197 protein-coding genes, 5 tRNA genes, 1 pseudogene and 3 riboswitches (2 of these 206 only partly in view) are annotated in these 230,686 nt (G+C 54.6%); of the genes and pseudogenes, 58 read left to right on the top strand and 145 right to left on the bottom strand.

Annotation, left to right across the window (positions count from 1 at the left end):
* The 13 genes from NSQ80_RS05875 to NSQ80_RS05815 all read right to left on the bottom strand — a co-directional run.
* Positions 1–312 carry the 5' end (the start) of an iron ABC transporter permease gene (locus NSQ80_RS05875; RefSeq protein WP_028538549.1) on the bottom strand. 738 nt of this gene lie to the left of the window's left edge, so the window shows 312 of its 1,050 coding nt (coding positions 1–312); it begins with the start codon at positions 310–312; its stop codon lies beyond the left edge, outside the window.
* Entirely contained in the window at positions 309–1,319 is a 1,011-nt protein-coding gene (locus tag NSQ80_RS05870; protein ID WP_028538550.1) for an ABC transporter substrate-binding protein, read from the bottom strand. Before NSQ80_RS05870 ends, NSQ80_RS05875 begins: the two co-directional genes overlap by 4 nt.
* A 245-nt stretch (positions 1,320–1,564) precedes the next feature.
* Positions 1,565–1,775: riboswitch (cobalamin riboswitch) on the bottom strand.
* A gap of 81 nt (positions 1,776–1,856) precedes the next feature.
* Positions 1,857–3,437 carry a methyl-accepting chemotaxis protein gene (locus NSQ80_RS05865; protein WP_127576432.1) on the bottom strand — a complete coding sequence of 527 codons (1,581 nt, stop codon included), beginning with the start codon at positions 3,435–3,437 and terminating at the stop codon, positions 1,857–1,859.
* Between the two features lie 258 nt (positions 3,438–3,695).
* Positions 3,696–4,907: a response regulator gene (locus tag NSQ80_RS05860; RefSeq protein WP_339301756.1), complete on the bottom strand. Its 1,212-nt coding sequence runs from the start codon at positions 4,905–4,907 to the stop codon at positions 3,696–3,698.
* On the bottom strand, positions 4,904–6,676 hold the full coding sequence (locus tag NSQ80_RS05855; protein WP_009226053.1) for a sensor histidine kinase: 1,773 nt from the start codon (positions 6,674–6,676) through the stop codon (positions 4,904–4,906). The genes NSQ80_RS05860 and NSQ80_RS05855 overlap by 4 nt, the downstream gene beginning before the upstream one ends.
* A gap of 77 nt (positions 6,677–6,753) precedes the next feature.
* On the bottom strand, positions 6,754–7,578 hold the full coding sequence (locus NSQ80_RS05850; RefSeq protein WP_009226052.1) for a carbohydrate ABC transporter permease: 825 nt from the start codon (positions 7,576–7,578) through the stop codon (positions 6,754–6,756).
* A gap of 17 nt (positions 7,579–7,595) precedes the next feature.
* Complete coding sequence (locus NSQ80_RS05845; protein ID WP_016313056.1) at positions 7,596–8,486, bottom strand: sugar ABC transporter permease; 891 nt, start codon at positions 8,484–8,486, stop codon at positions 7,596–7,598.
* A gap of 127 nt (positions 8,487–8,613) precedes the next feature.
* The gene (locus NSQ80_RS05840; protein ID WP_260069843.1) at positions 8,614–9,966 is read right to left on the bottom strand and encodes an extracellular solute-binding protein; all 1,353 of its coding nucleotides are present in this window, start codon (positions 9,964–9,966) and stop codon (positions 8,614–8,616) included.
* Between the two features lie 230 nt (positions 9,967–10,196).
* Positions 10,197–11,102, bottom strand: coding sequence for an MsnO8 family LLM class oxidoreductase (locus NSQ80_RS05835; protein WP_157273485.1), 906 nt, complete (start codon positions 11,100–11,102; stop codon positions 10,197–10,199).
* Positions 11,099–11,785, bottom strand: coding sequence for a histidine phosphatase family protein (locus NSQ80_RS05830; protein WP_009226048.1), 687 nt, complete (start codon positions 11,783–11,785; stop codon positions 11,099–11,101). The genes NSQ80_RS05835 and NSQ80_RS05830 overlap by 4 nt, the downstream gene beginning before the upstream one ends.
* Before the next feature lie 36 nt (positions 11,786–11,821).
* A complete protein-coding gene (gene cbiB / locus NSQ80_RS05825) occupies positions 11,822–12,790 on the bottom strand; it encodes an adenosylcobinamide-phosphate synthase CbiB (RefSeq protein ID WP_323079038.1) in 969 nt (322 codons plus the stop codon).
* Positions 12,790–13,533 (bottom strand): adenosylcobinamide amidohydrolase, encoded by a 744-nt coding sequence (locus tag NSQ80_RS05820; RefSeq protein WP_339301750.1) that lies wholly within the window; start codon positions 13,531–13,533, stop codon positions 12,790–12,792. Before NSQ80_RS05820 ends, cbiB begins: the two co-directional genes overlap by 1 nt.
* A gap of 90 nt (positions 13,534–13,623) precedes the next feature.
* A complete protein-coding gene (locus NSQ80_RS05815) occupies positions 13,624–14,712 on the bottom strand; it encodes a threonine-phosphate decarboxylase (RefSeq protein WP_009226045.1) in 1,089 nt (362 codons plus the stop codon).
* A gap of 225 nt (positions 14,713–14,937) precedes the next feature.
* Here NSQ80_RS05815 and NSQ80_RS05810 point away from each other — a divergent pair, with 225 nt between their 5' ends.
* From NSQ80_RS05810 to NSQ80_RS05800, 3 genes are read left to right on the top strand one after another with little or no spacing between them, the layout of a single operon-like run.
* Entirely contained in the window at positions 14,938–15,942 is a 1,005-nt protein-coding gene (locus NSQ80_RS05810; protein WP_009226044.1) for a lipoate--protein ligase, read from the top strand.
* The gene (locus tag NSQ80_RS05805; RefSeq protein ID WP_323076037.1) at positions 15,932–16,903 is read left to right on the top strand and encodes a DMT family transporter; all 972 of its coding nucleotides are present in this window, start codon (positions 15,932–15,934) and stop codon (positions 16,901–16,903) included. The genes NSQ80_RS05810 and NSQ80_RS05805 overlap by 11 nt, the downstream gene beginning before the upstream one ends.
* A gap of 27 nt (positions 16,904–16,930) precedes the next feature.
* Positions 16,931–17,734, top strand: coding sequence for a Cof-type HAD-IIB family hydrolase (locus tag NSQ80_RS05800; RefSeq protein ID WP_009226042.1), 804 nt, complete (start codon positions 16,931–16,933; stop codon positions 17,732–17,734).
* A 459-nt stretch (positions 17,735–18,193) separates the two neighbouring features.
* Here the strand turns inward: NSQ80_RS05800 and NSQ80_RS05795 are convergent, their stop codons facing one another.
* The 3 genes from NSQ80_RS05795 to NSQ80_RS05785 all read right to left on the bottom strand — a co-directional run bounded on the left by NSQ80_RS05795 (position 18,194) and on the right by NSQ80_RS05785 (position 20,643).
* The gene (locus tag NSQ80_RS05795; protein WP_339301746.1) at positions 18,194–18,931 is read right to left on the bottom strand and encodes an MBL fold metallo-hydrolase; all 738 of its coding nucleotides are present in this window, start codon (positions 18,929–18,931) and stop codon (positions 18,194–18,196) included.
* 130 nt (positions 18,932–19,061) lie between these two features.
* A complete protein-coding gene (locus NSQ80_RS05790; RefSeq protein ID WP_339301744.1) occupies positions 19,062–20,057 on the bottom strand; it encodes an anti-sigma factor in 996 nt (331 codons plus the stop codon).
* Positions 20,035–20,643, bottom strand: a complete 609-nt coding sequence (locus tag NSQ80_RS05785; protein WP_339301742.1) for a sigma-70 family RNA polymerase sigma factor — start codon at positions 20,641–20,643, stop codon at positions 20,035–20,037. The genes NSQ80_RS05790 and NSQ80_RS05785 overlap by 23 nt, the downstream gene beginning before the upstream one ends.
* A 162-nt stretch (positions 20,644–20,805) precedes the next feature.
* On the opposite strand from NSQ80_RS05785, the gene NSQ80_RS05780 reads away from it, so the two are divergent.
* The 3 genes from NSQ80_RS05780 to NSQ80_RS05770 are packed head-to-tail and all read left to right on the top strand — an operon-like array spanning position 20,806 to position 24,074.
* Complete coding sequence (locus tag NSQ80_RS05780; protein ID WP_009226038.1) at positions 20,806–21,963, top strand: NEW3 domain-containing protein; 1,158 nt, start codon at positions 20,806–20,808, stop codon at positions 21,961–21,963.
* Positions 21,964–21,966: 3 nt separating this feature from the next.
* Positions 21,967–22,980, top strand: coding sequence for an ABC transporter ATP-binding protein (locus tag NSQ80_RS05775; RefSeq protein ID WP_009226037.1), 1,014 nt, complete (start codon positions 21,967–21,969; stop codon positions 22,978–22,980).
* Positions 22,977–24,074 carry an ABC transporter permease gene (locus NSQ80_RS05770; protein WP_009226036.1) on the top strand — a complete coding sequence of 366 codons (1,098 nt, stop codon included), beginning with the start codon at positions 22,977–22,979 and terminating at the stop codon, positions 24,072–24,074. Before NSQ80_RS05775 ends, NSQ80_RS05770 begins: the two co-directional genes overlap by 4 nt.
* Positions 24,075–24,351: 277 nt before the next feature.
* Here the strand turns inward: NSQ80_RS05770 and NSQ80_RS05765 are convergent, their stop codons facing one another.
* From NSQ80_RS05765 to bglX, 3 genes are all read right to left on the bottom strand, one after another.
* Positions 24,352–25,317, bottom strand: a complete 966-nt coding sequence (locus NSQ80_RS05765; protein WP_009226035.1) for a LacI family DNA-binding transcriptional regulator — start codon at positions 25,315–25,317, stop codon at positions 24,352–24,354.
* 317 nt (positions 25,318–25,634) lie between these two features.
* A complete protein-coding gene (locus NSQ80_RS05760) occupies positions 25,635–28,988 on the bottom strand; it encodes a cellobiose phosphorylase (protein ID WP_339301740.1) in 3,354 nt (1,117 codons plus the stop codon).
* 29 nt (positions 28,989–29,017) lie between these two features.
* Positions 29,018–31,183: a beta-glucosidase BglX gene (gene bglX / locus NSQ80_RS05755; protein WP_339301738.1), complete on the bottom strand. Its 2,166-nt coding sequence runs from the start codon at positions 31,181–31,183 to the stop codon at positions 29,018–29,020.
* Between the two features lie 474 nt (positions 31,184–31,657).
* On the opposite strand from bglX, the gene NSQ80_RS05750 reads away from it, so the two are divergent.
* The 3 genes from NSQ80_RS05750 to NSQ80_RS05740 all read left to right on the top strand — a co-directional run bounded on the left by NSQ80_RS05750 (position 31,658) and on the right by NSQ80_RS05740 (position 34,785).
* Entirely contained in the window at positions 31,658–32,935 is a 1,278-nt protein-coding gene (locus tag NSQ80_RS05750) for a sugar ABC transporter substrate-binding protein (protein WP_028539735.1), read from the top strand.
* Positions 32,936–33,042: 107 nt separating this feature from the next.
* A complete protein-coding gene (locus NSQ80_RS05745; RefSeq protein WP_260069852.1) occupies positions 33,043–33,930 on the top strand; it encodes a sugar ABC transporter permease in 888 nt (295 codons plus the stop codon).
* 24 nt (positions 33,931–33,954) lie between these two features.
* On the top strand, positions 33,955–34,785 hold the full coding sequence (locus NSQ80_RS05740) for a carbohydrate ABC transporter permease (protein WP_009226030.1): 831 nt from the start codon (positions 33,955–33,957) through the stop codon (positions 34,783–34,785).
* Positions 34,786–34,845: 60 nt separating this feature from the next.
* Here NSQ80_RS05740 and cysA read toward each other — a convergent pair whose 3' ends face one another.
* The 4 genes from cysA to NSQ80_RS05720 form a co-directional block, all read right to left on the bottom strand.
* On the bottom strand, positions 34,846–35,910 hold the full coding sequence (gene cysA, locus NSQ80_RS05735) for a sulfate ABC transporter ATP-binding protein (RefSeq protein WP_009226029.1): 1,065 nt from the start codon (positions 35,908–35,910) through the stop codon (positions 34,846–34,848).
* 335 nt (positions 35,911–36,245) lie between these two features.
* On the bottom strand, positions 36,246–36,842 hold the full coding sequence (locus NSQ80_RS05730; protein WP_009226028.1) for a TetR/AcrR family transcriptional regulator: 597 nt from the start codon (positions 36,840–36,842) through the stop codon (positions 36,246–36,248).
* 5 nt (positions 36,843–36,847) lie between these two features.
* A complete protein-coding gene (locus NSQ80_RS05725) occupies positions 36,848–37,480 on the bottom strand; it encodes a YigZ family protein (protein WP_009226027.1) in 633 nt (210 codons plus the stop codon).
* Positions 37,481–37,579: 99 nt separating this feature from the next.
* On the bottom strand, positions 37,580–38,935 hold the full coding sequence (locus NSQ80_RS05720; protein ID WP_339301735.1) for a glucose-6-phosphate isomerase: 1,356 nt from the start codon (positions 38,933–38,935) through the stop codon (positions 37,580–37,582).
* Between the two features lie 336 nt (positions 38,936–39,271).
* Here NSQ80_RS05720 and NSQ80_RS05715 point away from each other — a divergent pair, with 336 nt between their 5' ends.
* Positions 39,272–40,159, top strand: coding sequence for an NAD(P)-dependent oxidoreductase (locus NSQ80_RS05715; RefSeq protein ID WP_260069854.1), 888 nt, complete (start codon positions 39,272–39,274; stop codon positions 40,157–40,159).
* A 99-nt stretch (positions 40,160–40,258) separates the two neighbouring features.
* Here NSQ80_RS05715 and NSQ80_RS05710 read toward each other — a convergent pair whose 3' ends face one another.
* From NSQ80_RS05710 to NSQ80_RS05695, 4 genes are all read right to left on the bottom strand, one after another.
* On the bottom strand, positions 40,259–40,588 hold the full coding sequence (locus tag NSQ80_RS05710) for a pyrimidine/purine nucleoside phosphorylase (RefSeq protein ID WP_009226024.1): 330 nt from the start codon (positions 40,586–40,588) through the stop codon (positions 40,259–40,261).
* Between the two features lie 81 nt (positions 40,589–40,669).
* Positions 40,670–42,694, bottom strand: coding sequence for a transketolase (gene tkt, locus NSQ80_RS05705; protein WP_009226023.1), 2,025 nt, complete (start codon positions 42,692–42,694; stop codon positions 40,670–40,672).
* Positions 42,695–43,006: 312 nt separating this feature from the next.
* Positions 43,007–43,906, bottom strand: a complete 900-nt coding sequence (gene purU, locus NSQ80_RS05700) for a formyltetrahydrofolate deformylase (RefSeq protein ID WP_009226022.1) — start codon at positions 43,904–43,906, stop codon at positions 43,007–43,009.
* Positions 43,907–43,945: 39 nt separating this feature from the next.
* The gene (locus tag NSQ80_RS05695) at positions 43,946–45,058 is read right to left on the bottom strand and encodes a deoxyribonuclease IV (protein ID WP_009226021.1); all 1,113 of its coding nucleotides are present in this window, start codon (positions 45,056–45,058) and stop codon (positions 43,946–43,948) included.
* Positions 45,059–45,294: 236 nt separating this feature from the next.
* Between NSQ80_RS05695 and NSQ80_RS05690 the strand changes: the two genes are divergently transcribed.
* The gene (locus NSQ80_RS05690) at positions 45,295–45,708 is read left to right on the top strand and encodes a DUF2621 domain-containing protein (protein ID WP_232282334.1); all 414 of its coding nucleotides are present in this window, start codon (positions 45,295–45,297) and stop codon (positions 45,706–45,708) included.
* An 83-nt stretch (positions 45,709–45,791) separates the two neighbouring features.
* Positions 45,792–46,715 carry a TIGR01777 family oxidoreductase gene (locus NSQ80_RS05685; protein WP_339301733.1) on the top strand — a complete coding sequence of 308 codons (924 nt, stop codon included), beginning with the start codon at positions 45,792–45,794 and terminating at the stop codon, positions 46,713–46,715.
* 75 nt (positions 46,716–46,790) lie between these two features.
* On the opposite strand, the gene NSQ80_RS05680 is transcribed toward NSQ80_RS05685, so the two are convergent.
* From NSQ80_RS05680 to NSQ80_RS05605, 16 genes are all read right to left on the bottom strand, one after another.
* Positions 46,791–47,825: an iron ABC transporter permease gene (locus NSQ80_RS05680; protein ID WP_323076019.1), complete on the bottom strand. Its 1,035-nt coding sequence runs from the start codon at positions 47,823–47,825 to the stop codon at positions 46,791–46,793.
* Positions 47,822–48,859 (bottom strand): iron ABC transporter permease, encoded by a 1,038-nt coding sequence (locus NSQ80_RS05675; protein WP_260069857.1) that lies wholly within the window; start codon positions 48,857–48,859, stop codon positions 47,822–47,824. Before NSQ80_RS05675 ends, NSQ80_RS05680 begins: the two co-directional genes overlap by 4 nt.
* A 122-nt stretch (positions 48,860–48,981) precedes the next feature.
* Positions 48,982–50,628, bottom strand: coding sequence for a DUF6382 domain-containing protein (locus NSQ80_RS05670; RefSeq protein WP_339301731.1), 1,647 nt, complete (start codon positions 50,626–50,628; stop codon positions 48,982–48,984).
* A 20-nt stretch (positions 50,629–50,648) separates the two neighbouring features.
* A complete protein-coding gene (locus NSQ80_RS05665) occupies positions 50,649–51,152 on the bottom strand; it encodes an A24 family peptidase (protein WP_009226015.1) in 504 nt (167 codons plus the stop codon).
* 19 nt (positions 51,153–51,171) lie between these two features.
* Entirely contained in the window at positions 51,172–52,248 is a 1,077-nt protein-coding gene (locus NSQ80_RS05660) for a pilus assembly protein (protein WP_339301730.1), read from the bottom strand.
* Positions 52,217–54,430, bottom strand: a complete 2,214-nt coding sequence (locus tag NSQ80_RS05655; protein WP_339301729.1) for a hypothetical protein — start codon at positions 54,428–54,430, stop codon at positions 52,217–52,219. Before NSQ80_RS05655 ends, NSQ80_RS05660 begins: the two co-directional genes overlap by 32 nt.
* A gap of 22 nt (positions 54,431–54,452) precedes the next feature.
* The gene (locus NSQ80_RS05650) at positions 54,453–55,115 is read right to left on the bottom strand and encodes a hypothetical protein (protein ID WP_009226012.1); all 663 of its coding nucleotides are present in this window, start codon (positions 55,113–55,115) and stop codon (positions 54,453–54,455) included.
* A 2-nt stretch (positions 55,116–55,117) separates the two neighbouring features.
* On the bottom strand, positions 55,118–55,312 hold the full coding sequence (locus NSQ80_RS05645) for a Flp1 family type IVb pilin (protein WP_009226011.1): 195 nt from the start codon (positions 55,310–55,312) through the stop codon (positions 55,118–55,120).
* A gap of 22 nt (positions 55,313–55,334) precedes the next feature.
* On the bottom strand, positions 55,335–56,201 hold the full coding sequence (locus tag NSQ80_RS05640) for a type II secretion system F family protein (RefSeq protein ID WP_232282322.1): 867 nt from the start codon (positions 56,199–56,201) through the stop codon (positions 55,335–55,337).
* Between the two features lie 24 nt (positions 56,202–56,225).
* A complete protein-coding gene (locus NSQ80_RS05635) occupies positions 56,226–57,014 on the bottom strand; it encodes a type II secretion system F family protein (protein ID WP_198136219.1) in 789 nt (262 codons plus the stop codon).
* Positions 57,015–57,062: 48 nt separating this feature from the next.
* The gene (locus tag NSQ80_RS05630; protein WP_323079037.1) at positions 57,063–58,283 is read right to left on the bottom strand and encodes a CpaF family protein; all 1,221 of its coding nucleotides are present in this window, start codon (positions 58,281–58,283) and stop codon (positions 57,063–57,065) included.
* On the bottom strand, positions 58,252–59,469 hold the full coding sequence (locus tag NSQ80_RS05625) for a hypothetical protein (protein ID WP_339301726.1): 1,218 nt from the start codon (positions 59,467–59,469) through the stop codon (positions 58,252–58,254). Before NSQ80_RS05625 ends, NSQ80_RS05630 begins: the two co-directional genes overlap by 32 nt.
* 133 nt (positions 59,470–59,602) lie before the next feature.
* Positions 59,603–60,028 carry a thiol-disulfide oxidoreductase DCC family protein gene (locus NSQ80_RS05620; RefSeq protein ID WP_009226483.1) on the bottom strand — a complete coding sequence of 142 codons (426 nt, stop codon included), beginning with the start codon at positions 60,026–60,028 and terminating at the stop codon, positions 59,603–59,605.
* 114 nt (positions 60,029–60,142) lie between these two features.
* Positions 60,143–60,418, bottom strand: a complete 276-nt coding sequence (locus NSQ80_RS05615) for a hypothetical protein (RefSeq protein WP_009226482.1) — start codon at positions 60,416–60,418, stop codon at positions 60,143–60,145.
* Between the two features lie 242 nt (positions 60,419–60,660).
* Positions 60,661–60,743 (bottom strand) — tRNA-Leu (locus tag NSQ80_RS05610).
* A gap of 68 nt (positions 60,744–60,811) precedes the next feature.
* Positions 60,812–61,174, bottom strand: coding sequence for a helix-turn-helix domain-containing protein (locus NSQ80_RS05605; protein ID WP_009226481.1), 363 nt, complete (start codon positions 61,172–61,174; stop codon positions 60,812–60,814).
* A gap of 56 nt (positions 61,175–61,230) precedes the next feature.
* Between NSQ80_RS05605 and NSQ80_RS05600 the strand changes: the two genes are divergently transcribed.
* Positions 61,231–61,992 carry a PAS domain-containing protein gene (locus NSQ80_RS05600; RefSeq protein ID WP_232282357.1) on the top strand — a complete coding sequence of 254 codons (762 nt, stop codon included), beginning with the start codon at positions 61,231–61,233 and terminating at the stop codon, positions 61,990–61,992.
* A 19-nt stretch (positions 61,993–62,011) separates the two neighbouring features.
* Here NSQ80_RS05600 and NSQ80_RS05595 read toward each other — a convergent pair whose 3' ends face one another.
* Positions 62,012–62,752, bottom strand: a complete 741-nt coding sequence (locus tag NSQ80_RS05595) for an AzlC family ABC transporter permease (RefSeq protein ID WP_009226479.1) — start codon at positions 62,750–62,752, stop codon at positions 62,012–62,014.
* Positions 62,753–62,790: 38 nt separating this feature from the next.
* Positions 62,791–63,111 carry an AzlD domain-containing protein gene (locus NSQ80_RS05590; RefSeq protein WP_036646274.1) on the bottom strand — a complete coding sequence of 107 codons (321 nt, stop codon included), beginning with the start codon at positions 63,109–63,111 and terminating at the stop codon, positions 62,791–62,793.
* A gap of 98 nt (positions 63,112–63,209) precedes the next feature.
* Between NSQ80_RS05590 and NSQ80_RS05585 the strand changes: the two genes are divergently transcribed.
* Entirely contained in the window at positions 63,210–64,061 is an 852-nt protein-coding gene (locus tag NSQ80_RS05585; protein WP_260069865.1) for a Cof-type HAD-IIB family hydrolase, read from the top strand.
* A 70-nt stretch (positions 64,062–64,131) separates the two neighbouring features.
* Here NSQ80_RS05585 and NSQ80_RS05580 read toward each other — a convergent pair.
* From NSQ80_RS05580 to NSQ80_RS05565, 4 genes are all read right to left on the bottom strand, one after another.
* Positions 64,132–64,214: transfer RNA gene (locus NSQ80_RS05580), tRNA-Leu, on the bottom strand.
* Positions 64,215–64,244: 30 nt separating this feature from the next.
* Positions 64,245–64,319 (bottom strand) — tRNA-Glu (locus NSQ80_RS05575).
* Between the two features lie 234 nt (positions 64,320–64,553).
* A tRNA-Ser gene (locus NSQ80_RS05570) sits at positions 64,554–64,642 on the bottom strand.
* 7 nt (positions 64,643–64,649) lie between these two features.
* A tRNA-Asn gene (locus tag NSQ80_RS05565) sits at positions 64,650–64,725 on the bottom strand.
* A gap of 255 nt (positions 64,726–64,980) precedes the next feature.
* Here NSQ80_RS05565 and NSQ80_RS05560 point away from each other — a divergent pair.
* Both NSQ80_RS05560 and NSQ80_RS05555 read left to right on the top strand, forming a co-directional pair.
* Positions 64,981–66,264, top strand: coding sequence for an MFS transporter (locus NSQ80_RS05560; protein WP_009226476.1), 1,284 nt, complete (start codon positions 64,981–64,983; stop codon positions 66,262–66,264).
* A 90-nt stretch (positions 66,265–66,354) separates the two neighbouring features.
* Entirely contained in the window at positions 66,355–66,912 is a 558-nt protein-coding gene (locus tag NSQ80_RS05555) for a helix-turn-helix domain-containing protein (RefSeq protein ID WP_036646271.1), read from the top strand.
* On the opposite strand, the gene NSQ80_RS05550 is transcribed toward NSQ80_RS05555, so the two are convergent.
* Positions 66,824–67,105, bottom strand: coding sequence for a hypothetical protein (locus tag NSQ80_RS05550; protein WP_260069866.1), 282 nt, complete (start codon positions 67,103–67,105; stop codon positions 66,824–66,826). The genes NSQ80_RS05555 and NSQ80_RS05550 overlap by 89 nt on opposite strands.
* A gap of 43 nt (positions 67,106–67,148) precedes the next feature.
* Positions 67,149–67,619, bottom strand: a complete 471-nt coding sequence (locus tag NSQ80_RS05545) for a SprT family protein (protein WP_260069867.1) — start codon at positions 67,617–67,619, stop codon at positions 67,149–67,151.
* Positions 67,620–67,740: 121 nt separating this feature from the next.
* Here NSQ80_RS05545 and NSQ80_RS05540 point away from each other — a divergent pair, with 121 nt between their 5' ends.
* Both NSQ80_RS05540 and cmpA read left to right on the top strand, forming a co-directional pair.
* Complete coding sequence (locus tag NSQ80_RS05540) at positions 67,741–68,091, top strand: hypothetical protein (RefSeq protein ID WP_009226473.1); 351 nt, start codon at positions 67,741–67,743, stop codon at positions 68,089–68,091.
* Positions 68,092–68,673: 582 nt separating this feature from the next.
* Positions 68,674–68,814, top strand: a complete 141-nt coding sequence (gene cmpA, locus NSQ80_RS05535; protein ID WP_260069868.1) for a cortex morphogenetic protein CmpA — start codon at positions 68,674–68,676, stop codon at positions 68,812–68,814.
* Between the two features lie 120 nt (positions 68,815–68,934).
* Here the strand turns inward: cmpA and NSQ80_RS05530 are convergent, their stop codons facing one another.
* Together NSQ80_RS05530 and NSQ80_RS05525 are read right to left on the bottom strand one after the other, a co-directional pair.
* Positions 68,935–71,169, bottom strand: a complete 2,235-nt coding sequence (locus tag NSQ80_RS05530) for a Tex family protein (protein ID WP_339301722.1) — start codon at positions 71,167–71,169, stop codon at positions 68,935–68,937.
* Positions 71,170–71,318: 149 nt separating this feature from the next.
* Entirely contained in the window at positions 71,319–71,672 is a 354-nt protein-coding gene (locus tag NSQ80_RS05525) for a DUF4190 domain-containing protein (RefSeq protein ID WP_036646263.1), read from the bottom strand.
* A gap of 229 nt (positions 71,673–71,901) precedes the next feature.
* Here NSQ80_RS05525 and NSQ80_RS05520 point away from each other — a divergent pair, with 229 nt between their 5' ends.
* From NSQ80_RS05520 to NSQ80_RS05510, 3 genes are read left to right on the top strand one after another with little or no spacing between them, the layout of a single operon-like run.
* Positions 71,902–73,326, top strand: a complete 1,425-nt coding sequence (locus NSQ80_RS05520; protein ID WP_339301719.1) for an efflux RND transporter periplasmic adaptor subunit — start codon at positions 71,902–71,904, stop codon at positions 73,324–73,326.
* Positions 73,326–74,027 (top strand): ABC transporter ATP-binding protein, encoded by a 702-nt coding sequence (locus NSQ80_RS05515; RefSeq protein WP_009226464.1) that lies wholly within the window; start codon positions 73,326–73,328, stop codon positions 74,025–74,027. Before NSQ80_RS05520 ends, NSQ80_RS05515 begins: the two co-directional genes overlap by 1 nt.
* Positions 74,024–75,196, top strand: a complete 1,173-nt coding sequence (locus NSQ80_RS05510) for an ABC transporter permease (protein ID WP_028539680.1) — start codon at positions 74,024–74,026, stop codon at positions 75,194–75,196. The genes NSQ80_RS05515 and NSQ80_RS05510 overlap by 4 nt, the downstream gene beginning before the upstream one ends.
* A gap of 313 nt (positions 75,197–75,509) precedes the next feature.
* Here NSQ80_RS05510 and NSQ80_RS05505 read toward each other — a convergent pair whose 3' ends face one another.
* The 6 genes from NSQ80_RS05505 to NSQ80_RS05480 form a co-directional block, all read right to left on the bottom strand.
* Complete coding sequence (locus tag NSQ80_RS05505; protein WP_009226462.1) at positions 75,510–75,797, bottom strand: hypothetical protein; 288 nt, start codon at positions 75,795–75,797, stop codon at positions 75,510–75,512.
* 172 nt (positions 75,798–75,969) lie between these two features.
* Positions 75,970–76,320, bottom strand: a complete 351-nt coding sequence (locus tag NSQ80_RS05500) for a type II toxin-antitoxin system PemK/MazF family toxin (protein ID WP_009226461.1) — start codon at positions 76,318–76,320, stop codon at positions 75,970–75,972.
* Between the two features lie 3 nt (positions 76,321–76,323).
* On the bottom strand, positions 76,324–76,605 hold the full coding sequence (locus NSQ80_RS05495) for a ribbon-helix-helix protein, CopG family (protein ID WP_016313120.1): 282 nt from the start codon (positions 76,603–76,605) through the stop codon (positions 76,324–76,326).
* A 247-nt stretch (positions 76,606–76,852) separates the two neighbouring features.
* Entirely contained in the window at positions 76,853–78,034 is a 1,182-nt protein-coding gene (gene alr, locus NSQ80_RS05490; protein ID WP_323075988.1) for an alanine racemase, read from the bottom strand.
* Positions 78,035–78,243: 209 nt separating this feature from the next.
* Positions 78,244–79,365, bottom strand: a complete 1,122-nt coding sequence (locus NSQ80_RS05485; RefSeq protein WP_339301710.1) for an outer membrane lipoprotein carrier protein LolA — start codon at positions 79,363–79,365, stop codon at positions 78,244–78,246.
* 153 nt (positions 79,366–79,518) lie between these two features.
* Positions 79,519–80,118, bottom strand: a complete 600-nt coding sequence (locus NSQ80_RS05480; protein WP_009226457.1) for a TetR/AcrR family transcriptional regulator — start codon at positions 80,116–80,118, stop codon at positions 79,519–79,521.
* A 121-nt stretch (positions 80,119–80,239) separates the two neighbouring features.
* Here NSQ80_RS05480 and NSQ80_RS05475 point away from each other — a divergent pair, with 121 nt between their 5' ends.
* On the top strand, positions 80,240–80,797 hold the full coding sequence (locus NSQ80_RS05475) for a hypothetical protein (protein WP_009226456.1): 558 nt from the start codon (positions 80,240–80,242) through the stop codon (positions 80,795–80,797).
* Between the two features lie 309 nt (positions 80,798–81,106).
* On the opposite strand, the gene NSQ80_RS05470 is transcribed toward NSQ80_RS05475, so the two are convergent.
* From NSQ80_RS05470 to NSQ80_RS05445, 6 genes are all read right to left on the bottom strand, one after another.
* Positions 81,107–82,357 (bottom strand): MFS transporter, encoded by a 1,251-nt coding sequence (locus NSQ80_RS05470; protein ID WP_323075983.1) that lies wholly within the window; start codon positions 82,355–82,357, stop codon positions 81,107–81,109.
* Positions 82,358–82,428: 71 nt separating this feature from the next.
* Positions 82,429–84,243: a sensor histidine kinase gene (locus tag NSQ80_RS05465; RefSeq protein WP_323075982.1), complete on the bottom strand. Its 1,815-nt coding sequence runs from the start codon at positions 84,241–84,243 to the stop codon at positions 82,429–82,431.
* A 10-nt stretch (positions 84,244–84,253) separates the two neighbouring features.
* A complete protein-coding gene (locus NSQ80_RS05460) occupies positions 84,254–85,084 on the bottom strand; it encodes a response regulator (RefSeq protein WP_009226453.1) in 831 nt (276 codons plus the stop codon).
* A 181-nt stretch (positions 85,085–85,265) separates the two neighbouring features.
* On the bottom strand, positions 85,266–86,957 hold the full coding sequence (locus NSQ80_RS05455; RefSeq protein ID WP_009226452.1) for an extracellular solute-binding protein: 1,692 nt from the start codon (positions 86,955–86,957) through the stop codon (positions 85,266–85,268).
* 82 nt (positions 86,958–87,039) lie between these two features.
* A complete protein-coding gene (locus NSQ80_RS05450; protein WP_009226451.1) occupies positions 87,040–87,933 on the bottom strand; it encodes a carbohydrate ABC transporter permease in 894 nt (297 codons plus the stop codon).
* Between the two features lie 19 nt (positions 87,934–87,952).
* On the bottom strand, positions 87,953–88,906 hold the full coding sequence (locus NSQ80_RS05445; protein WP_260069911.1) for an ABC transporter permease subunit: 954 nt from the start codon (positions 88,904–88,906) through the stop codon (positions 87,953–87,955).
* 238 nt (positions 88,907–89,144) lie between these two features.
* Between NSQ80_RS05445 and NSQ80_RS05440 the strand changes: the two genes are divergently transcribed.
* Positions 89,145–90,497 (top strand): amino acid permease, encoded by a 1,353-nt coding sequence (locus tag NSQ80_RS05440; RefSeq protein ID WP_339301707.1) that lies wholly within the window; start codon positions 89,145–89,147, stop codon positions 90,495–90,497.
* A 187-nt stretch (positions 90,498–90,684) separates the two neighbouring features.
* Positions 90,685–93,171 (top strand): alpha/beta hydrolase, encoded by a 2,487-nt coding sequence (locus tag NSQ80_RS05435; RefSeq protein ID WP_339301705.1) that lies wholly within the window; start codon positions 90,685–90,687, stop codon positions 93,169–93,171.
* 84 nt (positions 93,172–93,255) lie between these two features.
* On the opposite strand, the gene NSQ80_RS05430 is transcribed toward NSQ80_RS05435, so the two are convergent.
* The gene (locus tag NSQ80_RS05430; RefSeq protein WP_009226447.1) at positions 93,256–93,813 is read right to left on the bottom strand and encodes a transcriptional regulator; all 558 of its coding nucleotides are present in this window, start codon (positions 93,811–93,813) and stop codon (positions 93,256–93,258) included.
* A 346-nt stretch (positions 93,814–94,159) separates the two neighbouring features.
* On the opposite strand from NSQ80_RS05430, the gene NSQ80_RS05425 reads away from it, so the two are divergent.
* Genes NSQ80_RS05425 through NSQ80_RS05415 form a run of 3 tightly spaced genes read left to right on the top strand, consistent with a single transcriptional unit; the run spans position 94,160 to position 97,158 of the window.
* Entirely contained in the window at positions 94,160–95,407 is a 1,248-nt protein-coding gene (locus NSQ80_RS05425; RefSeq protein ID WP_339301703.1) for a glycine betaine/L-proline ABC transporter ATP-binding protein, read from the top strand.
* Entirely contained in the window at positions 95,367–96,212 is an 846-nt protein-coding gene (locus tag NSQ80_RS05420) for a proline/glycine betaine ABC transporter permease (protein WP_339301701.1), read from the top strand. Before NSQ80_RS05425 ends, NSQ80_RS05420 begins: the two co-directional genes overlap by 41 nt.
* Before the next feature lies 1 nt (position 96,213).
* Complete coding sequence (locus NSQ80_RS05415; RefSeq protein ID WP_323075974.1) at positions 96,214–97,158, top strand: glycine betaine ABC transporter substrate-binding protein; 945 nt, start codon at positions 96,214–96,216, stop codon at positions 97,156–97,158.
* A gap of 492 nt (positions 97,159–97,650) precedes the next feature.
* Here the strand turns inward: NSQ80_RS05415 and NSQ80_RS05410 are convergent, their stop codons facing one another.
* The gene (locus tag NSQ80_RS05410; RefSeq protein ID WP_009226443.1) at positions 97,651–98,448 is read right to left on the bottom strand and encodes a patatin-like phospholipase family protein; all 798 of its coding nucleotides are present in this window, start codon (positions 98,446–98,448) and stop codon (positions 97,651–97,653) included.
* Positions 98,449–98,663: 215 nt separating this feature from the next.
* Between NSQ80_RS05410 and NSQ80_RS05405 the strand changes: the two genes are divergently transcribed.
* On the top strand, positions 98,664–99,335 hold the full coding sequence (locus NSQ80_RS05405; protein ID WP_009226442.1) for an SOS response-associated peptidase: 672 nt from the start codon (positions 98,664–98,666) through the stop codon (positions 99,333–99,335).
* Positions 99,336–99,445: 110 nt separating this feature from the next.
* Here the strand turns inward: NSQ80_RS05405 and NSQ80_RS05400 are convergent, their stop codons facing one another.
* Both NSQ80_RS05400 and NSQ80_RS05395 read right to left on the bottom strand, forming a co-directional pair.
* Positions 99,446–99,718 (bottom strand): DUF6171 family protein, encoded by a 273-nt coding sequence (locus NSQ80_RS05400; RefSeq protein ID WP_260069883.1) that lies wholly within the window; start codon positions 99,716–99,718, stop codon positions 99,446–99,448.
* Positions 99,719–99,724: 6 nt separating this feature from the next.
* Positions 99,725–101,221 carry an alpha-N-arabinofuranosidase gene (locus NSQ80_RS05395; RefSeq protein WP_323075971.1) on the bottom strand — a complete coding sequence of 499 codons (1,497 nt, stop codon included), beginning with the start codon at positions 101,219–101,221 and terminating at the stop codon, positions 99,725–99,727.
* Positions 101,222–101,408: 187 nt separating this feature from the next.
* Between NSQ80_RS05395 and NSQ80_RS05390 the strand changes: the two genes are divergently transcribed.
* Complete coding sequence (locus NSQ80_RS05390; RefSeq protein WP_323075970.1) at positions 101,409–102,317, top strand: ArsR family transcriptional regulator; 909 nt, start codon at positions 101,409–101,411, stop codon at positions 102,315–102,317.
* Positions 102,318–102,399: 82 nt separating this feature from the next.
* Here the strand turns inward: NSQ80_RS05390 and NSQ80_RS05385 are convergent, their stop codons facing one another.
* The 6 genes from NSQ80_RS05385 to NSQ80_RS05360 all read right to left on the bottom strand — a co-directional run bounded on the left by NSQ80_RS05385 (position 102,400) and on the right by NSQ80_RS05360 (position 110,582).
* Complete coding sequence (locus NSQ80_RS05385; protein ID WP_339301698.1) at positions 102,400–103,536, bottom strand: glycoside hydrolase family 88 protein; 1,137 nt, start codon at positions 103,534–103,536, stop codon at positions 102,400–102,402.
* Positions 103,537–103,565: 29 nt separating this feature from the next.
* Positions 103,566–105,386 (bottom strand): heparinase II/III family protein, encoded by a 1,821-nt coding sequence (locus NSQ80_RS05380; protein WP_339301696.1) that lies wholly within the window; start codon positions 105,384–105,386, stop codon positions 103,566–103,568.
* Between the two features lie 42 nt (positions 105,387–105,428).
* Positions 105,429–107,312 carry a DUF2264 domain-containing protein gene (locus NSQ80_RS05375; protein ID WP_339301694.1) on the bottom strand — a complete coding sequence of 628 codons (1,884 nt, stop codon included), beginning with the start codon at positions 107,310–107,312 and terminating at the stop codon, positions 105,429–105,431.
* A gap of 35 nt (positions 107,313–107,347) precedes the next feature.
* Positions 107,348–108,187, bottom strand: a complete 840-nt coding sequence (locus NSQ80_RS05370) for a carbohydrate ABC transporter permease (protein ID WP_009226435.1) — start codon at positions 108,185–108,187, stop codon at positions 107,348–107,350.
* Positions 108,188–108,199: 12 nt separating this feature from the next.
* Entirely contained in the window at positions 108,200–109,138 is a 939-nt protein-coding gene (locus tag NSQ80_RS05365; protein WP_339301691.1) for a sugar ABC transporter permease, read from the bottom strand.
* Positions 109,139–109,238: 100 nt separating this feature from the next.
* Positions 109,239–110,582 carry a sugar ABC transporter substrate-binding protein gene (locus NSQ80_RS05360; protein WP_260069912.1) on the bottom strand — a complete coding sequence of 448 codons (1,344 nt, stop codon included), beginning with the start codon at positions 110,580–110,582 and terminating at the stop codon, positions 109,239–109,241.
* 325 nt (positions 110,583–110,907) lie between these two features.
* Between NSQ80_RS05360 and NSQ80_RS05355 the strand changes: the two genes are divergently transcribed.
* The gene (locus tag NSQ80_RS05355; RefSeq protein WP_260069890.1) at positions 110,908–112,629 is read left to right on the top strand and encodes a sensor histidine kinase; all 1,722 of its coding nucleotides are present in this window, start codon (positions 110,908–110,910) and stop codon (positions 112,627–112,629) included.
* 53 nt (positions 112,630–112,682) lie between these two features.
* The gene (locus tag NSQ80_RS05350; RefSeq protein WP_339301689.1) at positions 112,683–114,305 is read left to right on the top strand and encodes a response regulator; all 1,623 of its coding nucleotides are present in this window, start codon (positions 112,683–112,685) and stop codon (positions 114,303–114,305) included.
* Here the strand turns inward: NSQ80_RS05350 and NSQ80_RS05345 are convergent, their stop codons facing one another.
* The 11 genes from NSQ80_RS05345 to NSQ80_RS05295 form a co-directional block, all read right to left on the bottom strand.
* Complete coding sequence (locus NSQ80_RS05345; RefSeq protein ID WP_339301687.1) at positions 114,306–115,277, bottom strand: ABC transporter permease; 972 nt, start codon at positions 115,275–115,277, stop codon at positions 114,306–114,308.
* Between the two features lie 295 nt (positions 115,278–115,572).
* Complete coding sequence (locus tag NSQ80_RS05340; RefSeq protein ID WP_009226295.1) at positions 115,573–116,661, bottom strand: Gfo/Idh/MocA family oxidoreductase; 1,089 nt, start codon at positions 116,659–116,661, stop codon at positions 115,573–115,575.
* A complete protein-coding gene (locus NSQ80_RS05335) occupies positions 116,658–117,692 on the bottom strand; it encodes a helix-turn-helix domain-containing protein (RefSeq protein WP_339301685.1) in 1,035 nt (344 codons plus the stop codon). The genes NSQ80_RS05340 and NSQ80_RS05335 overlap by 4 nt, the downstream gene beginning before the upstream one ends.
* 38 nt (positions 117,693–117,730) lie before the next feature.
* The gene (locus NSQ80_RS05330) at positions 117,731–118,720 is read right to left on the bottom strand and encodes a Gfo/Idh/MocA family oxidoreductase (protein WP_339301683.1); all 990 of its coding nucleotides are present in this window, start codon (positions 118,718–118,720) and stop codon (positions 117,731–117,733) included.
* A 242-nt stretch (positions 118,721–118,962) separates the two neighbouring features.
* Positions 118,963–120,582, bottom strand: a complete 1,620-nt coding sequence (groL, locus tag NSQ80_RS05325) for a chaperonin GroEL (RefSeq protein WP_009226292.1) — start codon at positions 120,580–120,582, stop codon at positions 118,963–118,965.
* A 57-nt stretch (positions 120,583–120,639) separates the two neighbouring features.
* Entirely contained in the window at positions 120,640–120,921 is a 282-nt protein-coding gene (gene groES / locus NSQ80_RS05320; RefSeq protein WP_016313170.1) for a co-chaperone GroES, read from the bottom strand.
* A gap of 1,293 nt (positions 120,922–122,214) precedes the next feature.
* Positions 122,215–122,973 (bottom strand): twin-arginine translocase subunit TatC, encoded by a 759-nt coding sequence (gene tatC / locus NSQ80_RS05315; RefSeq protein ID WP_260069899.1) that lies wholly within the window; start codon positions 122,971–122,973, stop codon positions 122,215–122,217.
* A 107-nt stretch (positions 122,974–123,080) separates the two neighbouring features.
* Entirely contained in the window at positions 123,081–123,302 is a 222-nt protein-coding gene (locus NSQ80_RS05310) for a twin-arginine translocase TatA/TatE family subunit (protein WP_339301678.1), read from the bottom strand.
* Positions 123,303–123,466: 164 nt separating this feature from the next.
* A complete protein-coding gene (locus NSQ80_RS05305) occupies positions 123,467–123,952 on the bottom strand; it encodes a MogA/MoaB family molybdenum cofactor biosynthesis protein (protein ID WP_009226288.1) in 486 nt (161 codons plus the stop codon).
* Positions 123,953–124,086: 134 nt separating this feature from the next.
* Positions 124,087–124,551, bottom strand: a complete 465-nt coding sequence (gene moaC / locus NSQ80_RS05300) for a cyclic pyranopterin monophosphate synthase MoaC (RefSeq protein WP_260069900.1) — start codon at positions 124,549–124,551, stop codon at positions 124,087–124,089.
* Positions 124,538–125,215, bottom strand: coding sequence for a 5-formyltetrahydrofolate cyclo-ligase (locus tag NSQ80_RS05295; RefSeq protein ID WP_339301674.1), 678 nt, complete (start codon positions 125,213–125,215; stop codon positions 124,538–124,540). Before NSQ80_RS05295 ends, moaC begins: the two co-directional genes overlap by 14 nt.
* A gap of 264 nt (positions 125,216–125,479) precedes the next feature.
* Between NSQ80_RS05295 and NSQ80_RS05290 the strand changes: the two genes are divergently transcribed.
* The 4 genes from NSQ80_RS05290 to NSQ80_RS05275 all read left to right on the top strand — a co-directional run bounded on the left by NSQ80_RS05290 (position 125,480) and on the right by NSQ80_RS05275 (position 130,387).
* Positions 125,480–127,447, top strand: a complete 1,968-nt coding sequence (locus tag NSQ80_RS05290; protein WP_009226285.1) for an ABC-F family ATP-binding cassette domain-containing protein — start codon at positions 125,480–125,482, stop codon at positions 127,445–127,447.
* Positions 127,448–127,995: 548 nt separating this feature from the next.
* A complete protein-coding gene (locus NSQ80_RS05285; RefSeq protein ID WP_339301671.1) occupies positions 127,996–128,877 on the top strand; it encodes a hypothetical protein in 882 nt (293 codons plus the stop codon).
* A gap of 164 nt (positions 128,878–129,041) precedes the next feature.
* Positions 129,042–129,986: a cysteine synthase A gene (gene cysK, locus NSQ80_RS05280; protein WP_009226283.1), complete on the top strand. Its 945-nt coding sequence runs from the start codon at positions 129,042–129,044 to the stop codon at positions 129,984–129,986.
* A gap of 50 nt (positions 129,987–130,036) precedes the next feature.
* On the top strand, positions 130,037–130,387 hold the full coding sequence (locus tag NSQ80_RS05275) for a rhodanese-like domain-containing protein (RefSeq protein ID WP_036646112.1): 351 nt from the start codon (positions 130,037–130,039) through the stop codon (positions 130,385–130,387).
* Positions 130,388–130,586: 199 nt separating this feature from the next.
* Here the strand turns inward: NSQ80_RS05275 and NSQ80_RS05270 are convergent.
* The 4 genes and pseudogenes from NSQ80_RS05270 to NSQ80_RS05255 all read right to left on the bottom strand — a co-directional run.
* Positions 130,587–130,673 (bottom strand): annotated as a pseudogene (locus NSQ80_RS05270) (NAD(P)H-dependent oxidoreductase); the annotation flags it as partial.
* Between the two features lie 5 nt (positions 130,674–130,678).
* On the bottom strand, positions 130,679–131,485 hold the full coding sequence (locus tag NSQ80_RS05265; RefSeq protein ID WP_036646140.1) for an AAC(3) family N-acetyltransferase: 807 nt from the start codon (positions 131,483–131,485) through the stop codon (positions 130,679–130,681).
* Between the two features lie 29 nt (positions 131,486–131,514).
* Complete coding sequence (locus NSQ80_RS05260) at positions 131,515–131,718, bottom strand: hypothetical protein (protein ID WP_323075941.1); 204 nt, start codon at positions 131,716–131,718, stop codon at positions 131,515–131,517.
* Positions 131,719–132,053: 335 nt separating this feature from the next.
* Positions 132,054–133,148, bottom strand: a complete 1,095-nt coding sequence (locus tag NSQ80_RS05255) for a ParM/StbA family protein (protein WP_157273502.1) — start codon at positions 133,146–133,148, stop codon at positions 132,054–132,056.
* 220 nt (positions 133,149–133,368) lie between these two features.
* Here NSQ80_RS05255 and NSQ80_RS05250 point away from each other — a divergent pair, with 220 nt between their 5' ends.
* Complete coding sequence (locus tag NSQ80_RS05250) at positions 133,369–134,388, top strand: M23 family metallopeptidase (protein WP_339301667.1); 1,020 nt, start codon at positions 133,369–133,371, stop codon at positions 134,386–134,388.
* Between the two features lie 3 nt (positions 134,389–134,391).
* Entirely contained in the window at positions 134,392–134,871 is a 480-nt protein-coding gene (locus NSQ80_RS05245; RefSeq protein WP_339301665.1) for a polymer-forming cytoskeletal protein, read from the top strand.
* Positions 134,872–134,965: 94 nt separating this feature from the next.
* On the opposite strand, the gene ltrA is transcribed toward NSQ80_RS05245, so the two are convergent.
* From ltrA to tsaE, 5 genes are all read right to left on the bottom strand, one after another.
* Entirely contained in the window at positions 134,966–136,384 is a 1,419-nt protein-coding gene (ltrA, locus tag NSQ80_RS05240; protein ID WP_339301504.1) for a group II intron reverse transcriptase/maturase, read from the bottom strand.
* A gap of 466 nt (positions 136,385–136,850) precedes the next feature.
* The gene (gene tsaD, locus NSQ80_RS05235; RefSeq protein ID WP_009226276.1) at positions 136,851–137,891 is read right to left on the bottom strand and encodes a tRNA (adenosine(37)-N6)-threonylcarbamoyltransferase complex transferase subunit TsaD; all 1,041 of its coding nucleotides are present in this window, start codon (positions 137,889–137,891) and stop codon (positions 136,851–136,853) included.
* Positions 137,885–138,379 carry a ribosomal protein S18-alanine N-acetyltransferase gene (gene rimI, locus NSQ80_RS05230; protein ID WP_323079036.1) on the bottom strand — a complete coding sequence of 165 codons (495 nt, stop codon included), beginning with the start codon at positions 138,377–138,379 and terminating at the stop codon, positions 137,885–137,887. The genes tsaD and rimI overlap by 7 nt, the downstream gene beginning before the upstream one ends.
* Positions 138,380–138,397: 18 nt before the next feature.
* Positions 138,398–139,282: a tRNA (adenosine(37)-N6)-threonylcarbamoyltransferase complex dimerization subunit type 1 TsaB gene (gene tsaB / locus NSQ80_RS05225; RefSeq protein WP_339301663.1), complete on the bottom strand. Its 885-nt coding sequence runs from the start codon at positions 139,280–139,282 to the stop codon at positions 138,398–138,400.
* Positions 139,279–139,779 carry a tRNA (adenosine(37)-N6)-threonylcarbamoyltransferase complex ATPase subunit type 1 TsaE gene (tsaE, locus tag NSQ80_RS05220; protein WP_009226272.1) on the bottom strand — a complete coding sequence of 167 codons (501 nt, stop codon included), beginning with the start codon at positions 139,777–139,779 and terminating at the stop codon, positions 139,279–139,281. Before tsaE ends, tsaB begins: the two co-directional genes overlap by 4 nt.
* A 488-nt stretch (positions 139,780–140,267) precedes the next feature.
* Here tsaE and NSQ80_RS05215 point away from each other — a divergent pair, with 488 nt between their 5' ends.
* Positions 140,268–141,242: a Ku protein gene (locus NSQ80_RS05215; protein WP_009226271.1), complete on the top strand. Its 975-nt coding sequence runs from the start codon at positions 140,268–140,270 to the stop codon at positions 141,240–141,242.
* Positions 141,243–141,288: 46 nt separating this feature from the next.
* Here the strand turns inward: NSQ80_RS05215 and NSQ80_RS05210 are convergent, their stop codons facing one another.
* The gene (locus NSQ80_RS05210; protein WP_339301661.1) at positions 141,289–142,236 is read right to left on the bottom strand and encodes a DNA ligase; all 948 of its coding nucleotides are present in this window, start codon (positions 142,234–142,236) and stop codon (positions 141,289–141,291) included.
* 228 nt (positions 142,237–142,464) lie between these two features.
* Here NSQ80_RS05210 and ligD point away from each other — a divergent pair, with 228 nt between their 5' ends.
* Positions 142,465–143,364, top strand: coding sequence for a non-homologous end-joining DNA ligase (gene ligD, locus NSQ80_RS05205; protein ID WP_339301659.1), 900 nt, complete (start codon positions 142,465–142,467; stop codon positions 143,362–143,364).
* A 46-nt stretch (positions 143,365–143,410) separates the two neighbouring features.
* On the opposite strand, the gene cls is transcribed toward ligD, so the two are convergent.
* Positions 143,411–144,841, bottom strand: a complete 1,431-nt coding sequence (cls, locus tag NSQ80_RS05200; protein WP_260071587.1) for a cardiolipin synthase — start codon at positions 144,839–144,841, stop codon at positions 143,411–143,413.
* 180 nt (positions 144,842–145,021) lie between these two features.
* Between cls and NSQ80_RS05195 the strand changes: the two genes are divergently transcribed.
* Both NSQ80_RS05195 and NSQ80_RS05190 read left to right on the top strand, forming a co-directional pair.
* Positions 145,022–146,020: a M23 family metallopeptidase gene (locus NSQ80_RS05195; RefSeq protein ID WP_009226267.1), complete on the top strand. Its 999-nt coding sequence runs from the start codon at positions 145,022–145,024 to the stop codon at positions 146,018–146,020.
* Positions 146,021–146,052: 32 nt separating this feature from the next.
* Positions 146,053–146,469: a polymer-forming cytoskeletal protein gene (locus tag NSQ80_RS05190; protein WP_009226266.1), complete on the top strand. Its 417-nt coding sequence runs from the start codon at positions 146,053–146,055 to the stop codon at positions 146,467–146,469.
* A gap of 75 nt (positions 146,470–146,544) precedes the next feature.
* Here NSQ80_RS05190 and NSQ80_RS05185 read toward each other — a convergent pair whose 3' ends face one another.
* From NSQ80_RS05185 to NSQ80_RS05155, 7 genes are all read right to left on the bottom strand, one after another.
* Entirely contained in the window at positions 146,545–147,315 is a 771-nt protein-coding gene (locus tag NSQ80_RS05185) for a DUF2705 family protein (RefSeq protein ID WP_009226265.1), read from the bottom strand.
* Positions 147,308–148,216, bottom strand: coding sequence for an ABC transporter ATP-binding protein (locus NSQ80_RS05180; RefSeq protein ID WP_157273505.1), 909 nt, complete (start codon positions 148,214–148,216; stop codon positions 147,308–147,310). The genes NSQ80_RS05185 and NSQ80_RS05180 overlap by 8 nt, the downstream gene beginning before the upstream one ends.
* 263 nt (positions 148,217–148,479) lie before the next feature.
* Positions 148,480–150,351 (bottom strand): ABC transporter ATP-binding protein, encoded by a 1,872-nt coding sequence (locus NSQ80_RS05175; protein WP_339301655.1) that lies wholly within the window; start codon positions 150,349–150,351, stop codon positions 148,480–148,482.
* Positions 150,348–152,066, bottom strand: a complete 1,719-nt coding sequence (locus NSQ80_RS05170) for an ABC transporter ATP-binding protein (protein WP_157273504.1) — start codon at positions 152,064–152,066, stop codon at positions 150,348–150,350. Before NSQ80_RS05170 ends, NSQ80_RS05175 begins: the two co-directional genes overlap by 4 nt.
* Positions 152,067–152,299: 233 nt before the next feature.
* Complete coding sequence (gltB, locus tag NSQ80_RS05165) at positions 152,300–156,898, bottom strand: glutamate synthase large subunit (protein ID WP_260071597.1); 4,599 nt, start codon at positions 156,896–156,898, stop codon at positions 152,300–152,302.
* A gap of 506 nt (positions 156,899–157,404) precedes the next feature.
* Positions 157,405–159,594: a YhgE/Pip domain-containing protein gene (locus NSQ80_RS05160; RefSeq protein WP_323075931.1), complete on the bottom strand. Its 2,190-nt coding sequence runs from the start codon at positions 159,592–159,594 to the stop codon at positions 157,405–157,407.
* 56 nt (positions 159,595–159,650) lie between these two features.
* Positions 159,651–160,238: a TetR/AcrR family transcriptional regulator gene (locus NSQ80_RS05155; protein ID WP_009226259.1), complete on the bottom strand. Its 588-nt coding sequence runs from the start codon at positions 160,236–160,238 to the stop codon at positions 159,651–159,653.
* Between the two features lie 310 nt (positions 160,239–160,548).
* Between NSQ80_RS05155 and NSQ80_RS05150 the strand changes: the two genes are divergently transcribed.
* On the top strand, positions 160,549–161,730 hold the full coding sequence (locus NSQ80_RS05150; RefSeq protein ID WP_339301652.1) for a glycosyltransferase: 1,182 nt from the start codon (positions 160,549–160,551) through the stop codon (positions 161,728–161,730).
* Here NSQ80_RS05150 and thpR read toward each other — a convergent pair.
* Positions 161,727–162,293 carry an RNA 2',3'-cyclic phosphodiesterase gene (thpR, locus tag NSQ80_RS05145; protein ID WP_009226257.1) on the bottom strand — a complete coding sequence of 189 codons (567 nt, stop codon included), beginning with the start codon at positions 162,291–162,293 and terminating at the stop codon, positions 161,727–161,729. The genes NSQ80_RS05150 and thpR overlap by 4 nt on opposite strands.
* Before the next feature lie 157 nt (positions 162,294–162,450).
* On the opposite strand from thpR, the gene NSQ80_RS05140 reads away from it, so the two are divergent.
* Positions 162,451–164,148 (top strand): methyl-accepting chemotaxis protein, encoded by a 1,698-nt coding sequence (locus tag NSQ80_RS05140; protein WP_323075928.1) that lies wholly within the window; start codon positions 162,451–162,453, stop codon positions 164,146–164,148.
* 68 nt (positions 164,149–164,216) lie between these two features.
* On the opposite strand, the gene NSQ80_RS05135 is transcribed toward NSQ80_RS05140, so the two are convergent.
* The gene (locus NSQ80_RS05135; protein WP_009226255.1) at positions 164,217–164,681 is read right to left on the bottom strand and encodes a DNA starvation/stationary phase protection protein; all 465 of its coding nucleotides are present in this window, start codon (positions 164,679–164,681) and stop codon (positions 164,217–164,219) included.
* 255 nt (positions 164,682–164,936) lie between these two features.
* Complete coding sequence (locus tag NSQ80_RS05130; RefSeq protein ID WP_009226254.1) at positions 164,937–165,317, bottom strand: DivIVA domain-containing protein; 381 nt, start codon at positions 165,315–165,317, stop codon at positions 164,937–164,939.
* A gap of 201 nt (positions 165,318–165,518) precedes the next feature.
* On the opposite strand from NSQ80_RS05130, the gene NSQ80_RS05125 reads away from it, so the two are divergent.
* On the top strand, positions 165,519–166,478 hold the full coding sequence (locus NSQ80_RS05125; protein WP_036646094.1) for an MraY family glycosyltransferase: 960 nt from the start codon (positions 165,519–165,521) through the stop codon (positions 166,476–166,478).
* A gap of 135 nt (positions 166,479–166,613) precedes the next feature.
* Here the strand turns inward: NSQ80_RS05125 and NSQ80_RS05120 are convergent, their stop codons facing one another.
* Positions 166,614–166,841 (bottom strand): twin-arginine translocase TatA/TatE family subunit, encoded by a 228-nt coding sequence (locus tag NSQ80_RS05120; RefSeq protein ID WP_260071592.1) that lies wholly within the window; start codon positions 166,839–166,841, stop codon positions 166,614–166,616.
* 160 nt (positions 166,842–167,001) lie between these two features.
* Between NSQ80_RS05120 and ytaF the strand changes: the two genes are divergently transcribed.
* The 3 genes from ytaF to NSQ80_RS05105 all read left to right on the top strand — a co-directional run bounded on the left by ytaF (position 167,002) and on the right by NSQ80_RS05105 (position 169,009).
* Positions 167,002–167,619 carry a sporulation membrane protein YtaF gene (gene ytaF, locus NSQ80_RS05115; RefSeq protein WP_260071593.1) on the top strand — a complete coding sequence of 206 codons (618 nt, stop codon included), beginning with the start codon at positions 167,002–167,004 and terminating at the stop codon, positions 167,617–167,619.
* Between the two features lie 127 nt (positions 167,620–167,746).
* A complete protein-coding gene (locus NSQ80_RS05110) occupies positions 167,747–168,694 on the top strand; it encodes a hypothetical protein (RefSeq protein WP_260071594.1) in 948 nt (315 codons plus the stop codon).
* Positions 168,695–168,763: 69 nt separating this feature from the next.
* Positions 168,764–169,009 (top strand): NHLP leader peptide family RiPP precursor, encoded by a 246-nt coding sequence (locus tag NSQ80_RS05105; RefSeq protein WP_009226249.1) that lies wholly within the window; start codon positions 168,764–168,766, stop codon positions 169,007–169,009.
* A 44-nt stretch (positions 169,010–169,053) separates the two neighbouring features.
* Here the strand turns inward: NSQ80_RS05105 and NSQ80_RS05100 are convergent, their stop codons facing one another.
* The 4 genes from NSQ80_RS05100 to NSQ80_RS05085 form a co-directional block, all read right to left on the bottom strand.
* Positions 169,054–170,973, bottom strand: a complete 1,920-nt coding sequence (locus tag NSQ80_RS05100; protein WP_339301646.1) for an ATP-binding protein — start codon at positions 170,971–170,973, stop codon at positions 169,054–169,056.
* Positions 170,974–171,266: 293 nt separating this feature from the next.
* Entirely contained in the window at positions 171,267–174,500 is a 3,234-nt protein-coding gene (locus NSQ80_RS05095; protein ID WP_339301644.1) for a cellobiose phosphorylase, read from the bottom strand.
* 34 nt (positions 174,501–174,534) lie between these two features.
* A complete protein-coding gene (locus NSQ80_RS05090; RefSeq protein WP_323075922.1) occupies positions 174,535–175,878 on the bottom strand; it encodes a glycoside hydrolase family 30 protein in 1,344 nt (447 codons plus the stop codon).
* Between the two features lie 161 nt (positions 175,879–176,039).
* Positions 176,040–177,044, bottom strand: coding sequence for a LacI family DNA-binding transcriptional regulator (locus NSQ80_RS05085; protein ID WP_036646091.1), 1,005 nt, complete (start codon positions 177,042–177,044; stop codon positions 176,040–176,042).
* A gap of 390 nt (positions 177,045–177,434) precedes the next feature.
* Here NSQ80_RS05085 and NSQ80_RS05080 point away from each other — a divergent pair, with 390 nt between their 5' ends.
* A complete protein-coding gene (locus NSQ80_RS05080) occupies positions 177,435–177,713 on the top strand; it encodes a hypothetical protein (RefSeq protein ID WP_339301642.1) in 279 nt (92 codons plus the stop codon).
* A 68-nt stretch (positions 177,714–177,781) separates the two neighbouring features.
* Here NSQ80_RS05080 and NSQ80_RS05075 read toward each other — a convergent pair whose 3' ends face one another.
* Positions 177,782–178,846, bottom strand: a complete 1,065-nt coding sequence (locus NSQ80_RS05075) for a diguanylate cyclase (protein WP_339301640.1) — start codon at positions 178,844–178,846, stop codon at positions 177,782–177,784.
* Between the two features lie 190 nt (positions 178,847–179,036).
* On the opposite strand from NSQ80_RS05075, the gene NSQ80_RS05070 reads away from it, so the two are divergent.
* On the top strand, positions 179,037–179,795 hold the full coding sequence (locus NSQ80_RS05070; protein ID WP_323075919.1) for a threonine/serine exporter family protein: 759 nt from the start codon (positions 179,037–179,039) through the stop codon (positions 179,793–179,795).
* 28 nt (positions 179,796–179,823) lie between these two features.
* Entirely contained in the window at positions 179,824–180,282 is a 459-nt protein-coding gene (locus NSQ80_RS05065) for a threonine/serine exporter family protein (protein ID WP_009226241.1), read from the top strand.
* Between the two features lie 15 nt (positions 180,283–180,297).
* Here the strand turns inward: NSQ80_RS05065 and NSQ80_RS05060 are convergent, their stop codons facing one another.
* Positions 180,298–180,774 (bottom strand): GNAT family N-acetyltransferase, encoded by a 477-nt coding sequence (locus NSQ80_RS05060; protein ID WP_009226240.1) that lies wholly within the window; start codon positions 180,772–180,774, stop codon positions 180,298–180,300.
* Between the two features lie 174 nt (positions 180,775–180,948).
* Between NSQ80_RS05060 and NSQ80_RS05055 the strand changes: the two genes are divergently transcribed.
* A complete protein-coding gene (locus tag NSQ80_RS05055) occupies positions 180,949–181,872 on the top strand; it encodes an AEC family transporter (protein ID WP_009226239.1) in 924 nt (307 codons plus the stop codon).
* 63 nt (positions 181,873–181,935) lie between these two features.
* On the opposite strand, the gene NSQ80_RS05050 is transcribed toward NSQ80_RS05055, so the two are convergent.
* The 3 genes from NSQ80_RS05050 to NSQ80_RS05040 form a co-directional block, all read right to left on the bottom strand.
* A complete protein-coding gene (locus NSQ80_RS05050; RefSeq protein WP_339301635.1) occupies positions 181,936–183,267 on the bottom strand; it encodes an extracellular solute-binding protein in 1,332 nt (443 codons plus the stop codon).
* Positions 183,268–183,404: 137 nt separating this feature from the next.
* On the bottom strand, positions 183,405–184,202 hold the full coding sequence (locus NSQ80_RS05045) for a response regulator (protein ID WP_009226237.1): 798 nt from the start codon (positions 184,200–184,202) through the stop codon (positions 183,405–183,407).
* Entirely contained in the window at positions 184,199–185,959 is a 1,761-nt protein-coding gene (locus NSQ80_RS05040; RefSeq protein WP_009226236.1) for a sensor histidine kinase, read from the bottom strand. The genes NSQ80_RS05045 and NSQ80_RS05040 overlap by 4 nt, the downstream gene beginning before the upstream one ends.
* Before the next feature lie 201 nt (positions 185,960–186,160).
* Between NSQ80_RS05040 and NSQ80_RS05035 the strand changes: the two genes are divergently transcribed.
* Both NSQ80_RS05035 and NSQ80_RS05030 read left to right on the top strand, forming a co-directional pair.
* Entirely contained in the window at positions 186,161–186,892 is a 732-nt protein-coding gene (locus NSQ80_RS05035) for an HAD family hydrolase (protein WP_339301633.1), read from the top strand.
* 58 nt (positions 186,893–186,950) lie between these two features.
* Entirely contained in the window at positions 186,951–187,148 is a 198-nt protein-coding gene (locus NSQ80_RS05030; protein WP_323075914.1) for a spore germination protein, read from the top strand.
* Here the strand turns inward: NSQ80_RS05030 and NSQ80_RS05025 are convergent.
* The 4 genes from NSQ80_RS05025 to NSQ80_RS05010 all read right to left on the bottom strand — a co-directional run bounded on the left by NSQ80_RS05025 (position 187,096) and on the right by NSQ80_RS05010 (position 190,139).
* The gene (locus NSQ80_RS05025) at positions 187,096–187,383 is read right to left on the bottom strand and encodes a hypothetical protein (protein ID WP_009226234.1); all 288 of its coding nucleotides are present in this window, start codon (positions 187,381–187,383) and stop codon (positions 187,096–187,098) included. The genes NSQ80_RS05030 and NSQ80_RS05025 overlap by 53 nt on opposite strands.
* A 461-nt stretch (positions 187,384–187,844) precedes the next feature.
* The gene (locus tag NSQ80_RS05020) at positions 187,845–188,594 is read right to left on the bottom strand and encodes an amino acid ABC transporter ATP-binding protein (RefSeq protein ID WP_311202306.1); all 750 of its coding nucleotides are present in this window, start codon (positions 188,592–188,594) and stop codon (positions 187,845–187,847) included.
* Between the two features lie 12 nt (positions 188,595–188,606).
* Positions 188,607–189,266 (bottom strand): amino acid ABC transporter permease, encoded by a 660-nt coding sequence (locus NSQ80_RS05015; protein WP_009226232.1) that lies wholly within the window; start codon positions 189,264–189,266, stop codon positions 188,607–188,609.
* An 87-nt stretch (positions 189,267–189,353) separates the two neighbouring features.
* On the bottom strand, positions 189,354–190,139 hold the full coding sequence (locus tag NSQ80_RS05010; RefSeq protein WP_339301630.1) for an amino acid ABC transporter substrate-binding protein: 786 nt from the start codon (positions 190,137–190,139) through the stop codon (positions 189,354–189,356).
* 561 nt (positions 190,140–190,700) lie between these two features.
* Here NSQ80_RS05010 and NSQ80_RS05005 point away from each other — a divergent pair.
* Positions 190,701–191,606: an IS1595 family transposase gene (locus tag NSQ80_RS05005; RefSeq protein WP_339301628.1), complete on the top strand. Its 906-nt coding sequence runs from the start codon at positions 190,701–190,703 to the stop codon at positions 191,604–191,606.
* A 524-nt stretch (positions 191,607–192,130) separates the two neighbouring features.
* Here NSQ80_RS05005 and NSQ80_RS05000 read toward each other — a convergent pair.
* Genes NSQ80_RS05000 through NSQ80_RS04990 form a run of 3 tightly spaced genes read right to left on the bottom strand, consistent with a single transcriptional unit; the run spans position 192,131 to position 193,839 of the window.
* The gene (locus NSQ80_RS05000) at positions 192,131–192,517 is read right to left on the bottom strand and encodes a hypothetical protein (RefSeq protein ID WP_009226229.1); all 387 of its coding nucleotides are present in this window, start codon (positions 192,515–192,517) and stop codon (positions 192,131–192,133) included.
* Positions 192,518–192,530: 13 nt separating this feature from the next.
* On the bottom strand, positions 192,531–192,770 hold the full coding sequence (locus tag NSQ80_RS04995) for a hypothetical protein (protein ID WP_323075909.1): 240 nt from the start codon (positions 192,768–192,770) through the stop codon (positions 192,531–192,533).
* Between the two features lie 43 nt (positions 192,771–192,813).
* The gene (locus NSQ80_RS04990; protein ID WP_260069800.1) at positions 192,814–193,839 is read right to left on the bottom strand and encodes an AraC family transcriptional regulator; all 1,026 of its coding nucleotides are present in this window, start codon (positions 193,837–193,839) and stop codon (positions 192,814–192,816) included.
* A gap of 158 nt (positions 193,840–193,997) precedes the next feature.
* On the opposite strand from NSQ80_RS04990, the gene NSQ80_RS04985 reads away from it, so the two are divergent.
* Positions 193,998–196,133 (top strand): glycoside hydrolase family 52 protein, encoded by a 2,136-nt coding sequence (locus NSQ80_RS04985; protein ID WP_339301625.1) that lies wholly within the window; start codon positions 193,998–194,000, stop codon positions 196,131–196,133.
* 273 nt (positions 196,134–196,406) lie between these two features.
* On the opposite strand, the gene NSQ80_RS04980 is transcribed toward NSQ80_RS04985, so the two are convergent.
* From NSQ80_RS04980 to NSQ80_RS04945, 8 genes are all read right to left on the bottom strand, one after another.
* Entirely contained in the window at positions 196,407–196,670 is a 264-nt protein-coding gene (locus NSQ80_RS04980) for a diguanylate cyclase (RefSeq protein ID WP_339301623.1), read from the bottom strand.
* Positions 196,671–196,799: 129 nt separating this feature from the next.
* Positions 196,800–197,816 (bottom strand): DMT family transporter, encoded by a 1,017-nt coding sequence (locus tag NSQ80_RS04975; RefSeq protein ID WP_323075903.1) that lies wholly within the window; start codon positions 197,814–197,816, stop codon positions 196,800–196,802.
* A gap of 134 nt (positions 197,817–197,950) precedes the next feature.
* Positions 197,951–198,107: riboswitch (FMN riboswitch) on the bottom strand.
* Between the two features lie 106 nt (positions 198,108–198,213).
* Positions 198,214–199,500: a glycoside hydrolase family 18 protein gene (locus tag NSQ80_RS04970; protein ID WP_009226223.1), complete on the bottom strand. Its 1,287-nt coding sequence runs from the start codon at positions 199,498–199,500 to the stop codon at positions 198,214–198,216.
* A 112-nt stretch (positions 199,501–199,612) separates the two neighbouring features.
* Positions 199,613–200,482, bottom strand: a complete 870-nt coding sequence (locus tag NSQ80_RS04965) for a MetQ/NlpA family ABC transporter substrate-binding protein (protein ID WP_036646083.1) — start codon at positions 200,480–200,482, stop codon at positions 199,613–199,615.
* Between the two features lie 17 nt (positions 200,483–200,499).
* The gene (locus NSQ80_RS04960; protein WP_036646124.1) at positions 200,500–201,168 is read right to left on the bottom strand and encodes a methionine ABC transporter permease; all 669 of its coding nucleotides are present in this window, start codon (positions 201,166–201,168) and stop codon (positions 200,500–200,502) included.
* Between the two features lie 17 nt (positions 201,169–201,185).
* Positions 201,186–201,950, bottom strand: coding sequence for a methionine ABC transporter ATP-binding protein (locus tag NSQ80_RS04955; protein ID WP_260069808.1), 765 nt, complete (start codon positions 201,948–201,950; stop codon positions 201,186–201,188).
* A gap of 562 nt (positions 201,951–202,512) precedes the next feature.
* The gene (locus NSQ80_RS04950) at positions 202,513–203,274 is read right to left on the bottom strand and encodes an SDR family oxidoreductase (RefSeq protein WP_316010094.1); all 762 of its coding nucleotides are present in this window, start codon (positions 203,272–203,274) and stop codon (positions 202,513–202,515) included.
* Between the two features lie 89 nt (positions 203,275–203,363).
* A complete protein-coding gene (locus tag NSQ80_RS04945; protein WP_339301620.1) occupies positions 203,364–203,702 on the bottom strand; it encodes an ArsR family transcriptional regulator in 339 nt (112 codons plus the stop codon).
* A 405-nt stretch (positions 203,703–204,107) separates the two neighbouring features.
* Here NSQ80_RS04945 and NSQ80_RS04940 point away from each other — a divergent pair, with 405 nt between their 5' ends.
* Both NSQ80_RS04940 and NSQ80_RS04935 read left to right on the top strand, forming a co-directional pair.
* Positions 204,108–205,352 (top strand): IS110 family transposase, encoded by a 1,245-nt coding sequence (locus NSQ80_RS04940; protein WP_016310842.1) that lies wholly within the window; start codon positions 204,108–204,110, stop codon positions 205,350–205,352.
* Between the two features lie 288 nt (positions 205,353–205,640).
* Complete coding sequence (locus NSQ80_RS04935; protein ID WP_323075897.1) at positions 205,641–205,838, top strand: MFS transporter; 198 nt, start codon at positions 205,641–205,643, stop codon at positions 205,836–205,838.
* 155 nt (positions 205,839–205,993) lie between these two features.
* Here NSQ80_RS04935 and sdaAA read toward each other — a convergent pair whose 3' ends face one another.
* Both sdaAA and sdaAB read right to left on the bottom strand, forming a co-directional pair.
* Positions 205,994–206,875 carry an L-serine ammonia-lyase, iron-sulfur-dependent, subunit alpha gene (gene sdaAA, locus NSQ80_RS04930; protein WP_009226215.1) on the bottom strand — a complete coding sequence of 294 codons (882 nt, stop codon included), beginning with the start codon at positions 206,873–206,875 and terminating at the stop codon, positions 205,994–205,996.
* Positions 206,876–206,892: 17 nt separating this feature from the next.
* Positions 206,893–207,564, bottom strand: a complete 672-nt coding sequence (gene sdaAB, locus NSQ80_RS04925) for an L-serine ammonia-lyase, iron-sulfur-dependent subunit beta (protein WP_009226214.1) — start codon at positions 207,562–207,564, stop codon at positions 206,893–206,895.
* 163 nt (positions 207,565–207,727) lie between these two features.
* Positions 207,728–207,854: riboswitch (glycine riboswitch) on the bottom strand.
* A gap of 490 nt (positions 207,855–208,344) precedes the next feature.
* Here sdaAB and NSQ80_RS04920 point away from each other — a divergent pair.
* Positions 208,345–213,777: a S8 family serine peptidase gene (locus NSQ80_RS04920; RefSeq protein ID WP_260069794.1), complete on the top strand. Its 5,433-nt coding sequence runs from the start codon at positions 208,345–208,347 to the stop codon at positions 213,775–213,777.
* A 136-nt stretch (positions 213,778–213,913) separates the two neighbouring features.
* On the opposite strand, the gene NSQ80_RS04915 is transcribed toward NSQ80_RS04920, so the two are convergent.
* The 11 genes from NSQ80_RS04915 to NSQ80_RS04865 all read right to left on the bottom strand — a co-directional run.
* A complete protein-coding gene (locus tag NSQ80_RS04915; protein WP_157273497.1) occupies positions 213,914–214,123 on the bottom strand; it encodes a hypothetical protein in 210 nt (69 codons plus the stop codon).
* Positions 214,124–214,542: 419 nt separating this feature from the next.
* Entirely contained in the window at positions 214,543–216,651 is a 2,109-nt protein-coding gene (locus NSQ80_RS04910; protein WP_339301615.1) for an alpha-galactosidase, read from the bottom strand.
* 7 nt (positions 216,652–216,658) lie between these two features.
* Complete coding sequence (locus tag NSQ80_RS04905; protein ID WP_339301613.1) at positions 216,659–218,737, bottom strand: alpha-galactosidase; 2,079 nt, start codon at positions 218,735–218,737, stop codon at positions 216,659–216,661.
* Between the two features lie 104 nt (positions 218,738–218,841).
* Positions 218,842–220,434 (bottom strand): response regulator, encoded by a 1,593-nt coding sequence (locus NSQ80_RS04900; RefSeq protein WP_339301611.1) that lies wholly within the window; start codon positions 220,432–220,434, stop codon positions 218,842–218,844.
* On the bottom strand, positions 220,403–222,268 hold the full coding sequence (locus tag NSQ80_RS04895; protein WP_339301609.1) for a histidine kinase: 1,866 nt from the start codon (positions 222,266–222,268) through the stop codon (positions 220,403–220,405). The genes NSQ80_RS04900 and NSQ80_RS04895 overlap by 32 nt, the downstream gene beginning before the upstream one ends.
* Before the next feature lie 142 nt (positions 222,269–222,410).
* On the bottom strand, positions 222,411–224,099 hold the full coding sequence (locus tag NSQ80_RS04890; RefSeq protein WP_339301607.1) for a hypothetical protein: 1,689 nt from the start codon (positions 224,097–224,099) through the stop codon (positions 222,411–222,413).
* A gap of 67 nt (positions 224,100–224,166) precedes the next feature.
* Positions 224,167–225,063 (bottom strand): carbohydrate ABC transporter permease, encoded by an 897-nt coding sequence (locus NSQ80_RS04885; RefSeq protein WP_260069788.1) that lies wholly within the window; start codon positions 225,061–225,063, stop codon positions 224,167–224,169.
* A gap of 3 nt (positions 225,064–225,066) precedes the next feature.
* Positions 225,067–225,960: an ABC transporter permease subunit gene (locus NSQ80_RS04880; protein WP_323075885.1), complete on the bottom strand. Its 894-nt coding sequence runs from the start codon at positions 225,958–225,960 to the stop codon at positions 225,067–225,069.
* A gap of 170 nt (positions 225,961–226,130) precedes the next feature.
* Complete coding sequence (locus tag NSQ80_RS04875) at positions 226,131–227,735, bottom strand: ABC transporter substrate-binding protein (RefSeq protein ID WP_339302161.1); 1,605 nt, start codon at positions 227,733–227,735, stop codon at positions 226,131–226,133.
* Between the two features lie 192 nt (positions 227,736–227,927).
* Positions 227,928–229,754, bottom strand: coding sequence for a sensor histidine kinase (locus tag NSQ80_RS04870; RefSeq protein ID WP_009224681.1), 1,827 nt, complete (start codon positions 229,752–229,754; stop codon positions 227,928–227,930).
* Positions 229,732–230,686, bottom strand: the 3' portion of a protein-coding gene (locus NSQ80_RS04865) for a response regulator (RefSeq protein WP_339301605.1). Its footprint extends 647 nt past the window's final position; only the last 955 of its 1,602 coding nucleotides appear in the window; its start codon lies off the right edge, out of view; it ends in the stop codon at positions 229,732–229,734. The genes NSQ80_RS04870 and NSQ80_RS04865 overlap by 23 nt, the downstream gene beginning before the upstream one ends.

The raw sequence follows: 230,686 nt of genomic DNA, 5'->3' as shown, positions 1-230,686 counted from the left end.
GCCCAGTGTAAACGGATCCGCCAGCGGGTTGCGCAGCACCCCTTGGAAGCCGGCGCCCGCTACGGCGAGCGAAGCGCCGACCAGCATCCCGAGCAGCACGCGAGGCAACCGGACCTGGACGACGATTTGCTCGGCTGCCGTCGTCCAATCCGGCGTGATCAGGCGGTCTAACCCCGGGAGCCTGTGCAGCAAGATCGCCGCGATTTCTCCAGCAGGCACATAAACGGAGCCGATGCCGATGCAGAGCAGCAGCGTCACAACCAGGAGCAAGAGCCCGATGACTCCGTATCCGGCGAATTTGCCGCGCTTCATGGCTGGATCAAATCCGGGTGAACCGCCTTGGCCACTTCAATCAGCCCTTGCGTGACGCGAGGGCCCGTACGGCTCAGCAGGTTATCGTCCAGAGCGATAATGCGGTTCTCCTTCACGGCCGTAATTTGGTCCCAGCCTGAACGGCCTTTGATGATGTCCGCTAACGTCTTGTTATTTTCGTCAACAACGCTTTTCGCGTATAAAATGACGTCCGGGTTCGCTTGGATAATTTGTTCCTCATTGATCTCGGACCATCCCTTGACATCGGAAGCAACGTTGATGCCGCCAGCTAACGTGATCATCTCATCCATGAATTCGCCTTTGCCAACCGTCCATCCCGGAGAAAACTCGATGTAGACCTTCTTCTTCTGGTCTTCACTTAGCGAAGCTACCGCATCAGTTACCGTTTGGACCTCTTCCTTCATCTTGCCGACCACTTCAGCAGCTTCAGCCTGATGGTTGGTAATTTCGCCGATCGTCCGAATATGCTCCATTACTTCGTTGATCGTCTTCGGATTGGACTGGAACACTTTATATCCCATATCCGTCAAGTTTTTGACCGTTGCTTCATCGATCAGGCTCGCCGCAAGAATTAGGTCCGGCTGCGCCGCCACGATTGCCTCGACATTCACCTGGAACCCGCCCATCCGCGGTTTGTCCTTCACCGCTTCAGGATAATCATCCAGGTCGGATACGCCAGCGACCTGCTCGTCCAGTCCCAGTGCAAACAGCGTTTCCGTCTCCGAAGGCGCCAGCGAGACGATACGTTCCGGCGCGGCTTCAAACGTAAACTCTTTACCGGTAGAATCAGTGACGGTATAAGGGTAAGTCGTCTCTTGTGCCGCCGAATTGTCCGCCGCCGCGTTCGTTCCAGCGTTTTGCGTCGGTTGTGCAGCGTCCGCTGTGTTCCCTGTCCCCGGGGTGACGGCGTTATTGTTACCGCAGGCCGCAAGCACCAGCAGCAACGCCAGCAGCCACAGGCTTCCTAGTCTTCTCCAGTTTTTCATCTCCAGATCTCCCCTTGCTTTATTTTTCAGTAAATAAAGAAACGCCTTGTGTTCCAGCGGTACGTTGTGCAGCCGGCGGCGAAGAAGTCCGGCTAACCCTCTACCGGCACAAAGAAAAAACCCCAATCCTAGCGGATGGGGTTACGTCTACAAAGTCATGCTGTGCGCGCGCAAAGCGGAGAGACTCCACGATGGCAGCGCCAAGCCATGATGCTCTTGGCAGAACGTTATCCTTTCCTCGAAGGACCGTCTTGAATTCCCGTGGCAGGTCTCCTGACTTCCAGGTCTCGACGAAAACTCGCCTTCCCATCTCCCTTCGCGGGCGACAGTGGCATCATGAGCTCGTCCCTGTTTACAGTGGCGGGACCGTGCCGGATTTGCACCGGCTTCCCTTTTAACCCGAAGCGGTACGGTATGCTTCACCGTTGCTCCAGGACCTACGGGCACAAATTGTACGCTTGTCTTAAGGCTTTCTTCTCTATTGGATTATAGGGGAAAAGCGGAGGACTGACAATAACTAATCCGTTATTCCTTTGATTAGCCCCGTTCTAAAGACAAATCGGCTCCCAGGACACCAATGACTTCACCTTCCCGGACAATCGGCACGGCCAGCGTCATGCAACGCCGCTTGGTGATCGCGGAGATATACACTTCGGAGACGACCGTCTCTCCGGCAATCGCCTGGCGGAACCAGTCCCGTCCTTTGGCGTTAAGCAAGCCGGCTTCCGGAATGGATACGATAAAAGAGCCGTCCTTGCGGTTCGACCAGGCCGCTTCTAGACCAGGCTCTGCGGCTAACAGCTGCTCCAGTGCAGCCCGGTGACTAGCCGGCTCCAGCATGCGGAAACCTGGCTGTTCGGCTGCCTCCAGCAGCTTCCGGGCATAGGCTTGACCAAGGGCCACCGCGTCTTCGCCACCGGCAGCCGGATCCGCCCCGGAATGGACGGAGTTCAATGATACCATCAGTTCGCCCTGGGCCCGATCCAAGCCCACGACCACCGTCTGCAGCTTGGAAATATGCTCTCGCTCCGATTCCATCCGAGCCAGCGCTCCCTCCACATGGGTGATGCTCCGATTGAGAGCCTCATGCACCTCGCTTAGCATCGCCTCCATATTCCGCGTCAGCTCGGCTTGTTCCCGGCTTCGCTGTCCCGCCTCGGCAACCAGCCCGTTCACCTCTGCCACTTCATCCGCAATGAACCGGATGTCCTCCCCCATTCGCTTCATCAGCGAAATTCCTTCCAGGGCCGAGTCACGTCCCTCTATCAGCGTGGACTTCACACGCTCGACATCCGCCGAGATTTGCTGGAACAACGGGGCGGAGGAGTTGATCGCCCTGGTGCTTTGATCCGCCAACTGGCGCATGCGCACGGCGACGACATCGAAACCTTTCCCCTGCTCGCCCAAACGAGCCGCCTCGATCGACGCATTCAGCGCAAGCAACGCGACCTCTGCCGCGATCTCCTCCAAGCTCCGATACAATGCGCCCAGCTTCCGGGTGTTCCCCTCCAGATCCTCCATCGGCCCCACGATCGACTCTTGGGATTGCGCCAAAGAACGAATGGTGCCGTCTACGGTTTCGAGCGCTCCCGCCATACGCATGGCCTCGGCTCGAGTGTTTTCGCTGCGGGTAAGCAAATGCCCCGCTGCGTCATGGATTTGGGAGGCCGAGGCCGCCACCTCTTCCATTGCCGCCAGGCTCTCCTGCACCTGTTCCAGCGAACGTTCGCTGCTTTGCTTGAGCTTCAGATCCTCGGCCGCTGCAGTATCGGCTAATCGTTGCAGCTGCTCGAGGCTCTCGCTCACTTCGCCAACCGCCGCCTGCAGTCGATCCGCCGCCACTAGCGACTCATTGAATACTGCCGTCCAATCGGTTTCCTCCCGCTGGGATTCACCTGTCCCCGAAGGAGAACGCTTGCCCGCCAGCGCCCCGCCTCCCAGTGCTGCCCGCAGGCCGGTTCCAAAGAACAACGAAGACCCCAAGCTGAGCAAAGTAAATAGCACAAGGCAGGGGATATACCATGGCGTCTTTGCCCATAACGCACAAACAGCCAGGACCGCCGTGAAGCCGACACTAAGCCAAGCAGCGATTCTTCCCAACCTTTCGTTCCGATTCATACTCCCACCCCTGATATGTAAATTTTGCTAACATTATAGAATAGGACTAAAGGTATAGAAAGGAAAAATTTAGGCATTCCGAAGTTGGGTGCAAATAATCGACGGAATTTTGTAAATAAAAAAGAGGAATGTAACACAACACGTCACATTCCTCTTTGAACAATCCATACCATCCTATATCTTGGGTGCAATCTTGCGGCATCCTCTCTCGTCTATTCGTTCATTCTCCCATTGTACACCAGAACAGAACGCTCTTCCCTACTTACTCCGCTTGCCGCTGCTGGCCAGCAAGATGTTAATATTCTGCTGCTGCCGGTATTCATTCGGCGTGACTTGATACTTCTTGCGGAACATCTGCGCGAAATGGCGGATGTCCTGATACCCGAGGTATTCCGCAATCTCCGCGATCTTCAGCTTCGGGTTCAGCAGCAGCTGCTTCGCTTGCTCCAGACGGAGCGAGGTTACGTATTCCTTGTAGCCGAGTCCCACCTTCTGCTTAAACAGCTGGCTGAAATACGCCGGGTTCAGGAAGACGACGGAAGCGACCTTTTCCAAAGAAAGCTCCTCATTGTAGTGCTCCTTGATATATTGGAGGGCAACTTCGATCGCTTTCTCCCCGCTGCCCTTCGGCGGATCCAGCAAGGCAACCGGCGAATCGGAAGCCTGTTTCATGCGCATGACCACCTGCGGCACCGACTTGAAATCGTTGTTTAAGCCTGAATGCACGATTTGAAAAGGCACCTTCAAATAGTGCTTCAAATGCGCCTTCACTTCCTCCTGAAACCGTTCGATTCGCTCCGGCTCCCGCGGCGTGATCAGTCCCAGCAGGCTTTGGCGGTCATAGCTGACAACAAACCCCCGGCCATGGCACTCGATCAGCTCGGACAACACGTTTTCAACGATAAAATGCTCCAGCCTTACGTTTTTGTCCCCGGCATCCATCTGAACCATCATCAAATAAAAGCTTTGATAGTCCTCCATAAACGGCGTCAAATCCAAGTTCCCGATATCCAGACCCGAGGCTAATCGCTGAAATACGCCCTCGCGCAAATATTTCAGATTGGCTTTTAAGAGCTCCTCTTCCTTCGTCAGCTCGCTTTCCTCGCGGACCTCCGTGGCCAGGGTACTGATAATTTCCTGCAGGCGCGTCTTCCCGATCGGCTTCAGCAGATAATCGCGAGCTCCCAGCCGCACCGCCTCCTGGGCGTAGGCGAATTCGCTGTGCGCGGAGATGACCACCCACTTCACCCGGGGAAATCTGCGTTTGAAAATACGCATGAATTCCAGGCCGTTCATTCCCGGCATCAAAATATCGGTCAGCACGATGTCGAATCGCTTCTCACCCATCAGCTTCGCCGCTTCCTCAGCCCCTTCGGCCAGTTCCACCCCGTACTCCGGATAAATCCGCTTAATCGTTCGCTTAATGCCCTCGCGAATCGCCCGTTCGTCATCGGCAATCAAAATATTCATGTGGCAACCTCCCCCTCCATCGGAAGCGGCAGCACGACGGCCACCTTGGTTCCTTGATCAGGAATGCTTTCGATCTCCAGACCATAACGTTCGCCGAACATATGTTGAAGGCGGCGGTGCAGATTTTGCAGCCCAATGCCGCTGCTGCCCGTGCCGGATACCTTCGGGATCGGGCAGTTGATCGACTGCTTCAACCAAGCTAGCCGCTCGGCCGTCATCCCGTTGCCGTTATCCTCCACCACGATTTTCAGCACATCTCCAACCTCTTGGGTATATAACTTAAGCACACCTTGGCGTTTGAGCGATTCCAGCCCGTATTTCACCGCGTTTTCGATAATCGGCTGAACGGTCATTTTCGGCAGACGAATGTCCAGCCACCGTTCATCGATCGATTTCTCCACCCGAAGCCGGCCCTCCAGCCGAATCAAGATAATCGTCAAATAATGGTTGATCTGCTCCAGCTCTTCGCGCAGCGTAACCTTCGCTCCGTCCTTCCACTCGCTGCTGTAGCGGAACATCGATGACAGCGATAAGACGAGCTCGCCTAACCGGTCGTTCTCCTTCTCATCCAGCATCCAATAAATCATATCCAGCGTGTTATACAAAAAATGCGGATTCACCTGCGACTGCAGCGCATGCAGCTCGGCGTTCTTCTCACTGACCGAGGAGATCTTCACCCGCTCAATCAGCTCCTCGATCCGGCTGACCATCCGGTTAAACGAGGCGACCAGAATATTAATCTCCTGGTAGGAGGAGACGTTCACCATCCCGCGGAAGTTCCCTATTTCCACCTGTCGCATCTCGCGGATCAGCTTCTTCAGCGGATTGGCAATTGTCCGCGACACAATGCTGGCGACGACGGCGGAGACGATGATCAGGATCGAAATGACGATCAGCAAATACCGCTTCGTTTCCAATAACTCTACATTCAAATCCTGCCGGGGAGTCACGCTGACCACCGACCAGTCGGAAAAAGGCAGGCGGGACGCCACCGTGATCCCCGAACCCTCCTGCTCTACAACCAAGTTGCGGGCTGCATCCAGCTTCGGGAGGTCGTCCAGCATCGGTGCCGGTTCGGTCAACGAGGAGACAACTTGGCCTTGCTGATTGACGAGATAGACCTCGCTATGCTCGCCCAGCTTGAGATTATCCAAAGCATCCAGCACCGGCCCCGGGTTCACCTCGTAAAGCACGACGCCAATCGGTTTGTGCTCGTTCAAATCAAAAATTTGCCGGCCAAAGGCAAACACCGGGCTGTCCTCGGCTAAATCGATCAGCGAGTGGGAATAGACGCCTAACCATACCAATTTCCCGGACGAATCGCGGAGCTGGCGGTACCAGTCTTCCTGGGGATAGGACGGATCCAGCACATTCATCGAGTTGCCGTAATTGTAGATCTTCCCCCGGTTGGTGATAACGTGAATGCCCACCAAATCATCACGCGAGTAAAAGATCGCCCCGATAATGTTCGTAATCGATTGTTCGTTAATATAGGCAACCGCCGGCTCGTCGGTTTTTTCGTTCAGCAGGCGGATCATTTCAAAATTGTTGGTGATCGACTTCGACAAGCTGTCGTACCCTTCATAAAGCAGGCTAAACAGCCCGACGGTTTGAGCTACGTTTTTCTGCGATAGGTCACTAATTTTCTCGTGATATTGCTCAGTCGTCCGGCTGTAGTAGAGCACGCTGACGATCAGCAAAATGCCCGACATACAAAAAAGAAACAGCAAAAACAACCGATGGTTTATGGAATGAAAGCTGTTTCGCAACTGTTTTCTCCCTCCCAACCCCGTGTCCTGCTGCTCCTTCATTATAAGATGGCGTCCTTATTTTGCAAGCGCAATCTTTACCCTTTTACTGCTCCGGCTACCATTCCTTTCGTAATTTGGTTCGACAGGAAGAAATAGATCAAAATGACCGGTAGCGCCCCCATCACAAGGAAAGCGCCGATGGCTCCGTAGTTTACAGAATATTGGCTGACGAATGTATATACCCCAAACGGCAGCGTCTTCAGTCTCTCCGACGAAATGAACGTGGCGGCCAAGATGTATTCGTTCCAAATCGTGATAAAGGTTAAAATACAAACCGTCATCATTGGCGGGACGGACACCGGCAAAATAATGCTGCGGAAAATCCGATAAATGCTCGCTCCGTCGATAAACGCCGATTCCTCGATTTCCGCCGGGATGCTCTTCATAAACCCGCTGAGGATAAAGACGGAGATCGGGGTGGAAAAAGCGATATACGGCAAAATCAGCGACAGATGCGTATTTAGAATATCGACATTTTTAAAAATCACCATCAACGGCAGCAGCGTAGCCTGCATCGGAATCATCATCCCCATCAAAAAGATGGTCATGACCATGTTCCCATACCGCCAGCGGAACCGCGAAATGGCATACGCCACCATCGAGCTGAGCAGGATGACGCAGATCATCGTGATGCCGGTAACGATCACGCTGTTCGATAAATATTTCAAATAGCTCCCGGACTCGTAAGCGTCTTTGTAGTTGTGCCACTGCAGTTCTTTCGGCAAGGCGAAGAAGCTTCCGCCCATGATCTCCTCATTCGTCTTCAAAGAATACAGCAGCAGCCACAACAGCGGGTACAGCTGGGTAACCACCGGAATCGCAAACAGCAGGTATACGATTCCTTTTTTGATTTTTCGCATGAACCTCGCCTCCTTTGCTAGCTGTATTTGCGCTCAAGCTTGTTGAAGATGGAGTTGATGATCGCCGTGCATGTGAGGCACAACAGAACCAGGAACGTGGCAATCGCGCTGCCGTACCCGTATTTCAAGGACAGGAACGAGCTGTTGTACATATGCGTGGAGATGACGTCGGTGGCATGCGCCGGTCCGCCTGCGGTCATCACCATGACGAGGTCGAACGCTTGCAACGAGCCGATAAACGCCAGGACGATCGATATTTTAAAGATCGGGACGATCAGCGGCATTGTGATGTAGCGGTCTGCTTTGAACCCTTCTGCCCCGTCGATTTTTGCAGCTTCATAAATCTCGTCCGGAATGTTCTGCACCCCGGTATATTGAATCAACAAATGATAGCCGAAATACTGCCACAGCGACACGAAATACAGACTGTACATCGCGATTTTCGGCTCGGTCAGCCAGTTATGCGTCCAGCTGTCCAGACCCAGGGCGATAAGCACGCCGTTCAGCATGCCGCCCATCGAGGTCGGGTTATAGATCGTTTTCCAGAGTTGTCCGATGATCACAACCGATAAAATGACCGGCGTAAAATAGATCGACGCCAGCGTGTTCCCCTTTTTCAAATAACGGCTAAGCAAAATCGCAAAAAACAAGCAAAGCGGAATCTCCAGCATGGAGGCTACCGCATAAAGCAGCGTTCTCCGGACCGACGGCCAGAAGACCGGATCGTTCCAGAACATATCTCGGAAATTGGACAGTCCCGTGAACTTCGGGGTGGTGATCCCGTCCCAGTTGAGCAGGCTGGTCCCAAACGATACGAGTATCGGAACAAACACCAAGCACACATACAACAACAGACAAGGCAATACGAAGACGGCTATTGTGCGTGCGGGCACCTTCAGTACTTTCATCTCTCCGCCCCCCAATAGAAATGCGATGCGAAGAAGCGCTCTAGCACGAATGCTTACAAGGGCTACTTCGCATCGATGGAAAGGTAACTTTTTTTAGAAGATCAGGTATGGTTATTGGCTAATGGAATTACTGCTTGTTGGCTTCATAGGCGGTTTGATGCTCTTTGGCCACTTGAGCGGAATCCACTTTCTGCACGAACAGGTTCTGGATGCTGCTGAGGTGGACTTGCGCCGTTGCCGGGTTCATCGTATTGTCGAACGCCAGGTCGCCGCCCTTCACCTTGTTGAACAATTCGGCGACTTCGATGGCCAAGTCGGAGTAACCGGCCGCTTTCAGGTCGCCGTCAACTTTTTGGCCAAGGCCGACAGCGTTTTTGTTCTCAAATTGCTTCTTCGGGAAGTTCAGCGTAAAGAAGTTCAGGAAGTCCTTCGTTTCTTGCAAGTGCTCGCTATTCGCCGATACCGCAAACGCGCTGCCCGGCGCCAGCATGAACTCGTTGGGATCCCCTTTGCCGCCCACCGTCGGGAACGGGAACGCACCAACTTTGCCTGCAACGGACGAAGCGTCGATGGCCCCGGTTTCCCAGGAACCGATCACCCACATGGCGGCTTGGCCGGATTTGAAGATGTTGCCGCCTGCCGTAGCGTCAATGGAGGTTGCGCCGTCCGGGAATGCACCGGCTTGCACCAGCTCTTGGAACTTGTCAACGGCTTCGATGAAGGCCGGATCTTCGAACGTTTTCTTGCCGTCCATGACGTCTTGCAGGAAGCCTGGGCCGCCGTTGGTGCGAAGCAGGATGTTCATGAACAGGAACGAACCGGTCCAAGAATCTTTCTCCCCGATCGCCAGCGGCGTGATGCCTTTTTCTTTGAAAATTTTCACGTCAGCCAGGAATTCGTCGAACGTTTCCGGTACTTTCGTGATGCCGGCTTGCTCGAACAGTTCCTTGTTATAGTAAACGACCTCGATGTTGTTCCCGTCTGGCAGCGCATAAACGTTGCCGTCGAAGCTGTAATAATCAAGCAGACCCTCTTGGTACGTGTCTTTCAGCCCGTTTTGGTCCAGCATGTCGTTCAGCGGTGCCAGCAGGCCGGCGTCCACGAACGGTTTCATTTGCGCGGCCGGGTTCACGATCGTGATGTCCGGAACCTCTTTGGATGCCGCTTGCGTTTTGAGCTTGATTTTTTGCTGGTCGGTATTCAGCGTGTCGAGCTCGATGTGGATATTGGGATGTGCTGCTTCATACTCTTCCACCAGTGCATGGATCGTTTTATAGGACGGAGTAGCCGGGTCTGGATAGATGTTCTGGAACGTGATGGTGATCTTCTCTCCGCTCCCGCTCTTCCCCCCGTTTCCGGCAGGCTCATTCGCCGCCGCATTATTCTTCGCACCACCGCCTCCACATGCCGACAGGCTCAGCGCCAATACGGCGGTTAAAGCGATTGCGGAAGTTCTCTTCCATAGCTTCTGATTGACCATTGGATCATACCCCCTGTATTTAGGATAAACCCATTATTATGCCTTTAAGCGCTTTCAACAAGGCGTGGACTTTGGATATCCGGTAGGTTTTTTTTAGGTGTGTAGATGTTCCCCTGTTTCCTTCCCCAGGAAAAGAAAAGCCCCCTAGCCTATATCTTGGTTGCCAAGGGGAACTTGTATATCGTTATGTTGGATCGGCTTGGAGTGGGTTGGGCGACCGCTTCTCGGGATTATATACCTAACTCAGCCAGTAGCCGATAGGAATGAAGCCGCTCCTCGTAATCGGGGATGGGGGATACGATCAGGAACTCGTCGTTCCTGCACTGGTTTTGCAGGTCCTGCAAATACTCGCGGGCTTGCAAGGCTGTCCCGGCAAACCATTGAAAAGGCGCCCCGCCGCGATCGCGGAACCCTTCCGTCGTCTTCGCCGCCAGTGTCTTTGCATGCGCTTCGGTCTCCGCGCAGATGAGACCCACCGCCAGGATCGTCGACGGCTTGGCCAGGTGAACGGAGGGGCGGAAGGCTTCACGGTACGACCGCAGGATCTCTGCTCCGTTACTGTCGCTCATAAACTGGCCAAAAACGTACCCCGTTCCGAGCTCGGCTGCGTACCCTGCGCTCTTGACATTGGTGCCCAGCATCCACAACTCCAGCGGAAGCCGCGGAATCGGCCGGGCGATCACCGGATGATCGTCGTAGCGGTAATTATCCGCTAGCAAGTCAGCCAGATCCTTGGCCAGCTGCGGATAGCGGCCGACCCGTTCCAGAAAATTGCCGCTTAAAGCCATCGTCACGTGCGCCTCACCGCCGGGAGCTCTCCCGATGCCGAGGTCGACACGCCCCGGATACAGGGCCGACAGCAGCCGGAAGCTTTCCGCAACCTTCAGCGGACTGTAATGCGGTAGCAATACAGCGCCAGACCCAAGACGAATCCGGCGGGTCGCCGCTCCAATGGCGGACAGCAGTACCTCAGGGGCCGCGCTGGCCAGTCCTTCCATCCCGTGATGCTCCGACGTCCAGTAGCGGTGATAGCCCAGCGCTTCCGCCTCCCGGGCCAAACGGATCGCCTGTTCGAGCGCCTCCTCCGCCGAATAGCCCGGAAGCCTTGGAACGAAATCCAGCAGACTTAGCTTCAACTTCCTTTCCCCCCTTCTGATTCTTCTTGCCCTTGAAAATACAAACGTTGAATCCCGCCCGGCCCAACATGGGTATCCCAAAACCCCAGGCCGGGCTGCAGCAGCGAACAAAGCAACGACATAACGCCGCCGTGGGTGACGATCAGCAGGCGCAAAGGTTCTTGCGCTGATGCTGAGGGTTGCGGCGCCAGCCCTAGCGAAAGAGGCTCCGCGGGTTGGTCGCTGGCCCGGCTTAGGGGGCCCGAGACCGTCCCCTTCACAGCTCCAGAACGCTCCAGCAGATCCCGGCATACCTCCGATACGCGCGATTGAAAAGCCTGCCACGATTCGCCGCCGGGCGGCGTTATCGCCTGCGGGTCATCGATCCAGGCTCGGTACCTCTCGTCATCCTTGAGCATCTCATAGGTTTGGCCTTCCCACTGGCCAAAGTTCATTTCCCGCAGCCGGGGGTCGATGTGCACCTTGTCCAGTAGATCGGGACGGGCCCAAGCCAACGTTTCCAAACAGCGCCGCAAATCGCTGGCATACACCGCTGCAAAGTTTACCCCTTCCAGTTCCCGGCGCAGTTCGGTTAAACCCGACGCTTCTCCCGGCAGCAACGGGGGATCGCTGTGGCCTTGATATCGGCGTTCCGTGTTCCATGCTGTAAGGCCGTGGCGAACCAGCCACCATTCCACATTCATCCTCTTTCCACCTCCCCTGCGTGCCAACGATTCCGACTATATCCAACCCCAATTCCCGGTGACCGCAATCCAGATCCCCGTTCCCAGGATCACCGTGGCATTGGCGGCCCAGAACATCAAGCGGGCCGTGCTGGCTACGTCCTCGGGCACCAGCTCGCGGGTTTTCTCCCCCATATAAGCGCGGAACGATACGACGCCGTGGTAGGAATTTTCTCCGCCGAGCCGCACGCCCAGCGCCCCGGCCACCGCGGCCTCCGGGTAGCCGCTGTTCGGGCTCGGATGCTTGGGGGCATCGCGGCGTACCGCTCGCCGCGCGCCGCGGGCATCCAGCCGCAAAGCCCAGGCCGCGGCGAACAGCAATAGCGCCGTCAGCCGGGCGGGGATGAAATTGGCGATGTCGTCCAGCCGGGCGGAGGCCCAGCCGAGATCGATGTATTTGTCGTTCTTGTAGCCGACCATCGAATCGAGGGTGTTGACCGCCCGGTACGCCATCGCCAGCGGGGCACCGCCCAGCAGCGCAAAAACGAGCGGCGACACCACCGCGTCGACGATGTTCTCGGCGACGGTCTCGACGGCGCCGCGCGTGATCTCCGGCGCATCCAGGTGCGCCGTGTCGCGTCCGACGATCATGCCAAGCGCACGGCGGGCGGCGGGCAGGTCACCGCGCAGCAGGTGGCCGGCCACGTCCATGCCCGCTTCCCGCAAGCCTTTGGCGGCGATCGTCGTCCAGATGAGGGCGGCCTCCACCGCGGCCGCCAGCCATGGGCTGACCTGGGCGAGCAGGCGCAGCAGCGCCCAGGTCAGGGCAAAGCTGCCGCCGGCTACGACCAGCGGCAGCAGCACCCCCGCCGCGCGGTAGCGGCGGGGCGGGACGAGGCGGCGGATGGCCGCCTCAAGCGCGGCGATCGCCTTGCCCATCCCCACCACCGGGTGGGGGAGCCAGCGCGGATCGCCGAGCAGCCGGTCGAGCGCATACGCGACCGGCACCACCCACCACGCCGCCATCATCGGCGCGCCCCCGCGCCTGCGGCCGCAGCGCGCAGCGACTCGCCTACGGCGGCGTACACCAGGCGGCCCACCGTGCCGCCCAGGTCCGTCGCGGTGCCCGCGTAAGCGTGCAGCAGCGGCCAGTCGGCCCGCTGACTCACGCCAAGCGCGACCGCGTCGGTCGTGGTGCCGGTGGCCGCAAGCCCGTTCTCGGCGTCTTGCACGCCGAGATCGCCCAGCGCGGCCGTCTTGGCCTCCGTCGCCGTCATTACGGCGTTGACCATCGCCGCCGGCGTCAGCCGCCCATCCACGGCCAGCAGCACATTAATCGTTCCCGGCGTCCATGAGGCCGGGAACGTCGTCCGCCGAACGCCCGCCCGCGCGGCGTTCGACGCCCCCGCCGTCGCGCAGCAGAAGACGGCGAAATCCTCGCCGCGTTCCTCTGCCACCGCGGCGTAGCGCATCGGGACCGCCGTCAGCAGCCCCGCTGTCCCCTCGGCCGGGTATCCCCATTGCTCCAGCAACTCCGCAATGTCCCGCGCCGGATCGTCGCAGCGGTATTGGCGGTCTACGTAGATGTTGACCATCCGGCGCAGCCGGCCAGATCCACCGCCATAGACTGCGCTGCTCAGTCCGTCCATCTCCTCCGGCGCCTCCAGCAGCAAATGCCGCTCCCCATATTCCAGCTTTAAGCCGGGCCATACCTTGGATTCATACACTTCGCCCGGACGGGCCGCCATAAAAGGCATTCCCATCGTCATCCTTCCCTTCCTCCCAACATGAAAGTCCACCAACAACAACTTTTAATACACCTAAGTTCAATAGCACAACATCGAACGCTTACCCGTCCTTTAGCCGCGCATGATTGCTTCCAGCTCCCGCAGCAGCTTGCTGCAGGCCGGCTCATCCTTCACCGCCAGCCGGATATCCCGCTCCGTCAGCCCCGGATACATCGCGCAGCTGCGCACCAGCACCCCGCGCCGCCCAAGCGCCGTTTGCATCGTTTCGGCCGTCCACGGCTCCGGCAGCCGTACGAGCAGGAAGTTCGCTTCGCCCGGCCAGGTTTGACACCCGAGACGCGTCAGCTCACCCATCAGAAGGTCACGCTGTCGCTTCACCAACTCGATTGTCGCCTGCTCATACGAAGCATCCGCCCTCAAGCAATACTCCCCCGCCAGCAGTGCCAACGAGTTGACGCTCCAGGTCACCTGCTTGTCCCGCATGCGCTGGGCCGTCTCCGGATGCGTGATCGCGTAACCGAGCCTGAGGCCCGGAATCGCATAAAACTTCGTCATCGACCGGATCAAGATGAGATGCGGATAATCCCGAAGCTCCGGCAGCAACGTGCGGCGTTTCGGTTCCGGAATAAAGTCGATAAACGCTTCGTCGACAACCACATACGTGCCGTACCGCTCTCCGGCCGCCGCAAACCGCCGCAGTTCGTCCAAGCTGTATTGCACTCCATTGGGATTGTTGGGCTGACCGATAAACGCCAAATCCGTCTCTCGAATCAGGCCCTCCACCTCCTCCGGCGCGGCCTTAAACGCCCGCGCTTCCGTTCCAAATACCAACTGCACCTGGGCACCAAACTGCTCCGAAAGCGTACGGTATTCGGAAAAGCAAGGCTCCACCACCCCAACCTTCTCCGGAGTAAGTCCCAGCAGCGCCAGTGCCATATTTTCCGCCGCCCCGTTGCCAATGACCAGCATTTCCTCCTCGACTTGAAGGTGCTCAGCCAACTGCTTGACCAGCCCGCGGTGCCCGGGATCCGGATACCGCACGATGCCGGGCAACGCCTCGCGCAGCGCATCCAGCAGTCCAGGAGGTGGCCCCAGCGGATTGATGTTCGCGCTAAAATCCGTCCATTCCCCTGCCGCCACGCCGTACCGGGCCGAAGCCGTCACCAGATCGCCGCCGTGGCCAAAAATCTCTAACTCCATCGAGCGATTCCTCTTTTCTTTCCAAAAAGTTCAGGTGTCCCCATTATCGGTGTCCCGTCTTTTTCCGTCAACAAGGAAGAACTTTGCGTTCTTTTCCGGCAAAAAACGCTGCTCCCCCTTTGGTTTCGACACCAATTGGTTTACAATAAAATCGTATGCGTGTATGACTACATCCCGGGGCCTGAGAATCAGGCGGCCGGCCGCAAAATAGGAGGATGGAGAACCATGCTGTTTATCGATAACGAAGGCATTACCGATGCGTCCGTCAATTTGGCCATCGAAGAATATGCCTTAAGACATTTGCCGCTGGAGGACGACAGCTATTTGCTGTTTTATATCAACGCACCTTCCATCATTATCGGCAAGCATCAGAACACCATCGAGGAGATCAATCAGGAATACGTTAAGGAGAACGGCGTGCAAGTCGTCCGTCGGCTTTCCGGCGGCGGTGCGGTGTACCACGACCTGGGGAACCTGAACTTCAGCTTCATCACCAAGGATGACGGCGAGTCGTTCCATAACTTCCGCAAGTTTACCGAGCCGGTGGTCGCTGCGCTCAAATCCCTTGGCGTGAATGCGGAGATGACCGGACGCAACGATCTTCAGGTTGGGGAGAAGAAGATTTCGGGCAACGCCCAATTTGCTACGCGGGGCCGCATGTTTAGCCACGGTACGCTGATGTTTAATCTGAACCTCGACAACGTACAGGCCGCGCTGAACGCCAATCCGGAAAAATTCAAATCGAAGAGCACCAAATCCGTGCGCAGCCGGGTGGCCAACATCATCGACTTCCTGGATCGCAAAATGACGATCGAGGAGTTCCGCGCTGAGCTGCTGCGGCATATTTTTGGCATGGAACCGCACGAAGTACCTCAATATAAGCTGACGGAAGCGGATTGGGCAAAAATCCATGAAATTTCCGAGCAACGCTACAAGAACTGGGATTGGAACTATGGTTTGTCGCCGGAGAGCAATGTGAAGCACGCGAAAAAATTCCCCGTCGGCATTATCGATCTGCGCATGAACATCAAGGACGGACATATTCAGAACATTAAGATTTACGGCGATTTCTTTGGTGTCGGCGACGTAGCCGATATCGAGGACAAGCTGAGAGGCGTAAAATATGAGGATTCGGCTGTACGGGATGCGCTCGCCGGCGTTGACGTGAAGCACTATTTCGGCAACATTGAGCTGGACGAATTCATCGGGCTGATTTTCCTTGAAGATTGACGAGCATCCGGCTTCTACTTTTATGAATAAGCCTGCCGCGAACCGCACGCGCCTGGCGGATTTGGCGCTGTTGTTCGTGGCGTTCATGTGGGGCTGCACCTTTCTGATCGTTCAGCATGCGGTCCGGGTGCTCCCGCCCCTGGCTTTTAACGGCATCCGTTTTATCGGGGCAGCGCTGCTGCTCGCTTTGATCATTAGCGTGTTCTACCGGCAAGAATGGAAGCAATTGTCCTGGCGCATGATGGGGCATGCTGCGCTGCTAGGGTTATTCCTGTTTTTAGGCTATACGTTTCAAACGGTTGGCTTGCTGTATACCTCAACCTCAAACGCCGGTTTTATTACCGGATTGTCTGTTGTTATCGTGCCTTTTTTGTCCTTTTGGCTGTTAAAACATCAAATTTCGCGTTTCACCTGGATTAGCGCAATTCTGGCTGCCGCCGGGCTTTACCTGCTGGCGTTCGCCGGCAGTTCCGGCCTCGTCTTGAACCTGGGGGATGCGCTCGTGTTTTTGTGCGCGGTTGGTTTCGGTCTGCACGTCGCCTATACCGGCGTATTTGCCCCCCGTTATCCGGCCTTGCCCTTAGCTTCGCTGCAGATGGCGGTCGTGGGCGTCCTCAGTGCGGCGGGTTCGCTGCTGTTCGAGCGCACCGCTTCCTGGAGCGAAACAGCCGGTCAACTGATGCAGCCGGAAGTATGGCTTGCGCTGCTCGTTTCCATCGGGCCCACCAGTGCATTTGCGTTTTGGATCCAGACAGTATGCCAGAAATTCACCAGTCCTTCCCGGGTCGCGGTCATCTTCGCCATGGAACCGGTTTTTGCTGCAGCGACCGGCGTGCTTTTTGGCGGCGAGCAATTAGGCTGGGCCACTGGGCTTGGCTGTCTATGTATTCTGGGAGGCATGCTGCTCGCGGAATTAAAATCGGGTGGAGTTGAATCTGAATCCCCCGAATCGGTTGGATAGAGAGATCTTCCTTAAAGGAGAGAAACCATGTATAAACTGATTGCCATCGATATTGATGATACTTTAATTAATGATGACAAAGAGGTCACCCCTGCAACACAGCAGGCGTTGGAGCAAGCGGTGGCCAAGGGCGTCGTCGTCACGCTGGCTACCGGCCGCGCTTACGCATCTGCTCAAGCGATCGCCCGTCAAACGGGACTTAACGTACCGATTATTACGTACCAAGGCGCACTGGTCAAAAACCTGATGGACGAAAAGGTGCTCTACGAGCGTTACGTCCCCATGGAAGCAGCGCGCAAGCTGTTCGAATACTGCATCGAGCGCAACCTGCACCTGCAAACGTACATTGACGATAAGCTGTACGCCCGCGAGGAGAACCAGAAGCTGATCGACTACACCAAGCTGAACCGGACGCAATATTATGTGGAGCCGGATTTTGCCAAGCTGGTCGCCCAGCCAACGCCAAAAATGCTGATCATCGACGAACCCGATTACCTGGACCAAATCGCGCCGGAGCTGCGCGAGCTGCTCGGGGACGGCGTTCATATCACCAAGTCGAAGCCGAACTTCCTGGAAATCATGCATGAGGAAGGCACCAAGGGCCATGCTCTGCGCTTCCTGGCCGCCCATTTTGGTTGCGACTTATCAGAAACGATCGCTATCGGCGACTCCTGGAACGACCATGAGATGCTCGAAGCCGCCGGCCTAGGTGTGGCGATGGGTAATGCCATCCCAGCGCTGAAGGAAATCGCCGACTATGTCACGTTAAGCAACAATGAAGACGGCGTGAAGCATGTCATCGAGAAGTTTGTGCTGAATGCAAAAAACTAACTGGATCCTTCCAGTTAGTTTTTTTTTAAAATATAGCTGAAATTTCGAATATAATTTGCTGTTAAACGCCCAAAACTCGAAATCTATTCGGTTTTTCATATAGATTCAGGGCATTTGCGTCAAAATGGGGTGATTAAGCATGAAATTTCATATACATTTGGTCAAAATGACCCCACGTGGGTGAAATGTATTCGAATTTTCGCATACATTATCATGCCCGCTGGAAACGGAGCTCAGACATCTGCTTGGACAACGGTTGGCAACGAAGTTCAGACATCCGCTAGGACATTCGCTGGGAAACGAAGCCGTACATCCGCCGGTGCATCCGTTGGAACACAGCTGTACATCTGCTCGTAAATCCCTCGGACATCTCCTTGAAAATCCTTTGGAAATCCCCTCGGAGCCCCTTAGCCTTTACTTCCCCTTCTGCAGCGACATTTGCATTCCCGTCACTGCAAACTACACTCCCTCTGGCAGTCCATAATCGCGTCGCAGATCGATGTCATGCGACAGATGCGTGAATACCGTCCGCGTCGGCCGAATCTCGTTCAACAACTCCAGTGCCTCCTTCACGTCATACACCGACCGGGTCGTAAATTCGGCGGTTTCGTGATAAAAGCTTGTGCCTAGCACCAGCAGATCAAGGCCAAACAACGGCTGCTTTTGATCCTCTGGCAAGGCGATGGAATCCGAGCAGTAAGCCCAGGTGAAGCCATCTTTCTCTAATCGATAGGCGTACGAAAAGCCGTTTTTGCCGTGGAAGACCTTCCACGCGGAAATCTGCCACCGGGCTAGGCGAGTGCCCTCCGCGCCAACGGCATGCAGATCTAAATGGCTGCCCAGCCAAGGGAACTGGCGAAGGATCGTGTCCAACACCTCCTGCGGCGCATACAATTGTCCCCGTCTACCCAGCCAGCGGCAGGCATCGGCCCATTCGGGCAGTCCGCCAATATGGTCGAAATGGGCGTGCGTGATCAGAATTTGCTCCGCAAAACGCTGCCCTCGCCGCTCCATCCCGGACCGCCAATCCGGTCCGCAATCGATTAGGAAGCCGCCCTCTTCACCTTCCACCGCCACCAGAGCGCGATACCTCCGGTTCACACCGGAGCTGCGCGCTTCCCCGCACACCTCGCAATCACAATACACTCTAGGAACGCCCATCGCATCCCCGGTGCCGATAAACTCAAGCCGATCCATATCGAAATGTCTCCCTCCTGCCGAGCCGCTCGCCTTAGTTTTACGAGTCGTGCCCCGCTCGCCATATCCTGCAACTCTCGCGTAAAAAAGCGAGATTTAGGAAACCTCCCAAATCTCGCTTTGCTTGGCACTACCGCCCCAACAAATCCAACGAGATCGAATTAGAAAACCCGTTCATCTCCGGCGCGCCATAAGCGGGTTCAATCGTCAGCTCTAGGCTGTCTCCATAACTCAGCGTCTTGTCCTTGACGTAGAGATGCGCCCGGTTGTTGTGGTATTGCAGCAACCCTAAGCTGTCGCGCGCCCCTTCCTTCACGATCCATACGCGGACCATCTGCCCTTTATCCGGAACGAGCCCGCCGACCAGCATCAGCACCTCTCGGGTACCTGCATTGTACCACACCATGCCGTTCTCCGGCTCCATGCGGCCCATGGCGATTGGATAAGAGATCGTGTCCGGCTTCGACAGGACCGGCAGCGCTTCAGGCTCGTAGGTTTGCACATAGCGGTCCCAGCTGGCTTCGGGCTGGTTCAGGTGATCGATGACAACCCCCATGCCGACCAGTACGATCAGCGCGGCCGCCAGCGACACCGTCCACTTCCAACGAACGGTGAACAGCCGTAACGCTCGGCGTCGCCAGCTGATCCATCTTACCCGACTCCGCAGGCTGCGCCGTATCCGCTCGGAAGGGGTAGCGCCCGCCCACGGGTCCAAGCGCTGCGCGGAAGGAGAAACGGCCTGCTGATGCAGTTGAGGCTGCGACGGTCCTGGGGCAGCCGCCAGGTTTGGAGTAAGCTCCCGGTTGCCAACAGCCGGTCTCCCCGGCAGTTCCGGCAGCTCCATTTGCTCTGGCTGCACCTTCGTCCCCGGTTGCTCCGTTTTCTTCAGCTGCCCCGGCAATGAACCGTCCTCGCCGTCGATCCCCAGGACGCTCTCCCAATACGTTTTCTGCTCCAGGCAGACCGTGCAGCTATCCAGGTGCAACGCCATTTCAGAGTGCCGCGGTTCCTCCAGCGTTCCCAGCAACCAATCAATCCACTCCTGCTCAGTGTACATCCGAATGCAGACGTTCTCGTTGCCCGGCCCGCCGATGTTGCGAACCTTATCGCTGTCTTGCCCGTTCATGCTCGTTCCCTCCTTCCAGCGGTTCTCCCCAACCTTGCTTCTCCAGTTGCTTGCGCAAATTGTTCAGCCCGTAACGTACCCAAGACTTTACGGTGCCAATCGGAACGCTCCAAGCTTCCGCCATTTCGCGTTGGGTTTGCAAGGCGAAATAAGAGCCCATAATCGCCTTCTTCTGCGTCTCCGGCAGCGCGTAGATCGCTGTGCGGAGCGCTTCCCGTTCCAACCGGGACAAGACTTGATTCTCGCCGGAGCTGTCTTCGTCCACCGCATCCCGGCGCAGCGCCTCATCGCCCGGATACTTCAGCCGCGCTTTGCGCCGCAATCGGTCCAGACTGCGGCTGCGGGTCATCACCGCCAGCCAGGCTTTGATTGACCCGCGCGACGGGTCATAATCTTGCCCCCGCCGCAGCACCTCCAAAAACACCTCATGGCAAATATCCTCGGCCTCCATCCGCTCCCCAACCAGACGGCCGGCCACCTGCATGACAAAAGGAGAATAACAGGCATAAAACGTATCAAATGCGCGGACGGAACCGTTGCACATCTCACGCAGCTGCCTGGTCATCTCTTCATTTTGCAGGTCCATACTTGTCCCTCCCGCAAAATTTCTCCTCTTCTTACCTCCCGTTTTATCAAAAATGAATTCGCTTGAAAACCCCAAAAAAATTTCTAGAATCGAATAAATCCAAAGCGTCGTTTCGTGCGTACCTTTGATGAACATCATTATTTTTCTTAGGGGGTACAAGAGATGCTTCAAACCTATCGAAAAGCGGCGTTCTTGCTGCTCATTCTGGTCACGACCCTAAGCGTTGCCTTATCCGGGGTCGGCAAAGCCTCGGCGGCGGGCTCGTTGGAGCTCTTCACGCCATATTTGGAATGGTCCGCTGCACCGGGCGAATCTGTGTCTTATTCGATCGATCTTGTCAACCATGGCAGCAGTACGGCTTCGGCCAATCTCTCGCTGGAGACGCAAAGCAAGGATTGGAAATACGAACTCACCGCAGGCGGGCGCGAAATTTCGCGGCTGGCGGTAAAGGCCGGTGAAACGCAATCCTTCACCCTCGATCTTGAGGTCCCGCTGCAAATTAACAAAGGCCGGTACGTGTTCAATCTTAAAGCGGATGATGCAACGCTGCCGCTGGTCGTTAACGTCTCCGAGCAAGGGACCTTCAAAACCGAGCTGACCTTGGATCAAGCCAACATGGAAGGCCATTCGGACTCCACGTTTACGTATAGCGCGGTGCTGCGTAACCGAACGACGCAAAAGCAGACCTACGCCTTCAACGCACAAGCCGAGCAAGGCTGGGACGTTCGTTTCAAAGCTGACGGCAACAGCGTCACTTCGGTTGAAGTGGAACCCAACACCGAGAAGTCGATTACGATTGAAGTGAAGCCGCCGGAGCAAATCAAAGCCGGCACCTATGAAATCCCGATTTCGGCAACGAGCGGCGATACCACAGCCAACGCCAAAATCGAAGCGGTCGTAACGGGAACGTACGACATGAAGTTTTCCACGGTGGATGACCGGCTGAGCACAGACGTGGGCGCAGGTTCCGAACGCAAACTGACCTTCGTGGTCCAAAATACCGGCTCCGCTGAGCTGCAAGATCTCTCCTTCTCCTCGGCCGCTCCGACGGATTGGGAGGTGTCCTTCGAGCCTTCCTCGATCACATCGATCGCGCCGGGTGAAAGCAAGCAGGTTCAAGCCACCATTAAATCCAGCAAAAAATCGCTCCCAGGGGACTACATCGTCAGTCTGACTGCCTCCTCCGCGAACAAAAGCGCGAACGCTGATCTGCGGGTTACCGTAAAATCGTCCGTATTATGGGGATGGGTGGGGGTTCTCATCATACTGGCCGTTTGCGGAGGCATCTATTACCTGTTCCGGAAATATGGGAGAAGATAATCCATGGTTACGGAAACCGGCAAGACACCTACCCCATCGGCTACTGGCGAACGTCCGGTCATTGAACTCGTGCAGCTGACGAAGAAATACGGAGAAGCCACCGCCGTTGATCATCTGAACTTAAGCATCGCCCGCGGGGAAATCTTTGGTTTGCTTGGCCCCAACGGTGCAGGGAAAACCACAACGATCCTGATGATGCTCGGGTTGGCCGAGCCAACCTCGGGACAGGCGCGGATTTGCGGCTTTGACCCGACGCGCGAGGCGCTGAAGGTGAAGCGGAAGGTGGGTTATCTGCCCGATGATGTCGGGTTCTATGAGGATCGGACGGCGCTGGATAATCTTGTGTATACAGCAAGACTGAACGGCGTATCGGAGCAAGAAGCTTTGCAACGCGCCAAAGCCCTGCTGGAGAAAACCGGACTTGCGGACAACGCCGGCAAGAAGGTCGGAGCGTTCTCCCGCGGGATGCGGCAGCGGTTAGGTCTGGCGGACGTGCTCATCAAAAATCCGGAGGTCATTATCCTCGACGAGCCAACGCTGGGGATCGACCCCGAAGGGGTGCGCGAGCTGCTTGCCCTCATCTCTTCGCTCAGCCGCGACGAGAAGCTGACGGTGCTGCTGTCCTCGCACCATCTGCATCAAGTGCAGCAAATATGCGACCGGGTTGGTCTATTCGTCCAAGGCCGGTTGATTGCCTGCGGCGACATCCGCACCCTGTCCAAACAGCTGGATGCGGACGGCAACGTCTATGTAGAGGTTGGCGCCAAAGGCTGGACGGAGGAGCTAGCCCGTAACATTTCCAGCATCCAGGGCGTCCGTGACATCCGTTACCCGCAGCAAGGGGACGACGAGATCGAGCGGGGCGTTACCGCAACGGTGGTTTGTGAACGGGACCTTACCGCACAAATCGCCGAAGCCGTGATTCAGAAGGATGCGGAGCTTGTGTACATCCGCCGCAAGGAATACGGACTTGACGATATCTACCATCGCTATTTTGAAAAAAGGGGTGAGTCATGATGCAGCCAAACAAAACCGTGGGCAGCCGTTCTTTCAAAGAGCAGCTGCGCCTGGATGAGTGGCGGGAACGGGCACGCAAGCTATGGGCAGAGCTCCGTCCCGGCGGAGAAGCGAATCCGCCGCGGGAGCGCTCGTCTTCCTCTTTTTGGGTGATGGTCCAGAAGGAGATTGGTGACCACTTGAGCAGCTGGCGCTTTGGGATCCTAATGGGCATCATCGTACTGGCCTGCATCGGCTCGATCTATTCCGCTGTCTCGGCGATTCGTTCGGGCAGCAGTTCAGCTAGCGGCGGGGCGGGCGATACGTTCCTGTTCCTGAAAATGTATACCTTAACCAGTTCTGCACTGGCGGTTCCCTCTTTTTCTACCTTCCTCTCCTGGTTAGGACCGCTGATTGGAATCACGTTAGGGTTCGACGCCGTCAATTCCGAACGGAATAAAGGAACGTTGGGCCGCCTGCTGTCGCAACCGATCTACCGCGATGACTTCATCAAGGCTAAATTCGTTTCTGCTTTGGTGATCATTGCGGTCGTGGTCTTTTCGCTGGGGCTGCTGGTGATGGGGCTGGGGTTGTTTACCATCGGATATCCGCCAACTCCAGAGGAGTTCGCCCGCATCCTCATCTTCCTGCTGATCGCGGTGGTCTACATCGGCTTCTGGCTCTGCTTGTCGATTCTGTTCTCCATCCGCTTCCGGCAGGCAGCAACGTCGGCACTGTCGTCCATCGCCATCTGGCTGTTCTTTACGATCTTCTATGGCATGATCATCAACATGATCGACAGCGCGACGGCCGTCTCGCAAATGGCGGCGCCGGAGGCGCAGCTGCGGCAGATGAACCTCGTGCTGACGCTGAACCGCCTGTCCCCGACAGAGCTGTTCTCGGAGACGATCTCGACGATGCTCTCCCCCGGCGTCCGCGCCTTGGGACCGCTAACGATGGACCAGCTCGTCGGGGCGATCGCAAGCCCATTGTCACTGGGCCAAAGCCTATTGCTCATCTGGCCGCAATTGACCGGTTTGCTGGCCGCCACCATGATCTGCTTTGGCCTGTCCTACGTCCTGTTCATGCGTCAGGAAGTACGGTCAAGAGCATAAAATATGAAGAAGCCGCTGATTGGTTGGATCAGCGGCTTCTTTGTGTTTTTGTCGCGCCAAAATAGCGGTAATTTTTGGCCTTATTTCAGCCTTAACCCCTTATTTCTGGAAAATAAGGCCATTTTAGGGTCTTATTTTCGCCAAATGGTGCTCAGAAGGGGGATTTCAAGCTCGTTTTCGCAGAATAAGGCCATTTTTTACCGTTATTCGTCCCGGTTATTCGCTCAACGTGAAAATAAGGGTAATTTGTACCCTTATTCTTCTCTTTTTGTCCGAATTAAACTTGGCCCACGGAATTGCCCTTCACCAGCGTCACGTACACCCGCTCATGCTCGACCGGTTCCCCGGCCAGGATCTTCAGCAGCTGCTCGGATGCCAGCGCTCCCCACTTCCGCTTAGAATAGTCGATCGTCGCCAGACGCGGCACCGTATATTCGGCTAACTCGATGTTATCGAAACCGATAATATGGATGTCTTTGCCGATCACATAATCGGTCCGTTTCACCGCATTGTAGAGGCCAATCGCCATCTCGTCGTTCAGGCAGAATACGCCCACCGGTGTGGTCACGTCCCGAAGGATCTGCTCAGCCGCCCGTTCTCCGGCATCCTTATTGAAGTTTCCTTCGATTTCGGTCAGCTCCACTCCATCGAAACGGGCGACCGTCTGCTTCACCGCTTTCAGCCGCTGCTTCGAGTCATAGGAGCCCTTGGGCCCCGTGACGACATAAAGCTTGCGGTGCCCCTGCTCGATCAAGTGCTCGACCGCCAAGGTCGCTCCCGCCTTGTTGTCCAACAGAACCTGATTGATGTTCGGGTGGTTGAGCTCGCGGTCGAGCACCACGATTTTATGCCCAATGTCGGCGTACTTGAGCAGCTCCTGACTAGAGAACGTAGCGTCCAAAATAATCGCCCCGTCTACCATCCGCTCAGGCAGCAGTCGATGGGACTGCTTGCCGCTGCATACGACCATGTCGTACCCCTTCTGGTTCAGCACTTCTTTTACGCCCTGCAACAGGTCGCCGTAGAAAGCGCCGCTGAAGTCGGTCAAATACACGCCGATGATCTTCGACTCACGGGTTTTTAAGGAACGTGCGGCAGCATTGGGCACATAATTCAGTTGTTCCGCGATCGCCAAAATTCTTGCACTCGTCTCGTCGGTAATTTTCGGACTTCCATTCAGTGCGTAGGATACCGTGGAGATGGAGACTCCGGCTTTTTTGGCAATGTCCTTAATGCTTACCACAACATTACTCCCCTTATCGGTAGTTCAAAAAGTAGTCTTCCCATCACGATGAGTTTCTTAGATGCAGGTTCGACGTCGAATCTTGGACTCAGCCGGGAAAGCGTATGCTTCCGATGCATGTTTCCTTCGGAAACATTTCAGTTGCTCACGTAGGTTTTGCCTACGCTCCGCTACTCAGTCCCTAAGCTTCATCCAACCTTCTCGGTGCTGGAAACCCCACTTTTTGAACCTCTATCTTATTCGGTAGTTCAAAAAATGGTCTTCCGATCACGAGGTGTTCCCCAGATGCAATTTCGACGTCGAATCTTGAATTCAACTTACATCCAGATTTCAACGACGTTATGATCATTCGACCCGAACGCCGCAAAATCCTGCCGGCTGATCCGAACGCCGCCGCTACGGTAAAATCCCGGATTCTCCCCAATCGGAATCTCTTGGCCGTTGATCCGCACTGCGCGGCCTTGGCCGTTCATGTGGTAGATGAACGTGGTCGGGAGGCCCATCCACGCAAAATCAAACCGCAGCCCATCCAAATGCGGCGGCAACACAGGGTCAATGATCAGGTCCTCCCCTCGCACTCGGATGCCTAGGCAGTTGGAGATCAGCTGGTTCATATAGATTCCAGGGCCGCTGGAATAAATACGCCAGCCGCCTTTCACCGGCACGTTCCCGCTCCGCAACTCATCAAACCGTTCCTCCGCATCGTAACGGGTGGCGAACTTGCCGTCCGAGCTGCTGAAGTAGACGTTGCTTTGCCGCAGCTCCGCATTCGGCACAACGTCCCTAAGCCCTACCGGGTTAATCTTGTGCAGCCCGCTCCAAGCTTCCTCGGCTTTGCCGAGCTTGGCCATCGCTTCGATGAAGCGGATATGGGCATGAACGTACTGCAGCCCGATCTCACGCCCGAAGTTGGACGCCTGCTCCGCCCGCTTGAAGTGTGTGCTAACGCCGCCCCGGTATTTGGCCGGCCGATCCATCAAGCGCACGCCATCCGGATGGTATAGCTTCTCTTTAATGACGCCGTAATGCGCTTCCGCCTGCTCAGCGGTGAGTAGCTCGGCGATCATGCTGCGTGTCATCGGCAGCAGCCGGTAATGGATCCCCGTTTTTGTATCCGTCGGATGCAGCATCAATTCGGCTTGCCCCGGTTGTTCCATATAGACGAAACCGGGGATAACTTCCGTGCCCAGCATATACTTGTTAAAATCACGCTTGATGCCCTCGGCCAGCTCCGCAAGTTCATTTGCCCAATGCTGCTCCTCTTCCGGCAACGCCTCCGCCAGCTGACGGAACGTCTGATACGTTAACGCCACCGTCCAGCTGCTGCTCATAAAGTGCTTGAGTTGGGCATTCGCCGGTTGCAGCGTATCGTCCCAATCCCCGTCGCCGTAGGAAGACAAATAAGTATCATGCAAGAAATGGCTGCGGATATAGCCGATTTCCTTCTTCGCATGCTCGCGGATCGTCGCCGGCGTGGCAGACAGTTCAAAGCTTCCTTTGACCGTATACGGAACCTCTTCATCCAGCAGCCCATAGTCCCCGGTCGCCGTCAAGTAATCACTTAGCACCTTCAGCGGCCAGACGATGATGTCGCCATGGCTCTCCTCCTGCTGAATCCGGAAGTAACGATCAAACATAAACCATTGCGGCCAGTTTCCGTCGTCCTCATATTGGTGAGCATACACCGTCTTCAGGATGTCTTTGACCACCCCGTATTTTTGCGTCGCCAAAAAATATTCCGCCGGTCCCTGGCAAACATCGCGGGTGCCCCAAGCGGCCCCGCCATATTGCTCCAGCCCGTGGGGCACCGAGAAATGGACAAGCATATTGTGTGTATACCACCAAGCCAGCGTATTGAGCTTTTGCAGTTCCTGAGCTGCAGGCGCTGACGCTTCCTCCAGCGATAACCGGAAGCCGTTCATCACCCGGCCCAAAAACTCACGGTACCGAACGGCTTCTTCCTGTACTTCCCGAATCGCAGGCTTCGATTCCCCGCCATGCAGCAAACCTTGCACCGTGAGTGTCCAATTGCTGCAAGGCTCCGTTTCCAGCACCACCAGCGACGAGCTGCCCGGCGCTGCACCCGGAGCCAGCCGGCGTTCATCATATACGTTAAAGCCTGTTCCCGACACGTGCATCCGGTAAGCTAGGTCCGGATATACGGAAGCAGACAGCGCTTCGCGGTCGGCCCGGAACGTCAGCACCGATTCTTTTTGCTCCATGAGAAAAGAACGTTGGAACTCCAAATCATTCATAACGATTTGATTTGTCACCAAATAGCGGTACGCTCTGCCGTTCGCAGATACGATGTTCAACGCAAGTTCCGGGGAATCCGTTGCGGTATAGTTGGTGACAACGATCGTATCGTCCGCCATTTTATAGGTCCAGCGGGCGTAGTTAAAGCCCATCTCAAACATCGACGGCATCGTCAACAGCCGGTACACCCCGTCCAATTCCACGTAGATCCGTTGTCCGGACGCTTTGGAGACGTTCAGCGCATTGCGTACGTTGGAAACCCACTTGTGGAATGAGGTGTTGCCCACGACCACCTGGGAATTAAATACGCCGTACATGTACGAAGTAGTCGTAAGCACTTCGCTGCCTACCCGGTCGTTCCCGCCGGACATCAGGATGATGCCGTGCGGCCGCTCGACCTGAAGCTCTTTTTCCTTCAAAACGACATGCTCGTGCGTATCCGTGAAGAAAGATAGCAGCTGCCCGCCATCCCGCTCCTCATGCTGACGATGCGGGAATAGCGCCTCGATTTCGGCGTCGTCCATCGGTAAACCCGACAGCGGCTCGCCCAATTCCGTCGCTAAGGTTACTGGAGCTGCAGCCTCAACCGCATTTACAGGGGCGGCCTCCCATTTACGCCACGCGTCTTCAATCAACTCCTCGAATTCCAGCGTCTCGATCGCCTCCGGATAATCCTCCCGTACCAGTCCGTAGAAGACAAACCGCGCTTGCCCATTCAGCAGTTGACTGCCCGTTTGAAGCGCCGCGTAAGCAAACTCGTATTGATAAATTTCATTTGCCAGCTCCTTGCGCGCCAACGCTTCGGGGCGATCCGTTTCTTTGTAGGACAACCCAAAAAACTGAAAGCCATCGGTCGAATATCCCGCAGCTCCGGTGAGCGCCCCTTGCTGCATATAAGGGAATTTTCCGCGCTGCGGCTGGTTTTGCCGCGAGCAAATGACCGTGCCCCGCCGCTCATGCCGGAATACGGTATGGTCGATGTATTGAGACATATACGCTTCATTGCTGCGTACCGCTCCCGGTTCGGCAAGCCCGATATCCTGACCATAGACAACGTCGACCTCAACCGAGGTTTGTCCCTCCAGCCGAACGTCCCAGAACCAAATGCCCCGGGAATCCAGTCTCAACACGACCTCGTACTGAATCCCTTCGGCTTCCCCCTTCCAAACCGCAGTATCCGCCCCGAAGCTCAGCCGGCTGTTCGAGCGAATGCCAAGCAAGGGAATGGCCCGAATCCCCTCGGGGAAGTGCAGACGTAAATACAGATTGTTCAGCGAACCCTCCACCGGGCCGGATAACAGCTGATTCATCAGGATGTCCCGGTATTTCATTTCGTACAGATCGCCGCTGTTCCATAACGTAAAGGTCAAGTCCCCCGCATGAAGAACTTTCCACGCCTCCGTTGCTGTCGTCATCCTTTCCACTCCTTTGATCCTTATGATTTCTATTTTTGCAAAATAAATCGCACGCCCGCGGCATCCCGGCTGTTGGGACCCACAAAGGCCACAAACTCGCCCGCATCGCTGCTGTATGTCAAATCGCTATGGTGATATCGCAGCTGCGCCTCGGTAATTTCAAAAGTGACTTCCTGAGCTTCCCCCGGCTGCAACAGGATTTTGCGGAATCCCTTCAGCTCCTTGACCGGCCGAACCACGTCCCCCGCGATATCGCGGATATAGAGCTGCACGGTCTCCTCAGCGGCTGCCGATCCGGTATTCGTCACGTTCACCTTGATTGTCAGCGGCTGTTCTGGTGTCATAACCGTTGCCGACAGTTCCGGTTCGCTATACATAAACGTGGTGTAGCTGAGCCCGAACCCAAACGGGAAAAGCGGCTCGTTTGGCATGTCCAGATATTGCGAAACGTATCTAATCTGAGCGTCCGGCGCTCCCTTCGGGCGCCCGGTGTTGAAGTGGTTGTAGTACACCGGAATCTGCCCTGCTGCATATGGAAAAGACATCGACAGCCGTCCCGACGGCTGTACGTCCCCATACAACAGGTCGGCGATCGCATGGCCGCCTTCGCTGCCTGGGAACCAGGCTTCAAGCACGGCACCAACACGATCTGCTACGCCGTGCAGGTCCAGCGGCCGGCCGTTAAACAACACGGCCGCCATCGGCTTGCCGAGCTCAGCGAGACGTTCGATCAACGCCAGCTGCGCCCGCGGCAGCCGGATATCTCCCCGGCTGCCCGCCTCACCGCTCATTTCCGAGCTTTCGCCTAACGCCAGCACGATCACGTCGGCGCCAGCCGCTGCGGCCACAGCTTCCTGAAGCCGGCGGTCATCGGCTTCCTCGATGCCGCAGCCCTCCGCAACAACGATCCGGCTCGCGCCTGCCTTTGCGACTAGGCCGTCATAAAGCCGAACCGCCGCTTTCGTCGACCCCTGCCATGACCACGGGCCAAGAATGTCACCGCTTTGCGCAAACGGGCCAATCAACGCGATCGATTGATCCCGCCGCAGCGGCAGTACGCCTTCGTTTTTGAGCAGAACGCAGGATTTAGTTGCCAGCTCGCGGGAGGCGGCCCGGTGTTCCTCGCAGAAGACGATCTCCGCTTCCCGCTCTGGATCTGCGCCGCGATAAGGATTGTCAAAGAGTCCGAGCTTCTCTTTGAGTTGCAGGATCCGCAGCACCGCTTCGTCAATCCGTTTTTCCTCGACCACCCCGGTCTTCACCAGCTCCGCCAAATGCTTCATATAGCAGGTAGTCATCATCTCGATGTCGATGCCCGCTTCGATCGAGCGGCGGGCCGCTTCCTTCTCGTCGGCCGCAGCTCCGTGCGGAATCAGTTCCTTCACTGCGCCCCAATCTGAGATGATCACGCCGTTAAAGCCCCATTCTTCGCGAAGCAGCTGACGTAATAATCGCCGATTGCCGGTTGCCGGAATGCCATCCACCGTGTTAAACGAGGCCATAACCATTTCGCAGCCTTCTTCCAACGCGGCTTTGTAAGCCGGCAAATAGGTTTCACGCAACCGCCATTCCGACATGTCGACGGTGTTATAATCCCGTCCGCCCTCGGCAGCGCCATAAGCGGCGAAATGCTTTACACAGGCAGCCACCCGGCTTGTATCGTTCCGCAAATCGCGGCCCTGGAAGCCGCGGACAAACGCCCGAGCGAATTCGCTGTTCAGATATGGATCTTCGCCGGTCGACTCCATCACCCGCCCCCACCGGGGATCACGCACCAGATCGACCATCGGGGCAAACGTGACATGAACCCCTGACACTGCGGCTTCTCTGGCAGCAATTTCTGCGCTTCGCTCAGCCAGAGACAAATCCCAAGAGCAGCCGATGGCCAGCGGTACGGGGAAGATCGTTTTAAAGCCGTGAATGATATCGGCCATCATCAACAGCGGAATGCCTAAGCGGTTCTTCTTTAAATGAGCCTGCTGCACGTTGATCGCTTCCTGCGCTCCGGATAATCCGAGAACCGAACCTGTGTTACGCACTGTTTCCTCAGATACGCCCAGCTCCTGCATCGGACCAGTGATTTCTCCCTCGGTCCGGGCTCCTTCAAAGAACGGGACGGCGAGCTGCAGCAACTGGTCGATTTTTTCCTCCAGGGTCATCTGCTTCAGATAATTCTCTATGGGTTGTTGTGTCATGGGTTCCCCACCTTTTTCGATGTAAGATTATTGTTATAGCATGATGGTGAAACGTTTCGATTATTTGAATAGTTGGATTATATATCGAATCAAAAAATCCGTCAATTTTCATGGAATGCGATTTCAAAATTTGTAGAAACGTTTCAATAAAGTCGCTTTAACAAAATTAGCTCCGGGTTATGATCCGAAAAAAAGATATTGAATACGATTACAATCTGTTTTATAATGAATCGAAACGTTTCACTTGGTTCTGATTTTCCGGGAACTAGGTTCATATTTTTCTTAATCGAAACGTTTCACCTGTCTATTGTCGCTGTTCTGCGGCATCATCTTTGGTACAAACAAGGGGACCCATTTCTATGCTTGAGAAGGAGGTGTTGCCTGTCCTCAAGGCCGGCTCATCTGTTTTGCATAAAATCGCTAAATAATGTCTCATATTACTTACAGCTATTATTTTCAGAAAGGACGATCCTTATGTGGAAAAAAACAGCAACTACCCTGATTGCCAGCTCACTGGTGCTCGCTAGCCTTCTTGCTGGCTGCGGTTCGAAAGATAACGCGGCGGATGGCGGCAGCGGGAATGGGGCCGCAAACGGCGGCGACAAACAAGTGCAAATCAGCGTATGGGCGATGGGCGATGAAGCCAAATCGCTACCGCAAATCGCCGACGACTTCATGAAGGAGAACCCAAACATCAAGGTGGATGTCCAAGCCCTGCCTTGGTCCAATGCACATGACAAGCTGCTGACCGCAGTCGCTTCGAAGAAAGGTCCGGACGTCATCCAAATGGGGACAACCTGGATTCCGGAGTTTGCGAATGCCGGCGCGCTGATGGATCTGACTTCGGTGGTGGACAAGTATCCGGAGTTTAAAGAGGATCAATTTTATTCGGGCGCCGTAAACACGACCAAATATGACGGTAAAATCGTGGGGATTCCGTGGTATACCGAAACCCGCGTCCTCTTCTACCGGACTGACCTGTTGAAGGAAGTGGGCTATGACCAACCGCCAAAAACATGGGATGAACTTCGCGATGCAGCGAAGAAGCTGGCTGACCGCGGCAAAGGGAAATACGGGATCAGCATCGATATGAACGAGCAATCGCTGGCGTTTATGTTCGCCCGCCAGAACGGCTCCAAGCTGCTCGACGAACAGAACAAGCCGCTGTTTAACCAGCCGGAGTTCGTTGAAGCTGTGGAATATCTGAACGGATTCTTTAAGGACGGATCCGCGCCGATTGACCTCGGATTGGACCCGGTACAAGGGCTTAGCGGCGAGGGCGTTGTTCCGATGTTCATCAGCGGCCCTTGGATGATTAACTCCATCAAGACGCAAGCACCGGATTTGGAAGGCAAATGGGCGGTGGCTCCGCTGCCGGCGAAGAAGAACAATATTTCCGCGCTGGGCGGCTCCGATCTGTCGGTATTCCAATATACGAAACATCAGGACGAAGCTTTGAAGTTCATTCAATACATGAGCAAGCCGGAAACGCAAATCAAGTGGATGCAGCTGACCAAATCGCTGCCGACCAACTTGAAAGCTTGGGAAGATCCGTCCCTCAAAGACGATCCGAACTATCAGGCGCTGCAAGAGCAGCTGGAGCATTCCGAACCGATGCCGCTGCTCACCACTTGGGAGCAAATTGCTCAAACCTACTTGAAGAGCTTTGAACGTATCGTTCGCGGCGGCGCGGATGTCCAAAAAGAAATGGACGCCTTCAACGCCGAAGCTGAGAAAATCCTCAGTAAGTAAGCGAAAGCTTTACCATACCGCCTCCAGCCCGCCGGCAGCTCCGGCTCCCCGGCGGGCAGAGGTGGTGACGTTAGCTTAGACGCGCTGAATAAAGGAAGTGATCCGAGATGAAAGGCTTATCGCAAAAAAATGCACCCTACCTGTTCATTGCGCCGACCTTGATTTTGCTGGCGCTCTTTTCGCTGCTTCCGATCGCCATTGCCCTGGTGATCAGCTTCACCGACATGGATTTAGCCGGGTTGGCCGACCTCTCCAACATCAGCTTTGTAGGTTTCGATAACTATAAGGAAGTGCTGTTGGACCCATCGTTTCAAAAATCCATTTTTAACACGTTATTTTACGTTATTATCGGCGTACCGCTCGTTATCATCATTTCCCTGTTGATCGCCTTGCTGATCAACTTCGGTAAAGCCCGTATTTTCAAAGCATTTCGGGTCATTTTCTATATGCCGTCGGTTACCAACGTCGTGGCGGTAGCCGTCGTATGGAGCTACCTGTACAACCCGTCGCTGGGACTGCTCAACTATATTTTGAACTCGCTGGGGTTCGGGTCTGTCCCTTGGCTGCAAGATCCGGTCATGGCGAAAATCTCGCTGATTATCCTGGCCGTATGGCGGGCGATTGGCTTAAACATGATTATTTTCATCGCTGCGATCAAAGGCATCTCGAAAACGTATTATGAAGCGGCGCAAATCGACGGAGCCAGCAACTGGCGGCAAACCTGGTCGATTACGATTCCGCTGCTGCGCTTCGCCATCTTCTTTGTCTCCATCACCACGATGATCGGCTGGCTGCAGTTCTTCGAGGAACCTTTTGTCATGACCAAAGGCGGTCCGCTGGATGGCACGATCTCCGTAGCTTTGTTTATTTATAACAACGGCTTTCAATTCAGCAAATTCGGATATGCTGCGGCAGGCTCCTTTATTCTGTTCTTCGCCATTATCCTGATCACGTTGATCCAATTCAGATTTCAAAACAAGGAAGCGGATGTCTGATGTCATCCCGGGAGGTGTACACACATGCAAACCAGAACCTCGGGCGATAAAGCGCTGCAATGGCTGGTCGGAATTCTGCTCGGCGTGATGGGCCTGCTGATGCTGCTGCCATTCGTCTGGATGATCCTGTCGTCGTTTAAACCGGAAAGCGAAGTGGCGCAGATCCCGCCGACCCTGTGGCCCCACCAGTTCACCCTGGAGAACTTCCAAGAACTGTTTGAGAATATGCGGTTTGGCGTTTATTTGCGAAATACGTTGATCATCGTTGTCTTTTCCTTCCTGGGTCTGTTCCTGAACGCCCTGGCCGGCTTTGCTTTCGCGAAGTACAAGTTTAAGGGACGGGATGGTCTGTTCTATCTCGTTTTGGCCACCATGATGATTCCCGGGCAGGTCACGATGATTCCGGTCTATCTGATCCTGAACATGATGGGCCTAACCAACACGATGATTGGGATTGTACTTCCAGGCTTAGTAGGGGCCTTCGGCATTTTCTTGTTCCGCCAATTCATGTCGACGATTCCCGACGAGTTGTTGGAAGCCACCCGTCTGGACGGGGCCGGCGAATTCCGTATCTTCGTACAGATCGCCTTGCCGATCTCCAAGTCGATCCTCGCGGTACAAGGCATCCTGACCTTTATCGCGGGCTGGAACAGCTTCCTGTGGCCGCTGATCATTGCAAACGACGAGAGTCTATATACCCTGTCGGTTGGCCTGCAGCTGCTTAAAGGCCAGTACGGCGGAGACTACGCCTTGCAGATGGCAGGCTCGGCATTTATGGTTGTTCCGATCATCATCATCTTCATCATCTTCCAAAAACATATTATCGAAAACTATTCGATTTCCGGTATGAAATAACAACTAAAGGGCTGTATCGTGGAAAGCCGTTTACGCTTTCCTTGATACAGCCCTTTAGATTTAAATGATCACGCTGAGCGGTTCACGCTTCAGCGGATTCTCAAGAATCCAGCTTCGTTCGTCGTCAAAGAGATAAGCGCGGTGCACCAGCACGCGCACTTCCTGTCCTGCCTTCAACGTTTCCTTCTCCAGGGAGCGGAAGGTCGTCAGCGTATGTCCGCCGACCTCGACCTCCACCAGCCATTCGCTGCCGCGGAAGTGGAGATGCTTCACCACACCTGGAGCGGTTGCGGATAACAGCGTAAACTCGTGCTCAGTGCCCACTTCAATATACTCCGGACGGATCAAGGCTTTCGTCGCCAGCCCTCCGCATTCTTCCTCGAAGCCCTTCAGATCGGCGGCGCGCTCCACCAGCGTCGATTGGCCGATAAACGAGGCGACAAACGGGGTCTGCGGCTCCTTATAAATATCCCATGGCGTCCCTTTCTGCTCCAGCCGGCCTTGATTAATGATCATAATCTCATCGGCAACTTCAATTGCTTCATCCTGGTCATGGGTGACGAAGATGGAGGTGATGCCCACCTGCTCGATCAACTCGCGCAGCCACGACCGCAGCTCCTGGCGGATCTTTGCGTCGATCGCCGCAAACGGCTCATCCAGCAGCAAGAGCTGCGGCTGCGGAGCCAAGGCCCGGGCAAAAGCGACCCGCTGTCGCTGCCCGCCGGACAGCTGATGCGGGTAGCGGTGCTCGAATCCGCTCAGCCCGGTCAGCTCAACCAGCTCCATCACCCGCTTCCGTATTTCTGCCTTCGGTACTTTCTTCACTTGCAACCCAAAAGCAATATTATCGAATACGGTCATATGCTTGAAGAGGGCATAACTCTGGAATACGAAGCCGATTCCGCGATCCTGCGGCTTTAATTCATTGACCCGCTGTCCATGGAACAGAATCTCCCCTTCATCCGGCTGCTCCAAACCTGCGAGCATACGAAGAATCGACGTTTTACCGCCGCCGCTCGGCCCCAGCAAGCCGATTAATTGCCCCTTTTCGATGCCAAAACTAACATCTCGAACGGCATGGAAGCTGCCAAAATGCTTATTTAAGTTCCGCACTTCTACATGCATGCCAAACCCCACATCCTTTCCAGTTTCGAAAGCCCAAGTCAAGTTGCTGCCGTTCCTCTCAATGCTGCCCGAATCCGTTCAATCATTCGTTGAATTCTGATAAATTTACTTGGATTAATGTTAAGAATAGATTACCAAACCCTAGGCATTCCGTCAATCTGAAAAAAAGTAGTAACCAAGCGGGAGTACGGCTTTTTTTCGCCAAAACCCAAACGAAAACCGGCACTTCCCGATGAACTTCAGCTCGGAATGGCCGGTTTTGTCAATTAGTGTTATAAAGTATTGATGCTATACTGGTGTAATTGGATAAAGTGCGAAGTGAAAACAAAAACGCCTTATGACGTTATACGGTAAACGCTGTGGCTTAACAACTTTACGTGGGCGACAGCAGCCGGCTTAATCTCTTCAAAGGTCAGCCGATCTTGGATGTAGTAAGAGATAAATCCATGCATACCCAAAAACATACTGAGCGGAAGAGACGGATGCTTCTCCAGCGGATGCTTCTCTTCCTGCAGAAAACTGCGAATGAGCGACTCGAACATATTAAAACATTTAGCTTGTTCGTTGCGACAGTATGCTAGGATCTCCTCATCCCTGAGCATAAACATGATTTCGTATTGGTGCGGATGCTCCAAGCCGAATTTGATAAACTCCAGCATCAGCTGTTCCGCTTTGGTGAGGCCGTCGGCTGGCGGTCGTTTTGTCACTTGCTCGCACAGGTGGGTAAGCGACTCGAAATCTTTTACCACGATGGCGTAAAACAATTCGGCCTTTTCCTTGAAGTGATAATATAGCGAGCCGTGGCTGTATCCCAAATGCTGACCGATGCTCCTCATGGATATTCCGCGGTACCCTTTGGTAATGAACAAATGACGGGCCGCTTCCATAATTCTTTCTCTCGACAACTCCTGATCAACTGCTCTTCTTGCCATAGGCCTTATTCCCCTTCAATAAAATAAACCTTGTCACCTTCCGTCATCACGGCCTGACCCCCTGTCAAATCGGTCATCCAATCCATGAAGGCGCTTGCCTCCGGATGAAGCGGCAGACAGCATAATGTCACCTTATCCGCAAACACCGTCTCTCCCTTACGGATGCCACGGTTCCGCAGTTCATTTTCCACTTTGCCCAGCCAGGTGTAATCCAGTTCAACAAACACTTCTTGATGCAATACGCGGGTGATCACTTCTCCTGCTTCGAGCGCTGCGACAGCTCCGTCAGTGTACGCACGGATGAGGCCGCCCGCCCCCAGCATAATCCCGCCAAAATACCGGGTTACGACGATTGCCACGTTCTTGAGGCCCTGATTTTTGATCACCTCCAAAATCGGCTTCCCGGCCGTACCGCTTGGCTCTCCGTCGTCTGATTGCTTCTGGATTTCGTCCCGTTCCCCGATCATATAAGCGGAACAGTTGTGCGTAGCGTTCCAATGCTTCTTCTTGATTTCCTCGATAAACTGGAGCGCCTCAGCTTCGGTTTCCACCGGCTTCACGTGCCCGATAAACCTTGATTTCTTGATGACGATTTCCTTTTCTCCGGATTGCCTGACCGTCTTGTACTTTTCTAGCATATGAGACCATCCTTATGAATGTGCCAAGAAGCAGCTCCTCCGGAACTTGCCGGTGAACTGCTTCTGGCGCTGATAAACATTTAATAGAAATTACCTATATTACTTGGAAAGACGCGCTTCGAGTTCGGCCTTTTCCTTCTCGTACCCCGGTTTGCCAAGGAGCGCAAACATGTTCTTCTTGTACCCTTCTACACCCGGTTGGTCGAACGGATTTACGCCCAGCAGATATCCGCTGATACCGCAGGCTTTTTCAAAGAAATACACCAGGTAACCAAAGGAGTACGGTGTCAAATCCGGCACATTGACAACCAAGTTAGGTACTTGACCATCCGTATGCGCCAACAGCGTACCTTGGAACGCCTTCTTGTTCACGAAGTCCAGCGTTTTGCCGGCCAGGAAGTTCAAGCCGTCCAAGTCCGCCGGATCGGATTCGATCGTGATGTGGCTAGGCACCTCTGTTACTTGAATGACTGTTTCAAAGATGTTCCGGTTGCCCTCTTGGATAAATTGGCCCATGGAGTGCAAATCGGTGGAGAAATCAACCGATGCCGGATAGATACCTTTGTAATCCTTACCTTCACTTTCACCGTACAGCTGCTTCCACCATTCCGATACGTAGTGGAGGGAAGGCTCGTAGTTCACGAGAATTTCCGTGACTTTCCCTTTCCGGTACAAAGCGTTCCGGACAGCCGCATATTGGTAGCTTGCGTTCTCAGCCAGGTTCGGGTTGCTGAATTCCTTCTGTGCGTCGGCAGCACCTTGCATCATTTCTTCAATATTAATACCTGCAGTCGCAATCGGCAACAGGCCAACCGCAGTTAATACGGAATAACGTCCACCAACGTCGTCCGGAATCACAAATGTTTCGTAGCCTTCTTCGGTAGCCAGCTTCTTCAAGGCACCTCTCGCTTTGTCGGTCGTCGCGTAAATGCGTTTGCGCGCTTCTTCCTTGCCGTACTTCTTCTCTAATGCCGCACGGAAAATACGGAAAGCGATCGCCGGCTCCGTGGTCGTCCCCGATTTGGAGATGACGTTCACGGAGAAGTCTTTGCCTTCGATCAGTTCAAGCAAGTGATTCACGTAAGTGGAGCTGATGTTGTTCCCGGCAAAATAAATTTCCGGCGTCTTACGCTTGTCCTTCGGCAAGAGGTTATAGAACGAATGGGACAGCGATTCGATTGCGGCGCGCGCACCCAGGTAGGAGCCGCCGATCCCGATGACGATCAGGACATCGGAATCGCTTTGGATTTTGGCCGCAGCCTTCTTAATGCGGGTGAACTCTTCTTTATCATAATCGGTCGGCAGGTTGATCCAACCCAGGAAGTCGGAACCTGCCCCGGTGCCATTATGTAATTGCTCATGAGCAACGCGAACAGGCTCGGCAAAATAATCGATTTCATGTTGTCCAACGAATTGCAGGGCGTTACTGTAGTCAAAAGTCACTTTTTTGGACATAGCTGATACTCTCCTCCGTCTAATATTTATCTTAACTGGCCCTATCCAAGAGGAAACGTTCAATACTGTCTGGTAAGAAAAACGTCTATCGACGTACATTCAAAGTAGACAGACCGCGTTTAGCGGAAGTTTTTCTTGCGATATCAGGATGCCAATGCCCCGAAGTTTATACTTTCTGATATCTTAAAAAAACCCGGGCTGAACGCCGCCTCAAATAACTTAAACCTAGGATACTGTAATTTCCCAGCGATGACAAGGGCACAATATACAGGTTTCCACAACCCGTGCTAAAATAATTAAATGATGTTCAATTCTTATGGGAAGTTGGTGACGAACTTGAAAACAATCGGATTTATCGGCCTCGGGACGATGGGTGCACCGATGGCTTCGAACCTGCTTCGCGCAGGTTATCCTGTAACAGTATTTAACCGGACCGCCTCTAAAGCAGCGCCGTTAGCCGAATTGGGTGCCGCCGTAGCCCCTTCACCAAAGGAAGCCGCCGCCGGAGCGGACGTTGTCATCACCATGGTCAGCAACGATGATTCCATCGCTGAAGTATACGAAGGGGAAAACGGCGTCTTAGCCGGAATCCGGCCCGGAACGACCGTCATCGACTGCTCCACCATCTCACCGGCGCTCGTGCAACGTCTGGCTAAACAGGTAGCCGCACTTGGCGGCGCGTTCCTTGACGCCCCGGTCACCGGGAGCTCGCCGGCAGCGATCGACGGCACGCTCGTCTTTATGGTCGGCGGCTCGGCGGAGACGCTGGCGCAAGTAACGGATCTGTTTGACACGATGGGCAAAAAAGTGCTGCACATGGGTGACAACGGCAGCGGCGCCGTCGCCAAGCTGGCCCACAACACCATCGTTGGCATCAACAACCTGGCGCTGGCCGAAGGCTTTGCGATCGCCGCCAAGTCGGGTCTGCCGGCCGACCGCTTCCTGGAGCTCGTGCAGCTGGGCTCCGCCGGCAGTAAAGCCGCAGAGCTCAAAGGCCGCAAAATCATAGAGCATGATTTTACGAATCAATTCTCGCTGGCGTTGATGCTCAAAGACTTGAAGCTCGCGTCTGCGCTAACCGACGGCTCCGGCATCCCGGCCCCGATGCTGAACCTGGCCAAGAGCCTGTTCCAAGCGGGGCAAACCCAAGGCTTCGGCGATGAGGACCTCTCCTCCATCGTCAAAGTGTATGAAGCCTGGATTGGCAAGCAAATCGGCGAATAATCAGAAAGCCGCTCCAACAGGAGAGGAACATAAAGGCAGGTTCAGCGTTGTCGTTCATTCGCTGATACCTGCCTTTTTGGTTATCCCGCCAGGAGGCTGCTACGCCTCGGCTCCTGCCCCGTAGGAGCAGCAGTAATCGGTGACGCTGCGCACCTCCAGCTTGAAGGAAGACTTGGCGGGAACGGTGAACGTTCCACGCCCGCTAATTTCGCGCCACAGCGTTTCGCCCGGAAGCAGCACCTTCAGGTCCCCGGACAAGATGTCCATCACTTCCAGCGAATCCGTGCCGAATTCGTACTCCCCGGGGAGCATGATCCCCAGCGTCAGTTTGCTTCCGTCTGGAAGCCATACGGTCCGGCTCGTGACTTTGCCGTCGAAATAGATGTTGGCTTGCTTATCTACAGTCACATTTTGCAGTTGCTGGGTCACGTTCCCCTCTCCCTTCCATCCCCTAACAAGAGGTTGTTCAACAAGTCGGCCTTGACCCGACTTGTTGAACTTACACTAAAATTATTTCAATTGAGCTTTCACGTGGCTAACGACGTTCTCAACCGTAAAGCCGTACTCTTCGATCACTCTGTCGCCAGGCGCGGATGCCCCGAACTTGTCGATGCCGATGACCGAGCCTTTCTCGCCGACAAAACGTTCCCAACCAAATGGATGCGCCATTTCCACGGCTACGCGGGCTTTGACATCCGGCAGGATGACGGAGTCCTTGTAAGCTTGATCTTGCTTGTCAAACAGATCCCAGCTTGGCAAGCTGATGACGCGTACATGGATGCCCTCTTCAGCCAATGCGGCTTGGGCTTTGATCGCCAGCTGAACTTCAGAGCCTGTAGCAATGATCTGAGCCACCGGCTTGCCGTCCTTCGCATCGGATACAACGTAACCGCCGCGCTTCACGCCTTCGCGTGCTTTTTCAGCCGTGTTTTCCAGGATCGGCAGGTTTTGACGCGTCAGCACCAGGGCCACCGGATTCGCTTTATTTTCTACTGCATAAGCCCATGCTGCGGATGTTTCGTTGGCGTCTGCCGGACGGATTACCGTCAAGCCTGGGATGATGCGCAGGGAAGCTAGTTGTTCAACCGGTTCATGCGTTGGGCCGTCTTCGCCAACCGCGATACTGTCATGTGTCAGCACGTAAGTCACCGGCAGCTTCATCAGAGCGGACAAGCGTACAGCTGGACGCAGGTAGTCGGTGAACACGAAGAACGTACCGCCGAATACTTTCAAGCCGCCGTGCAGCATGATGCCGTTCATCGCCGCAGCCATGCCGAACTCGCGCACGCCGAAGTACAGGTTGCGGCCATCGCGGGTTTCCGGCGTATACATGGCCAGGTCGTTCAGATGCGTCATCGTCGAGCTTTCCAGGTCAGCGGAGCCGCCCAGCAGCTGAGGCACGTTCGGAGCCAGTCCGTTCAGCGCGTTACCAGAAGCGACGCGAGTCGAAACGGCTTTGTCCGAAGGGCTGTATTTCGGAAGCTTCGCATCCCAACCGGAAGGCAGGTCACCAGCGATCGCACGCTCGAATTGAGCAGCCAGCTCCGGATATTGTGCTTTATATTGCTTGAACGTTTCTTGCCAAGCTTGATATGCCGCAATACCGCGTTCTTTGACTTTGGCAAAATGCTCGCGCACTTCTTGGGGAACATAGAAATCTTCTTCGTAAACCCATTTATAGTTCTCTTTCGTCAGCTTCGCTTCTTCAGGTCCCAGCGGGGAGCCGTGCGTACCGCCGTGCCCGCCTTTCCCTTGCTTGTTCGGGCTGCCGTAGCCGATAATCGTCTTCACTTCGATCAGCGTTGGGCGTTCGGTGTCGCGTTTCGCTTCTTCGATCGCCGCTTCGATCGCAGCCAGATCGTTGCCGTCTTCGACGCGCAGCGTTTGCCAGCCGTAAGCTTCGAAGCGTTGACGCACGTTTTCCGAGAAGCTAAGGTTCAGCTTACCGTCCAGCGAGATGTCGTTGGAGTCATACAGGAAGATCAATTTGCCCAGCTTCAGGTGGCCGGCAAGCGATGCGGCTTCGCTGGCTACGCCTTCCATCAGGTCGCCGTCGCCGCAGATGCCGTACGTATAGTGGTCGATCACTTTCAAATCGCCTTTATTGTAGGTCGCAGCCAGTTGCGTTTCGGCAAGCGCCATCCCAACGGCCATGGCCAAGCCTTGGCCCAGCGGACCGGTTGTTGCATCAACGCCTGCAGTGTGACCATACTCTGGATGGCCTGGCGTTTTACTGCCCCATTGACGGAATTGCTTGATTTCTTCCATTGGAAGGTCATAACCGCACAGGTGCAGCAAGCTGTACAGCAGCATGGAACCGTGGCCGGCGGACAAAACAAAACGGTCGCGGTTGATCCAGGTTGGTTCGTCTGGATTGTGGACCATCGTTTTGGCGAACAATTGATAACCCATCGGAGCAGAGCCCATCGGCATGCCCGGATGACCGGATTTCGCTTTTTCGATCGCGTCGATCGCCAGCGTACGAATTGTGGTGATCGAGAGGTTGTCGATCGAATTGTTGTCTGTAAGTGGCATTCGTATTTCCTCCTTAATGATGAAAAAATCTTGAAACTCATGAAACCTTAACGCTGCGGTTACAAAACAATCATTTTGAATAAATCATTTTGACTTTATCTATTGTAGCACTTCCTTCTCCCCTTTTCCATACCATTATTCCCAAACCTTCTCTCGCGAATGAAATATTTTGAGTTGATTTAGTTACTCATCCGCCGTTTATGCCGGTGACTATGTATTACGGGGAGCGTAATCATAGCAAAAAACCGGCACCCATGACAAGCCGTCTGGGATGCCGGTTTTTCTTTGCTCGAATGGAAACTGCACGGCCGGTTAGTTAAACACAACCGTCTTGTTTTGATGCACCAAAATCCGATCTTCGATATGCCATTTCACTGCCCGGGCTAACACGACCCGTTCGATGGTGCGGCCGATGCGCTTCAGCTCGCTCACATCGTCACGGTGGCTGACACGCTGCACGTCTTGCTCAATGATTGGGCCGCCATCCAGCTCCTCCGTCACGTAATGCGCGGTGGCACCGATGATCTTTACCCCGCGGTTATACGCTTGGGCGTACGGTTTTCCCCCGACAAAAGCAGGCAGGAACGAATGGTGGATGTTGATCAAACGATTGCGGTACGGCTCGATCAAGGCCGGAGAGAGAATTTGCATGTATCTCGCCAGCACGATCAGGTCAACCTTGCCGCTAACGATCTCGAGTTGCTTTTGCTCCGCTTCGTGTTTGGTCTCCGGCGTCACAGGGATATGGTAATACGGAATCCCAAACGACTCGACGTACTCCTTCATATCCGGATGGTTGCTCACCACCATAGAGATTTCAGCGTCCAGGTCGCCGGCCTGCCACTGCCAGAGCAGCTCGACGAGGCAATGATCCTCCTTCGACACGAAGATGGCCAGCTTCTTTTTGCGGCTGAGCTGATAGATGTTCCACTGCATCCGGAACTGCGAAGCAATCGCTTCGAAATCGCTTTTGAGCGCGTCGATCCGCCCGTCCAATCCGTCCAAATCAAATTCGATCCGCATAAAAAACATCCCGCCCTCGGGGTCCATCGTATATTGGTCCGATTGCACGATATTCGCTCCATGCTCATACAGGAAGCGGGATACGGCCGCAACGATCCCCGGTCCGTCCGGACAGGAAATCAGCATGCGCGCACGATTGCTTTCATAAGGCTTTACGGGTTGTCCGCCCGTTTTGACATGTGTATCCATTGTTCTTCCGATCCCCTTGCTTCTTGTGTTATCTATATCTTATTTACCGCTGGCGAACCAGGCCACCAGGCGATGGTTGATCTGCTCTTCCGTCAGATCCGGGAATAAGCTTGCTTCCACGGTAAGGTCGTATAAGCGTTCCATCGGTTCACGCGGGTCCGCTTTTTTCGCTTTGGCGTCGTTTTTGAGCAGATTCCACGTGTCTAACACAAAGGAACGCGAATGGATGTCCTGCTTGGCGAAAAAGTCAGCCAAACGCTCCACATCGCTCAGGAAGGCATCGCCAAACCGTTCGGCAACGTTCCCCCGCAGCAGCGCGATTTCCACTTCGTACATCGGACGTTGCGTCTTCGCATCCTTCCCGACCCAAGGCGTCTCCAGAATGAACGGCCGGCCTTGCAGCGCATCGTGGTGCACAACGCGATTGATCGCTTCGAATCCGATCCAGCCGGAGCCAATCGGTGCATGGCGGTCTTTGGCCGCGCCTACCGGATTTTTGCTGTCATTGATATGAACGACTTCAATCCGCTTTAATCCGATCGTGTCATCGAACTTCTTCAGTACCCCGTCCAAATCGTTGACAATATCGTACCCCGCATCATGGATATGGCAGGTATCGAGGCAGATCGTTAACCGCTCGTTGTGTTGGACTTTGTCGATAATCTGCGCGATCTCCTCGAAGCTCCGCCCTACCTCTGTGCCTTTGCCGGCCATCGTTTCCAGGGCGATGCACACATCCGTTTCGTTGGTTCCGTTCAGGACTTCGTTTAGTCCCTCTGCAATGCGGTTCACCCCATATTCGGCATCCTTGTCCGTAAAAGCGCCGGGATGAAGCACGATGTTACGTACACCAAGCGCATGCGTGCGGCGGATTTCCTCCTGCAGGAAGTCAACTGCGAGCTGATAGGTGTTGGATTTATAAGAACCCAAATTGATAATATAAGGCGCATGGACCACGATTTCGCCGATCCCGGCTTGCTCCATCGCCGCTTTGCCTTCTTCAATATTCATCGATTCAATCGGTTTACGCCGCGTGTTTTGCGGTGCCCCGGTGTATATCATGAACGAGCTGGAGCCGTAGCTCACCGCCTCGGCCGTAGCGCTGGGCAGGCCCTTGTCCGAGAACGAAACATGGGAACCAATTTTCAGCAAAGTGTTTTCCCCCTTTTGGACATTAAATCGCTAAACAAACCTATTTTAGCTTGAATGCTGAAATAAATAAAGAAATAAGGTATAATTTTAGCTGATTATCTCTGATTTGAAAGATTTAATTTCTACTATTCATAATAGCTGAATTTTTCGCGAAAAGCGAAATCCGTTCCGAGGTGATGAATGTGCTGCAAACGACCGTTTACATATTGACCGCCCAAGGCCCAAACCGCTGGTTTATGAACAGTATTGCGTTTTGGGGCTTCGTGCTGCTAGGCATGATGGCGATCGGCGGTTACTTTATGTTCCGCAAATTCCTGAAAGTGCTCCCGAAGGCGGACGGCATGTCGAAGCTGGATTGGCAGAACTATTGGGTTGAGAAGAGCCGCCATCTCTGGACTGACGAGACCAAGGCATTCCTCGACCGGTTGGTTGAGCCGGTTCCGGGGCCGTTCCGGGATATCGCCAAGCATTCGATTGCCGCCGAGATCGGCAAAATCGCGGTGCAGGAGAACGCCTCCGAGGTTACGCAGGAGCACTGCATCCGAGGCTATATCATAGCCACGCCGAAACGCGACAACAAGTTCCTCGTCAAGTTTTTGGAGAAAAATCAGATCGATTATCGCCCTTACCAACATCTAATGAACAAATAAACATCTACCCGCGCAAAATCACATCCGGCACCTTGTTTTGCACTAGGTTGCTGGATGTTTTTGCATGAAGGAGGTTTTGCCGCATGAAAGCGGTCATTTTTGGGGGATCGGGGTTTATCGGCCGGGCTTTAGCCGAGTATTGGCTGGACCTTGGACATGAGGTTATGGTCGTCACGCGGAGGACGGCCAAGGGAAATCGCTGGCTGCGTGAGGCGACCTATAGGAATGAGAGGCTTACCTCGGTGACATGGGCGGAGGTTGAGCAGACCCCCTCGTTGCTGGATGGCGCCTCAATGATCGTCAACCTGGCCGGAGCTACGCTGAACCAGCGGTGGTCACAGCAGGCGAAACGGCGGATATTGGAATCCCGCCTGGAGTCCACCCGGGCGGCAGCACGCGCCGTGGAGCGAATGAAGCGAAAGCCCGAGGTTGTCGTGCAAGGCTCCGCTGTGGGGATCTACGGCCCCTCGTTCACCGAAGCGTTTGACGAGAGCACCGCGATCCCATCGCCGCCTCCCGATTTTCTCGCCGAGGTGACTGCGGCCTGGGAAGAGACGGCGGACCGGGAGTTCCGTGGAGTCCGCCTTGTTAAGCTGCGCACCGGAGTCGTGCTGGGGCGGGATGGCGGCGCTTACCCCTTGATGCGTCTGCCCTATTTGCTGGGCTTTGGAGGTAGCCTCGGCAGCGGCAAGCAATGGGTCCCATGGATTCACCTGCGGGACATGGTAAGGCTGATGGATTATTGTACAACGCATCCGTCCATTCACGGGCCGGTGAACGCGGTAAGTCCACAGCCGGTGACGAACCGGGAATTCGGACGCACGGTCTGCCGCGTGCATCACCGTCCCTTCTGGCTGCCGCTCCCGGCACCAGTGCTCCGAACGGGTTTAGGCGAGATGTCCTTGCTGCTGCTCGAGGGGCAGAAGGTCATCCCCCAAGCTATGCTGGACGCAGGATTCACCTTCGCTTTCCCCGATCTGGAATCCGCCGTCGCCGATCTGAAGTAATCCAAATGAAAAAAAACGGCCCGGAGGACTGGAACATCCAGTTCTCCGGGCCTTTATCTTGCTTCTCTCTATCTATCACACTCGAGACTTCGTTAACAAGTACAAGAAATACGGTGCACCGATGATCGCCACCACAATCCCCGTCGGGATCTCGGCCGGCTGCAGGACCCATCGGCCCAGCGTGTCGCCCAGGATCACTAGCAAGCCGCCGGCCAGCGCGGAGGCCGGGAGCAAATACTCATGCTTGGGCCCGACCAATCGGCGGGCCAAGTGCGGCGCAATCAGCCCAACGAAGGAGATACCGCCGCCCACCGCAACGCAGGAGCCGGTCAAGCCAACTGCAGCCGCCAGGAGGCCCAAACGGGAGCGTTCCAGCGAAGTGCCGAGGCCTGTTGCAGTTTGATCCCCCAGGTTAAGCACATTCAGCGCGCGGGACTTCAAGAACACGTAGGGCAGCAACACGATCAGCCAAGGCAGCAGCGCCAGCACGTACTTCCAAGACGTCCCCCAGATGCTGCCAACCAACCAGATCTGCAGCATCTGGAAGTTCTCGGGACGCAGCCGCAGCTGCAGCACGATCATCGCCGCGTTGATGCCAGCGGCTACCGCGATCCCGACCAGCACCATCCGAATCGGGAGCAACCCGTAATTTTTTTTGAAAGAGAGCACGTAAATTAATGTGGCTGCCCCGGCCGATCCGAGGAAAGCCAAGACCGGCATCAAATAGACGGGCGCACTGGCCGTCGTCGGATAAAAAGAAATAAACAGCGTTACCGCCAGGCCGGCTCCGGCATTAATCCCCAGCACGCCGGGATCGGCCAGCGGGTTCCGGGAAATCCCTTGGAAGATACAGCCCGCAACCGCCATGCCCATCCCGATGAGCACGGAAATGACGATCCGCGGCAACCGGAATTCGTAGAGAATCAGCTCTTGTTTGTCCGTCCCCATTCCAAACAAAGTCTTAAATACATCCATTGGCGACAGCCGGATATACCCGGTGTTCATGCTAAAAATGAACACCGCAATGATCAGCATCGCAAATACGGTCATTACGATATAAGCTTTGCGGGCTTTTTGCCGCAAATGCAAAGGAGCTTCGATCCGGTTCATTCCAATCCCCCCTTCTGCTTCATCGCAAGGTAGAGGAAGAACGGTACCCCAATGACAGCGATGAGCGCGCCAATCGGCGTTTCATGCGGCGGATGAACCAGTCGTGCCAAAATATCCGCAAACACCATCAGCAAGCTGCCAAGCAGCGCTGAGGAAGGGATAACCCAGCGGTAATCCACGCCAACGAGAAAACGGGCGACGTGCGGAACCATCAGGCCCACAAAGCCGATCGCGCCAACGATTGAAACTGCGCTGCCGGCAAGGATCAAGACGATGATCATGCCAAGCACCTTGATTAAGCCGGTTCTTTGACCCAAACCGGTTGCCACCTCTTCGCCAAGGCTCAGCAGGGTAATGGATCTTGACAGCAGCAAGGCGCAAAGCAAACCTGCGAATACCCAGGGCGAAACCATCTTGATTTGCAACCAGTTGGCACCAGCAATCGCACCGGCGTACCAGAAGGCAAGATCCTGTCCAATCTTAAAATAGATGGCGATGCCTTCGCTGATCGCGGTCAGCAGCATGCTGACAGCCGCGCCTGCCAAGGTCAGCCGGACCGGGGACAGGCCTCCTTTGGTCAAAGAGCCGATGCCAAATACGAGCCCAGCGCCCAGACCAGCCCCGATAAACGAGTACAGCATGGTCAGCAGGAACGGGGTTCCCGGCATCAATGCGAAGCAAATAGCCAGCGCCAGGCCGGCCCCGGAGTTAAGCCCCAGCAAGCCCGAATCGGCCATCGGGTTGCGGGTCATCCCCTGCATAATCGCACCGGCTACCGCAAGCGCCGCACCGATCAAAGCAGCGGCTAAGGCGCGCGGGAGACGCAGCTCCATAATAATTTGATGCTGGGTTTGTTCCGCTTGAAAGTGGAACAACGCATCCCAGACGGTCGCGAGTTTAATATCCGCCGCCCCGACGGAAATCGAGAGGCTGATCGCAAATAGCAGCAACGCCGCGCCGCCGATCAGAATCAACGTTGCCGCCAAGGGACGGGAGCGCAAGCGAGGCTTAGAAGATTGGGTTAATGCAGACATGTCGAGAACCATCCTTTAATCAATTTTCCAGTAAACCGTGTATGTAAGTTGTAATTGAGAATAATTCTCGTTCATTATACCTGCTTTTCCGGTGAGAATCTACGGTCATTTCAAATTTGAGTTCAGGCCGCTTCCACTCCAAACTTAAACCTCGTTTCCGCCAACACGAACACGTCATCAGCTTGCAAAGGATATTCTTTATAGGGTGCCACATTTTCCCCGTTGAGGTAGGTTCCATTGGTTGAACCGAGATCCTTTAAGGTACAGCCGTGCGAAGTCACCAAGATCTCCACATGGGCACGGGAGACACCAGAAGTATTCTCTACGTATTGCGCAATGTCTTCGGAGCGGCCAATCACAAAGCTGCCCGGCGTCAGTGGAATTCGCTCCGCCGCACCGCCGAAAGACTCGTACCGCTCCAAGTAATAGCGCGGAACGCGTTCACGGGCCGGGCTGTCCTGTCCTGCCAGGCCGGTCCGGCTCAGCAGAACCGTAGGCGGCGATAACCTCGCTTCGGATTCCGGCTCAGGCATGGCGGAACCGGAGGGCTCCATCATCATGTCCGGAAGGCCTAGCCGGGGCACAAACGACTCCATCGAGGCCTCCGCCGCAGAACCCGAACGTTCCGACATTGCGGCATTTCTGCCGAAGAATGATGAGCCAAAATGCCGTTCGTCCGTGAAGTCCAACGAATGCGAAGTTCCGAGCGGCCCGGAGGCCACCTCGTGATCAACTTCCGCCTCTTCTTCCTCCAAGCTGGCGGAACTGCTGCAAAATTTACGCCATAACACTACCCCCGCCGCCCCTAACAATACAGTAAGCATAGCGCCAAGCGCTAACCCCAATGTTCCGGGACGATCGAGATAGAGAAACTTCCAACCTAAAGCATCGACCAGAATGAGACCTAGTACAAGGTAGGTTGGTTTAATTCGCGTCTCTCCCGTTGCCTCCGCGTCATCGAGACCTGGCCAAGCTCCCCTTATTGAACTTACATCAGTTGCATCATGGGCATTCGATGCAGCGGCCCCGGCCCATTTTCCCGATTCGGCCTGATCCCCAATAGGAACATATTCCTTAACGACGGCAGAACGGGGGGACGAAAGTGGTGATGACGTTGCCAATCTTGGAGACGGATCGTTGAGAATAGATTTCCTCTCCCCAACCCGCTCACCGCCCATGGACTTGGCGTCCGGCTCCTCCGACAATAAATTGAGCAGCATTTTTTTTAGTTCTCCCAATGAAAAAAGCTCATCTCCGCATAATCGGACCAACTGCGGGATTCCATCCCCCTCGACCCGGGAGACACAGGTCAGCATCCGGGTTATCAGCGATAGCAGCGACTGAGACAGCGGGGGTTCGGGCGGCGCTTCCTTCCAAGGGATATATGTAAAATACATGGCCCCGCTGGACAACGGCTCCTCCACAAAAATATACGTCTCATCCAATAAAAAACCGGATGGAGACAGCATATACCTCTTGCTGTCCTCCAGTACAGCAACCACCTGGAGCAGTAAACCGTAAAACTCCGGCATACTGATCTTGTCGCTGCGAAGGCACTGGGAGAGCATTCTTTTTCCGGTGATATCATAATGCAGGCTGATTTGATAATCGATTTCACGGATATCAAGCCGCAGCAGATTTGGTACGGTTACCGCGGCCAGCATGGAGCGTTGAACGCGGTTCAAATCTTCCGGCCTCAGCCCCTCCTGCGTCTGCAGGATCATGTAGGTACCGCCGTCCCGGACAAAATCAGTAATCAGCTCCGGCATGTTCCATCCCTCCCCATACGTTACATATAGTAAATCGCCAGTAGTGCTCCCGGCACCACAGCCAGCATAAACGGAAACTGAAGTTGGTGTTTGGCGACTGCCTGGATGGGGGCCGGGCTGCGCAGCATCGCCGCTCCAAGGAGGCTGCCGGCAATCCGGCGCAGACGATGCCCGGTTTCCCGGCGCCAAATCAAGAGGATCAGACCGATGCACCCGGCGGCCAATATCGAATACATCATCGTCGATAAAGTTAAAGCGATGCCCGTCCAGGCCCCAATTCCTGCAAACAGCTTGACATCGCCGCCTCCGACCGCACGAAGCAAATACAGCGCAAACATCAGCCCAAACCCGGTGGCCGCCCCGGCCGCTGAAAACCAGGCGCCTTTCCACCCGTCCGTTAACAGGTGATAAGACAGTCCGGTGAAAATGCCCGTAACCGTAATCACGTTAGGAATTTTCATCGTTCTTAAATCCGTTACGAAGGCTGCAAGCAACATCAGCAAACAACCCCAAATCTCAATCATCCGTTCCTCACTCCTTTTCCTATTGCGAACGCGGGCTTACCACCTCGAACGTGGCCGTCGTACGTATGCCTTCCTCCGTTTCAATCACGAAACTCCACGTCCCCGGCGTGGTGTTTCCTCCGACCAGCCAAGTCCAGCTGATTTGGCCTTGGTCATCCGCCGTCGCCTCACCCAAATATTTCGCTTGGCTGACCCCGCTTTTGTAATACACGGTCAGCTTGGCGGTTGACCCCGGAGCAACCTGAGCCAGAACCGTCGCTCGGTGTCCGGCGTACGCCGGGTCGGGCTTAGCGATCACGACCGCCGCTTGACCCGTTTGATCTTCACCGCTTCCAGCTCCGGGATCCAGCTCCCCGGTGTCGCCGATCCACAACCGCTCCTCCGCCCTTGTCTGCAGCACCAGTTGCCGGCCGATAAGCGGTACCTTTAAAGGCAGCTCATAGCTTAACTCGAGGCCAAAGTAAGGTTGCTTCCCCGTCTTCAAATCCGGAACCGTAACGCGGGTGACATGCAGACGTTCTTCTTCCAGCAGGGTGCCGCGAAGAAAAGGGCGCAGCATCGGCTTGACCAACGGGTCCAATACGGCCTCGGACACTTTCGTTTTAAGCTCCTGCAGCGGTTCGTCACCTTTAAGTGCAGCATCCATTACCCATGTCGACAGCGGCTCCGGCAAGTTGGACGCATATTGCTTCGCCCATTCCTCCAGGGACAGGGACGGGATCTTCCAGGAAAACGGACCGCTTTCCGTTGTACTCTCTGGGACATCGGATCCCCCAGCCGAAGAAACTCCTGAGTTCTCATCACCCGGCTTTGCGGCTGGAGCTTGCACCTCTTGTCCCTCACTATGCTGAGCCTGGACTGCGAGCGCTACCGGATAAATATGAGCAGAGATCTGTTTCACAGCATTTGCTGCGGTCAGATGCAGTTGTCCGTAAAGCAGCGTCATATGGACGAGAAAAACAAACCAGAATACAACCAGCACAAACACCGGAGCGACTAGGGCGGCTTCCAGAGTGATGCTTCCTTCCGAAAATCTCTTCCGGAAGCGGCGCGACATCGTTCCCTTAATATGAAAAATCCGCTTGCTTGGCCACATAATACTGGCTTCCTTCCACATGACCTTTCAATATGCCGACTTTCCCCAGCGCTTTGCTTACTCCCGGCAAAAACCATAACGGCATCGCCACGGTTACCTTCCCTTGGACATATGTGGACCGTTCCGCCGGATCCACCCCGGTATTAAGCGCGATCACGGCCAGCATCCGCGACAATCGTTGTTCGCTCCGGCCATGGAGCAGCAGAAATAATCTGAGATAATCCCGGTAGGTCAGATCGACCTTCAGATAGTCGCTTAATTGAATCTTTCCGTCCCGGGTTAAAGAAATCATGTCCTGCAGCGCATGTTGCGCTCCGTACAGCAAGGCCGCAGCAAAAACCAGCAACGGATTGCCTTTTGCCGCATTTTTCACTAAGCCCTCCATCGTCCGAATGGCCAGCCGCATGGCAAAAATCTCCCCGAACGCAGCCGCGATATTCCCCGCCGGATTATGCACGCCGTACAGAATATACTCGACCTCTTGACTTTCCGGTGCCAGCTGTCTGCGGATCACTTCCAGCGGGTCCGTTTGGCCTTTGCCCTCAAACAGACCGTTTAAGACACTGACATCGAGGAAGTGAAAATAACTCGCAACGTATTCCATTTGATAAACGGAATCCGACATGCCGCCCATCAGGCCCGCCAGCCCGCCATAAATGTTGTCCATAACCCCCATAGAGGCGCGCCCTGCCTCGCTTGGATCATCGTTTACGCTCGTAGACCCAGCCTCCTCGCCAGCCACGGAACGGTTCAACGAACGGTTCGCTTCCATCTTCGCCTTCAGCTGATCGAATTTCGCTTGATGTTCACTTAATCCGTTTTTGAGCTGTTCGATCTTGCGGATCCAACTGGCTGCATCCTTCAGTGTTGCACTTGCCGCCTGCTCTGTGGCCTTCCGCTCCTTGTCAGAGGACCGATGGGCATCCAATCTCCATGCACTCGCTTCTAAAACATTGCTTGAGCCGGAAGTAACGAATTGACGCAGATAGGCATCACTTACTCTGACAGCACTATTCACGCTCGAAGAGAAAGAGCTGGGCGGAGTTGTGGCGGATAATACGGAGCCGCTTTGCGCCAGCAGCGCGCTTCCCACGCTCCGGAGTTCAGCGAATGCCGCGGTCTGCCGATCCATATCTGAGGCTAGGCCGGCGAATAACTCATCGGACAGCAGCAACGAATCGGCTTGAGCCCGGATCTCGGTGATTGCCGCTCCCTCGCCAACCGGATCCGAGCTGCCGCTGCGGGTGCTCGTTCCGACGGATACTTCGTTATAGGCCGCTTGTTCCGGGCGATTTTCCGCCTCCGCGATCGTTTGCCGCATCTGCTCATTGATCCGCCGCGCTTCATCGAGCAGCGACTTCGCCTGCGGCAGGTACGATGCATGCCTCTGCTCTGCAGTACGCAAAGCGCGATCCAATGCAGCAAACAACCCGCTGGTTGCAGAACGGTAGCGGCTGATTTCCGCTGTATACATCCGATCCTCCGGCTCCAGGCCCTCATCCGCCTCAACTTGGCTCACAAATTCAGGATATTCGGCTGTGGCATCGGCCAACGTGGAGAGACTGCCGCTCCCGCCGCCTCCCGACAGCACCTTCGCATAAGACTCCACCGTCTTGGCGGCTTGGCGCTGCAGCTCCAAGAGCTCATCAAGCTTGGCCTCCCGCTGGTCGTAAAGCTTCTGCAACTTCCCCAGCAAATCTACCGTATTAGAGGCTTCCTTCATCACTCCGGCCATCGGTTTAAAGCGATTAAGCAGCTCGATGGTAACGTCGATGGGCGCCCGATACTTCATTTGCTCGCGAATTTGCTGCTCGAACACCGGGTAAGTCCCGATTGGATGCATGAAGCTGGCGGTGGAGGAATCCAGCCTTGCGTTTAGCAAAGGGAACCCGTCCTTTTGCCGGACCAGCTCAAATTGGTCTTGAAGCACCTTCGACATGATGTAATTCCCGTCCGTTTGCCCGTATGCAAATATGCCGTACCGTTCAGCCAACTCGCGATCATATGCGGACAGGACGGATCTCGAAGCCGCATGCGCCAAGGTCTCCACCTGTGCTTGCAAAGCGAACATGCGGGCGAAATCGATAAACAGGGCGACAAACGCAAACACCGCGGCAAAAATTACGATAAAAAATACCGTAACCGCCCCTTGCTCCGAGCGATTCCGTGAAAACACCGACATCTCCGCCTCCTTCTCCTTCCGGTTATTTTCCAAACCGTATCAACGCTTCCTGCGCTTCCTGCTTGTCCATTCCTTCTTCACCTTTGCCGCTTCGGAACTTCTCGCCATAATATCGCGCAAGCTCAACGGTCCGAATCCATTCCGTCGGCTCGACCACATAAGACTCCGCGCGGCTGCGCTGATGGATATCGTCAATCCAAGCCTCCAACGGAGCCAGCGGGACGAACCGATCCAGCGCAACACTTACCTTGCGCAGCAGCAGCCGGTTGTCATAGCGCATCTCCCCGTCGATGCCTTCAGGCAGCCTGGCCCCTGTCCGATTCAGCTTCTTCAGCGGAAGCGACTGAGCCTCTCCATCACCTGCATCCGCAGGCAATGCCAGCTTCACTGCCCTGTCGCCGCCGTCCCCGCCAAAAATCGCCTGCAGCAACCCGTCATCCCCCAGGCGCCAGTAGAGGGAGTCGTACTTCCCATCGGCATAGGCTCCGGTTAAGCCGTCCCGGTAGCTGTTATCCCAGGTATAAGCGGTTCGCTCCGCCGCAACGATGGCAGCCTGTCCCAACAACGCCTGTTGGTAAAGGTAAAGACAGAAGAACAGAAGGATCAGCACCGTGTAAAAAATCAACGGAAGCACCAAAGAAGCTTCAACCGTAAAGACCCCGCGTTGATCCTGCCACAGCTTCATTCTTAAGTCTCGTCCATGAAGTTTTCCGTTTTCGTCTTGGCTTTATCGAGCAAGCTCTCAATAATCGCCTTCAACTGTTTGCGGAAGATCGCAGCGATAATAACGATCACCGCGATAATCAAGATCATTTCCAGCATTCCAAGCCCCTCTTCATTACGCCAAAAACTTCTCATCTCTTTGCGAATTGCCGTTAACATGTTTTCTCCTCCTCTGTGTGCATTACAAATTCATAATCATAAAGGCCGGTGCCCCAACCAAAATCAGTACTGCCATAAACAGCAGCACCATCGGAAACACCAGCTTGGACGAGGCTTGCTCGCCCAGCGTTCTGCCGACGGCTTTGCGTTTCTCCCACAATGAATGGGACAAGTCTCGCAGGGCCAGGGCAAAATCCTCCCCGCCGCGGCGGTAATTTAACAGAACTGCCGTCGTAAAAGCCGACACCTCCTGAATGCCGCAGCGTTTGCTGAATCCTTCCATCGCCTGCTGAAATGAATCCCCCCCTTCCCATTCCTTCTGCATCTGCAGCAGCTCCCGGTATAAGGGATGTCCGATTTGCTCCCGCTTGCGCTCAAGGCATAACTTCATCGCCTGCTGGACGGTTGACCCAGCACCTACCAGCAGCACGATTTTGTTCAGCAGCTCCGGCAGCTCCAGCAGGACAGCCTGTTCCCGCCGCTGAACCTTGCGATGAAGGTCATTGAGCAGCGCCATCGGCACCAACACAGCGAACAGGACGCCGATCCCTAAGCCGGCAGGGCCGTCGCTCAGCAACGTCATCAGACACCCGAACAGGAGACAAATGTAACTGTACGTGAGCGCCTCCGATAGCCAGAGCAGCGTCATTTCGCGGCTGCGCCGGCTGCCGCCGATTTTCTGCACGGCACGCTGAACTTTAAAGAAGAAGCCGGGAAATCGCTGAGATACCTTGATCCGCTCCAAAAGCAGCAACATTGGCGGCGAGAGGCGAACAAGCTTTAATCCTTCCAGATGCAAATCCAGATCTCCCCGGTAGAGGAAGCGAGATTTCTGGTAAGCATATAGCCAGCCTCCGCTTAATACGAACAGCAGCAATCCCGAAACCACAAGGTACAATCAGCCAACGCCCCTTTATACTCGAATATCGATGATCTTTAACATCAGCCAGGCGCAGATTGCATATAACAGCAACGCCACACCTGAGATCAGCAACCCAGCGCCATGATGCAGCGGACGCATATAATCCGGGGAAGTGAATTGCATAAAGAGTAAGAACAAGACCGGTGCCGCCAGCATCGCTTTCGCTTCAAAACGTTTCTGGGCGATCATTACGCTGATTTCCTGTGTGATCTCCAGCTTCTCACCGATCAAGTTCGATGTCCGCCGGATCACTTCCACCAGATCTCCACCGGAACGCTTGCAGGTCGTAAACACATCGGCAAAGTTGTCGATATCCTCCATTGCCGCACGTCGGCTGAAATCCAGCAGCGCCTCCTCGATCGGCTGACCGTAATCCATCCGGGCGCAAATGATCGCAAGCTCTCGCATGACATCATTATCCCCGTCTGGATACAGCAGCCTTAGATCGTCGATCGCCTCGCGAAAACCGTTCTCCACCGAGCGGCCAGCGGCCAATGAGGAGGACAGCGAATACAACGCTTGCTTAAAATGCAGGCTCAGGTTCTCCCTTCTCCGGCGCAGCAGGTAACCGCTCCAATACTTCGGCGTGTATAAGCCGCCTAACGAAAGCAGCAATGCCAACGGGAGAGCATGGAAGAAAATATAGCCTAATGCAACGAAAGCTGCTCCTCCAACCAGCGTGCAGATGACCTTCTGTCGCGGAGACAAAGGATACACCCGATAGTCCGCAAGACTTGCTGGGTCTGCCGTCGGTTTCAGCCCGGACTTCCGACGCTGCAAACCGGATCCTGCTTTCAGCAACAAACCGCATCCTCTCCTTCCTGTGCATTAATCAACTGGTAATCCCGACATACGCAGCTTGTCCGTATGGATTAACTTTGCGCCGCTGCTTTGCAAGTGACCCACGATTCGGCCGTTCTGCTCCCCTTCTTCCTGGAACGTAAACAGCGGCTGAAGCACCACCTCCCCGTCCCTCAGACCAACAACCTCGGAGATTTCCGTCACTCGGCGTGAACGGTCGCGCAACCGCGACAAATGAACAAAAACATCGATCGACGAAGCGATCTGTTGACGAACAACCGGAAGCGGCAATTCGGCTCCGCTCAGCACCATCGTCTCCAGCCTGCTGATCATATCCGCTGTGCTGTTGGCATGCCCAGTCGAAAGAGAGCCATCATGGCCGGTATTCATCGCCTGCAGCATATCCAGCGCCTCCGCCCCGCGCACCTCCCCAACGATAATCCGGTTGGGCCGCATACGCAGCGAGGATCGGATCAGCTCGCGCACGGTAATTTCGCCTTTCCCTTCCGTATTCGCATTTCGGGTTTCGAGCGAGACGAGATTAGGGACCGTAACGATTTGCAGCTCGGCGGAATCCTCGATCGTAATCACCCGCTCATCGGATGGGATGAACTGGGACAGGGCGTTTAAAAACGTCGTTTTCCCCGAGCCTGTTCCGCCGCTGATAAAGATGTTGTATTTGCTTCGCACGAGCCGTTGCAGCAGCTCCGCCGCTTCCTCACTCAGGGAGCCAATCGCAACCAACTGCTCCATGGTTAACGGCCGTTCCGGGAATTTGCGAATCGTCATCGTTGGGCCCTTTAAAGCGATGGGTGGCAGCACGATATTTACCCGCGACCCGTCCCGCAGGCGTGCATCAACGATGGGCGACGATTCGTTCACTACCCGGTTAACGCCGGATACAATCATCTGGATAATGTCCTCCAAGCGCTCCCGAGACTCGAAGCGGACGGGAATCCGCTGGACCTGCCCCTCCCGTTCAACGAAGATTTCCTCATGGCTGTTGATCATTATTTCTGTGACGCTGCGATCCTCAACCAGGGGTTGAAGGACATCCAGCCCGCGAAACGAATCGTACAGTCTGCGCACCCATTTGCGCTTCTCAGCCGCCGTCGCCCCGCTTAATCTCCGCTCCTCCAACACGCGCCGCTCAATATAATCCATCAGCTGGTCATCGTTCAGAACGGAGGTGACATCCAGCCCCTGGCGAATTTCATTACGCAGGGCCGTGAAGTCCGCTTCCTCCATCATGGATCCCTCCCGCACCAGCGAATGACGGTTCCTCGCCCTGGAGCTCGCGGCAAAGCCGAATCATATCGCGTTGATACAGCGGCGAATGCAGCAATTCCCCTTGACGGCTGCCCTGACTCCAGGCCGGAATGTACGATAACGTGGCCTTTAATTTCATCTCCGGCCGCGGCAAATCAGTCAACTGCTTGCCTGTATGCCGATTCAGCGTAAAGCGAGTTTTCTTCAGAAGCGACCGGTAAAAATCCGGCCGAGTTCGTTCCAGATGGGTCAGCCATCCCCCGGTTTTACGCATCACTCCCCAGTCATCCGTAACGATCCAAACGACGCGGTCCGCCCGCTCCAGCACCGCGTCCGTACGGCCATCCGGAAAGGAGTCCATATCCACGATCACCGAATCGTACAAGCCGCTGCCGGCGATGTACTCGATTAACTCCATCGTATCTTTGCGCTCCATTTCCAGCAGCTCATTCAGATTATCCGGCGGAGCCAGCGTATCCCCTTGCAGTACGGGATGCCTGTAGGCATACGCGGAGATCGGATAACGGGGCGGTTCCCGCCGATCCTCCGCGGCCTTCAAGTCGTACAGCAGCCGGGCTAAGCCAGGCTTCCCCTCCTTTGAGCTCTGCCCGGCAAACGGCGGTTCGCTGCCAATCGTCTCCAGGTTCAGGTAAAACACCTTTCCCCCTTCAGTCGCCAGCTGTCGGGCTAAATGCAGGGCCACCGTTGTCTTGCCGCAGCCTCCTACGGTCGAATAAACCCCAATGACCAAAGGCTTCCCGCCGATGCGCACCTCCTTGCCCGAGCCTCCCTGAACGAGCTCGATCACCGCAGAAAGCAGCTGATGCAACGATTGATACTTGTCGACGCGTAAGCTACCGGAATGCTGTGATCCGCCGCCTTCACCCAGTTCAATGAAGTAAAGCCCGGGGCGCTTCATGGCTTCCGCCGCCTCAAGGAATGCCGGGTCACCCAACACCGCATCGATCTCTCCGCCGGATTCCAGCATATATTGGGCAAACGCCTCCTTCCGGCTAAACGCGATCACCACCAAACGCCGATCGAACTCGCTCGCATGTACATACTGTAAAAATGGTTCGATATACTCCTCCTCTTGCACGGCCAGCACCAATTTGATTGGAATCTTAATCCCCTCCTTCAAGGAAAACGAGAACAAAAAAAGCACCGCCCAATAACCCGATTCAACAATCGAGTAATGGACGGTGCTACCGTTCCGTTTCTATATTCCTAAATTTTACAGTAAGAATATCACAATTATGGATGATAGACAAGAGCTTTTTCATAGTTTCCGTTTAACCCTACCCATCCTCCAAAAACCGCTCCTTCAGCTCCCGGGTCGGCACGAGGCAGGTTTCGTCCTTCCCAAACCAACGGTAACGATGTTTGGCGATGAATTGATAGACTGCATCCCGAAGCCCCTTCGGGACGACGATCAGCGCGTACAGCAGGGGCCAGGGGTACCGTAAGCCTCTAGCAATGCGCAGAGCCGCATCTGAGCGGATATAATAGGTTCCGCGTTCGATCAACACGACGCTGTCCAATGATTCCTCATGCGCTCCTGCAGCTTGCAGCAGCCGGCTCCCGGCCTGTGACTGCAAAGAGGCAAAGCGGAACCGCCCAGCCGGGTCACGCTTAATGATAAACTTGACCGCTCCTTGGCATAAATGGCAGACGCCGTCAAATAAGATCACATGCTCATTCCGTTCATCCGGTTGACCTGACATGCTCTTGGCCCCCTCTCCTGTTTGCGGGTAACGCAAATCTCATCTATAGAAGATATGAAAAAAGCACGGGACATTTCCCGTGCTTGCTGTCGCCAGCTGGCCATAGCGTTCTTACTAGGACGTAAGCTTGTCGAGCCACTGTCCCTCTACCATCTGACGGTTGATTTCATCCGTAAACTTCTCCATACATCCGCAAATGAAGTCTTTACGGCAGACCGGGCAAGGTGTCTTTTGCAGCCTGCTGACGTTGGTTAACCGCCATTCGGGATTACGGTGGTAAAACACGCGGCACGCCGTACCATCGGCCAGATTCACGATAAACTCGTACAATCCGTCATTTTCGTTGCTGCCGGCCTTGGTTACATTTACAACATTCGGTCTGTAAGCCATGTTATCACCCGTATTATCAAATTTCGTTCCAGAGCGCAGCTCTTTTAGTACTTAGACATATTAATGAATTTTTATCGGCGTGTCAACTTGAAAACCTGCCCAAACGGCCTGATTTGACGCACTTTGCGCAAGATTTTATTAGAATGTGCAAAAAATCACCATCCCATACGCCGCACGCCCACCCCAATCGATGAGAAGCAAAAAAAGAACTTCCCGGATCCCTCCGAGAAGTTCTTCTGTAATGCGGTAGAGAGGACTCGAACCTCCACGGGCGTACGCCCACTACCCCCTCAAGATAGCGTGTCTGCCATTCCACCACTACCGCGCATGTTAAGTCTAGGTTCAGACGAACATGGTTATTATAGCTTCGCAGTATTCAAAAGTAAAGTGGAATTATTTGTCCATCCGGCCGGACTTTCGCCTCCGGTAACGAACAAACTCGATATATTCCCGAACGAAAGCTCGCTCGGCTTCGGTTAACGTGCCGATGAACGAAATCCAGTCTTTATCGGTGGAGATATATTCCGTTCTTTGGTCCTGCACGTATTCCGCCTGTTTCTCTTTTCCAGTCATGAGCCAGTCCAGGCTGACATCGAAGAAAGCAGCGATCTCAATCAATTTATTTGTACTTGGCGTGGACTTTCCCCGCTTCCAATCCCCGAAGTTCCCGGTACTGATCCCCAATTCGAGGCAAAACGCCTTTTTCGTCATTCCGGCGTTTTTGATCAGCAGTTCAATACGTTCGTAGATTGACAACTTCTCTCCAACCCTCCTCAACAGCTTTGATGACGTTTTTAAGTAATTTAAAAGTTGTGAAACGACTTAAATACGTTTATAATAAAGTGAAATGCTGGAACTATGTCTATATCTTAACACAGCGCCGGCAAGTACTTAATAGGTCGGAAGACTGCCCTCAGTTTCATGACAGGAGCGTACCCGCCATGAATGACAATCCCCAATGGAAGGCACCCTATCATTCTTTGAATCAGAGCGTTGCAATCATAGAACCAAATGGAACGATCATCTCTGTCAACCGAACTTGGGCCAACCGAGCCGCCTTTTTGGGCGTTGCTCCGGGCTGGGCACGGCCCGGATTAAATGTTTTTCAGTTTTTTCAGCATGGGCCGCATGATCATACTTATTTTAACCCCCATCTGCTGTTGGAGCAATTTTCGAAAATCTTAAGCGGGGAAACCGAGAGATTTGAATTTGAATTCAAGGCCCCTACCAAAGATGCTGAGTTATGGTTTCTTGCCGAATTAACCCCATATGCGGAAGAAAACCCCTTTTCGCCTCAAGGCATCGTGATCACCTGTACCAACATCACCCGGCTGAAGCGTCTGCAACTTCAAATCCAGCATGAACTCGCACATATCCGCACGCTCCGGGGACTGCTTCCCATTTGTGCCGTATGTAAGAAGATCAAGGATGAAGACAACATGTGGTGCACCACCGAAGCTTACTTGATCAAGCATACGCACGCGGAATTTACGCACGACATTTGTCCTGATTGCATCCGGGCATTATATCCCAAATATTCCTCAAATCTGGACTTGCCGCCCAAGCAAGAATAATTACACAAAACGCTTAGCATTAGCGAATCGCACGTTCAGCTTTGTCCCGGGCGGCCTTCGAACGCCGTGATAGGATTCGGCTGAGCTGCTGCCCAAGTGTAGCGCCGGCCAAACCTCCGGCGATCAGGCCGATCCCCCCAAGCTGAAGCATCCCTGCCAAAGTGGCGAGCACTGCCCCGCAGCCGGCTGCGGCCAGGAATGGCAAAGTACGCTCGCCCCCGGCAAGCAAGGCGATGAAGAGCGCCGGCAGCGCAAAAGTTAAGACTTCAGCCAGCTCTGCGGTGACGAAACTCCCCAATCCGGTGCCTGCCGCTGTACCGGCAATCCACGATCCATAAATCGCCAGCGCAAAAGTTATATAATAAGAAGGCGAAATGGGCTCCCCTTGGGCTGCCCGGCTGGAAGTGACCGCGAACCCTTCGTCGGTTAGGCCGATCGCTGCCAGCCATTTCGGGGACTCCCGCCATGTCGCCAGGTAAGGCCCCATCGTTGCCCCATAAAGGACATGACGCATGTTTAACAGCAGCAGTGTCGTTACGATCGTCACGGGAGCCGCAGCGGATGCTAACATGCCTAGCAGCATAAACTGGGCCCCTCCCGAGAAGATCCATACCGAACTGAATACGGCCATTCCCCCGGGCAATCCTCCCGCCGCAGCAAGCACACCATAAGTCATGGACAATGGAAAATAAGCCAGCATAATCGGAAACGCATCCCGCAGCGCCTTTTGAATCTCTTCACTTCGTTTCGACCGGTTCATGACTGCTTCCTCTCCCTCTATCTATCTTTCTATCCTGTTTAGCCAATCCAAGCGTGAAAACCAGCATAAAACAGCACGCCGGCGGTTACTGTTAACAGAAGACGGCGTGACCACCAGGCGATGATCATCGTAGGAATAGCGGCAAACAGCATCAGGTTATCCGAGAGCGGAATCCACTTTCCATCTTCGAGCAGCAGCAGCGGCCCGATCAGCGCGCCAAGCACGGCAGGCGACACGTACGCCAGCCATTCCTTCGTAGAATCGGACCATCGGATCCGGCTGCCTAATACCAAGGAACCTGCCCGTAATAAATAGGTTCCTGCTCCAATCAGAACAATTATCCAAAGCTGAGTTGCCACGTTTTGATCTCTCCTTGACCTGAAATGCATTTCATAATTTATACTCATAACCAAAAGATAACCCTCACCAATGATGGAAGGATAGGAGGAAACAAACAATGAAACTGATCGCTGTAGATCTGGACGGAACGCTGCTTACCTCGAACAGCCGCCCGAGCTCCCAAGGCTTGGACGCCATTTCACATGCCGTGGACCAGGGGCATACCGTAACGCTTTGTACCGGTAGAGCAAGCTTTGACGCCAGACATTTAACCGGGGAGCTGTCCATCCCCATTATCGCATCCAATGGCGCGGAGGTTTTCGACCGGGAAGGAAAGCTGCTGCGGGAAACGCCAATTCACCCGGACGCTGCCGCGGAAGCCGTTCGTTATTTGCTGAAACAGGACGTCTATTTCGAAATCTTTTGTCCGGAAGCCATCTATTCCCCTTCAAACGGCGAGCAAAAGCTGCTGGCTGAAATGGATATGCTGGTCAGCGCAAATCCAGAGGTCGATCGGGACCGGTTGTGGGAGAGCGCCAAAATCCAATTCGTTCAATTTGGTTTCAAGGGAATCGACCATCCGCTGCAGCTAATAGAGCAAGAGCGGCCTGTGTATAAGCTTTTGGTGTTTACCTATAACGAAGACAAACTCGACGAAATCACGCAGCATTTTAACGGCCAGCCGCAGGTGCAAACGACCTCCTCTGCCAAGCATATCGTAGAGGTCATCGCGAAGGAAACCGACAAAGGTAACGCTTTGCAATTTCTCGCCGGTCATTTGGGAGTGGATTTGACCAATACCGTCGTGATTGGCGACAGCTACAATGATATATCCATGTTTCAAGTCGCAGGAACCAAAATTGCCATGGGAAATGCCGTAGATGAAATCAAGCGCCTGGCCACATCGGTCACCCGAACCAATGACGAACATGGAGTGGCTTATGCGATTCGTACCTTACTCGAAATCTAGCCCTTGCCTATGCCTTCGGGCATATGAAGAAAGAACCTTGCTAAACGCAAGGTTCTTCACTTTCTTAGGATGCGGTAGAGAGGACTCGAACCTCCACGGGCGTACGCCCACTACCCCCTCAAGATAGCGTGTCTGCCATTCCACCACTACCGCATATGAAATTGATGAATCAAAGAAATAGGATGGTGACCCGTAGGGGATTCGAACCCCTGTTACCTCCGTGAAAGGGAGGTGTCTTAACCCCTTGACCAACGGGCCACAGCTTAATCACCACTAGAAGCGGCGACAAAATTGAGTATAGCAAAAAGATTTTCGGCTTGCAAGCCCTAATTTTACAAAATTTTTGTTTTCCTGCGATTCACCCGCGAAACACGAAAAAGCCCTCCGGAATCTGGACGGCTTTCGACGCCCCCTCCATCCGAGAGTTCTCATCCTTCTTACAACAAAGAGCCTCCGGATCGCCGGAGGCTCTTATCATGATGTATCTCAAAACGGAGAGAGAGGGATTCGAACCCTCGCACCGCTTACGCAGTCTAACCCCTTAGCAGAGGGTCCCCTTATAGCCACTTGGGTATCTCTCCATATAAATGGCTCCCCGAACAGGACTCGAACCTGTGACAACTCGATTAACAGTCGAGTGCTCTACCGACTGAGCTATCGGGGAACGAAATTAGTGAGAACACCATTTAATTTATCACAGTTACGCAGCAAAGTCAAGAATCAAAGCACTTTGTAAGCCCTTCCTTCTTTCTCCTGCCTGGTTTCGCACCGGAACAACGGGTAGAGGAATTTGCCGCCGCTTCCCGTCGGACAAGCCCGCCAAAAAAAGATTTGCATTCCATCAAAAAAACGATAAAATAAACTTGACGTAAAAATATTTTTAACGTATTAACATTTTTATTGTGTAGGAGGAGTGTTCATGTCTCAAGAAGTGCGCGTCAAAAGCCAGCCGTTGATCCGGTTCGGTGAGCTGGCAGCTTATAAACCGTTTATGTACCTTTTGCTCGCTCGTGTAATTTCCCGTTTTGGCGATTCCATTGACTCGATTGCTTATAGCTGGATGGTATACAGACTGACCGGCTCCACACTGATGATGGGCACCTTGTTTGCCCTCAATTTCATCCCTAACATCGCCTTCAGCTTTTTCGCGGGAACACTGGTGGATCGCTGGTCCAAGAAAAAGGTCGCGGCGTTCACCTATCTGGGACGCGGCCTCATCGTCTGCTTCACGGCCTTCCTCTATTGGCAAGGCTGGCTCGCCCCCTGGCATCTCTATATGCTGACCTTTCTGACCTCCACGCTGGAATGCTTTGCCTCTCCTGCCGAACTGGCTTTGGTTCCCCAACTGCTGCCCAAGGAAAAGCTGCTCAGCGGCAATTCCTTCAGCACCTCCGCTTCGCGGGCGGCTGAATTAGCGGGCATGGCCACCGTCGGCGGCATTATTGCAACTTTGGGCATCTCCGCTGCAATTTTGATTGACGGAATTACGTTCACCCTTGCGGCCGGCTTCATCCTGCTGATCCGTAACACCAGCCCAAACGCCAACCCAACTTCGCCTGCACCTCACCTCAAAGCTGCACAACCAGATAACTCCTTTGTTCAAGAACTTAAAGCAGGGTTAAAATATCTCGTATCCAATAAGCTACTGATAACCATCGTGATGGCTGCGGCATTCGTGAACTTCTGCTTATCCCCGTTTAACGTCCTAAACGCCGTCTATGTTGATGAAATTTTAGGTTCAGGTCCTGCCGGCCTAAGCTTGATGGGGTTTAGCTTAATCTGCGGGACTATTGTCAGCGGATTATGGATTGGCAAGAAAGGCTCCGCCTACAAAAAAAGCCGGCTCATCCTCACCGGTTACCTGCTGCTTGGAGCCAACTATGCGCTGATGTACCTGCCTGCAGTCATTCCGGTTCAACCGCTTGTTTTGGCTGCGTTATTTTCCTTTGGCATGGGACTTTCCGTCTCATTGTGCAACACCCCATCCACGACCTACTTTATGGAAAGTGTCCCCAAGGAACTGCTTGGCCGCGTCGGAGCGTTATACTCGATGGTCTGCACCTGCGCGATCCCTGCGGGCAGTGCGCTGGCCGGGGTGATAGGGGAATGGATGCCCGTCCATCTCTTGTATGTGAGCTTTGGGTGCCTCCTGCTCATCCCGATACTGCTCTTGTTGAAGCAGCGAAGCTTTATGGAAATTTGACGCCTTCCTCTGCTTTGCGCATTTGATAGACCCAGGCTATACTAAAAACAATGACGACAACCGTTTAAGGTTCGGGTGGGGGGCTTACTGGTGGACAATGTGAAGGAATTAAAAACCCTGGAGGACATTCGGATCTATTCTGACCCGTATCGCCTTCAAATCCTGGATACATTTAAGCAATTAAATCGTCCGGCAACGATGAAGGAAGTGGCAGATAAGATGGGGGAAGTTCCAGCCAAGGTCTATTATCACGCCAAAAAACTGGAGAGCATCGGTCTGCTGCAGCTCGTGGACACGAAGATCATCAACGGCATTACGGCGAAGTACTATGAGCCCTATGAGGGGGCTATTCAGATTAAGAAGAGTTATTTTGATGATTCCATGAGGCAGGTTGCTTTGACAGAAACCGAGAAGCTGCTAAGCAATTTATATGATGAAAGCAAAAAGCGGTTTTTGAAAGCATCCCGCTCGCAAACGTCTTCCGGGCAATTGACCACCGATCACGTGTATCTGACCCCGCAGGAGGCGAAGGAATTTCAGGACTGGGTCACGGCGTTTCTCAAGCAGCACCAGACCAAAACGTCGGAGGAAAGTACGATGTACGAGATCTTTTTAACCGTATCGAAAAGCATAGATTCCGAGGATTAAAATAATAAGAACCATCGTCTCCATACATGGAAGCGTGGTTCTTATATTTTTGCCGATGAAGTTGTTCCTGCTTTGTTTTCGTCTTGCGGGTTCGCAGATCTTGGAACGCAAATGGACTGCGGCTGAGCTCTGGGCTACGTTTGCCTTCTCGGATGAGCTTTTGCCGATGCTTCTTGGCTTGAGATTGGGCCATCTGACATCACTCCTTAGGTTGTTTGATTTAAGTATAGCACACCTTAACCGCCGGATAATGCATAGAGCCGCAGCTTCCCCGCACATCGGCCGCAGCGGTAGCGGCTTGGGTCTACTCGACGTTTACGCAGATACGTCATCCCGCAATCGGCGCATACCAGCTTATAGCGTTGCGGCAAGGTTTTGCGCTGTTTTGCCCCGGGCAAGGCGTTGCAATAGCGGCTGCCGCCAACTTTTTGGAGCAGGGCCTTAAAGTCCGCGTCGCGATGCCGGTATCCTCGTCCCGCCAGATGAAGATGATAGTGACACAATTCATGTTTGATGATACGCTCGACTTCCTCTTCCCCATAGGCGGCCAGTTGGGCGGGATTGATCTCGATATGATGGGTTTTCATAAAATAACGCCCTCCGGTTGTTCTTAACCTGCTGTTAAAACGGGCCCTATGCCGGAAAGGCACGCCGAAGGAACGCAGCGAGATTTGCTCGATCCAGGCTTGCAGCTGCTCATCCGTCATCGTCTCTCCCCTTCCTGTTCGTAGAAGCGCATGAAAATCTGCTAGATTCGTTACTTGAATTTTAACTTCTCCTTACGCTACACTGTCAAGTAGGATGGATAGAAAAGGAGAATCGTTAAGCATGTCCCTAATGAGATACGTCATTTTACAGCAGGACCAGGATCTGATCTTCGTTGAAATGCCCCGTGACTACGCCTACCAGCTTAGCGCTTTGAATTTGCGGCTGAACAAGGAAATCGATAAACTGACGGCTGCCGAGGTTCCGACCTTGCCGCGTGCGATTGCCGAATGCGACCAGCTCGAGCTCTTGCAGGAATCGCTGCAGATCACGAGCGGGCTGGATTATATTAACGGACTGGAGTCCGCTTTCTCCGCGATCCGTGAGGAAAATTATCCCCTGATTTCACTGCTCACCGAAATCCGTGCCCTCCAGGCTCAGCTGGAGCAATGGTACGAAGAAGAAGGCGCGTAACTCTAAGGCTGCTGCCAAGGAAGCAATGAAGCCGGCCAGGATTATCCCTTTCCGTAAGGTAGAGGGAATTGGTCGGCTTTTTCACTTTGGTCGGAGGAGCCTAGTACACCCCGCAGCGGCGCTCTTCCGGGTATAGCTCGTCGTCACACCCCCGCCGTGCTGCTCTAACGGAACGTAGAGACCTTATTTGCCTATTTCCCGGCTATTTCCCGCTGTAACGGAACTGAAAGACCTTATTGCACGGTTTTTGCGGCCATTTCGCTGTCCACGCTCCAAATAAGGTCTCCTGGTTCCGTTAGAAACGGATCATGCCCGTTTTCGAGCAAATAACGTCTCTGAGTTCCGTTAGAATAGACCCAACAGCGCAGAGGCAGCACCAACCTTTTCTGACTTCCATTGGAGTGGCGTCAGCCCCGGCAGACCCCCCCCGGTCAGTTAAGGCCAAACCGCACCCCTGCCTCTCCATTCCCCCACCGTGTTCAAAATCCAGAATTTACCGGCGATTTGCAGGGGACTTGCACGGATTGGGGGAATTCCCCATACCTTAACCATACCAATGGGTTTCCGGAGGAGGGGATACGCTTGCCAAACTGGCTTAGCAATCAGATCATGCATGCCTTTAACAAGAGAGATCGCCGTCAAATTCGGCTGTTAAACGATTGTTGGTTTTTTTATTATAGTCGTCAAAAAAAACAGACCGAAACCACCAACCACATGCAATAGCACTTGATCAAAAAAAGGGGCCGGCTCCACAGCAGCAAATCTGCTTGGAGAACGGCCCTCGCTCTCGTAAAAAAGAGCCGGGTTACACGGCCCACCCGTATCACCGGCTCTCTATGAGTTTTACTGTGCCTTTACCTCAGAAGGCCCCCGCATCGTCAAACCAACCCGGCCTTTCTTCACGTCCACGTTCAGCACCCAGACGGTGACATTGTCGCCGACCGAGACGACGTCCATCGGATGCTTGACGTACCCGTTGCTCAGTTGGGAGATGTGTACGAGCCCGTCGTTTTTGATGCCAATATCAACAAAAGCCCCAAAATCGATGACGTTGCGCACCGTCCCCTGCAGTTCCATGCCGGGCACCAAGTCCTCGATCTTCAGTACATCGGTGCGGAAGATTGGCGGCGGCAGCTCCTCGCGAGGGTCACGCCCCGGGCGCTGCAGACTTTCGAGAATGTCGCGCAGCGTTGGAACGCCCACCTCGAGGCGAGGCGCCAGTTCGTCCGGATTCAACGCAGCCAGCTTCTCATTCAGCTCTTTGGAGCCCAGCTGATCCATCGATACCCCCAGCTCGGCAAACAATCGGTGCACCACGTCATAAGATTCCGGGTGGATCGGCGTCTTGTCCAGCGGATTCTCGCCGCCGTCGATCCGCAGGAAGCCTACGCACTGCTCGAAAGTTTTGGCGCCAAGTCGCGGTACTTTTTGCAGCTGCTTGCGGCTCTTGAAGCGTCCGTTCTCCTCGCGGAACTTAACGATATTCTTCGCAATCGTCGCATTAACCCCAGATACGTAGGACAAGAGCGCCGGCGAAGCGGTATTGACCTCCACACCAACATGGTTTACCGCCGACTCTACCACGTTCTTTAAACTTTCGTCGAGATGCTTCTGCGACACGTCGTGCTGGTATTGACCAACGCCAATCGCCTTCGGCTCGATTTTAACCAGCTCCGCCAACGGGTCCTGCACCCGCCGTGCAATGGATACGGCGCTTCGCTCCGCCACGTCCAAATCCGGAAATTCCTCCTGCGCCAGCTTGGAGGCCGAATACACGCTGGCGCCCGCCTCGTTGACGATCAGATACGCCAGCTCGCGGTCCTTGCCCTTGCGCTCGGCGATAACCTCGGCGACAAATTGCTCCGTCTCCCGCGAGGCCGTACCGTTGCCGATCACGATCAGCTCGATCCCGTATTTGTCGATCAGCTCGTGGAACTTGATTGCCGCTTCCTTTTTCTTGTTGTTTGGCGGCGTCGGGTAGGTGACCGCCACCTCCAGCAGCTTGCCGGTGTCGTCAACAACGGCGAGCTTGCAGCCGGTGCGGTAGGCCGGGTCAACGCCAAGCACCGTTTTGCCGCGTACCGGCGGCTGCAGCAGCAAGCTGCGCAAATTGCCGGCGAAGATCGAAATCGCCTGGGCTTCGGCTTTTTCCGTCAACTCGCCGCGCACCTCCCGCTCGATCGACGGGGCGATCAAGCGTTTATAAGCATCCTCGATCGCCGCGCGCAGCACGTCCTCCGTTGCGGAACGTCCGCGGATCACCTGGCCGGCGATGTGGCGGCAGATCGCCTCGGCGTCCACCTCCAGCGACACCTTCAGCACGTTCTCCCGCTCGCCGCGGTTCATGGCGAGGATGCGGTGGGGCGGCATTTTTTTGGCCGGTTCCCGATAGTTGTAGTACATTTCGTAGACGGATTCCTCTTCCGGTGACTTCGCTTCGGACACCATCATTCCGTGGTCCATCGTATATTTCCGGACCCAAGCCCGGGTCGGCGCTTCATCCGCCACCTGCTCGGCGACGATATCCATCGCCCCTTGCAGCGCCTCCTCGGCCGTTTCTACGCCTCCTTCCATCCCGGCAGCCTGGGTGAACTTCGCGGCTTCCGTGAGTGGATCGCCTTGCTTCGGCTGCGACAACAGCCACTCCGCCAGCGGCTCCAGACCCTTTTCCTTCGCTACGCTCGCGCGGGTTTTGCGTTTTTGCCGGAAGGGTCGATACAAGTCCTCTACTTCCTGCAGCTTCACCGCCTTCGCGATCGCGGCCGCCAACTCGTCCGTCAGCTTGCCCTGCTCGTCGATGATCCGGACGACTTCCCGTTTCCGTTCCTCCAGGTTGCGGAGGTATTGCGTCCGCTCTTCAATATTGCGCAGCTGGTTTTCATCCAGCTCCCCGGTCATTTCCTTCCGGTAACGGGCGATAAACGGAATTGTATTGCCCTCATCCAGCAGCCCGATCGTTGTTCGCACCTGCTTCAGGGAGAGTCCCAGCTCCTTCGCGATCTGGGCGAAGATCCGCTCCTGTTCCCCCGCATCGGCCATACTTTGCACCTCTGTTCCGTTCGTCTCCGTTTGCGTCATGGCCAAATCCCTCTTTCATTCTAAAAATTGCGATTGTTTCTATTATCACAAACTTTGCGCGCCTTTTCCAGCATGTCCAAACCCATCGAAGTCAGAGTTGACGAAAAAAAAACACCGCGCCCAAGGCAACGGTGCTTTCATTCAGTTCTTTAAAACGTGCCGTAGATGTCTGGCGATGAAGCAAAGACCAATACCGCAATAATGGCAATCACAATAATGATACCGTACAGTGCCGTACCGATGATACCGCAAACGAGACCCGCGATGCTAAGTCCCTTGCCCTGCTCGCCCTTCCGTTTGATCTCCTTAAACGACAAGCTGGCGAACACAATCGCAACGATCCCCAAAATAAAGCCGACATACGGAATGACGATCGAGAGAATGCCCAGCACCAACGATGCGATGGATTTGCCGTTTGTTTTGGGCGGCGTCGGCGGTGGTGGCGGCGGAAATTGGTTAAACGTGGAATACGAATAAGATGTTTCAGACGGACGTTGATCCATGAAAAAAAAGTCCTCCCCAAAATATGTTACATCCATTGTACTTGATCGTTGTGAATGGCGCCATGGCTATTTCCCGTGAATTGGTCTTTTTATGAAAAATCATTCAGAAAACTTTCAGCTTCACTTAAGGTTCGCCTCATCTTCATCTTCTAAAATGGTTTTGATTTGCAGAGAACCGGTACAAGCACTGCCGTCTGCCGGTAGAATACATCATCGTTGGAGGGATTCGATGAAGAAGAAATGGTTGTGGATTGGGGGCGGAGCCTTGGTTCTGATCGCCATTGCCCTCATCCTTGTTCTAAAGCTGCCGGACAAGCAGAATCAGACGGCGGCGCCCGTTCAGAATACGACCCGGGTCAGCAAGGGCGACATTACCGTTAGCGTGTCCGGATCAGGTACGATCGTCTCAACCGAGAGCGAAAGCGTACGTACGAAGGACGAGGGGAAAGTAAGCGAAGTTCTTGTAAAGACGGGAGACGTCGTGGAAGAAGGCCAGGTGCTGCTGACATTTGAGGGCACGGATAATACCGACAACATCAAGGAACAGCAATCCTCCCTGGAAATGCAGAAACTGGACCTGGTTGATTTGCAAAATCAGTTTAAACGTCAAGTGCAAGAAGGCGCCGACGAGCAAACACTAAACGCCACGAAAAAATCAATTGCCAAGCAAGAGCTAAACATCAGCAATACGGAAGCGGAAATCGCTAAGCTGCAGGAGGCAATGGTTCCTCCCGATCCGTTAACCTCCCCGATTGACGGCACGGTCACCGCAGTCAACATCACCGCCGGGGAACAGGCTAAAAGCGGAAGCGAGCTGTTTGTCATTAACGATTACCAGAAGCTCAGCGTCAAAATTCAGGTTGACGAGCTGGATATCCCCAGCGTCACAAAGGGCATGAAGGCGAACGTTCAAGTTGACGCTTTTCCGGATCAGACTTTTGAAGGTGTTGTCTCTGACATCGCGAATGAAGGGGTTGCCTCGGGCGGTGTGTCGTTATTTGATGTCACGATCGCCCTGAACAATTCTGAAGGCGTGCGGGTAGGCATGTCAGCGGAAGCAACGATCATCACCGAGGAGAAAAAGGATATCTTAACCCTGCCGATCGAGGCGGTTCAGCAGCGGGCCGGCCGGTATTTCGTCATGCTGCCCGAAACGGGGAGCGACGGAACAAGTGCGGCAGGTGGCGCAGCCAGTCCGCAAGGGTCGGGCAGCGGGCCGGCTACAGGCAGCGCACCGGCCGCTGACAGTGCGCCGACCACGGGCAGCGCACCGGCCGCTGACAGTGCGCCGACCACGGGCAGCGCACCGGCCGAAGGCAGCACGCCCAGCACAGGCCGCACTGCACAGCCCGATGCCGCAGCTGGTGCTGCCGGAGGCACCAGCGGCATGAACGGCCGTATCCAGGTCGTTGAGGTTGGCGTGCATAACGAATCATATATCGAGATTGTCAGCGGACTAACCGAAGGCCAGGAGGTTGTGATCCCGACGATCATCAGCAACTCTTCGAGTTCCTCCACCCAACAGCAAATGAGAATGCAGGGAGGGTTCGGCGGAGGCAGTGCCGGATTTGGCGGAGCCGGAGGCGCCGCTCCTGGCGGGGGCGGTGCGGCTCCATCCGGAAGAGGCGGGTTCAGCGGCGGAGGTGGCCGATAATGGCGGCAATATCTCCCCCACTGATCGACGTGCAGAACCTCGGACACGGCTACCGTATGGCCGGAGAGATGATGACCGTGCTCAGCGATATCAGCTTTCAGGTCCGGCATGGCGAATTCGTCGCCATCATCGGCCCGTCCGGCTCCGGGAAGTCGACGCTGATGAACATGCTGGGCTGTCTGGACGTCGCCAACGAAGGGACGTATTTGCTTGACGGGCAGGACATACGCAAGCTGTCCGATAACAAGCTGGCCACGATTCGCAATGAGAAGATTGGGTTTATTTTTCAACAGTTTAATCTGTTGCCCAAATTAACCGCCTACGAAAATGTTGAGCTGCCGCTCATCTACCGCAACGTCCCGCACAAGGAGCGAAAAAAATCAGTCGAAGAGTCGCTCCGTCTCGTTGGTTTGGAAGACCGGATGCACCATCGTCCTTCCGAGTTGTCAGGCGGGCAGCAGCAGCGGGTGGCCATCGCCCGTGCAATCGCCGGCTCCCCGCCGCTCCTGCTCGCGGACGAACCGACCGGCGCGCTGGACAGCAAGACCGGCATCGAAGTGATGGATAAGATGAAGGAACTGAATGCACTCGGCCACACGATCATTATTATCACCCACGATCTGTCCATCGCTGAGCAAGCCAAACGGGTCATCCGAATCCAGGACGGACGAATTGTTGAAGATCGGGGGAACCGGGCATGAATCTTCTGCAAAGCATCAAAATGGCCTGGAAAAGCATCGCCGGAGCGAAGATCCGCTCTTTTCTTACGATGCTAGGCATCATTATCGGCGTCTCCTCGGTGATTACGCTCGTATCTGTGGGGCAAGGCACCACATCGCAGATTACGGACCAACTCGAAGGCTTGGGAACCGACCTGCTTACGGTGAACATCATGGGCCGGGGCAGCTCCACCTCACTCTCCTTTGAGGAAGCGATGGCTCTGGGGAAGATCGAAGGGGTGAAGGCCGTATCCCCCGTGATCAACGGCTCTGTAACGGCCAAGAAAGGAACGGTAAATGACAGTCTTTCGGTAGAAGGCATCGCGCCTTCCTACGAGGAGGTCCAGGATTTCCACGTCCAAGCCGGACGTTACATCATCGACATGGACAATGAGTTCCGCATGAAGGTGGCGTTGATCGGGACCGAAGCTGCCGAGACTTTTTTTGGCACAGATAACCCGATTGGACAAACGATTCAGCTTAACGGCAGCAGCTTCAAAATCGTTGGCTTGTTGGAATCGAAAGGTTCCAGCCTGACCGCCTCCAACGATAATAAGCTGCTGATCCCAATCGCTACGGCCGAGCGCTTTCTGCAAAGCCGCGGTGTGCGTTCGATTACGGTACAGGTTGAGGACACCAAGCAGATTGAAACCGTCAAAGCGTTGCTGGAAGCTACCTTGGATAAAAAGTTCCAAAATGCCGACAACGCCTACAGTATCTTTAACTCCCAGGAGATGCTGGACACGCTAAATTCGACAACCCAAATACTGTCGCTGGCGCTCGGCGGCATTGCCGGCATTTCGCTGCTCGTCGGCGGCATTGGGATCATGAACATCATGCTCGTCTCCGTCAGCGAGCGCACCCGGGAAATCGGCGTTCGCAAAGCGATCGGGGCCAAAAAGCGTGACATCCTGATGCAATTCATGGTCGAATCGACGGCACTTAGCGGCTTCGGCGGCTTGATTGGCATCGGGCTGGGCTACGGCGCCAGCGCGTTGATCGGCCACTATTCGTCGCTAACGACCACCGTATCGCTCCCGATCGTCCTGATCGCCTTTGGCTTCTCCTTGTTCATCGGCATCATCTTTGGGATGATTCCAGCGAACAAGGCAGCCAAGCTACGCCCGATTTACGCGCTGCGGACCGATTAAGTCAACCATTGTGTTCGAAAAATCGAATACAATTCACCAGATTCACCGGTTTTAGCGAATTATATATGAAATTTCATACAGAATGTGCCCTGCGGGTGCCGGAATCCGTTTTTTTATATGAAAAATCGAATAGAATCCGCCCTAATCCCCGAAATCAACACAATTCTATATGAAAAATCGAATACATTCCGCCGAGCCGAGCCGCACCACCTTACCAGACTGCCCCCTACCACCCAACCGTCCAAGCAACAATAAAAAAGTGCAAGCCGCCAAGGAACTCCCTTGCGCTTGCACTTTTGCTCGTTTCGCTAGCCTAGCTCACTCCGTAAACCGATGCCATGCAATCGACGAACATCCGGTTGTATTCCTGGCGGGTCAGATCCTTATTGCAATGGATATCGCGTCCAAGGAACTGGTACCAGGTGATCTCGACCTGATCTTTTTTGTACAGGAACCGGCCGTTCGTCAGTGAAAATTTGTCGTTCTCGAAGGGCACGATGTTCTCGTAATCCAGCTCGCTGCCTTGCTGCTCGGCCACGAACGTCGCCAGCAAAATCAACATTTTGAAGGGATCGTCATAGATTTCATATTGAGCGCTCAAACGGCAACCTCTCCTTTATCCGTGATTACTCTCATCGTACTCGAATTGCCCTCGCGACAAATAGGAAAATTATAAGATCCTTTATGAATTTTATCGCATAATAAACAACGCCCCGGAACAACGTCCGGAGCGTAAAAAGTCATTCTAAAACGCACACATGAGTGATAAATGTTCAAAAATCAATTAAACCGAGACTGATGAGCAGCGAATCGTTCACTTTCTTCATCGTCTCCTCATCCAAATGCGTAATTTTATCCGTTAGTCTTTGTTTATCGATCGTTCGAATTTGCTCCAGCAAGATGACGGAATCCCGGTCAAATCCGTGAGTTGCCGCGTCAATCTCAACATGGGTCGGCAATTTCGCCTTTTGGATTTGTGCCGTAATAGCAGCAACAATGGCCGTTGGGCTAAATCGGTTTCCGATATCATTCTGGATGATAAGCACCGGTCTGACCCCGCCCTGCTCAGAACCTACCACAGGGGAGAGATCTGCAAAAAAAACGTCGCCGCGCTTTACGATCAATGTTTACACCCCGCTTACTAGGCGGTCCAGAGTGATGTCTGCATCTTCTTCCGCATGGAACGCTTCGGAGGCCATGGACAAATTAATTTTGGCCATCTCCATATAGCCGCGCTGCATCGATTCGCGGATGAAACGTTTCTTCCGCTCGTTCAGATACAGCTTCATGGCCTGCCTGATCAACTCGCTGCGATTGGAGTTCTCCATCGCCACGATTCCATCAACTTCCTGCAATAGCTGATCCGGCAAACTGATCATGATTCTTTTGGTGTTGTGCATATTAGCCATCTTAAAACTTCCACCCCCAAAACCTACTCGCCCCTGTTTCCTGATAATCAGTATAGCATTATTCAAGGAAATTTATACAAAAGAAATATATGCCGAGCGTATATCAAGTATGCTGCATTTCATTATAAACAAAAACAGTGGTGCCGTACATACCTGATCATTTCCATGTTTAGTATTCGATAGACCTGGCATAAATTCCTTCACGCAGGGAAAGTTTTGTTGAATTTTGTCTGCTGCTCCAATTCCGTCACAGCAGCGGGTTCAGCAATAAGACCGATTCGCCCTTTCGTTTGTATACCCGGGGCACTCGGTGGGCCAGCATGCAAATCAACTCGTAATGGATCGTTCCCATGGCGGAAGCCAGCTCCCCGGCGGTAATTTCCTCGCCGGCTTGCCGGCCGATGAGCACAACCTCTTCGCCGGCTTGAATTTCTTCGGCTTCCTCAGCCAAAGCTTGAAGCGATACCATACATTGGTCCATGCATATGACGCCTGTTACAGGGACACGGCGGCCGCGTATTAGTACCTGCGCCTTGCCGTTTAACATCCGTGAATATCCGTCGGCATACCCGATCGGAAGCGTGGCAATCCGCTCTTCCTGCTCGGTGATGTATCTCGCTCCATAACTAATGGCGGAATGGGCAGGCAACGTCTTCACCCGTACCGTTTCCGTTTTCAGCGAGAGAACCGGGGTGAGCTTCACTTGATCGCGTCTCACCTCGTCGGATGGATACAAGCCGTACAGTGCGATGCCAATGCGGACCATTTGCACCGACAGTTCCGGCATATCAATGGCGATTGCGCTATTTCCCGTATGTATGATCGGGATGCGAATATTATGCTCCCGCAGCGCTTCCACCACGCCCTGAAACCGGCGATATTGTTCCAATGTATAGCTTTTGTCTTCCTCGTCCGCCGTGGCATAGTGGGTGAACAAGCCTTCTACTTCCACATGCGGCACTTGCATAGCCTTGCGTACGAAGGCGACCGCCTCATCTCCAGGCAGCAGTCCGACGCGGCCCATGCCGGAATCGATCTTGATATGGACTTTCAGCTTATGCGGGAATTCAGCAGGATTCAGCGCTTCAATCGCCTCCAGCACTTCGTTGCTGAAGACATTTAGCGTGACATCATGCTCCCAAGCGGTGCGAACCCCGTGTGGCGGCGTATATCCTAGCACGAGAATCGGCAGCTGAATGCCGGCTTTCCGAAGCTCCAGCGCTTCGTCCAGAAAGGCGACGCTGAGATAATCCGCGCCGATCTGTTCCAACTCCTTCGCCACAGGTACAGCACCATGCCCATACGCGTTAGCTTTTACACATGCCAGCATTTTCATGTCCTTCGGTTGTCTTCTCCGCAATTCTTCGAAATTGCTGCGCAGCGCGTCCAAATCAATTTCCGCATGGGTTGGTCGATACATCACTTGCACTTTCGGGTCACCTTCTCCAAAGATTGAGAGTTCAAATATCTGAGCAATATCCTAATGGTAATGTTCATGAATGCGGCTGTCAATTCTGCAAAAGAACCCAATTCCTGAGGAGGCGCTTAATACACCCTTATAGAAGAAAGAGGCGAATCCACGGGGCCTGGGGAACGCTCCTCCCCTCCGGCACAGCCGCAATCCGCCTGTTCCTTGTGTTACTTACCGGTTTGGTCCTGCATCGAAGCGGCAATTTTGACCATTTCGGTCACCGGCAGATTCTCGCTCGTAATCCGGAATTCTAATCCGTCCACTGTCCAGGTGAGTGTCCGCAGAGTATCGCCGGTCAGCAGCCCCCACGTAAAGCCCATATCGATGAATTCACCCGGTACGAGCGATGCAGTGCGGTCCGGCGAACGCGTCTCCGTCAGCGTAAATTGATATGTACCGTCATACCGCAGCAGTACAGTCGTACGATCGGTACCTTCCACGGCTTTGTCATCCTGGTACAAGACCCCATCCGGCAAATATGTTGGGATAATTACGCCAAAGGGTTCCGTCAACGCCGGTGCAGCCGAAGATGTGTTGCCACTGGCTTCATCGGTTGCTGCATCGCCGTTTGCGCCCGCTGCCTCATCGGTTGGCGTCTTCTCCACAAGCATGCCGTTCTCGTCAACTTCCAGCAACGTGCCTTGAGAATTCTGGGCAGCTGTATCGAGGTTATGCTGCATGTCAAACGAGTTCTTGTCGAACTTGGTGCCAAAGTCGAATTTATCGAATTTCACTTCGACAACAACTTTCGCTTCGGCATCGGATACCTGAACTTGCTTCGGCGCATAGTTGTCCTTGGCCAGCCAGATTTTTTGCCGGACTAAGGCATGGGTGTTGTAATTAGCCGCAACATCGAAGATGTAGCTATCCTTGTCGCTTTCAAATTGCCGCGAGCTGTCGCTTAAGATACTGCGAGCCAGCGTTTGATACAGATACACTTGACCTTGGTTCTCCGGCCAGTCGCTTTGGAAGCGGAAGCTCTTGTTCAGGCTTGGCGTCAGTACGAATACGCCTTGTTCGTTGCGGAGCACGATTTGCGTAACGTCCTTTTGAGCATTGGTGAGCGAGATCCGGTAGAACGACGGATTTTGGTACCAGACCTCCACCTTGTACTCCTGAGGCTTGTCACCCGTATAAAGCGTCATCGTGCCGGAGCCCTGATAACTCTCCAACTGGGCAACCAATTTGTCCAAATCCTTGACGACGCCGTCGGCGTCCTTTTTCCCGCATGCAGCCAGCACGAAGCTTAAGGCTATCACGATGGTCAGCATCCACGTGAAACGGCGCATGAGATCATCCCCTCTGCAGTTTGATTTCCTAAACTGATACATGTCTATGAGGGAACTTGGCCGATTATGCAGACTAGCCCTGCTCGGGAAAAGACAAGTTACCGGATTCGGGGCAACCCGTTGCGGTTGTAGGCTATTGCAGGCTATTGCAGGCTATTCATCCTTGGCTGCATTCGTAATCGAGTCTAGATGAGCCTTCAGAACGCGGTTGATTTTGTCTGGATTCACCCGTAAGGGATCAAGCAAGGCATGTAAGGTGATGCCGTCGATCAACGCGTGCAGCCGCACCGTTTCCATCTCCCGATCCAGCCCGGCTTGCAGCAAACCATGCTGATCCATGGTGGTGATCAACCGCTGCATCAAGTCGTACAACCCGTCATGGCGCGCATCAAACTTCCCCGGCTTATGCCTGAAATAGGCTGTGAACGCCATCCACACCTCCGCTTCCGCCCGGGTCTCCTCACGGGTCGGCACGACCTCCTGCAAAATCCTCAGCACCTTCTCCAGCGGCGGCAGATCCAACGCGGAGATTTCGATAATTCGTTCCGTCGCTCTCTCCTTCACCAGGTTCATCGCATAGCGCAGCAGCTCCTCCTGCGAGTTGAAATCATGGCGCAACGCCCCCGGTGAAAGCCCCGCCTCCTTAGCGATATTGCGAACGGTGGCCCCTTCCATCCCCTGCTTCAAAATCACCCGCCAGGTTGCTTCGGCTATAATCTGTTTTCTTTGTTCATGATCTACTAGTTTTGGCATGCCTCTAGTTTAGCACCTCCAGGGCGGATCACACAATTTATTTAGTACAGTTGTATTAATTGAAACAGGATGTTACAATACACTCAACCTTTTTACATTTCATCTGTTACTGGAGGTCATTATGAACTTTATCGCCTGGATGATAGTGGCCTGTGAGATCGCCTTTTGGATCGTGATTCTTGCAGGATTATCCGTTCGTTATGGACTAAAGCGACCAAAGCTGGGGATGGCTTTGCTGGCCTTAACGCCGGTGATCGATCTGCTGCTGTTCGTCCTCACCGGGGTGGACCTGTATAACGGTGCCGTAGCAACGACAGCCCATGGAATCGCCGCCGTATATATCGGGGTCTCGATCGCTTTCGGCAAGAGCATGATCGATTGGGCCGATCGTTGGTACCGTTATCTGTTCGTCGGAGAGAAGGACGCTAGACCGCCCAAACGTTATGGCCTGGAGTATGCCAAGCACGAGCTGAAGGGATTTCTGCGCCATGCCCTCTCTTTCCTGATTGGCGCAGCACTGCTCTTTGGCATGATCACCTTCATCAACGATCCGAGTCGGACCGAAGCGCTGGGCGGGATCCTGCGAGTTTGGAGTATCGTGTTCGTCATCGATGGTCTCATTATGATCTCCGCGTTCATCTGGCCCAAGCAGCCGAAACATAAAACGGACCGGGCTTGAATCGCCCGATCCGTTTTGGCGTGGTATGAACTTGTCATCCCCATATCACGCTTACCTGTAAAAAGTACCGTTAATTTCTTTAAATACACCCGATGTGTTCAAATTAACTGGAAATCCTGACGTTAATTTTGCCCGAAACCGCCTGTAAGCGACGATTCCGGCAAATTAACAGTAGGATTTCCAGTTAAATTACTCCGCTCCCCCAAAATGTCCAAAAATAACGGTAGAAAATCCAGTTAGTCGATCCCGTCCGGCGATCCTGACCCTCTGCCAGACTTCAAAAGGCAAGAGGCTCCCCTTATCAGCTGATCAGCTAGGCACTCCCGCCTGCGCCTCCGCCTTCCCAACCGCCGCTTCCTTTGCGGTCAAGTGACGCTTCGCCAGCAGCAGGAACGGCACGCCGCAAGCGGTCGTCAGCGCGATGATCCCAAAGATGAGCAGAGACTGCAGGGCGCCAAAGGCATCCAACAGGAAACCGCCCACCAGCGGTGCGAGCACGTTGCCTAATTGGTTGAAGCCAAACATGCCGAAATAGGTCCCGCGCAGCGAGGCAGGAGCAATCCGGTCAACCAGCACGTCCGTCATCGTAAACATCAGCACTTCGCCGATCGTAAAGATCACTACGCCCACCAGGAACGCCCAGACCGCATGCACCGAGCCGAACAGCAGCAGGCTGCCGGACACGAAGAGATTGCCCGCAACCAGCGGCACAATCGGCGAGAAGCGACCGGCAAACTTGACGATCGGGAACTGCACCGCCAACACAACAATGGCGTTCAGCGACAGCATGTAACCAAACAGCGTGGCCCCGTCCTGGATGCCCGGCGTCATCTCCAGGTACTGTGCCAGCGTTGAGCTGAAATGGCCGTACCCGAGCACGCAGAAAATCATGCCTATCAGCACGTACAAAAAGGTGCGGTCCCTGCCGGTCACCTGCATGGCGCCCTTCAACGTCAAACGCTCGCCTGCTCCATGACCCGCGATCCCGATTTCCTTGTGCAGCATAAACTGGAAGACCAGAACCAACCCGTACACCAAATACACGAGACCCGCGAAATAGAAGGCCAGTCCCGTCTCGGAAGCACCCACTTGCAATCCAAGGATCGGCCCAATTACAACGCCGAGATTGATCGCGGCGTAACGCAAATTAAATACCAGCATTTTGCTTTCCTGCGGGGTGATATCGGCCAGCAGCGCCCGGGAGGTTGGCTCGAACAGCGCCCGGCATAATCCGTTTAGGGCGTTCATGATAAAGAAAAGCCACACTTGGTTCGCCAGCCCAAAGCCGATAAACACCAGCACCCAACCGAAGATCGAAATGTACAGTACCCGCTTGCGTCCGATGACGTCCGAGATGTAGCCGCCATAGAAGCTGGCGAACACCCCAATCAGCGAACTGACCGCAATGACGATCCCGGTTTCGGAGGGAGATGCTCCCAGCGATTTGATCAAGTAAATAGATAAGAACGGAATACTCATGGACGAAGCCATACGTCCAAAAATCGTCCCAATAATAATGGTCCACGACAAGGGATGAATGCTCTTGAGTTGTGCGTTCATTTGGTTTCGCCTTCTTTGTTCACAAGATGTTCAAAACTATCTCCCTATTAAAACCGCGAATCCAATAGTTGTCAAGACTTGTCAGAAGGACTAATGCTTGACGTTTTGGCAGAGGTTCGGGAGGAGCCCGGCGTTTCTCCACCGGCAGGGACGGCCGGGAACCGGATCAGCACCGTCGTGCCGATGCCGGGGCGGCTATACAGCTTCACCCCGTACTCCGACCCAAAATGCAGTTGAATGCGGCTATGGACATTCCGAATGCCAAAGCCGCCATCTGCTCCGGGGGCCGGGTTGAACACTTGCCGCTGTCGTTCCTGCGTCATGCCAATCCCGTCGTCGATAATCTTGAAGCACACCTCCCGCCCTTCCGTATATCCTTGAATCCGAACGTGGATCGGGTCGCCAAACCAAGCATGCTCCAGCGCATTCTCGATAAACGGCTGCAACACAAGCTTCACCGTAGCCAAAGACAGGATGGCAGGATCAACCTCAAAGTCGAAGGACACCGCCTCTCCGAACTTCGTACGCTGAATGTTAATATAAGCTTCGGCCTGCGCCAGCTCGCTATGGATCGGGATGATCGTGCGTCCATCGCTGAGCGACAAGCGGTAAAACTTCGCCAAATCCAGCACCATGCGCTGCAGCTTGTCAATCTCCCCGAATTTGGCCAGCCGGCTGATCGAGGACAACGTATTATAGAGGAAATGCGGATTAATCTGCGCCTGCAGCGTCTCCAGCTCGGCCTCTTTTTTCTCAAGCCGGGTCAGATAGACCTGCTCAATCAACTGCTTGATATTGTGCCCCATCTCATTCAGGGCGGAAGCGATCTGCGAGAACTCGTCTTTCCCCCGATAGCGCATCCGTTTATGCAAATCCCCCTCACGGAAGGCGTTTAAGACCGAGACGATTTTCGTCACCCGGATCGAGAAATAACGGGAGATAAACATGCCGGCAAACGTAAACACAATCAGGCACAACAGGCAGATCAAGATCACAAACCAGCGCACCTTCGCCGAGTCCCGTTCCATGATCGTAAGCGGAACCCGGGCCGTCAGCACCCATCCTGGGCCTTCAAGCTCCTCTTGGATCGTCAAATACTCGGTTGTTCCAGAGGATGCTGCAAACCCACCGGACTCGTATAACGTCTCCCCCGTCCCATCCTGGATGAGCAACTGGCTGCCTTCGCCGATTTTGCGGTAATCCAGCGCCCCGAACAGCTCGCCGATCCGAACGCTGAGCCGCAAGAAGCCGATTTCCCGCAAATCCAGCGGCTTGTTGCTGTCGACCAACCGGCGCAGCAGCGAGATTCTGCCCTGTTCCCGGTCCTTCTCCACCTTTCGCCAAACGAGCGTCTCTCCGTATCGCTCCTCAGGAAAATCTATGTACCACGCTTTATCCTGAAGCCTGCTTAAATGATAGATATTATAGTTGCCTTCAAGCGCATCCGGATTCTCATTCACAAAGGAACCGTGATAAATCTCGGGCAGCGTATCATTCTCCAGAAAAACGTACATGGCGAGCTTCAGACCGGTCGCATTCATCGCAATATGCAGCTTGGGCTGAAGCACCATCGTCGTCCGTTCATAACTGCTCCAGCCCTCCTCATAGCTGCGCAGCTGCGTGATCAACATGTAATCGTGATAGAGCATCGAGGAGACGCGCTCGACATCCGCCAGTTTGTATTCGACGTTGTCCCGGATTTGCAGCAGCGTCCCCTGGATATTACTGCGGGTTTGATTGCGTATGGATTCCTGATAGAGAGAATGGGAAAAATAGCCGATCGCCAGCACCGGAATCAAAATAAATACGAGGTAGGTCAACATCAGCTTGTAGCCAAACGGAAGGTAACGCAGCGCTCGGGGCGGCGTCACGCGGTGGATTTTCATCAAGTCGGCCTCACTCCCGTTTGCGGAATTCCATCGGCGTCATCCCGAAGGTCTCCTTAAATTGCCGGCTAAAGTAAGGGATATAGCGGTAACCTACTTGACCGGCGACCTCGTAAATTTTCACCTTCGGGTCTTTGAGCAGCTTACGTGCCCGTTCCATTCGCAGTTCAGTCAGCATTTCGCTGAAGCCTTGGCCGGTTTCCTCCTTAAAAAGATGCCCTAGATAGTTCGGCGAAAAGGCGAATTGCTGAGCGATGTTCTTTAAGGTGAGATTCTCGTGGAGGCGCGCCTGCATCGTCGCGATGATTTCCCGGATCAGCCGGCTGCAACCCGGCGCAGGGCGCGACTCGGTCAACCGCGCCGCAGCTTGCCGCTCCTGCTCGTCCTCCAGCTTCTCAACGCCTTGCGCTTGCAACGCCTGCATCATTTTCAGATACTGCTCCTCCGTCCGCTTCCGATTCGCTTCATGTTCCAGCTCCAGCGTAATTTGCCGGAGCGAGGCGACCAACTCGTCGTCGTCCATCGGCTTCAGCACATAGCTGCAGGCTTTGAGCGAGAGCGCCTGCTTCACATAATGAAAATCCTGGTGTCCGCTGACAAACACGACGCGGACGTCCGGCTTCCGGTCCATCGCCCGGCGTGCCAGCTCCAGCCCGGACATATGCGGCATATTGACGTCCGTGACCAGAATGTCGATCGCCTGCCGTTCCATCAGCTCGCAGGCCGAGAAGCCGTTGCTAACGGCGCCCACCACCTCCATCCCCAGCTCGGACCAGGGAATAAACGTCCTCATGCCCTCCAGGTCAAGATGCTCGTCATCAGCAAGCAGCACCTTGTACACGATCGTGTCAGCCCCCTTTTTTCCTTGCGGAAGTTCGGTTTCAGCTCCGTTTCCCCTAAGTATACCCGGCCTCCCTGTTCGTTGAGAACGGAGAAAATCCTCTAATCCTCCCCGCCCTGCGCTACAGGAAAAGGGAGCCTAATGAATCGGGCCCCCTTGCCAAGTAGCTTGCCTGTCTCGGTTAATTGCCTTGGATCATCTTCAAATTCTCATGCCAGCGCTGAGTATAGTAATCCAGCAGCTTCTCGAACCCAATGGCCATCGTGTCCTCATGCGCTTTGTCGAGGATCGCCAACGCTTCCTCGTCCGTCTTCGCATACAGCGCTTGCGCTCTCGCTTTCTGCCAAATGTCCTTGCCGCTTTGGAAGGTGATGCCCTCCTCGGTATCCGGCAGCGGGAACAAATTGATGAATTCCGTAGCGTCGCCCTGCGTTTTCCATGTAATTTCGTACTGCCAATAGGTTGACCAGTTCCGTTCGCTCTCCGGCAGCGTTGCTTCGAATCTCCCTTTAATATCGTCAACGTACACGGTATTACCAACCCACATCAACGGGTCCATCTTCGCTTGATAATCGGCGAGCTTTTCTTTTTCCTTCGTATATTTCTCCGTGAACTTCGGCGTGATGCCGTCCGCTTCCCGTCCTTGCCAGAACTCGCCTTCAACCCCCCACATCTGCAGGGTCATCCCCTCAGGACCGGTCCACCAATCCAAGAAAGCGAAGATCGCTTCCGGATTCTTGGCGCTGGTCGTAATGACCGCTGCGTTCCAACCGAGCATGTTATAAGTGCCGGGATAAATTTTGTTTTTGTCCAGCCCTTCCTTGTGAATCGGCCAGATCATGAAATATCCGGCGTCCGGATCCTTTTGGGTCAAGGCTGCGTGGGCCTGCATCGCATACAAGGTCGGATTGGAGGAAGTGTACACCGCCACCCGGCCGTTCATCAGCTTTTCCTGCACCTGGTCTCTGGTCTGCGTCATGGCGTCCTGCGTCATCAACTTCTCGCGGAACAGCTTCGCCGCGTAGACCACCGATTCCCGGAACGGTTCGTCCTTGTAAATCGAAGTCATTTTATCCCCGTTGGGTACGGCAAAATAACGCGGAAAACTTAAATTGTTCTCCTTAAACGCGGAGTAAATCTGATCAAGACCGTGACCTTCGCTGGCCAAATCCGTCTCCAGCGGGATGACGTCCGGATATTTCTCCTTCACCAGCTTCAGGTAAGCATACAAATCATCGGTTGTTTCCAGTTTAGGCGAACCGAGCTCTTTATAAATCTTCTTGTTGACCACCCATCCGGCATTGCCGTTCGGACGGTTCGTGTACCAGTTCGGGAATTGATACAGCTTGCCGTCAGGGGATCGCAGCATGTTCATTGCCTTCGGATCCAGCCATTTTTTCAAATTCGGATACTTCTCGATATAATCGTCCAATGGCACCAGCAAGCCTGCTTCGCGCAGCCGTTCGACGTCCGCACCCCGCTCACCCCAAATGACGTCCGGCAGATCGCCGGAGGCAATCATCGTGTTTAGCTTTTGCACCGTATTTCCGCCGTTTGGAATTTCTGTGATGTTCACCTTCTTGTTCTCTTTCACCCAAGCTGTCGTTTCGTCGGCGCCCCATTTGGGCATGGTGTACCAGTCATAGTTGCCGTAAAGCGTGAATTCCAGCGGCTCCTTCCCCAGCTCGAAAAGCTGCGGTTCCGCAGACTCCGCCTGGTTCGTCTCCGCATTGCTGCCGTTCTCCTTCGGCGCTTCGGCAGGATTACCGCCACTCGCGCTGTTGCCCCCGCCGCCGGAGCATCCGGCCAGGATGACGGCAATCGCCATGATGATGATCAACAGTTGGCTTAACCGTGTTCCCCGCTTTTTCATACGACTGTTATCCCCTTTCGCCTTTCATTTTTATGTTCAAAGCAGAACGATCTGCCTTAAACGCCGCCAGTTGTTCCTTCAACTACTCCTTCAAGGACCCGACCAGCACCCCTTTGACAAAATACTTCTGCACAAACGGATACACCAGGACGATCGGGATCGTTGCGACCATCATGGTGGCCATCGACAGCGATTTGCTGGTGACGGTTTTGGCCTGCGCCATATGGGCTTGCGCCGCTGCATCCAGGTTAGCCGTCTGCTCGGAGACGATATTGGACGCGAGAATCTGCTTCAGAATGGTCTGAATCGGCAGCAGCTCCTCCTTCGAAATGTAGATGCTGGCGATGAACCACTCGTTCCAGTGCCCAACCGCGGTAAACAGCGACAACGTTGCGATAACCGGTCCCGACAGCGGCAGCACGATGCGGAACAAGGTGCCCCAATTGCCGCAGCCGTCGATTTTGGCCGATTCCTCCAGCCCTTGGGGCAGCCCCTGGAAGAAGGTACGGAAGATGATCATGTTCCAGACCCCGATAAGCGAAGGAATGATATAAACCCAGAAGGAGTTAAACATCCCCAGATTACGGATCAGCAGAAACGTTGGAATCAATCCGCCGGAAAAATACATCGTAAAAATACACATCAGCATGTAAACCTTACGCCCCATCAGCTCGCGCTTGGTCATCCCATAAGCGAAGATCGCCGTGGCCAAGATGGCGCTGACCGTTCCGACGACGGTCCGAAGGACGGAGATGATGAAGCCCGACATCAGCCGTTCATCCTGGAAGACGACCTCGTAATTTTCCAGGGTGAAGGCGCGCGGCCAGAGGGTAATTCCGCCTTTTGCGGTATCCAGCCCCTCGTTTAGCGAGATCGCAATGGCATTCAGGAACGGATATAACGTGGAGAGGGAAAAAATGGTTAAGAAGACGTAGATGAAAGCAACCATGACCCGGTCGCCTCTGCTGCTATACATCGCGAGCACCTCCTCCTGATTACCATAAGCTGTTGCCGGATCGGCGGGCTACATAGTTAGCGAGGGTCAACAGTCCGACACTTACAACCGCTTTAAACAACCCGACGGAGGTAGCGTAGGAATAGCGGTAATTGTTGATCCCGACCCGGATCACGTACGTATCGATGACGTCGGATACATCGCGCAGCGCCGGGTTCACGGCCAACACGAGGATATCCTCGAAGCCGGCGCTCAGCAAATTGCCGATGGCCAGAATCATAAAAATCGAAATCACCGGCATAATCGATGGAAGCGTTATCAAATAAATCTGCTTAAAACGGCTGGCCCCGTCAATCGAAGCGGCCTCATACGTATGGGGATCCACCCCGGCGATCGCCGCCAGGTAGACGATCGAGCCAAAGCCGATTTCCTTCCAGACGTTGGTCGTGATCAGAATGGTCCAGAAGTATTCCGGGAGCGACAGAAAATTAATCGGCTCCTGAATCAGATTCAGCCGTTCCAGCAGCATGTTTAAGCTGCCGTTATCCGTGGCGAGCAGCGAAGCGACCAAGCCGCCGAGAATGACCCAGGACATAAAATGCGGTAAATACGTAATCGTCTGAACGACTCGCTTGAACACCATTTTCCGCACTTCGTTGAGCATTAAAGCCAGCAGAATCGGCGCCGGAAACCCGATGACAAACTTCAGCAGGCTGATGACGATCGTATTACGCATAACCGTGTAAAAATCCGGGGAGTTAAAGAAGTAAGCAAAATGCTTCCAGCCCACCCACGGACTTCCCGTAAAGCTGTGCCCGATCTTGTAGTCCTGAAAGGCGATCAAGACACCATACATCGGGATATAACTAAACACGAAGATGAGGGCAAGCGCCGGGAGAACCATCAACTGCAGGTCGATTTGCCGAAAAAAACGCTCGATCCCGCTCTTCCTTCTTTTATAAGGCATGTGCGGCATGGCGGGTTCGGGTTGCATTTCCCGATCCGTGGATAATCGGGCCATAAACGCTTCTCCCCTTTACGCTTTTTTGATCTTGAAAGTTATTGTATATTGGCCGCCGGGCCCTTGCCTATCTGACCAATCAACGAAATGTGATACTAATCAACCGGGTATGATTTCATTTCCTCCCGCGGGCGAATTAGTGTAAGATAAAGTCCGTATTGCTTATCCAACTTCCAATGGATACAACTCAGATTTAGGGGGCTTTATTTACGTGAAATCCGATTCCTCAACTTTGCAGAAAAAATTGCTGCCCCGCCACATCAGCTTCATGGCCATGGGCGGCGTTATCGGCACCGGGATCTTCAAAGGGAGCTCCGAGACCGTCAGCCTGGCCGGGCCTGGCGTGATTTTTTCTTATGCCTTTGCCGGATTGCTGCTGCTGGTCGTCATGGGCGCTATTGCCGAGATGGCGACAGTGTATCCTGGCCGCAACATGAAGGACTTCATCCGGGAGGCGTTTGGCGAGCGCATCTCCTTCATTCTGGGGTGGATGTACTGCTTCATGTGGCTGGCCGTATGCGTCATTGAGGTGATTGCCGCCGGCAGTTTCCTGCAGTTCTGGTTGCCGGACGTGCCGCTCTGGGTGCTTAGCCTAGCCAGTGCCGCCTTTATCTTGGCCATCAATCGAATGAGCGTAGCCGGTTACGGCGAGTTTGAGTTTTGGCTGGCCGGGATTAAAATCGCGATGATCATTGTCTTTATTCTCCTGGGCGCGGCCATGCTGTTTGGCCTGATCCCTGGGGCGAGCGCTCCGTTCCCGCACAATTACCGGGATTACGGCGGCTTGTTCCCGAACGGATGGACGGCAATCTTCTCGGCGCTGCTGGTCGTCATGTTCTCCTACGGCGGCTCCGAGCTGATCGGACTGACCTTGTCGGAGGCCAAGGATGCGGAAAAAGTGTTGCCTCGGGTGGTCAAAAGCTTTATTTTGCGCGTGGTGCTGTTTTACACGTTACCGATTCTGATCATTTGCGGGCTGATACCGTGGAACAGTCTCAGTGAGCAGACCAGCCCGTTCGTGCAGGTGCTGTCCTCGGTTGGTTTGCAGGGGGCGGCGCATCTGATGAACTTCATTCTGATTACGGCGGTCTTGTCCGCTGCCAATTCCGGCATCTATGGCGCGACCCGGATGCTCCACTCGATGGCCGCCGGCGGGGAAGCCCCAGCGAAGCTGGCGCGGATCTCCGCCAAGGGCGTTCCGGTCAACAGCTTAATTCTTTGCGGGGTTGTTCTGATCCTCGGCTCCATGTTGGCCGTCTTTAATCAGGCAGGCTTGTTCCGTCTATTGATGGCGGTACCCGGCTTTGTCGTGCTGCTCGTCTGGATCACCATCTGCTTGTCCCAGTTAAAGCTGCGCCAGCGTTATCCGGCGTCACCTAGCTTTAAAGTCTGGGGCTTCCCGTATATTACGGTGCTGACCGTGATCAGCCTCGTTGTCATTGCGCTGCTGTTCTTGTTCGACGCGCAGAACCGCATCAGTATCGGGACCTGCCTGGCCGTGCTGCTCCTGCTGATCGTCTGGTCGTGGGTCCGTTTCCGCCCGCGCCCCGGCCAGAGTCGGTAGAGGTGTTGGAGCTGGCTTTTACGGGATTATCCCGCTGACTCAGCCGGCTGATGGTGCTGCAGCAGACGCTTTTACATGATTATCCCGTTCGGTCAGCTGGGTCGGCCCCTGTATTCCCCTGTTTCTCCCGGTCCTTGGCCCATGTTACAATAAGGGAAGAGGAGAGACTACGATTTTGGGGGAAGCCATGGAACTTCAGGTGGTTACTGAACTTTTGATGAGCAAGCCGACGCTGCGTTACCGGATCGCTCGCCGCATCCGGAATGCTTACCGATACGATACCGCCTTTTGGCGATCCGCCATTGCCGGCCCCTGGGGGGCCGGCATGTTCGCGTTTGGCCTGCTGGCGCTGGGCATGCCGACCGGGTTGGGGAGACCGGTCGACCTGCTGCTGTTCCTGCTCGCGGGAACGCTGGGCCTGTACCTGACCGCCCACACCGCCGCGCTGCTGCTGGCTTTGATCGGCGTGCCGATCCCCCGCCTGTTTACGGGGGCGGTCCTGTTCGATTTTGCCGCAGCCTTCGTTATTTTCTACTATAACGAAGTAGCGATGCCCGCGGCTGCGGTCGTGGCCGCGGTGATCAGCCTGGCGGGAATCGCCGCCGGGCTGCTTTATGGGGCGCTCGCCAGCCGGAGGCTGCGGCTGCGCCATAAAGCGGCAGCCGCCCTGATGACGGCGCTGCTGGTGGCCGCCGCCGCGATCTGGCCGTTCGCGGCGGGACCAGGGGGCGGCTCCGCCGTACCAGCCTATCAAGGCGTGCAAAGCGCCGGGATATGGAAAGCCGGCGAAGCCGAAGATGACAAGGCGCGCGATGGCGCAAGCAGCGACGCCGCCGTCGGTTCAGCGGCCGTGCCAAGCTTGGCCGATCTGCTGGACAGCCCCGCCGAACCCGGGCCGTATGAGGTGTCGACCTTCACCTACGGCAGCGGGAACGACGCTTGGCAGCCCGAATACGGGGAAGCGGTCGACATCACCTCCGAAACGGTGGATGCCTCCGCCTATATTAAAAAGTGGTCCGTCTACCGGACCGCCTATTGGGGATTTAATCAGCGGGCACTTCCGCTGAACGGAAGAGTCTGGATGCCCGTCGCAGCGGAGGAGGAAAGTGCTGCCCCGGGGGACAGCACTGACGAAAGCCAAACCCGCTACCCGCTCGTGCTGATCGTTCACGGCAACCACCTGATGGAGGATTTCTCCGATGACGGATACGCTTATCTTGGAGAGCTGCTGGCCAGCCGTGGATTCACCGCCGTATCCGTCGATGAGAATTTCTTGAATTACTCTCTATGGACGGGAATTCCCGATAACGATATGAAGGTTCGAGCCTGGATTTTGCTGAAGCATTTGCAACAGATCGGCACATTTGCCGCAGAACCGGATAATCCGTTATACGAAAAAATCGACTTTACCCGCATCGGACTGGTTGGTCATTCCCGCGGCGGGCAAGCAGTAGCGATGGCCGCGGGTTACAAGGATTGGTTCGCGGACGACGCGGAGCTCATGTCGAGCTTAGAGGACTACAAGATCCAAGCCGTTGCCGCCATCGCCCCCACCGACAAAAAGGTGGACGGAAAATACACACAGCTTAAGGATGTCAGCTATTTGACACTGCAAGGCGCGCGGGATGGCGACGTCAGCGACTTCGAAGGCGACCGCCAGTACATGCGCACAAGTTTTTCGTCAGGCAAAGATCGATTCAAAGCCTCGCTGTACATCGGAGACGCCAACCATAGCCAGTTCAATAGCAGCTGGGGCGGTCGGGACGTCAGTTATCCGAAGGGCATCCTGCTCAGCCGGAACGGGATGCTGTCGCCTTCCGAACAACGGAGCATCGCGAAGGTGTACATCTCGGCTTTCTTTGAGGAAACGCTGCATGGTGCGGGAGCGGGGAATAACGGAGCAACAACCACTCTCCACGCTGTGTCCGGCTCCGCTTCGGTAACGAACACCAGCGCCAAGCTCGGCCGCTATCTCCCGCTACTGCAGGATTACCGCACCGGCTTAGCCTGGCTCCCGGACACCGCATATTACAACCGGTTCGAGCGCAGCACATTTACCGCTTGGGCCCGCTACGATGAAGATTTGAACCGGTTGAGTCTCCCCGGGGGAGGGAAAGCAGCGGGCAGCAACCTCACCTGGAAGGAGGAAGAGGCAAAGAACCGGCAAAACGGCACCAAGCCGTCCCGGGGAATCGTGCTGGAGCGTAAGCCTAGCGGCAATGAGCCGTCCACTTATACGTTAAGCTGGGAGCAAGGTGCTCCCCTCCCGTCCAGCGGCCAGCTGGAGGAGCTCGCCTTTTCGCTCACGGACCGCAGCTTCGAGCTGCAGGATGACAATACGCCCGATGCGGCTTTGGCTGCGGGTTCCGTCACAGTTGAGGTAGAGCTTACCGACGGCAACGGTACCTCCGTCCGTCTGCCGCTCACGAGGTTTATGGAGGTCGAACCGCTGCCCGTCACCTCGTTTACGATCCACCCCTGGCTGGAGCGCCACCTGTCGGGCGGCAAATACAAGCATCCGACGGAAGCGGTATATCAGACGTATCGTCTAGCTTTGGCAGACTTTGCGGCCGCCAACCCCAGCTTCAATTCGGACACCGGAATCCAGCGGCTGACCTTCCTTCTCAGCGGCGGCGCCGCCAAGCTGATGCTGGATGACATCGGAGTCTATTGATACGCCAAAAAAAAACGCTTATTCCCCGCGCTGCGCAATGACAGCGTGATCGGGAATAAGCGTTATATTTTTTATACAAGAAAGTCAGGATTCGGTTTCCTTGGGGACCAGCTTATAGATCTCTCCGCTTTCCATCGCGTCGATCAGGCGGTCCAGCCATTCGTAATATTTCACCGATTCTTTCATCTTACGTACGTCTTCTTCCAATACCTTACGGAGCGGTCCTTCCTCCTCTACCACCATCGCTTTGGTTAATTCATCAATGGAGCGACGCAGCACCAGGATGTTGCTCTCCACCGCTTTTCTCCATTTAATTGCGAAGAAGTCCGTAAACGTCTGGTACCAGTCATATTCCACTTCATATAAGTCCTTGCGGGAGCCTTTCTCCCACACTTTATTGACCATTTTGAGATCCAGCAGGGTGCGGACGCCCGTACTCATGCTGGTTTTGCTCATCTTCATTTCCTTGCCCATCTCGTCCAAAGTCATCGGCTTGTCGGCAAAGAACAAAAGACCGTATAAGTGCCCTGTTGATAACGAGACCCCATACAAGTCCATATTTCTGCCAATGGCCTCGATCACGCGTTTACGTACCTTCATTAATAAAGCCTGTTGCTCATCGGTGAGCTGGTCCAAGCTCATGCTTGCAACCTCCTATTCATATGCAAAAAAACCTCCGCTGTAACGCGTCCACCCGCACGGCTTAAATCCCCATACGGCTCAACGCTTATTCTATCTTAAGTAAGTCAAGCCCAAAAGTAAAGACGCAGCCTAGGGAGCATTTGGGAGGATATCGGAGTTATCCGCCGATTCATTACGTTCAGTTTTTTCTGTACGTTCCTTACGTACAGTTTTCATCTTTGCGTTATTTTCATTCCATTTGTTACACTTACCTCACGGATTGATGCGATACTGCCTCGCTGGGCAATTTTGTTAGCGAAGCCGAGATCGAAGGGGGAACTTAAAGCTTTAGAAAAGGAGTGAATCTATGAATCAGCCAATATTACAAGTTCGTGAAGTCAGCAAGTTATTTGGCCCGCATGCCGAGCAGGCCATTCCATTGTTGAAGCAAGGCTACACCAAAGAGCGTCTGCTCAAGGAAAAAGGCATCACCATCGGCGTCGGCCAAGTCAGCTTGGACATCCGCGAAGGTGAAATTTTCGTCATTATGGGTTTGTCCGGGAGCGGCAAATCGACACTGGTTCGGATGCTGAATCGATTGATTGAACCAACTGCGGGGGAAATTCTGCTGCATGGACGGGATCTCCGCAAAATGAACAAAGCTGAGCTGCGCGAGGTGCGGCGTAAATCGATCAGCATGGTGTTCCAGAAGTTTGCTTTATTCCCACACCGCACGGTCCTGCAGAACGTGGAATACGGACTGGAAATTCAGAAAGTAGCCAAAAAAGAGCGCCGCGACAAAGCGATGCAGGCCCTCGATCTCGTCGGCTTGAAGGGCTGGGAGCATAAGATGCCGGAGCAGCTGAGCGGCGGTATGCAACAGCGGGTCGGCCTGGCCCGAGCGCTGGCCAATGACCCGGAAATCCTGTTGATGGACGAAGCGTTTAGCGCGCTCGACCCGCTCATTCGCCGTAACATGCAAGATGAGCTGCTGGAGCTGCAGGAGAAGATGAAGAAGACCATCGTCTTCATTACCCATGATTTGGATGAGGCCCTGCGTCTCGGCGACCGGATCGCCTTGATGAAGGATGGCGCACTCGTTCAAATCGGCACGCCGGAAGAAATGCTGATGAACCCGGCCAACCATTATGTGGAACGGTTCATCGAGGACGTGGACCTGTCCAAGGTGCTGACCGCAGCCCGCGTCATGCGCCGGCCGGAAACCGTTACGTTGGATAAGGGTCCTCGCGTCGCCCTCGAACTAATGCGTGAACGGGGCATCTCCAACCTGTTCGTCATCGGCCGGGGCAAACGCCTGCTGGGCGTCATTACAGCCGAAGACGCATCCCGTGCCGCCAAGTCCGGCATCGGCCTGGAGGAAATTCTGATTACGGACGGCCCTCGCGTGGCCCCGGATACCGTGCTGAGTGACCTATTTGAAGTCATGAGCTCATCCAAGGTTCCGCTGGCCGTCGTTGACCAGCAGGAGCGTTTGCTGGGCGTTATCGTACGCGGCGCCGTACTGGGAGCCCTCGCCGGAGAACATCATGAACTGAAGGAGGAGGTGAACCCAGATGGAATTCATCCCGAAATTGCCGCTGGCCGAGTGGATTGAATCGCTGGTTGACGCCATGGAGCGGTCGCTTGGAGAATTTTTCGACGGATTGTCCATGACGATTGAGACCATCGTTAACTTTTTCGCCGGATTGTTCCTGCTGCCGCATCCGCTGCTGTTTATTGCCATCGTCGGAATCATCGCTTATTTGATTGGAAAATGGCAGCTGACCTTGTTCACCGTAATCGGTTTTCTGCTGATCGATAACCTTGGCTATTGGACCGAGACCATGAACACCTTAGGCCTGGTCATTACCTCCGGCTTGATCTCGATCCTGTTCGGGATTCCGATCGGCATCTGGAGCGCCTACAGCAAAATGGTCCATCGGGTCATCTCGCCACTGCTTGATTTTATGCAGACGATGCCGGCATTCGTTTATCTGCTGCCGGCTGTAACCTTTTTTAGCCTGGGGGTGGTCCCTGGGGTTATCGCATCGGTGATCTTCGCGATCCCGCCGACGATCCGGCTCACCTATCTTGGGATCAAGCAGGTGAACGGCGAGTTGACGGAAGCGGCGAACGCCTTTGGCTCCACGGTCTGGCAGAAGCTGTTTAAAGTCGAGCTTCCGCTCGCCATGCCAACGTTGATGGCCGGGGTTAACCAAACGATCATGCTGTCGCTCTCGATGGTCGTCATCGCCTCCATGATCGGCGCGCAGGGCATCGGGGCCACCGTCTACCGGGCGGTCACCCAACTGAAGATCGGGCAAGGCTTTGAAGCCGGTTTGGCCGTGGTTGTCCTAGCCATCGTGCTCGACCGCTTTACGCAAAACCTGTTTAAATCCAAAACACAAAGGGGAGATTGAGATGAAATTGAAGAAGACGAGGAAGTTGATGGTACTGGCAGGATTAGTGAGCATGTTGGCGTTGTCCGCCTGCGGGCAAGCGAACAATCCTTCGGCCGGCGGTGCCAACAACACGCCGGATGCTTCGGCGAACGGGGGCAACACCTCAGCCGGAGCCGTCGGCGAGCAAGTCAACTACGAAATCATCGGGATTGACCCTGGTGCTGGAATTATGAAGGCGACAAGTCAAGCGATCGAAACCTACGGCTTGGACGGCTGGAAGCTGATTGAGGGCTCCGGCGCAGCCATGACGGCGATGCTGGACAAAGCGGTGAAATCCGAAAAACCGATCATTGTTACCGGCTGGACCCCGCACTGGATGTTCTCCAAATACGATCTGAAATATTTGGAGGATCCGCAGAAGGTTTACGGGGAAGCCGAAGAAATTCACACGCTGGCGCGGAAAGGCTTGAAGGAAGACCATCCGACCGCCTATGAGTTCCTCAACCGCTTCGAGTGGACTTCGGTTGAAATGGGCGAGATTATGACGGCGATTCAGGAAGGTCAGGACCCGGCGGAAGCCGCCAAAGCCTGGGCAGACAGCCATGCCGACCGCGTGGACAGCTGGACCGAAGGCTTGACACCGGTGAACGGCGACAAACTCAAGCTGAGCTATGTGGCATGGGATTCGGAAATCGCCAGCACCAACCTGCTGGAATATGTACTCGAAAGCAAGCTGGGTTATGACGTCGAGTCCCTCCAAGTCGAAGCGGGTCCAATGTGGACCGGTGTCGCCAGCGGTGACGTTGATGCAACTGCAGCCGCATGGCTGCCGCTCACCCATGCGGATTATTGGGATAAATACGGCGAACAAGTTGAGGATCTCGGCGCGAACATGACTGGCGTCAAAACCGGCCTGGTCGTTCCAGTTTACATGGACATTAACTCGATCGAGGATTTGAAGTAATCACCTTTACCCGTAACGGAACTCAGAGACCTTATTGTACTATTTCCCGGTGATTTCCCGCTGTAACGGAACTTAAAGACCTTATTTGATGCTAATACCAGCGAATTCGCTGCCTATAGCCCAAATAAGGTCATCTGGTTCCGTTACATCTGTTTTAAGCCTGGTAGGAATAGAAATAAGGTCTCCTCGTTCCGTTAGCTTTTTTACGCCTAAGGAAATGGAAGAAGCCACCCCTGGTACGGAGTGGCTTCTTCATATCTATATCAATTAAAGAAGAGGGAGTATCTAAAGAATAGCATCGGTTTCTTAAAGGAACATTACAGAAACCTGAAGATCAGCTTAAAAATTCTCCAGCTCCTCGTTTCCAACCGTTTGGCCCCAATCGCAATCAGCGTCGCCCATGGTTGTCGTATCGGATGCAGCGCATGGAACTCCCCCATTTTTGTTCTTCTAAATCGGTCAAAACAAATATTCGGAATTCACCAGCTTCCTTCAGAGGAAATCCGGCTTCACCCGCTTCACCTCAGCCTTGAGCTCATCCATCATGCCCTCAGCCGCTTCCTCCCCTGCCTTGATGCAATCGGCCATTTTGGAAAAATCAAACGCGGACACATGACCGACATCCGGTCGGATGACGATATCCGCTAACCGCAGGCTGGTATGCTTCCGTTCGGCGGTCATCAAACTGTAAGAGCGGTAAACGACCTCAATCATATTGCGGGGCGGCTTCTTCTCATGCTCGCGCGTCACATCCACCGCAATTATCAGTCCCACATCCTTCCGCTTCAGCTCCTGGACGGGCAAGTTGTTTAGCACCCCGCCGTCGACCAGCACCTGATCGTCCCGTACCAGCGGAGCAAATACCCCCGGAAACGCCGTCGTTGCCCGCAGCGCCGTTCCCAAATCGCCCTTATCCAAAATCACCTGTTTGCCTTGCATCAAATCCACGGCAACCGCCTTAAACCGAATGGGGAAATCCTCAATCTTCAGCCCATCCTTCCCATGTTGCCTCAAGAGATCGTTGACGGTTTGGTAGATTTTGTTCCCGCCGATCAGCCCGCGTTGGCGAATTCCTAGATCCATCAGCCGGTATTTTGGCGTGTGATACAGCAAGTCCTCGATGTCCTCTGCCGGAATGCCTGCAGCATACAAGCCTCCGATCGCACCGCCCATGCTTGTACCAACGATCGCGTCCACCGGGATTCCGTGCCGTTCGAACGCCTTCAACACGCCCAAATGAGCGAGTCCCCGTACGGCCCCGCCGCCTAACACCAAACCTACTTGTTCCATGGATGATCTCCCCGCTTGTCGTCTTTTTACTAAAAATACATATTCTTTAGCTTAGGCGGAAGTTCCTTCCGGCTAAACAAAGCAGCCCCGAATCGATAGAGACATCGACCCGGGGCTGGCAGGCCTGTAAGCAAATCGATTACAATGGATACAACAAAATGTGAATCCACGAATCACGAATACCACGAATAGATCCATACAATGGAGGTCTCCCCATGTGCGGCCGTTTTACGATTACGCTTCCTCTGGACGAACTGATAGTCCGGTATCTCATCATGGAAAACCGGCTGGCGAAATTCGCCCCGAACTATAATGTAGCGCCGATGCAATTCATCCCCGCCGTCATTGCGGGCAAGCAGGGCAATCGGCTGGGCGAGCTGCGCTGGGGCCTGGTGCCGTTCTGGGCGAAGGAGGATAAGATCGGCGCCAGCATGATCAACGCCCGCGCCGAGTCGCTCCCGGACAAACCGGCGTTTCGGAAGCTGCTGACAACCCGGCGCTGCCTCATCCCCGCTGACGGATTCTACGAATGGCAACAGCGGGCCGGAGGCAAGCAGCCCTATCGGATCGTCATGAAGGACGGGAGCCCCTTCGCCTTTGCCGGCCTGTACGACATCTGGAGCGATCCGCAAGGAAACAAGCTGGCAACCTGCACGATCATCACCACGGAGCCCAACTCGCTGATGGCTGAGATCCATAACCGGATGCCCGTGATCCTGCAACCTGAACATGAAGCCGAGTGGCTGGCCCGGGACAACACGGATACGGGATCGCTGCTAAAGCTGCTTCAACCTTACGATGCCGCAAAAATGCGGGCTTACCCCGTATCCCCAGCCGTTGGGAACGTGCGCAACAATACGAAGGAACTGTTGGAGGAGGCGAAATAGCCTGACCTGAACTCCCCCATACCGAAATCTCTCCATCCGAAAAAAGGGCTTCGCCTTTGCGCGCAAGCAAGGTTCTACCCTGCTGCCATAAAGTCGAAGCCTCTTTCATGTTATGCCTCGATGCTCGCCCACAATCCGCCGCCCGGCAGCGGGCAATGCCGCTCCTTCAGCCAGGCGACCACCGGGATGATACAACCGCAGACCGTGCAGGTCATCCCGTCCATCAGCTTTGGACACGCTTCGCAAACGCGCAGCCTATCCTGATACTGCTCCTCGCTTACCCTGCGCTCGGGCGCAAACGCCGTCGTCTTCAACAAACGTTGGATCTGCTCCTCCGTCACCCGGAAATCGTCCCGGCACACTCTGCATGACGTATCCGCCATCCGACGTTAATCCCTCGCCGCCAGTTCTAGCGTCGTCACCGATTTAGCCGGCAAATCAACCGTCAGCTTGCCGCCATCCAGTTGAAACGACTCAAACGGCTGCGGCTTTACGGCCTCCGGCTGCGCAAACGTATTATGGGCATCGATCGAATCGCCGGTCAACGTGGTGCCGGTCACCGCCAAGCTGCTGCCTGCCAAGCCCCGAATGTCGATCGTCACCTGTGTATTCGCATGAGGCTGCAGGTTACAGAAGCTGAGATGGATCTTCCCTTCGGCATCCCGCGACGCAGTGGCGGTCACCGCCGGAATCTCGCTGCCCTCCAGCTTGTAGCTGCCTGTTTCCAGCGACAGATCCAGCAGCTCGGCGTCCTGGTGAACCTTATACATATCGAATACATGGTACGTTGGGGTCAAGATCATTTTCTCGCCTTCCGTCAGGATGACGGCCTGAAGCACGTTGACGGTCTGGGCGATATTTGCCATCCGCACGCGCTCGTTATGTTTGTGGAAAATGTTCAGCGTAAGCCCGGCGACAAGCGCATCACGCATCGTATTTTGCTGATACAAAAATCCCGGATTGGTCCCCGGCTCCACATTGTACCAGGTGCCCCATTCATCCACAATCAATCCGACCCGGCCTTCCGGATCGTATTTATCCATGATCGTGCGGTGGCGGGTAATCAGCTCATCCATGCGAAGCGCTTTTTGCAGCGTGGCAAACCAGGCGGACTCGTCGAACCCGGTCGCCGGCCCTTTATCCTGCCAATTATCGGTTGGCAGCGTATAGTAGTGCAGCGTGATGGAATCCATAAACCGTCCGGCTTCCCGCATCAGCACGTCCATCCAGTTATAATCGTCTGAGTTTGGACCGCAAGCGATCCGGTGAATCCGGTTATCCCCATAGTTGCGGACGTACGTCTGATACCGGCGGTACTCGTCAGCATAATATTCCGGGCGCATATTGCCGCCGCAGCCCCAGTTCTCGTTGCCAACGCCAAAATAAGTCACCTTCCACGGCTCCTTGCGTCCGTTTTGCGCCCGCAGCTCCGCCATCGGCGATACGCCGTCAAAGGTCAGATATTCTACCCACTCCGACATTTCCTGGACCGTTCCGCTGCCAAGGTTGCCGTTGATGTAGGGCTCGCAGCTCAGCTGCCGGCAGAGCTCCATAAACTCGTGGGTCCCGAAATGGTTATTTTCCACCACACCGCCCCAATGGGTATTGACCATCCGCTTACGTGCTTCCTTCGGACCGATGCCGTCCTTCCAGTGATATTCATCGGCAAAGCAGCCGCCCGGCCAGCGCAACACCGGAATCCGGATTTGCTTAAGCGCTTCCACAACATCGTTGCGAATGCCATGGGTATTTGGAATCGGGGAATCCTCGCCAACCCAAATCCCTTCGTAAATACAGCGGCCTAAATGTTCAGAGAAATGACCGTAAATATTGCGGTTAATCGTTCCTTTGCCGGAATCGGCGTTTAACACTCCTTGCAGTGGCATCCGTCATTTCACTCCTTAGTTAATATAAATATTAATTAAATAACTATTCGACTAATATTATAGGCGTCTGACCGCAAACTCGTCAATGAAACTTCCAAATTAATCAAGGACATGGAAGATGCTTGTCAAACTTATAACTTTTCGTTAATATAATGATTAACTAAAATTCGGGTGAGGTGGAGGCATCATGAAACTTGATTTATCTGAACAATCGCTGCCCGTGTATGAGGCGCTGGCGAGCCCGGTTCGTCTGCACATTCTGCGTCTGTTAGCCAACCGCCCGATGAACATTAAGGAGTTAGCCGCTGCGGTCGGGCTGTCCAGCGCGATCATGACCATGCATGTGCGCAAGCTGTCTGAATGCGGACTAGTCGCCACCCATATGGCACCCGGCAAGAGCGGCCTGCAGAAGATTTGCTCGCTTGCTGTCTCCGGCGCAGAAATCCAGTTTCCGGCGCAGGCGGCAGCCGAGCGCAAGAGCTACCGGGTTGAAATTCCGGTAGGCCATTACTCCGATTTTCACATCGAGCCAACCTGTGGCATCGCAACGACCGACAAGATCATCGGAAGCTTTGACGATCCCCGGTACTTCTGGGACCCGGAACGGATTCATGCTGCGATTCTATGGTTTGGTACGGGATATATCGAATACAAAACCCCCAATTACTTGCTGTCCTCCCAGAAGCCCGAGGAGCTGGTCTTTACGATGGAAATCGCGTCCGAAGCCCCGGGAACGAAGGACGATTATCCATCGGATATTACGTTTACCTTAAACGGCAAGCTTTTGGGCACCTGGACGAGCCCTGGCGATTACGGGGAGCAGCCGGGAAAATATACCCCGGAGTGGTGGCCAAGACAAGCGAATCAATATGGGCTGCTGAAACGGCTGCGCATTACGGCAGACGGTACGTACATGGACGGCTTGAAGATGTCCGACGTCACCCTTCACGACATTGACATTCGGCAGAAGCAATGGACGCTCCGCTTATCCGTGGAGCCGGACGCCCGTTATCCGGGCGGCTTGACGTTGTTTGGCAAGGGCTTTGGCAATTATGGTGAGCATCCAAGCGCGGAAGTGTTTTATGTAGAGAAATAGGCATAGAAAAAATAAACAGGGTTGCTCCAATCGCTATCAGATGCGATTGTATAGCAACCCTGTTTTCATATCTGCGTCCGCCTCATTCCCAATACGTCGGCCCGCCGCCCTTCAGCCGGGCGAGCCCTTCCACAAAGAAATAATCGCCGTAAATCAGCGGAACGTCGATGTTCGTCCCCTGCGGGTAGTTGCTCGTCCCGTGCAGGATCAGCCCCTCTTCCGCCGGGTCGTCCCACGCGCCGTAGTTGTCGTACAGCGACTCCAGAATGCGTTCGCCGGCTTCGCGGTACTTGGTAGCGGCCGTTCCTTCGCCGCCAAGCTTCTCCGCCAGCAGCAACAGCCCGCTGGCCGCGCAGGCACCGGCGGACGAGTCCCGCAGCTCGCGCAGCTCTTCCGGCGCGCGGAAATCCCAAGCCGGCACCTGATCGTCCGGCAGCTGGCTGAGGAAGAAATCCGCCGCCCGCTTCGCGGCGGACAGATACTCCGGCTTACCGGTGTGGTGGAAGCCCAGCGTCAAGCCGTAGATCGCCCAGGCGGCCCCGCGCGACCAGGCCGACTCCGGCGCGTAGCCTTGGCCGCCTTGCGGCCCAACCCGCTCGCCTGTGACCGGGTCAAAGACCACGATATGATAGACCGAGCCGTCGTCGCGAACAAAATGATGGAGCACGGTGTCCAAATGCGCTTCAGCGACATGCGCGAATCGGGGATCGCCGCTCTCCCGGGACGCCCAGAACAACAGCGGCAGGTTCATGCAGCAATCGATGATCGCCCAGCCTTCATTCCGCTCCCCTTCCTTCCACGGATTCCAGGCCCGAATATAGCGCCCCTTCAGATTAAAGCGGGCCGCCAAATAGTTCGCAGCCTTCAGCGCCCGAATGCGCGAGATTTCACTCCCCGTCAGCTTATAGGAAGCGATGCTGGTCAGCGTCCACATAAACCCCAGATCGTGATCAAGCCGCACGTAGCCGTCCAGCACCTCATCCAGCTTGGTCTCGCATTCTTGTGCCAGCGCTTTCAATTCCTCCCGGCCGCTTCCCTCATACAGCAGCCACAGCAAACCCGGCCAGAAGCCCGCTGTCCACCAGGCCGGCTCAGCCAGATCATAAACCCCGCCTTTGCTGGCGTGCGGAAACCCGGAGCCAATTCTCGCCGTGTTCCGCAGCGTTTTGTCCAGCGACTTCGTCCAGGCCTCTTCCACCCATGCCCTTTCGTTTCCCATATGCATATGACCTCGTTCCTCCATTCTCCTTATTGCCGGGCGAATTGAAAAAGAAAGTTAACGCCAAATCCCGCTTCCGGCTGCTTAACCCGAAAATCCAACGCGTACCATATCGAATCCTTCCCATAATGATCCCGGTAGGTTCGTGCCTTAATCTCCGCCTCCAGCTGATTCGGGTCGTAATACAGCTCCAGCGCCAGCCGGCCTCGAACGAAACGAAGCAGCCCCGGGCTGGCCATCTCCGGCTGAATCGGGCTCACAAACCGCTCCGTCAGACTGTCCGGCGCTTCCGTAAACCGGAAGTCGTCCCGAAGCGCCAAGCTAGGCAGCTCCGTCTTGTTCCAAACCCAACTTCGGTTGAAGGACTGCAGATTTTCGTCCTCATAGGCGCCGGACAGCTCCAAGGTGAACTCGCACGCTTCCGCAGACGTGTCGCAGCGAATCATCGAAGCTGCTCTTTCCCGTCCCTCCTGCTGCATACGACCGTTGATGATCGGGACGGAATGCCCTTGCGAGCCGTTACAGTCATATCCATACCGGGCCTCGCCAAAATAATCCCGCGTATATTCCCCGCACCCGAGATCGGACAGAAAAAACGCGCCTCCGCCCGCCAACATGAAATGGCCCAAGTCGTTGTGATTATGCGATTCCCCGTTGTGCCCGCCTTTTGCGGCAAAACCAAACGTATCCCCTGCGGTTGTAAAGCGCGAGATCAACCAGCCGGCGTCCTCAAACACAAAGTCGCCGTCTCTCCACTCCGCCGTGCCTGCCGCCTTGCAGTCCCGCCAAATCAGGTTGCGCAGCGCCGGCGCCCAGCGGCTGCAGTGATCCTCGCGGTAATCCGCATGGAGCAAGGCAGGCGGAGCTTCCACCTCCGCGTACCGCTCCGCAAGGTAATGCGACAGCCCGGGCTGGACGCTCCCATATGGCTGCGCGTCGGAGAAGTTAGCGACCAGCCGGCCGCCCAGAAAGCATTTTTGCTGGAACTCGGCAATTCGCCGTACCTTGTCCTCGTTGAACCAATCCCGTTGCCCCCGGCTTCGCTTAAGCAGCAGGTCGGCATAATACACAAAGTAGCCAAACCCGTAGTTCCAGTATCCCAGCCCTTCCGGACAACCGCCATCCTCGCCGAAGCCTTGCAAATAGAAGCCCATGCTGCGCTCGGTTTTCTCCAAAATCTGAGCCAGCCGGGCGTGGTCGCGCTGTTCTGTCATCAGCAGCAGCGCAGCCGAACCAATCGAGCCAGCGCAAACCGCCGACCAGTTGTTCGTCAGCTCCTCCCAATGGTAAGGGCCTTTCTCAAGGAATGGCCGGAACAACCGTTCATCCACCAGTTCGGCGATCCGCACCCGCAGCAGCTCCGGTAGACGCGTGCCTAGCAGCAAAGATAACTCGGCTAGCGCAAACCCCGTCTCCGCCGAGAACAGGTCGATGGTCTCCGAGACCGGACGCTTCGCATCCACATGCGCGGGCAAGCACCAGGTAAACTCGCTGCAGATCGCCCAGATGGCATCCCGCAGCGCCGCTTCGTACGCCGCCGACTCCGGTTCAAGCAGCGACAGAAAGGCGAAGGTGTTCAGCCGCCGCCGCTTCTCAAAATACACCCGCTCATACTCCAGCCGCGAACCCTGAACGGCAAATAAAGAAAACAACGAATAGGTCAGCTCTTCCGCTGGGGACTTCAGCAGCCGCTCCCCCTCGCTCCGGATCACTTCAAGCTCGGCCGGGGCCTCCGGCGCCTCGCGCAGCGATTCCCAAAACGCCAGCCCGCTGCCGTGCGGATAGTAATCATCAGCCTTCAAAGGGATCAGGCTTTCAGCCAGCTGCTCCCAGCCCTCGCGAACGTTCATCAGCATTCCTCCTTCCACCGCAGCCCAAAACAGCGGCGTTAACTAAGCCAGCTCAATATGGATTTCGTTCCCCGAGCAGGTCGTTATCACGATCTCCCGCTCTCCTATCGCGAGGTTTAACGCATCAAGCGTAATTGGTTGCCATGAGGCTCCCGGCGACGGATCGCCGTAAACCGCCGACGCGAGCAGGTGTACCCCCGGTTCCAGGGAAGCGAGGAGCGTGGGAAGAACGGTGCGAGGATACAGAACATTGGTATTGGCGTTCGGGCGAATCAGCTCGACCGATTCGAAGCCAAGCAAGCTTTGCACCCCGCTGGCTCCAAAGGGGCTTGCTGCTCCCGCAGCGATCCGGCCCTCTCCACTCTTCTCTTTTAGCTCCGCCAGCCCTGTCCGTTCCGTCCCCTCGATCCACTCCGTCAACTCCGTTTCCACCCCCAGCGCGAATCCTCCCTCCGCGATGTCGAGCGGTCGTTTCGTCTCGATGCGATGAATCCGCACATGCCAGGGGAGTCCGGCAACGATCCAGGAGCGCACCTCTACGTCAGACCAAGGTTTCCATAACGCATACAGCACGTTATCCTGAATTGACGTGTCCAAGTTCCGGCGTCTTACCCGGTACAGGTTATCTCCCTTTTCGCTGAGCGCCAGTATGGAGTCAAACGCACCTTGGGACAAGCCCCACTCCGCGCGCGGCACACTAAACCCGAACCCGGTGGAATACACAAGTTTCTCGTATTTGGCCGAGGTATGGGTGTGCTCGTTCGTGCCGCGATGGCCGGTGTTGAAGGCCGCTACATGACCGGTCGCAGGATCGCGGGCCAGCACAAGATGCGCCGGGCGCTGGACCTTCAGCGCCGGCAGCTCCGGCAGCGGCAGCTCCTCCGCCGTCCAGAACGGATGGTCCTCCGGCAATGCCAGCGGCAGAAACGCTTTCAGCGCCCAATACGGCGAACCGGGCGAATTGTAGTTCTCCGCCATCACCAGGTTTGGATAAGCGTAACCCACCGTAAGCAGCCCCTCGGAACTGCGAATGGGCCGGCTTAACCACCAGCGCAAATTGCGCAGCACCAGCCCCTTTAATACCCCCATTGGCAACACGTCCACACCGGCATAAGCCAGTGCGCTCCAGAAGGCGGATTGGGCGAAACGGTAGGTTAAGCTGCGTCCGTACGGCAGCGCTGCCCCGTCTGGGGCGAACCAAGCGAGAAAAGCGTCGGCGAACAACGCGGCCCGCTCTTTATACACTTGCGAACGCTGCGGATCTTCCTCTTCCATGATACGCGCATAGAGCAGCCCGTAATAGTGAAAGGCAAACGGGACGTAATAGTCGCTGTGTCCCCCGACACCGTCGCTGTACCAGCCGTCCTCCAGATAAAACGCGTCCAGCCGGTCCAAATTCCGCTCCAGCTGCTCCGTATCGTAAGGCAAGCCGGCTTTGCGGAAGCCCACATTCACCAGTACGTTAAAGAACAACCAATTGCAATCGTAACAAGGATGCTGGTTCATCTGATTCAGCCAGCTGTACAGCCGGTCACGCTCTTCCGGGCGAAGCGGTTCCCAGATGTGTTCCGGGATCAACGCCAGTGCAAATCCAAAAACCGCCATCTCCACGAGCCGTTGATCATAATCGCCAACCTCGCCCCAATACTCCTGATGCTCCGGGTTCGTGCCGCAGCGAATGCCGTCCAGGACGACGTCCCATAACTCACTGCTGCCGCCGCCGGCAAGCAGCGGCACCAATCCCCACAGCACCCGGGAGAACCCTTCCATCTCCGCTACAGCCGCCGGGTAGGACACCCCGCTCTTGCCAAGCACAAGCCGGGCGCCGCCTTCGCTATAGAACGGCCGAAGGGGACGCACCAGCTCTTCCAAAACGTTCACCATATCGCTGCGCGTTTGGAGCGGAGCATTAACCGTTACTTTCATTTCCTCAACTCCTTTTTATCCGGGACCATGATCTATTACCCCTTAATACCGGACGAGGCCACGCCCTGCACGAAATATTTTTGCAGCGCCAGGAAGACGATCAGCACCGGAATGATAGAAATGACGCTGGCGGCCATAATTAAGCCATATTCAGCGGAATACTGCGTAATGAACATCCGCAGCCCGATTTGGATCGTTTTGAGTTCCGTCTTGGTCAGGTAAATCATCGGCCCGAGGAAATCGTTCCACGTATTGACGAACGTGAAGATCGTCAGCGTGGACAGCGCCGGCTTCGAGAGCGGAAGCATGATTTTCGCCCAGATCCCGTATTCGTTTAATCCGTCAATGCGCGCCGCTTCGCAAAGCTCATCCGGGATGCCTTGATAGAACTGGCGCATCAAGAACACGCCAAAGGCCGAGAACGCCTGCAGAAAAATAATCGCAAGATGGGTGTTGTTTAACCCCATGGAGCGCATCATGATAAACTGCGGAACCATGTAGGCCTGCCACGGAATGGCGATGGTGGCAATATAGCCAAGAAACAGCGCATGTCTCCCTTTGAACCGCAGCTTCGAGAAAGCATACGCCGCAAAGCTGGAAGTCAGCAGCTGAAGCAAAGTGACGATCACCGACAGCTTCGCCGTGTTGTATATAAACCGGCCGAGCGGGATCCGCGTCCAGATTTCCACGTAGTTCTGCCACCTTGGAGCATCCGGGATCCACTGCATCGGGAACGAGAACACATCCTTATTTAATTTAAGCGAGGAAGACAGCATCCACGCATAGGGAACAAGCATGCACAGCACAACGACCGCGAGCACCAGGTACGCAAAAATCTTGGCAACGACTTTGACTTGTTTGTTAGCTCCTGTCATTTTTGCATCCTCCTATTGTCCGTACTTCTTCTCGCCCTGAAATTGAATCAAGGTGATCCCCAGAACGAGCAGGAACAGCACGATCGCCATAGCGCTGGCGTACCCGTAATCCAGCGAGCGGAACGCGGTATTATAGATTTGATAGACAAGTACCCGGGTCGAGTTGTTCAGCTGATTATCAGCACCGGCAAACAGGTTGATAAAGATGTCGTACACTTTAAACGAATTGATGATCAGGATCATCAGTACAAAGAACGTGGTAGGTGCCAGCTGCGGGATCGTCACGTTGACGAATCTTTTCCAAGGACCGGCCCCGTCCAGCTCGGCAGCTTCGTACAGTTCGGGATTCACTCCCTGCAAACCTGCCAAATAAATGACCATATAGTAACCCATATTTTTCCATACTGTAAAAAGAACGACCGTAAACATCGCCCAATCTTTATCTGCGGCCCAGCGGGGCAAATCCTCAATCGGGATCCCGGTGATCGCGTGCAGCAGATTGTTCACCGGCCCCATCGTAGGGCTGAACACGAAATTCCAAACGGCTGCCACGGCAACCAGCGAAGCGACATAGGGGAAGAAGAACACGGTCCGCATAAAGTTGCGGCCGAACAGCTTCTGATTCAACAGGATCGCCAGCGCCAGCGCACAGACCATCGTTAACGGCACAACGCCAATCGTATAAATAATGGTGTTCCAGAAAGCTTTGTGAAAGGTGCTGTCATTTAGCAACCGGGAAAAATTGCGCAGCCCCACGTACTCCATCGGGTTGGCCCCGTCCCATTTCACAAAGGCGAGCACAAACGCATAAACCATCGGCACCAGCGTAAACACGGCAAAGCCGATGAAGTTGGGGGCAATAAAGCTGTACGCCACCAAATGATCTTTGACGTTCTTGGATAACGCGCTTCTTTTAACCACTTTGGTTCCTAACACGGGTTCATTCTGCATGATTTCTCCTCCAAACCAACTTGTGCTAGAGCATTGGGAAAAAAAGGCGGGCTTTCAAGCCCGCCCCTGGCAGCATCAAAATCTCCTGCGAGATCAGCGATTAGTTATTGAGTACCTCTTGCACCCGTTTCTCCATATCTGCCAACCCTTCGTCGATGGTCGCATTTTTCGTCATGATGTTGTCGTGTGCTTCGTTCAGGATGACATCGATGTCCGCACTCTTCTCATGCAGCGGCATTTCCAGATAGGTTCTTTCGGTCGTCAAAGCTTCTTTGCTGTTCTCGTCCGTCGGGAAGCCGTCCATGGAAGCGATGGAGTTGACCACTTCATCGTTTTTGATCGCCGGAATCGTACCCGTGGATGCGATCACCGCTGCGCCTTCTTCACCGGTGACGAATTTCAGGAATTCTAAAGCCGCTTCTTTGTTGGCGGACTTTTGGTTCACGGCCAGGGAAGTAATCGTTCCCAGCGTTGTCCCGGCGGGTACGCCGTCCGGATGCGGATATTTCACGATCCCCCAGTTTGTAGCCTGGGATTCACCGCTCTTCACCTTGTCGATTTGCGTAGCGATAAACCAGCTGCCCATGTTCATCATCGCAACGGAATTATTGTAGAATACGCCGGAATAGTGAGTGCTGGAGGTCTTTAACGTAGCGTAGTCCATCACGATGCCGTCGTCTTGCTGTTTCAGAATCCGTTCGTAAATCGGTTTCAAGAATTGATAGTTGCCATCCACGATGGTGTTCTTTCCGTCCAGGATGCCAAACAACTGAACTGCACTGCGCCAAGTGTGGTAATGCGCGCCGTATACTTTTTCCGAGCCGCTGCCGGACGTCAATTTACGGGCCAACTCGTCGTATTGATCCAGCGTCATATCGTTGGTTGGATAAGGAACTCCGGCTTTATCAAACAGGTCCTTGTTATAATAAACGACCCAGAAGTCACTGCGGAAAGGCAGCGCGTACACATCGCCGTTCATTTGAATTTGCTCAACCGTTCCGCCGTAGAGGGAAGTATCAATGCCTTGGGTGTCAATGAAGCTCTTGAGCGGCTCTAGGTGGTTCTGCTTCACCAGGTTGACGTAGCCCGGTATGTCCTTGATGGTCAGAATATCCAGGGCTGCACCGCCAGAGAGCTGTGTGCTGAGCATCGTCATGTAGTCGGTAGAGCCAAGGTCAACATATTCGATCGTTACGTTCGGATGGTCTTTCTTATAAGCGTCGATCAAAGGCTGGTAGTAAGCGGTTGCCTCCCAGTCCCACAGCGCCCATTTCAGCGTGACCGGCTTATCGCCCGTCTCATTGGAAACGCTTGCAGAATTGTTCGTTTGAGGCTCTGTGGTATTCGCTTTGCCCGAGTTTCCGTTGTTGCCGGAACAGCCTGCCAGCAGACCCATAAGGAGAACGGCCGCCAAGGTAATACCGAATACTTTCTTTCGTCTCATCTTCAAACCCCTTTTCCTCCTGTTTTCCAGATCGGCAACGCCGAATCCTTAGGTACATGGTATCGAAATCCGAAATGTAAGGGCATACATTTTTGCGTTCATTTCCTACACTTTTCTATTCGCTTCTTCAAGAAACGGATGAAAAGCTGTAAAATCATACTCAAAAGATGTAAAAATGGTTGTTTATGATCCGGGCCGCTGCTGATGAAGTCAACTCATGTTATTGTAGTTTATATCGGTAAAAACTCGCAGTGATCTTACTCCGGACGAGGTGATCGACACGCGCGCAAGAAAAGCCACTATCAAAAGCCGGATCATCCTGATCATGACCATGTTTGCCTTGCTGATCGCAGGGATTCTGTCTTTTTTCAGCTATGAGCTGATCTCGTATTTTCAGCGTAAAACGACCATTCAGGCGACGGAATTCAACCTGCAGCTCGTCTCTCACATCATCGATCAAGATCTCAATAACTTGAACACCTTGGCTTTAACCAGCAGCACGAACTCGCCTACCAATCAACTGATTCAGAACTATTTCATCTCGCCGGACGCCAGCGCCAAAGACAGGCTGAATGTCTTCTTATCGATGCAGGAGGACTTCCGGGTTAACCGGTCCAACAGCTACGTGCGTCGCCTGATCATCACGGATCACCAAGACAAGTTTATTCAGGTTGACAATTCTGGAAGCGCTTCAGTTCCGCTGAATATCCATAATATTACCCAGTTGCCCGGCCTGTCCGCAGATGCGAAGGAAGCTTGGGAACGCGTGATCCAGGACCCATTCTCCCGCTCCAGCGGCATCCCGATCGTGCTGCCGATTTACGGTGAACGGGCTGCACGCATTGGGACGGTCTATCTTCTGGCTAACACCTCCGTGATCACCGATAAGCTAAAAGGATACAGTCTGCCGGAGGGCTCTGAATTGCTGCTTACCCTCGGCAGCCAAACATACCGCATTGAAGGGGACAAAGTGCAGCCGCTCGAAAGCCCTTACACCGTGTTGCCGTACGACAAAAGCGAGGCCACCGGGGCGCTCACCAAGCTCGAATGGATGGAGCAGGACGGAGAACGTCAAATCTCCGTGTCCTATCCGGTCCGGGAAGGCGTTATGCTGTCCCAGACGCTGGACAAGAAGCAATTTGCTCCGCAGCTGAACGCTTGGCTGCTGCTGATGATTGGCGCATCCGTGCTGGTGATCGCATTAAGCGGTTTTATAATGTTGTATTTAACTCGCACGATCAGCCTGCCCGTGGAAAAGCTGCGGAAACGGATCGATAAGATCGCGCAAGGCAATTTCTTTATCGACCGGAATATCGAATGGAACAGCGAGCTGGGGGATGTGGGACGCGGCATCAACCGGTTGTCCCAAGACATTTTGATGCTGATGGAATCCCGAGTAGCGGACGAGAAGCAGAAGCAGGAGCTGGAATATCGGATGCTGCAAAGCCAGATCAGCCCTCATTTTCTCTATAATACACTTAATTCGATCAGATGGATGGCTACAATTCAGAACGCTACGGGAATCGCGGAAATGGTCACCTCCTTATCGCGGCTGCTGCGCAGCATCGCCAAGGATCAACGCAAGCTGGTTCCGCTGCGGGAAGAGCTTAGCTTGATGAACGACTATTTCCTCATTCAAAAATATCGCTACGGCGGTACGATTACAATGGAACAGATTGTTGAAGACGAGGAGCTCCTTTCCAGTCTAGTTCCCCGCTTTACGCTGCAGCCGCTGGTGGAGAATGCGATTTTTCATGGGATCGAACCGAAGGGACGCGGCAACATTACGGTGATGGTAGCCAAAACCGGGTACGACGTGCGGATTACGATTGAGGATAACGGCGTGGGGATGAGTGAAGCCCAAATTGATGCGATCTTGTCCAAGCAAGAAGAACCCGGCTCCAAAGGCCTGTTTGAAAATATCGGACTCCGCAGCGTACACGACCGTCTGCGTCTGACCTTTGGGGATCGATACGGTCTCTCCATCGAAAGCAAGCTAAACGAATTTACCAGAATGCACTTGCTGTTGCCTTACCGGAAGTCGTGACCTCCGTCTTTTACAACTTGTCGTTATCGTAAACCCCGGAAGGAAGTGATCGTATGATTAAATTGCTGATTGCCGATGATGAGGCGCTTGTCTGCATCGGCCTGCAGTCCATGCTCAAATGGGAAGATTATCAGATCGAAATCGTTGGTATCGCCCACAACGGCGCCCAGGCTGAGGAGATGATCGAGTCGCTGCGTCCCGACCTTGTGATTTCCGACATTAAGATGCCGGTCAAAACCGGTCTGCAGGTCGCCGAATCCGTGCGCAGCAAAAATGGCCGGATTCCGCTCTTCATCTTCTTAACGAGCTATGAGGAATTCGAATATGCGCGTCGCGCCATTCATCTGCAGGCGGCGGATTATTTGGTCAAGCTGGAGCTGACCCCGCAGATCCTGGCCGAATCCGTCCAGAAGGCCGTAGCCATACTGGGGGAATATAAAACCGCAGAGAGCTACCCCAGTATGCTGTACCGCAGCAATTTGCATGCGCTGCGTGATAAATTTTTTATCCGCCTGTTTAATCAGCTGTTCGAGAACAAAAATCAGTTCCTTCTGCAAAAAGACGATCTCGAACTGGATTTATCCGCTCCTGCCTACCTCGTCTGCTCCTGCCGGATTCAGGGGCCGGAGAGCGTTCCCCCGCGCGGGGATAAGCTGGTCGCTTTGTGCTCCAGCACGGTGCAGATGGCCAAGGATACGCTCGCGTCGTCGCGACCCTGCTTCGTGACCAGCCTGGATTTACGGAACTTCGCGATTGTGCTGCCCCTCTCGGATCCAGACCCGCAGCGTTGGATGCCGGAGGTAGAGGAGCTCCTGCACCATATGGCAGAGGTTCTTCATTCCTATTTCAACGTGAAAATTATCGGCGCGGTTGGGAATGCCGTGGAGGACCCGTACATGCTGCACGAGAGCTACCTGGCTGCCCGCCGGGCGCTGCCTTTTGCCCTTGACCAGCAATCGTTTGTTTTCTTCACCCAAAGCGAAGCGGCCCATCTGGCTTCCCCAGGAGTAGACGCCATCATCTCTCGCTCGGAGATCCGCCGCGCCTTTGAGGAGCTGGATACCCACGCATTGCATACTATGATCACGAATCTCATCGACCGGTTTAACGGCCGGCCCGAGCTGCTTGTGCCTGCTACCGATGCGGCTTGCAATATTTTATATATGGCCACCTCTTTGCTGGCAGACGGTGAGAACGTAGTCGAGCAAATTTTCGAGAACGAGCCGGAGGGGTACCGCGCGATCTATAAAAAGCAAACCACCCAAGGTGTGATCGATTGGCTCGTGCAATTCCGGGACGGTTGCTGCGAAATCCTGTCTTCCCGCAAGCAGAGCTACAAAGAACAAATCGTCCGAAACGTGCAGGACTATGTGAAACGGAATTTGAGCAGCAAGCTGTCCTTAAATCAGGTGGCGGATGTTTTTAACTTCAGCCCCAATTACTTAAGCCATCTGTTCTCCAAAACGGCCAAAATCAATTTCGTGGAATACGTCACGGAGACGAAAATTGCGGCGGCCAAGGAAATGATGGTTCGCGGGGAAGGCCGGATCTATGAAATCTCGCAAAAGCTGGGATATGAGAGTGCGTTTTATTTTAGCAAAGTGTTCAAAAAAGTAGAGGGTATATCGCCGCGGGAGTTCATGCAGCGCTTGAACAGCTCGTTGCCTTCCGGCTGATCATTGCCGCAGGATGCCCTTTCGATGGATCTTCACCCGAGGATCAACGATCGTGTAGAGCAAGTCCGCCAGAAAGTTGGCGACCACTACAAAGGCGGAGATAATCAGGATGATCACAAGAAGCAAGGGATAATTCCGGGATTGCGCAGAATAGACCGCCAAGCTTCCTAGACCCTCCCAGTTAAAAACGTTCTCTACCACCGCGGCACCCGAAATCAGGGTCGGTAAATCCAGCATGATGATGGTAATGACGGGGATTAAACCAACTCTTAACGCATGTCGATAGGTGACTCTTCGTTCCGAAGCCCCTTTGGCGCGAGCCAGATTCAGAAATTCAGAAGGCAGCACCTCGATTAGGCTGGTGCGGACCATTTTCATATAATAAGCAATCAATCCGATCGTGACTGTAGCAACCGGGAGTACCATGTGGTAGATGAGGTCGTCCAGCTCTCCTTTTTTGTTCGGGGTATGCATGCTGCTTGGCGGGAACCAAAACAATTTGAAGGCAAAAATCTCCTGCAGCCAATGCCCCAGCACAAACGCGGGAATGCTGTACCCAACCAGGCTTAGGATCAGGCCAAGTTTATCCGATAGCCCATCCTGCCGTCTGCTGTTATAGATTCCCCACGGAATAGCGATCATCAAAGCAATGATCATGGACGTGCCTAACAAGGTGAAGCTGTTCCAGACATATCTCCAGATGTACAGATTAATTGGGATCTGGTTATATTCCAGACCAAAGTTCCCATGCAGCAGGTCATTGATCCACCGGAGATATTGCTGGTAAATGGGCAAGTCCAGACCATAGAGAGCTTTCTGTTCGTTTGCGAATTGGAGCTGCTCTTCGGTCATCCCAATGCTTAGGGACCAGATGTTCCCTGGCATAAAACGCATCGCACAAAAACATACGCTCATGACGATAAATAACACAATCACCGAATAAATGGCACGGCGAATCAGATAAGTCCACATCCGCATCCTCCTGAACCCCTAATTTGTCACTTATTCTAACATAGATGAAATGAAAGATGGCTTATATCATTGTAAATCGAATGTTAAATTTTCATAGTTTTCACGATATGTTAGATAAAAGATCGATTTGCAATCATATATATCCCTCCTTTTCCATAAAATCCCTTATATAGTTCTATAGTTCGACAAGAAGTCTCTTGAATCCTGCCTCCCCCCTCATTTCTGGGACATAACATAAACAGCCCCTGCCAAGAAGCGCAGGGACTGTTGAGATATGCTTTATATCGATGATAGATTAATCATTTCGCGGCAGTTCTACAGACACCTCGCGGCCCAATTCAGCGGAACGCAGCACGCCGTCGATAATCGCCTGTTGGATCAAAATTTGCTCGCCGGGGATCGGCGCAGGACGACCGTCGCGAACCGCTTCTGCGAAGTCTCGGACCTTCTCGTCGAACAGGTTCAATTTGTGCTCGATGAGTGGAATCGGGGTCTGGGTGTTACGTCCGTATTCGTCGTGGTACAGCGTAACTGAACCTACCGAGCCGTCCCATACGCCGGACCATGGACCGCTGCCTGCCGGCGTGATTTTGAGCCCCGCATCGGTACCAAGGAACATCGTTGCGCCTAACGTGTCCATGTGCATCGCCCAAGAGATTTTGAACTGCAACACAAGATCGTTCTCGAAGCGAACCATCGCCACGCCAAAGTCCTCTACCTCGAATCTGGACGCTTCAGGATGATAGAGCGGGTTACGGCCAAAATGGTTCGACGTAAAAGCAGATACCGAAAGCGGACGAGGATACCCCAGCGTATTCAGCGCCATGTCCAGCGAATAGCAGCCGATGTCTGCCATCGCCCCGGCTCCCGCCAGCTTCTTGCTGATAAACGTGCCTCCCGGCATGCCACGCCGACGGCCGCCGCCCGTCTCGGCGTAGTAGACCTTGCCTAAACGCCCGGATTGCACAATTTCCTGCAGCAGCTTCATATTCGGGTCATAGCGGGGCTGGAACCCGATGGACAACATGTTGCCGGTGTCGCGCGCAACCTGGGTCATTTCCAGCGCCTCCGCCAACGTGACGGACATCGGCTTCTCCAGCAGCACTTGCTTGCCCGCCTTCAGCGAATCGACCGTTGTCTCATGGTGCGAGACGTTTGGCGTACAGATGCTGACGGCATCCAACTCTTGCTCGAGCAGCTTGCGATGGCCGTCATAGGCTGCTGCGCCAACCAATTGCAGCGCCTCCACGAAATCCGCGGCTTTGCCCGGAATCACGTCGGCGACTGCCACGATCTCTACGAACGGAAGCTTCCGGTAAGCCGCTACGTGGGCTTTGGCAATTCCGCCACTTCCAATAATGCCGATACGCAATTGTTTACTCATATGCTCGCTTCCTTCTCTCGTTTGGAATGGGGCGCCGAATGCTCGCCCGCATGCATTTTGCGGTACGCGCTTGGCGTCACTTCGTACTTGCTCTTGAACACCGGATACAGATAATTGGGATTCGCGAAACCGTGGGCAATGGCGATCTCCTCAATCGCTTTGTCTGTCAGGAGCAGGTCCGAACAGATCGCGGTCAGCCGCGTATGCTCCAAATAATCGCGGAACGTCGTCCGCCCTTCACTGCGGAAGATCCGCTGAAGCTGCCGGGGACTGATCCCGATTGCCTCCGCAACCTGCTCCAGCGAGATCGGCATGCTCTCGTTGTCCTGAATGTATTGCGTGGCCAACTTGTAGCGATGGAAGCTCATATCCCGTTCTGGAATTCCCCTTCTGTCGTCGGCCCGGTCCAGCACGCGAACGGTGCGCAGCAAAATCTGCACGATTTCCTGCTTCAGCAGCGTGTAGAAGCCGATCGGCTGCTCCTCCAAAATACGGTACGCCTCCAGAAAACCGCTCATCGCATGGAACCGGTCAACGACCGGTGCGATGGGCAAACGATCCAACGAGGTGATGCACTCCTCCGCCTCCGCTGCCTCCAACTCGTCTCCCCAGCCGCCGGGCTGGGCGTCCGCCTCCAGCGGCTCGATCTCCAAATGAAGACAAAGCTCATACATCGGATCTTCCGGGTCCGATTCCTGGTAATGCACCAGATCCGGTCCGGTCAAATAGAACATGCCCTCGTGGAGATCATAGGTCTGGTCGACGAGAATGACTTTGCCTTTGCCTTTCGGAATATAATGAAATTCATAGCCCGAGTGCTTATGAAACTGAATGATATGTCCAGGAGGAAACGAGGCCAGATGGCAGCGCAGCACGCGAATGCCGTAACCACCCCAGCGGAATTGCAGCTCCAGCCGGTCGAGTGCATCCTGCCTTTCCGCCATTCTGGCGTACGGAAAAGGACTTGCGCTCCCCGCCGCTTTACGGTCAACCGGCTTCTTCCCTGTCGATTCGCGATGATCTGCCCGCATCTTGATCCCTCTTTTCCTTCAATGGTCATCTGTTATGTTTATTCAGCCAGTTCGTCGATCCGGATCGGCCGGCCTTCCGCTACCGAACGATTCGATGCTTCCATGAGTTTAGTCAGATCCACAGCCGCTGCGATATTGTCCGTCGCCTCGGTGCCTTGCTTGATATGTTCCACCCATTGGCTGAACGCATAAGGTAATCGGTCCTCCAGCGCCAGCTTCTCCCATTGTCCGCTCCCGCCGTTGTAACGAACGACAGGAACCTCATCCGGGAACCCGTACAGCAGCGTGCCTTCCGTTCCGTGAAGCTCGATGGAGAACGGCGAGTGGCTGTTCACGAAGCCCGCTTCGGCGATGCCAAGCGCGCCTTCCGCATAACGCAGGATGGCTACGGCATTGTCTTCGACTTCCTTGCCCGTCACATAACCGAAATTCGCACTTACACTTTCGGGCATACCCAAAAAACGCCGTACCAGGTACATCGGATGGCAACCCAAGTCAATGAGGGCGCCGCCGCCGCACTGCTCCTTCGAGAAGAAGTGCTCGGGCAGCCAGTTCGCGGTCGCGCCGTTATGCGACAGCCGCACCCGCGCCATGGTTAGCTTGCCGAGCTTGCCGCCTTGAAGCACGCGGTCAATCGTCTGCGTATAGCCGTCGTACAGGCGCGGCAGGGAAACCATCAGCTTCACCCCTGCTTTTCGAACCGCAGCAAGAATGTCCGATACTTCCTTCGCCGTAGGAGCGATCACTTTCTCCGTGAAAATATGCTTGCCCACCTCCGCCGCCTTCACCATGACCTCGCGATGCATATTCGTTGGTGCATCCACGATGACCGCATCGATGTCATCCTGCGCGAGCATCTCATCCAGCGAGGCATAATACGGTACTCCGTACTGCGCCGCTTTGGCCTGCCCGCGTTCGGGAAGTTCATCCCAGATCGCGGCCAGCTCCGTCTCGGGATGCTCTAGTGCCTGCTTCGTGTAATCTTCTGCATGAACATGCCAATAGCTGATTTTGCCAATGCGAATCATTCGTTAGTAAGCCTCCTTGGTATTTGACTTAAAATATACGACAACATACACAGATTACACAACTTTTATAGCCATTATAATGAGCTTTCGTGCCATTTGAACTACAAATTGACGACATGAGGATATTGGTGGATTCGCTCCTGCTCTAATCTACACTGAGTGTTCATTTGCATATAATAATGAAAAAAGAAAAGAGGCCTCCCAAAAGAGAGACCTCTATAGGTTAGGCTTTACAGCCTATCTTACATCATGCCGCCCATTCCGCCCATGTCTGGACCAGCTGGTTTTTCTGGTTCTGGTTTGTCAGCGATCACCGCTTCAGTTGTCAGGAACAGGCCTGCAACGGAAGCTGCGTGTTGCAATGCGGAACGAGTAACTTTCGCAGGGTCAACGATACCTGCTTCGATCATGTTCACCCATTCGCCAGTAGCCGCGTTGTAGCCGATGCCGACTGGTTCTTTCTTCAGGCGATCCACGATAACGGAGCCTTCTTCGCCAGCGTTTGCAGCGATCGTACGAACCGGCTCTTCCAGAGCGCGAAGCACGATGTTGACACCCGTTTTTTCGTCGCCAGTTGCTTCAACAGCAGCTACTGCGTTGTATACGTTCACGAGGGCAACGCCGCCACCGGATACGATACCTTCCTCAACGGCTGCACGCGTAGCGTTCAGCGCGTCTTCGATGCGCAGTTTGCGTTCTTTCAGTTCAGTTTCCGTAGCTGCGCCGACTTTGATGACTGCTACGCCGCCAGCCAGTTTAGCCAGACGTTCTTGCAGTTTTTCTTTGTCGAACTCGGAAGTGGTTTCTTCCAGTTGCGCACGGATTTGGTTGACGCGAGCTTGGATGTCGGCTTTGTCGCCGCTGCCGTCCACGATCGTCGTATTTTCTTTCGTAACGATAACTTGACGTGCGTTACCCAGTTGCTCAATCGTCGTGCTCTTCAGATCCAGACCCAGTTTCTCCGTGATCACTTGGGCACCAGTCAGAGCAGCGATATCTTGCAGCATCGCTTCGCGACGGTCGCCGAAGCCAGGAGCTTTAACAGCTACCGCGCTGAACGTACCGCGCAGTTTGTTCACGATCAGCATGGCTTGAGCTTCGCCTTCGATGTCCTCAGCAATGATGAGCAGCGGTCTGGATTGTTGTACGATTTTCTCCAGAATTGGCAAGATTTCTTGCGTGCTGCTGATCTTCTTGTCGGTGATCAGGATGTATGGATTTTCAAGTACGGCTTCCATTTTGTCCGTATCCGTAATCATGTAAGGAGATACATAACCGCGGTCAAATTGCATCCCTTCAACCACTTCAAGCTCGGTTGCGAACCCACGGGATTCTTCAACCGTGATTACGCCGTCTTTACCTACTTTCTCCATGGCTTCAGCGATCAGTTCGCCAACTTCTTCGTCAGCAGCGGAGATTGCAGCAACTTGAGCAATCGATTGTTTGCCTTCGATCGTTTTGGAGATCTTCTTCAGTTCTTCGACTGCAGCGCGAACCGCTTTGTCGATCCCTTTACGCAGGCCGATTGGGCTAGCGCCGGCAGTAACGTTCTTCAGACCTTCACGGATCAGCGCTTGCGCCAGAACCGTTGCTGTAGTCGTACCGTCACCGGCTACGTCATTTGTTTTCGTCGCAACTTCTTTGACGAGCTGAGCGCCCATGTTTTCGAAGGCGTTGTCCAGTTCGATTTCTTTTGCGATCGTTACGCCGTCATTGGTGATGAGCGGGCTGCCGAATTTCTTTTCCAGCACAACGTTGCGGCCTTTCGGACCGAGCGTTACTTTTACTGCGTTTGCCAAAGCGTCAACCCCACGGAGCATCGCGTGGCGGGCGTCTTCACTGAATTTAATCTCTTTTGCCATTGTTCAATTACCTCCCATATAGTTGTGTAGATATTCGTTCGGATACGAATCGGCGGATTAGCCGATGATCGCGTGGATGTCGCTTTCTTTCATAATCAAATATTCTTTGCCTTCATATTTCACTTCAGTGCCAGCATATTTGGAGAAAATAACGCGGTCACCTTCTTTAACTTCCAACGGAACGCGGACGCCATCTTTCAAAGTTCCGCTGCCAACGGCGATGACTTTACCTTCCTGCGGTTTTTCTTTGGCTGTGTCTGGAAGCACGATGCCAAATGCCGTTGTCTCCTCTTGCTCGATCGGTTGCACGAGAACGCGTTCACCTAAAGGTTTGATCATGAAAAAACAGCCTCCTTTTAAATATGTGGTGTTATGTGTAGATGTTGTTATATATGTTAGCACTCAATCATCCTAAGTGCTAACAACCACTTTTATATTACTCAAGTTGCGAATAGATTTCAAGTTCCTTTGTACAAATTTTTTTCTTTGTTTCATGGGATGAAGTGCGCGCCTTCCTCATTGTATCCTTGAGCTTGGATAAATATTCCGAAGGAATGGACGAGCATGGCCCGCAGGATTACGGCGGCCTGGTGCCGGGGCTTGGGGCCGCATAAAAAGTGGGGAAGTCGCCGAGCAGCGTTTACGTCCGCCTTTGGGAGTTTGGGCGGCGAAAAGGTCGAGTTTGTAGCCCCCATAAGCGTTAGATTCACAACGCCCCCGTTTTGGGCCCAATAGCGTTGCTGGCAAGCGTTAGAGCGCAGGTTCGCTGTTGCTGCAGGTGTCTCGGCTGTCGCTGCTGTTGTTGCCACAGTCACTACTGTCACTACTGCTGCAGTTCTACTGTTGTTGTTCCGCAAGTGACTCTGGGGTCGCTAATTTAGTTACTCCGCGAGTTCCCTGTTGCCAACTATTGACGCTGCCGTCGCGCAAGTTACTTTTAACTGTTCATAGTTACTCCTAACTACTTCTAACTGCTCTTAATACTACGTCTCCTCTTCATTGCGCCTAACTGCGCTCCTGCTCCTAACCCACCGGGCGACGTGAACAGTTCCGGCTAACGTTTGCCACAGCGCTTATTTGGACCAAATGAGGGGGATTTCAATTCTAACGCTTGTCAGCGAGCTTATTTGCGCCAAAGGGCCCCGTTTCGAGGGCGAAACGGGCAAATAAGCTCTTCTCATAAGCGTTAGATTCTCTACGCTGCCGTTTTGGGCCCAATAGCGTTGCTGGCAAGCGTTAGAGCGCAGGTTCGCCTCAACGGTGTTCGCCGGAGCCCATCAACGCACACAAGTTCCCTCACCGAGTCAGCGACCCCCTAACCGCGAGATCGACTCGCTCACATGGCAGTGGCTCGCTCAGGTTACAGTGGCTTGCTCACGTGACAGCACTCGCTCACCGCAACAGCAAACCCGCACCGGGACTGACATGACTTTGTAACGCGTTTTATTGCAACGCTAGTGCTTTGGGAGCCATTTGCTACCACCTTCTCTTCGCTCCAATCAAGGCAAAGAGCGGACAACAGCGGCTGAGCGGCGACTCCACCTCTACAACTGCGGCCCACACGAACCCCAGCGCCAAAGCCTCCAGCGGGCAAAAGAAAAACGCGCCCCGCTTACGCGAAGGCGCGTTCTCTCATTTATAGATTTCCGCCCGTACCGCATCCACCGCCTGCTGCTTCGCATAAACCCGCTTGGACAAGAGCACGCTCAGCTCGTAAAGCAGAATGAGCGGGATCAGCACCAGGAAGGCGGAGAACAAGTCCGCCGGCGTGATCATCACCGAGATGACCACCAGCGCGAAATACGCGACCCGGCGCATCTTCTTCAGCCGAAGCGGCGTTAAGATTCGCAGCTGCGTTAGAAACAAAATGATCAACGGCAGCTCGAACAACAACGAAATCGGCAACACGATGTTGGTCAGAAATTTGAAATAGTCAGCCATTCCGTAGGTCTCGACGAGTCCCAGCTCCTTGTTCAGCGAACCGGTAAACGTCATCGCCAGCGGGAACACCACGTAATAACCAAAGGCTAGGCCCGCCAGGAAAAAGACGAACACATAAGGGATGTACTTCGCGGTCGCTCTGCGTTCCTGGGGCTTCAGGCCAGGGCTGACAAACGCCCACACCTGGTATAACGTAAAGGGCAGCGTGATCCCAAATGCAACCAGCATCGCAATTTTCATATACACGCCAACGCCGTCCCAGAACGAAAAAGCGTTTAATTCGATGGTCACGCCGGATATGGCGTTTCTCGTCAAAAAGTGGTAGATCGGATCGACGACGAAAAATGCCGCCACCAGCACCACGACAAACACGATGCAAACCGCTACCAATCGCCGACGCAGTTCTGTCAAATGATCTACGAGACTTTGCGCTTTGTCTTTCTCCGACATCTCAGGTTCTCCTTTCCCCGCCGGGCTTCCCGTCCCATCTCAAGCAAAATCCCTCCGCTAAGGAAGGGATCAAGGTTACGCCTATGCAACTGACTTGCTGCTCCCGGTTATTCGGGAAGACGGCGGTCGTCCGGTTTGGGGCCCTCTGCCTGCGGTTGCGGTGCGGGTTCCGCTCTTCTGGCTTCCGGCCGATCATCCACAATATCCCGGGTCGCCTCTTTGAATTCACGGAACGTGCGTCCAACCGCCCGCCCCAGATCAGGTAATTTATTTGGACCAAATAGCAGCAACGCCGCGATCACAATCAACAAAAATCCGCCTGCGCTCATGGGTAATTCTCCTTTCGTTACGGCATAGAAATCGACAAGGTCTTCCGATAAAATCACTCGCCCACATCATACCATAACGAATATCACAGTTACAGTCTATTTCTTTAACAACTTCGCGAAGTAGTAGAAAAATAAAGCCCGTAAATGTGTAAACGAAAATCGAATTATAAACGGAATTGCCCCGTCACCATCAGCAACGCTTCCGGCAGTTGATCCATGATCGCTGCCAAATTTTCGTGCACGCCTTTGGGCGTTCCCGGCAAATTCACGATCAGCGTCCGTCCGCGAATGCCGACGATTCCCCGAAACAGCATCGCCGCAGGGTTCTTCTGCATCAACCGGTACCTCATGGCCTCCGCCATCCCGGGCACTTCACGTTCGATCACCCGCCTTGTGGCTTCCGGCGTCACGTCCCGAATCGCCAGCTCCGTCCCCCCCGTTGTCAGCACCAAATCAGCGTGAAAATAATCGGTCATTTCAATCAGTGCGGCGATAATTTCATCCGGTTCATCGGGGACGATCCGATATTCCACGATCTCGCCGCCCAATTCCTCCTCCACCAGCTCACGGATTACTTGGGCGCTCGTATCTTCACGTTCTCCCCTTGCTCCTTTGTCGCTGGCGGTAAGGATCGCTGTTTTCCAAACCATGAAGTCACCCTCCTCATCCATATAGGAACTCCCTTTGAAGTCCAACGTAATGCCGGATCATGTCGATTCATGCTGATTTCCAACTGCAAACTATCTTCTTTATCTATATCAAAATCCAGCAGCCGCCGCAAATATTACGAACGCACGTAATCCCCGCTTTTGCCGCCTGACTTCGAGCGCAGCAGCGTCGGACCGATGACCATGTCCTTTTGCAGCGCTTTGCACATGTCATACACGGTCAGCGCCGCGGCAGACACTGCGGTGAGCGCCTCCATCTCCACGCCGGTTTTACCTTCCGTCTTCACCGTGGCTTCAATATACAGCTCGTCCCGGCCGTTATCGTCAAACGTAATGTTGACGCCGGTGAGCGCAAGCGGGTGACACATCGGAATCCAATCGGACGTCCGCTTGGCCCCTTGAATCCCCGCGACCTGGGCTACGGCCAGCACATCCCCTTTGCCGATCCGCCCTTCCTTAATTGCCTCGAGGGTTGATGGAAGCATGGAGATTTTCGTCTCCGCCACGGCTTCGCGGACGGTCGCCGATTTCCCGGAAATGTCCACCATGCGGGCGCGTCCTTGTTCATTAAAATGCGTCATGCCTTGCCCTGATTCCGAGTTTGCCAAGCTTATCACTACTTTCCTTCATATATATCGTTCCTTTTGCCGTAAACAGCAGATCCAAACGGAAGTCATGCGATTCCATCGGAATCGCCTCCGGCAGGATCAGCTCCTCCAAGGCGAGGGCGCCTAGGACGACCTGACTTAAGCCGCCGCTGCGACGGGACAATTCGTCGATCAGGCGATCGTAATACCCGCCGCCAAATCCAATGCGCCCCCCCTTCGGGTCAAAAGCCAGCCCCGGAACCACAATGACGTCGATCTCGGGGTAGCGCTCGGGAGGCCAAATGGCCGTATGCGCTGCCGGCTCCAGAATTCCCCAGGTGCCAGGTACTAAGTCAGCCATCCCCGTCAACTCATGCAAGGTTAGGCTCCGCTGTGCACCAATCTTCGGCACAAGCAACCGGTCCCCTTGGGCCTGGCAGCTGGCCAGTAAAGGCCGAGTATCCGGCTCGTCCCGGAAAGAAACATAGCAGAACACGTTCAGCTTCCCGCCGCGCCGTGCCCGCAAGGGCTTTAGCACCTCCAGCTCCGCGATCCGGCTGGCAGCCAGTGATTGTTCTGACCGGGAAGCGTCCGGGATTTGAGCGCGAACCGCCAGCATTTGCTGGCGCAGCTCCTTTTTGGCATCCGCTGGCTCCATGTGTAACCTCCCTTTCCGTTCCCGGCTCACGTTAGCCGGCCCTCGTTCAAGAGGCTTGGACGAACCCGGCTGATCTCTTCCTTAGTGTATCATTGTTATATCAAAATGAAAACTAAAGCATCCACTTTGCAAAAGCTGAACTTTCAAGCAATCAGCGATGCATTTCGCGTTGGTTTCATGTACACTGAAGGTACGTGTTTCACCGAATCTGTTCTATTTATCATGCACAGACTGCAAATCTTTTTTTGGAGGATCGAAACCGTTATGCTGCTTCAAGCTTCGAACATTACGAAATTGTACGGCGTGACCCCCGTGCTGGAAGGCATTAACCTGCAGGTGCTCGAACGGGACCGGATCGGTCTCGTAGGCGTCAACGGCGCGGGCAAATCGACGTTTCTGCAAATTTTGGCGGGCGAACTCTCTTATGACGGAGGACAAATTTTCAAAGCCAAAGAGACAACGATCGGGTACTTGGCGCAAAACAGCGGATTGCAATCGGACCGCACCATCTGGGAAGAGATGCTGGCCGTGTTCGCCCCGCTGATCGAAACGGAACGCGAGCTGCGCCGGATGGAGGAGCAGATTGCCGATCCGGAACTGGCCCGGGATGAGAAAGCGCACCAGGAATTGCTCGACCGCTATGCGCTGAAATCCGATTGGTTCAAAGACCACGGCGGCTATGAAATGGAAACCCGCATCCGGATGGTGCTGCACGGCATGGGATTTGGCGATTTTGCGCCGGACACCCCTATCGCAACGTTAAGCGGCGGGCAGAAGACCCGGCTCGCTCTTGCCCGGATTTTGCTCCAAGCTCCTGACCTGCTAATGCTGGACGAACCAACCAACCATCTCGATATCGAAACGTTAACCTGGCTCGAGGATTATTTGCGCAATTATTCCGGCGCCCTGCTGGTCGTTTCGCATGACCGCTATTTCTTAGACCGGCTTGTCACGGCTATCGTAGAGATTGAACGCCATCAATCGCGCCGCTACACGGGCAACTACAGCCGGTATATCGAGCTGAAGGCGGCGGAATACGAAAGCCAGCTGAAGCAATATGAGAAACAGCAGGATGAAATCGCCCGGATGGAGGCATTTATTCAGAAGAACATCGTTCGGGCTTCCACAACGAAGCGGGCGCAAAGCCGGCGCAAAGCGTTGGAGAAGATGGAAATCCTGGACCGACCGCTCGGCGATCCGAAACGCGCAAGCTTCTCCTTCGAGGCCGAAGTGATGACCGGCAAGGAAGTGCTGCACGTCAACAGCCTGTCCTACGCGTTTGCGGACAAATCCAAACCGTTATTCCAAAACGTTAACTTCGACCTGTACCGCGGTGAAACGGTTGCCTTGATCGGACCTAACGGGATCGGGAAGTCGACTTTACTGAAAATCCTGACCGGCGAGTTGCAGCCAACGGATGGGACCATCACCTGGGGAGCTAAGGTCAAGATCGGTTATTACGACCAGGAACAAACGCATCTGAACCCGGCCAACACCGTGCTGGAGGAAGTGTGGGGCGCATTTCCCCACATCGAAGAAGCCCGGATTCGCAGCGTACTGGGCAATTTCCTGTTCAGCGGCGACGACGTGCTCAAGAAGGTAGCGGCGTTAAGCGGCGGTGAGAAAGCTCGGGTTGCGCTGGCCAAGCTGATGCTGTTAAAGGCCAACGTGCTGATCCTGGACGAACCGACCAACCATTTGGACCTATTCAGTAAGGAAGTGCTGGAGTCCGCATTAATCGAATACGACGGGACGCTGCTGTTCATTTCCCATGACCGTTACTTCCTGAACAAGATGGCCGAGCGGATTGTCGAACTGCATCCGAACGGTGCAGAACATTTCTTGGGTAATTATGATGATTATTTGGCAAAAAAACAGGAGCTTGCCGAACTCGCCGCCGATCAGACGAACGCCGGGACCGCGAAAGCATCCGTAAATTCCGCTCAAAAACAAGCCGAGCCGGAGGCACCTGCCGCCAAGTCCGGCGCCGCTTCCTATGAAGCCGATAAGCAGGCCAAACGGGAGGAGCGAAACCGCCAACGCCGCATCGAGCAGCTGGAGGCGCTGATCTCCAAGCTGGAGGAAGAAATCGCCGAGCTCGAAAACGAACTGGCCCTCCCCGAGGTGTATCAGGATTATACGGCGGTTCAAGAACGGCAAGACGGGATCGACCGTAGGAAAGAACAGCTCTCCTCCGCCTATGAAGAATGGGAAGCGCTGGCCGAGGGGTAAGGTCACAATTTTTTAAACAATTGTTCATTTTTTCTCGTTCAAGTTATTCACAACTTTATCCCCATTATGCAGAATCAACAAAACTTCAAGACGGCCCGCTGGGCCGTTTTTTCGCGGGGATATCGTCGTTTTTTGTCGCATGCTAGTTTTATCCACTAAATTATTCACAATATCCACAGTTTTCTGAAAACACAACAAATCATTTTCTGAAACCTGCTCAATTCACTGGTACACCAAGCTTTCATCCTTTTTTCACAAAGATAGCTAACAAGTTGTGGATAAGCTTGTCCACAACTTGACAAAACTTTCGTCTTAGGTCTATCTCCTCAACTTTCTCCAAGCTGATGTTTTGCTTCACAACCATCCCAAGCTTCTGATGCTTCCTTCCCATTTTTCTTCCATTTCGTGATGATCTCTCAGCTGCGCCTCTTGAAACCATTCGAAATGCCTATTGCCCTGCGTATTTTAAAATCTTTATGATCTCTAGTAGAGTTGCGGCCGAAAAAACACATTCGCCGTCAAATATTCACCGAAAAGGAGAGAATGGAATGAAATTTGTCAAATGCGCTTCAATCGCCGCACTGGGCGTCAGCCTCATCTTTGTGGGAGGATGCCAAATGCTTGGCACATCCAAAGGCGCTTCTTCCACGACTTCCCCTTTTACGGAATCCAAGCTGCCTGGCGGAGGTCTGGCCCTTCCGGAAAACGAACGGCTCCATCTGTCAACGAATAAGCAATGGATCGAAAGTGAAGGCCATCTGTCCGACCTGATCCGTCTGCAATGGACAGGAGACCGCGCCAAACCGGCAATCGCTTGGGCCGATGAGCAAGGCAAAGACAAAACGGCGATTATCTCGCATGATAAAGCGAACAATCCGGAACAACATGATCATAAGCATATTTCGATCGAAACCACGATGTCGCCGACTGGGGAATATAAGGATCAGCTGTTTACCCGCCTGGAAATCCCTTATGATACCGACGTCGCAGAGATTCGCACCCATTCGTCCAACTTCAACGTCATGGACGGCATTTTGCGGGTAGCTGGCGAAGGTAATCGGGATGTACAATTCGCCGTCACCGGCAAGGATAATGCCACGGCTCCGCTCTGGAGCCTGCGCGCCAACAGCGCTGAGCTCAGCGGCAACAACGCCGGAGCGGATTTTAACCTGATCCGTTATTCGGATAAAGGAGAAGCGATCGACAGTGCGCTTACGGTCAAACGCGAGAACGGCCAAGTTGGTATCGGCACAGAGGATCCGCAAAGTGCACTGGATATCCAGGGGGACGGCATCCGTATTCGCGAGTCCCGCACGCCGGCTTCCTCCAAGGCTCCAGGGAACCCCGGAGATATCGCCTGGGATGAGAACTATATTTACGTCTGCGTTGCGAAAGACACCTGGAAACGGACCGCTTTATCCACTTGGTAACGCAAAGGTCTGAAAATCCAGCTCGATCCTATTCTGCCGGGCCCCACGCGTTGGGTTGCCCGGCTTTATTCTGCTCTCCAAGGGGCGCTTGCTTGAAACCATAAGAGGTTCCCGAGTAGAATAATAAAATAACTTTAAATTTAAGAGAGAGGGGCCAAACCGCCATGACTCGTAAAACGGTCCGTAACGTCACCGACTTGATCGGCGAGACTCCGGTCGTCAAATTAAACCGGCTCGTCTCACCGCAGGATGCGGACGTATACGTCAAGCTGGAGTTTGCCAATCCAAGCGGAAGCGTCAAGGACCGGGCGGCTGCCCACATGCTCAGGACGGCCGAACAAGCAGGTCTGCTCACTCCCGGCGCCACGATCATCGAGCCGACCAGCGGGAATACGGGCATTGGGCTGGCTATGAACGCCGCAGCCAAAGGGTATCGGATCATTCTGGTCATGCCGGACAACATGACGAAGGAACGGATTCGCCTGCTGCAGGCTTACGGAGCTGAAGTCGTGTTGACGCCTGCAGCGCAGCGGATGCCCGGTGCGATCGCCAAAGCCAAAGAACTGCTGGCCCAAATCCCCGGCAGCTTTATGCCGCAGCAGTTCCAGAACCCTGCGAATCCGGAAATTCACCGGCTTACCACCGGGCCGGAGATCGTGCAGCAAATGGAAGGCCGGCTCGACGGGTTTGTCGCAACGGCTGGCACGGGCGGCACGATTACCGGGACCGGGGAATATTTGCGAAGTAAGATCCCAAACCTCCATATCACCGTTGTTGAGCCGCAAGGCTCGCCAGTGCTGTCCGGCGGAGAGCCGGGGCCGCACAAGCTGGTGGGAACCAGCCCCGGGTTTATCCCGCCGGTGCTGAATACCGCCATCTATGACGAGATCGTCCAAGTCAGCGATGAAGATGCACTGGAGACGACGCGGCGCTTGGCCGCTCGCGAGGGCATCTTAGTTGGGCCGTCGTCCGGAGCTTCGGTGTGGGCAGGAATCCAATTAGCCAGACGGTTAGGCCCTGGCAAACGCGTATTATGCATCGCACCGGATACCGGGGAGAGATACTTGAGCATGGGGATTTTTAACGAGCCGACAGGCGCCGAAGGTTAAACGAAAGAAGTAATCTACTATCCTACTCTATGGAAAAGAGGACTGATACCATGCCCCAAATGATCGGAGGCATCTCCCATATCGATAAGGACGAACTGCACGCCTTGCTTCAGGATCCCGCCAACGAAACGATCGTAATCGACGTGCGCGAGCCGTTTGAATACGAAGCCGGTCATATTCCCGGGATTCCATTAATCCCAATGGGTGAAATTCCGGACCGGCTGGATGAGCTCGATCCGAAGCAGGAATATGTGTTTGTGTGCCGCAGCGGTTCACGCAGCTACGAGGTAGCTCGTTACTTGCAGGCGCAGGGCTTTGAACGTGTTCACAATTTTCTGGGCGGGATGCTTGGTTGGGACCTTGAGGTCGAGTACGGATTCGACGAGGATGCAGCACGTTAACCGCAGAATCCAGCGGAACATCATCATCGAGCAATACAATAGGGACAGTCCCGAGAGAGCTTCCAAGCTCTACGAGGCTGTCCCTTTATTTTAGAATCAATGGACGAGTACGGCTCTTGGCGACCGGATAAATTCCACATCCTTTTCTGCTTCATGTGCCAGATCCGCCTCACTCGCATGTTTGACACTGTAAGCAACGAAAGCCGAAAGTCAGGACATCGTCAAACCACTTCTTCAGCAGAGGTGGGCAGCTATACCAATAAAATGGGAACTGGAACACAATCCGGTATCCTATGAAACCCGGTGGCGCTCCAACCATCCTACCGCATAATCTACCAATTCCCGTTGGGGCATCAGCAGCGCGGTGGCCCCGGCTACTTGTCCCTGCTTCACCAACCCGGTGTCCCGCGCAAAGTCGGCGCCCAGCCGCTCAAAATCCTCTGAATCGTACTCCAGCTCGGTAAACTCTACCCAACGTCTTTCCCCATTCACCAGCAACGGCGCCTTGGCCGTGTAGGTCTGCTTCCCTGGATAGTTCGCCCGGCACTCCGCCAAATGGATCGACGTATTGTTCTCGTGCCCTACTCCAAGCAGCAAAACCTCTCCGCGCAGCTCGTAAATCCGCGCGAGCGGCGAGCGCTCACCCAGCCCGAACTCCAAGCCGTGATCTGCCGTGATCTTCAGGGCCTCTCGGCCTCTGGCTGCAAACGACACCTGCGGATGACCGCTGCGAATCGTGCCCTTCTGCCGGCGAAACGTGTCTGGGATGACGCCCATATACCATAGCGGGGTCAGGTCAGGATCGTAGGCCGGCATCTGCTCGCGAATCGTATCCCACCACGCCTGAGGCACCGGCGGATTCTGCCAGCGGGCCGGATCCCCAAGGTCGCTCGAATGGGTTGGCATCACCAAGGTGCCTTGCTCGCCCAGCGCCGCCTCCAAAGCAAGGACGACCGCCGCAGGACCGCCGCACACCCACTTTCCTAACGCTTTAAACGAGGAATGGACGAGCAGCGTAACTCCTTCCTTCACGCCTAGAGCCCTCAAATCCGCCTGCATCGTCTCCACCGTGTACAATTCCCCTTGAATTTCCTCCATCATGTTTCATCTCTCCTATATTGCTCTACTCAGCGAACGACGACGGCAAGCCGTCCAGGCTGACGGGCTGCCGTTTCGTTCGCGCTGCCTGTCAAATCCAAGTAAGCAACCTCGTTAGGCAACAGAATCCGAAGCGCATCTTCCCCTCTGGGCGACAGATTAACATGCCCCTCGGCACTTAGCGGTGCTGAGACCACAAAAAAGAGATGCTGCCGGCGAATAAAACGCTTCATGCTCCGGCAACAACGAATCAAACATTTTCCCCATTGTGATCCCTCCATCAGGACTCTTGTGTATATCCAAACCAGCTGGCAGCTCATATTGAATGAGATGGATGAGATGGGCTGGTTTCGCAGCTCTCGTCGACACCGGGACGATCCCGCGGTCCACGGGGCAATCAGCCGACACGCGAATAAAGGTATTTTAGTAGCTCACGGCTCCCAGCCTCCTTCGGTTTTTCCTTATTATACCTGAAGGATTAAATTTAAAGAATATCACCGGTTCCAGGAGCTTCAAAATCAAAAAAAATCCGGCGGTACACACACCGCCGGGACAATGACTAGGAGTTTTACGCCGGGTTAGGTTGTTGCCCTGCCTTGTTCTTGGCCAGCTTCAAGTAACCCTGCACGTTCAGAATCTCGCTATTCTCTTCAAACCGCAAACGCATCGGGCCAGCCGCTTCGATCAGGTACGATTTCAGGGCTGCCGCGCCGCCGCCAAGCACGTAGAAGCATTCGATATCGGGGTATTTCTTCCACCGCTTGCGGATCAGATCGACCAGCTTCTGGGCCGCCCGGCTAAAATACATGTCAACAATTGGCCGGATGTCCGCTTGTCCTTCCCCTACTCTTTGAATGATGAACTCACGGTTGCGGATGCGCCCGATCAGCTTCGTACGGCTCGGGAAGCGATAACCGAACTGATCCTCAACATCGCGGATAATCGAATCCAGATATGTAGCGAGGCCAAACTGCTCACCGGTACTGAACTGATTATCGATATTCATCCGCTTCACCACCGGGAAATCGGTGGTCAAGGCGCCGATCTCGCAAATCCCGATGCAGCCGTTATGCAGTTCTTCGTTCCGTACTTGTAGCGTATCGTTTGTGGCCAAATGGAACAGGGCAGCCGCCCCCTCGACCGAAACGATCGTACGGCGGATGTTAATGCGCACCGTACGCCCGCGCAGCTCCGGCGTGGACAGGAACGTCACTTCGTGCTCCCCGGTTAACCGCTCCTCGAACGCTTTGTGAAAGGCCACATAAGTGCGTACCGGCAACCCGGTACCAAGAATGTATTCCACCTCTTCGATCCCGGTTCCCGTGGTCGGATAGGTTTGTCCGGCAAGGGCCGCATAGGCTAACGCCGTCAGCGCCACGACCAGAGACTGATCGCTGGTCGCTTTGTTGTCCGTTTCCTCCAGTTCGGAGTTGTCCTGGTCCTCCATCGCTAATAGGCCTACGAAATACCGCTGGTTATTTCTCTTTAATTTAGGGCTATAGACTCGAACATCCAGCGCCTTCAGCGGAGAGTCCTCTTCTTGCAGCACATGTCTATCATATCCGGGAGAAACGATACTCGGAATAATGATCGGTCGTTGCGAACCGTCAACTACTACCTTAACGCTGTCATTGCCAACGTCGATTCCGGCAATTCTGATCATAATTACCTCCTCACATCTAGGAAATAAGACATTTCCAATCATTTCTCATTTCGCTTCCCTTCGACAAATTCCTGCTTTACCCGTGAAAATAGTTACAAAATTTTTTTAAATGAAAAAGGGATTTGCCACAATTTGCCGAAATAGTTGTATTGGCATTAGAAAGATATGATCTTGGTCCTACATAATGACAGGCTCAACTCAAGATGATCAGGAGGAAGAAATGAAGTTTCGATTCAAAAAAAACGTGAACCGGCGCTACACACTGCTCATTGTACCGGAAGGTACCAGCCCCGTGTTCCGTTTAAAATTTCGCTTTTTCTACTTATTGGCCATTCTGGTCGCTGCAGCTGCGCTGCTCACTTCGGTATTGGTCCTATATGCGATGAACCGCACCCACACGAACCGGATTGGGACGCTTGAAGCCCAGCTGTCGGATTCGTCGAACCAGTTCAGGAACACCGTCGTCAACAAGGAGCAGGAGATTGACCGGCTGTTAAATGAGCTGATGGAACTGTCGGAAAAATCGAAAACGATCGAATCGAAAATGAGCGAACTGGAGCAATTGGAAGCCGAGCTTCAATCGCTAACGAACGGTGGGGCCGGCAAAGCGAAGGACAAAACAGCAGCCGCTACCAGCACTCCGGCGAAGGCCTACCTCGCTGACGAAGGCGGAGTTGGCGGAGAATCGATTCCGCTGACCGATCAGGACATCGCGAATTTGGTTCAGGAGACGAAGGAGAGCATTACTACCTCGCTGAAGGAGATGCCCGGTTTACAGCAGCGGCTGGAGCAGACCAAAGTGGCCGTCGAGGAATACAAGGCGCTGATGGCGATCTTGCCAACCTATTGGCCTACAGATTCCACCCGGGTCACTTCCGATTACGGTGAACGGGAAGATCCATTTACCGGGCGGTTAACGAAGCATGCCGGAATGGATATCGGGGGGAGCATCGGCGACCCCATTTATGCTGCAGCCAACGGCAAGGTCATCGAAACCGGACGCACCAGCGCTCGCGGCAACTATGTCACGATTTCCCATCCCTCGGGATTGAAAACGAACTATATGCATTTGAGCAAAATTTTGACCAAGGTTGGCGCCACCGTCAAACAAGGCGAGATCATTGCGGAGCTAGGCTCCACCGGCCGCAGCACCGGACCCCATCTGCACTTTGAGGTCGTCAAGAACGGCAGTACGGTCGATCCGGCCAATTACCTTAGAAAACCCGGAGAGGAAGAGTGATCCATGAAATTAAGGAATAATGCAAAATCCGTGAAGCTGGACCCGAACACGACAGATACTTTGATCGGGGAAGGCAGCATTTTTGAAGGAAAAATCCGCTCGGACGCCGGCGTGCGCATCGAAGGGCAAATCACCGGCGACATCGAATGCGAAGGCGATGTGACGGTTGGGGAGAAGGGCGTGGTCCATTCTAATATTTTGGCCCGCAATATCATCATCGCCGGCACCGTCAACGGCAACGTTCATGCGAAAAACAAGCTATCGATCACATCCAAAGGCAAGCTGTTCGGGAACATGGTCGCCTCTTCCCTTTCCATTGAAGAAGGCAGCGTGTTTGAAGGGACCAGTAAAATGGGCGGAGCCGACAAGGTCGACAACGAGGCATTGAAAGAAACTGCGGCTGCAGTTGCTGCTTCCGACACAACCCCTCCTGCCAAAAATATCGCCAAGCAGGAAAACGACGACGTTTATAAAACCTGGTGATACCAGGAATCGAAATCGGGTAGGAGGCTACCCATTAATTGGGCAGCCGACCTCCCACACCACCGTACGTACCGTTCGGTATACGGCGGTTCCATTAGGAATGCGCAGTAACTTGTCGATAATAATCAGAAAAGAAAAGGAATCCGAGGTTCTTCAGCCTATTGTTACCGAGGGACTTCGAGAGGATTGGGCTATTGGAGATTCTCCAATAGCCCTTTCTTGTGTTTGCGTATTCCCACGCCTTCTGTTCATGAATTCCGAGCGATATAAGCCTTTCGAGTTTCGTCCTCACTCGTTTCCATTGCTTCCAGAAGACCATTCGGATACGCCTTCTCATCCATTTATCAGTGGTTTGGAGTAGTTGTTTCATGTCAGCAAGCTTGAAATAATTTACCCATCCCATGATGTAACGCCTAAGCTTCAGCGCCCGGTCGGTGTTGCCCATTCCGTTGCTTCTCGACGTTAGCTCTTTCACTTTAGCTTTCATCTTGGATACGGATTTGGGATGGATTCTGACCCGCGTTTCCCCTTTGCTCTGGTAGAATGAGAAGCCAAGAAATTTAACTTTTGTCGCATCGTCCACGATCGTTTTCTCCCGGTTTACCTTGAGAAACAACTTCTTCTCGATGTAAGGGAGAATTTTCGTCAGGGTACGCTCCGCACTCCTCCTGCTCCGGCAGAATATGAGCATATCGTCTGCGTATCCCACGAATCGATGTCCTCTTGCTTCCAGTTCCTTGTCCAATTCATTCAGCATGATATTGCTGAGAATCGGACTTAGGTTCCCTCCCTGCGGTACGCCGATTTCCGTGTCCTCAAACTTATGCTTCACGACGACTCCCGCCCGGAGATACTTATGGATGAGCGAGATCACTCGTCCGTCTTTGATCGTTCTTGAAAGCACTTCGATGAGCTTGCTTTGGTTGACGGTGTCAAAGTATTTCTCCAAGTCCATATCCACCACGTAACGATATCCCTCTTGCACGTATTGTTGGCTTCGTTTCATCGCGTGGTGTGCGCTCCGTTTGGGTCGGAATCCGTAGCTGTTGTCTGAAAACTGCCTCTCATAAATTGGCGTAAGCACTTGGGCGATTGCCTGCTGGATGACTCGGTCAACCACTGTTGGAATGCCAAGGTTTCTCTTCTTTCCGTTCTCTTTGGGAATCTCTACCCTTCGAACGGGATTCGGGCGGTACTTGCCGCCCAAGATCAGTTGCTTGATGGTCTCGCCATTGTCTCTGAGATATTGTAGAAGTTCATCTACTCCCATCCCGTCGATTCCGTGCGATCCCTTGTTCGCTTTGACTCTCTTGAATGCTTCGTTCAAGTTGTCCCTGCTAACGATTTTCTCAAGCAACCGGTCCTTCGACTCGGTTGCGTTGGTGTCGTCGGTTTCGGTTATCCTCGCAGGACTGTGCACTCCCGCATATCCTTCGTGTTCCGCACTATTCTTTTGCAGAGAGTCTTCCGTTGGAAGTTGGCTGCCCTTGGCTCCTGTTTCGGTAACTTTCATTGACTTCACCTCCTAAGGTTCAGCCCTTCCCTCGAACCGTCGACTGTTCGCAGTACTATGGCGTCTGCTGACTTCTCATGATAAATCTTGTTTCAACCGTGATTCGAAGTGCATCTCCTCACGTCCATGAGACCTCCCACGGTAAGACGATTCACTTTCCTTCCATATACCCACATCATTTACATTGGTACGTCCGTGTAGTTAATTGGACTTCGTCTTGTTTAGCAGACTCATCCCGTATCCTATGCCTGATGATGTTCGTGTTCCTTGGGCCGGAAGTTTGCCTCCAGCTTCCTTTGGATTCCACCTCGCGGTGGACACCCTTGCTCTTGGCTAGTGGTTGGTAACTACAAACCCCCACAGTGGACTTTCACCACCTAGTTAATCGCCATGCGTGGCACACTAAGAAAAAAGGCCGGACAGTTTGTCCGGCCTTTTGTTTTGGGCGATGGGCCCGATTTGAACCTTAACCCTGGCCGACAGACCAGCCCTCCAGCGAAAGGGAAGGCTCGGCTTTCAGCTCCAGGTCGGAAAATTCACCGCTGCGCCATTTCAAATAGGCGGCTGCGCCAATCATCGCGGCGTTGTCGGTGCAATACTTCAGCGAAGGAATCAACAAGGCGATGCCTTCGCGCTCACAGCGCTCGGTCAACGCCGCGCGCAGCCCGCGATTGGCAGCGACGCCCCCGCAAAGCAACAGCTGGCGGGAGCCGGTTGCCTTGACGGCGCGGACCGCTTTTTCCACCAGCACTTCGATCACCGACTCTTGGAACCCGCGGGCAATCGCCGCTTGGTAGCCGTCCTCGCCGCGCATCTTGTGCTGGTTCACCGCGTTTAGTACAGCCGATTTGAGTCCGCTTAAGCTGAAGTCGTAAGAGTCCGGCTCCAGCCAAGCCCGAGGCAGCTCCTCTGCTTCCTCCGCCTCTGCAGCGAGCTTGTCCACGAAGGGGCCTCCGGGATAGGGGAAGCCCAACGCCCGGGCCACCTTGTCATAAGCCTCGCCAACGGCATCATCGCGCGTCCGTCCAAGCAGGCGGAAGCTTCCTTCCCGCTCCATCAGCACCAGCTCCGTATGACCGCCCGAGACAACCAGCGCCATGGACGGATACAACATCTCCGCCTCCAAGCGATTGGCGTAGATGTGACCGGCGATATGATGAACGCCAATCAGCGGCTTGTCCAATGCGAAAGCAAGGCTCTTGGCCGCCATAATGCCGACGAGCAGCGCGCCAACCAAGCCGGGCCCTTCCGTCACGGCGATCGCTGACAGCGATTCCGGCGCAATTCCCGCCTCCTGCACCGCTTCCTCCAGCATCCGCGTAATGCTCTCGACATGCTTGCGCGAAGCGACCTCCGGCACCACGCCGCCAAACGCCCGGTGCGTTTCGATCTGGCTGGCGATGAGGTTGGACAGAACCTCCGTCCCGTTCTTCACCACGGCGGCCGAGGTTTCGTCACAACTCGTTTCCACCGCCAAAATATACACATCTTGCTCTTGCTTTACCACGAACCTTCGCTTCCTTCCCCGGTTTCCGACTGCGACCTTGGCAGCTCGCACCACATTATGATTGCATCTTCATGATTATCGGAATAATACCCTTTTCGCACGCCTGCCGGGGTAAAGCCCATTTTCTCATAAAGCGTGCGGGCAACGATATTGGACACCCGCACCTCCAGCGTCATCCGGACCATCCCCAGCTCAATGGCCCAGTCCATCATCCGACGCAGCAGTTTCTCCCCGAGATGACGGCCGCGATAAGCGGTACGAACAGCAATGTTCGTGACATGGGCCTCATCGAGGATCGTCCACATCCCGGCATACCCAATCGGTTCGCCGCGATATTCCATGATTTGATACCGTGCAAAATGGTTATGTGTTAACTCGTTGCGGAACGCTTCCTCACTCCACGGGAGCGTAAACGATTCATGCTCGATCACCATGACGGCCGGTAGATCCGCCAGCGTCATGTTGCGAAATACGATATCTTGTTCCAGCTTCGCCGCCCCCTCGCCTTAAGCGTTCCGCAGCCGTTTGGCTTCGGCTTCGGCCAGCTGCGTATAGTTCGGCTCCAGCGCATGTACGTCGTCCGCCGGCAGCACGGTGCGCGCCACGCCGGCGATGCCGACCCATGCGCCCTCCAGCTCGTAGGGCACGAGCTGGACGAGCTCGCCGAAGGCGGCGATCAGCGGCGCGATCGCCGCCTCATGCTTCTCGGTCTCGCCCACGAACCAGAGGCGGGCCGGCCGTTCCTCTGCGGGCAGCTGCTCCAGCTGCCGCTTCAGCTCGTCGGCCCACCCGTCCATGAGCCGGATCGCGTCGGGTTCGAGACGCTCCGGCAGACCGCCCGGCGCTGGTGCAGCGAACAGCGCCGAATAGGCCTGGCCGCGCCGCGCGTCGATCAGCGGCGCGATCCAGTGGCTGCCGGCGACGGTGGGGGCGGATTCGCCCCCGGCATCGCCGCCGGCAGCCAGCGCCGGCCGTGCTGGGCCGGCCGGCGCGCCCCGCCGCGCGGCGAGCTCGCCCAGCGCGGCGGCGTCTTGCCCGCTGGCGCTGGCCCAACCGCCCAGCGCCAAGGCGGCCAGGCTCGAGACGCCGTAGACCGGCAGCCGTAACGACCACGCCAAGGTTTTGGCGGTCGTGACGGCAATCCGGATCCCGGTGTAGGAGCCTGGCCCCACCCCGACGGCGATCCCGTCCAGATCCTGCTTGGCGAGCCCCGCCGCCTTCAGGCAATCTCCGATCGCCGTGACCAAATATGCCGAATGGTTCCGTTCGGCATGGATCGTTCGCTCGGCCAGCACGCAGCCGCCCTCCATCACCGCCACCGCCAACGAAGAAGTGGCGGTGTCCAACGCTAACAGCCGCTGCGATGGCCGTATATTTTCATGTTCGTTCATGGCTCGGATACTCCAATCTCTTTCAGGGCCGGCCCCCATTGCTCATAGGTTGCCCCCTGCACGTTGATATGCATACGCCGCCCCGTGGCCGACACCGTCTCGATGTACATCCGCAGCACGTCCTCCGGGAGCAGTTCCTCAATCAAGCTGGCCCACTCCACCAGCGTCACGCCATTGCCGTAGAAATACTCGTCCAGCCCCAGCTCATCCGCCTCATCCAGCGACAGCCGATAGACGTCCATATGATAAAAAGGCAGCCTGCCCTCATACTCCTTAATTAAAGTAAAGGTCGGACTGTTCACGGTGTCCTTCACGCCGAGGTGCTTCGCGAACAGCTGGGAAAACGCCGTTTTGCCCGCGCCAAGATCCCCGTCCAGGGCGATCACCGTTCCCGGCTGTGCCAGCTTCGCCAACGCCTCCGCCAGCCGCTCCGTCCCCTGCAGATCCTCGGCTTCGTATACCCACCGCGCTGAGGTGCTGCCATTGTTTTGATCCATGCTCACTTTAGCTTACCACCTTTATCACGTTCCAACGAAATCGCCATTCCTTCGAGCACCTAAGCTGCCTAAGCTGACCCAAGAGCTGCCCCAAGCTCACCCCAGCTCCGCTAACGGACCGAGATGACCTTAACCACTGATTTCCCGGACATTTCCCGTGCTAACGGACTCAGGAGACGTTATTCCAACGTTTTGGAAGAATAAGCAGCCCAAATCCGGTAAATAAGGTCTTTCTTGTCCGTTAAATTCCAGAATTCCGTCCTGCAGGCAAATAGCGTCATTGGTGTCCGTTACAGTTCATGTCTCAAATCCTTGCTAGGCCTGTCCTCATTATATCGGTCCGCCGCACCCCCCGCAACCGCAGAGCACCGGAACGAAAGATTCACTAACCCTGCGTAAATAGAAAATAGATTTCAAACCATACTACGGAATAACAGCAATTTCGTAAGCGAGGATTTGAAGGAAGCGCATAGAAAGGGGTTTACACCATGCATACCGTCTGGAAAGGAGCGATCAGCTTCGGGCTGGTCCATGTGCCGGTCAAAATGTTTTCGGCCACCGAAGACAAGGACATCTCCATGAAATACATTCATAAAGTGTGCGGCAGCCCGATTTCGTATGTACGGCGTTGTCCGGCGTGCGACGTTGACGTGAATTGGGAAGACATTTCGCGCGGTTACGAATACGAGAAGGGCAAGTACGTCCTTTTTGAAAAAGAGGAACTGGAGCAGCTGTCCGCCCACGCTGAAAAAACGATCAACATCATCGATTTCGTGGATTTGAAGGAGATTGATCCGATTTATTTTCAGAAGACGTATTATCTGGCGCCGGACCAAGCCGGAGGGAACGCCTATCAGCTGCTGCTTGAAGCGATGCGTGAAACAGGAAAAATCGGAATCGCCAAAATCGCCATCCGCTCCAAAAGCAGCTTGGCCGCCATCCGCGTAATGGAGGGATGCTTGGCCATCGAAACGATCTTTTATCCGGACGAAATCCGTCCGATCTCCCAAGTGCCTAACTTACCGGAGAACATTCAAGTGAACGACAAAGAGTTGACGATGGCAAAAATGCTGATCGAGCAGCTGTCCACCCCGTTTGAGCCGGAGAAATACACCGACGACTACCGCGAGGGGTTACTGCATCTGATCGAGCAAAAAGTGGCCGGCGAGGAAATCAGTCTGGCACCGGCCAAACCGGAGACCAACGTCATCGACCTGATGGCGGCGCTGCAGGCAAGCATCGAGGCGGTGAGGCCGGTCGCGACCGATCCGGGTCCCGCCGCCGCTGCTCCGGCAAAGCGCACACGCAAGCCGGCCGCCAAAAAAGCAAAGACCGAGCCGGAAACCAAGCCTGCCGCAGGAAAGGCCAAAAAGGCCGGCACAGACAACGAAACCGTAACGCCAACCGTGGCGGTGAAGCCGAAGCCCAAACGCCGCACCACCACCAAGCCGGAGGCGAAATAGACCGAAGGCCGTCACCGTCACCACCTGTTGGTTCACCGGCCAGACGCTACATGCTTTGCTCCATATTACAAGCCTCGGGCGGGACATTCGCCCACCCTTGGATGATCGGGTGGCGCATCGTGCCGCCGGGCGTCCACTCCATGAACTGCACCTTTACAGTCAGGGCCGGCTGAATCCAGACGGCCCCTTTGATGCGTTCAGGGACGTTGGCAAACGGACGCTTGGGGATGATCAATGGCTTCACGTTTTCGGTCAGGTCGCGCCAATCCGCCACCTTCCATTTGCCACTGCCGGCATGGCCGATGTAGATAAACCGACCCTCCGGGTCGTACAAGCCCAGTAAAATGGCGTTCACCCCACCGTCGCGATATGTCACCCCGCCGATGGCGGCATACAGGTCGCGGGCCAGCTTCTTCTTAACCCAGCGGGCATCCTTGCCTCCAAATGCATAGGTGCTGTCGAGCCGCTTCGAGACAATCCCTTCCCAGCCCCGTTGCTTCATCAAGTCGAATAACAGTTCTCCGTCCGCCACATTGGGGACAATCTGCACCCGCTCGGAGGGGATCACCAGCTCCTGCAACAGCTGCTGGCGATTCGCTAACGGCTCTCCGTTCACCCACTTGCCATCATAGTGCAAGATGTCAAAGATCATATAGATCGCAGGAATCCGTTGGGCTGCAAAGCGAATTTCCTGCTCCCGCCGCAAGCTGTCCCGCCGCATAATCTCGTGAAACGACGGCTTGCCGCCCGAGAGGGCAATCATCTCGCCGTCAAGAATCATCGAATGCGCCCGGCAAAACTCATGCGTATCGAGAAACTCCGGGTACTGCAAACTACGATCGTTGCCCTTGCGGTTAATCAGCTTGACCTCGCGGCCGTCATGATAAGTTAACATCCGCACCCCGTCCCACTTGACCTGGGCCACCCATTCTTCGCCTTGCGGAATCGTATCGCTGCGAATCGGTTCAAACGGTGTGATCGGTTTCCATTCCATGCGGCGCTCTCCACCTCCCCAGCTCCAATGTGCACAATCCTTGTCTTTACCTTCTCCAACCCCGAACCTCCGCTTGTTCCCCAGTTTGCCCCTGCCTCTCTTGAACCATTCCGGGCGTTAGTTCGCTCATAGTTTCCCCGTCCCCAGGCAAGCCTAGAACCAACAACCCTAAGCAGGGCGAACATCTTTCATCCGATTTTCATCCGATTTCAGCAAGGAGGAACCGTCATGCCCCGAACAATTAAAGGAACGATCACCGTCGAAGGTGAAGAGATTTCCGTCTCCAACCCGGATAAGCTGTTATGGCCCGAAGCCGGCATCACCAAGCGGATGTATTTGGAGAAGCTGGCCGAGCTGTCGCCTTACCTGCTGAAATATTGCCGCAACCGGCTGCTGACCACGATTCGTTATCCCGGCGGGATTCACGGCAAGTTTTTTTACCAGAAAAATGCCCCCGAACCGCTGCCGCCCTTCGTCCGCACCGCCGTTCACGAGAACATCAATTATGTCGTGCTTGACCGGCTGCCGGTGCTGCTGTGGCTCGGCAACCTGGCTTGCATCGAATTCCATCCGTCTCTGCATTATGTCGGAGAGGAGTTGCCGTGCGAATGGATGATTGACCTGGACCCCACGCTGGAGGACGAGCCGCGAATTATGGAGGCGGCCGCTTTGGTCGGGGAGATTTTGGCCTCGCTCGGCTTGCAATCCGTGCCGAAGACGTCCGGCGCTACCGGCGTGCAGATCATCGTGCCAATCGAATACGGCATCACCTTCGACGAGCTGCGGATGGTTGGACATTTCGTCGCCCGTTACGTCACCGAAAAACACCCCAACCTATTTACCATCGAACGGCTAAAAAAAGACCGCGGCGACAAAATCTACTTCGACTACTTGCAGCATTACGGCGGCAAGACGCTGGCCGCCCCCTATACCCCGCGCGCCCGGGCAGCCGCCAGCGTGTCGACCCCGCTGACCTGGGATGAGGTACGGCGGAACCCCAAGCCTGCGGATTTTAACCTGCTGAATATCGGTCAACGACTGAAGGAACGGGGAGATTTGCTCGAGACCGTCCCTCCCCAGTCCCTCAAGCTGATCTTGCAGCATTTAAAATCCCCCGGCCGGTCTTAAACAAGGGAAGCCTTCGCTGCACAACGACAACGGCTGGCAACCTCCGCTACAGCAACGGCGACAACAGCCGCGCCAGCAGCTCAAGCAGCTTCTGCCCTTTCGGCCGCCGAGCGAATTCCTCAAACCGAATCGGGATCGAATCGGCCAGATCCTGCTTGAAGTCGCTCTCCAGCCGGGTGATCGTCCCCGGATCAAACAACAACGCCGTCATTTCAAAGTTATAAAAAAAGCTGCGCATATCCATGTTCGCCGTCCCCACCGAAGCGAGCAGGTCGTCGATGAGCATCACTTTGGCATGAATAAAGCCCTTCGTATATTGAAAGAACTTTACCCCGGCCCCCAGCAGCTCCTCCACGTAAGACAAGGAAGCCAGCTTCACCAAGCGGCTGTCCGGATGATAAGGCATGATGATGTTCACTTCGACTCCGCTTAATGCCGCCGTTTTCAGTGCGGAATATACGCTGGGGTCGGGAATGAAATAGGGCGAAGCGATCCAGATCCGGCGCTTCGCCACCGCAATCGAATTAAAGCACATTTCATGAATCGGGTTACGCGGCAAATTCGGGCCGCTGGTCAGGATCTGCACTTGCTCCTGCCCGGGCCCTTCATGGGGCGGAAACAGAGCAGGGTCCCCGAGATCCTGACCCGAAGCCAGCAGCCAATCCTCCAGGAAGGTGAGCTGCAAATAATAAACCGAATCTCCTTCCAGCTGCAGATGCGTATCGCGCCAGTACCCCATTTTTTCATAAAGGCCTAAATAGTCGTCACCCACATTAAGTCCGCCCACGAACCCGAACTTTCCGTCCACCACGAGGATTTTGCGATGATTGCGGTAATTGACCCGGCGGTTCCGCACGGCAACCCGCGCTGGCAGAAAGAAGTAGACCTCCACCCCTGCAGCCCTCAGCCGCTCAATAAACGCATGCTCCAGCTTAAAGCTCCCCAGCCCATCGCAGATCATCCGGACCTTGACCCCTTCCTGGGCTTTCCGGACCATCACTTCTGCAAAGGCCGAGCCGATCATGTCGCTGCGGAAAATATAAAATTCAAGATGGATATGATCTCGCGCTTGCTCCATCCGCTCCAGCATGGCCCCAAACGCCGTTTCCCCGGCGGAATACACTTCCGTTTGGTTTCCGCCTGTGATCGGGTTTGCCGCATGATGCGTCAGCAGCTGATATAGCCGTTCCTGATGAAGCATTTCCGGGTTGCTCATCTCCTCCAAGCGAACCGGGCTTGCCAACTGGTCGCGCAGCAGCATCCGTAAGCTATGGAACGGGACGGGGCCCCGGTGCAGCAGTTTTTTGCGCTTCCTATAGTCCCGGGCCATGAAATAGTAGAGGACCGGACCCAAGGGAGGGCACAAAAACAAGATAAACAACCAGGCAACCGCCTTGGCGGGATTGCGGAATTCAAGCAGCAGGATCAGTGCGACGTGTACGATAAAAAGCAGTAAAATGCCAATCAGCCAGAGCATGCCTTCCACCCTCCCCTGCCATCATCATTAACCATCCGGGCTGCGGTTTATTCATGACAGATTTCGAAAATAACGGATCCCGCCGCACTTATATTAGACAGGACCTGTTTTTTTGACATGATTTAAGAATCATAGGAATAGATAAGTTATAGAACCAACGAAGCGTAGGGAGGGGATGCCATGAGGAGCGTAAGCGTACCGAATCCCAACCGGATGACGCTGCTTGTCCTTCGGGATGCCAGCCGGCCCGTCAAACAGATGCAAGTCTCCAAGCCGCTTGTCGTTGCCGTGCCTTTGCTGGCGCTGCTGTCCATTTCCGGGCTGATCGTCAGCCTGCAGGTTCATTCGGAACAGACCGTTTCCCGCCTGGAACATCAGCTGGAGCAGCAAACCCTAGCCTTTGAAGCGGTGGTGACCAACAAAGACGAAGCGATTCAGCGCTTGCAGAACGAAGTGATCTCTTTATCGAGCCAGTCCAAGGAAATGATGGACCGGATGGAGCGGGTAGCCGAGCTCGAAGCAGAGCTTCAGAAATTTATCGATAAATACGGAGAGGGGGATGCGAAGAATCTCGGCAAGCTGTCTTCGTTGTCCTGGGATGAGACGCTGGACGCTCTTGGGGACAGCGGGGTTGGCGGCGAGTTCATTGCCGTACATGACAACGAGATCGAGAGACTTGCAGCGAATACGCGAGACGAATTTGCCGCGATGAACGAAATGCTGGACGAGATGGAGAAGCACGTGCCGCTCACCTTGAAAAAAGCGAAGCAGACCCAATACTCCCTCTCCGGCACACCCTCGGAATGGCCCACGTTGTCTACGCGGCTAACCTCTAATTTTGGTTACCGCACCGATCCGTTTACCGGCCGAGCAGCTTTCCATGCGGGCATCGACATTGCCGGTAAAGTCGGGGACCCCGTGTATGCCGCGGCTGCAGGCAAGGTCGTTACCGCCACCAGGGACGGATCCCACGGCAAATACATCGTGATTGAGCACCCGGGCGGTCTGCAAACCTGGTACATGCATCTGAGCGACATCGATGTTTCCGTCGGGGATGAAGTGAAGAAAGGGGACAGCATCGGCAATCTGGGCAGCACCGGACGCAGTACCGGACCCCATTTGCATTTTGAGATCGTCAAGGGCGGCAAAGCCGTTGATCCGATGCCTTATTTGAAGTAATCCGCATGTGGAAAGGAAGTTGATGAAGCGCTATGTTCAAAGACAAGAAAGCCCCCCGTCTGACCGATACCCTGATCGGCCAAGGCAGCCTGGTAGAAGGCAAGCTGGAGTGCAAGTCCAATCTGCGTGTGGAGGGTCAAATCCATGGGGAGATCGACTGCCAGGGACAGATCATCATCGGCGAAACCGGCGAGGCCATGTCCAACATTAAAGGCGCCGATGTGATCGTCGCCGGCAAAGTCATCGGAGATGTCACCACTACAGGGAAACTCACAATCACCGCAAGCGGTCAAGTCGACGGCAACGTGGATGTGGCCAAGCTGATCATCGTTGAAGGTGGACTGCTGAACGGATCGAGCAAAATGGAACGGGTGGCCCCCGCCCCCACCCCATCGGCTTCTAGCGGCAAAGGCAAGGTCAAGAAAGCCGCGCGCCCCGAAGCAGGGTAGACCAATCAAAGATGACAAGAAGCTCCCGCCCATTGAGTCAGGCAGGAGCTTCTTATTTTTTGCAAGGGAACAAGCTTATGCAGCAACGTCACGCTTCTTGAATACGAGCCAGGCCACCGCCAGGAACAGCAGGACGTAGACCGCCAGCACCGTGATGGAGAAGCCCAGCGTCATCCCGGCCGGTCCGACCTGCCCCCCGCGATATTGGCCTAGATCCATATTGGTAAACAGCAGATATTTGGCCCAAGCATAACGCGACGGGTGGAACAACAACGTAAAGATGTTGCCCGCAAACAAGATGAAGAGCGACAGTCCGATGGCAATGCCGCTAGAGCGAAAGACCGTCGACAGCATAAACGAAAATGCTGCAATTACCAGCAAATCGATATAGCTGTACAGCAGACTTTCCAGAATCCGGCTCAGCGGGCTTGCCCCTAGGTATTGCGATGGCTCATTCGGGAAAATCAGGAACGAAACGGCCAGGGCGATGGCGAAAAATACCGCGCTCATCGCCAGCGTAAATAGCAGCACGGCCAGCAGCTTGGACAGCAGCACCTTCGTCCGCGTCCAAGGACGGATCAGCAGCAGCTTGATCGTTCCCCAGGTGAACTCACCGGCTACGATGTCAGCGGCAATAACGGCGGCATAGATGCTGACGAGATAATACAGGAAACTGAGTTGGTCCAAAGCGTCCCAGGCGCTCAGCCGTTGGCTGCCGCCGTCCAACGAGAACAGCACCCCAAACAGGATCGTCAGCAGGACAAGCAGCCCAAACATAATCCAGGTGCGAACCCGCCGGTAAATCTTCATGTTTTCGTTTTGGACCAGCGCGAGAAAATTATTCAATGTCCTTCCCTCCCGTCAGCTCCAGGAATTGATCCTCCAGCGAACGCGTCACCGCCTGGATGGCGTACACGTCAATGCCCGCCAAGACCAGCTTCGCGTTGATCTCCGCCGCAGCCTTCCGGTCGGCGGACACGATCAGCCGGCCGCCTTCGAGGCGAGCGCCTGCGATCAGCCCTACCGCGCGCTGCGGATCGCTTACGTCGAAGGCCGTCTCCTGCGCCCGGCCTTCGACGGCTTCCGGGTGCAGGGACTTGACGTCCACCAGCCGTCCCTGCTGGATAACCGCGACCGTGTCGCACATCAGCTCCATTTCCGACAGCAAATGGCTGGAGACAAACACGGTCGTCCCTTCCTCCCGCGCCAGCGCCCGCAGATAATCGCGGAGCTCGCGGATGCCCTGCGGGTCGAGCCCGTTGGTGGGCTCGTCCAGCACCAGCAGCTTCGGCCGATGCAGGATGGCCTGCGCAACCCCAAGCCGCTGGCGCATGCCCAGCGAATACGTCTTGACTTTGTCATGGATGCGGTTCTGCATGCCAACCCGCTCGACCGCCTCCCAGATCCGCTGTTTCGTGACCCCCGGAGACATGCGGGCGTAATGTAGCAAATTCTGGTACCCGGTCAGGAACTTGTACATCTCCGGATTCTCCACGATGGCGCCGACATGCGATATCGCCTCTTCGAAACGATCCTTAATGCTGGCCCCTTCGATCAGGATATCACCTTCCGATATCGACATCAGTCCGACCATCATCCGGATCGTGGTCGTTTTCCCGGCTCCGTTGGGACCCAGGAAGCCGTATACTTGTCCTCTCGGGATATCCAGCGTTAATCGGTCGATCAGCGTCTTGCTGCCGATGCGCTTGGTGACGTCCCGCATGCGTACGACGGGTTCCTGCGTCATCTCCATAGGATACTCCCCACTCTCTTTTCGAACTGTATCCCGTTAAATCAGGATAATTTCCCCTATTCTACCATAAGGCTTCCGTCAGCTAAAGCTCCGGGCAGTGATGAGGGACTGACAGAGGGCTGACATAGGTCAATCTACCCGGGTGATTCACCCGGACGATTTACCCAGGCGATCTACCGGAGATTGACCCGGGCCATAATGCCATCAGCCGCCCCCTTCAGACCTCCTGTTGGCGCTTTGGGCTGGGATTTGCAGTCTTATGCCCCGTCGGCCTGCGGCTCCTCGCCGTACCAGAGCTGGCGGAAGCTGGCGCTGGTGGCGAGCAGCTGCTCCGCCGTGCCTTCGGCTTCAATCGTGCCGTCCTTCAGCACGATGATATGGTCCGCGTGCGAGAGCGCGGCCTTGCGGTGCGACACCACGAGGCAGGTTGCCTCGCCTCGGGATTGGAACAACCGCTCCCACAGCTTACGTTCGGTTTCAACGTCGAGCGCGCTCGACAGGTCGTCGAACACGTACAGCTGTGCCTCGCGCACGAGCATCCGGGCGGCCGCGGTCCGTTGGACCTGGCCGCCGGAGAGCTTGACGCCGCGCGGTCCGACCATCGTGTCGAGGCCATGCGCGAGCTGCGCCACGTCGTCCTCCAGCACGGCGACGTGCAGCGCCTGCGTCAGGCTGCCCTCGTCCTCGGGCAGCCCGAGCAGGATGTTGTTCCGCAGCTTGTCGCTGTACAGGCGCGGGATTTGCGCCGTATACGCGCTTTGCGGCGGAACAAAAAAGTCAGCCGGCGTACGGACGATGCGGCCGTTCCAGCGGATCTCCCCGGCTTCCGCCGGCAGCAGGCCAAGCAACGCCCGCAGCAGCGTGGTTTTGCCGGAGCCGATCATGCCGGTGACGACCGTAAACGATCCGCGCGGCAGGCGCAGACTAACGTTCTCGATGCCCCGGCCAGTCTCCGGATAGCGATAGGTTAGTCCGCTTACCTCCAGCAGCTGCAGCGGCTCTGCCGGCAGATCGGCTGCAAGTACATTCCGGTCGTCCTGCTCTAACGGAGATTCAGCCGGATACGTCCCCAATCCCGAGACGCTTAACGCAGTTGCTGCGCCCTTCATCCCGTGATCGGTGTCCGACTCCCGCCGCTTGCCGATTCCGATGTACGCCGGAACCGTCAGCAGCTTGGCCGGAGCGCCTTGAAGCATGTGCTTCAGGCGGGAGAAGCTGATCGCCATTTGCTTATAAAACGTCATAAAGTTCCCGACGTTCGAAATCAATTGGGTGACAAAGGTTAAGTAATAGATGAACAGCGACAAGTCACCGACGGAAAACGATCCGCTGCGCATCTTGTAACCGGCCAGCACCAGAATCATTCCGGTTCCGAGGTTGACGGAGTTCGTAAACACAGAGGACAGCGATTCGGTGATCAGCTTATCTTTGACCATCATCTTCCGGCGCTCGTCGCTCAGACGTTCGAACCGCCGGACGATCCGCTCTTCCGCTCCCGCGACTTGAATCGCCTGTACGTTCGCGAACATCTCGCTGATTGAGCTGGTTACATTCGCTGTGGCAGCGCGGCTGGCAGCCCGGTACTTCTGAATGCGCGCCGTGGCGATTTGCGCGGCTGTCACGACCAGAATGAGCGGTACAAAGACGAAGAACGTCAACTGCGCATCGATTGAAATCAGAATATAACTGGAGATCACAACAAAGCCCATCAGGCCAAACATATCCACCGACCAGCTCATCGCTTCCTCCGCTTGATCCACGTCATCGCGGAAATTGCTGATCGCCTCCCCCGGTGCGCAAGGGATCGCTTTGGCGCCGGGCTCCCGAAGCACATGGGCCAGCATATTTCGCCGCAGCAGCATGCTGATCCGGAATCGGTAGCTGCCATCTGTCCAGCAGCCTACAGCGATCATCGCGATGCGCGCCAGCGCCACGCCGATAAGCAACGCCGTTAGTCCCTCAACTCCGAATGGGAGGTTGGCGCTGCCTTCCAAATCATCGAAGAACGCCTTCGTAATCAGGCCCGGAAGCAGCGGGATCATATGAATGATCGTCCAGGAGAGCAGGTTCGCGATATAAAAAGCCGGACGATTCAGCAGCAATCTCCAGAAAAAATGCCGCGTGCTCATGCCAACACCTCCTCCAGGCCAACGGACAGCATCCGGCTAAACCGAGAACCGGGGTCAGCCGCCAGCTCTTTGCGTGGTCCATATTCCACGATTCGGCCATTCTCCAAAATAAGGATCTGATCGGCTCGCTGCACGGTTGATAAACGGTGCGCGATGATCATGCACGTCCGCGACTCCAGCAGCCGGGTGATCGCCGTCTCGATCCGGTTTTCGGTCAGCGGGTCGAGACGGGAGCTGGCTTCGTCCAGGATAACCAGCCCCGGGTTCGTCAGGAATACCCGAGCAAACGCCAGCAGCTGCGCTTCCCCAGCCGACAGACTTCCCCCTCCGGAGGAGAGCACTGTATCCAGTCCATCAGGCAAAGCAGCATACCACTCCTGCAATCCCAACTCATTTAACACCGCGATGATGTCCTCATCCCGTATGCTTTCATCAAACAGAGCCAGATTATCGCGAACGGTGCCTTCCATAATCTCGATGTTTTGCGTCACCATCGCCACCCCGCTCCGCAGCTCGTGCAGCTTGCACTCGCGGATGTCGATGCCCGACAGCTCGATCTTGCCCTGTTGGGGATCGTAGAAGCGCAGCAGCAGCCGCGCCAATGTAGATTTTCCGCTGCCAGTGCGGCCTAGCAAGCCGAGCGTTTCTCCCGGCTTCAGCATCAAATCCACCTCATGCAGTGTCGGCTCTCCGTCTTCCTCGTACGAGAACGTCAGGCGGTCGATTTTCACGGATAACGGCCCCTTCGGCAGCGGTGCGCCTGGACCGTCGGTAATCCGCGATTTCGTATTCAGCAGATCCCGGACGCGGATTAGACTGGCGTCGGCTTTTTGCAGATCATCCAGCTGGGTACGGATCTTCTCAATCGGCTGAGCCAGCAGCTCCGTGTAATAAAACACAAGGTAGATCGAACCGATCGTCAGCTCGCCCCGTCTCCACAACCAGGCGCAAACCAGAAAGGCGGCGGCATTGCCCAGAGCGAACACGAGAATCGTTGTCCCCCACATCATACCGAAGCCCACCGAGGCGCGAACGCGTACCGGCAGCATCCGCCGGGCCATGGCATAGAAGCGTTCCAGCACGTAACCGGCCGCCCCGTTCGCCCGGGTATCCTCGGTGCCTTCCAGCTGTTCGCCGATAAACCCGTAAAGCTCGGCATTTTGGGCACGCCACTTGGTCCACACCGGAACCGTAAACTCACGAATTTTCCGAATCATAAAGATGGCACCAACGACAAATAAGCTCATCGCTGCACCAATCCAGATGCTTTCACGGAACAGCAGCAACAGGATGCCCGTCATCAGCAGCAAATTGCCCAGCATATGGATCAGGAAGCTGGAGAAGAAGTTGGCCAGCGCGTTGACGTCGCCGTCCACCCGTTCAATTAAAGAACCGGAAGTGTTCGACTTGTGGAACGACATATCCAGCGACAGGCAATGTCTGACGAGGTCCGCACGCAGCTTGTTTGTTGTCGTCCAGCCCAGGTTCTCGCTGAAGTAGGACGCGCACACCGATACGAGCTGTTGGATCAGAGAGAAGCCGATGAAGAGTCCCGCCGCGATATATAAAGGCTTTAAACTTCCATCCCCCTGCGCGGTATCGATAAAATAACGAATGACTTGCGGATTAATCAGCTGCAAAGCGATCGAGATCAACAGCAACGCAGCCATACTGAACAGCAGCTTGCGTTGCGTGAACACGTATTTCTCCAGCATTTCGAGATAATGCCCTAGAGGTCTCGTCCTTCGTTTGCCGCCTTGCGATGCAACAGTTTGTTCAGCCAAAGGCCGCTCCCCCTTTCCCATTCACTCCCTAATATTCTCCAAATCATATTACACGAAAAACGTATGTTCGCACAATCGCTTTATTTTTACCTAACAAAACCGCCCCGCAGTCTTGTTCAGACAACCGGGGCGGTCAACTTCCTCATTGCTATCGCTAAAATCTATTAGTTGTTACCGGCACGGGCCAGCTCGCGCGCATTCGCTTCAAATGCAGCGAGCAGCGCGGCTTCACCCTTCAGCCCTTCATTTTCAACTTTACGGATTTGCTCCAACATCCGTTTGTAGTCCTTCGGAATGACGCGGACGAATTTCGGCAGGTACTCGTTCCAACGATCCAGCACGCGGCGTCCAACCGTACTATCCGTGTACAGGATGTGACGGCTGATTAACGTCCGCAGCTGATCGATTTCCGCCGGATCCTCCACCGACTCGAGCAGCACCATTTCCAGGTTGCAGCGGCCCGCAAAATCTCCGCTCTCATCAAGCACGTATGCGATCCCGCCGGACATCCCGGCTGCAAAGTTCCGGCCGGTTTCACCCAAGATGACAACCCGTCCGCCGGTCATATATTCGCAGCCATGGTCACCGACGCCTTCAACGACGACGTTGGCCCCGGAGTTCCGCACCGCAAACCGTTCCCCGGCAATCCCGCGGATGTAAGCCTCCCCGCTCGTTGCACCATAGAACGACGTATTGCCAATGATGATGTTCTCCTCTGGGACAAACGTTGCACGCGGCGACGGCTTCACAATCACCTTACCGCCGGACAGCCCTTTGCCGGTGTAGTCGTTGGCATCGCCTTCGACGGTGAGGGTCATGCCTTTCGGGATAAACGCCCCAAAGCTTTGGCCCGCAGAACCTTCAAAATGGAACGTGATCGTATCCTCAGGCAGCCCTTGCTGTCCATAACGGCGGGTAACTTCGTAGCCTACAATCGTCCCGGTCGCCCGGTTCACGTTGCAGATCGGCAGCCGGGCGCTGACGGCTTCGCCGCGCTCCAGCGCAGGCAGAGCCAGCGGCAGCAGCTTCGTCATATCCAACGTCTCTTCCAGCCCATGGTTTTGCTGTTTCGTGCAATAGCGGCTGCTTCCTTCCGGAAGCTCCGGCATATGCAGCAACGAGCTGAGATCGACGCCTTTCTTCTTCCAATGATCCACCGCCTTCACCGCATCCAGGCAGTCGGTGCGTCCGATCATTTCTTCCAGTGTGCGGAAGCCCAGCTCGGACATCCATTCGCGCAGATCCTCTGCCACGAAGGTCATAAAGTTGACAACGTGCTGCGGATCTCCGGTGAAGTTTTTGCGCAGCTCCGGATTTTGCGTGGCAACCCCTACTGGGCATGTATCCAGCTGGCATACCCGCATCATGATACAGCCAACCGCCACCAGAGGTGCAGTCGAGAAGCCAAACTCCTCAGCCCCAAGCAGTGCGGCGACAGCGAGGTCGCGGCCGTTCAGCATCTTGCCGTCGGTTTCCAGTACGACGCGGTCGCGCAGGTTATTTAGGATTAGGGTCTGATGCGTTTCAGCCAGCCCCAGCTCCCACGGCAAGCCCGCATGGCGGATCGAGCTTTGCGGCGAAGCACCAGTGCCCCCGTCATAACCGCTGATCAGAATGACGTCCGCGCGGCCTTTAGCAACGCCGGCAGCAATCGTTCCGACGCCGGCCTCTGCAACCAGCTTCACGTTGATACGCGCCTTCGGATTGGCGTTCTTCAGATCGTAAATCAACTCCGCCAAATCCTCGATCGAATAGATATCATGGTGCGGCGGCGGCGAAATCAAGCCAACCCCCGGCGTGGAGCCGCGTACTTCCGCTACCCAAGGATACACCTTACGGCCCGGCAGCTGACCGCCTTCACCCGGTTTCGCCCCTTGCGCCATCTTAATCTGGATTTCGTCGGCGTTCACCAAGTAGTGCGATGTAACACCAAACCGTCCCGACGCCACCTGCTTGATCGCGCTGCGGCGCAGATCGCCGTTAGCGTCCGGCACATAACGCGCCGGATCCTCGCCGCCTTCGCCGGTGTTGCTCTTGCCTCCGATGCGGTTCATCGCGATCGCAATCGTCTCATGCGCTTCTTTACTGATCGAGCCAAACGACATCGCCCCGGTCTTGAAGCGGCGCATGATCGAAGCAGCCGATTCCACTTCCTCCAGCGGCACCTTCGGCCCGACCGGCTTCAGCTCCAGCAAAGAGCGCAGCGTCAAATGTTTATTGTTCTCGCCTTGCACCAGCTCGGCGAATTTCTTATACAGTTTATAATCGCCCGTACGGACCGCCTGCTGCAGCAAATGCACCGTTTGCGGGTTGAACAGATGCTCTTCCCCGCCGCTGCGCCACTGGTATTCCCCGATGGAATCCAGCACCTTGTCATTGCCATCCTTATCGGTAAAGGCACGGAAATGATGGGCGAGCGTTTCGGCGGCCACTTCTTTCAAGCCAATGCCCCCGATCCGCGACGGCGTCCACGTAAAGTAACGGTCTACGAAGGAAGGCTCCAGGCCAACCGCTTCGAAAATTTGCGCCCCGCGGTACGATTGAATCGTCGAGATGCCCATTTTGGACAACGTTTTAACGACCCCTTTGGTCGCAGCTTTAATGAAGTTGTACACCGCTTTTTCATGCGAAATACCCTGCAGCATCCCTTGAGCAATCATATCCTTTAACGATTCGAACGCAAGATATGGATTCACTGCGCTGACGCCGTAACCAAGCAGCAACGCAAAATGGTGTACTTCACGCGGCTCGCCCGACTCCAGCAGCAGGCTGACCTTGGTCCGCGTCTCTTCACGGATCAGATGGTGATGCAAGCAGGATACTGCCAGCAACGCCGGGATAGCCGCGTTCTCCGCATCCATATCGCGGTCGGACAAGATCAGGATATTATGGCCCTTGGCGATGACCCGATCTGCTGCTTCGCATAACGTATCCAACGCCTTGCGCAGCCCCTCCGCTCCTTCGGCAGCCGGGAACAGGATTGGAATCGTGATCGCTTTAAACCCTGGCCGGTGCAGATGGCGGATTTTCGCAAAGTCCTCATTGGACAGAATCGGCGAATCCAACCGGATTTGACGGCAGCTCTCCGGCTCCGGCTGAAGCAGGTTGCGCTCCGGCCCAATCGTCGTTGCGGTCGAGGTAACGAGCTCCTCGCGGATCGCATCGATCGGCGGGTTGGTAACCTGCGCAAACATCTGCTTGAAGTAGTTGTACAATCGCTGCGGATGTTCGGACAAGACGGCGAGCGGCGCGTCGTAACCCATCGAAGCGATATTTTCCTGACCGGTTAAGGCCATCGGCTCAAGCACCTTCCGCAGGTCTTCATACGTATAGCCAAACGCCATTTGACGGCGCGCAATGTCTTCATGACTCTCCGGCGGTAGCTCTTTCGCTTCCGGCAGATCTTCCAGCTCAACGAGATGCTCGTTCAGCCATTCACGGTACGGATGCTCCTTCGCGATGGCGGATTTCACTTCCTCGTCGGAAATGATCCGGCCTACCTGCGTGTCGACCAGCAGCATCCGGCCCGGACGCAGCCGGTCCTTATAGAGCACATTCTCCGCCGGGATATCAAGCACGCCAACCTCCGAGGAGAGGACGATCAAGTCGTCCTTCGTTACGTAATAACGCGATGGACGCAAGCCGTTCCGGTCCAAAATCGCCCCAATCTGGATCCCGTCGGTAAAGCCCATCGCCGCAGGCCCGTCCCATGGCTCCATCATCGTGCTGTGGTATTCGTAGAACGCCTTTTTGTCCGGGTCCATGTCGTCCCGGCCAACCCAAGGCTCAGGCACCATCATCATCGCTACGTGAGGCAGGGAGCGTCCGCTCAAGTACAGGAATTCAAACGTATTGTCGAACATCGCCGTATCCGAGCCGTCCGGATTGATGATCGGTTTTACCTTTTCCAAATCGTCGCCAAACTTCTCGCTCTTGAACATCGACTGACGGGCATGCATCCAGTTCACGTTGCCGCGCAGCGTATTAATCTCGCCGTTGTGAATCATAAAGCGGTACGGATGCGCCCGCTCCCAGCTTGGGAACGTATTCGTACTGAAGCGCGAGTGCACCATCGCGATAGCCGATTCCAGTCTCTCGTCCCGCAAGTCGAGGTAGAATTGCCCGACCTGCTCCGTGGTCAGCATCCCTTTGTAGACTACTTTCCGGCACGATAAGCTGGGTACGTAAAAAGCATCCCCTTGCTCGGCGCCGCTATAGCGGATCGCGCGTTCAGCCCGGCGCCGGATCACGTACAGCTTGCGCTCAAAGTCCAGATCCTCCTTCAGATCTGCGGAACGCTCGATAAAAATCTGGCGGACGAACGGTTTAGCCGCTTTGGCCGATTGGCCCAGCATATCGTCGCGAGTTGGCACCGTACGGAAGCCAAGGACGCGTTGTCCTTCCTCCTCGGCGATACGCACGAGCTCTTCCTCCTGCTTAGCCCGAACCGCTTCGTCATGAGGCAGGAACAGCATCCCAACGCCATATTGTCCTGCCTCCGGCAGTGTAAATCCAAGCTTTGCTGCTTCAGCGGCAAAAAAACGGTGCGGGATTTGCAGTAAAATACCTGCGCCATCCCCCGAATTCGGTTCGCTGCCTTGGCCGCCCCGGTGTTCCATATTCGCCAGCATGGTCAGCGCTTGGCTGACGATATCATGGGAGGCTTTCCCTTTGATATGAGCCACGAAGCCCATGCCGCAAGCGTCTTTTTCGAAAGCGGGATCATAGAGTCCCTGCTTGGGAGGTATAACGGTATGTTTCATCATCTGACGCAACCTTTCTATTTAGAGGTAGTTCAAACATCATTAGCGAATAGAATGGATCAGTCCCTATGTCCTGCGACTACGCCGGATAAGCCCGGTTCAATCTTTCTTTTTATTCTAACGGAAAATGTCACATCTGTTTTTGCATTATATTCTCTTTATTTTGCACTATTGATTAGAACTTTTAGGCCGTGACAGGGCGGTTTTGCCACGAAAGCGTCACCATATGAAGACGTGTGGTTGTCTCTGCGTGTCTATTTGCACCATTATCCCTTTTTTTAAGGGGTAGGAGCGAACCTGTTGCCCGTTGCTCATAAGGTCCGTAACCCGACGGGAACTTTGTTACTATAGAGTTTATGTCCCGGTAAAGAATGTGTCCCGGCCAAACTCGACTGATGATTCGGGATCACCCTGCAAAAGGCTCGGCTCAGGGATATCTACCCACCTACAAAAAAGATCCGCCCTCCGGAATTCCAGAGAGCGGATCTTCTGTAATCATGATTTGATTAGTGCGACTGTACGCTCAGGTTGGCTTCAGGACTGCGTTCTGTACTGCGTTCGTGGCGCAGGAAGTACACCAGCGTAAACGCCAGAAATACAACGCCAAACGCAACCAACCATCCGATGTTTTCCCAAGCCATCGGCATATCGCCGGTGGAGATGACCGCCTTGAAGCCTTTGACGCTGTACGTCATCGGCAGGATCGGGTTGAAGGCTTTCATCCAGTTCGGAATCAGTTCGAGCGGGAACGTTCCTGCGCTGGTCGTCAGTTGGAAAATCAGCATCAGGATCGCCAAGAACCGTCCCGGGTTCTCCATCCAGGTTACAAGTGCTTGAATGATCAACATGTAGCACAAGCTGGTGACAAAGGCGAAGAGATAGAAGAGCGGAACGCTCTTGACCTCAAGCCCCAATCCGTAAAGAACCAGTGCAGACGCCAGCAAGGACTGTATCAGACTCATGCCGGCAAAAGTCAGCGTACGGCTTACGAAGCGGCTCCAGCCGCTGGCTTCCGCCACCGAAGTGCCTCTGACCGGCACAACCAGCGTCGAGATCAGCGCCCCAACGAACAGGCCCAGCGACAAGAAGTATGGTGCAAAGCCGGTGCCGTAGTTAGGTACTTCATTAACCTTCTGCTCGTTGATCTCAATCGGCTGAGCATACATGTTCACAAGCGCATCGGTTTTCTTCACGCCGGAGGTTTGTTCTGCGGCATCGGTCAGCTTCGAAGCCAGCTCGCCCGAGCCTTCTGTCAGTTGATCCATGCCGTCCTTCAGTTCACCCGCACCTGCATCCAGCTGCTTCGAGCCGTCCGCCAGCGTGCCTACGCCGCCAGACAATTGCTCAACACCGCCGAGCAGTTGTTTGGCACCTGCGCTCAGCTGTCCGGCACCGCTTGCCAGCTTCTTGCCGCCAGCCGCCGCTTCCGACAGCTTGCCGCTAAATTGCTCCAGGCCGCTCGCCAGCTTCTCTTGTCCGGCGTTCAGCTCGGTCATGCCTTGCAACAGCTGCTCTTGGCCCGCCGTTAATTGCTGCCCGCCTTGAACCAACTGCTGCTGGGCGCTGTGTAGGTCTTGGCTGCCTTTCAGCAGCTGCTGATTCCCTTGGTGCAGCTGCTCGCTGCCTTGGGCGACCTGCTTGCTGGCCGCGATCAACTGCTGAACCGCCGCGTTCTTCGCCAGTTCCGGATTCGCTTGGGCCAGCTGTTCCAAGCCTTGCGCCACGCTGTTCGCCCCTGCGGCTACCTTCTCGCTTCCTTGCACCGACGCTTCCAGGCCGGATTGCAGTTGGGCGCTGCCTTGTTCAGATGCGGTCAAGCCAGCTTCCAGCTTCTTCGCGCCTTCCAGCGACGATTGAAGGCCTGCCTGCAGCTTGGTACCGCCTTGATGCGCTTGCTTTGCGCCAGCTTCCAGCTGTTGGCTGGCCGCTTCCAGCTGCTTCAAGCCGCTGGCGAGGCTGCCAGCACCGTCCTTCACTTCATTGATGCCTTGATATAACGACTGCGTACCTTTCTCCAGAGGCGCTACGCCGTCTTCGAGTTTCATCGTGCCGGCGACGAGCTTCGCCAGATTTTCTTTCAGCTTCTTGGTTCCGTCGTCAAGCTTGGCCGCCCCTTCGTTGAGGGTGCTGGCCCCGTCGCCCGCCTCACTGAGGCCGCCGGAGATTTTCTCCACTTGGTCAAACAAGGTTTCCGTATAGGCTTCCGTCACTTTGGCGGACACTTTCGATTTGATCTCTTTCACAGCCGTACCGCCGATTTGCGCGGCCAGGAAGTTGTAACCTTCGTTTGGCTCAAAGATCAACTGAGCCGGCGACGGATTTTCATCCATCAATGTGGTCGCTTGTGAAGAGAAATTGTCCGGAATGATGATCGTCATGTAATACTCATTATTCTTCATCCCGGTTTCCGCTTGCTCGCGGGTGACGAACTTCCATTGGAAGTCGTCGCTCTTCTTCAGTTCGGCAACGAGGTCCTCGCCGACCTTCAGTTCCTTCCCCTCGTATTGCGCGCCCTGATCCTCGTTCACCACCGCTACCGGCAGCTCGTTCATCTTCCCGTACGGATCCCAGAAGGCCGTCAGGAACATGCCGCTGTACAGTACGGGAATGAACAGCACAACAAGAATCGGGATGAACACTTTAGGATTTTTAAAGGTGGCTCCCATATCCTTGAAAAATACACTTAATGATTTCATTTTTGCTTTCTCTCCCCTTGGTGGCTTCTTTCTCTAAATTGTTGAATGTAGTTCCTTTAAACTTCCCTTGGCAGAAGCAGGCCTCCAGCCAGAAAATCGCGGATAAACTCCTTGATTTGTTCTTTGCTCAAAGGCGGATTATTCTTGTTCCAGTCCGAGGTTAATGCGATATAGAGCTTAAACACAACGAAAGCGAGCAGCTTGGGATCATACGAGCGGATCTCTTGCCGCTCGGCCGCCCGGGACAGATGGCGCTCCAGATATTCCAGAATCGCGTGTTCGATCTGCTCCAATCCCTCCTTCGCTTTCGGAGTGCCGAAGTCGCGAACCTCTTGGGACAACTTGATGAGGAGCTCATGCTCACGGCGGAATTCCAGCAGCGCATCCATCGCCCGATGCAAGTTCTCAAAGAAGGGCTTCTCCTCGTCAATCTCCGGCTCGATGACCCGCTTCATCTCCATAATGACGGAACGCAGAATTTCATCGAACAACTCCTCTTTGTTCGTGAAGAAGGTGTAGATGGTTCCCTTTGCCACATTTGCTATTTTCGCCACTTGGTCCATCGTCGTCGCTTTGTAGCCAAATAAAGCAAAGGACTTTTCTGCTGCTTCGATGACGAGTTTACGGCGATCTACCACAGCCATCCATGTCACCTCCCTGCGCTTGGAATAATGGAAAAACATTTCCCGGCCAAAAAATGACTAAAATTCATTTTCGGTCATTTGGTCAATTCATACTTTACTCCTTTCGCTTCAGAAATGCAAGATGTTTTTTTCAGAATTTTTCATTCACTTTCACCAGCTTGTTCCAAGGCCCTTTTCCCTTGATTCTCCCCGACCTAGGTCCAGTGGGTCGACCCGTCCCCAGCCCCTTTAAACCGGAATATAAACAACATAAACTTAGTATTAGGAAGCAATGAATCGGAACGATCTAATAGAAGCAGGTGATATCCTCATGCGAAAAAGAAGAGTGTTGATCCTATCGGAAGGCTTTGGAAGTGGACATACGCAGGCCGGACATGCGCTGGCGGCCGGACTGAAGCGGAAAAACCCGCAAATCCAGACGAAGGTGCTGGAGCTGGGCTCGTTTCTGAATCCGACGGTGGCGCCCCTAATCCTATCCGCGTATCGGATGACGGTAAATACGAGCCCTGCGTTGGTAGGCCTTTTTTATAAGCACAAGTACGAGAAGCCGGTAGGCAAGTTTGCCCGTTTGGCCTTGCACAAAATGTTCTATACCCACGCGGCCGAAGTCATCGCGCAGCTTCAGCCCGATCTGATCGTCTGCACGCATCCGATTCCCAGCGCCATCATGTCCTACCTGAAGCTCACTTCAGATCTGAACGTGCCGCTGTGCACGCTCATCACGGATTACGATGCCCACGGCTCCTGGATGAGTCCCGGTGTGGATCGGTACCTCGTCTCCGCCCCTGAGGTCAAAGCTCTGCTCGTGCAGCGCGGGGTAGCCCCCTCCAAGGTGCAGGTGACAGGCATTCCCGTGCACCCGGATTTCTGGAGCAAGCAAGAGAAGTCGTCCGCCCGGGAGGAATTGGGGTTAAAGAATATGCCCACTGCCCTTGTCATGGGCGGCGGCTGGGGATTGCTGCTTCGTGAGGAGCTGCTGGACAAACTGGCGGCTTGGCGAGAGGAGATCCAAGTCGTCTGCTGCACCGGCAGCAACGAGAAGCTTGCTGCTCGACTACGTGCGCATCCGGCCCTTCAGCATCCAAACATGAAGGTGATCGGGTTCACGCGGCAAATCGGCAAATGGATGGATGCCTCCGACCTTCTGATTACCAAACCCGGCGGAATGACCTGCACCGAGGGAATGGCCAAAAGCATCCCGATGTTGTTCTTTGAGTCGATCCCAGGTCAGGAGGAGAAGAATCGCGAATATTTCGTTCAGCACGGCTATGGGGCTGAGCTGACTTCACCGGACGTGCTGGACGTATGGTTTGAACAAATCCGCAATCGGCACGCTTCGGATCTTCAACCCGGACCGGAGCCTGCCTTGCTGCAACCCAGCTATCAGCCTGACCGCTGTGCAGAAGCTGTCCTTCATCTGCTGTATCAGGCAGCCGCTCCGGTCCGCGTACGCCTGCAGACGGCCAGCCCTGCCGAGCAGCAGGCCAACTAAGTCAGCAGCGCAGATCCAACCACCTCATACATCGGACGCTTGTGCATATGCGTCCGATAGATGACCAGACGATCGGCCCTCCAGCTGCCGAATTCCGGTTGGGTCTGCAGCGCTGCAGGATCTAATCTGGCCCCTTCTCGATATTTCCGGGCCAACGTAATATGCGGGCTGAAGCGCCGTTCCTCCGGCACAAAGCCGAGTGCCCGGTTCTCCGACGTCACCCGGCTGTGCAGGCTCTCCAGCCCGGCCACCTCACCGCGGACGCCAGCCCATAACACGCTGGGACTTGCCGGACGTCCAAAGGTACCAATCCCCGCCGCTTCCAATTCCAGCGGGCCCATCCCCTTTGCTGCCCGCGATAATGAAGCCAGCAGCTCGTCCAAACGCCCCGGAGCCGTATCTCCCAGAAACTGCACGGTAATATGGTAGTCTTCGGCATGTACCCATTTTTTGAAATCCAATCTCGTTTTTTGCTCGCTGCACCACTCCTCCAGCTTATACTTGACCTCTTGCGGAAGAGGGATGGCGATAAATAATCTCCATTTTTCTTCATTTACTGACATGACTCGTCACCTTTTGTGATATTTTTCTCACTTTTTTCACTTATTTCGACAATTAGAAGTGCGATTAGTTACATCCAGCGCATCGATTCTCTATATAATGTGTCTTAGTGTTGCTGGCATATACAGTCTTCAAGCCTATGGGGATAGGAGATGGAATATGAGTTTTGCTCAAAAAATTACCTCTGTTCTGATCGGACTACTGCTTCTAGTTGGTTTGCTGATCGGGATATTTGCTTATCAAACAACGTATCGTGAGGTCGAGACATCCGTCGGTATTGAAACGGTGGGCTGTGCCAATATTACCACCGGGCTTGTAGATCCGGAAGCGGTTGCCCGTCTTGCCTCCGGAGACCGTACCGGCCTTGCGGAGCTGGAGAAACGATTAAACTGGACGGTAGAGCATAAGTCGTTGTTTAAGGAAGTGTTTTTGATGTCGCTGGACGGCACCATTCTTGCGGCTGACCAGAACCTCAAAAGCCGGGGATATCAAGCGGGAGACGCTTTTTATTTCAATGATCAGGACCGGGACATGATTCTTGAGATGAAGCATCCTGTGTATACCAAGGTCTATTCTTATGACGGCGTGAAGCTGCTCAGCGGTTACGGCCCGATCTACAAAAATCATGACCCCGACCAAGAGATCATCGGTCTAATGGTCATTAACTTCGACGCCTCGATCATCGGGGAGAGAACTCGCGACATCCTGCTCCTGCCTTTTATCATCGGCATCGTTGTCCTGCTCGCCGCAGTTGTTTTCGTGTACTTCTTTATCCACCGGATGATTCGGCCGCTGGAAACGTTGTCCCGGCAGGTGGAGCGGGTTGCCGAGGGCGATTTGACCGTACAGACGAACGTGCTTCAAGGTCAGGATGAAATCGGCAAATTAACGCAAAATTTTGCGAAGATGGTGGGCAGCTTGCGGCAGTTGATCACCGAGGTGAACGTCACTTCGATGCAGGTGGCCTCGTCCTCGGAGCAGCTATCCGCGAGTGCACAGCAAACCGGAAAAGCGGGTGAGCAAGCGGCTGAAATTACCCAATCCCTTGCCGAAGGTGCGGAGCGACAACTTACGAACCTGGAAACCGGGGCGACCATGCTGCGTGACATGTCCGATCGGATTGGGCAGATCGCTCGCCATGCCGAAGGCGTCTTAACATCGGCGCAGCAGGTCTCCGCCGCATCAAACCAAGGGGAACAAGCCATCCAGTCCAGCGTAGAGCAAATGTCCACCATGGAAGCCAAAATCGTTCAGCTCTCTGCGATCATTGAGGAGCTGGGCAGCCGCTCCAAAGAAGTGCAGAGCATCCTGGACATCATGACCGACATCGCCGCCGAAACCAACCTGCTCGCGTTAAATGCTTCAATTGAAGCGGCCCGCGCCGGAGAATACGGCAGCGGATTTGCCGTAGTCGCCTCCTCGGTCCGCAAGCTGGCGGAACGTTCCGCAGCCTCGGCGAAGCAAATTAGCGAGCTGATCACCCACATCGTTGGGCAGGTAGAGCTCACCGGCAGCGCAATGGACGAGACCGTCCGTGAAACGAAGCGAGGCGTCGAGCTGGTGCGCAGCGCCGGAGCTTCTTTTACCGACATCGCAGCCTCGTCGGAAATTACCGCTGCATCGATCGCTGATATCAGTGAAGCGGTTCGGCTCCTGTCCGACAACTCGCAAAGACTGGTGCAGTCGATTGACGAAATCGTGCGGTTTGCGGGCCATACGGCGGTCGGCGCACAGGACATGTCCTCATTCTCCCAGCAACAGTTGGCTGCTATGGAGGAGGTTGATGCTTCCGCCAGCTTCCTGTCCGGTCTAGCCGAACGGCTTCATACGATGATCGAACGCTTTAAAGTGATGTAAGTTGCTAAAAAGACCTTGCCCAGCAAGAAGGCTTGCTGGGCAAGGTCTTTCATGTATCCGCCAAGGACTTATTTGCCAAGGTAGGCGTTCAGCATCCAGCGGTGTTTCTCCAGCGAGGAGACGATGCCGAGCAGCAGATCGCTCGTGGCTTCATCTTCCGCTCTTTCTGCCGCTTCCATGCCTTCCTTCAGCTCGCTGTCCAATTTCGCAAAATCCGCTACGATGGCTGCTACCATTTCATCAGCGCTTTCCTTGCCGCTGGCTTCGGAGATGCTGGCCGTCGCAAGGGCTTCGCGCAGGGTTGCGATCGGTGTGCCGCCAATGGCCAGCAGACGTTCGGCAATATCATCGATATAACCAGCCGCTTCGTTATAAAGGGCTTCGAATTTCTCATGAAGCGTAAAGAAGTTTGGACCTTTCACGAACCAGTGGAAATTGTGCAGCTTCGTGTACAGGACCGTCCAGTTCGCGATTTGCAGGTTCAGTTGTTTCTGCAGTTCTTGATTTGCTTGAGTTAAGGTTTGGTTTGCCATAGTGAATTCCTCCATTCAACATATCAGTTATTTGATAAGCCATTGTGACAAATACCTAAAACTTGAACTAACTTAAATTTAGACTAAATCTAAATCTTGTTTATATCATACCACTCCACTTTTAGATATGCAACCATCATTTTCATGAATATTGCATGAAATTCCAACAAGCATCAGGTTTATTCTGCACCTCTTCCGCCCTTCATATACAAAAGAACCGAACCGGTACAGTCCTCCGGTTCGGTTCTACTCCATTTACCGCTCGCCGCGCAGATGCAGCTTAAATTGCTCCAGGCTTCGCTCCACTTGGCGAATGCCGTCCTCCACCAATCTGCGATCCACCGCATTTTCCAAATCAAAGGAAGGCCTGCGGGCCAGAGCCTTCTTCTCCTCTTCCCAATACGCTTGCCGGCGCTGGATTTCTTTATATTTGTCCAGCAGATCGGTAATAATATCGTAGAAGCGTTCATAATCAACGATAATGTCATCCAGGAAGCGATCGACTTCCTCCTTATCGTAGCCCCGCATTTTGGCGTCAAAATCTTTTTCGTGAATGGAGAGCGCATCCAGCTTAATCCCTAATTGCCGAAATAAGCTTTTCTGGTCTTCCAGCTTGCGCGCGTAATCGTCTTGCATTCCAAATCCCTCCGTACCTGCCTAAAAGGTTATCCAACGCAGTTAATCTGCAAAAGCAGTCGTATCTACTCTAATGTACCACATTATTGCCCTTTCGTTCATCTTCACGTTATGATGCGGGTGATACAAGTATTCGACATTGTCCCGATTTCTTTTTATAATAATCAATAGCCTGAGTCTAACATCTGGTGGTGAGTAGCGATTTTATACTTATGTACTTTTCTGTTATCGTTTCTGATCGTGTATTTCCTGATTCCCCCGCTCGGTAAGCTGGCCTTCCGCCTGGACTTCGTGGACAAACCCCGAGCGGACGTCGAACGCAAGATCCATCGTCAGCCGATTCCGCTGACGGCCAGCTATGCGATATTTGCCGGGTTCTTCATTGCATACCTGCTGTTTACGCGCAACTTCTCCTGGGAGACGGGAGCGCTGTTTGCCGGCGGGGTGCTTTTGCTGGCCATTGGGACCATCGACGACTGGTACAAAACCAAAGGCAAAGACTTTCCGGCGCTGCCTAAACTGATCGTCCAAGTGTCCGCTGCAGTGCTGGTTTATGCATCCGGCATCACCTTCAGTGGCTTTGTAAATCCGTTTAGCGGCGATTATGTCCTGTTGCCGGCCTGGCTTCAGTTCATTTTAACGATTCTCTGGATCTTTGGCGTCACCACCGTCATCAATTTCTCGGACGGATTGGACGGCTTGGCCGGAGGATTATCCGCGATCTCGGCCGTGACGCTGTTTGTGGTGGCCTTAACCAAAGGGCAAACCAACTCCGCGATGCTCTCGGTTGCCCTGATTGGGGTAACGCTGGCCTACCTGCGGTACAACAAGCCGCCGGCCAAAGTTTTTATGGGCGATGCCGGAGCTACGTTCCTTGGGTTTATGCTGGCGGTGATCGCACTGGACGGCGCCTTCAAGCAAGCTACGGTCCTGTCCCTGTTTATTCCGGTGCTTGCCCTCGGCGTACCGATTTTCGATAATCTGTTTGTCGTGATCAAGCGGATGCTGCAAGGAAAATCACCTTACGTCGCCGATGCCAGCCAAGTCCATTATCGGCTGCTTCGGGCCGGGTTAAATCAGAAGCAGGTGGTTATGTTCCTGTACCTGATCAGCACCTGTCTGGGACTGTCGTCCATCATTCTTCTGCTGTTGCAAGTCTAACGCACGAAAGCAAACGGCCTTCCCGCCGTTCAAGCCAAAAAGCGCGTGCCCGGGTATTCCCGGCAGCACGCGCTTTTTTGATCGCGATAACAACCTCACAAAAAAAAGACCCCATCGGAGTCTCGTTTATTGGCATCAAGATGATTTATTCGTATCTGCAGCGGGTTGAACTTCCGCTTTCTGCGGCTGCTCGTCTTCGAGAATCTCCCCGCGCGCGCCTCTCTTAAATTCCTTGAGCATCGTGCCAAAGCTGCGCCCTAATTCCGGCAGCTTGCTGGGACCAAATAACAACAATGCTGCGATGACTAGAAGCAGCAAATGAGACGGACGCAACAAGTTTTCAAGCACATTTATCACTCCCATCGAGTATCCTTGTGGACATTATACTACTTTATTGAATACAATGGAAACCCTTTATCATCAGTTCCGGCTGTCCCTGCAAACAAGACGACGCTAGGCCATAAACCATTTCCCTCTTCTGGGCATATGCTGTGTCATCATGTATTGCAAAGGAGCGAACATCATGGGTTCTTACAGTCTGTTGGCCGTCATCGCCATTGGAATCGCGTCCAACTTGGATAATGCGGGAGTCGGTATCGCCTACGGAGTACGAAAAATCCGCATTCCATGGTATTCCAATCTGGCCATCGCCGCCATCTCCTTCTTGGCCACTCTGGTGTCGGGTTATTTCGGAAGCTGGTTATCCTCGTGGGTCCATCCCTGGATCGGACAGTTGTTGGGGACGATTGTGATCATTGGGGTTGGCGTATGGGTACTATTGCAGCCATTTCTGGAGAAGAAGAACATAGCTATCCAGGAAGAGGATGACGTCAATCCGCTGACCCGCTTGCTGCGCAATCCTGAAGAAGCAGACAAGGACAGCTCCAAATCCATCAGTCTTGGCGAATCGATTGTCCTGGGGATCGCCTTGGCCATGAATGCGCTGGCCGGCGGCTTTAATGCCGGTATCACCCAACTGAACATCTGGTATACTTCGCTGTCCGTTGGTTTGTTCAGCTACCTGTTGCTGGCCGCATGCGCCGGCTTTGCCGAGAAGGTCGCCGCGGAGAAATTCGGTAACCGGGCCACTGTCATTTCCGGCCTGCTGTTAATCCTCATTGGCATTCATCAACTCTTTTAAACATCGCACACGATTAGCGAAGCCCCTTTTATCCTAAGGGGCTTTGCTGAGTTTCTAGCAAACTACCTTGTCTACAAATTTTCCTATATAATGAAGAGGATGGTTCCTAATAAGGGAGGTTCGATTTATGAACTGGAATTGGTTTCATAGCTATGAAAAGGATTTAGCGGCGGCTTTCGATCAGGCCGAGACGATTCTTTCCGGGCTGCCGGAGGAATTTCGAGGACATGGCCTCAATTACTTGGGGAAATTCCACGCGTTGAAAAAATCTGGCTCCCAGAACTACATATGCTATTTACTGCCATTCTGGATGCAGGAGGCTGCCGGCGCCAAGCCGGAGCTCAGCCGCGAGTTAACCGTAGCCATGATCTTGGTCATGCTGCATTACCATTTAATCGATGAAGTGATGGACAATCCAGAGGCGGGGGACAAGTGGAAGCTGCCGCTGGCGAATTTGCTTCAACTTGAATTTACTCGCATTTACGCCGCTTTGTACGCTTCCGATTCCCCGTTTTGGAGTTATTACCGGAAATATGCTGCAGAATGGGCGGAAGCGGTCTTGTTAGAAAATCAACATGATTTCTTCCAAGACAACCCGGTTCGCATTGCGCATAAAGCTTCCCCTGTAAAGCTGTCCGTGGCTGGCATGCTGCTCCTGACCGAACACGACCGGCTGATTGCTCCTTTCGAAGCCGCCGTTGATGCCGTATTGGTGACGCTCCAGATGCTGGATGATTGGGAGGATTGGGAGAAAGATTTACGAGAAGGAAGCTATAATTCTCTGATTTCCGTCGTGCAGCACGAACTGCAAATTCCATCGGATCGCAGACCTACACCGGATGAAGTCAAACACGCCTTGCATGTGCGGGACATCCTGTTCATTTTTGCCGAACGAACGGATCAGAATGCAGCAATTTTAGAGGTGAATGCCCCGGGTCTGACGCACTTACACGAGTTCCACGACTATCTCAGAACCAATCTCCGGCAGGGAGCAGAAAGTTTAAGAGATGAGCGGAGTTTGCTAGCCCAAGGCGGTTTAGCCTATTGGTTGGCAAATCAGAAGATCCTATCCTAGCGTTCTATCGAATTCCATGTTATAGTAATAAGGAAAATATAACTATTTTTTCTGAGAAAGGGTGATCTTATGACATCAGGAGCGCTCCTTCAAACGCAAGTTGTTGAAAAAGCTTGGCAAGATCCTAGCTTCAAAGCGAAGCTACTTGCCGACCCGAAAGCTGCGATCCAGGAGGCACTCGGTGTAGTTCTCCCGGATCACATCAAAATCAAAGCAGTAGAGGAGAGCACGGACGAATTTTACGTCGTACTGCCGCCTCAACCGGAGAAAGTTGTTATGAGCAAAATCAAACCAGCAGGAATCTGGGGCGAATAACCCCTACCGATCTTCGCTAGCACTCAGGCAGGGACCGAACGAACTTATCCCATCGCATACTCCTCAACTTGAACGGAGGGGAAGCGGATAACGACTTCGGTCCCTGCTCCTTTTTTGCTCGTAAAATGAATTTGACCGTTCATCACCTCAATAATCCGGAACGTCACCATCAAACCTAGCCCCGTCCCCTTCGTTTTGTTGGAGAAATAAGGCTCACCCAAGCGGGCCAGCACTTCTTCGTCCATCCCCTCGCCGTTGTCCTTGATATGGATCACCACATCGTCGTTTTCTTCATAGCTCCAAATTTGGATGTCGCCTTCGCCCCGAAGTGCTTCAATACTATTCTTGATAATATTGATAAATGCTTGCTTGAATTTGGAAGAATTGCCGCGCACATAAAGGTTTTTAGGAATATGAACCGTGATTTTGCCCCCCTGCAAATTCGCTAGAGGAATCAGGATCCCTTCGATATGAATAAATTCTTCCAGCACGTTCAGCGTCGTCACCTTGCCGCCTTCCGGCTTGGCGAAAGTGAGGAAGTCCGTAATAATCGCCGAAGCGCGATCAAGCTCTTCCAACGCCATGCTTAAATACACCTTGTCCGAATTCTGCTGCTTCTCAACGAGCAGTTGCAGAAAGCCTCGGGTCACCTGCAGCGGGTTGCGGACCTCGTGGGCGACCGAAGCGGCTAATTCGCTGATGATCTCCATTTTCTCCGAACGCTGCAGCTCGTTATTAAACATCTCCAACTGCTTGGAGTATTCCACGACTTGCCGGTGATTCTCCGCAAATCTTCGGCCCAAGATGATAATCAACGAGGTCAGGAAGCAAACGATGCCTAATTTCCACAAAAACAGCTTATAGTATCCGTCGTAATAGTAATACCAAATCAATTCGCCTGCGGATAGCAGCGTGAACGAGAGTACCCCGGCCAGAAAGATCAGCGCCTCTTTGTTCCCTTTCGCTACATAAACGGTTAAAATGCCAGCCAAGATCAGAAATTGCGCAATAATCAGATAACCTGCAAATTGAGTCGTAATGAGCTTATAGACATCATAGTAGCGATTACCGGACAACTCGTTCGCTAACAGCAATAGCATACAGAGCGCGGAGAAGACCACAAACACTTTGCGCGAACGCCGGATTAAAGCAAAATAACCGGGACCAAAGATTTTTTCAAAGAAAAAGATAAACGAAGGAAGCAGGATGAACAAAGCCAGATCAAACATCACCACCAGTATTCTGCCCGCCGTCGTATAGTCAAACAGCCAAAATACAAACGGAGAATACGTCAGCACAAGCAAGCCGCTGGAAAAAATGACCGCACACAGCGAGAACCACATCGGCATATTCACATACTTCAGAAAAACAGAACAGAACAGCATAATCACCGCGATGAAGATCAGCGTGCTGCCCAAAATTAAGTCGGTGATGTTGCCGCGCACAAAGCTCTTGATCAATTCCTGGTTATTTCCGATTCGAATCGGGTCAAAGATCCCGATGGTATTTGTCGTCGAGGATACGCCGATATACAGCGTTTGACCCGAATTGTGCGAAGACACCGGCACCAGCACGCTGTTGATGCTAAAGTTAAATTTGCGCTGGGATTCGAAGACTTTGGCTCCATCCAAACTTACCGTAATGTGTTTACCATATATTTTATCGATCAATACGACCTGGGAATTTTCCGTTATTTGGGGAAGCGTGATTTTGATCCACTGAACCATACCCTTATCCGGCTTCACCGGGCTCTCTTCTCCCGCGCTTACACTCGTCCAGCCGTCCAGTCCCTCAAGCCATTCCTTGCTCGGATTAGGATCCAGCCGGTCCGTCCAAGTGACCTGCCAGTTTCTGATTTGCTGTACCTCCGAGCCCGCTGCACCCGAATTTCTAAAAATGATGCCGTAAAAAGCAGCAATGAATATGACAAACAAGACGACAAATCCTTTGATCAAAGACTTCATTAGAGCACCTCTGGAGATATTATAAAGTGTTAACCCGGTTGACGCGCCTCAGTTCGAAAGGATCTGAGTAGGGCTACTTTAAACCATTCGATTAAAATCTCGCAATAACCTTCAATTTATGGAAATAGTGATAATTTTTTTTAGAAGAAACGTGCCACAGTTATTTTACCTTGGATAAGTGGTTTTATCTATGAATAGTTTTCATTTTCTATTAAAAAAACTCCGGAAGGTAGCAGGCATTGCTGTCCATTACCTATCCGGAGTATTTATTCATGACGCTGTTATCCGTTCTGTTAAGCCAACTCCGCTTCAATCCGCCGCACCTTGCCGCTGCGGACCTCCTCCGCTAACTCACCGTCGATCACGGCGCCTTCAACCGCAAGCTCCGTTCCATCGTGCTTCTGAACCACCAACCGGCGAAGCGCTGCAGCATCCGGGCCATAGGTATCCTTCTTCTGCGGGTTCCGGTAGACGACCTCCGTTGTGCCCAGGAAGCGGAACGACACCTCGCCTTGCTCATCAAAGAGCCATCCGGGCAAGTGCGGGTTAAGCGCCAGCCGGAGCTTGCCTTCATGCAGGCGGAAGATCCGTTTTCCGGCCATCATCGACATCCACATGCTAAGGAACTCGGCGGTTGATCCGCTAAGCCGGGCGACATAACCGCGGCCGTGGGTATCCGGATCCGGATTCACGCTCGTTGCGATAAAGGACGAGTTCTCCAGCGTGCTGCGGCCATACACAGCCGGATCGAGGAACGGAATCAACGAAGTGCGAAGCTCGGTGAAGAACTCCTCGGTCAAGCCGCTCTTAAGCAGCGCCAGCAGGTACTTGTAGCTCATATGCAGGAATACCGATTCCCGTTCCAGCCAGCCTGGCGTAAAGGCGCGAATCCGACCGATTTCATGGGTCTCCGCATCCAGGCTGACCGAGGTTTTGTACATTTGAAGCTGGTCGTCGAACAGGTCGCTGCGGCGAATTTGCTCATAAGTCCGCTTAGCTTCGTTACGGTCCTCGACCGTCTTCAACCAACGAGCAGGACCTTCCAGGAAATGCGGCAGCGGACGAACGGTAAATTTCTTCACGACCGCCTTCTGCAGTCCATATCCGCTGATGATCGGCTTTCCTTGGGCATCGGTCACCGGCTCAAATTCCGCCGCCTCGTAGGCGAAATACGTCGGTGTCACGCCGTCGCCCAGTCGGATAGCCTCTTGAATCCCGCGCTCGATTTGCTCGAGCATACGGGCCGCCAGCTGGCCGATCGCACGAAGCTCCAGCGAGGTTTCCGTCCCGCTGATCCCGAAACGAATGGCTTCCCGGTATTTCTCGCGCGCCGTCGTCACCTGATCCCAATAATCAAACGGCGCCAGGCTCCCCGCTAAGCGGGCTTCCAGCAGCTTCCCGACTTCGCTGAGCAGCGCGGCGATTTCCTCAGGCACTTGCACGACTTGGTTGTTGCCAGCAGCTTCAGGATCATCACAAACTTCCTGAACGAACTTCAGCAGCCTTTTTAACTCAAAGGTTTCGCTCATGCCCGAGCCAAACAGTCCAGGCAAGCCGTTCATCGCATCGTTCCATCCCGGCTTGTTCGCTTCCATCTCCACGCCCATGCCAAACGGATCCAGGGTGGCGAACTTGACCAGGCCCAGCGACAGCAGTTTGACGAACAAGGTCGTCCGGTAAATTTCTCCCCGGCCATGTTCTGTTTTTAACCAGTTGGTGCTCTTTAACGTCAGACCGAATTTGGCCATTTTCTCCTCATCGTGAACCAATGCGCCGTATTGGCGAACCTTTCCGCCGCTGATCACGTACTTCTCGCTGCGCGGCAGCACGCGGGCCGGACTGTCGAAGTACGTGTACTCCCGTTCTCCGAACAGCAGCTGCACCTTGCGATCCGGGAAAATATCAAGATAACTGTCGATCAAGTCCATATTGTAAGTCCAATGATCCGTCCAGTAACCTTCCCCAAAGGAGGCTTCGATTTGCTGTTCGGCGAGCGACAGCACACCGGTCAACAGCTCGTTCTCCTCCGCGAGCAACCGTACGCCGCGGTGGTTAACGAGCGAGATCAGTTTCCCCGGAGTAAACGAACCCAAGCACAGAGCGGCCAACTCCTCCCGATGATCGGCCGCCGCCTGCTCCAGAAAAGCGGACAGCTCCGCCGCCCGTTCGGCCGGAACCCGGAACGTGGTGCCTTCCACGCCCAGCGGATTATAGCCATCAGCCTGAATGAGGCTGAAGAACGTGCGAATATTAAACGTTCCGACCCGCGGGTTAAAATATACATCATTGCGCCGGTTTTGGTTAGCATCTCGGAAATTGCCGTTGCCCTGCGAATAAAATTCCGGGGCGATCGAGAAGAAGTTGTAATCCCGCTCCAGATCCCCGTGCTTCCGGGAATACAAGTGAACAACGAATCCTTCCCGGCCGTTTTCGAAAATAAACGGATACCCGCCGCGCAGAAAATTGTCCAGATAGCTCTGCCGGCAGTAGGCATCAAACAGCGGCAGGGCTGTTTTCGTGGCGATGTCTGCGGTTAGCTCCTCGGTCAACTGGCTAGCCTCCGCATGCTTGCGGGCAACATAAGCAGGGCTGGCAATCTCGGCCGCTTTGCGATTTAACCGTTCAACGCTTTCGATATGCCCGATTAAGGTATAAATGCGGCGGCTTTCGCCGCGGGCCAGCTCGGCAGCTAATGCCGAAAATCCGCAAGGCACCTTGTTGGTGCAATACTGCGGTGCCGCCGTTAAGGCCGCCAGCGGCTGCTCGGCAAAGCGGTCGGGATAAGCCAGCGACGTATTATCGCCGAAAATGACCGCAAAGTCGGCAATCGTCTTCAGCAGCTTCCCGTCCTCTCCAAAGGTGAGGTAGAAATGACCGCTTTGCACCTCGCTGACTTCGGCCTCATCATGGGTACTGGAGCGGACCCGGTAGAACGGAATTCCGTTCTCCAGATTGTCGACCTCCATCCAGCTGCGCAGCAGATTCCCGATTTCCTTGTAGCCGGCGTTCTCTACCCCGTACGGAAGAATCTCCGGCATCCCGTCCAGCATCTCCAGCTGCACCGGCGCTCCGGAAATATTCGTAACCTCCACTTGACGCACCAGTGCCGCATAATCGTCGTTGGGGAGTTGAAAATAACTCACCTTCACCCGCAACCCCTGCGCTTCATGGGTTTCTTCAATCGTCAGCTCATTGGTCAAAATGTGCATGCGGCGAACGGCCGACGCATCGGGGAAAGCGCTTTGGAAGGGCTCGTAGATCCCCGCTTTCCCTGCGATTTTGATAAACGTCCGGAAGCCTTTCATCGCAACCGATTGATACGTAATGCTAGCCGGGGAGAATTCCATGATCGGGCTGTTTTTGTCCCGGATCCCAAAGCTGCAGACCGCCTGCCCCCGGTTGACGTAAAACGTCCACATCGGAATCCCCTTCAAGCCGGCAAGGCCGGGGAGGAAGCTCGAGAACGGCTTCGCCCGGTCAAACTGTTCGATCACGAACGCATTTTCCTCAAAAGTATAATTCGGCATAAGGTCTATCCCTCCGTTAAATAAAAAGATGTAACTAGCCTTGGATGATATACGTCGCAATCGAATGGGCCGGCAGCGTCTCACCTGCAGCCTCGCCGCCCAGTTCCAGGGCAAACGGCTGTGCCTCATCGCTTTCGTTCTGCACGACAACCGCAATGCTGCCGTCCGGATTGCGGAATGAGGTAGCCAGCAGCGCCGGAGCGTGGGCTTCTAAACCGATGCGTACCGCCCCCGGTTTGATGTATTTGCTGAAATGTCCGATGTAGAAGTACGAGCTGTTGTAGTGGAGCGTATCGGTTGTGGTATCCGCGATGATCGGCGCATCACACAGGTTGCCCACATGGTTCGGACCGCCCGTTTCGTCCAGCACCAGGTTCCAATCCAGGAACCCTTCGTTCCAATTGTTCAAGTCGCCGATGATGTTCCGGCCATAACGCTCGCCGGTGAACCATTTGCCAAGCTTCACGCCGCCTTCCTGGCAGCCTTCCGTGAACAAGAGATGCTTGTCAGGGAACAGCTCATGCACTTTGCCGACGTTCTCGAACGCTTCGCTGACGTACCAGTGGAAGCCAGTACCCCACACGTATTTAGCCGCTTCGGGATCGCTCAGCACGGCGGAGGCCCGCTCGACGATAATATCCCGGTTGTGGTCCCAAATGAGAATTTGGACGTCCGCCAGGCCTTCCCGATGCATCACCGGCCCCAGGTAATCGCGTACGAAATCGCGTTCTTCCTCGCCGCTGTAAATACAGGAATCCCAGGTTTGCACCGCCGCCGGTTCATTCTGTACCGTGATCCCCCAGATCGGGATGCCTGCTTCACGGTAAGCTTTGATGAACTTCGTATAATACAGCGCCCACACCTCGCGATATTCCGGCTTCAGCTGGCCGCCGTGGTTCATATCGCCATTCGTTTTCATCCAAGCCGGAGGGCTCCAAGGAGAGGCCAGCATGGTAATGTTCTTCCCGGCTGTTTTTGCCGCATCGTGAACGAGCGGGATCACCCATTTGTGATCGCGGGAAATATCGAACGTTTTCAGCTCCACGTCGCCGTCCTCGATATACGTGTAGTTCTCCAGCGCGAAGTCGCAGCTGTGGATGTGCACGCGACCCAGCGTATACCCCAGCCCCTCCTCCGGATCGAAATACCGGCGAATCACTTCTTCCCGCTTCTGCGGGCTGATCCGGGACAACGTATAAGCGGCCGCTTCGGTGAACGCACCGCCAAACCCCATCACCGTTTGGTAAGTCTGCTCCGGCAGGACCTTCAGCTTCTGTCCCGCGCCAGCTGCTGCGCCAGATTGAACCGCCACTTCCCCTTGCGGCTGCAGACGGTCCGCCGAATCACGCGAAGTGAGCACCTTCACCCATTTTGCCATCGTTAATCCTCTCCTTGGTTTCCGAAATTGGTGTTTCTGTAATCGATTACAAAACATACAAGAGCAGCGCCGGCAAAACGCACCCAATCTTCAACAAATTGAAGAAATACGCGGAACGAAACCGGTTTCGATCTCTTGTAAAAAAATAGAGGCCAAGCTGTCTACAGCGATCGGCAAGAATCGCGAATAATCAGCTCCACCGGGATTACGCCTTGTTGCACGTCTTCCCCGCCTTCTATCGAATAGATTAACATGTCGGCTGCCCTGCTGCCAAGTACATCTGTGTTTTGTCGTACCGTCGTTAACGCAGGTGTTAAATATTTCGCCATTTCGATGTCGTCGAAGCCTACCAGCGAAATGTCTTCAGGCACGCGCAAGCCATGCCGCTTCATCGCCATCATGGCCCCAACCGCCAAATTGTCGCCGGCTGCAAACACGGCGGTAGGCCGTTCGTCCGCCTGCAACAGCTCCTCCATCGCTTTGCTGCCGCTCTCTACGGTATAATCGTAGCTTCCTTGTACGATATGCTGGGGATGGATCGTCAGCCCAAGCTCTTGCATCGCTTGCCGAAACCCGTTTAACCGCTGCTCGCCAGCGAAGGTTGGACCACCGCCGATATGCGCGATTTTCCGGTGGCCCAAGGAATGCAAATAAGCCACGGCCTGCCGGGCGCCTTCCATATTGTCCGAATACACCGTACTCTTGTCGGAAGATTCCTGATCCAACAGCACGCAAGGAATGTCGGACTCCAACAGCTCCTGAAAATACGGATCGGTTGCATCCGGCAACACCACGACCACGCCGTCGATACCGCGGATTTTACAGTGCTCCAGATAGCTGCTTTTCTTGCCGCCGATATCCTTGGAAAGAAACATCAGATCATAACCCTTGGAGGTAGCCACCCGCTTGAAGCCTTCGATCACACCGCCAAAAAACGGATGCAGGATGCCCGCGCCGGAAGGCTCAATAAACAGCACGCCAATCGTCCAAGAGCGTTTGGTGGTCAGCGAACGGGCGTGAGCATTGGGCACATAGCCGAGCTCATCCGCAGCGTCCAGAATTTTGCGGCGCGTCTTCTCACTGACGTCGGAATATCCGTTAAACACCTTGGATACGGTCGTAGGCGAAAAACCGGTCCTTTGTGCGATATCATAAATGGTTATCACATTTCTCATCTCCTCTGCCCGGATCCAAGCCAGCTCGAAACCGGGATTCACAGGCCATTGTAGCCGCAGCTTGGTCGGAAGTCAACCAGTCTATGTCAAGCGCATGAATCCTTCGGTCAGGAAAAAATCGCAAGGCCCGGGAATTTCCTGAACCTTGCGATTGGGTTTCGTTTTACGGTGATGCCTATGGCATGATGGCCCGACATAGAATATTTCCGGAAGCGTCCGCCTCCAGTCCGGTAGGCATCTGGAACGCAGATTCCTCCTGAGGACCGTCAAGGAAGCCGCCGATCGGTTCTTTCGGTAAAATCTTCCTCAAAGTAATACTCTTTATTTTGGGGTAAACTTTTGGGGGAATCGCAATTTAAAAAAGAAAGGCGCTGATCTGACGTGGACCCCAATATCAACAAAAACTCCGCGGACTTCGAATATGAGCGGTACAAGCTGCTCAAGGAGTATCGCCCGGAGAATGATATTCCCGGCGATGACCTGCTCCCGCATGATACGCGAATTGTCCAAGGCATCAGTGAACCTAACGATGTGTTCGTCAGCGAGGATGATCCGCTTCCCGATGTGCCCGATGCGGACGCGATCCAGAAGGACAGTCCCATCGACCCTGCCGCTCCCGATTTTGACGAATGGATAATGAAATCTGTCGACTCACGATGATATGCCTCCTAAAATCGCTTCAATAGTCATTGGAATCCGTCTTGAACAGGTAATTCTTAGCGCGAGATCTAGGTCACGTACACCCGGTTTCGTCCATCCTCCTTCGCTTGATAAAGTGCCTGATCCGCCTTGACGAACAACTCCACCTCATCAACATTCGGGTAGGTCGCACTCCCTCCCGAGATCGTTAGCTTTAATTCCCCTCCATCCGGTAAAATAAAACGATGGTTCTCCACATTGCGGCGCAACCGTTCGGCGATCACTTTAATTTGCTCGGCATCGCAACGATCGACCAAAATCACAAATTCCTCGCCGCCCTTGCGGGCAATATGATCCCGCGGCGAGAACGTCTCCCGCATCACATCAGCGATTTGCAGCAGCACAGCATCACCTGCCAGGTGACCATACTGATCATTGACTTGCTTAAAATGGTCGATGTCGATGATCAGCAGGGTGAACGGAATGTTGTCGCGTTGGGCAACGGCGATCTTTTGCTCCATTTTCTTTGCAAAGGCCCGGGAATTGTACAAACTCGTCAAAAAATCACGGTTCGCCGCTTCCCTCATCAAGCGAATGGAGTCGTCCTTGTTGCGGAGATAACGAAGGATGGAAAACGCGATTAAACCGGCAATGAGGAACAACGGCAAATAAAGCCCGAGCTCCTGATAGGAATGGCCGCCGTACAGAATCCAAGAGATGACCACCATACTCACCGCACTTAACATAAGCACGAGAATGATGCGCGGCATCGTTGTCATCTCCCTGCGCAGGTAGAGGAACCCAATGAAAAACGTCACCGGCGAAGTCAGTGCGGCGATCATGGAATGCGTTCCGAACTCATGCAGAAACAGCCGATAAATCACGATCAACAGAGTCGTAATCTCTCCCGAAATGCCGCCTCCCAGATAGACGGAGATCAGGATGGGCAGCTGGCTGAAATCGACCACTACATGCCTGGAGAGCGGAAAGTGGTAGTACATCAGCAGCACACCCAGTAGTCCAAGTGCAATGCCCAGCAGGAACCGGGTCCCTAACGCCTTTTGCAGGCGATCCGGCAAGGTGCTCTTCAATATATGTCCAAAAAGGATTCCCGTCGTCAGCATTGTTAAATTGTTAATTAAGCTTTGCAGCATCAAATGTTCCTCTCAGATGTATAAAGCATTATGTAAGTAGTGCTAGCATAACATATAAATGCGACAAAAATAAGATATTTTTACTAATTTTCGATTATATTCGACACATTTAGACAGGTTTTGTCGAATCCGTTTTTCTGCTCTCCTGGTCATGATATAATGGCGTCAGATTGTTGAAAGGGTGACGGTGATGAACGACATGGCTGCAGTCCAAGGACAGGAGCCTGTACAGGTGTGTCTATTGGCGGGAAAAATCATGCTTCAAAGCGGAGCAGAAACATACCGCGTGGAGGATACGATGACCCGGATGGCCAATGCGCTGGGACTCTCGGGCTCGCATAGTTATGTGACGCCGACGGGGATCGTCTTTCAATCCGGAGAAGCGGAATCCGCCAAGCTGATCCGCATCGTGGAGCGGACAACCGATCTGCAGAAGGTGTCCGCGGTGAACGACATCTCCCGGAAGCTGCACAGCGGGGATGTCACGGTAGCAGAAGCGCATGCCTTGCTGCGCGAGATCGAGTCGGAGAAGCACGCCTATCCGATGCCGCTGCAAATGGCGGCTGCAGCCTTGTCCAGCGGCTGCTTCACCTTAATGTTCCGCGGCCAGGCGGAAGATTTCCTGCCGGGCATATTGTGCGGCGGTGTGGGGTTTGCCGCGTATCTGCTGTTCCATCGGCTGGTGAAGGTAAAATTTTTCGCCGAGTTTACCGCTGCACTGATCATCGGCCTGTTGGCCACGGGTTTTGTGCAATTATCGCTAGGCCGGGACTTGGATAAGATCATTATCGGTTCGGTGATGCCGCTCGTGCCGGGACTGCTCATTACCAATGCGGTCCGGGACCTGATGGCCGGACATCTCGTATCCGGGTTGTCCCGTGGAGCGGAGGCCTTTCTCACCGCCTTTGCCATCGGAGCCGGAATCGCCGTCGTATTTACTTTGATTTAATTCGTATGTAAAGGGGACCTACCGTCCGATGTATATACTCGTTCATCTGCTTATTAGTTTTATTGCTTCAGGGGCTTTTGGCATCCTCTTTAACGCTCCTAAACGAACCCTGCTCCAATGCGGCCTGTCCGGCATGCTTGGCTGGCTCGTCTACATCCTGCTGGAGCCAAGGATGGAGAGTGTATTTTCGACCGTTGCGGCTACGTTCTTGGTTGGCGTCCTTAGCCAGCTGTTTGCCCGCGTTTACAAGAAGCCTGTCATTATATTCAGCGTGGCCGGGATTATCCCGTTGGTTCCGGGCGGACTGGCGTATGACGCGATGCGGCGGTTCGTGGAGAACGAATACAATTTGGCTGTGGAGCTTGCCGCTAAAGCCTTCCTCCTATCCGGTTCGATCGCGATGGGGCTCGTCTTGTCCGAGGTGCTCGGCCAGCTCTTGATCCGGCGGATCCCGCAGCGGCTTCGCAAGCGAACAGCCAAACCATAAACAAGCGCTAACCGCTTATCGCGGCAGCGCCGTTTTCATCCAAAACGTATTGACATACACCAGCTCAAAACCGCATTTCAGCATGTTCGCATGGCTGGCCGATGCAAACTCCACATCGGTGTAAACCCGCTTCAGTCCGAGCTCCCTTGCCGTTTGCAACCGGTGCCGGATCAGCGCCGTTTGGATGCCGCGCTTCCGGTACGCTGGGAACGTAAAATCGTTGGCCAAATACCCGGTATCGCCGCGCATAAATAAAGAACCCATTCCTGCAGGCTCCCCGCCAAGATAAGCGACGAAATTTTGAAAATCGTCCCGGTAGTAGTACCGGATCTTCCGCTTCACCATTCCCTCGTCCAACGCAGAACCGTCCCCGCCGCGCGACTGCTCGATCAGCGAGCGTTCGTTATTAAACTTCGTCAGCTCCGTCTCCAACTGAACCAATCGTTCCACGTCGCGAAGGACGGGATGGGACTGTCTGGAGAGGGTCATCATAGGCGTTTACTCCTTTTCACGTTCTCACGCAATTCAGCAGCAGTAGATCAATTTGCATCTTCTACGCAGCGGCAGGCGTGATATAATAACTAGCGACTGCCATTAAACGGTATTCGATTCCATATAAGCGTCTAATTCCATATTAGCGCATAAGAAAGAAGTGAACAGCAAGAGATGATCGGCGATATTGTATTGGATGTCGTTTTGCCCATTTTTATCCTCATCGGATTAGGCGCCTTGATGCAGCGAGCCTTTAAGCTTGATTTGTATACGCTGGCCAAAATCAACTTCTACTTCGTGACGCCTGCCGTCGTCTTCGTCAGCATGTACGAATCGGAGATGTCCGCGGATCTTCTGGGAAGCGTTACGGGGTTTTATATTTTGTACGTCCTGCTGCTCTATGGGGTCAGCCGGCTTGTCAGCTGGCCTCTGAAGTTTGGACCCGGCATGCGGGCCGCCTTCACTAACAGTCTGATCCTCGACAACTCCGGCAATTACGGGCTGCCGATTAATCAGTTGGCCTTTAAAGGCGATCCATTGGCTGCTTCCGTTCAAGCGCTGGTGATGACGTTCCAGAGCCTGGTCACGTTCACCTATGGCGTGATGTCCGTGCAACGGGCCAAGTCCGGCGGCACGCTGAAGGCCGCGTTGATCGGGTTTCTTAAGATGCCCGTCCCTTACGCCTTGGTGCTTGGGATGGCGCTGCATTTGCTTCAATGGCCAATCCCTTACTTTGTGTCCAAGCCGCTTGGGTACATCGCCGACTCGATGGTGGCGATCGCCTTACTAACGCTTGGCGCACAAATTGTAAAATATCCGCTGCGGCTCGATCGGATTGACGTCTACGTCAGCGTCGCGCTGCGTCTGCTGATTGGCCCGGTGATCGGGTTCATTTTGGTATGGGCGCTGGGCCTCAAAGGAATTCCAGCCCAAGCGCTGCTGATCGCTTCCGGCATGCCCACCGGAGTCAACAGCACCATCCTTGCGGAGGAGTACGACAACGAACCGGATTTTGCCTCGCAAACCGTGCTGATCTCCACGCTGCTGAACATCATTACGATGACTGCCCTGATTTCCTTATCCAAATACGTCGGATAGTCCCCAAAAATAAAGAACCTTGCGCCATTAGGGCGGAAGGTTCTTGCTTTATGCTCGGATGCTTTATTCGTCTTGCTGCAGCGCGGCTTCATGCTCCTTCACGAATTGCTCCGGCGTCACCGCCTTACCGAACAAGGCTTGAATCATATTTAAGTGCGTCTGGGCCGCATTCCATTTCATTTGCACGTCGGCAAATAAGGTCAGGTTGCTGGCATTGTTCAGCTCATCCAGCAAATCGATGTAGAGCTGAGGCAAATCCGAAGCCGCCGTATCCACCTTGGTTGCCGGAATCACCCCGGCCGTACTGACCGATTCGGCCCCCCACTTGCTGATGAAATATTCCACAAACTTCTTCGCTTCGTCTTTGACTTTGGAGTTCTCCGCAACGAACAAGCCGACCCCCGGTCCGCCTACCCAGCTGTTAATGTCCCCTTTACCGCCGGTAAAGGTTGGGAATTTGAAGAACCCGACATTGTCTTTAAATTGCTGAGGCACGTCCGGGTTACTCGTAAAGTTAGGCACCTCCCAGGTCCCAGCCAGGAACATGGCAGCTTGTTCTTTCATGAATACCATTTTGCCTTCCTCATTGGACAAGCCGTTAAAGCCTTTATTAAAAGCGTTCATATCCACCAGCTTCTGGATTTCCGCCGCCGCCTGAATCAGCGCCGGGTCCTCGAAGCTGCGGGAGCGGTCGATCGCCTGCTTCATCGTTTCCGGTCCGCCGATCCGGTCGGCCAGGTACATATACCAGATCGAGCCCGTCCACCGGTCCCGGTTCCCCAGCGCGATCGGGGTTACCCCCTTGCTGTTCAGCGTGCGGATCACGTCCAGGAACTGATCATAGGTTTGCGGCACTTCCAAATCGTATTTGTCAAAAATCGCCTTATTATAATAAATCGGCGAGATGTTCAGTTCGATCGGCAAGCCGTACGTTTTGCCCTGCACCGCATAAGCATCGGTCGCCCCCGGGACGAACTGGTCCTTCAAGCCGCGTTCCAGCAAATCGTCAAGCGGGGCGAACAGGTCACCCTTCACGTAGGGGTCCATGAAGCCGGCAGCCCAGGTGACGCCAACGTCAGGAAGCTCGTTCGCCGCGGACAAAATTTTTAATTTATTTTTGTATTGCTCATTTTCCATCACTTCTTGCTGAATTGTGATATTCGGATGCTCGGATTGATATTGGTCGATGATCTCGTTCACCAGTTTATTTTGCTGCGGAGAGGCACCTGCCGGCCACAAATGCATAAATTGAATCGTTACCTTCTCGCTGGCCGCCGATGCTTCTTGGTCATCCGCCCCGCCGCCCCCCGCCGCCTTGTCGCCGACGCAGCCGGAAAGTCCCAGCAGCAGGAGAAGCGCAATCCACAGGGTAGATGCTGTTTTCTGGTTGGACATGCTTTAGCCCCCTAGTTATCCCGGCTATTCGTGTAACCGCTTCAACCCAAGTTTATCACGTTGATGATTCCGCTTCCATAGCAAGCAGAGGGCAACAAACCGTTCGCCGCAAATATCCGTAATTGAACGGCTAAGGCTTAGGCGTCATCTTCCGTCTCTTTCGTCCGGCTGCGGTATTTGCTGGGACTCATCCCTTCATAGTTTTTGAACACCTTGATAAAATATTTGTCGCTTTGATAACCTACACGCTCAGCGATCTCCCCAACGGACAACGTCGTCCGCAGCAGCAGCTCCTTGGCGCGGAGCACCCGCAACCGGGTGATATATTCGCTGAAGGTAAGGTCGGTCTGCTCTTTGAATAGCACGCTGAAGTAACTCGGATTCAGATGCAGATGGTCGGCCACCTGGCGCATCGTAATCGGCTCGTGCAAATGCTCGTCCAGGTAATTCAGTGCCTCCCGCACCTGGGGCGTATATTGCGTATCCGTATCCTTTGTCTCCAGCAGCCGCGGGTCAACCAGCTTCTCCATCGTTTCGATTCGATGCCGGTCGTCCTCCACCCGCAACGCCTGCTCTACGGCCTGAACCAGCTTGTGCTTGTCCACCGGCTTCAGCAAGTAATTGACGACGCCGAGCTGCATCGCTTTTTGCGCGTATTCGAATTCCGCATAACCCGAAATGATAATCGCCACCGGCTTGAACTGCTTATGGCGCTGCTGCATTTCGATCAGCTCCAGCCCGCTGATGCCGGGCATGCGGATGTCCGTGATCAGCAGATGAGCGACATGATTCTCCAGCCAAGCCAGCGCCGCCTGCCCGCTGTCCGCCGCCTCGATCCGGTACCGGCCGGCAGACCAGGCTTCCAATGTTTTCGTAAAGCCCTGTCTTGTTCTCGGTTCATCTTCCACCACAAGTATGGTTTTTGTCTGCTTCATACCGTTCCCCCGTAATCACTAGGTATTTCAAAGCTTACGGACGTTCCTTCGCCCGGGCGGCTGGTCACTTGCAAACCGTGCTTCTTCCCTTGCTCCTCATCATAATACAGGCGAAGTCGCCGTTGTACATTTACAATCCCGACGCCTGTCCCCTTCGAGGAAATGGAAGGTCCGCCTTCCATCGCCTGCAGTAGGCCGTTTAACGTTTCCTCATCCATGCCGGGACCGTTGTCCCGCACGGTGATTTTCACGTAACCTTCCTTGTCTGAGGATTCGACGCATACGCTTACTTTGCCCTGGCCGAGTTGCTTTTCAACCCCGTGCAAAATTGCGTTTTCCACCAGCGGCTGAATCAGAAGCTTTGGAATTTTAACATGGCGGAATTCGCCGGCATCAATGGACCAGGTTAACCGTTCCGCAAGTCGGATAGTCATCAGCTGCAGGTATCGTTCCACATGCTCCAGCTCGTCCTCGATCGTCACCCACTCGTCCTGGTTGGGGCTGCTGATAATGTACCGGAACAAGTTGGACATGCCGACGACCAGGTTGGCCAGCTCCTCCTCCCCCTTGTCCTCCAGCGACCAATAGAAGGCCTCCAGCGTATTAAACAGAAAATGAGGGTTGATTTGAGCTTGCAACGCCTTTAATTCGGTCCGGCTTTGCAGGAGCTCCTTCTCGTAAACGACACGGATCAATTCGTTCATATTGTCGACCATTTGGTTGTAGGAATTGTTCAGCTCGTTGATTTCCATCGTGCTCGAGAACATCGGGTTCCGCTGCAGCACCCCGAATCTCGCCCCGCGCATCGCCTTGATCAACCGGAAGATGGGCCGGGTGATCATCGTGGACAGCGACAGCGACATGATCAGGAACAGCAGCACCCCTATGGCTCCCGAAGCGAGGACAGCTGTTCGCAGCGCGGAGATCCCGCTGGTGACGTAGCTCATGGGCGTGAAGAAGACCAGCGTCCACCCCGTAGCTTTGGAGGCTTGTTTGACCTCAATAAACCTCTGCCCGCCGATGGTGATATTTTTTCCTTCGTTGCTCAGCAGCTCCTTCAAATTTAATTCTTCCGCAGGAAAGCTGAAATTGGATGCCACGGGACGCTGATTCCCGTCAACCAGCAGGATATACTCCCCAACCTCTTCGTCGATCTGCTCATGGATTTGAAAATAAGTCCGATCGAGCCGCACCATTAAATATCCCCCGGACGAAAACCAGCGGTCCAGCAAGCTCACCCGGCGCAGCGCCAGCACGGTAGACGGATCGCGCGGATCGATACCAATCCAGACGAGCGCCCCTTTGCCCCAATTCGCGGCGTTAATCCATTCCGAATCGATCGTGTCGATCAACTCGGTTTCGTTCAGCGGGAACAATCGGCGATAATCGTTAGTATATAACTCAAGCGACTTGATGCCGGTCACATAGGCCTGATAGTCACTAAACAGCGGCAGCAGCGATTGGCGCGAGCTAAAGGGCGTCTCCTTCCCTTGCACCTCAGCGAGCAGCAGCTTCTGGACGTAATCATCGGTGGCGACCTGCGTGGTCAGCGTATTGATCTGGGCAATCAGCGCATCCAATCGGCCGTTGGCCTGCATCGCGGTTTGACTGATATGCTTCTCAGCATTGGTTTCCAGCAGTGCGGACATCCGATAATAAGTGAGTACGCTGGCGATTCCCAGGACAAAAATCATCAGCAGCATAAAACTGATGAAGATTTGATTTCTTAAGGTAAACCATCGTTTCGGCTTTTTCACGTCCGCTCCAAACCTTTCCACCCAAAGTATACAATCCGATCCCATCATATCCGAAAAGGACCGGGTGAACTATGGATTTTTCGAAATTGTCACGTATAATGGGAAGGCGACGGCTCCCGTAGCCAGTACAATACATAAGCATTTTATAGGAAAAAGCCAAGGTTTTCTACTGCGGCTGGTAAAGAGAAGGGGATCATCACAATGAACACAATTACGCCAAACCACGCGGTCTTTTTTGACGTGGATGATACGTTATACGACCACCTGCAGCCTTTTCGCGAGGCACTGGAAGAGATCCTGCACACCGGGCCGAACTTCCCCTATGAATCGGCGTATCACCGGATGCGCTATTACAGCGATTATCTTTCCGCCCAAGCCGGGGGTACGCCCACCTACGGGCAGGTGCTGGAATCGATGCGCACCGAACGTTTCGTGCGTTCTCTAGGGGAGTTTGGGCTCTCGCTGACAACCGAACAAGCCGCGGCGGTACAGGCCGCTTACCTAGGCCGTCAATTTGACATTCGGCCGTTTCCCGGAGCGCTGGAGCTGATCGGCGAACTCCAGGCGCGGGGCGCCGTCGTCGGAATCATTACGAACGGACCGCCGAACCACCAATGGCGAAAGATCCGGGCACTGGGGGTCGATCGGCTGATTCCCGCCGAGCTGGTGTTCATCTCGGGTGCGGTTGGCTTGACGAAACCGGATGCACGCTTGTTCAACCTGATTGCAGGGAAACTGGGCATAGCACCGGATCAGTGCTGGTATATCGGAGATTCCTGGCGCAACGATGTCGTAGGGGCGGCCGGCGCCGGCTGGCACTCCATTTGGTTCAATCACCGCGGAATCCCGCCCGAATCCGATCCGCATCTCCCCCATACCCCGGTTGCCAGTTATGCCGAATTATCCCGGCTATTATTGAGCGAATCCATGTAAAGACGATCACGCACAGAATGCTGCGAGCAAAGGGCAGCATTCTTTTTTTGCGGAGACCGTGATCGTCGGACCGCATGACGCCTTTAATGAATCAATAGGGACCAATCTGTCCATTATCCGTCGCAGGCTGAAAGTCGAACAATCCGAAGTCGGCGAAGTTTTCAAATCGAAGGTATCCATGCTTTATATTGATCGGCAAAGCGTTAGCCCGCCGCGGATTCTGGCAGTATTTGGATACCTTTATGCGCGACCCTAACATTTTTGGTATACGAACTAAGTTCAATCGGGTAATCGAGCGAAGTCGAGAGCGGCACATGTCCCTCAATCAATACGCGTTCCCCTTGCCGCTGCGGCGGCTCGAAACGGCCGCGCATCTGCACGAGGTCGTTCATCACCCGGCCGGCATTCTCTTCAGGAACAACGATACGGGCATGCAAAATGGGCTCCAGCAGTTGCGTGCCGGTATTGGCCAGCCCATTCATCATTCCCATCGGTGTGGCGACGGCAAAATCCAGCGGATGGGTATGCCAAACATGATGCTGGCCATAGGTAGCGAACGGTCAAGTTCAAGGTGAATAGCACGACCATGCTTGTTAACGGCGAATCGGTGACACCCGGATACGCTGGCGGTCCACCGGCCAGGAGAAGAAGCTGGCTGCCCTGGCGCCCGGAGCTACTGCTGATACGACCTTCGAGGTCAACAAGTCCGGCGTCTACTATGTATCCCATGGCTACGAGCCCGGCATATACCATATTGCTGTCGACGGCAAACAGCGCCGCTTGTCCAAGGATGCAGTGGACCAGTACGTTCTGACCGACTCTGGCATGATCTATACGTTGGTTTACAAAGAAGGGGTTTACTCGGTGAAATAAAATAGGGTGGCAAAAAAACGGCGGCAGCCTCGGAACTTCAACTACGAAGTTTGAGGCTGCCGCCGTTTGAATTTGTACGTCACAGTACCCGCTGCAAAAAAGACCGCGTCCGCTCATGCTGCGGCGCACTAAACAGCTGCTCCGGCCGGCCGGATTCGATCATCTCCCCGTCCGCCATAAACATCACGCGGTCGGCCACCTCCCGCGCAAAGCCCATCTCATGCGTGACGACGATCATCGTCATCCGCTCTTCGGCGAGCTGCTTCATCACCTGCAGCACCTCGCCCGTTAGCTCGGGATCCAGCGCAGAGGTCGGCTCGTCGAACAGCAGAATCTCCGGATTCATCATCAGCGCCCGGGCAATGGCGACCCGCTGCTTTTGCCCCCCGGACAGGTTGGCCGGATAAACCTCCGCTTTATCGGAGAGCCCGACCTTCTCCAGCAGCTCCGTGGCCTTGGCGCGGATGTCTGCAGCCGGCTGCCTTTTCACCAGCTTGGGTGCGAGCTCCAGGTTCCCGCGCACCGTGAGGTGCGGGAACAGATTGAAATGCTGGAACACCATGCCCATACGGGCGGTAATTTCCTTGAGCTTGGCACTGCCGGCATACCGCCCATTGTCCACCAGCGACTCGCCTCCAATCCGGATCGTACCCCCGTCGATTTCCTCAAGATGGGCCAAGGCACGCAGCATGGTGCTCTTGCCCGAACCGGACGGCCCGATCACCGCCAGCACCTCGCTCGTAGCGACGTTAAAGGAGACGTTTTTCAGCACCTCCAGCTGGCCAAACGATTTTCGTAAATGCTCGACTTGAACGATTGCTTGATCCATGATTCCAGCCCTTTACTCAAATTTGAACTTCCGTTCCAGCGCCTTAAACAGCACGGTCAGTACCAACGTCATCAACAGGTACAGCACGCCCGCAAGCACAAACGGTACGATCGTAAAATCCCGGTTGACCGCCGTTTGCGCAAAATGCAGCAGCTCGGGAACGGCCACTGCATAGAGCAGCGCTGTATCCTTGACCAGCGTAATCGACTCATTGGAGACAGCGGGCAGCGCGATGCGCAGCATCTGTGGCAGCACGATCCGCGTTGTCGTCTGCCAGCGGCTGAGCCCCAGCACCTTCGCGGCTTCATATTGACCCTTGTCGATCGCCAGCAGTCCGCCGCGGAAGATCTCAGCGAAGTACGCCGCGTAATTCAGCGTAAAAGCAACGCAAGCGGCGACGAACCGATCCATCACGAGATACTCGCCGATCACCGGGATGACCGGCAGCCCGAAGCAAACGAACAGCATTTGCAGCAGCAACGGCGTACCGCGCATGACATAAATATAAGCCCCGGCAAACCAAGCGACTGGCTTGATCCGGCTGCGAACCATAAAGGTAAAGGCGAAGCCCAGCGGAATCGATGTCACGATGGCCAGAAGAAACAGCCAAATCGTGGTTTTCGTCCCTTCCAGCATCGGCCCCAGGATACTTAACAAATACTCCAGACTCATGATCGCTCTCCTCGGAACATCTTGGATTTTAACACAACCAGCAAAAAACCGGATTCCGAAGCAATCCGGTTTTTACGCGTTTCGTTTCTACTTCAGCACTTTGTCTTCGCCAAACCATTTCTTCGAAATTTCCGACGCGGTACCGTCCTGGTTCAGCTCGTCGAGCGCCTGCTGCAGCTTGTTCAGCAGCTCCTCGTTCCCCTTCTTCACGCCGATGCCGTATTCTTCAGGCGCCAGCGACTCATCCAGCAGCTTAAACGTACCTTCTTCCTTCGCCATATAGTATCTCGCCACAACTTCGTCGATCACGACCGCATCAAGCCGTTTCGTTTTGAGATCCGTAAGCGCAAGTACGTTATCCGGGAATTCCGAGATGGTTTTGATCTCGCTCTTGATCGGAGCCGCGTCCAGCGCATCCGCTGCGGAAGACAACGCCTGCAAGCCCACCGTCTTGCCAGCTAGATCGCTGAGCTGGGTGATTTCCGAATCGGCCAGCGTTACGACCACCTGGCTATTTTTCAAGTAAGGCTTCGTAAACAGGACCTTGCCCTTACGCTCCTCCGTAATCGTATATCCGTTCCAGATCAGATCGATCCGTCCGCTGTTCAGCTCAGATTCCTTAGCCGACCAGTCGATCGGCTGGAACGTGGCTTCCATTCCCATTTTCTCCGCCGCCGCTTTGGCGTAATCAATATCGAAGCCAACAATCTCGTTATTTTCATCGCGGAAGCCCATCGGTGCGAATTTATCGTCGATCCCGATCACCAGCGTATTATCCTCTTTCCCCGCTCCCGACCCCGAACAGCCGGCCAGCACCGTTAACACCAGAGCCATCACTAGGCTCATCATGATCATTTTTTTGTTAGCTTTCATCTGTCTCTCCCCCTGAGTATTGCTATTAGCTCAAATACTATTAACTCAAATAGTATTAGCTTAGCTCAGAACCTCGCTTTAGTCCGCTAATACGTTATCAGACTATCATAATACCATACTACCAAAAAAGAGTCGATAGAAACCCGGAGGTTTGTCAGAAATTCCCGGAGTATTGTGACAGGTCTTCGAACAATGTTCACAACCGCTTGCCCTTTTACACGATTATCCCTTTCGTTCAGAACGAGGAATCTAGGAGAGGATCTTCTCACCGCGCCTTTTTTGCACGATTATCCCTTTGGTTCAGAATGGGGAGATCGACGAAGGGGATCTTCTAACTACGCCTCTTTACACGATTATCCCTTTGGTTCAGAACTGGGAACTCCATAGGCGGGATAGAAATGAGATAGCCCGTGGAGCTGATCGTTCCGTTTTTACGAAGATAAGATGGTTTATCTGGGATATTTTTCTTGATTCACGAACAGGTGTTTGGTATAATGATAACAAAGGGAACATATGTTCATATTCGTTGAGTTAGCGGGATTTAAATTGGAGGGATCGGGCATGGGTTTTTATACGAATGCAGAGCTTCAATCTATCAGTAGCCGTTTTCAAAGTGAAGCCGACTGCATCGAGGCGATCATCGCTATGAAGTGGCCAAACGGATTTGTTTGCCCCCGCTGCGCTTATACCAAATGCACCCGCCTGTCCTCCCGACGACTTCCTTTGTTTGAGTGCAGAAGATGCGGCTATCAAGCCTCGCCTTTGGTCGGCACCATTTTTGAAAGAACCCATCTGCCTTTGGTGAAGTGGTTCCAAGCCATGGAACTGTTTCTGCTTCCCGACGGTATCTCGGCGCTGCGGTTGAGTCAGGTAATCCAAGTTACCTACAAGACCGCGTGGCTCATGCTGCACAAAATCCGCCATATCCTCGGTGAATGTGATGCCCGGAATCTGCTCTCCGGAGAGGTAAAGGTGAACCGCGATCAGTATGGGACGGATACCAACCGCTTTCATCCAGCTTCTCAACCTTATGCCACCGCAGTCGTCGCCGGCTGCACGGTCACGGAGTCTGGTGAGCCCGAGCGAGTGAAGATCCAACTGATACCGCATAAAAGAGGAGGCGAGCAATGGGCTACCCGGCGCGATCTCGCGGAGTTCATCAACAAGCATGTAGACGTCCATACCTCAACCAAGCGGTGGTTCCCTTTCGTTCATCGGATGTATCTGCCCCTACGGAGAGTTGTGAGAGAAGCGAGGGACTCTATCAGACGCACGTATGTTGCCTTGGGGATAACGCATTTGCAGGCGTATTTGAATGAGTACACCGTCCGCCGTTACCTGCGCATGACCTTTTCCGAGGAAGAAATGCGCCAGGACCTGCTGCAAATGTGCCTGTCCATTCCAGCGATCCCTTACCGCCAGTTAATCGCACGTGGTCAGAAGCCCTTCCTTGCAGCAGCGGCGTAAACCTGCTAATCGAGGTACTAAGAGGTTATTAATAGCAATGATAGAGGTGCTGATTGGAATGCCAAACAACACGAAATAGGAGCCTCCTACCTTGACTTTCGAGCACAGCTGATCGACCCATTTACAGCTATACCGAATTCAGCTATACCGAATTTTTTTCGCAATCTATCTCTACTCAGTGAGTTGTCGCTCATATGTTCCTTCATATGTTCCTATCCATCGGTTTTCTCACAGCATCTTTTTACTACTGTACTTGACTTGACTACTTCCTTCTCATTCTCCACCAGCTGATTCAACGGGATAATCGTCAAAAAAAGGGCCGCAGAGAGATTCTGTTCCCCCTATCGCATATATCCGTACTTATCGGTTTTCTTGCAGCATCTTACTTCGACTTTGCATATCATATTTCTTTTTCTTTCTTCATTGCCTGATGCAACGGGATAATCGTTGAAAAGAGCGCGGCTAGACTATGTTCCCCTCCCCTAACGAAAACCGTCCGATACACATCGGACGGCTATAGGCAGCTACTGTATTCGGTTCGCAGCCGAAGAAAGGACAAACTGCATAATCGGCGTAACGTCGGGCAAGCTGTGCGGGTGATGGCCGCCGCCTGGCTTGAGGATGGTCGTCACCGTGCCGCCATGTGCCCGGTAGGTGCGCTCAAGCACCGCCCCGTTCTCCTCAAACGGCACGTCGAGATCGGCGTCGCCGGAGACGAGCAGCACCGGCTTCGGGGCGAGCCCGTATTTCGCGGTCAGCCAGGCGCGAAATGCTTCCATCTGCCCGGCGGCGTACGGGCAGCCGTAGAGGTGGCTCAGCCGGCAGTAGGCTAGGTGCCAGCCTTGCTCGAGCAGGGCCAGGTCGGCGTCCGCGAAGGCGCCGAAGTATAGGTCGGTGCGCGCGAACCCCATCCATTCGCGCGCCTCAGCGCTCTCCGCGCCGCCCTACATCACGGCGGCGCGCTCGATCGCCGGCAGCAGTGCCTCGGCCTGCTGCAGCGCCTCCGCCAGCGGCGGCCAGCCGGTGTTCCGGCAGATGCTTCAGGAAAAAAGCCTCCAAGTTCCGGATATACGTACCGTTCTCCGTAATGCTGTCGCCAAAAAAGACAATCCGCTTGCTTCGCGGTAACGCCAATAAGTCAGCGCTTTCATTTTCAATGGTCAAAACAGCTAGCCCCTTTCAATTTAAAATGGATATGAATTCAAAGTTAAATATGAAATCGTGCTCTAAACTTGCCCGGCGATTCCCCAGTCCAACGTTTGAACTGACGGCTGAAATGGGCAATATCCTTGTAGCCAAGTCGTATCGAGACGGCTTCGACCGATAGCTCCGGCTCCATCAGCAACAGCTTGGCCTTCTTTAGCTTCAGCGCCGATAAATACTGGCGCGGCGACATCCCGTACACGCTGCGGAAGATCCGATTGCAGGAGGACGCGCTGTACCCAAGTCCAGCGGTAACCGCCGCGACGGTCTCACGCGACCGGTCCCCGTCCAGAACGTCGACGGATCGACGACCGTGGGAGCCGTTACCACGGGAGACGCTACTGCCGGAACTCCTTCCGCCGGTGATGCTGCCATGGGAGCCATCCCCGCCGGCGCCATTGCTGCCGGAGCTTGCGTTCCCCAACGTTGACGCGCTCCAGGCCGTCTCCGGCTCCTCGACGCTGCGCTCCAGCGCGGCGGCGATCTCCGCCGCGATCCGGTTCATCCGGCTGCTCGGCGCGCCGGACTCCTGCTCTGCCAGCCCTTCGCTCAGGCCGGCAAACAGCTCGAACACCGCAGCCATCGCCCGCATCTTGTCCGCCAGCTTCGCACCTGACCCGTCCGAGGTAAGCGCGATCAGCTTGTCCAAGCTCGGCCGAATGACTTGGGCCAGCGGCCCGTCTGCGGTGTGAAGCGGTGTCTCGCCTCGGCACAACAGCTCGCGAAGCACGGGCTCGTCGACGTTAAAATGCAAGCAATAATACGTCATTGGCTCCGTCCCCAGCGCCCGGCTTTCATGCACGTCTTCAGGGCGAAGCAGCAGGAAATCGCCGGGCTGCTGCACATAACGTTTGCCGCCGACGATCATCTCCTGGCTGCCTGCCAGCAGCAAGTTCACCTCAAACAGCGGGTGGCTGTGGCGCGGATACGACCACTCCGGCGTTACCGTACGCAAATGCGCGGCAAAGAGCTTAAACGTCGAATCCATATTTGGCAGCATATACTCGGTAACCTGATGCTCTCTAGCCACCCTTATCCCTCCGCTTTTTTATATAATCGCTTTCCCCCGCCTCGCCACCGTGAACGTTTTGGATAAATCGATTGGCGGTTTGGACATGGGCGTTCCTCCAAAGCCTTGTTATAATCAAACTAGCATAACCGCTGTGAATTGAACAGGAGGTAATTAACTTGGGTAAAAATATATTTTTTAACGCGCATCACTCCCCGATGGGAGCGTTCGCCAGCTTTACGCTAGGTTATCCCGGCCAAAGCGGCGGCTTCGACCTTGAGCTGGGCAGCCCGCCAAAACAGAACATCTACATTGGACTGCAGGATGATGGGCAAGAGCGTTACCGGGCTTTACCGTTCTTCGGCGAAGGTCTGGACGAGCGGGATCGTTATACGACCGAGGAGAGCGGTTCAGGCTCCAGCCAGCAGCATTCCGTTCAGCAAAAAGAAAGCGATCTCATCACCCCGTACAACCGGAGCGAAATCGACCGCCGGTTTGGTGCGGCGATTGACGAATGGCAAGCCGGCGATTTGACGTTCCGCCTGATCTCTCCGTTTGAAGGCGTGCCTGACCCCGAGACGGCAACGGAAGAGCAGCTGCGTTTCGCGCTGATGCCGGCCGTGCTTGCAGAGATCACGGTGGACAACACCCGGGGAACGTCGACGCGCAAAGCCTTCTTTGGTCTGCAAAACAATGACCCTGTCAGCGCCATCCGCCGCTTGGAGGACGTGACGGGCGGACGTATTTGCGGCATTGGCCAAGGCCGCCATACCGCTATTGCGGCGAGCGATCCGCGGATTACCAGCGCCGGATTTTTTAAGATGGAATCGATTCTTAAGCCAAAGGTTCCGGAAAACCTCCGGTTTGGCCTTGGGCCGGTGGGCGCGCTGCTTATGGATACCCCGGCCGGCGAGAAAGCCACCTACCGCTTTGCGCTTTGCTTCTACCGTGCCGGTTACGTCACGACCGGGATGGATGCGTCCTACTACTATACGCGGTATTTCGCGAACATCGAAGAAGTGGCTGAATATGCGTTAGCACAATTCGACCGCAAGCTGGAGGTCGCCCGCCAAGCGGACGCGCTTGTTAACGACGCCAAGTTAAGCGAGGACCAGAAGTTTATGCTCGCGCATGCCATCCGCAGCTATTACGGTTCCACTGAGCTGCTGGAGCATGACGGCAAACCGCTCTGGATCGTCAATGAAGGCGAATACCGGATGATGAATACGTTTGATTTGCTGGTTGACCAGTTGTTTTACGAGCTAAAAATGAATCCATGGACGGTCAAAAACGAACTCGACCTTTACACCAGCCGCTACAGCTATCGGGATACGGTGCGGTTTCCCGGGGATCCGACCGAATATCCTGGCGGCATCAGCTTCACGCATGACATGGGCGTGGCTAACTCGTTCTCCCGTCCCGGCTATTCGTCTTATGAGCTGCATGCGATCGATGACTGCTTCTCTCACATGACTCATGAGCAGCTCGTCAACTGGGTGCTAAGCGCCACCGTTTACGTGCATCAAACGAACGACCGCGAATGGTTGGACCGCAACCTGCCGATCCTAGAGCAATGTCTGGAAAGCATGGTGAACCGCGACCATCCTGACCCGTCCCAGCGTACCGGCATCATGGGCCTCGACAGCTCCCGAACGATGGGCGGAGCGGAGATTACCACCTATGACAGCCTGGATGTCTCGCTGGGGCAAGCGCGGAACAACATCTATTTGGCCGGCAAGAGCTGGGCGGCGTACGTCGCAATGGAGAAGCTGCTTCGCGACAACGGCCGCGAAACGGCGGCTGCGCTGGCCGGACGACAAGCCGAGCTGTGCGCAGGCACGATTACCTCGCACCTGTTGCCAGGCGGTTACATTCCGGCCGTCATTCAAGAGAACAATGACTCCAAGATCATTCCTGCGATCGAGGGGCTCATCTTCCCGCTTTACACCGGCTGCGAGGAAGCGCTGGATCCAAACGGTCGGTTCGGCGCATATATCGCAGCGCTCTCCACGCATCTGAACACGGTGCTGCAGCCGGGGATCTGCCTGTTCGAGGACGGTGGCTGGAAGCTGTCCTCGACGAGCAACAACTCCTGGCTCAGCAAAATTTATCTCTGCCAGTTCATCGCCCGCCGGATCCTCGGCCTCCCTTGGGACGAACGAGGGCAAGCTGCCGATGCGGCGCATGTGGCCTGGTTGACTTCCGAGAAGAACGCCTACTGGAGCTGGAGCGACCAGATGATGGCCGGCGTGATCTGCGGCAGCCGGTATTATCCGCGCGGTGTAACAGCGATTTTGTGGCTGGACGAGAAATAAACCCGCCTGCAACATAAGAAAAACGTCTGTCGACGTAAATTCAAAGTAGACAGACCGCGTTTAGCGGAAGTTTTTCTTGCGATATCAGGATGCCAGTGCCCCGAAGTTTATACTTTCTGATATCTTAAGAAAAACGTCTGTCGACGTACATTCAAAGTAGACAGACCGCGTTTAGCGGAAGTTTTTCTTGCGATATCAGGATGCCAGTGCCCCGAAGTTTATACTTTCTGAAATCTTCAAAAGCCGGGCCCTAATGGGCCCGGCCTTTCGCTGTTATGCGCCAAACAAATCCCCCTCCCGCAGTCGAGGATGGACCTTCCCGGCGAATTCCTGCAGCAGCTCGTTTCCGATATGATGGCCAAAGGAGTCGTTAATCGTCTTACAGTGGTCGACATCGATCAAAATAAACGAGGCGGGAATCCCCTCCTTCCAGCATTGCCGCAATGTCTCCCGCGTATGGTGCATGAAGGCCCGCCGATTCTTTGGAAATCCAACATGAAACTTTCCACCGTCTCCATCCCGCCAAATGATCTTCATCCTTTTTTGATACTTTTTATTATCACATAACAAATTTTACCAAAGAGGGGTGTGGAGAATGAAAAAAAAAGCGAGGATTTCCATCCTGTGGGACAGGAGGAAATCCCGCTTTTTCATCGACTTGCTGGATTATTGGTTGGTATCTCCCTGACGGGAGATCAGGAATAACGTGCCCCAAATCAGCACGAATCCACATGCCTGGGCTACTGTAATCAACTGCTGGAACGCAATCCAGTTGATCAGAACGCCAACCATTGGGAAGCTCAGCTCCGCCAGAGTGGCGACCGACGCTTTGGTTGTTGTCAGCCCTTTATAATAGACGAGCAGGCTTAGCAGCCCCGGCAACAACGCTTGTCCAAGCATATTGAGGGAAAATGCGGCGATTTGCGAGGTGCCGGTCGGCAGGCTCCAGGCGGCCCCTTCATTCCAAGTGATAGCCAGCAGCAGCGGCAGTGCCAAAATAAACCGCAACGATGTCACCGTCTCATATTTCATCGTCCCTACCATCAACCGGCCCATCACCGTGGATCCGCCCCACAATGCGGCAGCGCCTAGCGACAACAGGCTGCCGATCTGCACAAAATCGCTCCAATGCCCAATCGGCATCGTAAACCCGAAGGTCAGCAAATACGTTCCAAGCAACGCGATAAGCAGATATCCGAAAAAGTGGCGCGGCAGCTTCTCTTTAAGCAGCAATCCGGCCAGCAAGATGGCAAACAGCGGCTGCATTTTTTGCAGCAGCAGGACTGCATTCAGGTCACCGCTTGACAAGGCCAACGTAAACAGAATCGTGGCGATGGCCGAACCGCCCCACGAAATAAATAGCAGCGCGCCCCCTTGACGCCAACCAAGCCCTTTAAGCTCGGTGCGGTTTTTCCATAAGACCGGTATGGCAAAAAGCGCGATAATCAGATGCTCAATCAATACGATTTGCGCCGAGGTCAGCGACTTCAGCAGGATCACCCGAAACAACGGGTCTACGCCCCACAATGCTGCACCCAACACGACAAGCCAGAAACCGCTGCGCGATTTGCGTGCTTGAGCCGTTCTGGGCGAGTGCTGAATCTGACCGGATGCGCCCGTAAGTGCCCCTGCATTCAATCCAGCAGAAATTTGGATACCACTGCTTACTTTGACTTTCTCCATGGTGTCTGTCCCCTTCTTGAATAGAGGGTCTACGTAGAAAACCCCCGCATCGACCTTCCTAAAGGCTTTGCGGGGGCTGACCAAATAAGCTTGGCAGGCGACCATGGCAGGTCCCTGATTCAAACTTCAGCTTCATTGATCTCCTCCCATCCGGACTTTACCGTCGGCCTTGGATTCTCACCAAGTCAGTCGCTTCGGGCCGTGAAGGCCATCTGCGAGTCGCGGGCTGCGGTTCCCTCTTGCCGAAACCTCACCGCCGGTCGGGAATTTCACCCTACCCCGAAGATCTCTATTCATTTAATTTTGGATTACTTAAGTTGTTTCTATCATAACGCAGGCTGTCAAGCGACTCTGTTGCAAAAATCACAAAGCCTGATCATGTCCCAACAATTCATCTTTATCCCCGCTTGACCACCTCGAAATTGTCTTCGAGCAGCAGCCAATTTTGCGGAAAACTTAAACCCAGCTTCCAATAACTCATTCCGCGCAGCCCCAGCTCCTTGATCAGGTTAAACTTGGCTTGGATCGAGCGGGCGTCCTCGAACCAGACTTCATGTTCCCTTCCTTCCGCATCCCAATAATGGAAGAACGGTGCCTGATCCCGCTCGCTGTATTGAATGGCGACTCCATGCCGCGCGGCAATTTGGATCGCCTGCTGCGGACTAATCGCCCGTGCGGTGCTTCCCGGCACAAATGGCAACGTCCAGTCGTACCCATATAAGTTTTGCCCCATCATGATTTTGGAGCCTGGCATTTCCGTCAGCGCATATTCAAGAACCCGGCGGACTGGACCAATAGGCGACACCGCCTGGGCCGGTCCACCGCTGTAGCCCCATTCATAGGTCATGATCACGACAAAATCGGCAATTTCACCGTGGGCCCGGTAATCATGTCCTTCATACCATTTGCCTTGCTGACCGGCACTGGTCTTGGGCGCCAAAGCCGTCGACATCAGCCAGCCCTGCTCCGCGAACCGCGCTTTGGCTTTACGCAAAAAAGCGTTGTATGCCTCCCGGTCTTCGGGCCGCAAATACTCGAAATCAAAGTGGATGTCGCGAAATCCGTATTTGTTTGCTGTCGTGACGATGTTGTCCAAAAAACGATCTTGAATCGGGATATCGTTGAGTAAGATCCGGCCAAGCTCGTCGCTGAACTGATCATTCTCCTGATTCGTGATCACCATCATCAGCACGACCCGGTTCGCCCGGGCAATTTCCGGAAATTGATTTAGCGGAGGCTCTCGAAGCGATCCGTCCCGTTGCGCTAAGAAGCTAAACGGAGCCAGGTATGTCAGGTGCTGCGCTGCTTCCCGCGCACTTTCCTCCAGCGCCGGAGAAACCGTTCCGCCGCGCGGTTCTACATAAGCGTTAAATTCAGCGCTTCTTCGCGGCCGCGGCGGAATGTACAGCCGAAACCCGATCGAAAGGGGGCGCTCTACGCTAATGGCGTTAACGCGGGCTAACTCTTGATAACTTAATCCAAATCGCTGGGCGATCGACCATAAGCTGTCCCCAGGCCGAACCCAATAATAGCTGCCGACAATCGGGATGACCAAGGTTTGTCCAACCACGAGCTGTTCCGGATTCGGCAATTCATTGGCTTCAACGATATCCTCATAAGGTACGCCATAGGCTTGTGCGATACTATACGTCGTTTGGCCTGGCTGGACGATATGAACCTGCATCGACTCCCCTCCTCCATATGGATCATATGCTAACATCATCCTATGAAGAGGGAAGTTTGACCTATTCCGATCAGCAAGGCGCCGTGTCGAGATTTCGTGTCAGGACACTGAATTAGAACGCCGGAATCGCAATCTCGTCGTAATTGTCCTCGAGAAACTTCTTGACCTCCGGACTGGAAATCGCCTTTGCCAGCTTCTGAATCGGCTCGGAATCACGGTTGTCCTCACGAGCCACCAAAGTGATTGCAAATGCCGATTCGACGGTTTCCGTCAGCAAGGCATCCTTCTTCGGCGTAAGTCCCAGCGGGCTGGCATAAGCCGGGGTCATCAGCACCAAATCGGCATCGTCCAGCATCCGGGCCAGCATGAGCAGGTCAACTTCCTCGAATTTATAATTATGCTTGTTCTCTACGATATCCGCAAGAGTCCCGTTAATCCCTACGCCTTCCTTCAGCTTGATCACGCCGGCTTTGTCCAGCATGTCAAGGGAGCGTCCTCCGTTAGACGCGTCGTTTGCGATCACGATCGTTGCTCCGTCCGGGAGCTCTTCCATGGATTTATAACGTTTGGAGTAAGCGCCGTATACCGCATGATACACCGGCTGAACCGGAACGAGGTTGGCGTTTTTGTTTTTATTGTACTCCTCCATCCAAGGGACGTGCTGGAAGAAGTTCGCATCCACTTCCTTGTTCGCCAGCGCATCATTTGGCTGCACATTGTCGGACAAGATCACAACTTCCAGGTTGATGCCCTCTTCCTTCAGCTGCGGTTTGATCAGCTCCAGGATGTCCGTCATCGGCGGAATCAACGAAGCCACCTTCAGTGTAGTTTCCGTGGTTCCGTTCTCTGTCGTCTCCGTATCCGCCGCTGCCGGTGCTCCCACACCTGTCCCGTTATTTGAGGTGTTGCTGTTATTACCGCAAGCGCTCAGCACCAACATCAGCAGTACGAGCGACATGATCCATTTTCCTGTTTTCAGCATGGTTTCTCCCTCCATTGTTAGCGTTTATCCAACCATCGGGACAACGCATTTCCTATAAATTGAATTCCTTGCACCAAAATTACCATCAGCACAATCACCACAGCCATCAGCTCGGTTTCGAACCGCTGATAACCGTAACGGATGGCAAAATCGCCAACCCCTCCGCCGCCGACCACACCCATGACCGTCGAAAAGGAAATGAAGCTGATCGTCGAGGAAGTTAACCCCAACACTAGGCCGGGACGGGCTTCTACATACAAAAATTTCGTGATGATCTGCAGCTTGGACGCCCCCATGGACCGTGCCGATTCAATTACGCCGCGCGGCACCTCCAGCAGCGATTGCTCGACAAACCGCGCATAAATAGCGATTGCCACAACGGCCAGCGGAATCGAGGCGGCCAGCGTCCCGATCGCCGTGCCAACGATCAGGCGGGTGAGCGGAATCATAAACACCACCAACAGCAGGAACGGAAAAGAGCGAACGACGTTCACGATCCCGTTTAGCAGGCCGTACCTCAGGGAGTGCTCATATAGCTGGCCTTTACCGGTCAGATACAAGGCTGTACCTAGGGGCAAGCCAATCAGTAAGGCCGCCAGCAGCGCGATCCCAACCATCACGAAGGTCTCGCCGATCGCTTCGCCAATTTGACTGCGATACTGGACGAAACCATCCCACATCATCATGAGAAAATCCAACGCCCTTACACCTCCATCCCGCCAAGCAACTGCTCCCGATACGAAGCGTGGTAACCAGCCATTGCGGCGGTGCCCACTTCCGCATCGTTCCGCTGGAGCGTAAACGCATCGGTGATCCGGCCCTCTTCCATCACCGAAACCCCTTGGCAAATGCTGCGCACCACGTCCATTTCATGCGTGACGATCACGATCGTCATCCCTAATGTCCGGTGGATATGCAGCAGCACCTCGAGAATCTCTGCCGTGGTTTTCGGGTCCAGCGAGGAGGTCGGCTCATCGCACAGCAGGATGCTTGGCCGGCTCGCCAGCGCCCGTGCAATCGCCACCCGCTGCTTCTGCCCCCCGCTGAGGGAAGCCGGATATTGGCCGGCCTTGTCCTCCAGGCCGACGAAACGCAAACATTCCCGCACGCGTTCGGCGCGCTCCTTCTTGGGCAAGCGGGCGAGCTCCAGCGGTACCGACACGTTCCCACTGACCGTCCGGTTATTCAGCAGGTGGAACTGCTGAAAGATCATGCCGATCGAGCGCCGCACCTCGCGCCGCGCAGTTTCAGGGAGCGCAGTGAGCTCCTGGCCCAGAACCGTCACTTTCCCTTGATCCGGCAGCTCCAGAGCGTTCATCATTCGCAGCAGCGTTGATTTTCCTGCCCCACTGGGCCCGATAATGCCGTGGATGGTGCCTTCCGGGATCTGCAGGGAGACATTGCGCAACGCTTCAAATCGCCCGTTTCGCAAGCTGTACGTCTTGCTGACATGCTCCAACGTGATGATAAGCGTCCCTCCTCTCACTCCGGCGACTGTATTACTTATTTGATCATTCTGTTACATTATGCTTTCTTCCGTTGATTATAGACCATTTATGCATCTGTGTCACTAATTTTTCAAGTTTATTATAAAAGAGAAAAAAGAAAGAACCGCCAAGACTCCCTTAGCGGTTCTTACCCTAATCTCATGTTCCACACTTCCTGCAGGACAGAAATGAACACTTCATCCAACATGACAAAGCCGGGGCCGTATTTGGGCTTTGGGATTCCCAGGTCGATGCGAGTTGCTCAAATTTTTCTATCCGGTCGGACAAATAGCTGTCTACTCGCAGAAGACACGGCTCAGGCTCCGGATGGGCTCCGCTCCGCTTACGCGCCAGCAGCAGGCCGGTCTCCTCCTGAAGCCCGCTGTCTAAGTCCGGCAATGCAGCTTCAACCGGCAGCTCTATGCCCAAAGGCTGCGGTGTACCGCGGCGCTCGATCCAAGCGCAAGCCAGCACAGGCCGAGTACCGATAGGTATGCCTTCGGGGTGGCTTGCTTGCCCGAGAGCTTGGTCGTCGTCATGGGCCTAGATGGCCGGCATGACATTTCCACCGGTCACCGGGAGGTACGCCCCCGTGATAAAACCGGCTAACTCGGAAGCCAGGAACGCAACCGCATTGGCAATATCCTGATCTTCCCCCCGCCGCTTCAGCGGAACTCCAGCGATATAAGCGGCATCATTCCGATCCGCAAGCTCGCGGTCGCGATCGCTGATCGTCCAGCCCGGGGCGACCTGATTAACGGTAATCCCGTACTCCCCAACCTCCTTGGCCAGGACGCGGTAAACGCCGTCCATGCCTCTTTTTCCTGCCGTATACGCCGACTGGTTGGGGAAATTCTGCATGGCGCACTCGGTATTAATTCCGATGAAGCGACCTTTTCTTTTGCCCATCATCGCCGGAATAAACGCCTTGGCCAGAAACACGCTCTGCAGAACGCAGGATTCAAATTGGCTCACATAATCCTCTGCCGGCTGCTCCAGAACCGAGGTCCAGTTATACTGCACCACGGCATTGGCGACGACGATATCCGGATCGCCAAGCTCGGCCGCTACCTTCGCTTTCATCGCTTGGATATCCGCTTCCTTCGTGATATCGCCTCGCACGATCATCGCTTCTCTGCCGGCTTCGGTAATCTCCTGCAGCAATTCCTGGGCTTTGGCTTCATTATTCACGTAGTGAATCGCCACTTTCGCTCCGCAAGCGGACAACGTCCGGGTGATTACCCGGCCTAACTGGCCGGTTGCTCCGGTAATCAGCGCGATTTGTCCTGAGAGATCAATATTCAACACGGGTACGCTCCCCCTTGGCTCCGATTTATAGCTCAAGTCTCTACCTAATCGGATATTCGTATTATTTTAACGATCAGCTTATCATCTTACTTCGATTTGACGTTTAGCTCTTTATGTTCTGTTTTCTCATAAGCCTCCAAGATCGAGGTCAGCAAACCTGGGAAGCGGGACTCCAAATCCACTTCCCGCAACGAAATAAACCGCTGCGTGCCTTGGATCCGAGTCGATATGACGCCGGCTTCCCGCAGCGTCCGGATATGGTGCGACAACGTCGATTTGGCGATGGGAACCTCGAAATGATTGCAAGGCTGTTCGCCGCAGCGGCGCATTTCCGCCACAACGCTAAGCCGAATCGGGTCACTTAAAGCGTACAACACGGAAGACAATTGGATTTCATCCCGTTCGGGGTGATATAGAACCTTCATAAGGAAAACTCCTCGTATAGTATCTTTAAAAAGCTCTTTTAGGTTCATTTCCATCCCCCCGGGGGATGGAAAACAGCCTCCAAATTTCCAGCTTGTTCTTTGAAAATTCCATCAGGGACTGGACTTTCCGGTATGCCTCTGGACAATGGAACGTAGGGTCCATTCGGGGAAATCCTTCTGCCTCCAGTAGCATCGTCTACTCCTTAAGTCTGTTTCTCCGGTACGCGTCTGAGCTTCTTACCCGCTGGCTGTTCCCTTCGGCATCCCATGCCCGGTTTTAGCAGATCCGGGGCAGCTCATGGCCCGAAGTGTGTCCTCATACGCGAGGGTGATAGATCTGCGCGTGCGCCGGAGGCATCCCGGAGCGTCCATTCCCTGAATCCCTAGCGAAAGGAGGAATTTCACTTGAAGCTTTTTGTCGGTATTGACGTGAGCTCGCAAGAGCTCGAAGCGTGTTTCATGAACGCTGACGGTGACAAGCTTGAGACACTCACCGTCAAAAACAATTTGAATGGCGCCTCGCACTTGCGTGACCAAATCGTCGCTGCAGCGGACAAGTTGGCCGTCACCGAGATTCACATCGGCTTGGAAGCCACTTCCGTCTACAGCTGGCACCCTGCCATGTACCTGCATCAGGATCCAGCGCTTCGAGAGCGCAAGGCCAAGGTGTTCACCTTGAACCCCAAGCTCATCAGCAAGTTCAGAGAAGCCTATGCGGATATGGACAAGACCGACCGGCTCGACGCCTGGGTCATTGCGGATCGCCTGCGCTTCGGCCGCCTGACGACCACCATCGTCATGCAGGAGCAGTATGTCGCCCTTCAACGCCTCACGCGCATGCGTTTCCACTTGGTCCATAACTTGGCTCGCGAGAAGCAGTACTTCTTGCAGAACCTGTTCTACAAGTGCAATGCGTTTACAACCGAGGTCGACAGCTCCGTGTTTGGCCATGCGCTCATGGAGATGCTCTCCGAGAAGTTCAGCCTCGATGACATCGCCGAGATGGACGTGGCCGATCTGGCCGACTATCTGCGGGACAAGGGACGCAATCGTTTCCCCGATCCCGAGCGGGTCGCCCGCTGCATTCAGCAAGCTGCCCGCGCCTCCTATCGGCTGTCCAAGGTCGTGGAGGATTCGATTGACCTGGTGCTCGGCACCTCCATCGAATCCATCCGCAGCATCCAGAAGCAGCTCAAGGATCTCGACAAAGCGATCGAGCGGGTCCTCGACGGCATTCAAGGCGCTCAGTGCTTGCTGTCAGTGCCCGGCATCGGCAAAGTCTATGCAGCCGGTCTGCTCGGCGAACTCGGCGATATTGAACGGTTCAAGGATCAAGCCGCCGTCGCCAAGTACGCGGGTCTGACGTGGCGCAGGCACCAGTCCGGCGTCTTCGAGGCGGAGGACACCGCCCGCATCAAATCCGGCAACCGATTCCTGCGCTACTACCTCGTTGAAGCTGCCAACTCGGTTAGGATGCGCGATGAAGAATTCGGTGAATATTACCGGAAGAAGTATCACGAAGTGCCCAAGAATCAACACAAACGCGCCCTCGTCTTAACGGCAAGAAAACTCGTGCGTCTGGTCGATGTGCTGCTACGCAGCGGCCAACTCTACACGCCTCGAAGGAAGGTGAATAGCGCCAAGGATTAACGCCTCCTTTGCCTTAGTCCTTCACGAATTCCCAGTAAAAATCTGGTATCTGACATGGTTTTTGGCTGGGTTTGGTTTGATGCGCCCTTTTTTCGTGACTCCGCGCTCAACAGGCACGGGAAATTTCCAATTCGATTAAATCAACAGCTTGACATCATACCGCTGGACTTTATATCTAAATTTCGTGATGAATTCATTCTCCCCTATTTATATCATAAGGTAAGGCATGATATATTTCAATCATTCGATAATTTTCGAACAACACTGGGCCTCGCCGCCGTCGCCGGGTTGTTTAGCCCGAGCTTCTGGATTCTGCTCGCCGTTCGCATCGTGCAAGCATCCGGTGCCGGAGCGGTCGTTTCGTTGTCGATGGTTACGTTATCCCGTTACGTTCCGATCCAGCGGCGCGGCAAAGCGATGGCCTTGATCATGTCGGCCGTATCGCTGGCAGCTTTGCCACCTTGTTTTTGCTGCCGCAAATTTTAGTGCATCGCTTCGGATTAACCGCCAGCCATGCCGGACTGGTCATCTTCCCGGGCTCGATCCTCGCGATGGTCGCTTCCCGCAAAGTGGGTTCGGTCATCGACCGTCAAAATCCATACCCTACCTCTGAAAAAAGAAAACCTTTGGAGCAACTCCTTCTACTTCTTCCGGCTTCGCAGCTCCTTCATGATTTTGCGGCCGGTAGGCGTTTGTGCCAGCCCGCCCTGCGCGGTTTCGCGATGGCGGCTGGGCATCGCCGAGCCCACCTCCAGCATCACGTCGATGACTTCGTCCGACGGGATCGCACTGCGCACACCGGCCAAGGCCATATCGGCGGCAGCCAGCGCATTCACCGCCCCAAAGCCGTTACGCACGATACAAGGAATTTCGACGAGACCGCCAACGGGATCACAGATCAACCCCAGCGTGTTCTTTAACGCGAGGCCAACGGCGTGCACCGCCTGCTCCGGCGTCCCGCCGCGTAGCTCAACCATTGCACCGGCCGCCATCCCAATCGCCGATCCGATTTCTGCTTGGCAGCCCCCTTCTGCACCGGAAATAAACGAGTTGTTGGCGATCACGTACCCGATGGCCCCCGCGCAAAACAACCCGCGCACAAGATGCTCATCCTCCCAGCCGAAGCGCTCTTGGGCGCTGACGAACACGCCGGGGATGATGCCGCACGAGCCCGCCGTCGGCGTGGCGACGATCCGGCCCATCGAAGCGTTCACCTCGGACACGGCCAGCGCATAAGCCATGGCCTGACATGCGATGTCACCAACCGAGGTCTCACTGCGATTGCGGTAAGCCTCCACCCTTTTGGCATCGCCGCCGGTCAGCCCGCTTGTGGAGACGATATCCTCCGTCAGCCCCTTATGCACCGCCGTTTTCATGATTTGGTAGTATTCGTTCATGGCGGCCAAAATTTCTTCCTCCGATTGCCCGCTCTCTTCCACCTGGTCCTGAATCATAATGCTGGAAATCGTGCGAGATTCCCGCTCACAGAGCTGGGCCAGCTCACGTAAATTTTTAAAACGCATCGTGCTCCCTCCTCGCTTTACTTCGTCAGATCAATATAGGACACTTGGCTGACATGCTCCAACGCACGGATCGCCTCCACTAATTCCGGCGGAATGGACGAATCGGCTTCCACAACAGTCAGTGCCTCAGCGGTCCGCCCTTTCCGATCGGTAATAATGTAGCCGATATTGACGTTCTCCCGGCTGAACAAGGCCGTAATCCCTGCCAGTACCCCTTGCCGGTCTGCGTGGGAGATGACCAGCGTCGGCAGCTCGCCTGAGCATTTCACCTCAAAACCGTCGATGTTGCGAATGACGATCGTCCCTCCGCCAATGGATGCCCCCATGACCTCGATATGACTTCCGTCTTGGCGGGTTAGTTTTATTTTTACCGTATTCGGATGGGCCCCAGGCAGGACTCCGGTGGCAAACACCACCTCAATCCCCTGCTTTTCAGCGTCCTGCATCGACTGGCGGATTCGCTCGTCGTCCGTACGGTAATCCAGAATGCCGCCAACGATGGCCAGATCGGTACCGTGCCCGCTGTACGTTTCGGCAAAGGAGCCGTAGAAACAAATCTCCGCCTTGACCGGCGCGGTTCCGAGCAGCTGACGGGCAAATCGTCCAATCCGTACAGCCCCGGCCGTATGTGAGCTGGAAGGCCCAATCATCGCCGGACCGATAATAGAAAATACGCTTTTAAATCGCATCGCTACATCTTCCCCTCATTTTTTCTATGACGAAAAAGAGACAGAGCAAAAAGGCTGCTGCCTTTCGCTCTGTCCCCGTTACCTGAAAGTTTAATGTTCCCGGTTCAACTTAACATCCGGGTCCATGTACCTCTTGGGTGGCTGTTCGCTCTCTCCAGAGTGGCGTCCGATCATGGTCCTTGTACCTGAGAGATTCGGCTGCCGGCTGCAGGACCGGCCCTTGCTCCTTCGGTGCCGCTAAGCTGGCGTCCCTTTTCGGATCAGCCCGCGGACTCTCCCATCATCCTCATTCGCCGATATGAATTTGTGCTTAATGTAAACCGAAGCCAGCAAGATGTCAAGATATCTTACATAAATTCCGGTGGTTCACGTTGAATTCTAGTTATTTTTTCCTATTTTTATAAGAAAATATGTATATTTTACTCATCCACCCACTTGTATACCTGATTTTACAGATATATACTGTCCGTAACAACCCCAGATTTTACCTTATTTTATGAATTGTTGAAAAATAAGGTGCGCTCCGTGTTAACTTATCTTCACTCTATGACCCCTGCTAAACTAAAACGATTCTCTCCACAGCATTGGCTTCAACTCACATCCACCATGACTTACTTACACCCGCTTCCACTATTTTACATGAAGGAGGTGATGTACCCAAGAGGCACTTGCTTCAATTTTTGTCAGGCGTAATGCGTCCGGACTCAGCTATTCGTTTCTCCGGGCGGCCGTCACAGGATGGATGTTGGGCTTAAAACTTAATCAAAGGGAGTGAAGAAGTTGATAAGTCTCAAGAGATTTCGCAAACCTTTCTCGCTTGGCATGTCGATCCTTCTTGCGTTAACTCTCGTTCCCGTCGCCTCCGCCAGCAGCAGCAGCGTATCGGGACAAAGCAGCCTGAGATCGACCGCGCCCCAAGTGGCCGAAGCCAAGATCGACGCTAAATTGCAGACCCAGTTTAAGCAAGACGACTTCGTCACCTACCTGGTCAAACTCAAGGAGCAGACCGATACAACTTCGGTCGCCAAGCTGGCTCTTCAGAAAGCCCAGCTGGAGAAATCCACTCCTTCCGCCGCGAAGCTGTCCGTACGGACTTCCGTTGTCAGCGCCCTGCGCGAAACGGCCTCCCGCACCCAATATGCGCTGGAGGAATACTTGCGGAAAGCCCAGCAATCCGGAGAGGTGAAAGACTACAAAAGCTACTTTATCGTAAATGCCATGGCGGTGACAAGCTCGAAAGAAGTACTGGAGCAAATCGCCCTTTTCCCCGAAGTGGAGAAAATTCTGCCGAATGAAGAACGACATCTGCAAAAGGTTGAAATCCACAAAGATGCGGCTGCAGAGCCTGCCGTGAAACCGGCCGACGAAATTTCTTCTTCGCTGGGCGGCACAAGTCAAGCTCCCTCCGACGTTACTCCAAGCAGCGTCGAGTGGAACATCGCCCAGGTCAATGCCCCCGAGGTGTGGAATATGGGCATCGACGGCACCGGCATCGTTGTAGCTAACCTCGATACCGGGGTAGATTACAACCACCCGGCTCTACGGAGCAAATGGCGGGCCCTTGATGCTTCGGGCAATATCGTGAATCCCGAACTCAGCTGGTATGATCCGCACAGCCATGCTTCGCTGCCTACCGATAGCCACGGCCACGGCACGCACACCATGGGAACGATGGTTGGTTCGGAGCCGGACGGCTCGAACCAGATCGGCGTCGCGCCTGGGGCGAAATGGATCGCAGTCCGTATCTTTAACCCCTCCACCACGGATGCCATCATTCTGGACGGCGGCCAATGGTTGCTCGCCCCGGTGGATGCCGAAGGGAATCTGCATCCGGAGCTGGCTCCGGACGTGGTGAACAATTCCTGGGGAGGAGGCCCCGGTATTGATGAATGGTTCCGCCCGATCGTACAAGCTTGGAGAAGCGCGCAAATCTTCCCTGAGTTCTCGGCGGGCAACACCGATATCTTCAACCCCGGCGGTCCCGGTTCGGTAGCTGCGCCAGCTAACTATCCTGAAGCGTTTGCCACCGGTGCTACGGACATCAACGGGAATTTGGCGGATTTCTCTTTGCGTGGACCTTCGCCTTACGGTGAAATTAAACCGGAAGTTTCCGCACCGGGGGTCAACATTCGGTCCTCCGTTCCCGGTGGTGCCTATGAAGGCGGCTGGGACGGCACCTCGATGGCAGGCCCGCATACGACAGCCATCGCTGCCTTGCTGCTGCAGGCCAACCATTCCCTCACGGTAGACCAGCTGGAGGAAATCCTGACCAGCACGGCCACACCGCGGACAGACGCCGAGTATGAGACAGTCCCTAATAACGGGTATGGATACGGCATTGTAAATGCGTTGAACGCCGTAGGCTCTGTTCTCCAAGGGATCGGCAGCGTCTCCGGTCGCGTGGTGACCGGCGGAGAAGACTTGGACGAACCGGTCCTAGAGCATACGCCGCCTACCTTAATATATGAAGGCTTTGATTTGACATTATCCGCCCGTGTCAGCGACGAGGTGGCGGTCACGTCGGTCGATTTTTATGCGAAAGAAGCTGGAACCAGCCATTATTTATATATTCCGGCCACACGGGTATCCGGAAACGAGAAGGATGGCGTATATGAAGCCATCATCCCCGCTTTCCTGATCGGAACAGCCGGCCTTGAATATTATATTCACGTGAATGATTACGGCAATAACGGATTTGACAGCGAGCACTATTCTGTGACGGTGTCAGCCGGGATCGAGCCCGGATATTTGCAAGATTTCGAGTCGGAACCCATCGGATTCCAGTCTGGCGGAGCCGGCAACACTTGGGCTTGGGGAACGCCAGTCAGCGGACCGGGCAGCGCCTACTCCGGTGAGAAGGTGTACGCCAGCAATCTGACCGGCACCTACGCCCCCAACAGCAATTCGTATCTGCTTATGCCGCCGATCAATTTGACCGATAGTCCGCAAGGGGCATTGCTCTCTTTTAAGCATTGGTATGACCTTGAGGAGGGCTACGATATCGGCACGGTGTATATCGCTTCTTTAGACACCGATTACGCGTTCGTACCGGTAGCGGAATTCACTGGCACAAGCGACGGCTGGAAAACACAATACCTGGACCTGCGCGACTATGCCGGTGAGCAAGTTTACCTGCAGTTTGGACTGACCAGCGACGGCTCCGTGCATAAGGCCGGTTGGTACCTGGACGATCTGTCCCTGCAAGTACCTGACGCCACCGCACCTGAAGCACCTGCCGATCTGACCGGCTCCGTGAACTTTGCCGGCAGTGCCGAGTTGTCCTGGTCTCCGTCCGCCGATGAGGACGTGAAATTGTACACGGTGTACCGCTCGACCACTTCGGGCTCCGGTTATGAGGTGATCGGTACAAGCGGCCAAACGGAATTTACCGACACAACAACTGAAACGGATCATACCTATTATTATGCGGTCACCGCTACGGATTACAGTGACAACGAAGGCCCTAAATCCAATGAGCTGGAGCTGACAGTTGTACGTCCGGTGACGGTATTCAGTGATAACTTTGACGGCAGCAGCGATAACGGCTGGACGCACAGCGGCACGCGGGACGAATGGGAACGCGGCACCCCGGTGGAACCCGGTCCGGCTAGCGCTGTCTCCGAGCCAAACGTATGGGGAACCGATCTCGACAGCAACTATGAGAATGGAACAAATGCTTCGCTCATCTCCCCGACGATCGATTTGAGCACCGTCGATAATGCTACCCTTGTGTTTGATCATTGGTTTGAAATTGAAACCAATTATGATAACGGTTATGTGGAAATCAGCTCCGACGGCGGAACGACATGGAACGAGCTGGGCAAATTTTCACATAGCACCAATGGCAAGGTTTGGAGCACCGCTTATTACGATCTCGAAGATTATGTCGGAGAGCAAGTTCAGGTGCGGTTCCGTTTAACGACGGACGGCAGCGTTGTGAAAGCCGGCTGGTACATCGACAACGTTCAGGTGCTTAGCGTAAATACACCGGAAGATCAGGTGACGCAAAACGTGCTTGGCGAAGCCGGAGCAAAAACGGACAAGGCCGTAAAATCCGGGCCGGCCTACAAGCTGACCCGCACAAGCAAGGCCGAATTCGAGCAGCAGGTGAAACAAGCGAAGCCAGCCGGTGACATCGGCATCAGCAGCCTGCCGGCCAGCGCAACCGTGACGGTGGTGGAAACCGGGCGCTCTGTAAAAACCGATCCAGCCACCGGACGCTACAGCTTGAATCATGTTGCTGGGGATTACACGCTGAAAGCGGAAGCCTACGGCTATTATCCGCAAACGGCCAATGTGACCATCGCCGATCAGGTAAACGCCAAGGTCAACTTCACCCTGCAGCCGATTCCGAAAGGTACGCTCACCGGAACGATTACCGATGAACGTACTGGGGAGCCGATTGAAGGCGCAACGGTAATGGTGCATGAAGATGCGATGGTTGCACCGCAAATCACCGGGGCTGATGGCAGCTTCTCATTAGAGCTTCTGGAAGGCACCTATACCTTGTCGGCAAGAGCGGCCGATTATTACGCGAATACGTTAACCGTTACGGTACCGCCGAACGGTACAGCCGACGGCTCGTTGGCGCTCAGGCCGTTTGTGGGCTTGCCGGGCGAAATCGCCTACGATGATGGCACGCCGGAAAATGCTTGGGCCTTCAACGCGGCAAACAACGCCTGGGCGGTACGCATGACGCCGGAAGCCGGCGCGGTGCAAGTCACCGGCGCATCGATCCGATTCTGGAATACCGAATGGCCTGTTCCGGGCGGAACCGAGTTCCAATACGCCGTTTACGACGCATCCGGCCCTGACGGAGCGCCAGGTCGGCAAGTAGCCGGTCCTTTTGACGGTACCGCATTGCGTAATGACCAATGGACCGTGCTCGAGCTGCCGGAACCGGTCACTGTCGAAGGCGACTTCTACATCGTGTACATTCAAACCTTGGCCGGAACAAACGCTCCGGGGCTTGCAGCCGACGAATCCAGCCCGAACGCCCGTCGCAGCTGGAATCGAATCAATGGGGCGTGGAGCTTGGCGGAACAAGCACAAGGCAACTTCATGATTCGTGCCATCGTGCGTTACCCGGTGGACGCGCCGGTCATTACGTCGCCGGAGGACGGCTCTTATACGAATCAATCTACCTTTACCGTGACCGGAACCTCTCCAGCCAACGACGCTCAGGTGAAGGTGTACAACGGCACCGAGCTGGCGGGTGAAACTACGGTTGAAAACGGACAATTCAGTCTGCCGATCGAGCTTCATGACGGAGCCAACGCGTTGTCCGCCGAAGTCATCGTGAACGGAAAAGCAACAGATCGTTCACTGCCAGTCACAATTACACTGGACACCACCGCTCCGGAACTCGAAATAGTTTCACCGGTGGACGGCTTCCGAACCAATTCGGAAGTGCTGAACGTGACGGGTTCTGCGCTTGATGAGTTCATCAACAAGCTGACCGTAAACGGACAAGAAGTTCCGCTGGAAGGCAGCGGCGCGTTCGCGTACCGTATGTTGATTAATGCCGGTGAGAATCTGATCACCGTAACCGCGACGGACCACGCCGGAAACGAAACCACGGTCACTCGGACGGTCTACGTGGATACCGAGCTGCCGGAGATCACTAATCTGACACCGGCAGAGGATGTTCATTTAACAGCAGGTGAAGCGGTGACGGTATCCTTTGACAGCGTTCCAGGGCTGACGGCTTCGTTCCGCATCGAACTGCCGTTATCGTTATCGGGCGGTTCGAGCAACGGAATTTCGATGACGGAAACTGAACCAGGGCACTATGAAGGAACGTACACGACACCTGCCTCGCTTGTCTTGGAAGGCGGCGTGATCGTGGTTACAGTTCGCGATGCGGCTGGAAACAGCGGCGATTTCCAAGCGCCGGGCCGTTTGTTCGTCAGCGCGCCGGGTGAAAATCCGGGCGAGGATCCCGGAAATACGCCAAACGTCCTGCCGGTAGCCGTCATTCATGCCGTGGAGCGTGCGGCCAAGAATAAGCAAATTGACTTTGACGGTTCCGCCTCCTCGGATGCCGACGGCCGCATCGTCCGCTACAGCTGGTCATTCAGCGACGGCGGCACCGAGCTCGGCCCCAAAGTCAAACACCGCTTCTCCGCTGCTGGATCGTACACCGTCACCTTGACGGTGACCGATGACGCCGGCGCGGTGAACAGCGTGGTTCACAAAATCGTGATCCGGTAAGTCTCGGACACGATCCGAAAAAAAGATCGGCCCCAAGTGGTTTATGCCGCTTGGGGCTGATTTTTTTACCTCGATCAATTTTTCCCGAAACCCTTCACTTTCCCATATGGTAGACACTAACGTCCCTCCCCGGTTTTTAGCGTAAGGTCCATTCTCGCTCGCTGTTGATTTGAATGCGTCCTTCCGAAAGACTCTTCAAAAATCGGCTTCTCACGCTTCGTGCTAACAGCTTGATTTCGGCCTCCAATCGCGCAGGCTTTAAAGATACCGAAGTACGGATGATCTCCTTTTGCTTCCGTCGGCTTGCCGGGCGAATCATTTCCGATAGATCCACCTGCCGCATCATCCATCCCTCCTTGTTCACCGATTCATCTGATAAGTTACCTCTAAAATAGCTTATCGTGCTTCAAAAAAACAACCACATCAGTTTATGAAGCCGAGAAGCTGCGGATCATCTCTTCGAACGCCGGCTTAAATTGGGGAGTATGGCAAGAAAAATTTTCCTTTCAGCGGGAATAGCGGAATTTTTTACCGTTATTGCGGCTTCATCGGCTAGATATCAGAAAATAACGACCAAAAAGGGCGTTATTCTCCGGATGCTGGTCGAAATTCCGCCATTTCGTCGCTCTCTCTGCAAAATAGCACCATAAAAGTCCCTTATTTCCTCGATTTCCAAGGTGGAGTGGAAAATAAGGGACATTTTTACCGCTAAATAGGCAACGTAAAGAACCCCCAACCTCTATCGGCTGGGGTTTCGGTCGCGCACTACGCTTCGCAAATCCGGTACAGCACGCTGTCGAAGTCGCCACGCAGCGGGAGCTCGATGCCGATTTGCATCAGGCTGCGGCCGCTCCAGGTGCCGGGCAGCCCTTCGATCGCGTAGGCTTTGTCCGGCGCGAGGCCTTGCAGGCGCAAGCGAGGCAGGCGATCGCCCAGCCGCTGCGAATGCAGGAACGCCAGCAGCACGCTGTCCCCGCGGGCCTTATCCACGTATTGGACCGCCGTCACGCCCAGGTGGCTCAGCGCATCCAGCCGGTACTGATCGCCGAACTGCACCAGCGGACGGATCGCTTTGTATTGCCGGACGAACCCGGCGGCCTCCTCAAGCTCCGCGTCGCTCCAATGGTTCAGGTTCGCACCGATGCCCAGCGTCCCCATCATCGCACTGTGGAACCGGTACGGCAGCGACAGGACGCGGCGGTTCATCCCGGTAGGGGACTCCGTCACCCAGCAGGTCATCATCTTCGGCGCATACACATAGGAGAAGCCCTCCTGAATGCTCAGCCGGTCGAAGGCATCGGTATTATCGCTGGGCCAAGCCTGGTCGGCATAGCGGAAAATGCCGAGGTCGATGCGCGATCCCCCGCCCGCACAAGTCTCAAATTCCACGTGCGGGAAACGCCGACGCAGCTCGGCCCAGATCTCATACAGGCTTTGCACGTGCCGAATCCAAATCTCCTTCTGGCGGTTCAGCGGATGATCCTTCATCCCCGGCTCCGTCACCGTCCGGTTCATGTCCCATTTAATGAACTTGATTTGATGCTGGCTAAGCAGATCGGTCATGAACTCCAGGATGTAGTTTTTGACCTCCGGCTTGGAGATGTTTAAGAGCAGCTGGTTGCGCAGCTCCGTCCGTCCCCGCGTCGGGAAATGGTACACCCAATCCGGATGACTCCGGTACAGGTCGCTGTCCGGGTTCACCGCCTCGGGCTCCACCCAGATTCCGAACTCCATGCCAAGCTCCTGCACCCGATCGATCAGCTCGCCAAGCCCGTTCGGGAACTTTTCCCGGTTGACGACCCAGTCGCCCAACCCGGCCCGATCGTGATTGCGCGCCCCAAACCAGCCGTCGTCAACGACGAACAGCTCAACGCCGAGCTTGGCCGCACGCTCCGCTAACGCCATTTGATCCTGGGCGTTCACATCGAAATACGTCGCTTCCCAGGAGTTGTACAGCACCTTGCGCGGCTCCCGGCTCGGCAGCACGTAATCGTGCTGATAGCGGTGCAGCTTCCGGCTCATCCCGCCGAACCCGGCGGCGCTGTATCCGCCGACAAACATCGGCACGGCAAACGTCTCGCCGGGGCCAAGCAGCCACGTGCTATCGAAGTCGTGGATGCCGCCAGTGACGCGAACGTGACCAAACGCGGTTTGTTCGGCGACGATCTTCCAGTTACCGCTCCACGCCAGCGCCCCGAACCAGACGTCGCCGCGGTCCTCCGCCGCCGTCCCGTCATCGACGGCAAACCACGGATTGGCATGGCCGTCGGTGAAGCCGCGCCGCGATTCCAGGACCTTTTTGCCTTCGGATAAGAAAGTACGTCGCAGCTGGAACTCACCCGCCCACTTCCCGGTGACATGCGTAAACCGATAGTTCCGCAGCGCCGGCATCGTCCAGGCAGCCGATTGTGTCGTCTCCAGGAGCACCGGCTCGCTTCCCAAATTCACGAAGCTGGCGGACCGCTCCAGCACGTCGTGCTCGGCAATAGCCGCATAGCTCAAGCGAACCTCAAACGGATACACCTCATCTTGAAACGTCAGCGTTAGCGTATCTTTCCCATTTTGCTGATCGACCCGGCACCCGATATATTTCGGGCAAAAATCACGCACCCCATCCGGCCAAGTCACTTTCAGCGACGGCTCAACATACCCGACACCGCCCCAGAAGCTGTACTCCTCCGCTTCCCGTTCGATCTCCGCGTCGAAGGAGCTATGCCCCCGCGTCCCCAGCAGCGGCAATGCCTCTGCCGGATCGATCGGCGCTCCCCAATACAAATGCTGTAGCCGGCCCTTCTCATTCAGGCCAAACACGTAGGAGCTGCCGTTGGTTTGCAACGCAAATAATCGATTTTGTTCATCCACCCAAATTGCCATGTTCAGATCACCGTCCGCTGAGTTTAAATAGTTTCGCTTCCGCCGGTTTCAGGTCAACGACCAACTCACCTGCGGTTTCATGTTCCGTGCCTTCCCACAAATCATCAACCTTGTACAGCACCTTCGGATCGAGACCCGCACGCGCCAGAGATACCGTCTTTCGGGCTCCCCTCGTCCCGTCGAAGTTAAACACCGCCACATACAGCGCATTGCCGCCGGTTGTCTCTGAAGCGAGAGCTTCCAGCACGAATACATCGGCTGCCCGATCACCAAAGCCCCACTCCAACGGGCGGAAGGTTTGCCCCAAACGAGCGACGTCCATCACCGCGCGGTTGCCAAGCCATGCTTTGGCGCGTTCTGCCGCTCCTTCCTTACGGAAGTCGTCGCCAAGCAGCAGCAGCGTTCCGGCGATGACCGACGCCGTCAGCCGGCTGCGCCCTTCGTGCCAGGCTGTCTCTTCCTGATTGAAGCTTTTGTACAGTACCGTATGGTCCGGGTCGTTAAATCGGTACAAGCGGTCATTCATCCACCAGCCATAAGTCAATGAATTCAGCAAATATTCCGTATCCCCGATCTGCCCAAATACATCGCAGGAAATGCGGCGGCTATGGGCAAAAGCGTACGGAAACAGCGGTGCAATTGACAGATTGATAAAAAACGGCCGTCCGACCGCCTCCGGCGACAGCTTCGACGCCAGATAAGATAAGCCGTGGCGGTAAGCAGCGATGCCGGTTGTGATCGAAGGGTCATAATGCTTCCCTTCCAGCGCCCCGTGCGCCATGAAGTCGAGCTTCACGTATTCGAAGCCTTCGCGAATGATCTTCTCCGTAAACCAATCGATCCGCTGCAGCGCCCCCGGATGCGTTGGATCAATCGCCAAACCGCCGGCAATGTCGGCTACGATCTCCCCTTCTGCATCGCGAAGCAGGATCTCGCCGTACGTATACTTGCCGTTTGTGCCCTCCACTTCCCGGCTGAATTGCTCCGGACTGCCCCAGAACGCAAACGGCGTCCAATACGTGCCCGGCTTGTGCCCGTTCTCCCGCACCCGGCGCAGCGCATCCGCCATCTCTTCCGCCGTCAGCCGGTCCCAGAAGGCGTCGAAGTTGATATAGAGCGTCTCCCCGCTCTCAAAGCCCAGCGGCTGCACCTCGCGTTTCAGAAAATCACTAGTTGACGTATACAACTCGTAATCCAGCGTACTCATCGCCGCCGACCAGCTGTTCCAGCCAAACGGCACGCCGCCTTCCCACTTCAGCGGCGGCTCCACCGCCGCGTTAGCACGGCCATATGCCTCCAGCCCCTCGCGGTAATCGTCGTAGTATCCCGCAAACACCAGCGGGGATTCGACCCGCGGCCCGTGCACATACCCGTGCGGCTGCGTATCCCGCGTCATCACGCCCGCTGCCCCGGCATACAGCTCGAACTCGTCCAGCTTGCCAGCCCGTTCGCTTCGGATGCGGATGCCCGTTTTCCAAACATCATGGGACACCGAGCCTGTAACGAAGCCCCGCCGGCTGCCCGGATAAAACAACGCTGCCGCTTCATAGCTTTCCGTCTCCCAAGGCAGCGGCTTCGCGATGTAACGCACCCATTTATCGTTGTCGTAGGGGATGCGCAGGGCATGCAGTTGGTCCTCCCCGTTGCCATCGGCTTTTTCGAAATCCAGCTTGGCGGACTGCAGCACCGCAATGCGGTTTAGCTTCAGCCCCGCCTCCCCTGCCACAACGACCCGAATCAAGAAGAAAGGCTGCTGCTCATAAAGGTAAAAATACTGCTCCAACTTCGGTAACCCCGGTTTTTCATGACGAATCCCCACCTGCAGGCCATACCCAAAAGCATCGTTCAGCTCCTTCGGCTCCCCGATCACTTCATGGCGTTCATACTGACCGGTATGGTATTCCCTCCCCTGCCACCGATACGCGCTGCGAATCTCTTGCCAAACCAGCGCTTCGCGGCAGGTCCAGGCAAAGGTGCCGCCGGCCAGATCAAAGCTTAAGCGGCCAAGCCCGTTATCCAAATGCCTATGCGTATCTGATTCCGCCCAGAAGCGAACTTTTTCCGTGATAGGTCCGTTTATGGTCATTCAACTCCACCCCTTCTCCGCTTATTCGCCCCCATTATAAGGTCGAACCTTGCGGGGTTCTATGCAACGATGTTCCGATTGATAACGGGATATGCCTTTTTTGATTATCGATAATCTCGGAACTCCTGAGGGGTGCAGCCTACCAGCTTCTTGAACAGATAGGTAAAATAAGCGGAAGTCTGGATCCCTACGCGATCCGCCACCTCGTAAACTTTAACGTTCGGGTCGCTCAGCAGTTCCTTGGCCTGCCGGATGCGGGTTTCTTGAACGTATTCGGAAATCGTTTTGCCCATTTCTTTCTTAAACAGCACGCTCAAATAGCTGGCGTTCAAATTAAACTGCTCCCCAAGCTGCTTCACCGTCCAATTGTCCCGCACTCGTTCGTCTATGAACGCGGCTACCTTCCGGATCAAAAGGCGCTGTTGATTCATCCGTTCCCGCGCTTCCACCGCCATGTACCGATCCACGCATTCCATCAGGAATTCGATGATTTGCTCTGTACTGCTGCAATCCAGCATCCGACGCCAAAGCACAATATTCGTTTCCCTGTCTGCCTCGCTCCCCCGCCGAAGCGTGCGGATCAACTCGCTGAGAAAGCTCATGCCAACGGCCTGCACATAGGAAAAAGAAGGCTGCCCCGACAGGAGATCCACCACCCGGTTCATCGTGTCCCGGACCGCAGCAGCATCTCCCTCCTCCATTTTCCGGATCAGCTCCGGCATCCATTGCTCCCGCAGACGGTAATCGTCAAACGCGCCGGCATCCGGCGTCTCTCCCCGCACAATTTGCCCATCTGCAATCAAGCGGGCCTGGGCGATGCGGAACTTCATCTCCTTGTACAGATCGGGGAGCTCCTCCCAGGTGCTTGCCGCTGGACTGCAGCCAATCGTTACGGTGGAGTGATGCTGCTCCTGCAGAATCACCTGAACGAACCTCAATTGCTTCTCCATCCGCGCTTTGTCCTCCACCGTCGGGTTCATTTGCAAGGCGACCATTTCATCGGGGGACGTTTGCGCCAGCCAAACCGAATTGAACGCGGACAAGGCCACATCAACCGTCTGGCGTAATGCGGCCGACAGCACCACGCGTTCTTCGGCCCGTTGCTTCAGGGACAAGAAGTGATCCAGGCTGAACAGGAACAGGTTGAGTTCGCGAACCCCTACTGGCAGCTTCATCAAGCCGTCCCAAGAGGCTTGCCTATCCTCCCCGGGAACAAGTCCGGCGAGCAGATCACTGAGAACCCGTTCCTGGATCAGACGCTGGCTGCCGGACACTTTTCGCTTCAAATCTTCGGTTTGCTCGGCCAGCCTGCGCATGTTCTCCACCGTTTCCCGCATTGCCGTCAAGCGACTGGATACCTCCTCCAGCTTCAGCGGCTTCAGCACGTACCCTTGCGCGCCGACATGGATGGCATCCTGCACGAACTCAAATTCGTTGTACCCGCTGATCATCAGCACTTGAAGCTGAGGAAGCAGTTCCTTCGCCCGGGCGACCAGCTCGATGCCGTTCATACCAGGCATGGCCACGTCGGAGATCAATACATCGAAGGGCGTTTGCCTAATCGCTTCTAACGCCTCTTCGCCCGACTCTCCTGTCTTCGGCTCCTCATACCCCAGCTCCCGCCACCGGATGTAACGCACCAAGCCCTGAATGTTGGAGGGCTCGTCATCCACGATCAGAACCTTCAGCAAATCCATCTCCTATCCACCCCTTCTTCCGGAGGATCGGCGGCTCGGTACAGGCCGGAAATCGGATCGTCGCCCGCGTCCAGGCTCCCGCTTCGCTCTCCAGCTTAAATGCCGCTGCCTCTCCAAAATATAATGCCAGCCGCTCCCGGATGTTCGCCGTCCCGAACCCGTTACCGCTGCCAAGGTAAGTTCCTGCCTCCAGCGCAGCCAGCCGCTCCGGGGCAATCCCCTGGCCGTTATCGAACACGGTCATCACCATACAGCCAACCTCGCGCTTTACGCTGATCCGAATGACAGCGTCCTGTTGCCTTGTGATCGCCCCATGCGCGTAACAGTTCTCCACGATCGGCTGGAGCAAGGTTTTTAACGTATACAAGGAGCCAGCCTGCTCGTCGATATCCCATTCGATCCGGACCCGCCCTGGATACCGCAGCTGCTGCACCTCCAGATACGCCTTTACATGCTCTAATTCCTCACGGATGGGAATGACGGCAACCTGGTTGTTTAACGTTTGCCTATAAAAGGTGGTCAATGCATCGATAATCCGGACCTGCTCGTCATCTTGCACATCCAGCGCACGCCAACGCAGCAGGCTTAAGGAATTGTAAATAAAGTGCGGATTGATCTGCGCCTGCATCGCCTTAAAGGCTTGCTCTCGTTCCTGCAGGCTTGTTGTTCGGATGTCTTCCACCAGATGGCCAAGCCGCTCCGACATGGAGTTAAACATCAGCTCCAGATCGCCGAGTTCATCCTGTACTTTGTTGCGGATCGTCACGTCAAATTCGCCGCGCGACAGGTCGGACATGCGATGCCCCAGCCGCCGGATGCGCCGAACGACGTTATTCATAATCGTCGTGATCAGAAACATCGACAACGCCAGCAGCAAAACGGCCGTCCCGGCGATCAGCGCCAGCAACGTGATGCTCCGTCCGTCCATATACTTCATCTGCGTTAGAGCGACGACATACCACCCGGAGGTCAGCGGCTCCAGCGTCACGAGCTGCTTGGTCTCGGTCAGGTCATAAACGGCGGCGACTCCGTCTGCTTGTTTACCTGCCCCTTCGCTCTTTCTGTCATCCGTTCCGCCCTCCTCCAGCCAGCCTTCCGCCAGAATGCGAAGGCCGATCTTATCCTGTTTGGTTGTGGCTAAGATACGCTTTTCCTCATCCACGATGTACAAGCTGCCGCCATCGGCAAAAGGATGTTTCAGCAAATTGCCAAACACGACGTTGTAGTCCAGCAAAATATAGACCATGCCCAGCGGCTCCCCGGCGCTGTTCAAAATTTTGCTCGTCAGCACGATCCGGCCCGGTGCGTCCGGTGCCGTGCTCCAGAGCAGCAGCGTAGAGGAGGCCATCGTCTTCTCGTACCAGCTTCGTTCGTCCAAACCGGACAGAAGCCGCTGCTGCGGCCGCCACAAGAGCCGACCGTCCTCCACCAAAGTCGAGTTGGTATGATAGATGCGAAAATCCACGATCCCAGGCAAATATTTGCTCGTCAACATAAAATTGCGATCCAGATAGTCGACGGTGTCGATGATCTGCGTCATATCCGCATATTCCCGCCCCAGCCGGGCAATGAGCTCGCTGTCGGTCGCCGTGCGGATCGCCAGCAAGTCGTAGCTTTTCTTGCTATAGTCAATGTTGATCGCCGTTTGTTTGATCGATTCGTCGACGGTCGCCACGTAATTTTCGTGAAAGCTGCGCACGACGATGCCCATCGTGACCCCGCCGAGAATCAGGCTGGGCACCAGCAAAATCAAGCCGTACATGATAAAAATTTTCCTGCGGAGGTTCATCCCCCGGGTGAAGCGGATCACACGGTTTTCTAGCCATGCTCTCACGTCAGCTGCACTCCTTCCCCTCGGATGATGAGTGGACTTTTACACACGTCGGGATTCGCATCGCGTTCCACAAGCAAAAACAGGGCTGACCCCGATCCATCCATCGATCGGGGCAACCTTGTTTCTGGCGCAGGGGGCCACTTTACCCGTTCTGCATTTCAACATTCAGCTGTTCATACCATTCGGTCTTCAGCTCGCTCCAGTGGGCGCGTTTCTCTAGCGCCGCCTGGAATTCGTTCCAGGCCTCCTCGAAGGCCGCTTCGTCCTTGGCCATGATCAGCTTGGCTTTGTATTCCGTTTTGACGGCGTCCAGCTCCGGCAAATATTTCTCCCACAGGCCGCCCGCCTTCGCTTTGACCCGGTCATACGGCTGCGCGACGCGGATCGTGCCCATTTTGCCGATTTTCTCGGTGAAATCGATCGTTTTGAGCCGGCCTTTCGGCTCGGTCAAATTGTAGTTCCACCACGGGTACCATTCGTTGCTGTAGGACGAGGTCATATAGAGTTCGGGCGTGGTGCTGACCTTCTTCGCCTGATCTCCCGAGTCGTGCAGCTTTTGGTATTCCGCGTTCGTGTATTCCCATTTGCCGAGCGGACCGTCAACCCAGTCCCAGAACACGCCGGCCGGACCTTCGTTGACCACCTGCTGTTGTTCCGGCTTCGGCTGCAGCGTGTAATCAAAAAACTTGAGGATCGCCTCCAGGTTTTTCGTTTTTTTGCTGATGTAGACGTCATTTCCCGGGTACTGATTAATGATCTGGTTATAACCCGGCTTGCTAACGCCCTCAACCTGCGGGTACGGAATCGTCTCATAATACCAGGCCGGCTCCGTCGGACCGTCAAGGATTTCCCACAACTGAGCGTCCATATTAAAGAAACCGCCGGCGTTCATCGCAATACGTCCGGTTTTGTTTTTCTCCTTGTAGCGCTCCTTCTTGTCGGTCATCACTTCATGATCCAGCAAGCCCTCGCGGTACATCTTGTTCATCCATTGATAAGCCGCCTTATATTGCGGGTCGTCGTAGATGAAGACGTAGTCGTCACCCTTCTTCTCTACGGGGATGACACCGCCGGCCGTCGCCGTAGTCACGCCGAAAGTGCTCACAATGACGTTCTCGTCGCTGGCCTCGGACAGGAAGCTGAGCGGGATCAGCTTGTTGCCGTTGGCATCTTTTTGCTCAGCGGCCAGCCTTAAGTATTTTTCCACGCCGTCCAGCGTCTTTAGATCATCCATCGTCATTCCGACCTTCTCCAGGACGTCGGTACGTACGAACCAGCCTCCGGAGGCCCAACCCGGCCAGGGATCGTCCGGATTCTGGTCAAACCAGGTTGGAATCGACCAAATATGGCCTTCCGCATCCTTCATAGGCTCTAAATATTCCTTCGGGATGGAAGCCAACCCCGGGTACTTGTCAGGCATATCGAAGTATTGCTCCAGCGGCAGAATCGTATTGGAGCGAATCATGGCGTTATCAACGATGTCACTGCGTCCAAAGATCGCTGCATCCTCAAAGCCGCCTGTGTTCAGCTTCAGATTTAGCGCCGTCATGGCATCGCCTTGAGTGGATTCCAGTTGGAGATCGATAAACGGCTCATGCTCGCGCCAGTAATTTTGCACCATGCTGTTGTTGTTGATCATCGCCGTCCAGCCGAGCCACAGCTTAAAGGATGCGACGCCGCCGCCGTCTGTTCCTGCATTTCCTCCATCCGCGCTGCCCGTTGCTGCCCCTTCACTTCCCCCTCCGCCGCCGGAACAAGCCGATATGGCGAGCATGAACGCTGCGAGTGCAGCGGCCATCCATTTTCGGGTCCAAGATTTTCGTGAATTCAAATTCGTTTCCCCCTTCGTTTATGATTCAACATGCTTCTGCCGGTCCGTGGTGTTCTATGAGATCACATCACCCCTTGACGGAGCCGATGAGCACTCCCTTGACGAAATATTTCTGCAAAAACGGATAGACGCAAAGGATCGGAATTGCGCTAACCATCACCGTTGCCATCTTGATCGACATCAGCGTCACATTGGACAGCTGGGTGCCGCGGGCAAGCGCTTCGATATTGTTGTTCGAGCCCAGCACGGTCGACATGTCTTGCGCCGACAACAGCTGCTGCAGGAAGGTTTGCACCGGGATCAGATTCTGGTCCGTGACGAAAAAAGCCCCGGCAAACCAGTCGTTCCAATGCCCGACGGCCGTAAATAAGGCAAGCGCGGCTAACATCGGCTTCGACAGCGGCAGGATGATCGACAGCAGTACGCGGACCGGGTTGGCCCCGTCAATCTCGGCGGATTCCACAAGCGCCACAGGAATTCCTTGAATGAACTTCAGCATAACGAACATGTTCCAGGCTGAGAACGCCCCGGGAACGATATACACCCAAAACGTGTTCAGCAAATGAAGCTCGTTGAGCTGAATGTAAAACGGGATTAATCCGCCGCTGAACAGCATCGTAATCAGCACGTAAGTCAGCAGAGCGCTTCGAAACGGCATCCGCTCGTAAGAGAGTCCAAATGCGGCGAGCAACGTCACAACCAAACCGGCCAGCGTGCCGACAATGGTTCGGGCTACCGTGATCAAGTAGGCATGCCGTATAACGACGTTGCCCAATACGATCTCGTAATTGGCCCAAGTGAACTGCCGTGGCCACAAATACACCCCGCCTTTGGCTGCGTCACTGCCAACGTTTAGCGAAATCGACAGCATATACATGAAGGGATAGATGACCGAGGCGCAGAGAAGCAGCATCAGGAAAATGATGACGCCCTGACTAATTTTATCGCTTGTGGAAGTTTGCATCGTTTACCACAGCCCCTCTCCGTTGGCTTTCCGAGACAACTGATTCGCGCTGAGCACCAGGAGCAAGCTAAGCAATGAGGATAACATCCCAACGGCGGTCGCCATTCCAAAATACCCCTGCTGCAAGCCGCTTCTTAAAATATACGTATCCAGCACGTCCGCAACCGGCTGATTGGCCGGGTTCATCAGCGGATAAATTTGATCCATCCCGACAGCGATCAAGCTGGGCATGCTGAGGATCAGCACGATCGAAATGGTGGGCATCATGCCCGGCAATGTAATGTGACGCATCTGCGCCCATTTGCCGGCGCCCTCCACCTTGGCCGCTTCATACAGCTGCGGATCGATGGTCGTGATGGCGGCCAGGTACAGAATCGTGTTCCAGCCGACTTCCTTCCACAGGCTGCTGGCGACAATCATTGGACGGAACCACTCCGTGGATCCAAGGAAGAACACCGGGTCGCCGCCCAGATTCACGATCAGTTGGTTCACCAGCCCGCCGTCCAGCGTCAGGAAGGATTGCAAAATGTACGCAACGACGATCCAGGAGAAAAAATGCGGCAAATAGCTGACCGATTGGACGAAGCGCTTGAACCCGTTGTGCCGCAGCTCGTTGATCAGCAGCGCCAATAGGATCGGCGCCGGAAATCCGAACACGAATTTCAGAACGGCGATGTACACCGTGTTCCGCACCACCAGCCAAAATTGATCGTCCCGTAAAAAGGCAAAATTCTCGAAGCCCACCCAAGGACTGTTCCACATCGTTGTGCCGATTTGGAAATCCCGAAACGCCACCTGGATGCCCACCATAGGCACGTAACTGAACAGGAACAGCAGGACGACGGCGGGCAGCACCATGACGTATTGCCAGCGGTATTTTGCAAGTTTGGTAAGCATCGGATCACCTCTTGGGGATCATTATAAGGCCGCCATGTAAGCGGAACCATACAACAACGGTTGGATTTCTGTCGTTCTGATTGGAAGTTGATAGAACATTAGAGATACCGTGCAAACAAAAAACAAGCGGCGGAGGACCTTCATCCCCCGCCGCTCGTGTCACGGCCGTCTTATTTCCACAATTCCATACGTTCTTGATACTTCTTGTTATACACTTCTTCCAGTTTCGATAAGCCTGCAGCCTCTACTTGCTTCATCATGGTGTTGTACAAGGTTACCACGTCTTGCTCGCTAGGAGCCAGGGCCATCTTCAGGAAGTACTCGTTAATCGTCTCGTTGACCTTCGTCTCCATAATCGCTTCCGGTGTACCGCCGTCCGGGCCAAGGCTGTCATAAGGCGCCGTATCAAACGACGTATCCGCGAGGTTCTTGATCGCCAGGTCCGTCGTCGGATCGCTCATCCCGCGGCCGATCAGGTCATACGGCGTGCCGTCGGAGCCTGGTCCGTTCTTGATCGTCCAGGTCCATTTGCGGATCCCGGTCGTGCGGGAAGCTTCCGCCCAATCCTTCTTGAAGGCGTCCAGCACTTCTTGACGCGGCATGTGCTTGCCGTCCTTCATGTCCCAATGCACGCCTTCCACGCCCCACATCATCAAATACTGCCCTTCCTCGCTGGCAAGGAAATCCAAGAACTTGATCGTACGGACCGGATCCTTGTTCGTCTTGGTGATGGAGATACCGTCCCAACCCAACGAGCTCTTCGGCCCATACGTCGTTTGGTCCGGTCCAATCCCCGGTGCCAGCACCTTATATTGATAGAACTGTCTTTCCTCCGCCTTAGCTGGGTCCGGAGCATCCGCCTTCAGCAAACCGTTCGCTCCGCCCACGTTCCAGCTGGCATCCGCCGTAGCAAATACGTTCCCCGCCGCCAGCTTCTGCTCATACTGCTTCGTCTTCATCGTCACCCATTCTTTGTCGAGCAGGCCTTGGCGATACAAGGAGTTCATAAATTTCATCATTTCCAAATACCGCGGATCGCGGATATCCTTCAGCAGCTTGCCGTCCTTCTCGTAATACGGCATAATGCCATACATTCCTTTGAACGTACCGGTAACTCCACTCATGTTGTCGCCATTTAACGTCATCGGAATGGTTTCCTTGCCGTCAATCGTTGGGTACTTCTCCTTAAACGCCTTTAACAGGTTCTCGAACTCTTCGGCTGTAAACGGCTCGCCGTTGTTCACCTTATCCCCAACGCCCAGCTCCTTCATCAAGTCCATCCGCATCAGGAAGCCAAACACCGGGTACTGCTCCAGGCCGTACCAGTTGGCCAGATAGTAGTTCTTCCCGTCCGCACTGCGCGTTTTCTTCAGCGTATCCCCGTACATTTTCTTGATGTTCGGTCCGTATTTCTCGATCAGATCGTCCAGCGGGATCACGGCTCCCGAGGAGATATACTTGTTCATGATGTCGCTTCCGCGGCTCATTAGCACGATGTCCGGCAAATCGTTACTTGCCAGCATCAGGTTCAGCTTCTCCGCTGGATTCCCGGTGGGCTGCTGGATTTCTACGGTCACGCCGGTTTTTTCTGTAATCGCTTTCGCCACAGGGTTCGTAAACGGATCCCCGGTGTTCTGGTCAAACAACGTCAACGTGATCGGCGACTTATCATCTGCCGCCTCTCCGTTTGTCCCTCCGTTCGCCGCAGGAGAATTTCCTCCCGCCGACGGGGCGTTCCCGGACCCGCAGCCAGCGAGCAGGGCAAGGATCATCATAGAGGATACCATGAATAGCAGCTTCTTCTTCATTTGCGTAAACCCCTCTCTTGTACATTTGCGCTTGGACCTCAAGCTCAACTCAATTGTAAAAAGCGCCCCCATGTATATCCATAACGCAATGTTACTATTCATAATGGAAAACGACTTTCATCGGCTCCCCTCAGTTTGAACCCCTGCTATAGCTCGTTATCACCCCGTATTCAGCCGCGTTTCCAGCTCGGACGCGTTCGGATTCAGCGGCAGGCGGATCGTCACATTCGTCCCGATGCCAAGCCGGCTGAAGATTTCCACCCCATATCGTTCCCCGTAAGCCAGTTTGATTCGGTCGTCGACATTTTTGATACCATAGCCGGATTGATTGCTTGATTTATTAAACGCCTCCTCCAGCCGCTGGCGGGTCATGCCCTGTCCGTCGTCGATAACCTGCAGCAACAGATCCTCTCCTTCCGCCTTGAGCTTGACGATAATGTTGATGCCGGTCTCACTCCAGATCGCGTGATGGATGCAGTTCTCGATAAATGGCTGCAATATCAACTTGATCACCGTCCGGTTAAACAACGACTCGTCCAAATCGTAGTGCATATGCAGCATCCCGCGGAACCGGATGGCCTGAATAGAAACGTAGTTTTTGACTAACTGGATTTCCTGTTCCAGCAACACCACCCGTTTGCCCTTGTTCAGCGAGATTCGATAATACTTCGATAAATGGTTAACCATCTGATAGACCTGCATGCTGCCTTCCTTCAAAGCCAGCGAGGAGATCGAGGACAACGTATTGTATAGAAAATGCGGATTGATCTGCGCCTGCAGCGTCGTCAGCTCCGAATCCTTTACGGCGATTTCCTTAACGTATACCTCATTAATCAGTTCCTGAATACGCGCCGCCATCTTCTGGAACGCGTACGACAGCTGCCCGATCTCATCGTTTCCCATCGGCATGCGTTGAACCTGGAAATTCCCCCGCTCCACCTTGCGAATTTGCTGCAGCAGCCCCTCAATCCGTTTCGTGATCACCTTCGCCGTCACGAAAATGAGCAGGGCGGCAACCGCGATCACAGTGACCGAAATCCAGACAATCCGTTTAGTCGCTTTATTCGTATTGGCGAGCAGTTCGTCATAAGGGACGGTAATTACCGTCGTCCATCCGTTGCGTAGCTTTTTGTAGGTAAAAAACAACTCCTGTCCGCCAATCCGCTTATCAAATTTCCCGCTGGACAACGTTAAATCCGCTTGAATGGGATAAAGGTCAAACAGCTGATTCCCCTTCATCGCCGCATCACCGGAGCTGATCACGCGGCCGGTCTCGTCGATGATGTAGACGCTCTTATTAACGTTCTCTTTTTCGATCAGGGAATAGATTTCCTTGTCGTCGATATTGATCGTTAGAATGCCGTAAGGGTGCGACAAGCTAAAGTAACTGAGCGAACGGGCCAGCGTGACGTAGGACGTGCCGGTTTGCGGATCTTCGATATGGGTGTAAACCGGACTCCCGGCCGCATTCAGCGCTTGCTGCTTCACCGTTTCCGGCAGCTCCTCGGTATATCGGATGTACTGCTTATCGGAATACAACGTCTTGTTATCGATGTAAATGGTGATGCCCTGAATATTCGCGTTGGAAATCATCATGGAGGACATCGTCCGATTGATGTAGCGGAACGCATCGAGATAATAATAGGCCTGTTCGTAATCGTTGGACAAAAAGTTCCGCAGCTGCGCATCCATATACAAAATATTGGTCAGCTGCTCATAATACCCCAGCCGGTTTTCAAGGTTCGTATTGATCTGATTGAGCGTCCCGCTTAACGAAGCGTACGTCTGCTCCGTAATCGTGTTCCGCGTGGAGGTATAGGAATAATAAATCAGCACGGAGCACGGGATAAAAGACACGAGAAGGAAAATAATAAACAGCTTGTTGCGCAGCCGAAGATTGGCGAACCAATGATGCCTGAACAAGGACAACCGCCGAGCGATCGGGTTCATTCCTTCCGTCCCTTTAAAGATTTTTTCGATATTCATTTGGCGTGACTCCTTGGTTTTTCACGAATAAGGAAATGAAATAGGACGTGCTCTCGTAACCGATTTTCTGGGCGATATCCTGTACCTTCAGCGATGGATCCGCCAGCATCTCCTTCGCTTTCTCCAGGCGGATGCGAGTCAGATAGTCGTGAATCGTCATCCCGGTTTTGTCCCGGAAGATCGAGCGCAGATAGTTCGGCGACAAATACACTTGGCTGGACAAGCTTTGAATGGTGATCGGCTCATGATACGTATTATCGATGATCTGGCAGACCTGATGCACCAGCTTGGCGTTCTTGTCCGTGGCCCGCTCCATCAGCAGCTCCAAATAATGCGCTGCCGCCCGCCAAATCGCCGCTTCGATCTCCTGCAGCGTCTGACAATCGTAAACCGATTGATACAGGGCGGCACGTTTGACCGGTTCGGCCTGGCCGTTTAAGCTCGGACAGTGAATCTGTTCCTCCAAGCGGTCCAGCAGGTCGATCGCCCACTCGTACACAAGCGATTTATCGATCCGCAGCTGGCGAACGTTTATGAGATAATCATGCAACATCGCTTCCGCCTCTTCGCTGCGCAGCTGCTGCAGCGCCTCCAGCCACGCCTGCTCCGGGAAGGGCGGCAGCGTGCCGTAGCGGTATCCCGGTTTGACGTCACCTGCGACCAAAATCTGCCCCGGCCCAAGGAAAAAACGCTCGTCTCGCAAGCTGCGCACCCGTTCATACAGCTGGGCGATGCCGGCCGGTTCGACCGCTTCGTTGCCGATGGCGAGCGTGACTGACAGCCCCAACAATCCCCGGACCGTCTGCTGCAGCGTCCCCCACTGCTCTCGCGTCATGGCGGGCTGGCTTCCGCTTTCGGGTTCAGCCGCGATAAAGATCGCCAGCTCCCCTTCCTGCAGCACAGCAACCACCGCGTCCTTACGGACGGCGTGG

Origin of the sequence: Paenibacillus sp. FSL K6-2441 (assembly GCF_037964765.1) — a bacterium.
GTDB lineage: Bacteria > Bacillota > Bacilli > Paenibacillales > Paenibacillaceae > Fontibacillus > Fontibacillus phoenicis.
Note: the sequence above shows the minus strand (reverse complement) of the source record. Positions and strands in the feature narration are given on the sequence as shown.

Coding starts and splice junctions, on each gene's coding strand:
- NSQ80_RS05870 (WP_028538550.1), bottom strand. CDS start 1,319: ATGAAAAACTGGAGAAGACTAGGAAGCCTGTGGCTGCTGGCGTTGCTG.
- NSQ80_RS05865 (WP_127576432.1), bottom strand. CDS start 3,437: ATGAATCGGAACGAAAGGTTGGGAAGAATCGCTGCTTGGCTTAGTGTC.
- NSQ80_RS05860 (WP_339301756.1), bottom strand. CDS start 4,907: ATGAATATTTTGATTGCCGATGACGAACGGGCGATTCGCGAGGGCATT.
- NSQ80_RS05850 (WP_009226052.1), bottom strand. CDS start 7,578: ATGCGAAAAATCAAAAAAGGAATCGTATACCTGCTGTTTGCGATTCCG.
- NSQ80_RS05845 (WP_016313056.1), bottom strand. CDS start 8,486: ATGAAAGTACTGAAGGTGCCCGCACGCACAATAGCCGTCTTCGTATTG.
- NSQ80_RS05840 (WP_260069843.1), bottom strand. CDS start 9,966: ATGGTCAATCAGAAGCTATGGAAGAGAACTTCCGCAATCGCTTTAACC.
- NSQ80_RS05830 (WP_009226048.1), bottom strand. CDS start 11,785: ATGAATGTGGAATGGTGGCTGGTTCGCCACGGCCTTACAGCATGGAAC.
- cbiB (WP_323079038.1), bottom strand. CDS start 12,790: ATGGCGGCGTGGTGGGTGGTGCCGGTCGCGTATGCGCTCGACCGGCTG.
- NSQ80_RS05820 (WP_339301750.1), bottom strand. CDS start 13,533: ATGACGATGGGAATGCCTTTTATGGCGGCCCGTCCGGGCGAAGTGTAT.
- NSQ80_RS05815 (WP_009226045.1), bottom strand. CDS start 14,712: ATGGAGTTAGAGATTTTTGGCCACGGCGGCGATCTGGTGACGGCTTCG.
- NSQ80_RS05810 (WP_009226044.1), top strand. CDS start 14,938: ATGCTGTTTATCGATAACGAAGGCATTACCGATGCGTCCGTCAATTTG.
- NSQ80_RS05800 (WP_009226042.1), top strand. CDS start 16,931: ATGTATAAACTGATTGCCATCGATATTGATGATACTTTAATTAATGAT.
- NSQ80_RS05795 (WP_339301746.1), bottom strand. CDS start 18,931: ATGGATCGGCTTGAGTTTATCGGCACCGGGGATGCGATGGGCGTTCCT.
- NSQ80_RS05790 (WP_339301744.1), bottom strand. CDS start 20,057: ATGAACGGGCAAGACAGCGATAAGGTTCGCAACATCGGCGGGCCGGGC.
- NSQ80_RS05785 (WP_339301742.1), bottom strand. CDS start 20,643: ATGGACCTGCAAAATGAAGAGATGACCAGGCAGCTGCGTGAGATGTGC.
- NSQ80_RS05780 (WP_009226038.1), top strand. CDS start 20,806: ATGCTTCAAACCTATCGAAAAGCGGCGTTCTTGCTGCTCATTCTGGTC.
- NSQ80_RS05775 (WP_009226037.1), top strand. CDS start 21,967: ATGGTTACGGAAACCGGCAAGACACCTACCCCATCGGCTACTGGCGAA.
- NSQ80_RS05770 (WP_009226036.1), top strand. CDS start 22,977: ATGATGCAGCCAAACAAAACCGTGGGCAGCCGTTCTTTCAAAGAGCAG.
- NSQ80_RS05760 (WP_339301740.1), bottom strand. CDS start 28,988: ATGACGACAGCAACGGAGGCGTGGAAAGTTCTTCATGCGGGGGACTTG.
- bglX (WP_339301738.1), bottom strand. CDS start 31,183: ATGACACAACAACCCATAGAGAATTATCTGAAGCAGATGACCCTGGAG.
- NSQ80_RS05750 (WP_028539735.1), top strand. CDS start 31,658: ATGTGGAAAAAAACAGCAACTACCCTGATTGCCAGCTCACTGGTGCTC.
- NSQ80_RS05745 (WP_260069852.1), top strand. CDS start 33,043: ATGAAAGGCTTATCGCAAAAAAATGCACCCTACCTGTTCATTGCGCCG.
- NSQ80_RS05740 (WP_009226030.1), top strand. CDS start 33,955: ATGCAAACCAGAACCTCGGGCGATAAAGCGCTGCAATGGCTGGTCGGA.
- cysA (WP_009226029.1), bottom strand. CDS start 35,910: ATGCATGTAGAAGTGCGGAACTTAAATAAGCATTTTGGCAGCTTCCAT.
- NSQ80_RS05730 (WP_009226028.1), bottom strand. CDS start 36,842: ATGGCAAGAAGAGCAGTTGATCAGGAGTTGTCGAGAGAAAGAATTATG.
- NSQ80_RS05725 (WP_009226027.1), bottom strand. CDS start 37,480: ATGCTAGAAAAGTACAAGACGGTCAGGCAATCCGGAGAAAAGGAAATC.
- NSQ80_RS05720 (WP_339301735.1), bottom strand. CDS start 38,935: ATGTCCAAAAAAGTGACTTTTGACTACAGTAACGCCCTGCAATTCGTT.
- tkt (WP_009226023.1), bottom strand. CDS start 42,694: ATGCCACTTACAGACAACAATTCGATCGACAACCTCTCGATCACCACA.
- purU (WP_009226022.1), bottom strand. CDS start 43,906: ATGGATACACATGTCAAAACGGGCGGACAACCCGTAAAGCCTTATGAA.
- NSQ80_RS05690 (WP_232282334.1), top strand. CDS start 45,295: ATGAACAGTATTGCGTTTTGGGGCTTCGTGCTGCTAGGCATGATGGCG.
- NSQ80_RS05685 (WP_339301733.1), top strand. CDS start 45,792: ATGAAAGCGGTCATTTTTGGGGGATCGGGGTTTATCGGCCGGGCTTTA.
- NSQ80_RS05680 (WP_323076019.1), bottom strand. CDS start 47,825: ATGAACCGGATCGAAGCTCCTTTGCATTTGCGGCAAAAAGCCCGCAAA.
- NSQ80_RS05675 (WP_260069857.1), bottom strand. CDS start 48,859: ATGTCTGCATTAACCCAATCTTCTAAGCCTCGCTTGCGCTCCCGTCCC.
- NSQ80_RS05670 (WP_339301731.1), bottom strand. CDS start 50,628: ATGCCGGAGCTGATTACTGATTTTGTCCGGGACGGCGGTACCTACATG.
- NSQ80_RS05665 (WP_009226015.1), bottom strand. CDS start 51,152: ATGATTGAGATTTGGGGTTGTTTGCTGATGTTGCTTGCAGCCTTCGTA.
- NSQ80_RS05660 (WP_339301730.1), bottom strand. CDS start 52,248: ATGTGGCCAAGCAAGCGGATTTTTCATATTAAGGGAACGATGTCGCGC.
- NSQ80_RS05655 (WP_339301729.1), bottom strand. CDS start 54,430: ATGTCGGTGTTTTCACGGAATCGCTCGGAGCAAGGGGCGGTTACGGTA.
- NSQ80_RS05650 (WP_009226012.1), bottom strand. CDS start 55,115: ATGAAGCTGTGGCAGGATCAACGCGGGGTCTTTACGGTTGAAGCTTCT.
- NSQ80_RS05645 (WP_009226011.1), bottom strand. CDS start 55,312: ATGTTAACGGCAATTCGCAAAGAGATGAGAAGTTTTTGGCGTAATGAA.
- NSQ80_RS05630 (WP_323079037.1), bottom strand. CDS start 58,283: ATGGAGGAAGCGGACTTCACGGCCCTGCGTAATGAAATTCGCCAGGGG.
- NSQ80_RS05620 (WP_009226483.1), bottom strand. CDS start 60,028: ATGTCAGGTCAACCGGATGAACGGAATGAGCATGTGATCTTATTTGAC.
- NSQ80_RS05615 (WP_009226482.1), bottom strand. CDS start 60,418: ATGGCTTACAGACCGAATGTTGTAAATGTAACCAAGGCCGGCAGCAAC.
- NSQ80_RS05595 (WP_009226479.1), bottom strand. CDS start 62,752: ATGAACCGGTCGAAACGAAGTGAAGAGATTCAAAAGGCGCTGCGGGAT.
- NSQ80_RS05585 (WP_260069865.1), top strand. CDS start 63,210: ATGAAACTGATCGCTGTAGATCTGGACGGAACGCTGCTTACCTCGAAC.
- NSQ80_RS05560 (WP_009226476.1), top strand. CDS start 64,981: ATGTCTCAAGAAGTGCGCGTCAAAAGCCAGCCGTTGATCCGGTTCGGT.
- NSQ80_RS05550 (WP_260069866.1), bottom strand. CDS start 67,105: ATGGCCCAATCTCAAGCCAAGAAGCATCGGCAAAAGCTCATCCGAGAA.
- NSQ80_RS05545 (WP_260069867.1), bottom strand. CDS start 67,619: ATGACGGATGAGCAGCTGCAAGCCTGGATCGAGCAAATCTCGCTGCGT.
- NSQ80_RS05540 (WP_009226473.1), top strand. CDS start 67,741: ATGTCCCTAATGAGATACGTCATTTTACAGCAGGACCAGGATCTGATC.
- NSQ80_RS05530 (WP_339301722.1), bottom strand. CDS start 71,169: ATGACGCAAACGGAGACGAACGGAACAGAGGTGCAAAGTATGGCCGAT.
- NSQ80_RS05525 (WP_036646263.1), bottom strand. CDS start 71,672: ATGGATCAACGTCCGTCTGAAACATCTTATTCGTATTCCACGTTTAAC.
- NSQ80_RS05520 (WP_339301719.1), top strand. CDS start 71,902: ATGAAGAAGAAATGGTTGTGGATTGGGGGCGGAGCCTTGGTTCTGATC.
- NSQ80_RS05515 (WP_009226464.1), top strand. CDS start 73,326: ATGGCGGCAATATCTCCCCCACTGATCGACGTGCAGAACCTCGGACAC.
- NSQ80_RS05510 (WP_028539680.1), top strand. CDS start 74,024: ATGAATCTTCTGCAAAGCATCAAAATGGCCTGGAAAAGCATCGCCGGA.
- NSQ80_RS05495 (WP_016313120.1), bottom strand. CDS start 76,605: ATGGCTAATATGCACAACACCAAAAGAATCATGATCAGTTTGCCGGAT.
- NSQ80_RS05485 (WP_339301710.1), bottom strand. CDS start 79,365: ATGCGCCGTTTCACGTGGATGCTGACCATCGTGATAGCCTTAAGCTTC.
- NSQ80_RS05480 (WP_009226457.1), bottom strand. CDS start 80,118: ATGCCAAAACTAGTAGATCATGAACAAAGAAAACAGATTATAGCCGAA.
- NSQ80_RS05475 (WP_009226456.1), top strand. CDS start 80,240: ATGAACTTTATCGCCTGGATGATAGTGGCCTGTGAGATCGCCTTTTGG.
- NSQ80_RS05470 (WP_323075983.1), bottom strand. CDS start 82,357: ATGAACGCACAACTCAAGAGCATTCATCCCTTGTCGTGGACCATTATT.
- NSQ80_RS05465 (WP_323075982.1), bottom strand. CDS start 84,243: ATGAAAATCCACCGCGTGACGCCGCCCCGAGCGCTGCGTTACCTTCCG.
- NSQ80_RS05455 (WP_009226452.1), bottom strand. CDS start 86,957: ATGAAAAAGCGGGGAACACGGTTAAGCCAACTGTTGATCATCATCATG.
- NSQ80_RS05450 (WP_009226451.1), bottom strand. CDS start 87,933: ATGTATAGCAGCAGAGGCGACCGGGTCATGGTTGCTTTCATCTACGTC.
- NSQ80_RS05445 (WP_260069911.1), bottom strand. CDS start 88,906: ATGCAACCCGAACCCGCCATGCCGCACATGCCTTATAAAAGAAGGAAG.
- NSQ80_RS05435 (WP_339301705.1), top strand. CDS start 90,685: ATGGAACTTCAGGTGGTTACTGAACTTTTGATGAGCAAGCCGACGCTG.
- NSQ80_RS05430 (WP_009226447.1), bottom strand. CDS start 93,813: ATGAGCTTGGACCAGCTCACCGATGAGCAACAGGCTTTATTAATGAAG.
- NSQ80_RS05425 (WP_339301703.1), top strand. CDS start 94,160: ATGAATCAGCCAATATTACAAGTTCGTGAAGTCAGCAAGTTATTTGGC.
- NSQ80_RS05420 (WP_339301701.1), top strand. CDS start 95,367: ATGGAATTCATCCCGAAATTGCCGCTGGCCGAGTGGATTGAATCGCTG.
- NSQ80_RS05415 (WP_323075974.1), top strand. CDS start 96,214: ATGAAATTGAAGAAGACGAGGAAGTTGATGGTACTGGCAGGATTAGTG.
- NSQ80_RS05410 (WP_009226443.1), bottom strand. CDS start 98,448: ATGGAACAAGTAGGTTTGGTGTTAGGCGGCGGGGCCGTACGGGGACTC.
- NSQ80_RS05405 (WP_009226442.1), top strand. CDS start 98,664: ATGTGCGGCCGTTTTACGATTACGCTTCCTCTGGACGAACTGATAGTC.
- NSQ80_RS05400 (WP_260069883.1), bottom strand. CDS start 99,718: ATGGCGGATACGTCATGCAGAGTGTGCCGGGACGATTTCCGGGTGACG.
- NSQ80_RS05395 (WP_323075971.1), bottom strand. CDS start 101,221: ATGCCACTGCAAGGAGTGTTAAACGCCGATTCCGGCAAAGGAACGATT.
- NSQ80_RS05390 (WP_323075970.1), top strand. CDS start 101,409: ATGAAACTTGATTTATCTGAACAATCGCTGCCCGTGTATGAGGCGCTG.
- NSQ80_RS05385 (WP_339301698.1), bottom strand. CDS start 103,536: ATGGGAAACGAAAGGGCATGGGTGGAAGAGGCCTGGACGAAGTCGCTG.
- NSQ80_RS05380 (WP_339301696.1), bottom strand. CDS start 105,386: ATGAACGTTCGCGAGGGCTGGGAGCAGCTGGCTGAAAGCCTGATCCCT.
- NSQ80_RS05375 (WP_339301694.1), bottom strand. CDS start 107,312: ATGAAAGTAACGGTTAATGCTCCGCTCCAAACGCGCAGCGATATGGTG.
- NSQ80_RS05370 (WP_009226435.1), bottom strand. CDS start 108,187: ATGACAGGAGCTAACAAACAAGTCAAAGTCGTTGCCAAGATTTTTGCG.
- NSQ80_RS05365 (WP_339301691.1), bottom strand. CDS start 109,138: ATGCAGAATGAACCCGTGTTAGGAACCAAAGTGGTTAAAAGAAGCGCG.
- NSQ80_RS05360 (WP_260069912.1), bottom strand. CDS start 110,582: ATGAGACGAAAGAAAGTATTCGGTATTACCTTGGCGGCCGTTCTCCTT.
- NSQ80_RS05355 (WP_260069890.1), top strand. CDS start 110,908: ATGACCATGTTTGCCTTGCTGATCGCAGGGATTCTGTCTTTTTTCAGC.
- NSQ80_RS05350 (WP_339301689.1), top strand. CDS start 112,683: ATGATTAAATTGCTGATTGCCGATGATGAGGCGCTTGTCTGCATCGGC.
- NSQ80_RS05345 (WP_339301687.1), bottom strand. CDS start 115,277: ATGTGGACTTATCTGATTCGCCGTGCCATTTATTCGGTGATTGTGTTA.
- NSQ80_RS05340 (WP_009226295.1), bottom strand. CDS start 116,661: ATGAGTAAACAATTGCGTATCGGCATTATTGGAAGTGGCGGAATTGCC.
- NSQ80_RS05335 (WP_339301685.1), bottom strand. CDS start 117,692: ATGCGGGCAGATCATCGCGAATCGACAGGGAAGAAGCCGGTTGACCGT.
- NSQ80_RS05330 (WP_339301683.1), bottom strand. CDS start 118,720: ATGATTCGCATTGGCAAAATCAGCTATTGGCATGTTCATGCAGAAGAT.
- groL (WP_009226292.1), bottom strand. CDS start 120,582: ATGGCAAAAGAGATTAAATTCAGTGAAGACGCCCGCCACGCGATGCTC.
- groES (WP_016313170.1), bottom strand. CDS start 120,921: ATGATCAAACCTTTAGGTGAACGCGTTCTCGTGCAACCGATCGAGCAA.
- tatC (WP_260069899.1), bottom strand. CDS start 122,973: ATGTCGGAGAAAGACAAAGCGCAAAGTCTCGTAGATCATTTGACAGAA.
- NSQ80_RS05310 (WP_339301678.1), bottom strand. CDS start 123,302: ATGAGCGCAGGCGGATTTTTGTTGATTGTGATCGCGGCGTTGCTGCTA.
- NSQ80_RS05305 (WP_009226288.1), bottom strand. CDS start 123,952: ATGGTTTGGAAAACAGCGATCCTTACCGCCAGCGACAAAGGAGCAAGG.
- moaC (WP_260069900.1), bottom strand. CDS start 124,551: ATGACGCATTTTAATGAACAAGGACGCGCCCGCATGGTGGACATTTCC.
- NSQ80_RS05295 (WP_339301674.1), bottom strand. CDS start 125,215: ATGGAGCCAGCGGATGCCAAAAAGGAGCTGCGCCAGCAAATGCTGGCG.
- NSQ80_RS05290 (WP_009226285.1), top strand. CDS start 125,480: ATGCTGCTTCAAGCTTCGAACATTACGAAATTGTACGGCGTGACCCCC.
- NSQ80_RS05285 (WP_339301671.1), top strand. CDS start 127,996: ATGAAATTTGTCAAATGCGCTTCAATCGCCGCACTGGGCGTCAGCCTC.
- cysK (WP_009226283.1), top strand. CDS start 129,042: ATGACTCGTAAAACGGTCCGTAACGTCACCGACTTGATCGGCGAGACT.
- NSQ80_RS05275 (WP_036646112.1), top strand. CDS start 130,037: ATGCCCCAAATGATCGGAGGCATCTCCCATATCGATAAGGACGAACTG.
- NSQ80_RS05265 (WP_036646140.1), bottom strand. CDS start 131,485: ATGGAGGAAATTCAAGGGGAATTGTACACGGTGGAGACGATGCAGGCG.
- NSQ80_RS05260 (WP_323075941.1), bottom strand. CDS start 131,718: ATGAAGCGTTTTATTCGCCGGCAGCATCTCTTTTTTGTGGTCTCAGCA.
- NSQ80_RS05255 (WP_157273502.1), bottom strand. CDS start 133,148: ATGATCAGAATTGCCGGAATCGACGTTGGCAATGACAGCGTTAAGGTA.
- NSQ80_RS05250 (WP_339301667.1), top strand. CDS start 133,369: ATGAAGTTTCGATTCAAAAAAAACGTGAACCGGCGCTACACACTGCTC.
- NSQ80_RS05245 (WP_339301665.1), top strand. CDS start 134,392: ATGAAATTAAGGAATAATGCAAAATCCGTGAAGCTGGACCCGAACACG.
- ltrA (WP_339301504.1), bottom strand. CDS start 136,384: ATGAAAGTTACCGAAACAGGAGCCAAGGGCAGCCAACTTCCAACGGAA.
- tsaB (WP_339301663.1), bottom strand. CDS start 139,282: ATGAACGAACATGAAAATATACGGCCATCGCAGCGGCTGTTAGCGTTG.
- tsaE (WP_009226272.1), bottom strand. CDS start 139,779: ATGGATCAAAACAATGGCAGCACCTCAGCGCGGTGGGTATACGAAGCC.
- NSQ80_RS05215 (WP_009226271.1), top strand. CDS start 140,268: ATGCATACCGTCTGGAAAGGAGCGATCAGCTTCGGGCTGGTCCATGTG.
- NSQ80_RS05210 (WP_339301661.1), bottom strand. CDS start 142,236: ATGGAATGGAAACCGATCACACCGTTTGAACCGATTCGCAGCGATACG.
- ligD (WP_339301659.1), top strand. CDS start 142,465: ATGCCCCGAACAATTAAAGGAACGATCACCGTCGAAGGTGAAGAGATT.
- cls (WP_260071587.1), bottom strand. CDS start 144,841: ATGCTCTGGCTGATTGGCATTTTACTGCTTTTTATCGTACACGTCGCA.
- NSQ80_RS05195 (WP_009226267.1), top strand. CDS start 145,022: ATGAGGAGCGTAAGCGTACCGAATCCCAACCGGATGACGCTGCTTGTC.
- NSQ80_RS05190 (WP_009226266.1), top strand. CDS start 146,053: ATGTTCAAAGACAAGAAAGCCCCCCGTCTGACCGATACCCTGATCGGC.
- NSQ80_RS05180 (WP_157273505.1), bottom strand. CDS start 148,216: ATGACGCAGGAACCCGTCGTACGCATGCGGGACGTCACCAAGCGCATC.
- NSQ80_RS05175 (WP_339301655.1), bottom strand. CDS start 150,351: ATGAGCACGCGGCATTTTTTCTGGAGATTGCTGCTGAATCGTCCGGCT.
- NSQ80_RS05170 (WP_157273504.1), bottom strand. CDS start 152,066: ATGCTGGAGAAATACGTGTTCACGCAACGCAAGCTGCTGTTCAGTATG.
- gltB (WP_260071597.1), bottom strand. CDS start 156,898: ATGAAACATACCGTTATACCTCCCAAGCAGGGACTCTATGATCCCGCT.
- NSQ80_RS05160 (WP_323075931.1), bottom strand. CDS start 159,594: ATGAAATCATTAAGTGTATTTTTCAAGGATATGGGAGCCACCTTTAAA.
- NSQ80_RS05155 (WP_009226259.1), bottom strand. CDS start 160,238: ATGGCTGTGGTAGATCGCCGTAAACTCGTCATCGAAGCAGCAGAAAAG.
- NSQ80_RS05150 (WP_339301652.1), top strand. CDS start 160,549: ATGCGAAAAAGAAGAGTGTTGATCCTATCGGAAGGCTTTGGAAGTGGA.
- thpR (WP_009226257.1), bottom strand. CDS start 162,293: ATGTCAGTAAATGAAGAAAAATGGAGATTATTTATCGCCATCCCTCTT.
- NSQ80_RS05140 (WP_323075928.1), top strand. CDS start 162,451: ATGAGTTTTGCTCAAAAAATTACCTCTGTTCTGATCGGACTACTGCTT.
- NSQ80_RS05135 (WP_009226255.1), bottom strand. CDS start 164,681: ATGGCAAACCAAACCTTAACTCAAGCAAATCAAGAACTGCAGAAACAA.
- NSQ80_RS05130 (WP_009226254.1), bottom strand. CDS start 165,317: ATGCAAGACGATTACGCGCGCAAGCTGGAAGACCAGAAAAGCTTATTT.
- NSQ80_RS05120 (WP_260071592.1), bottom strand. CDS start 166,841: ATGGGAGTGATAAATGTGCTTGAAAACTTGTTGCGTCCGTCTCATTTG.
- ytaF (WP_260071593.1), top strand. CDS start 167,002: ATGGGTTCTTACAGTCTGTTGGCCGTCATCGCCATTGGAATCGCGTCC.
- NSQ80_RS05110 (WP_260071594.1), top strand. CDS start 167,747: ATGAACTGGAATTGGTTTCATAGCTATGAAAAGGATTTAGCGGCGGCT.
- NSQ80_RS05105 (WP_009226249.1), top strand. CDS start 168,764: ATGACATCAGGAGCGCTCCTTCAAACGCAAGTTGTTGAAAAAGCTTGG.
- NSQ80_RS05100 (WP_339301646.1), bottom strand. CDS start 170,973: ATGAAGTCTTTGATCAAAGGATTTGTCGTCTTGTTTGTCATATTCATT.
- NSQ80_RS05095 (WP_339301644.1), bottom strand. CDS start 174,500: ATGCCGAATTATACTTTTGAGGAAAATGCGTTCGTGATCGAACAGTTT.
- NSQ80_RS05090 (WP_323075922.1), bottom strand. CDS start 175,878: ATGGCAAAATGGGTGAAGGTGCTCACTTCGCGTGATTCGGCGGACCGT.
- NSQ80_RS05075 (WP_339301640.1), bottom strand. CDS start 178,846: ATGCTGCAAAGCTTAATTAACAATTTAACAATGCTGACGACGGGAATC.
- NSQ80_RS05070 (WP_323075919.1), top strand. CDS start 179,037: ATGAACGACATGGCTGCAGTCCAAGGACAGGAGCCTGTACAGGTGTGT.
- NSQ80_RS05065 (WP_009226241.1), top strand. CDS start 179,824: ATGTATATACTCGTTCATCTGCTTATTAGTTTTATTGCTTCAGGGGCT.
- NSQ80_RS05060 (WP_009226240.1), bottom strand. CDS start 180,774: ATGATGACCCTCTCCAGACAGTCCCATCCCGTCCTTCGCGACGTGGAA.
- NSQ80_RS05055 (WP_009226239.1), top strand. CDS start 180,949: ATGATCGGCGATATTGTATTGGATGTCGTTTTGCCCATTTTTATCCTC.
- NSQ80_RS05050 (WP_339301635.1), bottom strand. CDS start 183,267: ATGTCCAACCAGAAAACAGCATCTACCCTGTGGATTGCGCTTCTCCTG.
- NSQ80_RS05045 (WP_009226237.1), bottom strand. CDS start 184,202: ATGAAGCAGACAAAAACCATACTTGTGGTGGAAGATGAACCGAGAACA.
- NSQ80_RS05035 (WP_339301633.1), top strand. CDS start 186,161: ATGAACACAATTACGCCAAACCACGCGGTCTTTTTTGACGTGGATGAT.
- NSQ80_RS05025 (WP_009226234.1), bottom strand. CDS start 187,383: ATGGGAATGATGAATGGGCTGGCCAATACCGGCACGCAACTGCTGGAG.
- NSQ80_RS05020 (WP_311202306.1), bottom strand. CDS start 188,594: ATGGATCAAGCAATCGTTCAAGTCGAGCATTTACGAAAATCGTTTGGC.
- NSQ80_RS05015 (WP_009226232.1), bottom strand. CDS start 189,266: ATGAGTCTGGAGTATTTGTTAAGTATCCTGGGGCCGATGCTGGAAGGG.
- NSQ80_RS05010 (WP_339301630.1), bottom strand. CDS start 190,139: ATGAAAGCTAACAAAAAAATGATCATGATGAGCCTAGTGATGGCTCTG.
- NSQ80_RS05005 (WP_339301628.1), top strand. CDS start 190,701: ATGGGTTTTTATACGAATGCAGAGCTTCAATCTATCAGTAGCCGTTTT.
- NSQ80_RS05000 (WP_009226229.1), bottom strand. CDS start 192,517: ATGGGGTTCGCGCGCACCGACCTATACTTCGGCGCCTTCGCGGACGCC.
- NSQ80_RS04980 (WP_339301623.1), bottom strand. CDS start 196,670: ATGAAGATCATTTGGCGGGATGGAGACGGTGGAAAGTTTCATGTTGGA.
- NSQ80_RS04975 (WP_323075903.1), bottom strand. CDS start 197,816: ATGGAGAAAGTCAAAGTAAGCAGTGGTATCCAAATTTCTGCTGGATTG.
- NSQ80_RS04970 (WP_009226223.1), bottom strand. CDS start 199,500: ATGCAGGTTCATATCGTCCAGCCAGGCCAAACGACGTATAGTATCGCA.
- NSQ80_RS04965 (WP_036646083.1), bottom strand. CDS start 200,482: ATGCTGAAAACAGGAAAATGGATCATGTCGCTCGTACTGCTGATGTTG.
- NSQ80_RS04960 (WP_036646124.1), bottom strand. CDS start 201,168: ATGATGATGTGGGATGGTTTCGTCCAGTATCGCAGTCAAATTGGCGAA.
- NSQ80_RS04945 (WP_339301620.1), bottom strand. CDS start 203,702: ATGAAGGTTCTATATCACCCCGAACGGGATGAAATCCAATTGTCTTCC.
- sdaAA (WP_009226215.1), bottom strand. CDS start 206,875: ATGCGTTTTAAAAATTTACGTGAGCTGGCCCAGCTCTGTGAGCGGGAA.
- sdaAB (WP_009226214.1), bottom strand. CDS start 207,564: ATGCGATTTAAAAGCGTATTTTCTATTATCGGTCCGGCGATGATTGGG.
- NSQ80_RS04915 (WP_157273497.1), bottom strand. CDS start 214,123: ATGATGCGGCAGGTGGATCTATCGGAAATGATTCGCCCGGCAAGCCGA.
- NSQ80_RS04910 (WP_339301615.1), bottom strand. CDS start 216,651: ATGGCAATTTGGGTGGATGAACAAAATCGATTATTTGCGTTGCAAACC.
- NSQ80_RS04905 (WP_339301613.1), bottom strand. CDS start 218,737: ATGACCATAAACGGACCTATCACGGAAAAAGTTCGCTTCTGGGCGGAA.
- NSQ80_RS04900 (WP_339301611.1), bottom strand. CDS start 220,434: ATGGATTTGCTGAAGGTTCTGATCGTGGATGACGAGCCCTCCAACATT.
- NSQ80_RS04885 (WP_260069788.1), bottom strand. CDS start 225,063: ATGCAAACTTCCACAAGCGATAAAATTAGTCAGGGCGTCATCATTTTC.
- NSQ80_RS04880 (WP_323075885.1), bottom strand. CDS start 225,960: ATGCTTACCAAACTTGCAAAATACCGCTGGCAATACGTCATGGTGCTG.
- NSQ80_RS04875 (WP_339302161.1), bottom strand. CDS start 227,735: ATGATGATCCTTGCCCTGCTCGCTGGCTGCGGGTCCGGGAACGCCCCG.
- NSQ80_RS04870 (WP_009224681.1), bottom strand. CDS start 229,754: ATGAATATCGAAAAAATCTTTAAAGGGACGGAAGGAATGAACCCGATC.